Annotated in this window: 213 protein-coding genes, 7 tRNA genes and 1 pseudogene (2 of these 221 cut by a window edge); 128 read left to right on the plus strand and 93 right to left on the minus strand. The window is 51.2% G+C overall.

The genetic code is table 11. The features are described from left to right. The 12 genes from KHQ09_RS07325 to KHQ09_RS07380 all read left to right on the plus strand — a co-directional run. On the plus strand, nt 1–99 hold the 3' end of the coding sequence (locus tag KHQ09_RS07325; RefSeq protein ID WP_213597367.1) for a DUF5681 domain-containing protein. The gene continues 240 nt to the left of window position 1, outside the view; only the last 99 of its 339 coding nucleotides appear in the window; its start codon lies off the left edge, out of view; its stop codon occupies nt 97–99. Next, nucleotides 2–1,453, plus strand: a complete 1,452-nt coding sequence (locus KHQ09_RS07330) for a terminase large subunit domain-containing protein (protein ID WP_238483427.1) — start codon at nt 2–4, stop codon at nt 1,451–1,453. The genes KHQ09_RS07325 and KHQ09_RS07330 overlap by 98 nt, the downstream gene beginning before the upstream one ends. A 3-nt stretch (nt 1,454–1,456) precedes the next feature. Further along, the gene (locus KHQ09_RS07335) at nt 1,457–3,454 is read left to right on the plus strand and encodes a portal protein (protein WP_213597369.1); all 1,998 of its coding nucleotides are present in this window, start codon (nt 1,457–1,459) and stop codon (nt 3,452–3,454) included. Between the two features lie 83 nt (nt 3,455–3,537). Then, nucleotides 3,538–4,506 carry a hypothetical protein gene (locus tag KHQ09_RS07340; RefSeq protein WP_213597371.1) on the plus strand — a complete coding sequence of 323 codons (969 nt, stop codon included), beginning with the start codon at nt 3,538–3,540 and terminating at the stop codon, nt 4,504–4,506. Nucleotides 4,507–4,665: 159 nt separating this feature from the next. Continuing rightward, the gene (locus KHQ09_RS07345) at nt 4,666–5,751 is read left to right on the plus strand and encodes a N4-gp56 family major capsid protein (protein WP_213597373.1); all 1,086 of its coding nucleotides are present in this window, start codon (nt 4,666–4,668) and stop codon (nt 5,749–5,751) included. 56 nt (nt 5,752–5,807) lie between these two features. Continuing rightward, on the plus strand, nt 5,808–6,494 hold the full coding sequence (locus KHQ09_RS07350) for a phage adaptor protein (RefSeq protein ID WP_213597375.1): 687 nt from the start codon (nt 5,808–5,810) through the stop codon (nt 6,492–6,494). Between the two features lie 11 nt (nt 6,495–6,505). Continuing rightward, entirely contained in the window at nt 6,506–7,963 is a 1,458-nt protein-coding gene (locus tag KHQ09_RS07355; protein WP_213597377.1) for a hypothetical protein, read from the plus strand. After that, nucleotides 7,960–8,391: a hypothetical protein gene (locus KHQ09_RS07360; protein ID WP_213597379.1), complete on the plus strand. Its 432-nt coding sequence runs from the start codon at nt 7,960–7,962 to the stop codon at nt 8,389–8,391. The genes KHQ09_RS07355 and KHQ09_RS07360 overlap by 4 nt, the downstream gene beginning before the upstream one ends. After that, nucleotides 8,391–9,410, plus strand: coding sequence for a tail fiber domain-containing protein (locus tag KHQ09_RS07365; RefSeq protein ID WP_213597381.1), 1,020 nt, complete (start codon nt 8,391–8,393; stop codon nt 9,408–9,410). Before KHQ09_RS07360 ends, KHQ09_RS07365 begins: the two co-directional genes overlap by 1 nt. 25 nt (nt 9,411–9,435) lie before the next feature. Next, the gene (locus tag KHQ09_RS07370; RefSeq protein WP_213597392.1) at nt 9,436–9,768 is read left to right on the plus strand and encodes a hypothetical protein; all 333 of its coding nucleotides are present in this window, start codon (nt 9,436–9,438) and stop codon (nt 9,766–9,768) included. Further along, nucleotides 9,768–11,135, plus strand: coding sequence for a hypothetical protein (locus tag KHQ09_RS07375; protein ID WP_213597409.1), 1,368 nt, complete (start codon nt 9,768–9,770; stop codon nt 11,133–11,135). The genes KHQ09_RS07370 and KHQ09_RS07375 overlap by 1 nt, the downstream gene beginning before the upstream one ends. Nucleotides 11,136–11,144: 9 nt before the next feature. Further along, entirely contained in the window at nt 11,145–12,905 is a 1,761-nt protein-coding gene (locus tag KHQ09_RS07380; RefSeq protein ID WP_213597411.1) for a hypothetical protein, read from the plus strand. 218 nt (nt 12,906–13,123) lie between these two features. Here the strand turns inward: KHQ09_RS07380 and KHQ09_RS07385 are convergent, their stop codons facing one another. Then, nucleotides 13,124–13,405, minus strand: a complete 282-nt coding sequence (locus KHQ09_RS07385) for a hypothetical protein (RefSeq protein WP_213597413.1) — start codon at nt 13,403–13,405, stop codon at nt 13,124–13,126. A gap of 616 nt (nt 13,406–14,021) precedes the next feature. Between KHQ09_RS07385 and KHQ09_RS07390 the strand changes: the two genes are divergently transcribed. The 5 genes from KHQ09_RS07390 to KHQ09_RS07410 are packed head-to-tail and all read left to right on the plus strand — an operon-like array spanning nt 14,022 to nt 18,380. Continuing rightward, entirely contained in the window at nt 14,022–14,699 is a 678-nt protein-coding gene (locus KHQ09_RS07390) for a M15 family metallopeptidase (protein WP_238481585.1), read from the plus strand. Further along, nucleotides 14,699–15,451 (plus strand): phage tail protein, encoded by a 753-nt coding sequence (locus KHQ09_RS07395; protein WP_213597417.1) that lies wholly within the window; start codon nt 14,699–14,701, stop codon nt 15,449–15,451. The genes KHQ09_RS07390 and KHQ09_RS07395 overlap by 1 nt, the downstream gene beginning before the upstream one ends. Continuing rightward, nucleotides 15,451–15,627 (plus strand): hypothetical protein, encoded by a 177-nt coding sequence (locus tag KHQ09_RS07400; protein ID WP_213597419.1) that lies wholly within the window; start codon nt 15,451–15,453, stop codon nt 15,625–15,627. Before KHQ09_RS07395 ends, KHQ09_RS07400 begins: the two co-directional genes overlap by 1 nt. A 10-nt stretch (nt 15,628–15,637) precedes the next feature. Then, nucleotides 15,638–17,875: a hypothetical protein gene (locus KHQ09_RS07405; RefSeq protein WP_213597422.1), complete on the plus strand. Its 2,238-nt coding sequence runs from the start codon at nt 15,638–15,640 to the stop codon at nt 17,873–17,875. A 1-nt stretch (nt 17,876) separates the two neighbouring features. Then, the gene (locus KHQ09_RS07410) at nt 17,877–18,380 is read left to right on the plus strand and encodes a DUF4376 domain-containing protein (RefSeq protein ID WP_213597424.1); all 504 of its coding nucleotides are present in this window, start codon (nt 17,877–17,879) and stop codon (nt 18,378–18,380) included. Between the two features lie 230 nt (nt 18,381–18,610). Here the strand turns inward: KHQ09_RS07410 and KHQ09_RS07415 are convergent, their stop codons facing one another. Beyond that, nucleotides 18,611–18,913: a DUF982 domain-containing protein gene (locus KHQ09_RS07415; protein WP_213597426.1), complete on the minus strand. Its 303-nt coding sequence runs from the start codon at nt 18,911–18,913 to the stop codon at nt 18,611–18,613. A 94-nt stretch (nt 18,914–19,007) separates the two neighbouring features. On the opposite strand from KHQ09_RS07415, the gene KHQ09_RS07420 reads away from it, so the two are divergent. The 3 genes from KHQ09_RS07420 (at nt 19,008) to KHQ09_RS07430 (ending at nt 20,407) form a co-directional block, all read left to right on the plus strand. Further along, complete coding sequence (locus KHQ09_RS07420) at nt 19,008–19,760, plus strand: glycoside hydrolase family 108 protein (protein ID WP_238481773.1); 753 nt, start codon at nt 19,008–19,010, stop codon at nt 19,758–19,760. Then, complete coding sequence (locus KHQ09_RS07425) at nt 19,757–20,017, plus strand: hypothetical protein (RefSeq protein ID WP_213597428.1); 261 nt, start codon at nt 19,757–19,759, stop codon at nt 20,015–20,017. The genes KHQ09_RS07420 and KHQ09_RS07425 overlap by 4 nt, the downstream gene beginning before the upstream one ends. Nucleotides 20,018–20,113: 96 nt before the next feature. Continuing rightward, on the plus strand, nt 20,114–20,407 hold the full coding sequence (locus KHQ09_RS07430) for a hypothetical protein (protein ID WP_022710445.1): 294 nt from the start codon (nt 20,114–20,116) through the stop codon (nt 20,405–20,407). Here the strand turns inward: KHQ09_RS07430 and KHQ09_RS07435 are convergent. The 8 genes from KHQ09_RS07435 to KHQ09_RS07470 form a co-directional block, all read right to left on the minus strand. Further along, a complete protein-coding gene (locus KHQ09_RS07435; RefSeq protein WP_139316488.1) occupies nt 20,394–20,612 on the minus strand; it encodes a hypothetical protein in 219 nt (72 codons plus the stop codon). The genes KHQ09_RS07430 and KHQ09_RS07435 overlap by 14 nt on opposite strands. A 128-nt stretch (nt 20,613–20,740) precedes the next feature. Further along, the gene (locus KHQ09_RS07440) at nt 20,741–20,950 is read right to left on the minus strand and encodes a cold-shock protein (protein ID WP_028233511.1); all 210 of its coding nucleotides are present in this window, start codon (nt 20,948–20,950) and stop codon (nt 20,741–20,743) included. A 307-nt stretch (nt 20,951–21,257) separates the two neighbouring features. Next, on the minus strand, nt 21,258–21,434 hold the full coding sequence (locus KHQ09_RS07445; protein WP_213597430.1) for a hypothetical protein: 177 nt from the start codon (nt 21,432–21,434) through the stop codon (nt 21,258–21,260). A gap of 279 nt (nt 21,435–21,713) precedes the next feature. After that, nucleotides 21,714–21,968 carry a hypothetical protein gene (locus tag KHQ09_RS07450; protein ID WP_213597432.1) on the minus strand — a complete coding sequence of 85 codons (255 nt, stop codon included), beginning with the start codon at nt 21,966–21,968 and terminating at the stop codon, nt 21,714–21,716. 259 nt (nt 21,969–22,227) lie between these two features. Continuing rightward, nucleotides 22,228–22,304 (minus strand) — tRNA-Arg (locus KHQ09_RS07455). 24 nt (nt 22,305–22,328) lie between these two features. After that, nucleotides 22,329–22,634 carry an ETC complex I subunit gene (locus tag KHQ09_RS07460; protein WP_213597434.1) on the minus strand — a complete coding sequence of 102 codons (306 nt, stop codon included), beginning with the start codon at nt 22,632–22,634 and terminating at the stop codon, nt 22,329–22,331. Nucleotides 22,635–22,732: 98 nt separating this feature from the next. Beyond that, a tRNA-Pro gene (locus KHQ09_RS07465) sits at nt 22,733–22,809 on the minus strand. A gap of 160 nt (nt 22,810–22,969) precedes the next feature. Next, nucleotides 22,970–24,148 (minus strand): cystathionine beta-lyase, encoded by a 1,179-nt coding sequence (locus tag KHQ09_RS07470; RefSeq protein WP_213597436.1) that lies wholly within the window; start codon nt 24,146–24,148, stop codon nt 22,970–22,972. 288 nt (nt 24,149–24,436) lie between these two features. On the opposite strand from KHQ09_RS07470, the gene KHQ09_RS07475 reads away from it, so the two are divergent. The 5 genes from KHQ09_RS07475 (at nt 24,437) to KHQ09_RS07495 (ending at nt 30,268) form a co-directional block, all read left to right on the plus strand. Then, complete coding sequence (locus KHQ09_RS07475) at nt 24,437–25,294, plus strand: phosphatase PAP2 family protein (protein WP_213597438.1); 858 nt, start codon at nt 24,437–24,439, stop codon at nt 25,292–25,294. A gap of 287 nt (nt 25,295–25,581) precedes the next feature. After that, complete coding sequence (locus tag KHQ09_RS07480) at nt 25,582–26,613, plus strand: amino acid ABC transporter substrate-binding protein (RefSeq protein ID WP_028233512.1); 1,032 nt, start codon at nt 25,582–25,584, stop codon at nt 26,611–26,613. A gap of 359 nt (nt 26,614–26,972) precedes the next feature. Next, nucleotides 26,973–28,166 (plus strand): amino acid ABC transporter permease, encoded by a 1,194-nt coding sequence (locus KHQ09_RS07485; protein WP_075655871.1) that lies wholly within the window; start codon nt 26,973–26,975, stop codon nt 28,164–28,166. 1 nt (nt 28,167) lies between these two features. Beyond that, nucleotides 28,168–29,322, plus strand: a complete 1,155-nt coding sequence (locus KHQ09_RS07490; protein ID WP_116088186.1) for an amino acid ABC transporter permease — start codon at nt 28,168–28,170, stop codon at nt 29,320–29,322. A 196-nt stretch (nt 29,323–29,518) separates the two neighbouring features. Then, nucleotides 29,519–30,268 carry an amino acid ABC transporter ATP-binding protein gene (locus KHQ09_RS07495; RefSeq protein WP_116088250.1) on the plus strand — a complete coding sequence of 250 codons (750 nt, stop codon included), beginning with the start codon at nt 29,519–29,521 and terminating at the stop codon, nt 30,266–30,268. Nucleotides 30,269–30,323: 55 nt separating this feature from the next. On the opposite strand, the gene KHQ09_RS07500 is transcribed toward KHQ09_RS07495, so the two are convergent. Next, complete coding sequence (locus tag KHQ09_RS07500) at nt 30,324–30,701, minus strand: glyoxalase superfamily protein (protein WP_213597440.1); 378 nt, start codon at nt 30,699–30,701, stop codon at nt 30,324–30,326. An 85-nt stretch (nt 30,702–30,786) separates the two neighbouring features. Between KHQ09_RS07500 and KHQ09_RS07505 the strand changes: the two genes are divergently transcribed. After that, nucleotides 30,787–30,939 (plus strand): hypothetical protein, encoded by a 153-nt coding sequence (locus KHQ09_RS07505; protein WP_213597442.1) that lies wholly within the window; start codon nt 30,787–30,789, stop codon nt 30,937–30,939. Here the strand turns inward: KHQ09_RS07505 and KHQ09_RS07510 are convergent. Both KHQ09_RS07510 and KHQ09_RS07515 read right to left on the minus strand, forming a co-directional pair. Continuing rightward, complete coding sequence (locus KHQ09_RS07510) at nt 30,934–31,296, minus strand: VOC family protein (protein WP_213597444.1); 363 nt, start codon at nt 31,294–31,296, stop codon at nt 30,934–30,936. The two genes, KHQ09_RS07505 and KHQ09_RS07510, sit on opposite strands and share 6 nt — an antisense overlap. A 16-nt stretch (nt 31,297–31,312) precedes the next feature. Further along, a complete protein-coding gene (locus KHQ09_RS07515; RefSeq protein WP_213597446.1) occupies nt 31,313–31,840 on the minus strand; it encodes a GNAT family N-acetyltransferase in 528 nt (175 codons plus the stop codon). Nucleotides 31,841–32,036: 196 nt separating this feature from the next. On the opposite strand from KHQ09_RS07515, the gene KHQ09_RS07520 reads away from it, so the two are divergent. After that, nucleotides 32,037–32,459 carry a VOC family protein gene (locus KHQ09_RS07520; protein ID WP_151157964.1) on the plus strand — a complete coding sequence of 141 codons (423 nt, stop codon included), beginning with the start codon at nt 32,037–32,039 and terminating at the stop codon, nt 32,457–32,459. A 75-nt stretch (nt 32,460–32,534) separates the two neighbouring features. On the opposite strand, the gene KHQ09_RS07525 is transcribed toward KHQ09_RS07520, so the two are convergent. Together KHQ09_RS07525 and KHQ09_RS07530 are read right to left on the minus strand one after the other, a co-directional pair. Continuing rightward, nucleotides 32,535–33,776, minus strand: a complete 1,242-nt coding sequence (locus KHQ09_RS07525) for an FAD-dependent monooxygenase (protein WP_151157962.1) — start codon at nt 33,774–33,776, stop codon at nt 32,535–32,537. A 181-nt stretch (nt 33,777–33,957) separates the two neighbouring features. Then, nucleotides 33,958–34,215, minus strand: a complete 258-nt coding sequence (locus KHQ09_RS07530) for a zinc-finger domain-containing protein (RefSeq protein WP_022710464.1) — start codon at nt 34,213–34,215, stop codon at nt 33,958–33,960. 399 nt (nt 34,216–34,614) lie between these two features. Between KHQ09_RS07530 and KHQ09_RS07535 the strand changes: the two genes are divergently transcribed. Next, complete coding sequence (locus KHQ09_RS07535; RefSeq protein WP_170265212.1) at nt 34,615–36,819, plus strand: RNA degradosome polyphosphate kinase; 2,205 nt, start codon at nt 34,615–34,617, stop codon at nt 36,817–36,819. Continuing rightward, the gene (ppx, locus tag KHQ09_RS07540; protein WP_022710466.1) at nt 36,816–38,339 is read left to right on the plus strand and encodes an exopolyphosphatase; all 1,524 of its coding nucleotides are present in this window, start codon (nt 36,816–36,818) and stop codon (nt 38,337–38,339) included. Before KHQ09_RS07535 ends, ppx begins: the two co-directional genes overlap by 4 nt. Nucleotides 38,340–38,401: 62 nt before the next feature. Here the strand turns inward: ppx and KHQ09_RS07545 are convergent, their stop codons facing one another. Together KHQ09_RS07545 and rnd are read right to left on the minus strand one after the other, a co-directional pair. Continuing rightward, entirely contained in the window at nt 38,402–38,941 is a 540-nt protein-coding gene (locus tag KHQ09_RS07545; RefSeq protein WP_213597448.1) for a dihydrofolate reductase family protein, read from the minus strand. 2 nt (nt 38,942–38,943) lie between these two features. Beyond that, nucleotides 38,944–40,098: a ribonuclease D gene (rnd, locus tag KHQ09_RS07550; RefSeq protein ID WP_022710468.1), complete on the minus strand. Its 1,155-nt coding sequence runs from the start codon at nt 40,096–40,098 to the stop codon at nt 38,944–38,946. 373 nt (nt 40,099–40,471) lie between these two features. Here rnd and aspS point away from each other — a divergent pair, with 373 nt between their 5' ends. Further along, nucleotides 40,472–42,259: an aspartate--tRNA ligase gene (gene aspS, locus KHQ09_RS07555; protein WP_213597450.1), complete on the plus strand. Its 1,788-nt coding sequence runs from the start codon at nt 40,472–40,474 to the stop codon at nt 42,257–42,259. 123 nt (nt 42,260–42,382) lie between these two features. Here aspS and KHQ09_RS07560 read toward each other — a convergent pair whose 3' ends face one another. After that, nucleotides 42,383–43,624, minus strand: a complete 1,242-nt coding sequence (locus tag KHQ09_RS07560) for a hypothetical protein (protein WP_116088176.1) — start codon at nt 43,622–43,624, stop codon at nt 42,383–42,385. A 254-nt stretch (nt 43,625–43,878) separates the two neighbouring features. Here KHQ09_RS07560 and parC point away from each other — a divergent pair, with 254 nt between their 5' ends. After that, nucleotides 43,879–46,131 (plus strand): DNA topoisomerase IV subunit A, encoded by a 2,253-nt coding sequence (gene parC, locus KHQ09_RS07565; protein WP_022710472.1) that lies wholly within the window; start codon nt 43,879–43,881, stop codon nt 46,129–46,131. Between the two features lie 77 nt (nt 46,132–46,208). Then, nucleotides 46,209–46,637: a GNAT family N-acetyltransferase gene (locus tag KHQ09_RS07570; RefSeq protein WP_213597452.1), complete on the plus strand. Its 429-nt coding sequence runs from the start codon at nt 46,209–46,211 to the stop codon at nt 46,635–46,637. A gap of 112 nt (nt 46,638–46,749) precedes the next feature. On the opposite strand, the gene KHQ09_RS07575 is transcribed toward KHQ09_RS07570, so the two are convergent. From KHQ09_RS07575 to hemB, 3 genes are all read right to left on the minus strand, one after another. Continuing rightward, the gene (locus tag KHQ09_RS07575) at nt 46,750–47,505 is read right to left on the minus strand and encodes an arginyltransferase (protein ID WP_213597454.1); all 756 of its coding nucleotides are present in this window, start codon (nt 47,503–47,505) and stop codon (nt 46,750–46,752) included. Nucleotides 47,506–47,821: 316 nt separating this feature from the next. After that, a complete protein-coding gene (locus tag KHQ09_RS07580) occupies nt 47,822–48,292 on the minus strand; it encodes an RDD family protein (protein ID WP_022710475.1) in 471 nt (156 codons plus the stop codon). A 159-nt stretch (nt 48,293–48,451) separates the two neighbouring features. Further along, nucleotides 48,452–49,456, minus strand: a complete 1,005-nt coding sequence (gene hemB, locus KHQ09_RS07585) for a porphobilinogen synthase (RefSeq protein ID WP_075655660.1) — start codon at nt 49,454–49,456, stop codon at nt 48,452–48,454. Nucleotides 49,457–49,670: 214 nt separating this feature from the next. Between hemB and KHQ09_RS07590 the strand changes: the two genes are divergently transcribed. The 12 genes from KHQ09_RS07590 (at nt 49,671) to KHQ09_RS07645 (ending at nt 62,344) form a co-directional block, all read left to right on the plus strand. Continuing rightward, a complete protein-coding gene (locus KHQ09_RS07590) occupies nt 49,671–50,738 on the plus strand; it encodes an enoyl-CoA hydratase/isomerase family protein (RefSeq protein ID WP_213599869.1) in 1,068 nt (355 codons plus the stop codon). 27 nt (nt 50,739–50,765) lie between these two features. Then, nucleotides 50,766–51,197, plus strand: coding sequence for a DUF6163 family protein (locus KHQ09_RS07595; protein WP_028233522.1), 432 nt, complete (start codon nt 50,766–50,768; stop codon nt 51,195–51,197). Between the two features lie 179 nt (nt 51,198–51,376). After that, a complete protein-coding gene (locus KHQ09_RS07600) occupies nt 51,377–51,922 on the plus strand; it encodes a hypothetical protein (RefSeq protein WP_213597456.1) in 546 nt (181 codons plus the stop codon). Nucleotides 51,923–52,477: 555 nt separating this feature from the next. Continuing rightward, nucleotides 52,478–53,785: a L,D-transpeptidase family protein gene (locus tag KHQ09_RS07605; RefSeq protein ID WP_075655656.1), complete on the plus strand. Its 1,308-nt coding sequence runs from the start codon at nt 52,478–52,480 to the stop codon at nt 53,783–53,785. A gap of 556 nt (nt 53,786–54,341) precedes the next feature. Next, on the plus strand, nt 54,342–55,649 hold the full coding sequence (gene glyA, locus KHQ09_RS07610) for a serine hydroxymethyltransferase (RefSeq protein ID WP_022710481.1): 1,308 nt from the start codon (nt 54,342–54,344) through the stop codon (nt 55,647–55,649). Between the two features lie 213 nt (nt 55,650–55,862). Continuing rightward, a complete protein-coding gene (gene nrdR / locus KHQ09_RS07615; protein WP_116088172.1) occupies nt 55,863–56,345 on the plus strand; it encodes a transcriptional regulator NrdR in 483 nt (160 codons plus the stop codon). Nucleotides 56,346–56,642: 297 nt separating this feature from the next. Further along, complete coding sequence (gene ribD / locus KHQ09_RS07620) at nt 56,643–57,737, plus strand: bifunctional diaminohydroxyphosphoribosylaminopyrimidine deaminase/5-amino-6-(5-phosphoribosylamino)uracil reductase RibD (RefSeq protein WP_033315962.1); 1,095 nt, start codon at nt 56,643–56,645, stop codon at nt 57,735–57,737. 26 nt (nt 57,738–57,763) lie between these two features. Then, nucleotides 57,764–58,372 (plus strand): riboflavin synthase, encoded by a 609-nt coding sequence (locus tag KHQ09_RS07625; protein ID WP_075655652.1) that lies wholly within the window; start codon nt 57,764–57,766, stop codon nt 58,370–58,372. Between the two features lie 62 nt (nt 58,373–58,434). Beyond that, a complete protein-coding gene (locus tag KHQ09_RS07630) occupies nt 58,435–58,650 on the plus strand; it encodes a hypothetical protein (RefSeq protein ID WP_139316379.1) in 216 nt (71 codons plus the stop codon). 135 nt (nt 58,651–58,785) lie between these two features. Continuing rightward, nucleotides 58,786–59,247 carry a 6,7-dimethyl-8-ribityllumazine synthase gene (locus KHQ09_RS07635; RefSeq protein WP_028233523.1) on the plus strand — a complete coding sequence of 154 codons (462 nt, stop codon included), beginning with the start codon at nt 58,786–58,788 and terminating at the stop codon, nt 59,245–59,247. Nucleotide 59,248: 1 nt separating this feature from the next. Further along, nucleotides 59,249–59,755 carry a transcription antitermination factor NusB gene (gene nusB / locus KHQ09_RS07640; protein ID WP_075655648.1) on the plus strand — a complete coding sequence of 169 codons (507 nt, stop codon included), beginning with the start codon at nt 59,249–59,251 and terminating at the stop codon, nt 59,753–59,755. 447 nt (nt 59,756–60,202) lie between these two features. Beyond that, nucleotides 60,203–62,344, plus strand: a complete 2,142-nt coding sequence (locus KHQ09_RS07645; protein ID WP_213597458.1) for a sodium-translocating pyrophosphatase — start codon at nt 60,203–60,205, stop codon at nt 62,342–62,344. A gap of 81 nt (nt 62,345–62,425) precedes the next feature. Here KHQ09_RS07645 and KHQ09_RS07650 read toward each other — a convergent pair whose 3' ends face one another. Beyond that, nucleotides 62,426–62,938: an outer membrane protein assembly factor BamE gene (locus KHQ09_RS07650; protein WP_075655863.1), complete on the minus strand. Its 513-nt coding sequence runs from the start codon at nt 62,936–62,938 to the stop codon at nt 62,426–62,428. Between the two features lie 89 nt (nt 62,939–63,027). Here KHQ09_RS07650 and KHQ09_RS07655 point away from each other — a divergent pair, with 89 nt between their 5' ends. From KHQ09_RS07655 to KHQ09_RS07680, 6 genes are all read left to right on the plus strand, one after another. Further along, on the plus strand, nt 63,028–63,567 hold the full coding sequence (locus KHQ09_RS07655) for a ubiquinol-cytochrome C chaperone family protein (protein WP_213599871.1): 540 nt from the start codon (nt 63,028–63,030) through the stop codon (nt 63,565–63,567). A 56-nt stretch (nt 63,568–63,623) separates the two neighbouring features. Further along, nucleotides 63,624–64,199 (plus strand): YceD family protein, encoded by a 576-nt coding sequence (locus KHQ09_RS07660; RefSeq protein ID WP_022710770.1) that lies wholly within the window; start codon nt 63,624–63,626, stop codon nt 64,197–64,199. A 335-nt stretch (nt 64,200–64,534) separates the two neighbouring features. After that, nucleotides 64,535–65,611: a phosphate acyltransferase PlsX gene (plsX, locus tag KHQ09_RS07665; protein ID WP_213597460.1), complete on the plus strand. Its 1,077-nt coding sequence runs from the start codon at nt 64,535–64,537 to the stop codon at nt 65,609–65,611. Between the two features lie 351 nt (nt 65,612–65,962). Beyond that, nucleotides 65,963–66,934 (plus strand): beta-ketoacyl-ACP synthase III, encoded by a 972-nt coding sequence (locus tag KHQ09_RS07670; protein ID WP_213597462.1) that lies wholly within the window; start codon nt 65,963–65,965, stop codon nt 66,932–66,934. A gap of 147 nt (nt 66,935–67,081) precedes the next feature. After that, nucleotides 67,082–67,408 (plus strand): integration host factor subunit alpha, encoded by a 327-nt coding sequence (locus tag KHQ09_RS07675; RefSeq protein ID WP_022710773.1) that lies wholly within the window; start codon nt 67,082–67,084, stop codon nt 67,406–67,408. Between the two features lie 377 nt (nt 67,409–67,785). Continuing rightward, nucleotides 67,786–68,310, plus strand: a complete 525-nt coding sequence (locus tag KHQ09_RS07680; protein ID WP_022710774.1) for a MerR family transcriptional regulator — start codon at nt 67,786–67,788, stop codon at nt 68,308–68,310. A gap of 63 nt (nt 68,311–68,373) precedes the next feature. On the opposite strand, the gene KHQ09_RS07685 is transcribed toward KHQ09_RS07680, so the two are convergent. Then, a complete protein-coding gene (locus KHQ09_RS07685; RefSeq protein ID WP_213597464.1) occupies nt 68,374–68,991 on the minus strand; it encodes an META domain-containing protein in 618 nt (205 codons plus the stop codon). A 34-nt stretch (nt 68,992–69,025) separates the two neighbouring features. Here KHQ09_RS07685 and KHQ09_RS07690 point away from each other — a divergent pair, with 34 nt between their 5' ends. The 4 genes from KHQ09_RS07690 to KHQ09_RS07705 all read left to right on the plus strand — a co-directional run bounded on the left by KHQ09_RS07690 (nt 69,026) and on the right by KHQ09_RS07705 (nt 72,870). Continuing rightward, nucleotides 69,026–69,418, plus strand: coding sequence for a MarR family winged helix-turn-helix transcriptional regulator (locus KHQ09_RS07690; protein ID WP_238481587.1), 393 nt, complete (start codon nt 69,026–69,028; stop codon nt 69,416–69,418). A 283-nt stretch (nt 69,419–69,701) separates the two neighbouring features. Beyond that, nucleotides 69,702–71,237, plus strand: a complete 1,536-nt coding sequence (locus tag KHQ09_RS07695; protein WP_213599873.1) for an MFS transporter — start codon at nt 69,702–69,704, stop codon at nt 71,235–71,237. Nucleotides 71,238–71,264: 27 nt separating this feature from the next. Next, on the plus strand, nt 71,265–72,311 hold the full coding sequence (locus tag KHQ09_RS07700; RefSeq protein WP_213597466.1) for an HlyD family secretion protein: 1,047 nt from the start codon (nt 71,265–71,267) through the stop codon (nt 72,309–72,311). Between the two features lie 25 nt (nt 72,312–72,336). Further along, nucleotides 72,337–72,870 (plus strand): GNAT family N-acetyltransferase, encoded by a 534-nt coding sequence (locus tag KHQ09_RS07705; RefSeq protein WP_213597467.1) that lies wholly within the window; start codon nt 72,337–72,339, stop codon nt 72,868–72,870. 16 nt (nt 72,871–72,886) lie between these two features. On the opposite strand, the gene KHQ09_RS07710 is transcribed toward KHQ09_RS07705, so the two are convergent. Continuing rightward, complete coding sequence (locus KHQ09_RS07710) at nt 72,887–73,198, minus strand: hypothetical protein (RefSeq protein ID WP_238481794.1); 312 nt, start codon at nt 73,196–73,198, stop codon at nt 72,887–72,889. A gap of 83 nt (nt 73,199–73,281) precedes the next feature. Then, nucleotides 73,282–73,533 (minus strand): hypothetical protein, encoded by a 252-nt coding sequence (locus KHQ09_RS07715; protein WP_213597471.1) that lies wholly within the window; start codon nt 73,531–73,533, stop codon nt 73,282–73,284. Nucleotides 73,534–73,706: 173 nt separating this feature from the next. Between KHQ09_RS07715 and KHQ09_RS07720 the strand changes: the two genes are divergently transcribed. Then, entirely contained in the window at nt 73,707–74,492 is a 786-nt protein-coding gene (locus KHQ09_RS07720) for a glycosyltransferase family 25 protein (RefSeq protein ID WP_213597473.1), read from the plus strand. A 51-nt stretch (nt 74,493–74,543) separates the two neighbouring features. Here the strand turns inward: KHQ09_RS07720 and KHQ09_RS07725 are convergent, their stop codons facing one another. Beyond that, nucleotides 74,544–75,734, minus strand: coding sequence for a glycosyltransferase family 4 protein (locus tag KHQ09_RS07725; RefSeq protein ID WP_213597475.1), 1,191 nt, complete (start codon nt 75,732–75,734; stop codon nt 74,544–74,546). A gap of 123 nt (nt 75,735–75,857) precedes the next feature. Here KHQ09_RS07725 and KHQ09_RS07730 point away from each other — a divergent pair, with 123 nt between their 5' ends. Both KHQ09_RS07730 and KHQ09_RS07735 read left to right on the plus strand, forming a co-directional pair. Further along, nucleotides 75,858–76,610 (plus strand): glycosyltransferase family 32 protein, encoded by a 753-nt coding sequence (locus tag KHQ09_RS07730; protein WP_213597477.1) that lies wholly within the window; start codon nt 75,858–75,860, stop codon nt 76,608–76,610. Between the two features lie 98 nt (nt 76,611–76,708). Further along, a tRNA-Pro gene (locus tag KHQ09_RS07735) sits at nt 76,709–76,785 on the plus strand. A gap of 184 nt (nt 76,786–76,969) precedes the next feature. Here KHQ09_RS07735 and KHQ09_RS07740 read toward each other — a convergent pair. From KHQ09_RS07740 to KHQ09_RS07755, 4 genes are all read right to left on the minus strand, one after another. Further along, the gene (locus KHQ09_RS07740; RefSeq protein WP_213597479.1) at nt 76,970–77,242 is read right to left on the minus strand and encodes an LptA/OstA family protein; all 273 of its coding nucleotides are present in this window, start codon (nt 77,240–77,242) and stop codon (nt 76,970–76,972) included. Nucleotides 77,243–77,476: 234 nt separating this feature from the next. After that, complete coding sequence (locus tag KHQ09_RS07745) at nt 77,477–77,995, minus strand: DUF3060 domain-containing protein (protein ID WP_213597481.1); 519 nt, start codon at nt 77,993–77,995, stop codon at nt 77,477–77,479. Nucleotides 77,996–78,035: 40 nt separating this feature from the next. Then, complete coding sequence (locus KHQ09_RS07750) at nt 78,036–78,380, minus strand: DMT family protein (protein WP_213597482.1); 345 nt, start codon at nt 78,378–78,380, stop codon at nt 78,036–78,038. A gap of 245 nt (nt 78,381–78,625) precedes the next feature. Then, the gene (locus KHQ09_RS07755; protein WP_075655621.1) at nt 78,626–78,925 is read right to left on the minus strand and encodes a hypothetical protein; all 300 of its coding nucleotides are present in this window, start codon (nt 78,923–78,925) and stop codon (nt 78,626–78,628) included. 446 nt (nt 78,926–79,371) lie between these two features. On the opposite strand from KHQ09_RS07755, the gene KHQ09_RS07760 reads away from it, so the two are divergent. Next, nucleotides 79,372–81,006 (plus strand): phosphoethanolamine transferase, encoded by a 1,635-nt coding sequence (locus KHQ09_RS07760; RefSeq protein WP_213597484.1) that lies wholly within the window; start codon nt 79,372–79,374, stop codon nt 81,004–81,006. Nucleotides 81,007–81,070: 64 nt separating this feature from the next. On the opposite strand, the gene KHQ09_RS07765 is transcribed toward KHQ09_RS07760, so the two are convergent. Next, the gene (locus KHQ09_RS07765; protein ID WP_213597486.1) at nt 81,071–81,364 is read right to left on the minus strand and encodes a hypothetical protein; all 294 of its coding nucleotides are present in this window, start codon (nt 81,362–81,364) and stop codon (nt 81,071–81,073) included. Between the two features lie 53 nt (nt 81,365–81,417). Further along, nucleotides 81,418–81,669, minus strand: coding sequence for a GlsB/YeaQ/YmgE family stress response membrane protein (locus KHQ09_RS07770; RefSeq protein ID WP_213597488.1), 252 nt, complete (start codon nt 81,667–81,669; stop codon nt 81,418–81,420). A 351-nt stretch (nt 81,670–82,020) separates the two neighbouring features. Here KHQ09_RS07770 and KHQ09_RS07775 point away from each other — a divergent pair, with 351 nt between their 5' ends. Then, nucleotides 82,021–83,157, plus strand: coding sequence for a GGDEF domain-containing protein (locus KHQ09_RS07775; protein ID WP_213597490.1), 1,137 nt, complete (start codon nt 82,021–82,023; stop codon nt 83,155–83,157). Between the two features lie 165 nt (nt 83,158–83,322). Here the strand turns inward: KHQ09_RS07775 and KHQ09_RS07780 are convergent, their stop codons facing one another. The 4 genes from KHQ09_RS07780 to KHQ09_RS07795 form a co-directional block, all read right to left on the minus strand. Further along, on the minus strand, nt 83,323–84,669 hold the full coding sequence (locus tag KHQ09_RS07780; RefSeq protein ID WP_238481589.1) for an O-antigen ligase family protein: 1,347 nt from the start codon (nt 84,667–84,669) through the stop codon (nt 83,323–83,325). Then, nucleotides 84,666–86,210, minus strand: coding sequence for an undecaprenyl-phosphate glucose phosphotransferase (locus KHQ09_RS07785; RefSeq protein ID WP_213597492.1), 1,545 nt, complete (start codon nt 86,208–86,210; stop codon nt 84,666–84,668). Before KHQ09_RS07785 ends, KHQ09_RS07780 begins: the two co-directional genes overlap by 4 nt. 243 nt (nt 86,211–86,453) lie before the next feature. After that, entirely contained in the window at nt 86,454–87,593 is a 1,140-nt protein-coding gene (locus KHQ09_RS07790; RefSeq protein ID WP_238481590.1) for a glycosyltransferase, read from the minus strand. Nucleotides 87,594–87,639: 46 nt separating this feature from the next. Next, nucleotides 87,640–88,203, minus strand: a complete 564-nt coding sequence (locus KHQ09_RS07795) for a polysaccharide biosynthesis/export family protein (protein WP_116088154.1) — start codon at nt 88,201–88,203, stop codon at nt 87,640–87,642. A gap of 314 nt (nt 88,204–88,517) precedes the next feature. Between KHQ09_RS07795 and KHQ09_RS07800 the strand changes: the two genes are divergently transcribed. Continuing rightward, on the plus strand, nt 88,518–90,776 hold the full coding sequence (locus KHQ09_RS07800) for a Wzz/FepE/Etk N-terminal domain-containing protein (RefSeq protein ID WP_238481795.1): 2,259 nt from the start codon (nt 88,518–88,520) through the stop codon (nt 90,774–90,776). 7 nt (nt 90,777–90,783) lie between these two features. On the opposite strand, the gene KHQ09_RS07805 is transcribed toward KHQ09_RS07800, so the two are convergent. After that, a complete protein-coding gene (locus KHQ09_RS07805) occupies nt 90,784–91,929 on the minus strand; it encodes a GNAT family N-acetyltransferase (RefSeq protein WP_213597496.1) in 1,146 nt (381 codons plus the stop codon). Nucleotides 91,930–91,931: 2 nt separating this feature from the next. Next, nucleotides 91,932–92,144, minus strand: coding sequence for a DUF2842 domain-containing protein (locus KHQ09_RS07810; protein WP_075655607.1), 213 nt, complete (start codon nt 92,142–92,144; stop codon nt 91,932–91,934). Between the two features lie 264 nt (nt 92,145–92,408). Here KHQ09_RS07810 and KHQ09_RS07815 point away from each other — a divergent pair, with 264 nt between their 5' ends. Continuing rightward, the gene (locus KHQ09_RS07815; protein WP_420801473.1) at nt 92,409–93,422 is read left to right on the plus strand and encodes a COX15/CtaA family protein; all 1,014 of its coding nucleotides are present in this window, start codon (nt 92,409–92,411) and stop codon (nt 93,420–93,422) included. A 28-nt stretch (nt 93,423–93,450) separates the two neighbouring features. On the opposite strand, the gene KHQ09_RS07820 is transcribed toward KHQ09_RS07815, so the two are convergent. From KHQ09_RS07820 to rplM, 7 genes are all read right to left on the minus strand, one after another. After that, nucleotides 93,451–94,302, minus strand: a complete 852-nt coding sequence (locus tag KHQ09_RS07820; protein WP_213597507.1) for an aminoglycoside phosphotransferase family protein — start codon at nt 94,300–94,302, stop codon at nt 93,451–93,453. Nucleotides 94,303–94,320: 18 nt separating this feature from the next. Then, nucleotides 94,321–95,253, minus strand: coding sequence for an N-acetyl-gamma-glutamyl-phosphate reductase (argC, locus tag KHQ09_RS07825; protein WP_213597509.1), 933 nt, complete (start codon nt 95,251–95,253; stop codon nt 94,321–94,323). A 191-nt stretch (nt 95,254–95,444) separates the two neighbouring features. Beyond that, nucleotides 95,445–96,395, minus strand: coding sequence for an agmatinase (gene speB / locus KHQ09_RS07830; protein ID WP_213597511.1), 951 nt, complete (start codon nt 96,393–96,395; stop codon nt 95,445–95,447). 191 nt (nt 96,396–96,586) lie between these two features. Then, nucleotides 96,587–97,048 carry a GNAT family N-acetyltransferase gene (locus KHQ09_RS07835; protein ID WP_213597513.1) on the minus strand — a complete coding sequence of 154 codons (462 nt, stop codon included), beginning with the start codon at nt 97,046–97,048 and terminating at the stop codon, nt 96,587–96,589. Then, on the minus strand, nt 97,045–97,404 hold the full coding sequence (locus KHQ09_RS07840) for an antibiotic biosynthesis monooxygenase family protein (protein WP_213597515.1): 360 nt from the start codon (nt 97,402–97,404) through the stop codon (nt 97,045–97,047). Before KHQ09_RS07840 ends, KHQ09_RS07835 begins: the two co-directional genes overlap by 4 nt. Nucleotides 97,405–97,573: 169 nt before the next feature. Further along, nucleotides 97,574–98,053, minus strand: a complete 480-nt coding sequence (rpsI, locus tag KHQ09_RS07845) for a 30S ribosomal protein S9 (protein ID WP_022710804.1) — start codon at nt 98,051–98,053, stop codon at nt 97,574–97,576. Further along, a complete protein-coding gene (gene rplM, locus KHQ09_RS07850) occupies nt 98,053–98,517 on the minus strand; it encodes a 50S ribosomal protein L13 (RefSeq protein WP_022710805.1) in 465 nt (154 codons plus the stop codon). The genes rpsI and rplM overlap by 1 nt, the downstream gene beginning before the upstream one ends. A 367-nt stretch (nt 98,518–98,884) precedes the next feature. Here rplM and KHQ09_RS07855 point away from each other — a divergent pair, with 367 nt between their 5' ends. From KHQ09_RS07855 to KHQ09_RS07865, 3 genes are all read left to right on the plus strand, one after another. Beyond that, entirely contained in the window at nt 98,885–99,301 is a 417-nt protein-coding gene (locus KHQ09_RS07855) for a CoA-binding protein (RefSeq protein ID WP_238481591.1), read from the plus strand. Between the two features lie 194 nt (nt 99,302–99,495). Beyond that, nucleotides 99,496–100,782, plus strand: coding sequence for an O-acetylhomoserine aminocarboxypropyltransferase (locus KHQ09_RS07860; protein WP_213597519.1), 1,287 nt, complete (start codon nt 99,496–99,498; stop codon nt 100,780–100,782). Further along, nucleotides 100,782–101,123: a cupin domain-containing protein gene (locus KHQ09_RS07865; protein WP_213597521.1), complete on the plus strand. Its 342-nt coding sequence runs from the start codon at nt 100,782–100,784 to the stop codon at nt 101,121–101,123. The genes KHQ09_RS07860 and KHQ09_RS07865 overlap by 1 nt, the downstream gene beginning before the upstream one ends. 57 nt (nt 101,124–101,180) lie before the next feature. Here KHQ09_RS07865 and KHQ09_RS07870 read toward each other — a convergent pair whose 3' ends face one another. The 10 genes from KHQ09_RS07870 to KHQ09_RS07915 form a co-directional block, all read right to left on the minus strand. Further along, the gene (locus KHQ09_RS07870; protein WP_213597523.1) at nt 101,181–102,437 is read right to left on the minus strand and encodes a cytochrome P450; all 1,257 of its coding nucleotides are present in this window, start codon (nt 102,435–102,437) and stop codon (nt 101,181–101,183) included. A 117-nt stretch (nt 102,438–102,554) separates the two neighbouring features. Then, entirely contained in the window at nt 102,555–102,728 is a 174-nt protein-coding gene (locus KHQ09_RS07875; protein ID WP_213597525.1) for a Flp family type IVb pilin, read from the minus strand. A gap of 107 nt (nt 102,729–102,835) precedes the next feature. Then, nucleotides 102,836–103,027, minus strand: a complete 192-nt coding sequence (locus KHQ09_RS07880; RefSeq protein WP_116088139.1) for a Flp family type IVb pilin — start codon at nt 103,025–103,027, stop codon at nt 102,836–102,838. A 325-nt stretch (nt 103,028–103,352) separates the two neighbouring features. After that, nucleotides 103,353–104,327, minus strand: coding sequence for a class 1b ribonucleoside-diphosphate reductase subunit beta (gene nrdF, locus KHQ09_RS07885; protein WP_022710811.1), 975 nt, complete (start codon nt 104,325–104,327; stop codon nt 103,353–103,355). A 69-nt stretch (nt 104,328–104,396) separates the two neighbouring features. Continuing rightward, nucleotides 104,397–106,502, minus strand: coding sequence for a class 1b ribonucleoside-diphosphate reductase subunit alpha (gene nrdE / locus KHQ09_RS07890; protein WP_116088138.1), 2,106 nt, complete (start codon nt 106,500–106,502; stop codon nt 104,397–104,399). Between the two features lie 257 nt (nt 106,503–106,759). Next, nucleotides 106,760–107,170 (minus strand): class Ib ribonucleoside-diphosphate reductase assembly flavoprotein NrdI, encoded by a 411-nt coding sequence (nrdI, locus tag KHQ09_RS07895; protein WP_022710813.1) that lies wholly within the window; start codon nt 107,168–107,170, stop codon nt 106,760–106,762. Between the two features lie 271 nt (nt 107,171–107,441). Beyond that, on the minus strand, nt 107,442–107,663 hold the full coding sequence (gene nrdH, locus KHQ09_RS07900; RefSeq protein WP_022710815.1) for a glutaredoxin-like protein NrdH: 222 nt from the start codon (nt 107,661–107,663) through the stop codon (nt 107,442–107,444). 506 nt (nt 107,664–108,169) lie between these two features. Further along, complete coding sequence (locus KHQ09_RS07905) at nt 108,170–108,430, minus strand: hypothetical protein (protein ID WP_213597527.1); 261 nt, start codon at nt 108,428–108,430, stop codon at nt 108,170–108,172. Between the two features lie 667 nt (nt 108,431–109,097). Next, nucleotides 109,098–109,173: transfer RNA gene (locus KHQ09_RS07910), tRNA-Val, on the minus strand. Nucleotides 109,174–109,274: 101 nt separating this feature from the next. Beyond that, nucleotides 109,275–109,350 (minus strand) — tRNA-Val (locus KHQ09_RS07915). A gap of 411 nt (nt 109,351–109,761) precedes the next feature. On the opposite strand from KHQ09_RS07915, the gene KHQ09_RS07920 reads away from it, so the two are divergent. Further along, nucleotides 109,762–109,838: transfer RNA gene (locus tag KHQ09_RS07920), tRNA-Asp, on the plus strand. A gap of 199 nt (nt 109,839–110,037) precedes the next feature. Next, nucleotides 110,038–110,114, plus strand: a tRNA-Asp gene (locus KHQ09_RS07925). A gap of 115 nt (nt 110,115–110,229) precedes the next feature. Here the strand turns inward: KHQ09_RS07925 and KHQ09_RS07930 are convergent. Continuing rightward, on the minus strand, nt 110,230–110,451 hold the full coding sequence (locus KHQ09_RS07930) for a hypothetical protein (RefSeq protein ID WP_213597529.1): 222 nt from the start codon (nt 110,449–110,451) through the stop codon (nt 110,230–110,232). 482 nt (nt 110,452–110,933) lie between these two features. On the opposite strand from KHQ09_RS07930, the gene KHQ09_RS07935 reads away from it, so the two are divergent. The 17 genes and pseudogenes from KHQ09_RS07935 (at nt 110,934) to KHQ09_RS08015 (ending at nt 128,931) form a co-directional block, all read left to right on the plus strand. Further along, complete coding sequence (locus KHQ09_RS07935) at nt 110,934–111,299, plus strand: NADH-quinone oxidoreductase subunit A (RefSeq protein ID WP_022711745.1); 366 nt, start codon at nt 110,934–110,936, stop codon at nt 111,297–111,299. A 35-nt stretch (nt 111,300–111,334) separates the two neighbouring features. Continuing rightward, a complete protein-coding gene (locus KHQ09_RS07940; protein ID WP_033316155.1) occupies nt 111,335–111,904 on the plus strand; it encodes a NuoB/complex I 20 kDa subunit family protein in 570 nt (189 codons plus the stop codon). 12 nt (nt 111,905–111,916) lie between these two features. After that, nucleotides 111,917–112,525, plus strand: coding sequence for an NADH-quinone oxidoreductase subunit C (locus KHQ09_RS07945; RefSeq protein ID WP_028233835.1), 609 nt, complete (start codon nt 111,917–111,919; stop codon nt 112,523–112,525). A 28-nt stretch (nt 112,526–112,553) separates the two neighbouring features. Next, the gene (locus KHQ09_RS07950; protein WP_213597531.1) at nt 112,554–112,994 is read left to right on the plus strand and encodes a GFA family protein; all 441 of its coding nucleotides are present in this window, start codon (nt 112,554–112,556) and stop codon (nt 112,992–112,994) included. Then, nucleotides 112,987–114,177 carry an NADH-quinone oxidoreductase subunit D gene (locus KHQ09_RS07955; protein ID WP_022711741.1) on the plus strand — a complete coding sequence of 397 codons (1,191 nt, stop codon included), beginning with the start codon at nt 112,987–112,989 and terminating at the stop codon, nt 114,175–114,177. The genes KHQ09_RS07950 and KHQ09_RS07955 overlap by 8 nt, the downstream gene beginning before the upstream one ends. Next, complete coding sequence (gene nuoE, locus KHQ09_RS07960) at nt 114,177–114,806, plus strand: NADH-quinone oxidoreductase subunit NuoE (protein WP_213597533.1); 630 nt, start codon at nt 114,177–114,179, stop codon at nt 114,804–114,806. Before KHQ09_RS07955 ends, nuoE begins: the two co-directional genes overlap by 1 nt. 3 nt (nt 114,807–114,809) lie before the next feature. Next, a pseudogene (gene nuoF / locus KHQ09_RS07965) lies at nt 114,810–116,116 on the plus strand (NADH-quinone oxidoreductase subunit NuoF). 127 nt (nt 116,117–116,243) lie between these two features. Continuing rightward, nucleotides 116,244–118,325 (plus strand): NADH-quinone oxidoreductase subunit NuoG, encoded by a 2,082-nt coding sequence (gene nuoG, locus KHQ09_RS07970; RefSeq protein WP_213597537.1) that lies wholly within the window; start codon nt 116,244–116,246, stop codon nt 118,323–118,325. A gap of 126 nt (nt 118,326–118,451) precedes the next feature. Beyond that, the gene (nuoH, locus tag KHQ09_RS07975; RefSeq protein ID WP_075655568.1) at nt 118,452–119,498 is read left to right on the plus strand and encodes an NADH-quinone oxidoreductase subunit NuoH; all 1,047 of its coding nucleotides are present in this window, start codon (nt 118,452–118,454) and stop codon (nt 119,496–119,498) included. Between the two features lie 11 nt (nt 119,499–119,509). Further along, nucleotides 119,510–120,001, plus strand: coding sequence for an NADH-quinone oxidoreductase subunit NuoI (gene nuoI / locus KHQ09_RS07980; protein ID WP_022711736.1), 492 nt, complete (start codon nt 119,510–119,512; stop codon nt 119,999–120,001). 210 nt (nt 120,002–120,211) lie between these two features. Next, nucleotides 120,212–120,832 (plus strand): NADH-quinone oxidoreductase subunit J, encoded by a 621-nt coding sequence (locus KHQ09_RS07985; RefSeq protein WP_022711735.1) that lies wholly within the window; start codon nt 120,212–120,214, stop codon nt 120,830–120,832. A 13-nt stretch (nt 120,833–120,845) separates the two neighbouring features. Further along, nucleotides 120,846–121,154 carry an NADH-quinone oxidoreductase subunit NuoK gene (nuoK, locus tag KHQ09_RS07990; protein WP_022711734.1) on the plus strand — a complete coding sequence of 103 codons (309 nt, stop codon included), beginning with the start codon at nt 120,846–120,848 and terminating at the stop codon, nt 121,152–121,154. 7 nt (nt 121,155–121,161) lie between these two features. Next, entirely contained in the window at nt 121,162–123,144 is a 1,983-nt protein-coding gene (gene nuoL, locus KHQ09_RS07995) for an NADH-quinone oxidoreductase subunit L (protein ID WP_116088133.1), read from the plus strand. Beyond that, on the plus strand, nt 123,144–124,649 hold the full coding sequence (locus KHQ09_RS08000) for an NADH-quinone oxidoreductase subunit M (RefSeq protein WP_022711732.1): 1,506 nt from the start codon (nt 123,144–123,146) through the stop codon (nt 124,647–124,649). The genes nuoL and KHQ09_RS08000 overlap by 1 nt, the downstream gene beginning before the upstream one ends. A gap of 17 nt (nt 124,650–124,666) precedes the next feature. Continuing rightward, nucleotides 124,667–126,103 (plus strand): NADH-quinone oxidoreductase subunit NuoN, encoded by a 1,437-nt coding sequence (nuoN, locus tag KHQ09_RS08005; RefSeq protein ID WP_213597539.1) that lies wholly within the window; start codon nt 124,667–124,669, stop codon nt 126,101–126,103. A gap of 64 nt (nt 126,104–126,167) precedes the next feature. Next, nucleotides 126,168–126,947: a biotin--[acetyl-CoA-carboxylase] ligase gene (locus KHQ09_RS08010; protein ID WP_213597541.1), complete on the plus strand. Its 780-nt coding sequence runs from the start codon at nt 126,168–126,170 to the stop codon at nt 126,945–126,947. A 265-nt stretch (nt 126,948–127,212) separates the two neighbouring features. Beyond that, entirely contained in the window at nt 127,213–128,931 is a 1,719-nt protein-coding gene (locus tag KHQ09_RS08015; RefSeq protein ID WP_213597543.1) for a ribonuclease J, read from the plus strand. 55 nt (nt 128,932–128,986) lie between these two features. On the opposite strand, the gene KHQ09_RS08020 is transcribed toward KHQ09_RS08015, so the two are convergent. Continuing rightward, nucleotides 128,987–129,796 (minus strand): transporter, encoded by an 810-nt coding sequence (locus KHQ09_RS08020; protein WP_238481592.1) that lies wholly within the window; start codon nt 129,794–129,796, stop codon nt 128,987–128,989. Nucleotides 129,797–130,192: 396 nt separating this feature from the next. Here KHQ09_RS08020 and KHQ09_RS08025 point away from each other — a divergent pair, with 396 nt between their 5' ends. Further along, nucleotides 130,193–130,459, plus strand: coding sequence for a DUF1467 family protein (locus KHQ09_RS08025; RefSeq protein ID WP_121992725.1), 267 nt, complete (start codon nt 130,193–130,195; stop codon nt 130,457–130,459). Between the two features lie 58 nt (nt 130,460–130,517). On the opposite strand, the gene KHQ09_RS08030 is transcribed toward KHQ09_RS08025, so the two are convergent. Further along, a complete protein-coding gene (locus KHQ09_RS08030; protein WP_213597545.1) occupies nt 130,518–131,219 on the minus strand; it encodes a hypothetical protein in 702 nt (233 codons plus the stop codon). A gap of 147 nt (nt 131,220–131,366) precedes the next feature. Here KHQ09_RS08030 and KHQ09_RS08035 point away from each other — a divergent pair, with 147 nt between their 5' ends. The 7 genes from KHQ09_RS08035 (at nt 131,367) to map (ending at nt 141,945) form a co-directional block, all read left to right on the plus strand. Further along, complete coding sequence (locus KHQ09_RS08035) at nt 131,367–132,437, plus strand: helix-turn-helix domain-containing protein (RefSeq protein ID WP_213597547.1); 1,071 nt, start codon at nt 131,367–131,369, stop codon at nt 132,435–132,437. Between the two features lie 737 nt (nt 132,438–133,174). Further along, a complete protein-coding gene (gene proS / locus KHQ09_RS08040; protein ID WP_213597549.1) occupies nt 133,175–134,503 on the plus strand; it encodes a proline--tRNA ligase in 1,329 nt (442 codons plus the stop codon). A 143-nt stretch (nt 134,504–134,646) separates the two neighbouring features. Next, nucleotides 134,647–135,873, plus strand: a complete 1,227-nt coding sequence (locus KHQ09_RS08045; protein ID WP_238481711.1) for a lipoprotein-releasing ABC transporter permease subunit — start codon at nt 134,647–134,649, stop codon at nt 135,871–135,873. Between the two features lie 8 nt (nt 135,874–135,881). Further along, a complete protein-coding gene (locus KHQ09_RS08050; protein ID WP_075655849.1) occupies nt 135,882–136,586 on the plus strand; it encodes an ABC transporter ATP-binding protein in 705 nt (234 codons plus the stop codon). Between the two features lie 772 nt (nt 136,587–137,358). Beyond that, the gene (gene dnaE, locus KHQ09_RS08055; protein WP_213597553.1) at nt 137,359–140,862 is read left to right on the plus strand and encodes a DNA polymerase III subunit alpha; all 3,504 of its coding nucleotides are present in this window, start codon (nt 137,359–137,361) and stop codon (nt 140,860–140,862) included. 76 nt (nt 140,863–140,938) lie between these two features. Beyond that, complete coding sequence (locus KHQ09_RS08060) at nt 140,939–141,151, plus strand: ParD-like family protein (protein ID WP_213597555.1); 213 nt, start codon at nt 140,939–140,941, stop codon at nt 141,149–141,151. Then, nucleotides 141,148–141,945: a type I methionyl aminopeptidase gene (map, locus tag KHQ09_RS08065; RefSeq protein ID WP_213597557.1), complete on the plus strand. Its 798-nt coding sequence runs from the start codon at nt 141,148–141,150 to the stop codon at nt 141,943–141,945. Before KHQ09_RS08060 ends, map begins: the two co-directional genes overlap by 4 nt. A 41-nt stretch (nt 141,946–141,986) precedes the next feature. Here map and KHQ09_RS08070 read toward each other — a convergent pair whose 3' ends face one another. Beyond that, nucleotides 141,987–142,628 carry an NAD(P)-dependent oxidoreductase gene (locus KHQ09_RS08070; protein ID WP_213597559.1) on the minus strand — a complete coding sequence of 214 codons (642 nt, stop codon included), beginning with the start codon at nt 142,626–142,628 and terminating at the stop codon, nt 141,987–141,989. Nucleotides 142,629–142,818: 190 nt separating this feature from the next. Between KHQ09_RS08070 and KHQ09_RS08075 the strand changes: the two genes are divergently transcribed. Next, a complete protein-coding gene (locus KHQ09_RS08075) occupies nt 142,819–143,271 on the plus strand; it encodes a winged helix-turn-helix transcriptional regulator (protein WP_238481593.1) in 453 nt (150 codons plus the stop codon). Between the two features lie 146 nt (nt 143,272–143,417). Here the strand turns inward: KHQ09_RS08075 and KHQ09_RS08080 are convergent, their stop codons facing one another. Further along, nucleotides 143,418–143,813 carry a BspC domain-containing protein gene (locus KHQ09_RS08080; protein WP_075655544.1) on the minus strand — a complete coding sequence of 132 codons (396 nt, stop codon included), beginning with the start codon at nt 143,811–143,813 and terminating at the stop codon, nt 143,418–143,420. A gap of 883 nt (nt 143,814–144,696) precedes the next feature. On the opposite strand from KHQ09_RS08080, the gene rpsD reads away from it, so the two are divergent. Both rpsD and KHQ09_RS08090 read left to right on the plus strand, forming a co-directional pair. Next, nucleotides 144,697–145,314 carry a 30S ribosomal protein S4 gene (gene rpsD / locus KHQ09_RS08085; RefSeq protein ID WP_022711609.1) on the plus strand — a complete coding sequence of 206 codons (618 nt, stop codon included), beginning with the start codon at nt 144,697–144,699 and terminating at the stop codon, nt 145,312–145,314. A gap of 158 nt (nt 145,315–145,472) precedes the next feature. Continuing rightward, a complete protein-coding gene (locus KHQ09_RS08090; RefSeq protein WP_213597562.1) occupies nt 145,473–146,012 on the plus strand; it encodes a single-stranded DNA-binding protein in 540 nt (179 codons plus the stop codon). Nucleotides 146,013–146,062: 50 nt separating this feature from the next. Here KHQ09_RS08090 and KHQ09_RS08095 read toward each other — a convergent pair whose 3' ends face one another. Next, nucleotides 146,063–146,695 (minus strand): MarC family protein, encoded by a 633-nt coding sequence (locus tag KHQ09_RS08095; RefSeq protein WP_022710390.1) that lies wholly within the window; start codon nt 146,693–146,695, stop codon nt 146,063–146,065. Nucleotides 146,696–147,093: 398 nt separating this feature from the next. On the opposite strand from KHQ09_RS08095, the gene gyrA reads away from it, so the two are divergent. Continuing rightward, entirely contained in the window at nt 147,094–149,823 is a 2,730-nt protein-coding gene (gyrA, locus tag KHQ09_RS08100; RefSeq protein ID WP_210307598.1) for a DNA gyrase subunit A, read from the plus strand. Between the two features lie 202 nt (nt 149,824–150,025). Here the strand turns inward: gyrA and KHQ09_RS08105 are convergent, their stop codons facing one another. Continuing rightward, on the minus strand, nt 150,026–150,205 hold the full coding sequence (locus tag KHQ09_RS08105) for a hypothetical protein (protein ID WP_022710388.1): 180 nt from the start codon (nt 150,203–150,205) through the stop codon (nt 150,026–150,028). 291 nt (nt 150,206–150,496) lie between these two features. On the opposite strand from KHQ09_RS08105, the gene coaD reads away from it, so the two are divergent. From coaD to tgt, 5 genes are all read left to right on the plus strand, one after another. Further along, nucleotides 150,497–150,991 carry a pantetheine-phosphate adenylyltransferase gene (gene coaD / locus KHQ09_RS08110; RefSeq protein ID WP_213599882.1) on the plus strand — a complete coding sequence of 165 codons (495 nt, stop codon included), beginning with the start codon at nt 150,497–150,499 and terminating at the stop codon, nt 150,989–150,991. 26 nt (nt 150,992–151,017) lie between these two features. After that, nucleotides 151,018–151,617 (plus strand): peptidylprolyl isomerase, encoded by a 600-nt coding sequence (locus KHQ09_RS08115; protein WP_213597564.1) that lies wholly within the window; start codon nt 151,018–151,020, stop codon nt 151,615–151,617. A gap of 58 nt (nt 151,618–151,675) precedes the next feature. Beyond that, entirely contained in the window at nt 151,676–152,182 is a 507-nt protein-coding gene (locus KHQ09_RS08120) for a peptidylprolyl isomerase (protein WP_213597566.1), read from the plus strand. A gap of 134 nt (nt 152,183–152,316) precedes the next feature. Continuing rightward, nucleotides 152,317–153,390, plus strand: coding sequence for a tRNA preQ1(34) S-adenosylmethionine ribosyltransferase-isomerase QueA (queA, locus tag KHQ09_RS08125; protein WP_213597568.1), 1,074 nt, complete (start codon nt 152,317–152,319; stop codon nt 153,388–153,390). 11 nt (nt 153,391–153,401) lie between these two features. After that, complete coding sequence (gene tgt, locus KHQ09_RS08130; protein ID WP_075655527.1) at nt 153,402–154,535, plus strand: tRNA guanosine(34) transglycosylase Tgt; 1,134 nt, start codon at nt 153,402–153,404, stop codon at nt 154,533–154,535. A gap of 271 nt (nt 154,536–154,806) precedes the next feature. Here tgt and KHQ09_RS08135 read toward each other — a convergent pair whose 3' ends face one another. Next, on the minus strand, nt 154,807–155,139 hold the full coding sequence (locus KHQ09_RS08135) for a GNAT family N-acetyltransferase (protein WP_213597570.1): 333 nt from the start codon (nt 155,137–155,139) through the stop codon (nt 154,807–154,809). 336 nt (nt 155,140–155,475) lie between these two features. Beyond that, the gene (locus KHQ09_RS08140) at nt 155,476–156,192 is read right to left on the minus strand and encodes an HAD family hydrolase (protein WP_213597572.1); all 717 of its coding nucleotides are present in this window, start codon (nt 156,190–156,192) and stop codon (nt 155,476–155,478) included. A gap of 273 nt (nt 156,193–156,465) precedes the next feature. Here KHQ09_RS08140 and rpiA point away from each other — a divergent pair, with 273 nt between their 5' ends. The 7 genes from rpiA (at nt 156,466) to gltX (KHQ09_RS08175) (ending at nt 164,683) form a co-directional block, all read left to right on the plus strand. Beyond that, the gene (gene rpiA / locus KHQ09_RS08145; RefSeq protein ID WP_022710380.1) at nt 156,466–157,164 is read left to right on the plus strand and encodes a ribose-5-phosphate isomerase RpiA; all 699 of its coding nucleotides are present in this window, start codon (nt 156,466–156,468) and stop codon (nt 157,162–157,164) included. Between the two features lie 93 nt (nt 157,165–157,257). Continuing rightward, nucleotides 157,258–157,785 (plus strand): DUF2059 domain-containing protein, encoded by a 528-nt coding sequence (locus tag KHQ09_RS08150; RefSeq protein ID WP_022710379.1) that lies wholly within the window; start codon nt 157,258–157,260, stop codon nt 157,783–157,785. Between the two features lie 255 nt (nt 157,786–158,040). Next, nucleotides 158,041–159,435 carry a glutathione-disulfide reductase gene (gene gor, locus KHQ09_RS08155; protein WP_213597574.1) on the plus strand — a complete coding sequence of 465 codons (1,395 nt, stop codon included), beginning with the start codon at nt 158,041–158,043 and terminating at the stop codon, nt 159,433–159,435. 260 nt (nt 159,436–159,695) lie between these two features. Next, nucleotides 159,696–161,075: a class II 3-deoxy-7-phosphoheptulonate synthase gene (locus KHQ09_RS08160; RefSeq protein ID WP_075655519.1), complete on the plus strand. Its 1,380-nt coding sequence runs from the start codon at nt 159,696–159,698 to the stop codon at nt 161,073–161,075. A gap of 80 nt (nt 161,076–161,155) precedes the next feature. Then, complete coding sequence (locus tag KHQ09_RS08165) at nt 161,156–161,521, plus strand: diacylglycerol kinase (RefSeq protein WP_028233502.1); 366 nt, start codon at nt 161,156–161,158, stop codon at nt 161,519–161,521. Between the two features lie 82 nt (nt 161,522–161,603). Beyond that, a complete protein-coding gene (locus KHQ09_RS08170; protein WP_213597576.1) occupies nt 161,604–163,286 on the plus strand; it encodes an NAD+ synthase in 1,683 nt (560 codons plus the stop codon). Nucleotides 163,287–163,309: 23 nt separating this feature from the next. Further along, nucleotides 163,310–164,683: a glutamate--tRNA ligase gene (gene gltX / locus KHQ09_RS08175; RefSeq protein WP_213597578.1), complete on the plus strand. Its 1,374-nt coding sequence runs from the start codon at nt 163,310–163,312 to the stop codon at nt 164,681–164,683. Here the strand turns inward: gltX (KHQ09_RS08175) and KHQ09_RS08180 are convergent. The 3 genes from KHQ09_RS08180 to dgcA all read right to left on the minus strand — a co-directional run bounded on the left by KHQ09_RS08180 (nt 164,646) and on the right by dgcA (nt 169,331). Further along, complete coding sequence (locus tag KHQ09_RS08180) at nt 164,646–165,269, minus strand: hypothetical protein (RefSeq protein ID WP_213597580.1); 624 nt, start codon at nt 165,267–165,269, stop codon at nt 164,646–164,648. The genes gltX (KHQ09_RS08175) and KHQ09_RS08180 overlap by 38 nt on opposite strands. A gap of 357 nt (nt 165,270–165,626) precedes the next feature. Beyond that, nucleotides 165,627–167,975 (minus strand): NADP-dependent malic enzyme, encoded by a 2,349-nt coding sequence (locus KHQ09_RS08185; protein WP_083646965.1) that lies wholly within the window; start codon nt 167,973–167,975, stop codon nt 165,627–165,629. 363 nt (nt 167,976–168,338) lie between these two features. Continuing rightward, on the minus strand, nt 168,339–169,331 hold the full coding sequence (dgcA, locus tag KHQ09_RS08190) for an N-acetyl-D-Glu racemase DgcA (protein WP_213597582.1): 993 nt from the start codon (nt 169,329–169,331) through the stop codon (nt 168,339–168,341). 178 nt (nt 169,332–169,509) lie between these two features. On the opposite strand from dgcA, the gene KHQ09_RS08195 reads away from it, so the two are divergent. From KHQ09_RS08195 to KHQ09_RS08215, 5 genes are all read left to right on the plus strand, one after another. Then, complete coding sequence (locus tag KHQ09_RS08195; protein WP_075655507.1) at nt 169,510–170,697, plus strand: ABC transporter permease; 1,188 nt, start codon at nt 169,510–169,512, stop codon at nt 170,695–170,697. Nucleotides 170,698–170,730: 33 nt separating this feature from the next. Then, nucleotides 170,731–171,663 carry an ABC transporter ATP-binding protein gene (locus tag KHQ09_RS08200; RefSeq protein ID WP_213597584.1) on the plus strand — a complete coding sequence of 311 codons (933 nt, stop codon included), beginning with the start codon at nt 170,731–170,733 and terminating at the stop codon, nt 171,661–171,663. Further along, nucleotides 171,663–172,658, plus strand: coding sequence for an MlaD family protein (locus KHQ09_RS08205; RefSeq protein ID WP_116088103.1), 996 nt, complete (start codon nt 171,663–171,665; stop codon nt 172,656–172,658). The genes KHQ09_RS08200 and KHQ09_RS08205 overlap by 1 nt, the downstream gene beginning before the upstream one ends. Continuing rightward, nucleotides 172,658–173,251 carry an ABC-type transport auxiliary lipoprotein family protein gene (locus tag KHQ09_RS08210; protein ID WP_213630826.1) on the plus strand — a complete coding sequence of 198 codons (594 nt, stop codon included), beginning with the start codon at nt 172,658–172,660 and terminating at the stop codon, nt 173,249–173,251. The genes KHQ09_RS08205 and KHQ09_RS08210 overlap by 1 nt, the downstream gene beginning before the upstream one ends. A gap of 223 nt (nt 173,252–173,474) precedes the next feature. Next, nucleotides 173,475–175,247, plus strand: a complete 1,773-nt coding sequence (locus tag KHQ09_RS08215; RefSeq protein ID WP_116088101.1) for an SLC13 family permease — start codon at nt 173,475–173,477, stop codon at nt 175,245–175,247. A 3-nt stretch (nt 175,248–175,250) separates the two neighbouring features. Here KHQ09_RS08215 and KHQ09_RS08220 read toward each other — a convergent pair whose 3' ends face one another. Together KHQ09_RS08220 and KHQ09_RS08225 are read right to left on the minus strand one after the other, a co-directional pair. Next, complete coding sequence (locus KHQ09_RS08220) at nt 175,251–176,336, minus strand: siderophore-interacting protein (protein WP_213597586.1); 1,086 nt, start codon at nt 176,334–176,336, stop codon at nt 175,251–175,253. A gap of 86 nt (nt 176,337–176,422) precedes the next feature. After that, on the minus strand, nt 176,423–178,540 hold the full coding sequence (locus KHQ09_RS08225; RefSeq protein ID WP_213597587.1) for a TonB-dependent hemoglobin/transferrin/lactoferrin family receptor: 2,118 nt from the start codon (nt 178,538–178,540) through the stop codon (nt 176,423–176,425). 189 nt (nt 178,541–178,729) lie between these two features. Between KHQ09_RS08225 and KHQ09_RS08230 the strand changes: the two genes are divergently transcribed. Then, nucleotides 178,730–179,587, plus strand: coding sequence for a heme/hemin ABC transporter substrate-binding protein (locus tag KHQ09_RS08230; RefSeq protein ID WP_238483428.1), 858 nt, complete (start codon nt 178,730–178,732; stop codon nt 179,585–179,587). 6 nt (nt 179,588–179,593) lie between these two features. On the opposite strand, the gene KHQ09_RS08235 is transcribed toward KHQ09_RS08230, so the two are convergent. Further along, entirely contained in the window at nt 179,594–180,169 is a 576-nt protein-coding gene (locus KHQ09_RS08235; RefSeq protein WP_083646959.1) for a TetR/AcrR family transcriptional regulator, read from the minus strand. Between the two features lie 126 nt (nt 180,170–180,295). Here KHQ09_RS08235 and KHQ09_RS08240 point away from each other — a divergent pair, with 126 nt between their 5' ends. Further along, nucleotides 180,296–181,771, plus strand: a complete 1,476-nt coding sequence (locus KHQ09_RS08240; protein WP_213597591.1) for an MFS transporter — start codon at nt 180,296–180,298, stop codon at nt 181,769–181,771. A gap of 60 nt (nt 181,772–181,831) precedes the next feature. Here KHQ09_RS08240 and KHQ09_RS08245 read toward each other — a convergent pair whose 3' ends face one another. Next, nucleotides 181,832–182,764 (minus strand): bile acid:sodium symporter family protein, encoded by a 933-nt coding sequence (locus KHQ09_RS08245; RefSeq protein WP_075655482.1) that lies wholly within the window; start codon nt 182,762–182,764, stop codon nt 181,832–181,834. Nucleotides 182,765–183,075: 311 nt separating this feature from the next. Beyond that, the gene (locus KHQ09_RS08250; protein WP_213597593.1) at nt 183,076–184,389 is read right to left on the minus strand and encodes an MFS transporter; all 1,314 of its coding nucleotides are present in this window, start codon (nt 184,387–184,389) and stop codon (nt 183,076–183,078) included. Between the two features lie 221 nt (nt 184,390–184,610). Between KHQ09_RS08250 and KHQ09_RS08255 the strand changes: the two genes are divergently transcribed. After that, nucleotides 184,611–186,422, plus strand: a complete 1,812-nt coding sequence (locus KHQ09_RS08255; RefSeq protein ID WP_213597595.1) for a LysR family transcriptional regulator — start codon at nt 184,611–184,613, stop codon at nt 186,420–186,422. A 72-nt stretch (nt 186,423–186,494) separates the two neighbouring features. Here the strand turns inward: KHQ09_RS08255 and KHQ09_RS08260 are convergent, their stop codons facing one another. The 5 genes from KHQ09_RS08260 to KHQ09_RS08280 all read right to left on the minus strand — a co-directional run bounded on the left by KHQ09_RS08260 (nt 186,495) and on the right by KHQ09_RS08280 (nt 193,666). Continuing rightward, entirely contained in the window at nt 186,495–188,141 is a 1,647-nt protein-coding gene (locus tag KHQ09_RS08260; protein ID WP_213597597.1) for a urocanate hydratase, read from the minus strand. A 24-nt stretch (nt 188,142–188,165) separates the two neighbouring features. Further along, nucleotides 188,166–189,254 carry a DUF917 domain-containing protein gene (locus KHQ09_RS08265; RefSeq protein WP_213597599.1) on the minus strand — a complete coding sequence of 363 codons (1,089 nt, stop codon included), beginning with the start codon at nt 189,252–189,254 and terminating at the stop codon, nt 188,166–188,168. 12 nt (nt 189,255–189,266) lie between these two features. Further along, a complete protein-coding gene (locus tag KHQ09_RS08270; RefSeq protein ID WP_213597601.1) occupies nt 189,267–190,556 on the minus strand; it encodes a Zn-dependent hydrolase in 1,290 nt (429 codons plus the stop codon). After that, nucleotides 190,556–191,917: a dihydroorotase gene (locus tag KHQ09_RS08275; RefSeq protein WP_213597603.1), complete on the minus strand. Its 1,362-nt coding sequence runs from the start codon at nt 191,915–191,917 to the stop codon at nt 190,556–190,558. Before KHQ09_RS08275 ends, KHQ09_RS08270 begins: the two co-directional genes overlap by 1 nt. 66 nt (nt 191,918–191,983) lie before the next feature. Next, entirely contained in the window at nt 191,984–193,666 is a 1,683-nt protein-coding gene (locus KHQ09_RS08280; RefSeq protein WP_213597605.1) for an HAL/PAL/TAL family ammonia-lyase, read from the minus strand. 410 nt (nt 193,667–194,076) lie between these two features. Between KHQ09_RS08280 and KHQ09_RS08285 the strand changes: the two genes are divergently transcribed. After that, nucleotides 194,077–195,672 (plus strand): amidohydrolase, encoded by a 1,596-nt coding sequence (locus KHQ09_RS08285; protein WP_238481594.1) that lies wholly within the window; start codon nt 194,077–194,079, stop codon nt 195,670–195,672. Between the two features lie 55 nt (nt 195,673–195,727). Here the strand turns inward: KHQ09_RS08285 and KHQ09_RS08290 are convergent, their stop codons facing one another. Beyond that, nucleotides 195,728–196,405 (minus strand): helix-turn-helix transcriptional regulator, encoded by a 678-nt coding sequence (locus tag KHQ09_RS08290; protein ID WP_238481595.1) that lies wholly within the window; start codon nt 196,403–196,405, stop codon nt 195,728–195,730. Nucleotides 196,406–196,562: 157 nt separating this feature from the next. On the opposite strand from KHQ09_RS08290, the gene KHQ09_RS08295 reads away from it, so the two are divergent. Next, nucleotides 196,563–197,987, plus strand: a complete 1,425-nt coding sequence (locus KHQ09_RS08295; RefSeq protein ID WP_213597607.1) for an MFS transporter — start codon at nt 196,563–196,565, stop codon at nt 197,985–197,987. A gap of 48 nt (nt 197,988–198,035) precedes the next feature. Here the strand turns inward: KHQ09_RS08295 and msrQ are convergent, their stop codons facing one another. From msrQ to gltX (KHQ09_RS08315), 4 genes are all read right to left on the minus strand, one after another. Further along, entirely contained in the window at nt 198,036–198,710 is a 675-nt protein-coding gene (gene msrQ, locus KHQ09_RS08300; RefSeq protein WP_420801437.1) for a protein-methionine-sulfoxide reductase heme-binding subunit MsrQ, read from the minus strand. Between the two features lie 114 nt (nt 198,711–198,824). Next, nucleotides 198,825–199,778 (minus strand): protein-methionine-sulfoxide reductase catalytic subunit MsrP, encoded by a 954-nt coding sequence (msrP, locus tag KHQ09_RS08305; protein ID WP_213597609.1) that lies wholly within the window; start codon nt 199,776–199,778, stop codon nt 198,825–198,827. A 226-nt stretch (nt 199,779–200,004) separates the two neighbouring features. After that, nucleotides 200,005–201,297, minus strand: coding sequence for a citrate synthase (gltA, locus tag KHQ09_RS08310; protein ID WP_022712432.1), 1,293 nt, complete (start codon nt 201,295–201,297; stop codon nt 200,005–200,007). Between the two features lie 381 nt (nt 201,298–201,678). Continuing rightward, a complete protein-coding gene (gene gltX / locus KHQ09_RS08315) occupies nt 201,679–203,097 on the minus strand; it encodes a glutamate--tRNA ligase (protein WP_213597611.1) in 1,419 nt (472 codons plus the stop codon). 257 nt (nt 203,098–203,354) lie between these two features. On the opposite strand from gltX (KHQ09_RS08315), the gene KHQ09_RS08320 reads away from it, so the two are divergent. Next, nucleotides 203,355–205,898, plus strand: coding sequence for a ComEC/Rec2 family competence protein (locus KHQ09_RS08320; protein WP_213597613.1), 2,544 nt, complete (start codon nt 203,355–203,357; stop codon nt 205,896–205,898). A 212-nt stretch (nt 205,899–206,110) separates the two neighbouring features. Here the strand turns inward: KHQ09_RS08320 and lexA are convergent, their stop codons facing one another. From lexA to KHQ09_RS08350, 6 genes are all read right to left on the minus strand, one after another. Beyond that, nucleotides 206,111–206,833 carry a transcriptional repressor LexA gene (lexA, locus tag KHQ09_RS08325; protein WP_213597615.1) on the minus strand — a complete coding sequence of 241 codons (723 nt, stop codon included), beginning with the start codon at nt 206,831–206,833 and terminating at the stop codon, nt 206,111–206,113. Nucleotides 206,834–207,039: 206 nt separating this feature from the next. Further along, the gene (locus KHQ09_RS08330; RefSeq protein ID WP_213597618.1) at nt 207,040–208,260 is read right to left on the minus strand and encodes a molybdopterin molybdotransferase MoeA; all 1,221 of its coding nucleotides are present in this window, start codon (nt 208,258–208,260) and stop codon (nt 207,040–207,042) included. Between the two features lie 33 nt (nt 208,261–208,293). Further along, a complete protein-coding gene (moaC, locus tag KHQ09_RS08335) occupies nt 208,294–208,770 on the minus strand; it encodes a cyclic pyranopterin monophosphate synthase MoaC (protein ID WP_213597620.1) in 477 nt (158 codons plus the stop codon). Nucleotides 208,771–208,773: 3 nt separating this feature from the next. After that, nucleotides 208,774–209,571, minus strand: coding sequence for an indole-3-glycerol phosphate synthase TrpC (gene trpC / locus KHQ09_RS08340; RefSeq protein ID WP_213597622.1), 798 nt, complete (start codon nt 209,569–209,571; stop codon nt 208,774–208,776). Between the two features lies 1 nt (nt 209,572). Beyond that, the gene (gene trpD / locus KHQ09_RS08345) at nt 209,573–210,595 is read right to left on the minus strand and encodes an anthranilate phosphoribosyltransferase (RefSeq protein ID WP_213597624.1); all 1,023 of its coding nucleotides are present in this window, start codon (nt 210,593–210,595) and stop codon (nt 209,573–209,575) included. 53 nt (nt 210,596–210,648) lie between these two features. Beyond that, nucleotides 210,649–212,538 carry a SurA N-terminal domain-containing protein gene (locus KHQ09_RS08350; RefSeq protein ID WP_213597626.1) on the minus strand — a complete coding sequence of 630 codons (1,890 nt, stop codon included), beginning with the start codon at nt 212,536–212,538 and terminating at the stop codon, nt 210,649–210,651. Nucleotides 212,539–212,830: 292 nt separating this feature from the next. Here KHQ09_RS08350 and tpiA point away from each other — a divergent pair, with 292 nt between their 5' ends. The 5 genes from tpiA to kdsA all read left to right on the plus strand — a co-directional run bounded on the left by tpiA (nt 212,831) and on the right by kdsA (nt 218,114). Then, entirely contained in the window at nt 212,831–213,595 is a 765-nt protein-coding gene (tpiA, locus tag KHQ09_RS08355) for a triose-phosphate isomerase (RefSeq protein WP_022712422.1), read from the plus strand. Between the two features lie 112 nt (nt 213,596–213,707). Beyond that, on the plus strand, nt 213,708–214,091 hold the full coding sequence (gene secG / locus KHQ09_RS08360) for a preprotein translocase subunit SecG (RefSeq protein ID WP_213597628.1): 384 nt from the start codon (nt 213,708–213,710) through the stop codon (nt 214,089–214,091). Nucleotides 214,092–214,455: 364 nt separating this feature from the next. Further along, nucleotides 214,456–215,106, plus strand: a complete 651-nt coding sequence (locus KHQ09_RS08365; protein ID WP_022712420.1) for a L,D-transpeptidase — start codon at nt 214,456–214,458, stop codon at nt 215,104–215,106. A 359-nt stretch (nt 215,107–215,465) separates the two neighbouring features. Further along, nucleotides 215,466–217,094 (plus strand): CTP synthase, encoded by a 1,629-nt coding sequence (locus KHQ09_RS08370; protein WP_213597630.1) that lies wholly within the window; start codon nt 215,466–215,468, stop codon nt 217,092–217,094. 177 nt (nt 217,095–217,271) lie between these two features. Next, the gene (gene kdsA / locus KHQ09_RS08375) at nt 217,272–218,114 is read left to right on the plus strand and encodes a 3-deoxy-8-phosphooctulonate synthase (RefSeq protein ID WP_213597632.1); all 843 of its coding nucleotides are present in this window, start codon (nt 217,272–217,274) and stop codon (nt 218,112–218,114) included. Nucleotides 218,115–218,196: 82 nt separating this feature from the next. Here kdsA and KHQ09_RS08380 read toward each other — a convergent pair whose 3' ends face one another. Continuing rightward, nucleotides 218,197–220,518: a TonB-dependent hemoglobin/transferrin/lactoferrin family receptor gene (locus tag KHQ09_RS08380; protein WP_213597634.1), complete on the minus strand. Its 2,322-nt coding sequence runs from the start codon at nt 220,516–220,518 to the stop codon at nt 218,197–218,199. Between the two features lie 153 nt (nt 220,519–220,671). After that, nucleotides 220,672–221,109, minus strand: a complete 438-nt coding sequence (locus KHQ09_RS08385; protein ID WP_028233989.1) for an Lrp/AsnC family transcriptional regulator — start codon at nt 221,107–221,109, stop codon at nt 220,672–220,674. Nucleotides 221,110–221,281: 172 nt separating this feature from the next. Between KHQ09_RS08385 and rocF the strand changes: the two genes are divergently transcribed. The 3 genes from rocF (at nt 221,282) to KHQ09_RS08400 (ending at nt 223,921) form a co-directional block, all read left to right on the plus strand. Then, entirely contained in the window at nt 221,282–222,205 is a 924-nt protein-coding gene (rocF, locus tag KHQ09_RS08390) for an arginase (protein WP_213597635.1), read from the plus strand. 103 nt (nt 222,206–222,308) lie between these two features. Beyond that, a complete protein-coding gene (locus KHQ09_RS08395; RefSeq protein ID WP_022712413.1) occupies nt 222,309–223,376 on the plus strand; it encodes an ornithine cyclodeaminase in 1,068 nt (355 codons plus the stop codon). Between the two features lie 104 nt (nt 223,377–223,480). Continuing rightward, on the plus strand, nt 223,481–223,921 hold the full coding sequence (locus KHQ09_RS08400; protein WP_075655438.1) for a DUF1489 family protein: 441 nt from the start codon (nt 223,481–223,483) through the stop codon (nt 223,919–223,921). A 13-nt stretch (nt 223,922–223,934) separates the two neighbouring features. On the opposite strand, the gene KHQ09_RS08405 is transcribed toward KHQ09_RS08400, so the two are convergent. Together KHQ09_RS08405 and KHQ09_RS08410 are read right to left on the minus strand one after the other, a co-directional pair. After that, the gene (locus tag KHQ09_RS08405; RefSeq protein WP_022712411.1) at nt 223,935–224,222 is read right to left on the minus strand and encodes a hypothetical protein; all 288 of its coding nucleotides are present in this window, start codon (nt 224,220–224,222) and stop codon (nt 223,935–223,937) included. A 222-nt stretch (nt 224,223–224,444) separates the two neighbouring features. Next, complete coding sequence (locus tag KHQ09_RS08410; RefSeq protein WP_420801438.1) at nt 224,445–226,034, minus strand: SPOR domain-containing protein; 1,590 nt, start codon at nt 226,032–226,034, stop codon at nt 224,445–224,447. Between the two features lie 768 nt (nt 226,035–226,802). Here KHQ09_RS08410 and clpS point away from each other — a divergent pair. Beyond that, nucleotides 226,803–227,153 (plus strand): ATP-dependent Clp protease adapter ClpS, encoded by a 351-nt coding sequence (clpS, locus tag KHQ09_RS08415; RefSeq protein WP_028233987.1) that lies wholly within the window; start codon nt 226,803–226,805, stop codon nt 227,151–227,153. 6 nt (nt 227,154–227,159) lie between these two features. Next, on the plus strand, nt 227,160–229,619 hold the full coding sequence (clpA, locus tag KHQ09_RS08420; protein WP_213597639.1) for an ATP-dependent Clp protease ATP-binding subunit ClpA: 2,460 nt from the start codon (nt 227,160–227,162) through the stop codon (nt 229,617–229,619). Nucleotides 229,620–229,685: 66 nt separating this feature from the next. On the opposite strand, the gene KHQ09_RS08425 is transcribed toward clpA, so the two are convergent. Next, on the minus strand, nt 229,686–230,686 hold the 3' portion of the coding sequence (locus KHQ09_RS08425; protein ID WP_213597641.1) for an acetyl-CoA hydrolase/transferase family protein. 493 nt of this gene lie beyond the right edge of the window; the window shows 1,001 of its 1,494 coding nt (coding positions 494–1,494); its start codon lies off the right edge, out of view; its stop codon occupies nt 229,686–229,688.

Consider the following 230,686-nt stretch of genomic DNA (forward strand, 5'->3'; position numbering starts at 1 on the left):
GATGATGAATCCCTCGATGCTGCAATCTCTGCCCTCCGAACAGCTATCGGCACTACTGACGAAGCTGGAGACGGAGAGGCAACACCGACTGCGCATTAACCGGCTCAAAGGGTATGAGCCTTATCCAAAACAGATAGAATTTCATAATGCAGGCGCTTCTTATCGGGAGCGTCTTTTTGCTGCCGGTAACCAGCTTGGGAAAACTCTGTCCGGTGCAGCAGAAGTTGCCATGCACCTCACTGGTGAATATCCGTTCTGGTGGCAGGGCTTGCGCTTTGAGCATCCGATTGTGGTGATAGCAGGTTCCGAGAGCGGTGAGCTGACCCGCGATGGTGTGCAGCGCTTGCTTGTTGGTCAGCCAGACCGTGAAGAAGAATGGGGTACAGGTTTTATCCCGAAACGCTGCTTTCAGCGCACGACGCGCAGACAAGGTGTTTCCAATGCCATTGATACGGTGACGGTCGGGCATGTGAGTGGTGGAGCTTCGTCTCTGCTGTTCAAATCCTATGACCAAGGCCGGTCTAAATGGCAGGCCAATACGGTGCATTTCGTTTGGTTTGATGAAGAGCCGCCATCTGACGTTTATTTTGAAGGTATCACGCGCACAAATGCCACTAAAGGCAGTGTGATGATGACCTATACGCCGCTTAAAGGTATGTCGGCGGTTTCTGCACGGTTCTTTCTGGAAGATGCATCGGATCGTATCAAGATCATGATGACCATTCAGGACGCGCTGCATTACTCGCAAGAGGAGCGCGACCGGATCATTGCCAGCTATCCGGCACATGAGCGTGAAGCACGCACAAAGGGCATACCAACACTTGGCTCCGGCCTGATCTTTCCGGTGGTGGAAGAAGATATTGTGGTACAGCCGTTTCCGATTCCCCCACATTGGGTGCAGATCGGCGGTATTGACTTTGGTTGGGATCACCCGACTGCCGCCGCCAGTCTCGCTTGGGATCGGGACAGCGATATTGTCTATGTCACCAGAGATTACCGTAAACGTGAGGCGACACCGCTCATTCATGCAGCTGCACTTAAACCATGGGGCGCGTGGCTGCCGTGGTCGTGGCCACATGACGGCTTGCAGCACGATAAAGGCTCCGGTGAGCAGATAGCAAAGCAATACAAAGAGCAGGGCATGAAGATGCTGCCGCAACGCGCGCAGTTTCTTGACGGCTCTAACGGTGTTGAGGCCGGGCTGTCAGACATGTTGCTGCGGATGCAGACAGGGCGCTGGAAAGTGTTCTCGACCTGTCAGGACTGGTTGCAGGAGCGCCAGACATATCACCGTAAGGACGGCAAAGTTGTGAAAGAGCGTGATGACGTGATTTCAGCGTCCCGTTACGCACTGATGATGTTGCGGTTTGCCAAGCAGGCACCACCACCGGAAACCAACCGCGCTTATCGCGGGTTCGGGGCAAATACCGGTTCAAGTTGGATGAGTGGGTAAAGTATGGCTGAAAGAGCAAAAGACAGCGAAGCGATATTTGACCGGCTCAAAGGCTGGTACAAAGACGATATCGATAAAGTACGTACATGGCGCAAGCATGCAAAAGAGCATTTTGACTTTGTGGCGGGCAATCAGTGGTCAGACGGTGACCTTGAGGCTATGCAGAAGCAACAGCGCCCTGTGCTGACCTTCAACAATATTGCGCCTCTGGCTAATGCGGTTGTTGGTTCTGAGATGAACAACCGCCGTGAAATGCGCTTTATCCCGAGAGAGCAGGGTGATGCACATGCGAATGAAATTCTGACAGCTGGCGGCGAGTGGTTTCGTGATGAAGCCAATGCCGAATATGAGGACAGTGAAGCTTTCCGCGATATGATTGTCAGCGGCCTCAGTTTCATGGATACGCGCCTTGATTATGAGGATGATCCAGACGGTGCGCCGGTGACTGAGCGCATTGACCCGTTTGAAATGGTGTTTCCGTCAACTGCCCGTAAACTCAACATGACTGATGCTATGCGCATGTTCCGCGTGCGGGAAATGAGCATTGAAGAAGCGCAAGATATGTTTCCGGATATGCCCAAAGAAGCGCTGCACGCCGGTTGGGCGCGTGATGATGCAGGGCGGGACAATCCGCATCAAGTGAACCACGGCAATCGCTATTCTGATGATAATCAGGGTGAGCGGACATTCGAGGCAGGTGAGAAAGTTGTTATTGTTGAGGCGCGGTGGCTGGAACGTGAGCCGTATTATCGTGGCCTTGATCCGGAAAACCCACAGGTTATGCGCGAATTTACGACTGCTGAGGTCAAGCAGATCAATAAGGAAATGCCGGAGATTGCGCCAAGTTTGAAACTGGTGCGCCAGATGCGCAAAGTGGCAAGACGCGCATTTTTTGGCAACACTCTGCTGGCTGAGATTGATAGCCCGCTGGCACCGCAAGGCCGTCTTGGCTGGGATGTTATGACCGGCTATTTCGATACGAAAGATGGGCTGTTTTACGGTATTGTTCGCGCTGCAATCGATCCGCAGCGCTGGACGAATAAGTTTTTCAGCCAGATCATGCACCTGCTCAACTCGCAATCCAAAGGCGGGTTGCTGGCGGAGAAAGAGGCATTTGATAATATCCGGCAGGCGGAGGAAACATGGGCAAGTCCGGATGCAATCACATGGGTGAATGCCGGAGCGTTGCAAGGCGGGCAAATCCAGCCCAAACCACCGGCGCAATTCCCGCAGGGCTTTTTCGCACTGTTCAACGAGAGTAAGGAAGCGATTACGCAAGTAACTGGTCTCTCACGGGAGTTTATCGGTACTCGCGAGGTCGATCAGGCTGGTGTGCTGGAAAACACCCGCAAGCAGTCATCGCTTGGGGTGCTTGCCTCCTTGTTCAATGCATTGCGGCTTTATCGCAAGCGTCAGGCAGAAACCATTCTCTATCTCTTGCAGAATTATCTGTCGGATGGCCGCCTGATCCGTGTCGTTGGTAAAGGACAAGAGCAATATCTGCCCTTGGTTCGCCAAGTCGACAAGAAATACGACATCATCATTGATGACAGCCCGACCAGCCCGAACGAGAAAGAGCGTACGTGGGCAGTGATGCAGAGCCTGTTCCCGCTGATCGGTAATATGGTCACTCCGGATATTCTGCTTGAGCTTCTGGAACTGTCACCTCTTCCTGCCTCACTGGTCGCAAGCATTCGGGAACGCTCTAAACAAGCGCAGGAACAGCAAAGCCAGCAACCGCCACAACCTTCACCGGAAGAAATTACGGCCAAAACTAAGGCGGAGAGCGCGCAAACTGATCTGGCTGTTAAACAGCAGATCGGGCAGATGAAATTGCAGGAAAAAGCGACTGATCTTATGGTCACGCAGCGCAAGGCTGAGATTGAGGCCGCTACAGCAGAGCAAAAAGCCAGACTGGATGCGCAACGCCTTGCCATTGAGGAAAGCCGCAACGCCATTCGTCGTGCCGAAGCCGGTCGCCGGAATTGGCAAGGGCAATAAATAGCAGGGGTAAGCCCTGTTCTCGCTGAACCGAGCGCTATCGGTTGCCGTTGGTCACGTCAGACTATTCTCAAGGAAAACTCATGTCGGATATGGAAGAAGGCAAGCTCTCTGCTGAGGCAGAGGCTTATTTTTCGTCGGGCGGTGAAGTGCTGCCGGAAGATAAACCTAATACAGCAATCGAGCAGCAGGAAACAAGCGCTGATCAGGAGCAGCCACAGCTGGAAGCCCCTGTGACAGATGGGGACAACGCTGAGCAGGAAGGCGATCCGAACCGTACCGTGCCTTATGGTGCACTCAGCAAAGAGCGCAGCAGGCGCAAGGAAATTGAGGCTAAACTGCAAGCTGAAATAACAGCGAAAGCAGTCCTTGAAGACCGTTGGAACACCCTCGCTCAGGCTATGCAGCAGAATGGAGAGGCTGCGGCAGTCGATGATGATCCGGAACCAGATCCGACTGTAGATATCTTCGCCCATATGCAGTGGCAGGGTCGGCAGAATAAGAAAGTGCTCGAACAAATTCAGGAGCGAGAAACCCAAGCTGCGCAACAGCAACAGGTTCAGGCTCAGGAAAGAGCTGTTGCTGATTACTGGCGGGATTCATGTCAGGAATTTGCAACTCAGTCGCCAGACTATGGGGATGCTGTACATTTTCTGTCTGAAACCCGCGACAAGCAGTTGCAGTCTATGGCGGCGGCTTATCCTCAGTTCCAGACGCAAGAAGGGCGTAATCAGCAAATGAATGCCGAGCTGCGTGATATCGTAATCACGGCGGCAAAAACCGGCCAGTCACCGGCACAGGTGATTTATAATATGTCTAAAGCATACGGCTTTACTGGTGCCGCTCCGGCTCCGAATGCAGCCGCAGAACAGCTAAAGACGATTCAGGATGCGCAGTCGCGTAATAAAACAGTTGCGCAGGCAAGTGGCGCGCCAAGCGGCGATGTACTGACCTCGCAAGCGATTGCAGACATGTCGCCAGAAGATTTCGAGCGGTGGTACACCAAGCCTGAAAATCAGACACGTCTTATCAAGGTGCTCGGCGGTCGTTGAGCACAGCAATGAAGCCTCGGTATGCTTTCAAACTGCCCTTCGTCATTCGGGACGTCAGACCGAACCGCAGCAGGCGTAATCCTGCTTTCCGCTTAGCCGCGCGGCGTGATGCGCAAGCATTAACTCAAATTCCCAATCAGATTTTGGAGGTTTAGCCCGATGGCTACCACTGTTCAGCCCGTCAATGATGCATTGACTGTAAAACTCTGGTCTCAGCGTATGGATGTTGAGGCACTCAAAGAAACAACCGCCTATCAGTATATGGGCGAAAAGGCCGGTTCTCTGTGCCAGATCATGACCGAGACCAAAAAGGGTGCCGGTGATCAGATCACATGGGGCATTCGTATGCTGGCTACCGGCGACGGTACGACCGAAAACGAAGTGCAGGAGGGCAATGAAGAAAGCCTGACCCGCCAGAGCGACAAGATGGTGATCAACGAACTCGGCCATGCCCATCGTGTTCGCAATGAAGGTACGATTGACCGCCAGCGTGTGCCTTACAATATGCGTGAAGAAAGCTATGACAGTCTGAAAGACTGGATGGCTGACCGCATTGATACATGGTTCTTCAACCAGCTTGCAGGCAATACATTTGTCACCAATGGCAAATATACCGGTTTCAATGCCGCCATTGCCCCAAGTGCTGGCCGCATCCTGCGTGCCGGTGGTAAAGCAACGGATCAGGCACTTGTTGCTGCTGATGTGTTCAAGCTGCAAATGATCGACGATGCTGTGAACCGTGCGAAAAACGCGGCTCCAATGGTGCGCCCGATCAAAGGGCTTGGCGCGGATATTGATTATGTCTGCTTTATCCATCCGGATCAGACGCTCTCAATGCGCAAGGACGTGGCAACGGCAGGTAACTGGTTTGACCTGCAGGGCAAACGCTTGCAGGGCGGTGATATCGACAAGAACGGTCTCTATACCGGTGCGCTCGGTGTTTATAACCGTACGCTGATTGTTGAGAACAGCCGTGTACCGCTTGGCATTGATGCAACCGATCCGGCAAGCCTCAAGCAGAAAGCCAATACCCGCCGTGCAATTTTCTGCGGTGCGCAGTCGGCCTCGATGGCCTTTGGTAAGGACGGCGGCAAAAACAAGTTCAAATGGGTTGAAGACCTGTTTGACTATGACCGTGAACTTGGTGTGCGTGCCAGCATGATCGGCGGCCTTAAAAAGACCGTTTATGACGGCGTGGATTACGGCACCGTTGTGTTGACCTCTTTTGCTGCACCGGCTGCATAAATCCTGATTGGGCGGGGTCGTTCCCGCCCTTTCTCTTTTTTGAAAGGCGAGGTCTTATGGCGATTACAGTTGTAACATCGGGGCCGAATTTTACCGGTGGCGATTACACATTCCCGCAACTTATCGCAGATATTTCCCGCGATATTGACGATGATACCGGTGAATATACTGCCGATATCCAGCGTGCGATTGCGGCTTCTATCCGTTATTGTGAGCGCGAAACCTATTATTTCAATGAAACCCGTGATGTGACGTTCATTACTGTTGCCGGTCAGCAATGGTATGGCGCGCCAGCACATGAGCAAATCCCGCGCCTTGTGCATATTCAGGCTGCCTATCGTGAGGATCATGCAGGAAATGTGCTCGATCTGCGCCGTGATACACCGGAAGAAATGGAGCTGGTTTCAGATCGCACTGCTGCTAAAGGCGAACCGGTTTCCTATACCTATTTCAATCAGCAATTGCGCCTCTATCCGGTGCCGGACGGTGCTTATAAAATTCGCTTGCAGCTTGGAGCATACCGACTTGCTCCGCTGACAAGCTTTGAAATTCCCAATGCATGGGTACTTGAGGCCTATGATCTCATCAAAGCACGCGCCAAATATATTTTGGCTAAAGACACGATGAAAGACCCGCAGGTCGCCACAGAAGCGCTAAGTGATTATCAGGATCAACATAAAGCTCTAAAACGAGAAACAACCTCACGAAATGCGCGGGGAGTTATCCGTGCGACAGCGTTTTGAGGGGTTAAACTATGCCAACAATCCCATTTGCAGAATTTCGCCCCGATGTTTCTGATCTGAACGGAGCTTTCACCGGTGATGTGAACAATGTGCTCTGCGCTGACGGGTCTTATATCCCGTTTCCTCAGTTCAAACCTTTGTCGCAAGCGCTGCCTACTGCCTGTCTCGGTGGATTTATGGCGCGCGATGATCTGGGCGGCACCTATATTTTTGCAGGCACAGCAACGGGGCTTTTTCGGCTGGATAATACCGATCTGGGATGGGTCAATATATCTAAGACCGGCACGCAGTATAATGCCAGCCGAGAGGCACGATGGTCATTTGCACAATTCGGCAACTTTGTGATTGCAGTAAATGAAAACGACAATCCGCAGGTGATTGAGCTTGGGCAGGCGTTGTTTCGTGATCTTGGCGGGAATCCGCCCCGCGCTGCGATTGTGCGGGTCTGGGGTGATTTTGTTGCTTTGATGGGGCTGCCTGCGCATCCGCGCCGTGTATGGTGGTCTGGTTTAAATGATGCAGAGCACTGGACTGTTGGTAGCAAGAATTGCGATTATCAGGAGTTTCCTGATGGTGGCGTGGTTCAAGGTTCAACTGAGGCGACGAACCCGCTTGTGTTTCAGGAAAAAGCAATCCGGCGGGTGACCTTTGTTCCAGGCTCGGTTGAGATATTCACCTTTCAGAAAATTCATGATCAGCGCGGCGCGCGTTCACGTCTTTCTATCGCGTCGCGTGCAAATCTGGCTTTTTATGCTGACGAGGGCGGGTTCTTCCAGATTGCTCCTGACGGCTCTATGGCCAATATCGGCTTTGAAAAAGTTGACCGCACGGTTTTTGATCAGGTGGAATGGTCGGATACTGCTGAAATCATGGGCGTTGTCGACCCGTTTTATTCGCGGGTTTATTTTGCAATCCGGCGCTTCGGCAATGAGAATTACAATCAGATTTATATCTATGATTGGGTACTCAGTCGTTGGACAAAGGCTGATATTGCCGCATCCATGCTCATGTCTGCTGCCACACTTGGTTATACGCTGGAAGGGTTGGACGCAGTTTCAACTTCGATTGATGCTCTGCCTTATTCGCTTGATGCCCGTTCATGGCAGGGCGGTTCGCCTGTACTGGCGGCTTTTACACCGGATGGGGCACTTGGCTTCTTCAACGGCCAGACGCAGGAAGCCGTGATTACTACACAGGAGATCGGCGATACCACCGGCGGCGTGACACGTATTCATGAAACCTATCTGATTGCCGATACAGATGATGCCCGCTTGGCGATTGGCTCACGCTTTCGCCGTTCAGAAGCTTTTCGCTGGCAGGATGAGCAAGCGCCATCCTCACGCACCGGCATGTATCGTCGCATGTCCCGTTCGCGGTTTCATAAAGTTAGAGTTCGCATCCCTGCCGGTTCAATCTGGACGCATGCGCAAGGCATTGAAACCAAAATCAGCACGGCAGGTATGAAATGACACTCGACATTCATCTGACAAACGATTGGCCGCCGGAGCGTATTGCGCATTATGGCCGACAAATCACCGCCTCTATGCAGCGAATGGTAGCGCGGTTTCCCAAAGATATCGAAATCAAATCCCTGATGAAGGAAATCCTGTCAGGTGAGCGCCAGCTATGGCTGATCCTCGATGGCGAGGAATATGTTTCCTTTGTGCTCACTGAAATCAAACATAATCAGGCAACAGATCACCGCACAATCATGGTGACGGTACTGGCCGGTGAAGATGGTTTGGACAGCACGCCATTGATTGAAAAAATCGAACAATATGGCCGTGATCAGGGTTGCCATGAATGCAGCGTTCTTGGCCGCTTGGGCTGGAAACGTGCATTAGCAAAACAGGGCTACGGCGCTGAGCTGGCAATGTTTCGGAAAGGACTTGCATAATGGGTAAAAAAGGCGGCTCACAGACACAGACAACCGAGAATAAGCCGCCTGCATGGGCGGCTCCTTTGTTTCAAAAGTCTGCCAGCGAGGCAATGGATCTTTATAACAGCGGTAAAGGTGGCAATGTCTATCAAGGCCAGACCGTTGCCGATCTTGGAGCCAATACGCAGTCCGGTATTGGTAGCGTCATGAATGGTGGCGCGGATTATGGCGCGCTGAAACAGCAGGCCGGACAGCCAACCAGTGCGCAATCCAATTTGCAAGATTATGCCTCCGGCAAATATCTCAAAGAGGGTAATCCCTATTATCGTGAGCGGTTGAACAATGAAATCAGCTCAGCCAATGATCTGATCCAGAGCCAGTTTGCCGGATCGGGGCGCTATGGCTCCGGCGCGAACACCGATGTGCTTGGCAAGAACACCACCAATATGCTGCTGCAAGGGTTGGAGAGCGATTACAACCGTGCAATGGACAATCAGTTCAAGGCTGTTGGCGCGATTGATGCAGCCAATGCGCAGTCTATTCAGAGCCAGCTTGGTGTGGATGCCGCGCAGCTTGGTCGTGGTCAGGCACAGATCGGTGCAGGGCAGCTACAGGATAAGAACGCTCAGGATAAATTGCAGGCCGATTATGCCAAGTGGCAGGCAGAGGATATGAAGGACTGGACGCGGCTCGGCCTGTTGCAGAGTGCTGCTGCTGGTTCTGCGGGCAATTATGGCACTAATGTTCAGACGGTCAATCAGCCGTCTAATCCGCTTGGTGCGCTTGGTGCTGTCGGTTCGTTGTTCATGAAATCTGACGCGCGGCTCAAAGAAAATATTGAACACACCGGCGCCTATGAGAATGGGCTGCCAATGTATGAATTCAATTATATGGGCGAACCCACACGCTTCCGTGGCCTGATGGCGCATGATGTGGCCGATAAGTATCCGGATGCGGTTGTGTTGGAAGATGACGGCTATTTGGCGGTCAATTACGACGCTCTCGGCATTAACATGGAGGTGGTGGCGCATGTTTAATGCTTTGAAAGGCGCAGGCAGCGCTATGAACACCATTGCTCAACCAACAGCTGCCGCCAGCGGTGGATTTCTCAGTGGGATCGGTGACAAACTGGAAAGTTTTCAGCAGGCAATTGCTGGCACGCCGGAGAACCGCAATATGTTCTCTCAAGCCTTGCAGGACATGAGCGGCGGCAAACTCGGTAAGTATCGCTCTGAAATGACGGACGCAGAAAAGAGCAGGCAGGATTTGCTTGCCCAGATCGGACAGAACCAGCCCAAAGCACAGTTCTCACCGGTACAGATGGCAGGCGGTCAGCAGGGGAACCCGCTCTCAGCCTATATCGCCCAGATCATGGGGAAAGGTGGACAAGTATAATGCGCAATCTTCTTACAAGTTTTATGGATCAGCGCGAAACCATCGGCAATTTGCTCGCGCCATTCCTCACCGGTCAACCGCAACAGTTTGCGCCGCGACCAAATCCGAACATGCTTTTGCAAGGCGCGGAGGCGGCACAGCAGCCAGCCCCGCCATTATCTGCACCAATAGATGTGTTGCAACAGCAGGTCGCACAGGTGCCGCGAGCGGTTGACCCAATGCCGACACACTCAACATCCCCATCAATGCCAGCACAGCCGCCACAGTCCAAATCTGGCGGCTTTTTTGATGGCCTGTCCAAGTTTGGCGAAAGCGATTTTGGTCAGCGATTAGGCGATATGTTTCTGGGCTGGGGCATGGGCGGTACTATGCAGGACAGCCTGTCAAAAGGCAGTCAGATGATTGCCGCCGGTAATCAGGACAGGAAAACGAAGAAAATCCAGAACAAGACTGTTGAATGGCTGAAAAGCAAAGGGATGGATGAAAGCGAAGCGCAGGCCGTTGCCAGTGACCGCGCTTCTCTCAACGCCTATCTGATCGCCATGCGCAAAGGTGTTGATCCGATGCAGGCACTGCAACAGCGCAAGATGGAACTGGAAATTCAGAAACTTGAAAACCCTCAGCTTTCACCGTCTGACCAACTCGCCCGCGAGAAATTCGAGTGGGAGAAAAACAACGGTGGTGGGGCTACTGAATATGGTCTTAATCCTATTTGGGGGCAGGATGATCAGGGCAAACCAGTTTTGGGCGTTCTTGGTAAAAACGGTTCTTTCAAGCAGGTCGATACAAGCGGGTTTGATATTTCGTCCGGTACTGAACAAATCGATCTTGGTGATAGTTATGCCATTAAGGACAAGCGCTCCGGTCAGATTATTGGCTCCGTTCCTAAAAATCTTGCAAATGCTGAGAAAGAAAAAGTGCTTGGCAAGACATCTGGTGAGCGGGAGACCTCTGCTGAGGGGGATTTTACGACTGCTCAGAATGCACTCGATCTGATTGATAATATTCGAAACGACCCATATCGGGAACGCGGCACAGGTGCATCAGCCGTTTTGAATAATGTCTGGGGCACCGGTGGGTATGATTTTTCGCAGAAAGTTGAGCAGGCGAAATCCGGAGCGTTCCTAACTGCAATTCAGCAGATGAAGGGGCTTGGTGCTCTCTCAAATAACGAAGGCGCCGCAGCAACGGCTGCTGTAACGCGAATGAACACTGCTATGTCAGAGCAGGGGTTCCTTGATGCTCTTGCGGATTATGAAAAAATTGTAAAACAGGGCATGGAACGGGCAAGGAAAAACCTGCCTTCCGGTTCTGGCGCGCCACCGGTATCGAGCACCGTGGATTTCTCCGATTACTTCAAACAGTGAGGCGTAATCATGCCCATCGTAAAGATGCCAGACGGAACGCAGGTGCGTTTTCCGGATGATATGCCACGCGAACAGATCCGAGATATGATCGCGTCTAAGTTCCCAGAAGTAGCGCAGCGGGCGGCGCAACCACAAGCCAATCCTGATGGCACATTTGGTCAACCGCCGGAAGGCATGGTGCTCAATCCCACAACCGGTCAGATGGAAGATTTGCGCAGCCCTGCTAATCCAAACATTCCGCAAGGTGGAGCCAATGCTCTTGCACTTGGTGTCGGGCAGGGTGCAGGCTTGAACATGCTGGACGAGGCCAGTGCCGCGCTGTCAGTGCCGTTTGGTGGCGACTACGATTACAACCTTGCGCGAATGCGTGAGGCAGAACGTCGAGCATCCGAGGATAATCCTGTCGCCTATTATGGCGGACAGATTGGCGGTGCGCTCGGAACTGGCATCGGACTGGCAAAGGGTGGCTTGTCCGCAACCAATGCAGCGATCAATTCCGGCGCTAAACTTCCGGCAGTTGCTCTTGCATCCGGCGCAGAAGGCGCTGCCCTTGGTGCCGGTTATGGCTTCGGTGCGGGGGAAGGGACGGACAGCAGGCTACAGGGAGCAAAAACAGGAGGCGGACTTGGATTTGGTATAGGGGCGCTAACTCCCGTTGCAATATCCGGCGCATCGTCATTGTACAATAAAGCTCGCGCCCCGTTTGCAACCTCTCCAGAGCGTGCCGCCGCCGTTCAAACTCTTAGCAATGAGGGCGTCCCTCTTTCTGCTGGTCAGAAGACCGGCAGTAAGTGGTTGCAATATCGAGAAAGTGAATTGGGTGGGGCAAAGGCCGCCGATCTCATGGATGAGCAGGCTAGAGCGTTCACCGATGCAGCAATGCGCAGGGCTGGAGGGTCTGGTCTGGCAAGCCCTGATAATTTAGGAGCGCTTGAACAACGGTTATCACAGGGATTTCAAGACTTATCAGCTCGTAACACGATCAGCATTGACCGCGGGATGGTCAACGATATCTCAAGAACAATGAACCGATACGGTGAAAAGCTAGATGCCCTTAAAAAGCCTGTGTTTGATAAGGTGCGCATTGATATTGTTAACGAGTTCATGAGGAACAAGGGAAACGCTTCTGGGCAGTGGTATCAGCAGGCTCGGTCTGATCTTTCTCAGCTTGCACAATCAGCTCGTGGCAATGATGATATGCTGGCAGGTGCTTATCGTGGCTTGCGTAATGCCCTTGATGACGCGATGGAGCGGTCTATTCAGAAAACAAACCCATCCGACTTGGGGACGTGGAAGCAGCTACGCAAGCATTGGGGGAATTTCCGAGTAGTTGCGGATGCATCGCGTGGTGCTGGTGAGGCGGGCGGTCAAGGTTATATCACACCAGCAAAACTCGCTCAGGCGGCAAGCAAGGGTAAGAATGGGCTTGCATTTGCAACAGGCAAAAGCGATTTCACCGATCTCGTGAAGGCGGGTCAGGCTGCAATGTCGCCATTGCCAAATTCAGGAACTGCTCAGCGTATTGCATCTCAGGGCGTGACTGCAGCCGTTCTCGGAGGGGGAGGCGGGGCAGTTGGTGGACCGGTGGGAATGGCGGCTGGACTGGCAGCGCCATATCTTGCCGGAAAAACACTTATGTCAAAGCCAATGCAGAACTATCTGGCTCGGCAGATCATAAGCCAGCCATTAACTACGCAAAGCCGTAGCTTGTTAACTGCTCTGGTAAATGCGCAAGGTGGATTATTGGCGGGGCGACTTGCTACGCCATGAGGCGGGGATTTCACCGCCGGTTCTTTCCATGACCCAACCCATTAATACTATACCAGTCCCTAAGCCAAGCATAAGCTGATCCCAGTCAAATCCATCAATGTACCATTGGGCAGCCCATAACAGAGCAATCAAAGCAAACCCCGCCTTCCAAATCCATTTTGGGAGGCGTTTGTCGTTTGGAATATGCTCAATGGTTTTGGGTTCGTGGTCTATTTGGTTCATTCTGCCCAAAATACCCATCTTGGAAAATAGCATGAAGAAACTGGATATAAATCTTGAATGCAATTTGATGATTTACGGTATCCAAATGATCCCATGCATCGATCAGAGAAATCTATCGCTCTAGTCCCGTCTAATTTATGCTCTAGCACACGCGCTTGACAACTATCAAAATTATCGGAGGCTGCTGCTGAGGAATAAGCAAATGTAGCCAATACTCCAGCAATAAATAGCACAAGTGCAGCAGCCGTATAAAGCAACCCCTTAATAAAATCTATCATGCCAAAGCCTTAATAACATAACTTGCAAGATGGCGAGCTTACTCATTCGTCGGCCTTAGTTGGATCGTGGTCAATTTGCATGAAAATACAATACTCAATCCTGAAAGGAATGGAAGCGCCATGTTTAAGCAACATTGGTCGTGCTGTGCCTTACATCGGCTACCAGCAAAATTCCCGATGAAATGTGACTGCGGTGGTTTTACAGACTACACAAAACCCGTGAAACGCCGATTTTATACGGCTTCCAGTCTATACGAGGCTGTAGAAAATTTCGTTCAGTTATGGACATACCGGATATATTGGAAGCGTGAAACTGGCGCCAGCCTTCGCCGCTTCCTGTCTGAAGTTGCCAAGCATACAGCGATAGGTCGCCGTCTGCATCGTACCCGTAAAGGTGGGGCTCAACGGTTCTAATTTTCCCGTTGTATACGAAGCTTATAATTTTCTTTGCGCGGATAGCTTCGCAAATACCAGTGTGAACCATGATTCTTCCTCCGCTTAATCTCGTGATACTTGAATCAATTCTGCACCATGTCCACAGCCTCGCTTATGCGGGGCTTTTTTATTGGAGAAAGCTATGGCCTTTGACTTCAAAAAGTACGCTGTCGGAGGGGCGATGCGGCCTGATAGCTTCTCAGGACTGGATCAAGGCTTTGCTTCTGCACTGTCCAATATGTTTGCGGCTGCGCCGCCGGAGATTGCACAGCATTTGCGCATTACTTCCGGCTTTCGTTCTCCTGAACGGCAGGCACAGCTATGGCAGGATGCGTTGCAGAAATACGGATCACCGGAAAAAGCGAGGAAGTGGGTAGCGCCTCCGGGGCGATCCAATCACAATCATGGTCATGCCGTCGATCTGAAATACCTCGATCCATCAGCAACGACATGGGCGCATGAGAATGCCGGCCGGTTTGGATTGGCCTTCCCGCTTTCAAATGAGAACTGGCATATTGAGCTTGCGAGCAGACGCGGCGGCAAGCCTGATCCGGCACTGGTTGCCAGCGCTCTGCCTTCACAGTCTGCTTTACCTCTGCCGAGCGCATCAGCGAACCCACAGCAAACAGCACCAGCTCCTGCACCAATAACGGGTGAGCCAGTTCCGGCTTTTGCAGAAGCCGCAGCAGCATCAGAACCAAGCCGCACGCAATCTAGTTTGAATGCGCTTTTGCAAGCCTTCGGTCAGCAACAACCGGAAGCATCGCCGTTTTCGCCGGTTCAGTTCTCCGGCGTTTCTCCCAACCAGTCCAACGCACTCGCCTCGCTTGTGGCATCCATCAAACAAGGACGCGCATAATGCCGATCAAAGATTATAGCACCACACCGTCAAACAACACGGCCATTAACGGAATTAACATTGCCGAGGGGTGTGCTCCATCGAATATCAACAATTCGATCCGACAGCTTATGGCCGATCTGGCCGACAAGCAGGCACTGAAAGCCTTTCTCAATGTCGTGATCGGTACAGATGTGCAGGCCTATGACCCGAAGCTCTATAATATGGTTGTACCGGTCGGCGGAACAATCGAATGGAATGGCGATACGGAGCCGGAAGGCTGGATGTTTGAGGACGGACGCGAATTATCGCGTACAACCTATCCGGCATTGTTCGCTGTTCTTGGCACAAAATGGGGAGCTGGAAACGGTACGACGACTTTCAATATCCCTGATAGTCGGGGGCGCGTTGTAGCTGGCATTAATCGCGGAACCGGCAGGCTCACCGCTGCGTACGGTGGGGTTGACGGTGATGTTCTTGGCGCTGTGGGTGGCTCGCAAACTCATGTACTGACGGAAGCGCAGATGCCAAGTCACCGGCATGAAGGCAATACCAATCAATCCGGCAGGCACTGGCACCATTATACAGGCGCAGCCACGAACGTGAATTACGGCGGCGACCGTCCATCTGGTACCGGAGGCAACAGCAAGTCAGCGACAGACGAAGCTGGTGAGCATTCCCACTATTTTGAGACGAATTATAAGGGCGGGAACCAGCCTCACAACATCGTTCAGCCAACCATCATCAAGAACAAGATCATACGGGTGCTGTGATGGAAAAAACATCACCAACTCCACAGGCAATTTCCGGTGTCGCAGACACGAGAAGCATACGCGTTTTGTTGCTGGCAAACGGGCAACAGGTGCATGCGCCGTTAGATGGGCTTCTGAAGCCGCTCACTGACCGAATTACAGAACTCGAAGCCCGCCTTGCTGCGGCTGGTTTATAAGAGGTGACGCATGGTTGATATTCCATATCATACCCATCAATTTGACATTCCCACCGCATCTGAGGGTGAAATTCGCACTGGCGTAGAAGCCGGTAAAGCTATCACGCCTGATAAGCTTTTCCCTGTGCTTGCAGACAAGGCCGATAAGTCTACCACCCTTGCCGGATATGGCATTGTTGATGCCGCGACCAAAGAGCAGGGGCAGAAGGCAGATACGGCAGTGCAGCCTGAACAGGTTTCCGCCGTGGGCTTTTCAGGTCGCTATGACGATTTGCTGAACAAGCCTTCGCTTGGTAGTGCTTCGGGGCTGAATGTTGGCACGACTGCGGGAACTGTTACGGCGGGTGACGATGCCCGTATCGTTAATGCCGCTCAGAAAAGCATCACTGTAACTGCCGGAGCGGGGCTGAGCGGTGGCGGTACATTGGCTGCAAATATCGCTCTTGCTCTGTCCTCCACCTCACTCGCCTCGCTGGCTTTGGCAGATACTGCTGTTCAACCTTCAAGAAAGCTTACTGCCGGTGCAGGGCTGACGGGTGGAGGGGACTTCGCCGCTGACCGGACAGTGGCGCTGAACGCCGCAAGCATTGCGTCTCTTGCAAAAGCTGACACAGCCGTGCAGCCGCCAGCAATCGCTAATTTTGCAACGAAGGCGGAACTGACTGCTGGACTGGCTACAAAGCTTGATACTGGTGCTCAAGCTGCCGACAGTGCGAAACTACAGGGCTTTACGACTCTCACGCTTCCAGTGTCGACGGCAACGCAAACTGCACTGGATGGAAAAGCAACCGCAGCGCAGGGCGCAAAAGCTGACACTGCCGTCCAGCTGTCTGATCTTGGTGCTCTGGCTACAAAAAGCAAAGTGGCGACCACAGATATTGATGCTACCGGCTCAACAGCAGGCGGAGCGCTGCTAACCCGTGGCGGTGTATGGGTTGACCCATCCGGCGGTGGTGACATGTTCCGAGCAACATATGACCCAACCAATAAAGCCGCAGATGCTTTCAGTATGGGGAATATGGCTGAAACGACAGCTGCCAAAGTTATGACCGCAGCTGAGCGGACAAAGCTTGCAGGCATTCCTGCGGATGCGGACAAAACACCAGCACTTGCAACGGTGGCCACGACTGGCAGTTACGACGATCTGTCGGGCAAGCCTGCGACTTTCCCGCCGTCAGCACATACTCACACACCTTCCGAAGTCGGCCTTGGTAATGTGCCAAATAAGACAGAAGCACAAATGGCGAGTTCTGGTGCGATTGCTGATGCATTAGGTGGAAAAGTGAGCTTTACCGCGCAGACTTTATCTGAGGCAGAAGCAGGACAGGCCCGCGCCAACCTCGGAGCAGGAATACTCGCTGGCTTCCGCAACAAGATCATCAACGGCGATTTTGATATCTGGCAGCGTAACGTCTCCCAATCAATTAGTGGGTACGGTTCTGATGATCGGTGGCACAACTGGTTTAATGGTGGGACGCTCGGAAGTAACAGTAGGGCAATCACGGGCACGGTTCCTGAAGCCTCCGGCAATCCAAGCTACTACTCTAAAATGACAATAACCACTGTTTCAGACAGTGGATTTTGCGCAAAAGAGCAGCGCATAGAAGGCATCAGGACGCTCGCCGGCAAAAAGGCAACGCTTACCTTCTATGCTAAAGCAAACTCTCCGAGGCAAATGGGGGTCAGCTTTCGGCAGAACTACTCCGGAGGCTCCCCATTGCGTGTGTTCGGCGGTAAAGTGTTAAGCCTAACCACAACGATGAAGCGATTTGACATTATTGTCGATATCCCTAATCACGCTGGGCAGTCATGGACGGCGGAGGGGTATCTGTCAGTGCTTTTATGGCTCCACGTCGGGGCCACATCTGGAGTAGCTGATGTTGCTGCTTTGGGTAATTCTGCCGGTGACGTAACTATTGGACATGTCTCGCTTGTAGAAGGCGATGCCGCCGCCGAAGCTGATCCATTCTCACTGCGGCATATTCAGCAGGAGATAGCGCTTTGCCAACGGTATTTCAAACGAATAACTGGAATTAATACTCAAGCAGCGGGAGTTGCAGCAGAGCCTATTAGATCTTTTCAAGTAATGACTGAGATGCGTACTAACCCAACAGTGGTTTCATTTACAGGAAATACTGGCAGCGGTTGGTCTGTTGAAGCTGGTAAAGATTGGGTGGTGCTTATAGCATTTCCTAATCCAAGCGGCCTGATTGGTATTTCCGATATTCTGTTGGACGCGGAGCTTTAAAATGAACATCACAAGTGCAAAATTTACCGAGCAAGGTTCCATCATTGCCACCATTGACGATCAGGTTATGACCGTGCCGGATGATATGGGGAACCGTCACCGCGTCATGATTGCGGAGTGGGAAAGTGCGGGCAATGCTATTGAGCCTTATACGGAACCCGCGCCAGACCTTGTTGAACACGCCGCGCAAAAGCGGTGGGAGAAAGAGGTCGGCGGGATCACTTTAAGCGGCTTGGTGATTTACACCGACGACCGCTCAAAGATCATGATCTCCGGCGCTCGCGTTGCAGCGGAAGCCGACCCGAATTTCACGACACAGTGGAAGGGTGCGGACGGTACTTTCGTCACGCTTGACGCGGCGATGATCGTCGCGATCAGCAACGCGGTTTCGACCCACGTTTTGAATTGCTTCGCGCTTGAGGCTCAAGTGCTGGCACAGATCGAGGCGGGAACGATCACGACAGCAGCAGAAATCGACGCGGCTATTCTCGCAATGGGTGATTAAGCTGTAATCGAGTGGCAAGACGCTTCTGAATACCGGCGTTTGCACCCGTTGCTTAATCAAGTGGCTGCTCATCTGTCATTAACGCAGGAACAGCTTGATGCAATGTGGCAGCAAGCTTTAACTGCCTGACTATTGCTCTCTCATTAATAATTTTATCTGCCTTTGAAGAGGTATTTATTGCAGTGAGTAAGCCGAGCACGATACCTCTCAGACTTACTCACAAATTTTAGTTAAGCAGGTAACTGCCCACTATTTGATGATTTTTCAACTGCCCAAGGTATGGGGGCGGTGGGTATATCAAGAATACCTCGCTTGCGGGCAAAGCCTTTAATCGCATTTTGCGCCGTAATCAGTGGCTTTATACCATCATGTGCGTCGCAGCATGCTTTCCACGCTGTGTCATATATCAAATCGCGATCATTTTCTGGCCATTCGTGTAGGAACATAAGGGCATCGTGAACACAGGCAATCTCTAACGTTAAATAACGTCCATTTTTAACGTAAACGGGTTTGTCAAACAAACGGTCGCTCACAAAAACCTCCTTAATACGAACGATGTGTTGGTGTGACGCGTTCGATTTAGTGAGTGAATTTTTCATTTCAAGGGTATTTTTAGAAAGGAACGCTATGCGTGAGACCTTAACGACCGCGCTTGACCTGATGTTTGGTCATGAGGGTGGATATGTAAATAATCCGAAAGACCCGGGCGGTGCCACGAAATACGGCATTACTCACAGGACATTGGCCGCGCATCGCGGTGTTGCCAGCGTTACACCGGCACAGGTTAGAGCCTTATCCAAGGAAGAAGCCATCGAGATTTACCGGCGCTCGTATTGGGTGCAATCCGGCGGTGATCTGCTGCCGGTCGGTATCGATTTCATGGCATTCGATTATGGCGTGAACAGCGGCCCCGCTCAGGCGGTCAAATCACTGCAGCGCGTGGTCGGTGTAACTGCGGACGGCATTGTTGGCGGCCAGACGGTTGCTGCAGTGAAGGCTTTTAAGGGCGATCTTATTGCAGCTTATGCTGCTGAACGCCTCCGGTTCATGAAAACCCTGAAAACATGGCCGACATTCGGGCGGGGTTGGCAAAAGCGGGTGATCAGTGTGGAAGCTCAAGCACGCGGACTTCACCAAGGCGTCGTTCTCGTTGATGATGCGCCTTCAGCTCCGGCTAAAGCCAACCCCAAAGATCAATCTCTCATGGAAACATTTAAAAAGCCAGAGGCATGGGCATCAATTGGCGGCCTTTTATCTGGTCTTGGCGGCATGGCTTCCGGCTCGGGTCCGATGCAGTGGGCGCTTGCAATTATCATGATCGGAGCATTTGCCACCGGTGTTTATTTCCTCATCAAGCGCATGCAGGATCAGGCGGCATGAGGATCAGCTTTCAACATATCACAGGTGCGGTAATCGGAGGGGCAGTTTCAGGCCTCTTTTTTTATGCGCTTGGCATTCATGACGGCAAACAAGATGCGGCGCTCAAAGTCGCGCAAGCCGTGACACAGGCAATCCAGAACAGGGCAGGGATTAATGAAACAATCGACAATATGGACAGCGTTGCTCTGTGTGTTGAGCTTGGCGGGGTGCGCGACCAGTGCGAACAATTGCGCAGGCTGGCAGAAAATCAGCCTTAAGCCAGAAACAGCTGTCTATATGGCAGGTAATGACCAGAGCGCGGGCAAAGGCATTGCCGGTCACAATGCCTACGGAAACAAGGCGGGGTGCTGGTAATGTCGCCAACAGAGAATGATTTCGATCTTCGTTCCCGCGTTGTAAATCTTGAGCAGCAGCTGACCGGTATTCTCCCGCGCCTTGTGGTTCTGGAGAAGTTTCAGGTTCAGTCTGAAATCGCAGATGCACGCAAAGATGAGCAGTGGAAGCACATGGACAACCGGTTCAATGATCTGGAAAAGAAGATATCCGGTGTGAGTGATACTCTGGCGAAGGTCGTTTGGCTTATAATAAGCGCTCTGATCCTTGGAGTTGTCAGCTTCATGCTAAAGGGTGGTTTTAATGTGCCTTAACGATACTCGTGGGTTTCGTTTTCTTTGTTTTTAACGGTGGAGTGATCGCCGCTTGAGCAAGTCTTTGTGCTTTTAATCGCGCGGTCTTCTCATCACGAAGTTTCACATTTTCTTCGATTTCATCGGAGATACGTGCATGAACACTGCTTTGAAGCTGCGTTTTCTCAAAGGCAATTTCTGCATTTTGACGTAATAAGCTATGCATTGATTTCATCTGGTAGCCAATCTTGATGTGAGAAATAAAAAAGGCCAGACAAAAATGCCTGACCTCTCATTATGTGTATTCTCTCCAGTGCCAGTACATCCGTGGTCAAAGGAGTGAGTTACACCAAGTTATGCTGCTTGCAGATTGCAAGCTGACATTTTGCCTGACTTATTATCACGCTCAAGGTCGTAACCGAGCTTCTGGCCTTCAACGATTTCACGCATGCCAGCGCGTTCAACGGCTGAAATGTGAACAAATACGTCTGCATTGCCGTTGTCAGGCTGAATGAAGCCGAAGCCTTTTGTGGAATTAAACCATTTAACAGTGCCGGTGGTCATAATGAACCCTTTCATAGCAACATAAGGTGCTCATAACGCAGGATAGCGTTACGAGTATGATAGCGATTTTTGAGATGAAAGGTTCGTTAAGGGCGCAGATGCTGCGCAAAAAGCAAAGCTAAACAAGTAAAATATCGATAACATCAATATGGACTATTAATATTTTTTGTCAATCATTAGTTTTTAATTTTATTTCTATCAATTTTAAGTTGTGGTTGAATTTAAGCAGTACGACCCAATATGAGTTGGTCAATCCCTCATGTTGGAGAATTAAAACAGCAGTCTATAGAACGTCAGTATATGTAAGTCACTTAACTGTTTTATTGCCGTCCTCTTTGTGGTCAAAGCAGAACCATTCGACGCCATACCGGCCGTTAAATCCCCAGCCACCCCATTTCTTACAACCCTCGTGCATACACCAGTGGATATAGAGTGCCTCCTGTTTGGCCGGTTTGTTTTCCCATGGCGGGGTATCATCGCTCATTGTGCTGAGTCCTTATTCAAAATAATCTCCTCATACCGTCATCTTCCTGATAAATAAAATACGCTCCCTGCAGATCGACCTGACCGACAAGGATGTCCACGCTACTCTTACCGCGATAACCGCAGACATGGCACCTCATTCGACGTGGCATAGTGAGTATTTCTGTTTCTTCCCCGCACATCATGGCCATGAATCGCGATGGTATATCTCTGATCCGTCCGCAGCCTCCGCAGGTAAGCCGCAGCAGGTCAAGATGACTTAAGCTGCGCAAGGTTGGCATTATGCCAGCCCTCCGGTAAAGCCGGAAATTTCATCCAGCCGAACCATGGCCATACGCATCTGACCTTTGCAGCCTCGTGCATTGCATCGGGCGCGTTTCTCTATCTCATCCAGATAGAGCTGTTCACGACCTTTGGCTGTGCAGATCGTGGCCTTGTTGATGTAAACAAGCCTGCTGCATTTCCTGCAGATCATTTCCAGCTTTTGAGTGTCAGATAAATCACTGACCCTGTAATTGGTTTTCCAGTTGCCCATTTAGGCGCACTCCTCCGTGGCGCAAACGAGTGCGCAAAAGCAGGGTAAAAATTTTAATAATTACTAATTTGTTCTACAAATGTTCTCATAATGCGAAAGAGTCAACAGGGATTATTCATGGCCTGACGGGGCTGTGAATTGCTGTGAATTGTTAATGTGGGTGGTGACCGTGAGAACAGAAAATGAATAAAAATGTAAACCGGTAGAAAAAAGCTGTAAACCAGCCTTTGTCGCAATATCAATAAGGTATTGATTTATATGGCGATCCCGACTGGATTCGAACCAGTGACCGTCGGCTTAGAAGGCCGGTGCTCTATCCAGCTGAGCTACGGGACCGCATATTCTGAAAGCGGTATATAATTAGTGAGTCCAAGGCTGCTGGCGGTCAAAGCGGAAATTATCCGTGTAAGACACTTTGCGGCGTTTGGCTTCTTTAGGCTCTTCAATCCGGTAGGCAATGCCGTATTTCTGCGCATAAGCGATCGCTTCTTCGAGGCTCTCGAAGCTCATGCGGATCTGTCTTTTCATATCACGGGAAGAAGTATAACCCATCAGCGGTTCAATTTTACGGGCTACTTCAGGCTCATATTCAAGAAACCAGGCTTCGGTCTTGGCTTTACCGGATTGCATGGCAGTCTTGGCTGGACGATAAATACGGGCAACCATATTCATATACCTCAGGGCACAAAAGCGACCGTCAAATCTTATATTTGCTGGTCTGTTAAACGAGAGACAAATTTCACTATAATATTCAGTATTTGTCATGGTCGGAGCGAGAGGATTCGAACCTCCGACCCCCTGATCCCAAATCAGGTGCGCTACCAGGCTGCGCTACGCTCCGCTATCCTCAAAGGATAAGATGTGTCTAGAATTTTCAAGGCAGGAGCGCAAGAGGCAAAACGGCACTTCCAACCAAAAATGCATGAATGTCACACTATAAAAGCGGAGACAAAAGCACTGTTTTGTCTCCGCTTTTAGAAGTTTCCGTATTTTACGGATTATCAGGCTGCAAATGCCGCTTGAAGTCCCTGTTGCAGGTCGTCAATAAGATCCTGCGTATCTTCAAGCCCGATTTGCAGACGGATCACCGGACCTTCATAGCTCTTTGCAGCAACTGTCCGGTCACCGAGCTGAACATGCACGGCCAGACTTTCGTAGCCGCCCCATGAATAGCCGAGGCCGAATAGTTTCAGTGTATCGAGCAATTTATGGGCTTCTTCTTTGCCGCCTGAAGCGAGAACCACAGAGAAAACACCGCTGGCACCTTTGAAATCGCGTTTCCACAAGGCATGATCCGGATGGCTTTCCAGTGCAGGGTGTAGCACACGGGCAATCTGAGGCTGCTGTTCCAGCCAGCGGGCAATCGTCAGAGCGCTTTGCTGGTGATGGTTGAGGCGTAGCCCCATGCTGCGCAGACCGCGCAGAATTTGATAGGCATCATCGGAATTTACGCACATGCCAAGGGCGGTATAGGCGTTTTCCAGCTGTTTCCAGCATTTTTCATTCGCGGAAATCATGCCGAACAGAATGTCGGAATGTCCTGAAGGATATTTCGTTCCGGCATGAATTGTAATGTCCACACCAAAATCAAGCGCTTTGAAATAAAGAGGCGTTGCCCATGTATTATCCATCATCACGACGATATCGTGCTGATGTGCAGCTTCGACAATTGCCGGAATATCCTGAATTTCAAATGTATTGGAGCCGGGTGATTCTGTGAAAACGACGCGTGTATTCGGGCGGATGAGGCCGGCAATATCCGCACCGATATGTGGCGGATAATATTCGATCTCAACACCATATTGCTTCAGTAGTGTGTTTGCGAAGCGGCGTGTCGGATTATAAATCGTATCAACGAACAGCACATGGTCGCCGGCTTTCAGGAAAGCCAGCAGCGGCACAGTAACGGCAGCCAGACCGGACGGAACGAGCAGAGTACCTGCGGAACCTTCCAGTTCGTCAATCGCACTGCATAAAGCGTCCGTTGTCGGTGTGCCATGCGTGCCATAGGTATATTTCTGGTTTTCCGTTGCCATGGTCGCAGCATCCGGAAACAGGACAGTCGAAGCGCGCACAACCGGCGGATTGACAAAGCCGTGATATGCATAAGGATCATTCCCGCAATGGGTAAGCATTGTGTTGATCCCTAATTCCCCCGTACCCTTTTCTGATTTGACCATAAAAACGCCTCCTGCTGCCTGTTAGTCTGTATTGTCTCGTGTGAGTCTTCGTTATTTGTGCTGAAACGGAATCGCTTTTTCTGAAAATATTTGTGTTTTCAGCGTGTTAACAGTGCCGTTTTTCATTTTCTGCAATAAGCCGGAAAATGACAGTTGCGACTAGAGCATAATCTTTGTGCTTTGTCCTGAAACCTTATGCTTTCTTTATGAGAAGCGGTAAAACGGATTTACAGCATAGTAAGAGATGAACAATTTTATTGATTGCAGCAGTTGCGGTGTGAGAGTTTTATGAGTTTAAAATATGAATTTTCAGAATTGAGAACCTCTGTTCAGGCGGGGCTGGCACGGCGTAAGGCGCAATCCGGGCAACAGGCTGAATATGAAAGGGCAGATCAGAGCGCGACCAATCTGTGGTCGTATCAGCTGATGCTGTTTCTGCTGGTTATGATTGCGGGTGCGGGGTTGCTTTTACCTTTTGACGGGGATTTGTCACGCCTTGCCGTTTCCGTGCAGTGGTTGCCTGTAGAGATTCTGAAATCGCTGACGAATCTCGTATTGGCCGCTCCCTATGTTGCATTATTCACCGTCATTATTGCTGTCTGTCTGGTGAGACGGCACAGATTGCGCGGGCAGGAAGGCTATGGCCTTAAAATTCCTGAACTTCTGCAAAATTATAATCGTCTGGGCACGATTGCCGGTCAAAGCCTGTTCGGTATTTCTGCGATTCTGGGTGCCGGACTGATCGTGAATATTCTCAAATATTTTGTCGGCAGACCGCGCCCGTTTCTTATTGATAGTGCAGGGCCTTTTGGTTTCAAGCCGTTTGATTTCAGCCATGCTTATGTCAGTTTTCCGTCCGGTCACGCCTGTACGGCAGCTGTGCTGGCCACGCTGCTGGCGCTGTGGTTTCCGCGTTACCGGTTCTTTGCCTATGCAGGTCTGGCGCTGATTGCTTCAAGCCGTGTTTTCGTTCAGGCGCATTATCCGAGTGATGTGGTGACCGGCTTTGCCATCGGCACGGTTACCACCTTGATTCTGGCGCGGTTTCTGGCGCAATCGGGTCTGCTGTTCCGTCTCGGGGAAGGGCAGCTATTTCCTGAACTGAAAAATATAATCAGCAGAAGAATCAAGCTGCAAGGCGCTTAAGTTAAGGTTTTTGAGGCAGGGCAAGCTGTGTTCGCGGAGCGGGCTGAACAATTTTCCGTGTTTGGACCCTTGACCTGTCGAAAATAATAGCTTTCGATAGGCACAGTTTTAGACGCATCCCGTTTCCGCCTTGCGGATCACAGGCTGAACTAAACCGGTTAAAGCCGGATATCAGGCTGTCAAAACAAAAAGCAGATCCGGTTCAGATTTTGCCGGATATGACAGAATGCCGAAATTGATTTTTGAATGCTGATAATAAGTTTAACGATAATGAGGGTGAGCATCATATGAAAAAGTCAACTTTACTCAAATTGGCCGGCGTGGCTGCTTTGACCGTTACAACCTCTGCAGCAATTGCCGGCACATTGGATGATGTGAAGAAAAAAGGCTTTGTACAATGCGGCACCAATACGGGTCTGCCGGGTTTTGCCGCCCCGAATGATAAGGGGGAATGGTCTGGTTTCGATGTTGACTATTGCCGTGCTGTGGCATCGGCTATTTTCGGGGACAAAACCAAGGCTAAATTTACACCGCTGAATGCCAAGGAGCGCTTTACTGCGCTGCAATCCGGTGAAATCGACATTCTTATCCGCAACACAACCTGGACAATCAGCCGTGATACATCCCTCGGCTTGGAATTTGCCGGTGTGAATTACTATGATGGCCAGGGCTTTATGGTCAACAGTAAGAAACTTCCGGATATTAAATCAGCATTGCAGCTGTCCGGCGCATCAATTTGCGTTCAGGCAGGTACAACAACTGAAATGAACATGGCCGATTATTTCAAGGCCAATAAAATGGAATATAATCCGGTCGTCTTTGAGAAAATCGAAGAGGCCAATGCTGCTTATGACAGCGGCCGTTGCGATGCTTACACAACGGATCAGTCCAGCCTCTACGGTGTGCGTCTGGCGCTTTCCAACCCTGACGATCACGTCGTTCTTCCGGAAATCATCTCCAAAGAGCCGTTCGGTATTGTTGTCCGTCAGGGCGATGCACAATGGGCCGATGTGGCGCGCTGGGTTCATAACGCACTTTTGAATGCGGAAGAAGCCGGTATTACGCAGGCTAATGTTGAAGAGATGATGAAGTCTGATTCACCTGAAATCAAACGTCTTCTCGGAACAGAAGCTGAAACCAAGATCGGCGTCGATCTGGGTCTTGATAATGACTGGGTTGTGAAGATTGTTAAAAATGTCGGCAATTACGGCGAGATTTTTGAACGCAATATCGGCACAACAAGCCCGCTGAAAATTGCCCGCGGTATTAACGCGCTGTGGACCAAAGGTGGTCTGCAATATGGTATACCAATCCGCTAATATCGGCGTATAATCAGAATAAGCACCTGCACCACATCATGTGGTGCAGGATAGCTTTCTGTACCTGAAATATAATTGAAACATTGTAATTTTGTGCCGTCCGGAGCGTATCCGAAAAGCGGGGACCGGTTTTCGGGTCAGATACGCGTATAAGCAAATAGCTTGAGCATGAAACGCTTTTTGACGTGCAATAAAAACAAAAGATAGCTGAAAGATTGTACCGCTATTTAAGGTACCTGCCGATATGGCCGAAATCCCTGTCTGAAATTTATAACTTGATAATCCGGCTATAGGTGAAAAGGCGCAGGGGGCTTTTCAAATATCTGGTTAAATATCTGACAGCAGAGCATGAGGTGCGCATGGCAGATCAAAGCGCCGTAACCGGCAAGCGACAGGAAACACAAGTTTCCCTCCTGAATAATCCGAAAATGCGCGGATTATTTTATCAGGCGGTTGTTTTTATTTCAGTTTTTGCTTTGATTTATTGGATAATAGGAAATACAGCCGCAAATTTGCAGAGGCTGAACATTGCATCCGGTTTTGACTTTCTGAAAAGTCGCGCAGGTTTCGACGTCAGCCAGTCGCTGATTAGTTATGATGCGGATTCCAACTATGCACGGGCCTTTGTGGTCGGTCTTCTGAATACGCTTTACGTTGCTGTACTGGGTATCATTACAGCCTCGGTTATCGGGTTTCTGGTTGGTATCGGACGTCTTTCGGGGAACTGGCTTATCGCCAAAATCTGTACCATTTATGTCGAGACTTTCCGTAATATCCCGCCATTGCTCGTGATTTTCTTCTGGTATTTCGGCGTATTGTCGGTTCTGCCGGAAGTGCGCGGCAGCTATGCTTTGCCGTTTGATACTTATCTGAACAAGCGCGGGTTTTTCTTTCCGTCCATAATCTGGGGCGAGAATGCATGGCTTATATTTGCGGCTTTCGTTGCCGCTGTTATTGCAGCCTTTGTTATTCATCGCTGGGCACGTTTGCGTCAGGCAAAAACAGGGCAGATTTTTCCGTTCTGGCGTGTTGCTTTGGCACTGATTATCGGATTGCCGGCACTCGCATTTTTCATCACGGGAATGCCTGTCAGCTTTGATATTCCGAAGCTTGGATCATTCAATCTGACCGGCGGCACACAGGTAAAACCTGAGTTTCTGGCACTTTATCTGGCCCTGTCATTCTATACGGCATCCTTCATCGCGGAGACGGTGCGCGGCGGTATCAAAGGGGTTAGCAAGGGGCAGTCAGAGGCAGCCGCAGCTTTGGGTCTGCGCAGACCGCAGGCGATGCGCCTTGTTGTCGTGCCGCAGGCGATGCGGATTATCATTCCGCCTTTATCGAGCCAATATCTTAATCTGACGAAAAACTCGTCTCTGGCGATTGCTATCGGCTATCCGGATTTGATGGCTGTCGGCGGTACAGTGCTTAACCAGACAGGACAGGCGGTAGAAGTTGTGGCGATCTGGATGGCGGTTTATCTCGGCATCAGCCTCATTACCTCTGCATTTATGAACTGGTTTAACGCGAAAATGGCATTGGTGGAGCGGTAAGATGACAAATTCAGACTTACAATATGTACGCTCGCAAATGGTTGATCCGATGCCGGCTCCTGCCAGTCAGAAAGGCATTGCCTCATGGATGAAAGAAAACCTGTTTTCGAGCCTTAAAGATACCGTTCTGACAATCATGGGTATTTCGCTGATTGTCTGGTTTCTGCCGGGGTTGATAAACTGGTTGTTTGTCAATGCTGTCTGGGCGGGGACTGACCGCACATTCTGTACCACAACGGTGCAGGGCGGTTTGCAGCCGGATGGCTGGTCGGGTGCCTGCTGGGCTTTTGTCGATGCAAAACTCCAGCAATTTCTCTACGGGCGCTATCCGGTTGATGAACGCTGGCGTGTGAAACTCGTGGCGCTGGTTTTCGTGATTTTGCTGGTGCCGATGCTGATCGGCAAGCTGCCGCATAAAATGCTGAACGCAGTTCTGTTGTTCATTGTTTTTCCGGTTTTCACCTATTTCCTGCTGGTCGGCGGTTCCTTCGGTCTGCGTTATGTTGAAACCTCGCTCTGGGGCGGTCTGCTGGTTACGCTGATCTTGTCCGTAGTGGGGATTACCGTATCGCTGCCGATGGGTATTCTTCTGGCTTTGGGACGGCGTTCCAATATGCCGGTTATCAAGACACTGTGCGTGATCTTCATTGAGGTTATTCGTGGTGTGCCGCTGGTGGCATTGCTGTTCATGGCCAGCGTCATGCTGCCGCTATTTATGCCGCCGGGCACCAGCTTTGATAAATTTTTGCGTGCGCTGGTCGGCGTGTCACTATTCGCTTCCGCATATATGGCTGAAGTCATTCGCGGCGGCTTGCAGGCGATTCCGTCAGGGCAATATGAAGGCGCGGATTCGCTGGGTTTGAGCTATTGGCAGAAAACTCTGTTCATTATCCTGCCGCAAACGCTGAAACTTGCTTTGCCGGGTATTGTGAACACGTTTATCGGCTTGTTCAAAGACACAAGTCTTGTTTACATTATCGGTATGTTCGACCTGCTTGGAATCGTCAGGCAGAATTTTTCGGATGCCACTTGGGCAACACCGCAGACACCGGCAACGGGTCTTGTTTTTGCCGGATTTGTATTCTGGATTTTCTGTTTCTGTATGTCGCGTTATTCGCTATATATGGAGAGAAGGCTGGATACGAGCCATCGGTAAGCGGCTGCGGAAAACCGGGAGTTGGTTCTTCGCTTACAGCTGCCAAAGAACAGAAATGGTTTCATTCAGGCGGATGAAACCATTCAATCGGGAATACCATCAGCATTATTGCTGCGGATGGTCAGTGAGGGAATAAAGAATGAGCATGCAATCGGGCGCTTTGCTGAAGCCGACGATGGAAGAAACGGGAGCAATTATGGAAATATCCAAAACCGATGTCGCAGTCGATATTGTCGGAATGCATAAATGGTATGGTGAATTCCATGTGCTTCGCGACATCAACTTGCGCGTGATGCGCGGCGAGCGCATTGTCGTGGCAGGGCCTTCCGGTTCCGGTAAATCAACGATGATCCGTTGCATTAACCGTCTTGAAGAACATCAGAAAGGCCAGATCATTGTGGACGGCAAAGAGCTGACCAATGATCTGAAAAAGATCGATGAAGTGCGTCGCGAAGTCGGCATGGTTTTCCAGCATTTCAACCTGTTTCCGCATCTGACAATTCTTGAGAATTGCACGCTTGCGCCGATCTGGGTGCGCAAAATGCCGAAGAAACAGGCAGAAGAAATTGCGATGCATTATCTGGAGCGCGTTAAGATTCCGGAGCAGGCCAATAAATATCCGGGTCAGCTTTCCGGTGGTCAGCAGCAGCGCGTGGCGATTGCCCGCTCACTCTGCATGAAGCCGCGTATTATGCTGTTCGATGAGCCGACCTCTGCGCTTGATCCTGAAATGGTCAAGGAAGTGCTGGACACTATGGTCAGCCTCGCTGAAGAAGGCATGACCATGATCTGCGTGACCCACGAAATGGGCTTTGCGCGTCAGGTTGCCAACCGCGTGATCTTTATGGATCAGGGGCAGATTGTTGAGCAGAATTCACCATCCGAATTCTTTGACAATCCGCAGCATGAGCGTACCAAGCTGTTCCTCAGCCAGATCCTGCACTAAAATATTTATAAAAGTAAAAACACCCGCAGTGCAAATTGCGGGTGTTTTTTATTATCTATTCGTCATGCGGGCCTTCGCAGAACTGGATACGATTGCCGAACGGATCAATCACAGCCAGAACCCGACCCCATGGTTCATTTTCTATACCAGGGCGCAGGAAACGGTATTTACGACTGCTGATCTCCTTATGCAGGCTATCAACACCCTGCATACGCACGAAAATATTAGCACCGGGGCTGCCGTCACCATGATGTTCGCTGAGGTGCAACACCAGATTGCCGCGTGAAACCTGCATATAGAGTGGCATATTCTCAGCAAAGCGATGTTCCCAGTCACATTGAAAACCCAGATAGTCGAGATAAAATTCTCTGGCTTTCTCAATGTCGAAAATTCTGAATATCGGGCAAACCTGTTCAAACTGGACATTGCTCATAAGATGTTCTCCGGTGTTTTGCCGTGACTATAAAATATGCCTGTAAAATTCATATTAAAACTATACAGGCAGTGATGGGAGAAAAATGCAATATCAATGGCTGAACCAGCTGGAGCAAAAACACCATCAGAGTTTCTTTGAACTCTATTGCCCTGAGCGGCTGGTGCCGTTTTATGAAAAACAGGGCTTTGTCAGAGGCTCATCTTGTCTGATGTTTCATCAGGCAAAGCCTTTATAATCTCTGCATCAGCTCGATACGATTGCCGAACGGATCGTTGATATAGGCACGAAGATAGCCGGCCAGTGGTTCATCCTCGGTCGCTTCTACCTGATGCTCTGCGAGCATTGCTAAAAATGCAGACAAGTCATCAACCAGAAAAGCCGGATGCGCTTTTTGCGCAGGGGCAAAGCCGCGTTCAACGCCGAGATGAACTTTAAGATCACGCAACTCAAACCAGCAGCCGCCGCGTTTTGCCAGATTGTCGGGTTTGGGAACTTCCGTCATACCTAGCAGGCCGCTATAAAATGTGCGGGCTTTGTCCTCACCGCCGGCAGGCATTGCAAGCTGAATATGATCCAGTCCGAGTATCGGCATTGTTTTCTCCCGTTGTTCAGGCAGGCAAGGTCGGTTGTATCAGCACATAATTTTCATGGCGCTCACCGGGAAGTTCAAACCAGATTGAACCCTGCCTTTGGAAACCCTGTTGCCTGTAGAAGTGTAATGCAGGGTGGTTATCATGCAAGACCGAAAGCCAGATATGGCCAATATCCTGTGCTTTTACCGCTTCACGTGCCTGTTGCATGAGAGCAGAACCGATACCGCTTCCGACATGACGGGCTCTGACATAAAGTGTGCTGATCTCTGCGGCTGTTGTCAGCGCATGCAGGCTTTTGGGCAGTGCTGCATGATAATCAATGGCAATATAGCCGAGCAGATGACCATCCTGTTCTGCGACAATGATCTGCTTTGCGCCATCCGCGATCAGCTGATCAAAATATTGCGGGGTAAAACGCTGCAACACATATTCAGCAAAAACAGTGCTGATACCTGCCTTGGCATAGGTATGCAGCCAGACTTCGATAGATAAAGCTGCCAGTTTTGCAGCGTCGAAGGATTTGGCCGTGCGATAAATTAACAAATCGGGCTCCTGTCTCAATCTGTCTGATTTGATGTAGTATGCTGCCACTGGAGCGTATCCCGAGAAGTGCGAAGCAGTTTTCGGGATACGCGTAAAACAAAGAATCTAGAGCGAGCACTGTGATCCGATCTGGACGTAAACCGCTCTAGCGCAGAAATTAAACAGTCCTGCCAAATATTCTGAGGAGGAAATTATAATGAGCAGACTGATATTTGTGAACTTTCCCGTGCGTGATCTCGATAAGTCGATCAGTTTCTATGAGGCAATCGGGGCGCGGAAGAATGATATGTTCTGCGATGAAACTGCAGCTTGCATGGTTTTATCAGACGTTATTCACGTCATGCTGATAACCCATGATAAATTCCGCCAGTTCACGCCCAAAAACATTGCCGATGCACATACTGTCAGCGAGGTTCTGGTATGTGTTTCAGCATCGGACAAGCAGGAGGTAGATCAGCTAGTCAGCAAAGCTGCTTCTGCCGGTGGCAAGGCAGATCCGTCAGCTGTGCAGGATTATGGCTTTATGTATGGCCGCAGTTTTGAAGATCTGGACGGCCATATCTGGGAAGTGATGTGGATGGACATGGAAGCTGCAAAGCAGGCCATGGCAAAAGACTAAACCATTCCCTGTCCCGTTCTGATCGCAATATGAGCGTTTGAACAGCGGGACAGAGCCTGAAAAATATGATGCGGTTCAGGATGTAATATCGGCCGCATCATATTGATAAAGCCAGTCCAGATCGCGCAGGAAGTCTTCCGGTTTGCGTATTTTAAACAGCATGTTACGACCGAGAGCCACAGGGCCGCTGGCGTGATAGGCAAAACGGTTGAGCTTGCCGCGGCGGGCAACTTTGGCAATGCGCGCCAGTCTTTGTTTTTCAAAAGCAGCGAGAGCTTCGCTGTGATCACTTTGCTCCGGTGAGAGATGTGCTGCGAGCGAGGCCGCATCTTCAATAGCCATTGCTGCACCCTGTGCCGCAAATGGTGTCATCGCATGAGAAGCATCACCAAGCAGCACAAGGCGCTTATCAATCACCAGCTTTGGTTCCGGCATTTCAAACATCGGCCAGAATGTCCATTGCGGTGCGGCTTTGATGACATCGCTGACAGCCTGAGACCAGCCTGAAAAACTGCGGATCAGAGCGGCGCTGTCGCCTTTCATGTCCCAGCTTGTGCCGATATCTTCACCATCGGTAATCGCGACAAAATTAAAGGCTTTACCGTTTTTAATCGGATAGGCAATCAGATGTGCGCCCTGACCAAGCCATGCCGAAACACTGAGTGTATCTTTGAGACTATCAAGAAAACTCTGCGGCAGCTTTTCAGCGGGCAGGGTGGTGCGCCAGGCAATATGATCTGTAAATCGGGCGCGGCTGTCATTTTGCGTAGCCGCATTATTCGCCACAAGTCCGGCACGCTGCGCTGACCACACACCGTCGCAACCGAGCAGCAACTGTCCGCTATAGTCGGTAATCTGATCGTTGAGATCAACGCGGATCGTTACTTTGTCTTCTGAAATGTGATGGGACAGCACATTAGCGCCGAGATGCAAAGTAATCTGCGGATGCGCGCGCACGGCCTTGAGCAGAACTGCCTGCAAATCCGCACGATGGCAGGTAATATAAGGCGCATTCCAGCGTTGTTCTGCCTGGCTCCCAAGTTCCATGCGAATAAGCGGTTGTGCTTTCACACCGTCCATCAGATAGAGCGCATCAGGGCTGACGGCATGGGGCAGCAGGTCTTCCATAATGCCCAGACGGGCAAGAAGCCGCGTGGCATTGGGTGCCAGCTGCAAACCGGCTCCGACTTCGGAAAGTGCCGGTGCCTTTTCCATCATCAGCACAGAAAAACCCCGCTCTGCCAGAGCCAGAGCCGTGGTCATACCGGCAAGTCCGGCACCGGAAATAAGAATACGCTGATTATTCTGGTTTTGCATGGTTGCCCTCACAGCCGTTGAGGCAGATGCCGGAAATATCTGAACGGGAGTTTTATCCCGTTCTTATCCTTGCGCAACGGCATCTACAGAAACTGAAGCGTGGTGTCAGAGCAGTCTGAAAGAAAATAACAACTGCTCTGATGGTGAAAAACGGGGCGCATTTTCACGGAGGCAGGCAGAATTATTCTGCAGCCGCAACCTGAGGATCGTTGAAGGTGCAACCGGCAGGCACAGTCTGATCTGCGCTCAGGGATGCATCGTGACGATAAAGGGTCGAGCAATAAGGGCAGACAACTTCTTCCTCATCGCCCATATCGAGAAATACATGCGGATGGTCGAATGGCGGATTTGCGCCAACGCACATGAATTCTTTAACGCCGATGCTGATGGCATTGTGGCCGGCATCGTTCTGAAAATGAGGGATGATATGATCTGACATATGACGACTCCAGTGATGGTATCACCTTAAAGCATTTATGCTTTGAGCGGAATCACTCGCCACATCAATGCGGTAACAACAAAGCGTGAGAGAGACAGCAGGCGGAACCTTGATGCCGGCAGCGCTCGGACGCATAATTTGGCTCTGATGTATCGCGAATAATGCAGGAGCGGAAGTGTTTTTTATAGTTTCTGCTGTAATCTCCGCTTTGTTAAGAATTTGTCATACAGAATGCATAAACGAACCTTAACAGGAGCACTGTTCAGAGGATCGAATATCGTCCGGTCTTTCCGGTAATTTCTGAGTGCCGGCGATTTCAGAGGGATTGTTAACGTGTCGCATAAAAAAAATCATGGATCGGTTAAAGAGGCTGAACCTGTGGGTAATATGCCGGCATTAATGGCCAAGACAGATATTATTGCTGTTTCAGATATGTCTGCCGATGATGCTGTGCGGAACCTGTCTGAAAGTCCGGAGCGTTTTGTCAATCGTGAGTTCTCATGGTTGCAGTTCAATAAGCGCGTATTGGCAGAGGCTGTGAACAAACATCAGCCGCTGCTGGAACGTCTGCGCTTCCTGTCGATTTCAGCGGCCAATCTTGATGAGTTTTTCATGGTGCGTATTGCCGGTCTTGCAGGGCAGGTGCGGGCAGGCGTGGCCACACGTTCAGCCGATGGCCGTACACCGCAGGAGCAGCTTGATTTTGTGCTGGCAGAAGTTGCCACTTTGCAGGTTGCGCAGCAGGAAACGCTGCAAATGCTGCGTCAGGAGCTGGCTCAGGAAAATATTGAGATTATCCGTTCTGACCGCCTGAAAAAACACGACAAGAAATGGCTTGAACATCATTTTCTGGATACGATCTTTCCGGTTCTCACACCTCTGTCGCTTGATCCGGCGCATCCGTTTCCGTTCATTCCGAATCTCGGCTTCTCGATGGCGCTGCAATTGTCGCGCATAACCGACAAGCATCCGATGGTGGCGCTGTTGCGTCTGCCGGTGGCACTCAGCCGTTTCGTGCAGATACCGTCTGAGGCGGGTATCTATCGCTTTATCACGCTTGAAGATGTGGTGAGTCTGTTCATTGAACGCCTGTTTCCGGGCTATGAAGTGCGTGGCGCCGGTACATTCCGCATCATTCGCGACAGCGATATTGAAGTGGAAGAGGATGCTGAAGATCTGGTTCGCCATTTCGAAACTGCGCTGAAGCGCCGTCGTCGCGGACGGGTTATTAGTATTGAGTTCGACAGCGATATACCGGAAGCGCTGCGGGTGTTCATGACCATGGAGCTTGGTGTTTCCGAGAGCCGTGTGAGTATTCTGCCGGGTCTGCTGGCGCTGAATATGATTTCGGAAATTGTTGCTATTCCGCGCGATGATCTGAAATTCACCCCTTATAACCCACGTTTTCCCGAGCGCATCCGTGAGCATGGCGGCGATTGTTTAGCGGCAATCCGCGAGAAGGATATTGTCGTTCATCATCCTTATGAGTCCTTTGATGTTGTGGTGCAGTTTCTGCGTCAGGCGGCACTTGATCCGAATGTGCTGGCAATCAAACAAACACTCTACCGCACCTCGAACAATTCGCCGATTGTACGTGCGCTGATTGATGCGGCGGAAGCCGGTAAGTCGGTGACCGCGCTGGTGGAGCTGAAAGCACGCTTTGACGAGGAAGCGAATATCCGCTGGGCACGCGATCTGGAACGTGCGGGCGTGCAGGTGGTCTTCGGCTTTATCGAGCTGAAAACCCACGCGAAAATGTCGCTCGTCGTGCGCCGTGAAGATGAAAAACTGCGTTCTTATGTGCATCTTGGCACGGGTAACTATCACCCGATCACTGCGAAGATTTACACCGACCTGTCTTTCTTTACCTCTGATGCCGATACGGCACGGGATGTGGCGCATATTTTCAATTTCATTACCGGTTATGCGCAACCGGCAGATGTTATGAAGCTGGCTATCTCGCCTTTTACGTTGCGTCGCCGGATTCTGAAACATATTGAAAATGAGATTGAACACGCGAAAGCGGGTCGTCCGGCGGCGATCTGGATGAAGATGAATTCGCTGGTTGATCCGCAGATCATTGATGCGCTCTATAAAGCCAGCAGTGCAGGGGTGCAGATTGATCTGGTGGTACGCGGCATTTGCTGTCTGCGCCCGCAGGTTCCGGGTCTGTCAGACAATATCCGCGCCAAGTCCATTGTTGGCCGTTTTCTTGAGCATTCACGTATTTTCTGCTTCGGTAACGGGCAGGATTTGCCGTCCAAAGAGGCAATTGTCTATATAAGCTCGGCAGATATGATGCCGCGAAACCTTGACCGGCGCGTGGAAACGCTGGTGCCTGTTACAAATGTGACCGTGCATCAACAGATTTTATCGCAAATTATGCTTGCAAATCTCTACGATAATCAACAAAGCTTTGAGGTACTTTCAGACGGAACCTCCAAGCGGATTAAACCCGTGGACGGGGAAGAAGCTTTTAACGCTCAGGAATATTTCATGACCAATCCCAGCCTGTCCGGTCGCGGCAAGTCTCTGAAATCGTCAGCACCGCGTTTGATTGCGCGTCACAACCGCGTTCGCGCAGAGCGAAACCGTAACGCATGACTTTGTCTCTGGCACAGGGCCGCTTGAAAGGTCTGGAACCGGTCGCAGTTATTGATATTGGTTCCAACTCCGTGCGTATGGTTATCTATGAAGGTATTGTGCGTTCTCCGACAATTTTCTTTAACGAGAAAATTCTGAGCGGTCTGGGTAAAGGACTGGCACAAACCGGACGTCTGAATGATAAATCGGTCGCCAGTGCGCTTGAGGCACTGCGGCGTTTCCGAGCGCTGGCCAAGCAGGCCGGTGCAACAAAAATCTATACAATTGCCACAGCGGCTGCGCGTGAAGCGGAAAACGGGCCGGATTTCATTGCACGGGCGGAAGAAATTCTGGGTGAAAACATCCAGATTCTCTCCGGCCGCGAAGAAGCTTATTATTCAGCACTTGGTATTATTTCCGGTTTTCACCATCCGGACGGTATCGCCGGTGACCTTGGCGGCGGTAGCCTCGAACTGGTTGATGTGCATGGCGATAATCCTGACAAGGCGATCGGCAGCGGCATTACATTGCCGCTTGGCGGCTTGCGCCTGCAGGATTTGTCCGGTGGGAAAATTACGGAAGCTGCGAAAATCACCCGCAAATATGTCGGCGATGTCGAGTTTCTGAAAGAGGGCAAAGGCCGCACATTCTATGCGGTGGGCGGTACATGGCGAAATCTTGCCAAGCTGCATATGAGTGCCAAACATTATCCGCTGCATGTCATGCATGGCTATGCGATGGATCCGGAAGATGCCTATCACTTCCTCTATCGTGTGGCGCGGTTTGATATCGATCATATGCGCGGTATTGAGGCCGTATCCAAAAACCGTCGTCAGTTGTTGTCCTATGGTGCGACAGTGCTGATGGAAGTTGTTAAGCGCATGCAGCCCGCACAAATTGTATTCTCGGCAATGGGCGTGCGTGAAGGCTATCTGTTCTCCTTGCTTGCTAAAAAAGAGCAGAAACTCGATCCTCTGCTCTCCGCTGCTGAAGAGCAGGCAGTGCTGCGTTCGCGCTCCCCGCGTCATGCGCATGAGCTGGCGGACTGGACGGGTTATGCCTTTGAGCAGCTCGGCTATGATGAGACCGAGGATGAATATCGTTATCGCCGTGCGGCCTGTCTGCTGGCTGATATCAGCTGGCGTGCTCACCCCGATTATCGCGGTCCGCAGGCGCTGAATATTATTGCTCACGGCTCATTCATCGGGATTGATCATCCGGGGCGTGCTTATATGGCGCTGGCCAATTATTATCGTCATGAAGGCGTGATGGATGATGATGCCGCGCCGGAGATTATCCGTATTGCAACGCCGCGTCTGCGCGAGCGGGCTCGGGTTCTGGGTGCATTGCTGCGTGTGGTATACCTGTTCTCTGCATCAATGCCGGGGGTAATCCCGCAGCTTAAATGGCGGCAGGAAGGCGATGTTCTGGCGCTGGTAGTGCCGGAGGCCTATCGTGATCTGGTATCAGAACGACTGGATAACAGGCTGAATGTTCTGGCCAAGGTAACCGGCAAGGCGCTTCGTTTTGCGGTTGAATGAAGCTAAAATATTGCATTGCAGTATGAAATAATAAAAAGCCGGATCATCAAGTCCGGCTTTTTTTACATTGTTTTGTTGAATGTATAGCGACCTTGCAGCAACCCGCTTGGAAAAGCCTGATGGCCGGTGAGTTTCCATTGGTTCATGGACATATCACCTTCAAACAGTCGCACACCTTTGCCGATTGTGGCTGGTACCCAGCTTAAAGTCAGTTCATCAACCAGTTGTTGTTGCAGACCTTGGCGCACAACATTGCCACCATCGAGATAGACATGCCTGAGACCGCGCGCGGACAGCTCCGGCAGCAGATCGCTGAGTGTTCCGTTGAAGCTGGTTTCGCCATGTAGCGATGTCAGCGGGCGGCTGGTCAGTACAACAACCTGCTTGCCCTCATAAGGCCAGAAGCCGAATGTCAGCACTGTGTCATAGGTATTGCGCCCCATAACCAGCACATCAATATCAGCCATCAAGGCATTATAGCCAGTATCTTCAGGCGGATCGGTTTCGACCACGGATAGCCACGACAGATCATTGTCCGGACCGGCAATATAGCCGTCCAGACTGATGCCCAGAAACACGCTGACTTTGATCTTGTCGCTCATGCTTAATCCAGCGGAACTGCTTTGATCTTGCGGTTTTCAAATTTGATGCCGATTTTGCCTTCAATCATTTGCAGTGCTTTTTCACCGAACAATTCACGGCGCCAGCCCTTCAGGGCCGGTACATCCGCTGCATTACCCTTGGCAGCAATCTGATCAATATCATCGGAAGAGGCGACAACCTTCGGTGCTACACCATGATCTTCAGTAATAATTTTGAGCAGCAGCTTGAGCACGTCCGAGGCCGCACCGGTGCCTTCCGGCGCATTATATTGCTTCGGCAGGCGTGGCATATCCTCTTTCGGAATGCTCAGGGCTTCATTAATCGCTTCAACCAGCCCTTGCGCATGAGAGGAGCGCTCCCAGCCTTTCGGAATAGTACGCAGACGGGACAACGCTTCCGCATCGCGCGGCTGCTGCTGGGCGATTTCCTGAATCGTATCGTCTTTAATCACACGACCGCGCGGAACATTGCGTTCACGTGCTGCACGTTCACGCCATGCGGCAACCTTCTGCATAACTGCCAGTTCGGCAGGCTTGCGCAGGCGGATTTTCAGACGCTTCCACGCATCATCAGGATGCATGTCATAGGTCTCGCGGGCGGTAAGAATGCGGATTTCTTCGCTCACCCAGTCATTGCGGCCTTCTTTGGTCAGGCGATCCTGCAAATAGAGATAGACATCGCGCAGATGGGTCACATCGGCCAGTGCGTAATCCAGCTGTTTGTCGCTCAGCGGACGGCGGCGCCAGTCAGTAAAGCGGGACGACTTGTCCAGATTTACACCGGTGATACGGGCAACCAGCTGATCATAAGAAATGGCATCGCCAAAACCGCAAACCATCGCTGCAACCTGTGTGTCGAATACCGGCTCAGGGATCAGATTTCCGAGGTGGAAAACGATTTCAATATCCTGCCGCGCTGCGTGAAACACTTTGACGACAGATTTATCCGCCATCAGGGCGAAGAAAGAGCTGAGATCAATGCCCGGCGCCAGTGCATCCACCAACGCCGTTGTGTCCGGCGATGCCATCTGGATCAGGCAAAGTTCCGGCCAGAAAGTGGTTTCACGAATGAATTCGGTATCCACAGTGACAAAATCAGATTTTGAAAGCTGTGAAACGGCCTGTTCAAGACCCTGTGTTGTCGTAATGAGTTCCATGATTTTTCTATAAACAATCGCAATAGCTTTGTCGCGGGGGCGTAAGCTTAAAAATCACATATGTTGTGACTTAGAGTATTTCCAGCAAAAGTGGGAACCGGTTTTGCGTCCGGAAATACGTGAAAATAAAAAAGCCAGAGCGTTTCAGACGATTCTATTGTAGCTAGAACTACTCTGGCTGCAATTCTAAGGGGGCTGCTGTCTGTTACTCGCAGTTGTTAGCGGTTATAGAACATTCAAAATGAATCAATTTGGCTGTAGAAGGGTCTGACACTTGACTTTTCGCGGCCAAAATGCGCTTGTCCGACAACATAAAAATCAGATTTTTATCTGCGATTTTACGTTTCTTACCACTCTTCTGAAGGCAGAAAACATGCATCGTTACCGCAGCCATACCTGCGAAGCCCTCCGCAAGTCGGATGTCGGCCAGACAGTTCGTCTTTCCGGCTGGGTTCATCGTGTCCGCGATCACGGCGGTATTCTCTTTATCGATATTCGTGACCACTATGGTTTGACCCAGATCGTTGCTGATCCGGAAAGCCCGGCATTTAAAGTTGCTGAAACCGTTCGCGGTGAATGGGTGATCCGCGTTGACGGTGAAGTAACCGCCCGTGCTGATGAGGCTGTAAACCCGAATTTGCCTACCGGTGAAATTGAAGTGGTTGCCAAAGAGATTGAAGTTCTGGCTGCTGCCAAGGAACTGCCTCTGCCGGTATTCGGTGAGCCGGACTATCCGGAAGATATCCGTCTGAAATACCGCTTCCTCGATCTGCGCCGCGACACGCTGCATAAAAACATCATGAAGCGCACCAAGATTATTTCTTCGATGCGCCGTCATATGAACGAGATCGGCTTCAACGAATTCACTACACCGATCCTGACCGCTTCTTCGCCTGAAGGCGCGCGCGACTTCCTCGTGCCGAGCCGTATTCACGAAGGTCAGTTCTATGCGCTGCCACAGGCACCTCAGCAGTATAAGCAGCTGTTGATGGTGGCTGGTTTCGACCGCTACTTCCAGATTGCACCTTGCTTCCGCGATGAAGATCCGCGTGCAGATCGTCTGCCGGGCGAATTCTACCAGCTCGATCTCGAAATGAGCTTTGTCACTCAGGAAGAAGTCTGGGAGACAATGGAACCGGTTATGCGCGGCATTTTCGAAGAATTTGCTGAAGGCAAGCCGGTAACCCAGCAGTTCCGTCGTATCGCTTATGATGATGCGATCCGCACCTATGGTTCGGATAAGCCTGATCTGCGTAACCCGATTGAAATGCAGGCTGTGACCGGTCACTTTGCCGGTTCCGGTTTCAAAGTGTTCGCAAACATGATCGCTAATGATCCTAAGGTTGAAGTATGGGCTATCCCTGCGAAAACCGGTGGTTCGCGCGCTTTCTGCGACCGCATGAATTCATGGGCGCAGGGTGAAGGTCAGCCGGGTCTCGGTTATATCTTCTGGCGTAAAGAAGGCGACAAGCTGGAAGGCGCTGGCCCGATTGCCAAGAATATCGGTGAAGAACGCGTTGAAGCGATCCGTACCCAGATGGGTCTGGAAGATGGCGATGCCTGCTTCTTCGTGGCTGGTCTGCCGTCGAAATTCTACAAATTTGCCGGTGATGCCCGTAACCGTGCCGGTGATGAGCTGAACCTTACCGATCGTGATCGTTTTGAACTGGCCTGGATCATCGACTTCCCGTTCTATGAATGGGACGAAGATAACAAGAAGCTCGACTTCGCGCATAACCCGTTCTCCATGCCGCAGGGTGGTCTGGAAGCACTGGAAACGCAGGATCCGTTGTCGCTCAAAGCCTATCAGTACGATCTGGTTTGTAACGGTTTTGAAATCGCATCCGGTTCGATCCGTAACCAGCTGCCGGAAGTTATGGTCAAAGCCTTTGAACTGGTTGGTTTGAGCCAGCAGGATGTGGAAGATCGTTTCGGCGGCCTCTACCGTGCATTCCAGTATGGTGCGCCTCCGCATGGCGGTATGGCTGCCGGTATTGACCGCGTGGTTATGCTGCTCGTTGGTGCGAAAAACCTGCGCGATATCTCGCTGTTCCCGATGAACCAGCAGGCTGTTGATCTGCTGATGGGCGCACCGGCAGAAGTTACGCCGGCTCAGCTGCGTGATCTGCATATCCGCGTGAACCCGATCAAAAAAGACTGATCTGTTTTAGGGGTAAATATTAGAAACGCCGCGTCTTAACGGACGCGGCGTTTTTTATTGCGCAATGTTCAGGCAATAAAAAACCCGGCTAAAAGCCGGGTTTCTTGTTCAGTTCAGAAGAACTTACTGGTTGGCAGTCAGTTTAACAGCCAGCAGGTCCAGAAGCTTCTTAGGGTCAGCAGTTGCAGTTGCTGCGATCAGAGCGAAGGAAACAGGCGCTTCCGGCTTTGCAGCAATTGTCAGAGACTTAGGATCGTCAAAATAGGTGTTGACGGCAGTCGTTGCCTGCATGGCGAAATCCGCATGGCCGAGATAGCCAACCATGATCGGCGCAATGCCTTTGATCTGGTTGACCATGTCTTCCTTGGAGATACCCTGCTGCTTGGCATAATAGTCGAGCAGTTTAGGGGTGAGGGATGAATCATCATAGCGGATAGCCATGTTGCTGATCGAAAGCTGCTGGATCAGACCGAGCATCGCCATACCGGCTGCATCGGAATTTTCCTTGTTTGCACTCATTTCAGCGCTGGCCTGCTGTACGGATTTGATGAATTTTGCATCATAGCCGCCGAGCTTCATTGTGGTGTCGAATTTACCGACATCCTTGACGTCAAATTCCATCTTGTCGATGGCCAGATCACCTTTTTCCGGTTCCCATGAGCCGGTCGAGGTTACAGCCATGCTCAGCTGTTTGTAGCCGAGATCGATCATCGGATTTGGTGTTTCAGAAGCTTCGTCATTGCCGGCGCTTGCATCCGCACCTTTGCGCAATGCATCCATTTTCTCGATGTCGAGATCAATAGACTTGATGCCGAAGCTCATCGCAACCGGAGTGCCCTTTGTGTAAGGGGTAGAGGTTGCGTAAATATCTTTCATGTTGACCATTTCTTCGCCATCTTCGTGGATGGTGAAGCTGTCAGCCTTCATGGTTTGATAATACAGCATTTTGACAACAGGATCCTGTTCGTCATCTGCTGCGAGATAGAGTTTGCCGATTTCGATGCCCTTCAGAGCGAAAGTGCTCTTGTCGTCTGTTTTTTCGAAATCCTGCAGGGTCGCAGTTTCCGCGGTGTAGGCACCTTTGTCGTTTTCAGCAACGTCTGTCAGAACAATGTCACCAACAGTGAAAGTGCCCATTTCAGCGGATTTGAAGTCGATTTTTGTGTCACGCAGGGTAACGGTTGAACCATCGGTGTCGACTTTGCCGAACTCGATTTTTGTACCCTGTTCTTCAAAGCGAGCCTGCAGACGCTTGGCGACATCATTTCCGTCCAGTGCATAAGCTGAACCAGCAAAGATCACAGTGAGTGCTGTAGCAACGGAAAGAGTGCGGGCTGCGGTATATAGCGGTTTCATAACCGGCATCAGAGGCTCCTTAAGTGTTGACCTAATTTTTACATACGAAATACTGTTATCGCCTAATAACATGGCAATTTTGTCATTTTCGTAACAGCCCGTTTATTTTACTGCAAGTCACACTTGAGGATGATCGAAAATCTGTTGTCATTATCGTTGTATTTTTGATGAAATAACGAGAATAATGCGGAAAACCGGCCTATTCACTGTGTGTAAACGCATCTTGACTTGCCGCAGAATCAGCCACTTGCTAACCATATTCCATGGGAAATAATTTGATTCCGCCATCAGGCGGCGACGATCACGTTGAAACAGTTGATCTGAAATCGGCGCTCGAAGAGCGCTACCTTGCCTATGCGCTGTCCACGATCATGCATCGTGCGCTGCCGGATGTGCGCGACGGTCTGAAGCCGGTTCACCGCCGCATCATGCATGCCATGCGCCTGCTGCGTCTTAATCCGGGCAGTGCCTATGCCAAATGCGCGCGTATTGTCGGTGACGTGATGGGTAAGTTCCACCCGCACGGCGATGCTTCTATTTATGATGCACTGGCGCGACTGGCGCAGGATTTTGCCGTGCGCTATCCGCTGGTAGACGGGCAAGGCAACTTCGGCAATATTGACGGTGATAATCCGGCGGCTATGCGTTACACCGAAGCACGCATGACCGAAGTGGCATCGCTGCTGCTCGAAGGTATTACAGAAAACGCTATCGACTTCCGTCCGACTTATAATGAGGAAGACGAAGAACCGGTCGTTCTGCCCGGTGCTTTTCCTAACCTTCTCGCAAACGGCTCCTCCGGTATTGCTGTGGGTATGGCCACCAATATTCCGCCGCATAATGTGGCTGAGCTGTGTGATGCCGCGCTGCTGCTGATCCGCAATCCGCAGGCAACGGTTGAAGAACTGGTGCAAATTGTTCAGGGACCTGATCTTCCGACCGGCGGTGTGTTGGTTGAGCCAAAAGAGAATATTCTTGAGGCCTATCGTACAGGCCGCGGTGCATTCCGCGTGCGTGCGAAATGGGAGAAGGAAGATCTCGGCCGCGGTACATGGGTGGTGGTGATTACGGAAATTCCGTATCAGGTGCAGAAATCACGTCTGATTGAGAAGATCGCTGAACTGCTGCTGGCGAAGAAACTGCCGCTGCTTGATGATATCCGTGATGAATCGGCTGAAGACATCCGTATCGTGCTGGAGCCGAAGAATCGCTCTGTCGATCCGGAATTACTGATGGAATCGCTGTTCAAGCTCACCGAGCTTGAAAGCCGCATTTCGCTGAATATGAACGTGCTTTCCCATGGTAAAGTGCCGAATGTTCTCTCGCTGGGTGGTGTGCTGAAAGAATGGCTGGAACATCGTAAGGAAGTTCTGCAGCGCCGTTCACAATTCCGGCTTAATGAGATTGAAAAGCGGCTCGAAATTCTGGGCGGTTACCTGATTGCCTATCTCAATCTGGATGAGGTTATCCGCATCATCCGTGAAGAGGATGAGCCGAAACAGGAACTGATGCGTACGTTTAGCCTGACAGACATGCAGGCTGAGTCGATCCTCAATATGCGCCTGCGTTCCTTGCGCAAGCTGGAAGAGTTTGAAATCCGCAAAGAGTTTGACGGGCTGACACTTGAAAAAGCGCAGCTTGAAGAATTGCTCGGTTCGGAAATCAAGCAGTGGAAGGCGATCAGCGGCGAAATCAAAAAGGTTCGCGAGACCTACGGGCCTGAAACGCCGTTGGGTAAGCGCCGCACGCAATTTGCTGAAGCGCCGAGCCATGATCTGGAAGATATTCATCAGGCGATGATCGAGCGCGAGCCGGTCACGATTGTGGTATCGGAAAAGGGCTGGATGCGCGCTATGAAAGGGCATCTGGCAGATTTCTCCAGCCTGTCCTTTAAAGAAGGCGACAAGCTGCATCTGGCCTTCCATGCGGAAACCACGGACAAGATTGTTGTGGCAACGACCGGCGGTAAATTCTTCACCATCGGAGCCAACACTTTGCCGGGTGGCCGTGGTCATGGCGAGCCGATCCGTATCATGGTCGATATGGACAATGATCAGGATATTCTGACCGCTTTTGTGCATGATGCATCCGCGAAATTGCTGCTGGCCTCCCATGAGGGCTATGGCTTCATGATCAGCGAAAGCGAAGTCATTGCCAATACCCGTAAGGGCAAGCAGATCATGAATGTGAAACTGCCGGATGAGATGAAAATCTGTCAGCGCGTGACCGGTGATACCATGGCTGTTGTCGGCGAAAACCGCAAAATGCTGGTATTCCCGCTGTCCGAGCTGCCGGAACTGGCACGCGGTAAAGGTGTGCGTCTGCAGAAATACAAAGACGGCGGTGTATCTGATATCCGCAGCTTTGCTATCGAGCAGGGGCTGACATGGCAGGATTCTGCTGACCGCACATTCACACGCAGCAAAGAAGAATTGCTGGAATGGACGGGTGCACGCGCTTCCGCCGGACGGATGGTGCCGAAGGGTTTCCCGCGCACCGGTAAATTCACTTCGTAAAATACAGACAGAGCGGTTTCTTTTAGCAAAGAAGCCGCTCTGATTGCTGATAAACCAATGGGAAGAAACCTTTAGCCATGCCTGCTGAATCAAAATATCAGGTGCTGCATCAGATTCCGGATGTGCAAACTTATTGTCATCTGCGCACTGCCAGCGGCCTCAGTGCAAAAACAACAGACGCAGCCGAACGCGGTTTGAAGAATTCATTATTCGCCGTGCAGATTGCCGATGGTGATCAGATCATCGGCATGGGACGCGTCATCGGTGACGGCGGCACAACCTATCAGGTTTGCGATATTGCAGTGCTGCCTGACTATCAGGGGCAGGGGCTTGGCAAGCGGATTATGCTTGAGATCAAAGCCTATCTGGATGAATATGCGCCGGAGAGTGCCTATGTCAGCCTGATTGCTGATGGTCCTGCACAGCATCTTTATGCGCAATACGGTTTTGCGCCGGTTACGCCGGCCTCAATCGGCATGGCCTACAAAGTAGGGCGTAAAAGCTGAAGCATGTCGCGCAAAAAAGATATGAATCTCATTATGAGATTTATCATCTAGAAGATTGAATTTATTGCATGATATCAAAACACCCGCATGGTTTTCATGCGGGTGTTTTGATTTAATCTGCAATGTCTGTGCGCAGCCAGCCATTGGTTGTGAGATGCTCCTGCGGCTTGAAGCGGGTTTTATAATGCATCTTTTCGGAGCCGTTGACCCAGTAGCCCAAATAAACATGCGGCAGGCCAAGCGCATTGCAGCGCATAATATGGTCGAGAATAATATAGGTGCCGAGTGAGCGGTCAGCCAGCTCCGGATTGAAGAACGAATAGACCATCGACACGCCGTCACCCATCACATCGGTAAGGGCGGCAGCAATCAGCGGGCCTTCGCCTTTACCGGTAATCATCGTATCGGCGCCACGCATACGATATTCGATGATCTGCGTGTTCACATGGCTGTCCTCAACCATCATCGCATAATCAAGTACGGACATTTCCGACATGCCGCCATTATGGTGACGGTGATTGAGATAATCATGGAACAGGGAATATTGTTCGGAGCTCGGCTCAGCTTTATTGGCAAAACCAACGAGATCCTGATTGCGTTTCCAGATGCGGCGCATGGAGCGCGTCATCTGAAATTCACCGGCGAGAATACGCACGGATACGCAGGCATTGCAGCTTTCACAGGCGGGGCGATAGGCGATATTTTGCGAACGTCGGAAACCGGCCTGAGTTAGCAGATCATTGAGTTCCGGTGCACGGCTGCCAACCAGATGTGTAAAAACCTTCCGCTCAGCGCGATTGTCCAGATAAGGACATTCAGACGGGGCGGTGAGATAAAATTGCTGCGGTTGCGGTTGATGTTGTGTCATGTTTCGCCTGTCAAAACGCAATAAAGACGAATTGTAAAATTCACGTCTGTAATTGTGCAGTTAAAGGCCTGCAGAGTGGTTAATAATAATTGAAAACGAAGATATGTAAAATCCCGCTTTTGTGATTTAGAGCGTCAGGCTCATCTTTGGGTGCACAAAACTCGTTCCAGAGCGGTTTACATCCAGATTGGATCACAGCACTCGCTCTAGATTCTTTAGTTTGTCGCATTTCATAGCGCATAAAGGGCGATAAAAAAGCTGGTAATGCAAACAGCGCGGAAATACCCGCGCTGTTCATATTCAGTTCGTCGTCTTGTTACGGATTGGTACGGATAATCACCGCGCCGAGCAGCATGTCGTGTACGCCGCGTTTATAATCCAGAAACAGGGTTGCCAGCAGGATCAGCGGGGTAAGCACTGTGCAGGAAGCCCAGAACAAAACCGAGTGCACCACTGCAAACAGACCGTCAACCGGATTGCCGTCCATACGCTCGATGCGAATACCCATCATCCGCATACCTGTGGTGGCTTTATTACGTCCGCCGACTGTAAAATATACATAAGGCAGCGCCACAAGCGGCAGCAGGATACCATAGAGCATCCAGCCCAGACCCAGCGTCAGAATACCCAGAAAAGCGATGATGATCGCGACAGGGATACACAGCAAAAGCACAATGAAATAGTCGATCAGAAAGGCGAATACGCGTCTGGTACGCACACCTTCATAGAGGCGGCGGTCTTCAAAACGCGGCAGAACAATATCATTATTGATTGTTCGGTCATTCATCGGCTTATGGTTTCTCCTTTTAAACTTACAAACAAGGAGATAGGAAGCCATGGTGCCGATTTCAAGATTACCCGCCGGTAAGCCCTCTAAATGCAATCCCATATAAAAAAGCGCATTCTGCCGATGGCGGAATGCGCTTTTATAAAAACATGGGCTGGATCAGGCGTTTTTGAGTTTCTCAGCCACTTCCAGAGCAAAATAAGTGAGAATACCGTCGCAACCGGCACGTTTGAATGCCAGCAGACTTTCCAGCATGACTTTCTCTTCGTCGATCCAGCCATTCTGACCGGCAGCTTTGATCATCGCATATTCACCGGAGACCTGATAGGCGAAGGTCGGCAGGGCAAACTGGCTTTTGATACGCTGAATAATGTCGAGATAAGGCAGACCCGGCTTGACCATCAGCATATCCGCGCCTTCCAGCACATCCTGCTCAGCTTCGCGCAGTGCTTCATCCGTATTGGCCGGATCAAGATAATAGGTCTTCTTGTCGCCTTTCAGCACGCCGGCCGTACCGATCGCTTCACGATAAGGGCCATAGAAAGCGGAAGCGAATTTGGTGGCATAGGACATGATCGGCAAATGCTGGAAACCATTGGCATCCAGCGCATCGCGGATTGCGCCGATACGGCCGTCCATCATATCGGAAGGAGCAATAATATCCGCACCGGCCTCAGCCTGAGCCAGCGCGCCGCGCACAACCATCTCTACGGATTCATCATTGAGAATAATACCGTCGCGCAAAATGCCGTCATGGCCGTCCGTGGTGAAAGGATCGAGCGCGGCATCGGTAATAATGCCGATTTCCGGAATTTCCTTTTTGATCGCGCGGGTCACCGAATTGATGAGATTGTCAGGATTGCCAATATAGGAGCCGTCCTGCGTTTTAATCCGCGCCGGTTCATTCGGGAAAGGTGCGATGGCCGGAATGCCGAGTTTTGCAGCTTTTTCTGCCTGACGCACAGCCATATCCACGGAATAACGATGAACACCCGGCATTGCGGCAATCGGCGAGGCGACATTGCTGCCTTCACAGACAAAAAACGGCCAGATCAGATCATTGACGCTTAAACTGTTTTCCTGAACCAGACGGCGTGACCATTCGGTACGGCGCGTACGGCGCAGGCGGCGGCTTTGGGTGATCTCATCAATGTTACGCATCATGTCTTTCCGTATTTCGGCCTATGAAACTGCAATTTCCTGCAGCGCAGACTTCGATGAGGGAGCCTTAACACCCAAATCATGGTTACAGCTTGATAAAAACAACTTTTGAGGTGTGAAACATTGCCGCGCTTGCTTTACTCACTTATGAATCATGCTTCAATGCGGGAGAGGAAAATCAATGAATAAGGTGCATCAGAGCGGAGGAAGCGGCGTGATGATATCTGATTTCAAGGAGAATTTCGGCGGCGATGATGAAATTGCTTTTACTATGCAAGGTTCTGCAGGGCTGATCCGGCTGACCCGTCCGAAAGCGCTGAATGCCCTGACCCATAAGATGGTGCGGGCAATGGAGCGTGCATTGCTGCATTGGGCTGATGATCCTCAGGTAAAAACCGTGATCGTTGAAGGCGAAGGGCGTGCATTTTGTGCCGGTGGTGATGTTGTGGCTGCCTATCATGCAGGCAGAAATGGTGCGCCTGCTTATGATTTCTTCCAGGATGAATATCGCCTCAACCGCCTCATCGGCTCCTATAAAAAACCTTATATTGCTTTACTTGACGGCATTACCATGGGCGGTGGTGCCGGAATATCCGTTCATGGTTCACACCGGATTGTGACGGAAAATACACTTTTTGCTATGCCGGAAAGCGGGATCGGTTTTTTCACCGATGTCGGCGGCAGTGCGTTTTTACCTGCCTTGCCGGACAAGTTCGGCTTTTATCTCGGCTTAACCGGCTCGGCGATCCGCTGGGGCGATTGTTTGCAGAGCGGGATTGCCACGCACGCTCTTAAAGCTGAACAACTGGCGGAATTGCGTGAGCGGCTGATCGGCGGTGAACAGCCGGATGATATACTTCTGTCTATGCAGTCGGATTTGCCCGACTGGGAAATGCCGGAACAGGACAGGGCGTTGATTGCCCGATGCTGTACGGCGGAAAGTGCTGAGCAGGTTCTGGCGCAATTCTCAGACGCCGGAGAGGCAGGCGATGAGAAAGCCGCAGCCATTGCAGAACTGCTGGGCAAGCGTTCACCAACCAGTCTGAAAGCGATTTTCACGCTATTTCAGGATGCGGAAGCATTTATTCGTGCAAACAAAGAGCTGAGCTACAGCGCACGCTTGGATAGACAGATGCAAATAGAGTACGCTCTGGCAGAGATTCTGCTGCAAGGGCATGATTTCTATGCCGGTGTCGGCGCTGTTCTGATCGACAAGACCGGTAATCCGCTATGGAACCCTGCAACATTGGCGCAGGTGCAATTACCGGATTTTCTAAACAGTTAAAGACATTAAACAAGGGTAATGAGCCGCATGATGGATGATCAGCTGAGACTGCGTACGGGAGATTCAGCCCTGCATAGCTGGTTCATTCTGTTTATCCGCTTTGTCGCGCTGGTTTGCCTTGTCGGCGGTGTTTATTACTGGTTGCGACTGATCGGTCTTTATCCGGGACTGCTATGGCGTTTCGATCTGATGCCGTGGCAATGGCAGACAATCTGTGTGAGTCTCGCGATTGCGCTGCCGATTGTTGCGACCGGCCTGTGGATCCGTGCCTCATGGGGCGCTGTGCTATGGGTGATTACGGCTGTGGCTCAGGCCTTGATTTACACAGTTTTTGCACGGTTCTTTGAATATTTTCCGGCGCTGGCAGCCGTCAATATTGCATTTCTGCTGATCTATGTCGCTTTTCGTATCGGCCTGTTTTTGCAGGGCAAACGTGCACTGGCAACGCCTGTCCGCTAAAACGGGAATAATGACCGGATTGAGAGAGCCGGTTGTTAACCACTTGTTAGCCCTGTGGCTTAAGCCGAAGTTCACCGCTGTTTCTTAAAGTCTCCTCAGGCAAATTTCAGTTTTCTGCGCGCTCCGCATTCGGAGGCGATGGGCTGATCTTGTGCTTTGGAAAAGCGGAGACAAGCTGCATGCAAACGCAAGAGCCGTTTCAGACATCATTATCCGGTATGGGGCATGCAGGTTCCCGTTCCGGTGAAGGAACAGGCTTGCAGGTTCTGTGTCTGGAAGTCGAGCGGCAGCTGAACCGGCATTATAAGCGGGTTCTGGCATTTTTTGACGATGCCTTTTCCGGCCGTCAGGATTATCCGCTGAATGCCGAGCAGGCACTGATGCTGTTTTGTATCAGTCTTGGTCTGCGTGATACTGTCCAGCTTTATCGGATGGTTGAGCCCGTCACATCACAATCGGTGGTGATGCTGGCAAGTCTGTTTGCGCAAGGCTATGTGACCTCCGGTGCGGATGAGACTGCGGCGGGCGGAGCAGATTTGGCGGTTCTTGCGCTTACTGAAAAAGGGCAGGCAGTGGCAGACGGCCTCTATGAGCTCTATACTTTTGTGTTTCTGGAGACATCGGGCAGGGAAGTGCCCGATGCCGCGCGTCTGGCCTCTATGCATAACTCTTTGCGACGCCTGCAAAAATTCAGCCACATGCATGGCAGACCTGCTGAGCAGTAATGCTGCTAAAGCATGTCTGGCTCAAATGGATTCATTTAGCATTCGCAGACATGCGGCAATTAAAAGAATCTAGAGCGAGCACTATGAATTTGATTAAACGCGACACGCTCTAGGCCGGACAGTTCTGATCGTTGCGAAATGGCCACATTCACTTATTAAGCTTATCTGCAATAATAATTTTCAGTTTGTGATGAATGTAATGACTTGCCGGAATACCCGCAGACATGTTTAAGCCACAAAACTGATTATAGCGGTAAAGTCCGGCAGGATGTTTTGTGTTTAGGCAACTGATGCGTGTTCAGTCAGTTATACTGCTATTCGGGTTTGTTTTAGTTTCAGAGTTAAAGTTGAGCGCATCCCGAAAAGTGGGAACCGGTTTTCGGATAAGATGCGCGTATAGAGCTTAATAAAGCGACAGAGCATCTCCAATACTTAGTTTTAGATTGGGAATGTTCTGGAGCGCAGAGCGCTTAGAGCTTTTCTGCTGATATGCCTGTGTCATGCGGTAAGCTTCCGGTGTGCCACGTCCTGTTACGGCGGATTGAGGATCAAAGAATGAAGCATAATGTAAAAGACAGCAAAACAACCAAGGCGCTTGACCGCCGTTTGTTTTTGCGGGGCGCTGCCGGTCTGGGACTGGCTGCTTTGTCGGTGCCGGCAGTTTCTTCTGCGGCACTTGCTCAGGCTGTCGGCCTGAATGATGTGCTGTCATCCGGCCGTCGCGGTAACTGGAACGATACATTCGATGCGCGCGGCACCGGCGGTGCCAAAGCTATCGCCACCAATCAGCCGATTATGAGCCCGCAGACGCTGAATTATATCAGCGAAGCGATCAATCAGTATAATAATATTGTCGCCAATGGCGGCTGGCCGGTTGTGCCGGGCAATGAACGCCTGCGTCTGGGCATGAAAAGTCAGGTTGTGCCGATCCTGCGCCAGCGCCTGATGATCTCCGGCGATCTGCCTCAGGGCATCGGTGCTTCCAATTCTTTTGATACTTATGTGGATGCTGCCGTGAAGCGCTTTCAGGCGCGCCACGGTCTGCCTGCTGACGGCGTGATGGGCGATGTGACCTATAAGGCGCTCAATGTCAGTGCCGATGTCCGTCTTGGTCAGCTGAACACCAATCTGCAGCGTCTTGGCTCGCTGGCCAATGTTGATCAGACACGCTTTGTCATGGTCAATATTCCGGCAGCACAGATCGAGGCGATTGAAAATGGCCGCGTAGTGCAGCGCCATACCGCCGTTGTCGGTAAGATCGATCGCCAGACACCGATCCTGACTTCAAAAATTCATGAAGTGATCCTCAATCCATACTGGACAGCACCAAAGTCGATCATCCGCAAGGATATCATTCCTTTGATGCGTAAAGATCCGCAATATCTGACCAAGAACAAGATCCGCCTTTACGATGGTCAGGGGCAGGAGGTTCCGCCGGAAACCGTTGACTGGAACACGGAAGATGCAGTGAAGCTGATGTTCCGTCAGGATCCGGGCAAGATCAATGCCATGGCTTCGACAAAGATCAATTTCCATAACAGCCATGCTGTTTATATGCATGACACACCGCAGAAGGGCACTTTCAACAATCTGATGCGTTTCGACTCGTCAGGCTGTATCCGCGTGCAGAATATCCGCGATCTGGATGTGTGGCTGCTGAAAAATACTGGCGGCTGGGATCGTCAGACTATCGAAGACACAATTAAAAGCGGTCAGAATAATCCGATTCAGGTGGCTGACCCTGTGGCGCTGTATTTTGTCTATATTTCCGCATGGTCTACCGGTGACGGTATTCCGCAGTTCCGCGATGATATTTACAAGATGGACGGCGCTTCGGAACTGGCAATCGGTACCGCGATCTGATCTTGCACAGCCTGAGGTCGCAATAATGCTGGTGCAGTTGCAAAAAATGCACCAGCCGGATGGCTAAGCAGAAGCATGGTCTGTTAATAATCGTCTGAATTTAAAGCCGCCTTCGGGCGGCTTTTTTGTATTTAAACGATATAAATGGGACTTTAGCCGTTTTACGTCATGGCATATCGCCTGCTGGCCATGGAGCAGGTGTTACAAGTGTGATATTGCCACCCGACATAGGAATGGGTTAGAGCATTTCCAGCAAAAGTGCGAAGCGGTTTTGCGTAGGATAATGCGTAAAAAAGAGTTAGAGCGGCTCCGATAAATCGTTTACTGCCGGAGCAGCTTCAACCCTTAAACAGCATTGAATTTACGTGCTTTTTGTTTCGCATTTTGATATGCGGACAGACATTGAGCGTATCCCGAAAAGCGGGAACCGGTTTTCGGATAAGATACGCGTCAAAAAATAGCGAAGAATTCCATGATCGTCGCATACAGGCGGCGGGAATGGTGTCTGATTGACTTTTGACTGGGAAATTGACCGGGAACCGGAAGGGAATAGGATATGTCGCAGGCGAACAGTGCTTCTCTCGAAGCATTCTTTAATAAGGGTCTTGAGGAAGCGGATGCTGAAATTTTCGGCGCAATCCGTAAGGAGCTTGGCCGTCAGCGTCACGAAATCGAGCTGATTGCATCGGAAAATATCGTTTCCCGCGCAGTGCTTGAAGCTCAGGGTTCAATCCTCACCAATAAATATGCCGAAGGTTATCCGGGTAAGCGCTATTATGGCGGCTGCCAGTATGTTGATATCGTTGAAGAACTGGCGATTGAACGTGCGAAGAAACTGTTCGGCGCAGAATTCGTCAACGTGCAGCCAAATTCCGGCAGCCAGATGAATCAGGCTGTATTCCTCGCGCTGTTGCAGCCGGGCGATACATTCATGGGTCTGGACCTGAATTCCGGTGGTCACCTGACCCACGGTTCTCCGGTCAATATGTCCGGTAAATGGTTCAATGTCGTATCCTATGGTGTGCGTGAAGATGATCACCTGCTGGATATGGATGAAGTGGCACGTCTTGCCCGCGAACATAAGCCTAAGCTGATTTTGGCTGGTGGTACTGCCTATTCCCGCATCTGGGACTGGAAGCGTTTCCGTGAGATCGCCGATGAAGTCGGTGCATATCTGATGGTTGATATGGCGCATATTGCCGGTCTGGTTGCTGCCGGTGTGCATCCGTCGCCTGTGCCGCATGCCCATGTCTGCACCACCACCACCCACAAATCCCTGCGCGGCCCGCGCGGTGGTATGATCATGACCAATGACGGTGATCTGGCCAAGAAATTCAACTCGGCTGTATTCCCGGGTCTTCAGGGCGGCCCGCTGATGCATGTGATCGCCGGTAAAGCGGTTGCACTGGCAGAAGCGCTGCAGCCTGAATTCAAGCTTTATGCGCAGAATGTTGTGGCAAATGCCAAGGCTCTGGCAGAGAACCTGAAGAAAAACGGTCTTGATATCGTTTCCGGCGGCACTGACAACCATCTGATGCTGGTTGACCTGCGTCCGAAAAATGCTACCGGCAAGCGCGCTGAAGCAGCGTTAGGCCGTGCCAATATCACCACCAACAAAAACGGTATTCCGTTTGATCCTGAGAAGCCTTTTGTGACTTCCGGTATCCGTCTCGGCACGCCGGCCGGTACAACCCGCGGCTTCGGTATCAAGGAATTCGAACAGATCGGTGATATGATCACTGAAGTGCTCGACGGTCTTAAAGCTGCCAATTCTGATGAAGGCAATGCAGCTGTTGAACAGGCTGTTCAGAAAAAAGTTGTGGAGCTGACCGAAGGCTTCCCGATGTATGGCTATCTGGGCTAAGCCGGTTGTGACTATGTTGTAATTTCAGGCGCCGCGTATCACATAAGTGTTACGCGGCGTTTTTGTCTGTGCAGCTTGCCGGACATAGCTGATGACAAAGCAGCCTATCTGCTTTAGATAATTTCAATCTGAGTGAATTATAGTCGTTTACAACCTGTCAGGCTGGAATGGCTGCCGTGCTGCAAGGTGCGGTAACAAGTTGAGAGTTGAGCCATGCGCTGTCCGTTTTGTCAGTCTGAAGATACGCAGGTCAAAGATTCCCGTCCGGCGGAAGACGGTTCGGTCATCCGCAGACGTCGCGTCTGTTCTGTATGTGGCGGCAGGTTCACAACATTTGAGCGCGTACAATTGCGCGAACTGATGGTGGTCAAGAAAAGCGGCCGCCGTGTGCCGTTCGACCGCGATAAGCTGATGCACTCAGTGCAGGTTGCGCTGCGCAAGCGCGAGGTGGACAGTGACCGCGTGGAACGCGCTGTTTCGGGCATTGTGCGCCAGCTGGAAAGTTCCGGCGAGGTTGAAATTCCGTCGGAAGAGATCGGTCGTCTGGCGATGGAAGCACTGAAGGGCGTGGACGACATTGCCTATATCCGTTTCGCTTCTGTTTATCGCAATTTCAGTGTTGCCAAAGACTTCCACAATGTCATTGATGAGCTTGGCCATCCGGAAAATGCTGCATCGGCAGATAATGAAGAGTAAGGTCAGAGTGCGTAATACACTCTGTCTGTTGGCAGATTTCTGCTTTTGAATAAGAATTTGAGGCATGGATGTTCGTTGAACCTGATGCCTCTTGTGAACTGAATGCATATTGGCAACTGAAAATTGTTTCGGGTCAGATGCGTGTTAAAGTAAATAGGTTTTGAATCTGTTTGGCTTACAGGCAGGCGGTACAAAACACTCCGTACTGGAATTTGGCATATGAATGAACCTCAGAACGCGACAGCCCGTCAGACCCATTCTGGCGAGGGAAGTGCATCGGAGCTTGATAAGCGCTTTATGGCGGCTGCAATCCGCTATTCACGCCGCCATCTTGGTATTACGGGAACCAATCCTTCTGTGGCGACGCTGATTGTAGCGGATAACGGCCACGGGCCGGTGATTGTTGGTCGCGGTGTGACGGCTGAAGGCGGCCGTCCGCATGCCGAAACACAGGCACTGGCTGAGGCCGGAGAACTGGCAAAGGGCGCAACCGCCTATGTCACGCTGGAGCCTTGCGCTCATCACGGCCATACACCGCCTTGCGCTTCTGCACTGGTCACTGCAGGCATCAAGCGTGTGGTTGCTTCGAGCAGCGATCCTGATCCGCGTGTTGCAGGTCGTGGATACCAGATTTTGCGCGATGCAGGGCTGGAAGTTGTCACCGATGTCTGCCGTGAGCAGGGCGATGATGAGCTCGCAGGCTATCTGTCACGCTCTTTCCGCAAGCGTCCGGAAGTGATGCTGAAGCTGGCACTGTCGGTTGACGGCTATGTCGGTTGCGTCGGACGTGGGCAGATTGCCATTACCGGCGCGGTCAGTATTGCGCAGGTGCATATGCGCCGCGCCCAGACCGATGCGATTATGATCGGTGTCGGAACGGTTATTGCGGATGATCCGGTGTTGAATACCCGTTTGCCGGGTCTGCAGGATCGTTCGCCGATCCGCGTTATTCTCGACAGCGAGTTGCGTATTCCGCTCACATCCAAACTGGTGCGTTCCGCGCGTCAGGTGCCTTTGTGGATTGCTGCCAGCAATAATGCTGATCCGGCAAAACGCCAGCAGCTGATTGAAGCCGGCTGCCGTATTCTGGCAACGGAATGCGAGGATGAAAAAATCGCTCTGCCGGAACTGCTGGATGATCTTGCAGCGCAGGGCATTGCTACAGTCATGGTTGAAGGCGGTGCAGTTGTTGCGCAGGCTTTTCTGGCACAGGGACTGGTTGATAAGCTGATGATTTTTGACGGCCCGAACCCGATCCTTTCCAACGGAGATGGTCAGGCGCTGGCGGTTGAGGGTTTGCAGGCTTTCATTGATGCGGATTTTGTCAAAACCGGCGAAAGCCATTTTGCGTCAGATGTTTTGAGTGAATACAAGCGCAAAGCAGGTTTTTGATAAGCAGGGAATGAGAAGGATTTCTTATGTTTACAGGCATTGTTACAGATATCGGTGAAGTTGCTGAAATCAGCCCGATGGATGAAGGTGTAAGACTGCGTATTGATACGCATTATGACCCGAAAACCATTGAGATCGGTGCATCTATTGCCTGTTCGGGTGTGTGTCTGACTGTTACCCGCCTGCCGGATATTGAAAGCAATGCCTGCTGGTTTGAAGTGGAAGCATGGGAAGAAGCCCTGCGTCTGACCACGATCAGCGAATGGAAAGCCGGACGCAAAATCAATCTGGAGCGTTCGCTGAAGCTTGGCGATGAAATGGGCGGTCATCTTGTATCCGGCCATGTCGATGCTATGGCGGAAATTATCAATATTCAGCAGGAAGGTGAGGCAGTGCGCTTTACCATCCGTGCGCCGGAAAATCTGGCGCCTTTCATTGCGCAGAAGGGCTCCGTGGCACTGGACGGCACATCGCTGACAGTCAATGGCGTCAACGGCAATGAATTTGATGTGCTGCTGATCCGTCATTCGCTGGAAGTAACCACATGGGGCACACGTCAGGTCGGCGACAAGATCAATATCGAGATCGACCAGCTGGCGCGTTATGCAGCCCGCCTTGCGCAGTTTAAGGCATAAACTCCTTTTTTATGACAACCGGACGGGATGCCGCTTATGCAGATAAGCGGCATCTTTGTTTTATGCGTGCGACAAAATCACTGAAAAGCTGCAAACAGGGATTACTTTTCAGCCGCAATGCTGTAGAGCAGCAATCATTACCGTTCAGGCGTTGCTTTAACTCAGTTGTGCAGATTGATCTGTCGCAGCAGGGTCTCGCTGTTGTTGCGGGCAAAAAGCATATTGAAAAATGTATGGCTGCTTACATTGTAAGTGCCGCAGGTTTCTATAGAATATGATTTATATACGTTCCCGTAAGCAGCCTGTGCCTGCGGGAGAGGATACAGTGTTCTTGACCTGTGGCAGTTTCAGATAAACCGCTCTGGTAGTCGTGGATTCAATTGCTTTAAAGGCAGCTGATTATGGAGAATGAGATGACCGGAAATCTGGCCTATCCGCCGCATATTCTGATTGTTGAAGCCCGTTTTTACGATGCGCTTTCTGACGCGCTTCTGGATGGTGCCAAAGCGGCGCTGGATGAAGCCGGTGCGACTTATGATATTGTGACGGTCATGGGCGCTCTTGAAGTTCCTGCGGCTATCTCTTTCGCTCTTGATGCTGAGGCCGGAGGCGGTACAGAATATGATGGTTATGTTGCGCTTGGCACCGTCATTCGCGGCGAGACCTATCATTTTGAAATCGTTGCCAATGAATCCTCCCGCGCATTGACAGACCTGTCTGTGGCGGAAAGCATTGCGATCGGTAATGGCATTCTCACTGTTGAAAATGAAGAGCAGGCCTGGGCCCGCGCCAAACGCAGTGAAAAAGATAAGGGCGGTTTTGCAGCGCGCGCTGCCCTGACGATGATTGATTTACAGAAAAAATTTGGAGTCTGATATGACCGCCCCTCATGCGACGCCGCAGAATGCGCCGCGCACCGCCAATAAGCGAGGCGTTGCACGCCTTGCTGCCGTTCAGGCACTGTATCAGATGGAAGTCACCGGCACCGGCGTGCTGGACATTGCTGCTGAATATGAAAATTTCCGCCTCGGCAAAGATATTGACGGCGATCAGTATCTGGAAGCTGACCCGCAATGGTTCCGCGCCATTATTGCCGGTGTGGTTGCTGACCAGCGCGTGCTGGATCCGATGATCCGTCAGTCGTTGACCGAAGATTGGCCGCTGTCGCGCCTTGATTCGACCCTGCGTGCGATTTTGCGTGCGGGTATCTGGGAATTGCGCACTAAAAAAGAAGTGCCGACAGCCGTTATCGTCTCGGAATATGTAGATATTGCCAAGGCTTTTTACGAAGAAGACGAGCCGAAACTCGTCAATGCTGTGCTGGATCGTCTGGCATTCGAAATTCGTGGCGAGAGCCGCGGAACCAGAAAAACGCCGCGCTGACGGTGTTTGGCAGAGGTGATTGCCTTTGCGATGCATTTTAAAGCCATCAGAGCCGGTACAATATTGTGCCGGCTTTTTTATATTGCCGGTACCTGCGCTGTTACCGTTTTTAAAACAGGCACTTGACCTTTGTTACAGCCTTTCGCATCCTGCGCACAGAATACCGGAAGACAAGCCTGAAGCATGCTGATCAGACAGATGCTGAACGAAACATAATCCTGAAGACTGAGAGATTTCAGGGCAGGATTATGGGGTAAATCAAAATGCCGGACTCTGAACTGAAATAACTGCCCTCTGTTTCTGTCTGAACAGACTGTGAGCATTTTCAGAAGCGCACTTCGCGCTTTAAATGACTGCTGTACCTTGCTCCATGCCGTCCTCCGTTATCGGGAGATAATCCGGTTCTCATGCCGGAATTATAAAGGCCGAAGAATAAGGGGAATACGCATGGCAGTTCTCATACTCATTCTTATTTGTGGCATTCTCGCACTGGTCTATGCAGGCTGGGCAATCCGCTCGGTGCTGGCATCGGATGCGGGTAATGCGCGGATGCAGGAAATTGCAGGAGCAGTCCGCGAGGGTGCACAAGCCTATCTTGCACGCCAATATATGACGATCTTTTTCGTTGGTGCGGTGGTCTTTCTCATTACATGGTGGTTGCTGGGCGCCTATGCAGCTTTCGGCTTTCTGATCGGGGCGGTTTTGTCCGGCGTGGCCGGTTTTATCGGTATGCATGTCTCCGTGCGCGCCAATGTGCGCACAGCGCAGGCGGCTTCGATGAGTCTGGCAGGCGGACTGGAGATTGCCTTCCGTGCCGGTGCAGTCACAGGCATGCTGGTGGCAGGTTTGGCGCTGCTTGGCGTTGCCGGTTATTACACATGGCTCACGGCGATGATGGGCTATGCTTCCGGTGACCGTGTGGTGATTGATGCACTGGTGGCGCTTGGCTTCGGTGCTTCGCTGATTTCCATCTTTGCCCGTCTCGGTGGCGGTATTTTCACCAAAGGTGCCGATGTCGGTGGCGATCTGGTCGGCAAGGTTGAAGCCGGTATTCCTGAAGATGATCCGCGCAATCCGGCAACCATTGCCGATAATGTCGGCGATAATGTCGGCGACTGCGCCGGTATGGCTGCGGATTTGTTTGAGACCTATGCGGTAACCGTGGTGGCAACCATGGTGCTGGCGGCAATCTTCTTTGCCGGTACGCCATTGCTGCCAGTAATCATTCTCTATCCGCTGGCTATTTGCGGGCTTTGCATTCTCACATCCGTTGCCGGTACATTCTTTGTGCGGCTCGGCACAGATAACTCCATTATGGGGGCTTTGTATAAGGGGCTGATTGCAACCGGTCTGCTGTCTGTGGTGGGGCTTGCAGTAGCAACCACGCTGACTATCGGCTGGGGAGAGGTCGGTACTGTTGCCGGTATTTCCATCACCGGTACAAACCTGTTCATTTGCGGGCTGATTGGTCTGATTGTCACCGGTCTGATCGTGGTGATTACGGAGTATTATACCGGCACAAATAAGCGTCCGGTTAATTCGATTGCGCAGGCCTCTGTCAGCGGACATGGCACCAATGTCATTCAGGGGCTGGCTGTATCGCTGGAATCAACGGCACTGCCTGCGATTGTTATCGTATTCGGTATCATTACCACCTATCAGCTGGCCGGATTGTTCGGCACAGCGATTGCAGTGACAGCGATGCTCGGCATTGCCGGTATGATTGTAGCGCTTGATGCCTTTGGCCCTGTCACTGACAATGCCGGTGGTATTGCGGAAATGGCGGGGCTTGATCCGGAAGTGCGCAAGGCAACAGATGCGCTGGATGCGGTAGGCAATACGACCAAGGCGGTAACCAAAGGCTATGCGATTGGCTCAGCCGGTCTTGGTGCCTTGGTGTTGTTTGCAGCTTATTCCAATGATTTGGCATTCTTTGCAGCAAACAGTCAGAACTATCCGTATTTCAGTGATATGGGGCCAGTCTCTTTTGATCTCTCCAACCCTTATGTGGTTGCAGGACTGATCTTCGGCGGTCTGATTCCCTATCTGTTTGGCGGTATCGCTATGACGGCAGTCGGTCGTGCAGCGGGATCGGTGGTGCAGGAAGTGCGCCGTCAGTTCCGGGAAAAGCCGGGAATCATGAGCGGTACGGAACGGCCGGATTATGCCCGTGCGGTGGATATTCTCACCAAAGCTGCGATCCGCGAGATGATTATCCCGTCATTGCTGCCGGTACTGGCGCCATTGGTGGTTTATTTCGGCGTGTTGCTGATTTCCGGCTCCAAGGCTTCTGCTTTTGCGGCGCTCGGTGCTTCTCTGCTCGGCGTGATCGTCAACGGATTGTTCGTGGCAATTTCCATGACTTCCGGCGGCGGCGCATGGGATAATGCCAAGAAGAGCTTTGAAGATGGCTTCACTGATGCCGATGGTGTGAAGCATATGAAGGGCTCGGAAGCGCATAAGGCTTCGGTTACCGGTGACACTGTCGGCGATCCTTATAAGGATACGGCAGGGCCGGCGGTCAATCCGGCAATCAAGATCACCAATATTGTGGCATTGCTGCTGCTTGCAGTACTGGCGCATCAGTAAAGCGTGCAGGTAAAGAAAAACGCCGGTGAGAATATCTCACCGGCGTTTTTGTGCTCATCACTGCAATCATGCAGAAATAGTTTAGATCGTACCCGGCAGGGAGGTCGGCATTTTGCCAACGCCCTGAATAAGCTGACCGATAAAGCTCTGATCTTTACCGCCGGTTGGTGTTGTGCGGGAGATGAAGTCGAAGACTTTACCATCCTGCAGACCATAATGGGCGATCTGAGAGACTTTACCATCCTTGTTGAAGTAAACAGCAAGAATGCGGCGGTCGATGATTTTAGGCGCCATGAACTGCGCAACACGATAACGCTTCTGCGAAATATAGTAGAAGACTTCATTATCAAATGTAGCAGTTGTTGACGGGGTGCCGAGCGTCAGCAGAACCTGCTCACGGCTGGAACCGACAGGAACAGAATCAAGTGCCTGTTCATCAAGGACGTAACCTTCAGTCAAAGTTTCTGAAGGATTGAGCGTGCTTGCGGTATTGCAACCGGCAAGCCCGAGCGAAAAAAGCACGGCTGCGCCTGTAATGAGCAAGCTTCTGCTGCGGTTTTGTGCGAAAATACGCTGCAACGACGACATCTCCATAACCATTATCCCAACGGTACTTCCGTATCCAGATGAACTTGGGTAAACCACCTTGCATCCGGATGCAACAAAAGCATGGGCGTTAAATGATGATTCTTAATTTATTAAGACGCAAATCCCGAGTAAATGAAGCAATTACACTGTCTGCTTATGAGAAAATCGTGGCGGCAGCACGACAAAAACGCTTTTACGCGGAGTTTCTTGTGCCCGATACGCCGATCGGCCGCTATGAAATGCTGTCTTTACATGTGTTTTTGCTGATGCACCGGCTGAAATCTGAAAATTCCGCGCTGAAAGAACTGACGCAAGACATTGCCGAAGAGTTCTTCAAAGATGTCGACCATTCCCTGCGCGAACTTGGTATCGGCGATCAGGGCGTGCCGAAGCGCATGAAAAAACTGGCGCGCATGTATTATGGCCGTGTACTGAGCTATGCTGAGGCAATCGACAAGAATGACAGCGCGGCATTGGCCGTCGCTCTCGGCCGTAATGTGCGTCCTGATCTGACCGAGGCCGGTAAAGAATGGGAGCATAGTGAGGCAATGGCCGCTTATGTGATGCAGGTTTATGCGCATTTACGTGAGCAGCCGGACAGCAGCTTCCTTGAAGCAAGCTTCAGCTTTGCATAAATAATACAAATACAAATGCCGGTATTGCACCGGTGTTGAAACGAAATGGACTTATCATGACTAAACATAACGGGTCGGGCAATGCGGGCTTAAGCCATCCGGTGCCGGTGGCGCATGTGCCGCCTAAGGGCATGACCGTTAAGATCGAAGCCAATGAGAAAGAGCGTGCTCTTCTGGCTGCCAATCATGAATTGCTGTCGGTTGATTCATTCACGGCAGATTTTCTGATCACGCGATGGAAAAAAGACGGCATTAAACTGCGCGGTCATATTGAAGCGCAGATCGTGCAGGCTTGCGTTGCGACGCTCGAGCCGATCAATGCGACGATCAGTGAAGAAGTGGATACGGTTTTCGTGCCGGAAAACTCCCGCCTTGCACGCATCCGTCTGGATGAAAGCGGTGAAATGCTGATTGATGCCGAAGGGCCGGATATGCCGGAAACCTTTGAAGGTGACCGCATTGATATCGGCGCGGTGGCTGAGGAATTCTTTGAACTGGCGCTTGATCCTTATCCGCGTAAAGCCGAGGCGGATTATGTCGAAATCATCGAAGATGACGAAGATGAAGACACAAGTGACATCAAGCCGGATTCGCCTTTTGCCGGTCTGGCCAAGCTGCGTGACAAAAACTGAGATTCTGTTTTCAAACGGCGGATGCCCCGCGTGATTTGAATAGTCAAAGCCTGTAAAGTGCTTTATATTCAAAAACATGCTGTGGGAGCTGCCGTTTCGCGGAATGTTGTCTGCGTGCCAAAATTAAAAATAAGTTGTGCGCGCAGGCAAAAAAGTTATTTTGCAAAATTCAGGGCGGGTTGCAGTGCTGTATAGGGCTGCAATTTCGCAGATGAAGAAGACGAAGATATTCTCGTTTGCTTTGCGGACGCGGAATATACATTTAAATCATGCCGGACAGGCAGCCTTTATGGCAAACCCGTGTGGTTTTGTGAGGACCGGTATAGGACGATCAAGTGGTCACAATTTCTATTGACGCTATGGGGGGCGATTTTGGCCCTGAAGTGGTTATCCCCGCTGCGGCGAATGCACTGGAGCGTCATCCCGACATCCGGTTTGTTTTTTATGGCTTAGCAGGCCAGGTCGAACCTTTTCTGGATAAATTTCCTAAACTGAAAGCTGTATCGGTGCTGCATATCAGCGAAACCGCGGTGCAGATGGACGATAAGCCTAGTCAGGCTTTACGCAATGGCCGCGGCAAATCCACGATGTGGCAGGCGATTGAAGCAGTGAAAAACGGCGAAGCCGATGTTTGCGTATCTGCAGGCAATACAGGTGCGCTGATGGCAATGGCAAAATTCTGCCTGCGTATGATGGCCAATATTGAACGTCCGGCGATTGCGGCGATCTGGCCGACCACGCGCGGTGAAAGCATTGTGCTGGATGTAGGCGCGAGTATTGGTGCGGATGCCCGTCAGCTGATTGATTATTCGGTGATGGGTGCCGGTATGGCACGTGCGCTGTTTGAAATTAAGCGTCCGACTGTCGGCCTGCTCAATGTTGGTGTTGAGGAAGTCAAAGGTCTGGATGCAATCAAGGAAGCGGGCGCTGCTTTGAAGGCAACACCGCTGCCGGGTTTTGAATATAACGGTTTTGTCGAGGGCGATGATATCGGCAAAGGCACCGTGGATGTTGTTGTGACGGAAGGTTTCTCCGGCAATATCGCGCTGAAAACCGCCGAAGGCACAGCCAAGCAGATTTCTGCTTATTTGCGCGGTGCGATGAGCCGCACATGGATGGCGAAGATCGGTTATATTTTTGCCAAAGGCGCGTTTAACCGCCTGAAAGAAAAGATGGATCCGAACAAGGTCAATGGCGGGGTGTTTCTTGGTCTCAATGGCGTAGTCATTAAAAGTCATGGCGGTGCCAATGTTGACGGCTTCTGCTCGGCGATTGAAGTCGGCTATGACATGGTACGCAACGGTCTTATGCAAAAGATCGAAGCGGATCTGACCACATTCTACAGCCATTACAAAGCTGATGATGCTGAAGCGGCTGGTGATCCAGCAGACGCAACTGCAAAACCGGCCTGATCCTTTATATTCAAGCATGTCGCGGAAAGGCGGGTGCCGGTTTTCCGATAGTGACATGCGCAAAAACAAGGAGATAGAGCGAGTACTGTGATGTAATCTGCAGGTAAGTCGCTCTATCGTAAATTCGCCTTATATGATTTCCATATAAGCTTTATTCTGTCAGTCATTGCTTTCCGTTCAGGCATTTGTAATGACTGACACTATATTGCAATTATCCGGCGATAAATTCACACATGTGTCTCGCCGGACGAGCACGCACAATATCAATATATGTATCCGGTGTCGTCGGATGGCTTGCTTTGCGCCAGATCCCCGACAAGATGCCCGATATGTCAGACAGGAAAATTACTGATGATCAGATCCGTCGTTAAAGGCATTGGTGCAGCCACACCGGAACGCGTTGTAAAAAACGCCGAGCTGGAAGGGGTTGTCGAAACATCTGACGAATGGATCGTTCAGCGTACAGGTATCCGTCAGCGTTATATTGCTGCGGAGAATGAAACGACTGTATCTCTCGGCACCAAAGCCGCACAGGCTGCTCTGGAAAATGCCGGCCTGACTGCGGATGATATTGATCTCATCATTCTGGCGACCTCCACACCAAATCATACATTTCCGGCCAGTGCTGTCGAAATTCAGAATGCGCTGGGCATGAAGCACGGCTTTGCCTTCGATATGCAGGCTGTGTGCAGCGGTTTCGTCTATGCGGTGACAACGGCTGATATGTATATCAAGAGCGGCATGGCCAAGCGCGTGCTGGTGATCGGTGCTGAAACTTTCTCGCGTCTTCTCGACTGGAAAGACCGTACTACCTGCGTATTATTTGGTGACGGAGCGGGTGCGCTGGTTCTCGAAGCCGGTGAGGGCAATGGTCTGACTTCTGATCGCGGTGTGCTGACAGCCAACCTGCGCTCTGATGGTTCCCATAAAGAAAAACTCTATGTTGATGGCGGCCCTTCAACAACCCAGACAGTCGGTCATCTGCGTATGGAAGGCCGTGAAGTTTTCAAACATGCGGTGGGCATGATTACTGATGTGATCGAAGCCTCATTTGCAACCACCGGCCTGAGCGCTGAGGATATTGACTGGTTCGTTCCGCATCAGGCCAATAAGCGCATTATTGATGCCTCGGCCAAGAAGCTGAACATTGCAGAGCATAAGGTTGTGATCACCGTCGATCAGCACGGCAACACATCAGCAGCTTCCGTGCCGCTGGCTCTGGCGACCGCAGTAAAAGACGGCCGCATCAAAAAAGGCGACCTTATTTTGCTCGAAGCAATGGGTGGCGGCTTTACCTGGGGTGCGGTTTTGCTGCGCTGGTAGGGCACTCAAACAGCATTTCAATGGCTTATTGACTGAAAAGAAGTTTCATACGGTACAAAAGTCTGCTTGACCATCGGCGTTGCATCTGTGTAACCTGTTGCACATACAAGATATTATCACCTTTAACGCTAGCCGAGTAGGTTCATCATGGGGGGTAAGACTGTCACGCGTGCCGATCTGGCTGAAGCTGTCTATCGCAAGGTAGGGCTTTCACGTACGGAATCTGCGTCGCTTGTTGAAATGATTCTTGACGAAGTCTGTGATGCCATTGTGAATGGTGAAACTGTTAAGCTTTCATCTTTTGCAACATTTCAGGTCCGCGACAAGAATGAGCGCATTGGCCGTAATCCGAAAACCGGTGAGGAAGTTCCAATTCTGCCGCGTCGGGTTATGACCTTCAAAGCATCAAATGTGCTGAAACAGCGTATTCTGGATCAGCATCTTGCCCGTCAGGGTAATAAGGCCAAGGCCTGATTATCTGCCTTGTTTAAAGGCTTCCGATTTTGAAGCACCGGCTGCATATGTGGCCGGTGTTTTACTTTCTGCGCATGGGGGGCGGATCAGGACCTGTCTCAGTGCCGTGAGTGATACGGATTTTTAACCTTGATAGGTTTTCCGCTTAAGGCATTATGCAGCCTGCGATTTTTGCATTATGGTAAGTGATAATAAGAATCATTATAAATGCCGAACAAAGTGCCGCGGTCAGAACCGGACTCTCGACTTTTTTGTCAGGGATAGGCCTGTTTTTTATAAGTTTATATGCGGAATGCCTTGTTTTTGCAGGAAATGTGATTCATTCAAGTTGTGTATCGTTTGAGTGATACTCCTTTACGACCGGAAAGGGGCAGTACATGAATAAAAGTCCTGATGCGTTTAAGACGATCAGTGAGGTGGCGGAAGATCTGGATTTGCCGCAACATGTGCTGCGTTTCTGGGAGACGCGCTTTACCCAGATCAAGCCAATGAAACGCGGCGGCGGACGCCGTTATTACCGTCCGCTGGATGTGGAATTGCTCAAGGGCATCCGTCATCTGCTCTATGATCAGGGCTACACAATCAAAGGTGTGCAGCGTTTGCTGCGTGAAAATAATGCACAATTCATCATTGCGCTCGGCAATGGTGATGTTGCTGCTGTTGAGGCGATAACGCGTCAGAAGCAGGCAACAGCCGCGCAGGATGCGGCGATTGATGATTATGATCCGGAAGAACAGCGCCAGTCTTCAGGCGGCCGTAAATTATTCGGCCTGCTGCGCGGTGATGAAGAGGGGCCGATGGGCGCTGATTCCAAGCGTCTGAATAAAGACAACCGCACTTTGTTGCAGGAAGCGCTTTTCGATTTGCTGGAATGCAAACGCCTGCTCGATCAGGTGCGCTAAAGATAGTTTCTGACTTTAGGAAAACGGGGTGGTGTAAACCGCCCCGTTTTTGTTTTTAGGGGCTCAGGCACGCTTCAGACGAAGCACTTCACGATTTTTTGAATCAATCAGGATCAGTTTGTTTTTGCTGAGTTTCCAGCTTGTGACCAGATTGAGTGCAGCGTGAAATTTGGAATCCTGCTGCATCATCGGCGGCGGGCAGGCCATCAGTGTTGCGCCAACCGGCTGCACTTTTACTTTATCACCTTTAATTTCCATGCCGCCCATATAGCGATTGCAGCCGCCACTGCCGGAAATCTTGCCATCCTGCGCAATATCAAGGGTGGACTGCACTTTTGCATGCACTTTATGCCCCTGAATGCGCTCTGTAATCCAGTTACCGTAAATTCCTGTTTCCGCAGCATGAGAAGTGCTGAATCCTGCGAACATTAATCCTGCAGAAATCACGGCGGATTGAATGAGTTTGGTGGAGCTGAGCGCCATATTTGTCCTCGTTATGAAATGATTTGCTTGCGGATAAGGGCATGTGAACCCGACTGTCTGATGTTTGTCCACCTTAAATACAGTGATGAGTAAACGCTTATCGCGCATATCGGGTTGCAAAATGATGTAAATAAAATTATATAGCATAATAATTGTTAGCTTCCTATTTATGTGTATGCTCATGAAACCTGCAATCATTCAGAAACGTGCTGATTTGCTTACGGATATGTCCGTGGCAGGTCGCAAACTGCGCACTTTATTTGATGCATTCGCCAAAGAGCACGACATGACATTGTCCCGTGCCCGCACGTTGTTTTTGCTTTCAACCCATAAATGCATGACGCAGACAGAACTGGCTGCGGCATTGGAAATTGAGACGCCGACACTGGTGCGCCTCATTGACGGACTGGAAAAGCAGGGACTGGTCACACGGCGTGCCGTGGAGGGCGACAGACGCGCCAAGCACATCATTCTGACCGAAGCGGCACATGATCAGGTGGAAGAGCTGCACGTTGTCGCTGAGCAATTGCGCATCCGCATTCTTCAGGATTTGAGCGAGGCCGATCTGGATGAGGGCTTACGCATTATGCGGGTGATTTTGAAGAATATGGAAGCAATCAGCTGATTTTATCATGGCAGATATAAGAATGACCGGAAAGGATGAGCCGAAAGAGGCCGGAGATGATGCTGATGCAGTGCTGCATCCGGCAAAAGCCGGTGTGCAGGAATTTGAAAAGCCATCAGCTGAAGCTGTGCCTTCCGCCTCACAACAGTCGGTGAAACCGGCACTTGTTGAGGAAGCGGTGGAAGCTCCTGCATCTGATGCCCCGCAGGCTCCTGCGGCTCCGCCTGTACCACCGGCAAAACCGTTTCTGCTTTCTGCTGCTTTTGTGTGTGCATCTCTGCTGATGTGGATCACTCAGGGCATTGGTCTGAATATGGTTGCAGTCAATATTCCGCAAATACAGGGCGGACTTGGCGCTACGACTGAGGAAACAACATGGCTGCTTGCTGCCTATATGGCGCCGAATGTCAGCCTGACATTGTTCCTGATGAAAATCCGCACGCAATACGGCTTGCGCCGTTTCACAGAACTGGGGCTGCTGACATTTGTGGTGGTTACATCACTGCACTGGTTTATCCATGACCTGAACTCGGCATTGATTGTGCGGTTCTTTTCCGGGGCTGCAGCATCGCCGATGTCGACGCTCGGCTTTTTCTATATGCTTGAAGCATTTCCCCCGAGCAAGAAAATGAGCTGGGGGCTGTGTCTTGCTTTGACCTGCACGACACTTGGTGCACCGCTGTCGCGCATTATTTCTCCTATATTGCTGGATGCCGGTCTGTGGCAGCAGCTTTATATGCTGGAAATCGGTCTGGCGATGCTGTGTTTTGCGACGGTCTATACACTCAAGCTGACACCGATCCCGCATCAGAAAGTGCTCGAAAAGCTGGATTTCATCAGCTATCCGCTGATTGCAACCGGTTTCGGACTTTTGGCGATGATGCTGGTTGTCGGTCGTTTATATTGGTGGCTTGAGGCGCCGTGGATCGGCATCTGCCTTGCTGTTGCTTTTGCTGCTCTGGCATTGGCCGCAGCGATTGAATTTAACCGTGAAAATCCGCTGATTAATATCCGCTGGCTGACCAGCAGGCAGACGCTGACTTTTACCGGCATGTTGCTGGTGTTTCGTCTGGTGCTATCGGAGCAGACAGCGGGTGCCACGGGTATGTTTCAGGCGCTCGGCATTTATAATGAGCAAAGCACCGGCCTTTACTGGGTTCTGATTATCAGCTCGTTTATGGGCGGTATCAGTTGCGCGATGGTTATCCGTCCGGGGCGTGAAGCCTATATTTATGCAGTTGCGCTGATATTGATTATGACTGGTGCCTTCATGGATGGTCATGCCAATAATCTGACCCGTCCTGAAATGATGTATCTCAGTCAGGCGATGATTTCATTCGGTGGCGCACTGTTTTTGCCTCCTGCCATGGCAGCGGGTTTGATGAGCGCGCTGAAAAACGGACCGGCTTATATTACCAGCTTTATTGTGATTTTCATTTTCACGCAGAGTGTCGGTGGGCTGTTTGGCTCCGCAGTCTTCGGCAGCTTTGTAACATGGCGGCAGCAGCATCATATGCGTGCGCTTTATGACCAGATCGTGCTGACTGATCCTCTGGTGACTTTGCGCATCTCGCAGCTATCAGCAGCCATATCGAAGGTTATCACTGATCCTGCCTATATTCAGGCTGAAGGTGCGATGCTGCTTGGCCAGCAGATCGCGAAGGAAGCAACTGTGCTCTCCTATAATGATCTGTTTCTGCTTGTTTCCGCTATCGCCGCACTGACTTTGGCCATTCTGATTATCCGTCGCGCTGTTTTCCCCGTAATCGGGAAACTTTGGCGCTTGATTCACGGGCGCGCAATTGCGCAGCCCGCATAAGTTGATTTTGATTTGTGAGTATCTGAAATGCAGAAGATTTTTCGTAATTCGGCAACATTGTTTATTCTGGCTATTGGTCTCTGCGGCGTATTGTTCATCCTTTATGCCTGGCAGCTGCCGCCATTTCGCTCCTCCGTACAGATGACAGAAAACGCCTATGTTCGCGGGCAGGTCACAATTATCAGCCCGCAGCTGGCAGGTTATATCAAGCAGGTGCCGGAGCGCGATTATCTGCGTGTGAAAAAAGGTGATGTGTTATTTGCGCTGGATGACCGCATCTATGTGCAGAAGCTGAAACAGGCTGAGGCCATGCTGGAAACGCAAAAAGCATCTTTGGCAAATTCTGAGCAGGATCGTCTTGCCGCAGAGGCACGGACACGCTCCGGCGAAGCGGTACTTAACACTGCGAAAGTGGCGTTGAATGTGGCCGAGGCGAATTATAACCGCGTGACACCTTTGCGTAAAAGCGGGGTGATGACCCAGAGCAATGAAGACCAGTCCTTATCCGCTTTGGAACAGGCGCGCGGTGCTGTCAGTCAGGCTGAGGCTGCGCTGGAAGTCAATAAACAGGATGTACAATCCATCATTGTTCGCAGGCATTCTCTCGAAGCGGCTGTGACAAATGCAGAAGCTGCAGTTGATCTGGCCAGAATTGATTTGAGCAATACAAAAATTATTGCGCCTCAGGATGGTGTACTTGGGGAAATCGGAGCGAAGCCGGGGCAATATGTCAATATTGGTGCACAGCTGACTAATCTGGTGCCTGATAAAAAGTGGATCATTGCCAATTTTAAAGAGACGCAGTTTTACGGCATGAAAGCCGGACTGCCGGTGACATTCACCGTGGATGCATTAAACCATGAGAAAATGACCGGTCATATCGAAGCTTTTTCTCCGGCAACAGGCTCGGAATTCAGTGTTTTGAAGGCGGATAATGCGACAGGGAATTTCATCAAGGTAACGCAGCGGCTGCCGGTTCGCATTGCTATTGATGGCGGGCAGGAGCAGGCCGAACGTCTGATGCCAGGTATGTCGGTTATCGTAAAGGTTGATACCAGAGTTGCAGCGGAATAATGCTCGCAGGACAACAGAGGTTTGTATGCAAACTATAGAGATACGTCCGCTTACACGCGATGAGGTGGTATCAGTCTGGCAGATTGAGCGGCGCGAGATTGTTCAGGAAGTCTATCGTTTCGCTGACGGCCGCTTGCAGTTACATTCAGAGTTCTATGATACGCATGACTGGCCGGACGGGGAGCCTGAACTGTATACTCCGATCTTGCTGGAGTGTTACGATCATGGCGGCACATTTACCGGTGCTTTTGCGGGAGGAAAACTGGTTGCAGCCGCTGTTGTTGATGCGCGGCCGGTTACGGATTATCCGCAATATCGGCAGTTGTCATTTCTGCATGTCAGTCACGATTGGCGTGGACATGGATTAGCCTCGCGCCTCTACCGGAAATCTATGCAAATTGTCAAAGAGCAGGGTGCGGTAGGGTTCTATATTTCTTCAACCTCAACGCGGCATACAGTCGAGTTTTATCTGCATCAGGGCAGCCATCCGATAGGACAGCCGGATCAGAAACTATATGCTCTGGAGCCGGATGATATTCATCTGATCCATCAGTTCTGATCTTCGATGCACGGCCTTATTTTTTGCAGCGCTGTTTTCCAAGCTGAACTTTAAATTGTCTTGGCCCTACCAGTCCGGCATTTGCCGGAAGCGTGATAAGAGTTGCTTTGATTGAGCAATTGCCTGCGACCACCAAATACTGGTCTTCACTCTGATAAACGACTTTGGTGACAGCTTGTTGCGGAGACAGTGTTTCAGTAACCGCAGAGATGACAGCATTCATTTCATTTGCGCGTTGATACTGCGGTGCAAGAGCAGCCAATGATGCTGAATTCAGCCCCATCATCAAAAGTGCTGTTGCAATCAATTTGAGAAATAGAATGCGCATACTGAATCCTTTGCCGGTTATATTGCTGAAAGAGCTTGCATAGAGGGCGAATGTGCGGTGGGTAATAAACAGGAAATCAGGCTTTAATCATCACTGAAATCAGGCACTTCGCCAAAGCTTGCTAACAGGCGCGGCGCGTTCATATCGCCGCTTTCCTCATCAACCAGCACAGCATAGGCCGCAACACCAATAAAACGGCCGGACATAGACGTGGCAATCTTAATGGCACCTGCCTCACTGGAAGCAGGTCGCATTTCTGCCGCAACCAGTTTTTGGTTGTTCTTGCGGAACGGCATAATGATATATTTTTCAGGGTTTTGTACGGCGAGAGACATTATAGAATCCTCTATTTGTTCTTATAATGTTCTTATTTCTGATTGCGGTCAAGCGCGATTATTGAGGTCTGAATTCAGGAAAGAGATGGTAGTCGAAAGTGGAATGGTTTCATTGTCTTGCCCCCGCTGAGAATAAAATTTAGAAGGAGCAGAATTGTAACGTGAGCCATTCTATGAAAAATCTTGTCATTAATCTGGATAGATCTCCCGACAGGCTGAAACATTGTCATGAGCAATTTGGGCGCTTGAATCTTGATTTTGAACGTGTGGCTGCCATTGATGCGCGTGGTTTGTCTCAGAGTGAACTCGACAATATCACTTTGCATAAAGATTGGCCAAAGCCGACAAATTCTGAATTTGCATGCTTTATGAGCCATCGGAAATGCTGGGAAATTCTAGTTGCCGGTACGGATGAATATGCCGCAATTTTCGAAGATGATATTATCCTCAGTGATAGTGCATCCGAATTTCTCAAAAACTCTGACTGGGTTCCGGCTGACATAAATTTACTGCGTTTTGAAACCTTTAAAATGAAGGTCTATTTTAAACGATGGGGAAATGTATCAGTCAAGAATTGGCAGCTGCTGGGAATGCTGAGCTTTCATGCTGGAACGGGTGGTTATTTAATATCCCGTAAGCTGGCAGCCGAGCTCTTAAAACTATCAAGTAATTATATGCCGGTCCCGATAGATCATTTTTTGTTTGATCCGTTGTGCGATGGATTTTCCCGCACGAATATATATCAAATGTCTCCTGCGATTTGTGTGCAGGAGCAGGTTTTGCAACCTGAGGCTTTGACATTAGGACAGAATATTGAGGGACGTTCTGTCGTGGATATGATTGAAACCCGTCGCAGCACTTTGTCAAAAACGCATAAAATTATGCGTGAACTTAAAAAAGGCGCGACAAAAATTAAAAACTTTGTTTGGCAAAAAAGAATGATCGTTGATTATCTTTAGATCAATGAAGAAGAGTCTGCCTGTGTGCGTCAGGCAGACCATATAAAGCGATTAGCTGTTATAACGATCAGGGAATTCTTCTTTGAGTATATTCTGCATCGTGGTTTGAAATGCAGAAACATTATGGACTGAACGGATATAGGATATAGCTTCATTGGCGATTGCATCATAATGAACGGGATTATCCAGAACCTTATGAATAGCATCAACAAACAGATCTACTTTATCGAAACCGTCCCCTAATACATCTCCGACATGAATGCCGAATTTCGACGTCAGATCCTCCGGGTTTCGGTTGCTGACGAGCAATGTGCCAAAGGACAGCGCTTCCAGAAATGAAATCGGCAATGCTTCATGTATTGAAGTGTTTACAAGAATTTTTGCGCGTTTCAGATATTCATTTTTCACATCGCCATCTACATGACCTGCAAAATGCAGATTAGGTATGTCGTAATAGGACTGCATAATATCTGTGTTTTTGTGCTTCTCGCGAAAAGTCTGCCCGAGAACGCAGAATTGATAATCAGGCATTCTTTTGGCTATTTCACAAAATAACCAGCCGCGCTTTACAGATTCCAGCCGCCCTAAAAAGATAATTAAATTCTCTTTAGGACTGTCAGAGAGTTTAAAACTTTCATCATATTCGATCGGATTTGGTACATAGTCGATTGAGACATTGTCATTTAAAGCGTACAGATCTTTTGCTTTTTGATTTAAAAAATGCCCCTGAGAAATAAATTTCACTCTGTCCTGTCTGTATAATTTATGAACCGTGTCATAAATATTTTGGTCATAGTAATTGGTTTCCGGAAATAATTTTACTGTATTGATCTCGTCCCACTCATACATAGGTCTTGGATCTTGTATCCATAAAATCAATTTTTTATTCGTATCGGGTTCGCATTCCAGAACATAATTGTAAGTCAGCTCAATGCTGAGATAAGCATCATAATCCTGCTTTTTTAACCATCTTTTGGCCGCCCATTTGCGTTTAGGTAAGCGGTATAAATTGATAGTCTTGTCATCTTGGACGATGAATTCTTCGGCACTATACCGTTTTCGTCCTCTGCCAAGCAGAACATCTATTTGAAGATTTGTGTCGGGAAGATATTTGGCAATTAATCTTCGCGCCAAAAAACCGTAACCACCAAAGGCTGTATCAGCTGCACCGAAATATTCATCAATAATCAGACCGATTTTGAGAGGACGGTTTGTGCTGCTTGCTTTTTTAAAGAAAAACATTTCTATCCTGATGGTTTACTCATGCCGGTATAAGACGCATATCCTTTAGCTGTTATTATTTGACAAAATCAAGCTTGCAAAGCTATGCAGCGGTGGTGGTAAATCCCGCATTTTGAGGAAGATATGTCGCTCATCGTAAATAGTTTGTGGATCGGTAAGCGGCTTGGTGAAGTGCATGCTGCATGTCTTAAATCATTTGTAGATAAAGGCTGTAAGATCGTCTTGCACGCCTATGGCAAGCCCGAGGACACCCCGAAAGGGGTTGAAATTTTCGACGCAAACAAACTGATGAAAGAGAGCGAGATTGTTCGGACTTCATCGGGCAATCTTGCACTTGCCTCGGATATTTATCGCTACCGAATTTTGCGGGAAGGATTGGGGCTTTATGTCGACTGTGATGTTTATTGTATAAAGCCGGTTGAAGATAATGACTATATAATGGGCTGGGAAACGCAAAGTACAATTAATGGTGCGATCCTGAAAGTGCCCCATGATAGTGCGATGCTGAAGCAATTATTATCTGCGGCTGAAGATCCTTATTTTATTCCGCCATGGTTTAAAGCCAATAAAATCAAAAGATATAGGCTGAGAAAATCTCTTGGTTTTCCAAAACCTGTTTCAAAACATCCATGGGGGGCTATTGGTCCCAACCTGATAACGCATATTGTTAAAGAGCTGGATCTTAAGAACAAGGTCAGCCCGATCGATATTTATTATCCTATGCACTATACTTGTACGACACTTCTTCATGAAAGAGGTCTGCGCGTTCAAGATCTGATTACTCCAAGGACAACGGCTTTCCATCTTTATAATACGGCGAATAATAATAAGCAGATTCTGCCGGATACACCGCTTTATGAGATCATAAATTCATAGTTGAGGTGGATAATAAAGACGGTGAAGCTTTTGCATTTTTCGTGTCAGTTTAAAGGGCTTGCCAAAAAAGCCTTTCTATTCTAGGGCTTTTAGGTGTTCGGAGCGTAGCGCAGCCAGGTAGCGCACTTGACTGGGGGTCAAGGGGTCGTGGGTTCGAATCCCGCCGCTCCGACCATGTTTTAAGCCATTAAACAGCTGTAAAACGGCTCACCCGCTTTAAAAAGGATGAGCCGTGCAGATATTATTGCCTCGCCATCAAACCTTCCAGTTTATCGCCTGATTGGCATAGTTTGCTTCACCGCTATTCCTGAAAACAGCAGTAAAATCAGAACATGGGAAAGAGCAGCTGCCGGCGGAGATCACTTTTTCGCTGCGGCGACAAATGTGTCCGTGTAGACTGTTATTTTGTCAGGTGCCGTAACCAGTTTCGCTTTATCTGTCCTGATTTCTGTGGCTCCCATTTTAATAACCACATTGCCACTGAACTGGGAAACAGTTTTTGATGACTGTTTTATCTGATCTGCAGTAATTGTATAAGCAGGTTGTTTCGCAGTTGTTGAGGCAGCCTCTGCATTGGCGATCATGGCGAAAGCGGATAATGCCGTTATGCAAATAAGTGAAGTAGAACGCATTATGAATTCCTTCATTTGAAAAGAAGGAAATGAAAACATAGTTCCTCACTGGTGAAAATCACAACTTAGTGGGAGGAGAAAGCCGGATAGGGCAGCAGGCAGATATTTGCGACCGGTTCAACGAATATTATATTGCCGCATCAAAACAGTCAGGGATAGTTGCTTTCCCTGACCTGTTTTTAACTCATACAATCGGCAGATTGCTATGAATGTGCCGGCAACAGACAGACAAGGTTAGTTCGCTTTTTTAACTTCGTGATCGGCACCGTAAATTGAAATCGCCGGATCTTTAACGCCTGATGCGACAGACCAGTTGATTTTATGGCCAACCCCGCCGACTTCGATTTTGGTGTCACTTTCCAAGGTAACATTCACCACATTTTGTGCACCGCTAACTTCAAGCTCGGCTCTGTCATTATCATTGGAGCGTAATGTGGCTGTGACTTCATGATTGGCCACGTCCACAGAGAGGTCTGTCACGCGGCCGCCGGTCACTTTATTGTCGGAGCCGGACACCGAGACATCATCGGCTTCTTCAAATGCAACCTGATGATTGGTGCCGTGAATGACAATATCATCGCATTTTCCGGTCAGTTTGATGATATTCTTTGCACCATAAATGCCGATATCATTCGATGAACAGGCAATGTCACGTGTAATACCGGAGCCTTCAACTGTCAGTTCTTCTGCGGATGCAGCACCGGAAATAAGAACACTCATTAAAGTGATTGCGGAAATTTTCAGTTTCATCATGTCACTCTCTGTTGAGGGAGGGGAGGTATTCTGTATATCTCTAAAATGGTCCTTTAAATACAAAAAAAGCACCAAGGCAGATAAATGCGAAACCAATCATATGATTGATGGTTATGCTTTCTCCCAGATACAGTACAGAAAATCCGGCAAATACGCTGAGAGTGATAACTTCCTGAATGGTTTTGAGCTCTGCCGCACTATAGATGCCATGCCCCATTCTGTTGGCCGGAACCGCAAGGCAATATTCAGCAAAAGCGATCAGCCAGCTGACAATAATGACCAGAAAAAGCGGCTTGTTTGTAAATTTGAGATGCCCGTACCAGGCAAATGTCATGAAGATATTGGATGCGCAAAGCAGTAAGATCGGCTTGAGATAATCAGCCATATGTGCCTCGGTGTGATCGGCGGCAGCCGCACTCAGCGTGAATCATTCTGACAAGCTGAGCGTTCTGACAGGCCGGAACGGGATAAAAAGATGGTGCGAACAGCAAGATCTTTTATCGGTTTGTTTTACCTTTGAACAGATCGCCCGCAAGGCAGAAAACACCATTTCACGGGCAGAGAAAGCCAGACAATTCCTCTGCTTTGTTCTGCCCGTGACGCATTTTTTAATCAGACAGATGTTTCCGCTTAAGGAACTTCGTCATAGGCAACAATGCCGCCTTCGCTTTCCAGAGTAGAGAGACGCCGTGCTTCGGATCGTGTAAATTTCAATCTGACGCCGATACCGCCGCCATTTTCCGGAATGAATACGGCTCCGGCATCTTCGAGCGCTTTTTGCAGCGCTGCAAGGACAGTCTCGTCCGGTGTTTCAAGTTTACGTTCAAATAACTCAATCACACGGATATCAATGCCTGAGAATGATGACAGTCTTTCACGGCTGAGTTCAATTAATGCGCGGGCAGCTTTAGATTGCGGGCCGGTAATCATTACAAGTCTGTCCTTCTGATTGCGGTGCCGTCGGGAAGATATTGGCGGGCACCGTAAGCGTTTGAGAAATAGAACTTTATTCAATCCATCATAGCTCAGTTGCAGGAAGTTGAAACAAGACTTTTTGAAGCGGCAGGGGAAATTCAGTGAGGTGCATTCCGGAGCAGAAAGCTGCTTAGTAATATAGGAATTGCAGCGGAATATATTCTTATCCTGATTGCAATGTCACAATTTTGCCCGGAAGTAGGCGCTTCAATATTCGGGAGAAACTCTCAAAATTAAATTTGATAAGTAATTGTAATTTCTGTCTTTTCACAAAAATTTATTTCAAAAACGCTCATATTTATTCAGCTGGTTTTGATCTGCTTTGTAGCTTGCTCAAAAACGCGTTGTTTCTTGATGAAGATATTGAATCTGTGCGTTTTTAAACGTCGAACAGGTGAATTATGAAATTCAAAAGAATTTCTGTTGCAAGTAATCTATTATGCTTCATTACAGCCATTTATATTACTGTATTTTTTAACCGCGCAGCTTTTGTTTTCATCGCAGATTATCTCAAAGGAGATTTTCTGAACACCGGCATTATCGCTGCAATATTGTTTTTACTGACTTATTGTTTGCTGGTTTTATTTTCAGCGCCATATCTCATCAAGCCTGCATTGATTTTCTTTGTCACGGTGTCGGCATCCGCGGCATATTTCATTGACCACTTCGGTGTTTTGATTACGCCGAATATGATTGAAAATGCTGCGACAACCACAAGGGCTGAATCCGGTCACCTGATTAATGCGCATTTTGTAACGAATATGCTGCTTTATGCCGGTTTGCCGTCTTTGCTGATCATTTGGGTTGAGGTCAGGCACCGGCCTTTCGTACAAAAATTATGGGTCAATACGCTGCTGATCAGCGGTTGCCTGATTGCCGGTGTTGCTCTGCTTCTCACAAATTTTGGTACTTTTTCTTCGATGTTTCGTGAAAAGAAAGCGGAAATCACCGGCAGGCTCAACCCGCTGGCACCGCTCAGCAGTACCATACGTTATTTCGTGAAGGTCAATGACGAGCGCACCTATATTGCTCAGCCGCTCGGTACGGATGCTGTGCAGACCAAACCATATCAAGAGGGCAGTAATAAAAAGCGCCTGACGGTGATTGTGGTTGGCGAAACAGCACGCGCACAGAATTTCAGTTTCAATAATTATTACCGCGACACAAATCCGATGCTGCGTGAGCGCGATGTGCTGAACTTTACCGATGTCAGCAGTTGCGGAACAGAGACATCTGTTTCTGTGCCATGCATGTTTTCTCCGTTTCCGCGTACAGAATATAGCAGCAAGAAATTCCGCCAGTCTGAAAATCTGCTGGATGTGCTGAAACATTCCGGTATTCAGCCTTTGTGGGTTGAAAATAACACCGGCAGTAAGCGTGTGGCCGATCGTATTGAAACAATTGATATGAGCCAGTTGCAGGAAGGCAATCCGAATTGTGCAGGTGGTGAGTGTTACGATCAGGTGCTGGTAGATACGTTGGCATCCCGTCTCGATAGTTTTAAGACTAACACGGTTGTTGTGTTGCATATGCTCGGCAGCCATGGACCTGCCTATTACCGGCGCTATCCGCCGGAGCAGGAAGTCTTCAAACCTGCCTGTCGCACATCAAACTTTGCTGACTGCACTCAGCAGGAAATTGTGAATGCCTATGATAATACAATCGCTTACACCGATAAAATATTAGCGGAAATCATCGATTTGCTGAAATCGAGAGAAAGCGAGTTTGCTTCTTCGATGATCTATATGTCCGACCATGGTGAATCCCTTGGCGAGAAAGGGCTGTATCTTCATGCCATGCCTTATTTCATCGCGCCGCGGGAGCAGACGACGATTCCGTTTATCAGCTGGTTTTCACCGGATTTTCTGAAAGAGAATGATCTGAAACAGGCTTGCCTGAAGACGCTGAGTGATCATCCGGCGTCCCATGATAATCTGTTCCATACGGTGCTGGGCTTGATGAATGTGAAGACGACCGTCTATGACAAGGATATGGATATATTCAATAGCTGTCGCGGTGACGGCGCGGCCTCCTGAATATCAAAACAGCGCCGGAATTTCCGGCGCTGTTTTATTGAACTCGCAGGGAGCGTTGCGGCTGTTACCAGCGGGTGTCATTCCGGCAGCTGGCAACCAGAAAACCGAGTACAAAACCGGCAATACCGGCTGTGCTCAGAATGGTTGTTGCGGTGCCCGGATTTTTACGGATGACAGATACGGTTGCCTGTCCCTGTTCTTTGATGGTTGAGGCTGCACGGTTCAGGCGGGTGCGGGCTTCTTCTGCAGCTTCCTCGCCGCGTTGTTTCAAAGATTTGCTCATCGCATCAATCTGCGCGCGCAGTTCTGCAATCTGTTCTTCCATTGCCTGACGGGCATTGTCAGCATTCTCTGCCATTTTCATTCTCCGTTATCTTGACTGTGGAATAGGCGCTTACAAAGGCGTGGGAGTTATCGCCGGATCATGCGCCCTGCTGCAATCAGAATACATGCCCCGATAAAACCGGCGATCAGGTAACCGATCCAGCCTCCGAGAACCACACCGAACATGCCGAGCAGGGCATTGGCGACAGCAGCGCCGATAATACCCAGAATAATATTCATGAAAACGCCGTGGTCACTTTTCATGAACATTTCGGCCAGCCAGCCGGCCAGACCACCGATGATAATAGCTGCAATCCAGCCTATCTGAGCATCTTCCATGGTATTTCCCTCATTATTGACGTTCAGCACATAGTAAAAAGATGGTCTTTGTCTGCCGGAATTTAAGGCGCAGACAAATGCAGCGTGAAACTTCTGCTATGAAAGAAAACGTTCAGGGTGCGTTTTGGTTCCCGTAAAGACAGCAATCCATGCATTGAAAGACATGCAGGTGCTGTTTTGCATAAAATAAATTTTATGTTGCTTGATGAAAGTCGTTAAAATAATTATCAGGAAGATAAAGACCGGCATGCGGGAGTGCATTCTGAATTACAGGCGCATGTGGTCGTGAGGGTGTGGGATGGATAAATCCGGTCAGTTTTCCGGTTCAAAGAAAATGAAAACTGCTTTGCTATGATTTATCTGCCGCCGGTTTTCTTCTTTTTATTTTCGCTGATGTTTTTCGGTGTGTGGTTCCTTGAACGGACACGGCCGCATCTGGGGCTGTTCGGCTGTGCCTTTCTGCTGGTCTCGCTCGGGACTTTAATTCAGGTTACATTTGTTCCCGCAAATATCGGTCAGAACGCCGTTTTATCTGCGGCTTTATATGTTGCGGGCGTTTTGTTCTTTTCCCAGGGTGTCCTGATCCGCTCAGGCAGACAATTGCCCTTTTGGTTTCACGCCCTGTTTATGATCACGATTGTCGGCGGCACATTTTATTATTTTTATATCGAGAGAAACCTGTTTTACCGGATCTATATTATCAATCTGGGAGTGGGGGCGATCTTTCTGGCCACCGCCCTGCAGGCGCGCTTTTTGCTGCGCGGGAATTCCGGCGATAAATTATTATTCTGGCTGATCGTTGGGCTTGGCCTGCATTTCTTTCCGCGCACAATTATGACGGCGGAAAGAATGACGATGTCATCTGTCATTGATTTTTCTGCCGGTTCGTTCTGGCTGGTGCTGCAATTCACTATTTCTGTCATTGGTGTTGTGACCGGTATCGGACTGCTGGCCGGGACATTTATGGATATGATTGCGGAGCTGCGCAAAGAGCGCGACACGGATTCGCTGACCGGTCTGGCAAATCGCCGCCTGTTTTCCCAACATGTTGAGACAATGATGGGCAGGGGACGCTCACTGGGTAAACCCATGTGCTTTGCGATGATCGATGTGGATCATTTCAAGCTGTATAATGATATTTACGGCCATGCGGCAGGGGATGTGGCTCTGAAACATGTTGCGGGTACAATCAGCGCTACGCTGCGCCGCAGCGAAGATATGGCGGCGAGAATTGGCGGTGAGGAATTCGCGCTGTTCTTTTATGAGTGTACAACAGAACAGGCCAGACAGTTTCTGGAAAAACTGCGCACGCAGATAGCTGCGCTGAAAATCGAGCATGAGGGTTCGCTGGTCTCAGGTGTTCTTACAATCAGCGTCGGTGTTGCAGAACTTGAAAATAATGAAGACTTTGAAAGCCTTTACAGGCGGGCTGACGTGTCGCTTTACAGCAGTAAAGCGACCGGCCGCGATCAGGTGACTTTTGCCTGATCTCTGCTGCGGATCAGAAGAAGAAATACCAGATCAGGACTACGACAAAAAACGGAACACCCATCATCCACAAAATACCGGCTCTTAACATCTTTGTTCTCCCTGATTGTTTTGATTTGCTTACAGGGGTGTAACGCCGGTGCCGGTGCTTTTGTTCCGCAGAAATTAAACCGGTCTTGGAATGCGTGTATTGCTATACGGGCGTGGTTTTGAAGTGAGATGATGCCGTGCCTGTTGCTGATAGCGTTGTTCAAGCCCTGCACAGCCCCAGATAATACCGACGATCAGATAGAAATGCCGCCAGTGATCGATATCGATCACATTGCCGATCAGTATATGGCCGATAAATGCCACATAGGCGCAGAGCAGATAAGGCTGCCATGGCCGCTCACGCAGCATCAGCCTGAAACCGAAACCCAGCGTAAGCATTGTCAGGATGATGAAGGACAGAAAACCAAGCCAGCCATAATCCAGCAAGGCTTTCAGCCAGATATTATGGGTATCCTCTCCGAACATGGGGCCGAACTCCAGTGGGCCGATACCGAAGGGTTTTTCCATGGACAGAAGAAAACCCAGCCAATGCCGTGCAAAACGTCCTGTACGGGCGCTGTCATAATCTTGTTCGAGGCGCGCGCGCTGGGTGAACAATTCGCTGATTTGCGGGATTTGCAGGGCGATCAGCAATGTAAGAGCAAGAAGAATAATTGCAGCAATGCTGATCAGGATGATCTTGCCGCGAAAGCGCTGGTTCTTGCTGCCGATAAACAACAGAGCCGGAATGAGCACTAAGGATACAGCATACATGCCCCATGCTGCGCGGGAGAAGGACAGCAATACTGCAAGTGTCAGCACTAGAAACAGTGCCCAATAGAGCAGGCTTTTCTGAAGAGGGCGTGTCAGAACCTGATAGATGCACCAGTTGATAGGCAGGATCAGAAAAGGGCCAAAGACATTCGGATCCTGAAATGCACCTTTGGCACGACCGTAAAGCGTAAACAGATCCGCCGCAGGTATCAGGTTGAGATAACCGCCGATACCCAGCATTCCTGTAATGACGGCAGCCGTCAGATAGCCGGTGAAAAGCGGCTGTAATCTGCGCCAGTCGCTTTCGGTGACAGCGGCGAAAAACACACTGGTCAAGGCCAGAAAATATGACACGGCAATGTAAAGCGGTGCCTTTTTCAGATCAGCCATCTGAAAAATTGAGAGCACGCCGCCAATATTGAATAAGGTGAGCAGGAGCAGCAATGCCAGTGAGTTAACACTCAGCCTGAGGCCGAATAACAGCCACAGGCTTATGAGCACCAGCATCAGTATTTCATAAGGCCCCGGCTCGAAGAGGACGAAGCCGCTGAAAAAAACACCTGTTGCCAGTGACAGCCGTGCAATCCATTGCATTGCAGCTTGTCGCTGACCGCGCTCCGCCAATGCATGGAATGCTGCATCTGATGCGGGTGACGCATTTGCAGATCGGGGCACAGTTCGGGGCACAGGTTGGGACGGATAGCTCAATAGGCGTTTTCCGTGTTCAGCAGGCGCACAGGGGTCAGGAACAGGATTTTCAGGTCGAACAGCAAGGACCAGTTCTCAATATAATTGAGATCATATTCCGTGCGCATGACGATTTTCTCAGGCTTGTCGATTTCGCCGCGCCAGCCATTGATCTGCGCCCAGCCGGTTACGCCCGGCTTGACTTTATGGCGAGCAAAATAACCGTCAACCACATCATTATAGAGCATGTTGTTGGAATTGGCGCTGATCGCATGCGGGCGAGGGCCGACGAGTGAAAGACTGCCGCCTAAGGAATTGAAAAACTGCGGCAATTCATCAATCGATGTTTTGCGGATAAAGCGGCCGACACGGGTAACACGGCTGTCATTTTTGGTGACGGCCAGTTTTGCAGTCGGATCGCACTGGTCGCTATACATCGAGCGGAATTTCCAGACATTGATCACTTCATTATTAAAGCCGTGCCGTTTCTGTTTGAAGATTACAGGGCCTTTGCTGTCGAGTTTGATCGCAATAGCCGTCGCCAGCATGACCGGCGAGAACAGCACAATTCCGAACAGGCTGAAGACAATATCAAACAAGCGCTTTGCAATCGCATCCCAATCGTTGATCGGCTTGTCGAGAATATCGAGCATTGGTACCGAGCCGATATAGGAATAAGCACGCGGGCGCAGACGCATATTGGCAGCATGAGCGGAAAGGCGGATATCGACCGGTAATACCCAAAGCTTTTGCATCAGTGTCAAAACCCGTTCTTCCGCTGAGATCGGCAGAGAAACGATCAGCATATCGATGCGGGCAACACGGGCAAACTCGATCAACTCGGAAATATTGCCGAGTTTCGGATAACCGGCAACAATCGGCGGAGAACGGCGGTCGCCGCGATCATCAAAAATACCGCAGATACGAATGTCGTTATCCGGTTGTTTGTTGAGTTCAAGAATAAGATCTTCCGCATTCTGACCGCCGCCGACAATAACCGCGCGTCGTTCCATACGGCCGCTGCGGGCGAGAATACGCATCAGTTTGGCTGCGAGAAAACGCGATATTGTAAGGGCGATAAAACCGGAAATCACAAATCCGGCAAACCAGATACGGGAATAAACCGCAGAAATTTTCAGCAGGAAGGCCACAATAGCCAGAACCGCAAAAACACCGGCCCAGCAGATAATCAGCCGGCCGAGATAGCGAAACGGTTTGCGCAGCACAGAAGGGCGATAGCCGGAACTGAACTGGGCGAAAATAACATAGAGCGCGGCGGCAAGAATATTCGCAAACAAATATTCCAGTATATGGATGCTTTCAGCGCCCACATAGCTGAGATAAACAGCGGTGCCACACAGGGCGACAACCGCAAATTCCCAGATGCGCATAAGCCCTGTGAACAGAGCGGGTGAAATACTTTCATTCTTGTATTGAGCGGCCACTTTCATGGCCAGCGGGCTCAATTCAACTTTTTCAGCAGGTGTGGAAGCTGCGCCGGAGTCATGCTGCTTTTGCAGCGCCTTCCTGTCGAAACTTCCTTTATGTTTTTTCTCACTCATGGGTGCACCGGCATATTAAAATTTTGCTCACAAGAAAATATAAGCAATCTATCCGTGATGAGGGTTGCTATTTTCTTATTTTTTTTAAGAGAATGCGCAGTTTAGGCCGCTATACGGGCTTTTTACGTATTGTGGTTGCCGGATAGTAAATATCCGCAATATTGCTTTATTACAGTAAAATTAAACGAATGATATTTGTATTTTAATGAAACAAGGAAGCTTTACATAGTGCTTATATGTAATTTAGTTGATGCGGTAGAATTGTTCAACTGCATGAGCCATATTTTCCCGGCTGAAGCGTGAGCGCAGCAGCAGCGGATCAGGCATGGTTTGCTGATAATTGGCAGGGAAGGTCAGGGCTTCGCACATTTTTGCGGCGATGGCACCGGCGTCGGGTTTGCAAAGGGCATTGCTGTCTGTGCCGAATATTTCAGCAAGACCGCCGACATCTGTGGCGATGATGCTGCGCTGTGCTGCCAGAACTTCCAGCGCAATATATGGCAGGGATTCCGCACGGGAAGGCAACACAAAAATTTGCCCGCGCTTGAGTGCTTCACGCACCGGCATTGCCGGATAAAAGCGGATGTGATTTTCCAGTCCGAGTTGCGCAGCAAGAGCCTGATAATTCTGTTTTTGCGGCCCGTCCCCGACCATGGCACCGGTGGCAAGAGACCGGTTGCTGGCTCTTGCTGTCTGGTTCAGTTCAGCCAGCGCGCGGATAAATAAATCCGGCCCTTTCAGGTCACGCATCATGCTGGTAAAAAGAAAGTCTGCGGCATCGGTTTCCGGTGTAACCGGTGCAAATTCATCTTTGCTGATGCCGTTGCGGATCACAATGTGAGCGCAGCGCGGATTTCCGACTTTTTCCTGATAGGTGTTTTCCTCATAGGCCGAGACAAAGATCAGGCCATCGGTGATTTGTTCTTGCAGGCGTTCTGCTGTGAACATGATTTTACCGGCAAGGGACGCAGGGTCAAAATGCAGGCTGCCGCCATGAGGGGAGTAAAATTTGTGCGGGCGCTGAGCCTGACTTTTATGGATGCCTATTGTGCCGAGACGGGCATAAGTCCCGCCTTTTGCACCATGTCCGTGTACAATATCCGGCTGAAGCTGCTTCAATATTTTGCGCGTGCTTAAAATAGCACCGATGTCACTGAGGCCTATTTTGCGGCTGATGGGAATACGGTGCAGGCCGAGTGCCAGATCGGGCAGCATGGCAGCAAATTGCTGTTGTTCAAGTGCGCCGTCTTCGCATAATTCGCAAATCACGCCGACCTGATGACCGGCTGCACTCTGCATGGCAGCCAGATCACGTATATGGCGAAACACGCCGCCTATAGGGGAACGGAAGCAATGGATAATCCGCAAAGATTTTTGCTTCACAATAGCCTCGTCTCAGGAAGGATGAATTCTGGTCTGTCCGTGATGATCAGAATAACCGTTCACGGACATAGATTGTATCGCCTGGAAGGATAGGATCTGTAATGCGTACCCGTCCGGTAAAGATTTTGCCGTTGATCTGGCGGGTAATGTCCACGCTTTCCTGATTGGCGCGCGGTGTAAAGCCGCCGGAAGCTGCAATAGCCGTTTGTGCAGTCATGCCCGGTACGTAAGAATATTGTCCGGCGCCGCCGACTTCACCCATGATGAAGACAGGGCGGTAGCGGTCGATTTCCACGCTGACATCAGGATTGCGGATATAGCCGCCGCGCAGCTTTGAAGCGATGGTGGCTTCAAGCTGTTTTACTGTTTTGCCGCGTGCAGGTACGCTGCCGATCAATGGGAAGGCAATATAGCCGGACTGGTCAACGGAATATGTATTGCTTAAACCGGCCTGTTCAAAAACGGTGATGCGCAGACGGTCGCCGGAACCGAGAATATAAGGCTGGTTCAGCGCTTCGTGGAATGCCGGAGGAGCAGGGCGATAGCTGGTGCAGCCTGACAATACCAGACAGGTTACGCCCAAAGCTGCCATAAAAACACGTGTTTTCATTCTGCTCTTTTCCTTATCCCGTTCTGATTGCTTTGGTGTCAGAACCCGCCAGCTCATATTATATGTGTTCAGGTTATGTTGCGCATTTCATAGCTGTGCAACGGACATCTGTCTGATTGTGATTATTGAATTATTAGGGTTAATATGGCGTAAAGACTAAAAGCTAAAATCTGTTGTACTGATAAAATTATCTTTAAATACAAACTGCTAAAGTAAAGTCCTGATACGCCCTTAGTATGAAGGGTGAGGGGAAATTGCAGGATTTAACCCTATAGTTACCTTGATGATTTACCATAAGAGTCCTGTGCAGGATTATGGGGATCGGGTCAGTGATGCGTGATGCAGCAGAAAATGCGGAAATTGATATCGGAGCGCTGTTTGCCGCTCTGAAGCGCAACTGGCTGTTCATTCTACTGGGCGCGCTCCTGTTTGCTCTGCTGACATGGGGTGTTGCGCAGTTTCTCCCTCCTTATTACCGTTCCGAAGCGCGTATTCTGATTGAAGCACGGGAAACTGTCTTCACACGCCCGAATGTCGGATCGGAAACGGATCGTCCGCTGCTGGATCCGGAAGCCGTGAAATCGCAGGTAGAGCTGATCAGCTCTGCTAAAATCCTTGCAAAAGTAGCCGCCGAGCTGAGACTTGAAGATTATGCGGAATTCTATCCGAAAACCATGTCGCCGGTGAAACAGGTTCTGGTATTGCTGGGATTGCGCCCTGATCCGCGCACGATTCCGGTATCAGAGCAGGTTCTCACCCGTATGCGCGAGAATTTACAGGTCTATGCTGTAACCGGCTCGCGGGTGATTGTGGTTGAGTTTGTCTCCAAAAATCCGCAAGTCGCAGCCGATGTCGCCGATAAAATTGCGGATGAATATATTGCAGCACAGGCCGCGGCCAAACGCCAGCTGACAGGCGATGCAACCGGATGGCTGGAACCGGAAATTGAACGGCTGACGAAGAAGGTGCGTGAGGCGGAAACCAAAGTCGCTGATTTCCGCGCGGCAAGCGATCTCCTCAATACCAGCAATAATACTTCCCTTGCCACGCAGCAAATGTCCGATATCTCATCGGAACTGTCGCGTCTGAAAGCTGAGCGTGCCGCCAGTGAGGCTAAAGCTGAGAGCATTCGCACTGCGCTTAAAAACGGCGTGCCGATCAACAGCCTGCCGGAAGTTATGTCTTCCGGTATTATGCAGCAGCTGAATGAGCGTCGCGGAGCGCTGATGGCCGAGATTGCCAATCTCTCGACAACGCTGCTCGACGGGCATCCGCGTATTCAGGGCTTGCGTGCGCAGCTCGCCGATCTTGACCGGCAGATCCGGCAGGAAGGCAATACAATACTGAAAAGCCTCGACAATGAGGTGACGACTGCCCGCAGCCGCGAGCAGGAGCAGACCCGTGAACTCAACCGTCTGAAAGCACAAGCCGCCGAGGCTGGCAGTCAGGAAGTTGAACTGCGTGCTTTGGAACGTGATGCTGCCGCTCAGCGCGATTTGTTGCAAGCCTATCTGGCGCGCTATCGCGAGGCTTCCAGCATTGCTGATCGTACAGATCAGCCTGCAGATGCACGGATTTTTTCAACGGCAACTGTTGCAGGGGCGCCGTATTTCCCTAAAGTGCTGCCTATGGTCAGCATGAGTTTTGTTGCAGGCCTGTTGCTGTTGTCGGTTTTTGTTTTGCTGCGTGAGCTTTTCAGCGGCCGCGCTATGACAACAAATCCTGTCAGAGCTGTCAGGGAACAAAATCTCTGGGGCGATGAATATGGTGCTGTTGCACAGAATTTTAGCCCTGCGCATAATAAAACCGCACAGATTGATAATAAGCTGATTGCGCAGCCGGCTCCCGAGCCTGTTTCCGATACAAATGAGATGCCTGATAAAAATGAGATGGTAGAGCAGCCTATGGCCCGTCCTGAAATTGATGTTGAAACAATTCAGCGTATCTATGACAGCTATACTGTGTCCGAGCCGGATGTCACGGAAGAACCTGATCCGGCATCAGATGATATTTATGCGCCCAACGGTGTGGCTGCAATTGCCAGCCGTCTGATGTTGCAGGAGCGCCGCCGCATCATTCTGATCTCGCCGGAAGGCGATGCCGGATCTGCCGGCAGTGTGCATCTGCTGCGTGAACTGGCTGACCGCAGCCTGCGGGTATTGCTCGTGGATATGACCGGCAATGGTGCTGTTAGTCAGGCAATGCTGGATGGCAACAGGCCTGCAGGCATTACCGACCTGCTGCTTAATGTGAAGCAGTTCACCGATATTATTCACGGCGATTTATATTCGGATGCGGATGTGATTCCGACAGGTCTTTCTGATCCGAAAACCGCTATGGCACAGGCCGAGCGTCTGCCGGTAATTTTTGAAGCGCTGGAAACGGCCTATGATTTCGTGCTGGTGGAAACCGGTGCATCCTCTGCCGAACAGGCGCTGAACCTCGACAGCGATACATCCGTTTTTGTGATGAATGTGTTCGACAGCGAAGATCAGGCTGTGGCGCAGACTGCACTGGCATTCCATGAGGCAGGGCAGGATGATGTAACCATTCTGATGGTGCCGCACGCATAAAAACGGATTAAGCGCTCCTGCGCAGCTTGCTGCGTAGTTTTTTCACCAGCGGCCAGAGATGTTTGTTGGTTTTAATACGATAGACAAGACCTGAGCGCAGCTGATTGAATGTTGCGCTCAACCGGCCTTTGAATGTCAGCGCGATATGGCTGTCATAAAGCGGCTGCTCAACATCGCACCAGTCGCGTTTGTATTTCTCCTCGCCGATACCGAAGCTGAAATAATCCAGCTCGTCATCAATGGCAGCGGCAATCGCTTCGTAAAACAGAAAATCTCCGGGGCTGGCGGTGACCAGATCATCATCGGCAAAAGCACCGAATTCCACAGTCAGACCGCGTTGCAGTGGTGTCTGGCTGTCAGGGCTTTGCCAATAGGCGCAGCCAATAACCGCACGCGGTTTTCCGGCAACTTCAAGCACATGCAGGCGATATTGTCTGTGCGTGTCATTTTCCGGTGCAGCGAAGAGTTTTTGGAAGAAACGGTTCAAATCATCGCCGGTAAAGCTGTTGGCAATGCCCTGTTTGGCAAAGCGCTGGCTTTTCATCGCATAAAAATCATTGAATGCAGCGCTGTTTTCCGCATCGCCTTCTGCGGTATAAATCCGCCATGTACCTGTTTCATCATAACGGCGGGCATGCTGGCGGTGTTTTTTGCGTTTGCGTGAGGCATTGCTGCGCTCAAGCACGCTGTCAAAACTGTCTGGCAGCGTGGCAATCAGAGCCGGATTCGGATTGCGCTGATGGGAGAGACTGAGCAGCGGGTTATTATATCCGAGCCAGTTCTGCATCTGACGGGTGAGGGATAGCAGCGTAATATCCGGCCGCGCTTCTTTCAGGCAGGCAATCAGTGCAGTGATATGGTCTTTGCTGATGTGTTGCGCAAAGGCCGGAAACAGAACCGGAAAATTGCAATTGGCATGGGAGCCGCCGGCAAAGCGCGCAACATGCTTGTGGTTTTGTTTGATAACCTCAAGCGGTAATAATAAAGCAGGGCTGTCCTCGATAAACAGCGCCAGCACAAGACAGTCAGGATTCACATTCTGCTGCCAGAGCCGTGTCCAGAGTGCGGACTGGGCTATACCATGCACCGTCTTGTCATTGCTCCAGAGCGGCAGAGCCTCATGAATGTCGGAATAACAGAACGTGCGGAACATAATCAGCGGGCTTTAGGCGGCTGAACCATCCACCACAACAGATACATGGCCGGAAGTATCCACAAAAAGCCGGTGAAGAAGAAATAAGCAAGCTGTACCCAGACCGAGGACTGGCCAAGATGGGCAACCGCAATCATGGTTGCAAGCAGCGCATAAACTGCAATCAGCAGAACAAGCAGCACAGTTCCGATCAGTTTTTTCAGTCTTACAGGCATATTTGTCTCTCCGTCACCACTCTCATACACCAGACAGCCCTGAATCTGAAATGATTTTCGTCTCCGCTTCATCACTGGATTTATGAAAGGGGTAATAAAAACAGCGTCTGCGTGTCGCGTGTTGTTGTCTTGTATTCGCGGTGCGCATGCGGCATGTATCTGCGGGGGTAAAACTCAGTCGGAGCAGGATTGATGATAACAGATTATGCCGCATTACCGGCAACACAACAGCCGGTCAGTGCCAACCACGACAAGAACCGCAAGATGGTGCGGTGGTGGCTTTATGCGGTATTCTTCGTACTGATCGCAATTGTCATGGTGGGCGGCGCAACCCGTATGACCGGCTCCGGTCTGTCTATTACCGAATGGAAGCCTATCCATGGCGTTATCCCGCCGCTGAACCATGCGGAATGGCTGGAAGAATTCGATAAATACCGCCAGATCCCGCAATATCAGCAGATTAACAAGGGTATGGCACTGGAAGAGTTCCAGTTCATTTTCTGGTGGGAATGGGCGCATCGTATGCTGGCGCGTTTCGTCGGCTTTCTGGTGGCTGTTCCGCTGATTTTCTTCTGGGTAACAGGCCGCTTGCAGGACGGCTTGAAAGCACGGATGCTCGGCATTCTGGCGCTGGGCGGCTTGCAGGGCGCTATCGGCTGGTGGATGGTGGCATCGGGCTTGAGCGTGCTGACATCGGTGAGCCAGTATCGCTTAGCTGTGCATCTCACTATGGCCTGTATTATTATTACTGCCGTGTTTTATGTTGCGCGCGGGCTTGCCGAATATACGGAAAAACCAGCGCCGCGCGGCCTGCAACGCTTTGCAGGCTGGCTCGTTCTGGCAATTCTGGTGCAGATTTATCTTGGCGGGCTGGTTGCGGGGCTGCATGCCGGTCTGACCTATAATACATGGCCGCTGATGGATGGCGCGATTATCCCTTCAGACCTGTTCATCCATCAACCTTACTGGCGCAACCTGTTTGAAAATCCGAAGACCGTGCAATTCATTCACCGGATGTTTGCCTATACGGTGCTGGTGCTGGCTGTGCTGCACGCTGTGCAGGCGCATCGCCATGCTGCCGGTACAACTCACGCGCGACGCTCTGTTGTGCTGCTCGGCCTGATCCTGATGCAGGCGGCGATCGGAATTATCGCCTTGCTGACAATGGTGCCGATTGAGTGGGGCCTTGCCCATCAGGGATTTGCATTGGTAGTGCTGAGCTTTGCTGTCGCTCATTGGCGTGCCTGTAAAGGTGCATATGAGATGCGTGCAGCGTAACAAAAAGCCCCGCAAATGCGGGGCTTTTTTATGGATACAGCTGATGCCTTAACCTGCGCAGCGCAGTGGCAATTTTCAACTCGCGCTCCTCATCTGCAGCATTGCCGTCTTCATGATGCCATGCGGCTGAAAGACAGCCATAGCAAAAGGCATAATCAAGAATATAGGCCACAGGCTTGTTGATGATCCCTGCGAAATATTGCGCCATTTCTGCAGCACGCTGCATATTGAGGCACAAATCATCACGGTCGAGCGGATTGTAAAACAGATTGGCACAATCAAAGGCAGCATCACCGCACAATCCGTGCGGATCAATTGCCAGCCAGCCCCGTGCACTGCGAATGATATTCTCATGATGAAGGTCGCCATGTAGGGCGATGATTTCATGAGGTTGTCTGAGCAGGGATGCCGCGAGATCGGCTGCTTCCGTGTAAATATCCGCTTTCTTTCCCGCCAGATCAAACAGGCTTTTGAAATGCTTGAGCAGCGGCTGTAATTCAGACGGCAGAACCCGACCGGAGGGACTGTGTAAAGCGCGGATCACTTCACCGGCAATGCGGATAGCATCTGCATCATGTCCGGCTTCAAGATGGGCTTTGAGGTCATAGTCACCGGCATATTCCAGCAACATCATCACCGGATCATGCGTGAGGCCGAGCAGCCTGATCGCACCATGTCCGTCACGCTCGCGCAGATAATAGGCGCCGCGCAGCTCCTCATGACCTGCAGGCTTGAGCACTTTAACAATCACCGGAGATTGTTCCTCTCCGGTGATTATTGCTTTCCAGATATGACTGGAATTGGTGTCAGCGAGCAGTGTTGCAGAGGCAATCTGCCAATGTGCCGGAAATACCGGCTTTATCACTGCTTGCTGTTCCATAGGCGATGAATGCTCCGGTTAACGCAGACCCAGCATCAGATTCATATTCTGCACGGCTGCACCCGATGCACCTTTGCCGAGATTATCCAGTACGGCGACCAGATTGATCTGCTTGCCGCCTTCAGAACCGAAGACATAAAGATTCATACCATCTGTATCTGCCAGCATTTCGGCATCGACACGCGCCATGGCGCTACTTTCTTCAAGCGGGACAACACGCACGATTTTCTGACCGGAATAATGTGCTTTCAGCTCATTATGCACGTCTTCCATTGTCGGTTTGCCTTTGAGCAGATCGAGATGGATCGGAACCTGCACAATCATACCCTGCGCAAAACGGCCGACACTTGGTGCAAAAATCGGAGCATGGTCGAGTTTGCCATACATCTGCATTTCCGGCAGATGCTTGTGCCTGAGTGTCAGGCCATAGAGGAAGTTGTTTTCCTTCATATGTTCCGGATGGTTCACATCTTCCATCTGGGCAATCATCTGCTTGCCGCCGCCGGTATAGCCGGATACCGCATTGACGGTGACAGGGTAATCGCTGTTCATCAGCCCTGCATCACGCAGCGGACGAATAAGCGAGATTGCACCGGTCGGATAGCAACCCGGATTGGCAACCAGACGGGCTTCGCGGATACGCTGCGCCTGCAATGCTTCCAGTTCGGCAAAACCATAGACCCAGTTTGAATGGGTACGGTGCGCGGTTGACGTGTCGATAATACGCGTGGAATGGCCTTCAAGCAGGATAACTGCTTCACGCGAGGCATCATCCGGCAGGCAGAGAATAGCAATATCAGCCGAGCGCAGCAGGTCAGCGCGCAAATCTTTATTACGTCGTTCTTCTTCCGGAATAGAAAGGACTTCCAGATCAGTGCGACCGGCAAGGCGGGTGCGGATCTGCAGACCCGTTGTGCCATGTTCGCCGTCAATAAAGATTTTCGGTTTCATTTGAATTTTGCCTTAATGGTAGAGAATTCAGAGTGTTAGGAGTTATTGCTGAATCATTCTGTCAAGCAGTTGATTCATTCTGTGAGACTAAAGCATTTCCGGCAAAAGCGGGAACCTGTTTTGCCGGAGGACAATGCGTAAAATCAAACAGTCGGAGCAGTGCCAGTGATTCAATATTCACCGGAACCGCTTTAGCGCGCGGCTTTCTTTTCCGCAAGCAGACCCAGATAATGCATGGCAATTGTCGCGCCTGCAATGGCTGTTATATCGGCATGGTCATAGGCCGGTGCAACCTCTACAATATCAGCGCCGACAATATCAATTTTGCCGAGCTGACGCAGCACCGATAGCATTTGTGCCGAGGACGGGCCGCCTGCAACCGGTGTGCCGGTACCGGGCGCATAGGCCGGATCAAGACAATCAATGTCGAAAGTGACGTAGGTTTTGCGCCCCTGTGTACGGGTTTCAATCGCCTGCACAATGTCTTTGGCGCTCATATCTTCAACATCGTGACCATAGAGAATCTGAATGCCGCAATCTTCCGGTGCATGGGTGCGGATACCGATCTGGATAGATGCAGCCGGATCAATAATACCGTCGCGTACAGCACGGGCAACAAATGAGCCGTGATCGATACGCTTGCCGTCATCAAACCAGGTGTCCTGATGGGCATCAAACTGCACTAAGGCCAGCGGGCCATATTTCGCGGCATGGGCTTTGAGGATCGGCCATGTCACAAAATGATCGCCGCCAAGCGACACCAGAAAAGCATCATTGGCGATCAGTTTAGCGGCTTCCTGCTCAATGGTTGCCGGTGTCAGCTGGTGATTGCCGTAATCGAGCAGGCAGTCGCCGTAATCAATCACCGCCAGATTTTCAAACAAATCGCGCTGAAACGGATATTGCGGATCATTATCAAAAATCGCTGCAGCACGGCGGATAGCCTGCGGGCCAAAACGGGCGCCCGGCCTGTTGGAAACGGCTGCATCAAACGGAATGCCCCAGATTACCGCATCGGCATTGCTCACATCTTTACTATAGAGACGCCGCATAAAGGAGAGGGCACCGGCATGAGTAGGGTCGGTTGCGGCTCCCTTGATCGTCTGAGCCGTAAAAGCATTGTCGATGGATTTATGCGCCATGAAGTAACACCGTAAGCTGAAACAAAACTGACGATACAAGCTGTAGCGTCTTTTGGCGGGCTGATAAAGCGGCATCCGATATTTAAATTGCTGAGAATTATCGGGCGCAAGAAGGTCGTGATTGTTGATCTTGGCGAGATAATAATCGGCAATTCTGCCTATTACGTATGGCGGGAGAAGAATGATGTGTCTTAAATCAAACCGGCTCTGCGCCATTCATATAGCATATCCGGTTCTTTTTCTTCATTGCCGCTGCCGTCGGTTTTACCAATCGCGATAAAACCGTGTTTCTCGTAGAATTGCTGCGCTTGACGATTTCGCTGAAATGTCCATAATTGCAGATGCGGGAACGTCTTTTGCGCCTGCCTGAGCAGGGCACTGCCAATACCGCGACTCTGAAAATCCGGCAGAATATAGAGCTGCTCAATCCAGCCTGTTTTAAAGGCAATAATACCAGCCATGTCAGGGGAAAATACTGCCCAGACCTCACATTGCGGAAAGACGCAGTTCTCGTAAAACCATTGATCTTCTTGAGGTGTATGCAGGCCTTTCAGCCATGGCAGAGTGTTATCGAAGGATGCCCGATGGATGCGGGAAGCCTGCGCCATATCCTGCAAGCCTAAACGCTTCAATATGAAGTTATGAGCTGTCATTTGGTTTTAGAGCTTTCAGCATGAAAACCATAAGCCCGCTCAACACGGGCAATCCGTAAAGCATAGGCTTCATACCATGCTGCGCGTCCCTGTTTCTGCGCTGCCAGATGGTCGACATTGCGCTTCCAGTTGCGAATGCCTTCTTCATCGCGCCAGTAAGAATTGGTAATGCCGAAGCCGCTTGCATCACGCACGCTTTCAATACCGAGAAAACCGTCCTGCTTCTCCGCCAGCTCAACCATCTGACCGGCCATTTCGCCATAGCCTGTATCATCATCAGACGTGCGCTGCGATGAAAAAGCAACGATGTAATAAGGCGGCTGAGGAAGGGTGGCGAACGGAGAGCGATTGTGCATGAAACAGAATCCTGAGGCTTGTTGATATGGAAACATAAAGACCAAGCAATGCAGGAGACAGCGGCTACTCTGTCGCATGAAATAAAAAAAGCGGATCCGAAGACCCGCTTTTCTGTCGTTCGTAAGCGATAAAAGATTAACGCTTGGAGAACTAAGCCCCAGAGCGCGATTAGCGCTTGGAGAACTGGAAGCTACGACGGGCTTTCGCCTTACCGTATTTCTTACGTTCTACAACACGGCTGTCGCGTGTCAGGAAGCCGCCTTTTTTCAGCACTGCACGCAGAGCTGGTTCGTAGTAGGTCAGGGCTTTTGAAATGCCGTGACGAACCGCACCAGCCTGACCGGACAGACCACCGCCGGCAACAGTCGCAATAATGTCAAACTGACCAGTGCGGTTTGTTGCAACGATTGGCTGCTGCAGAACCATCTGCAGAACCGGACGAGCAAAATATGCGTTGAACTCTTTGCCGTTCACGATGATCTTGCCTGTGCCTGGCTTTACCCAAACGCGTGCAATCGCATCTTTACGCTTACCGGTCGCATAAGAACGTCCGAGAGCGTCGACTTTTTTAACGTGAACAGGAGCTTCAGGAGCAGCAGCTGCTGCAACTGTGCCAAGTTCTTCGAGCGAGTTGAGCTGCTCAGCCATTATGCGTTCCTCTTATTTTTGCTGTTCAAAGCGCCGATGTCGAGGACTTCTGGCTGCTGTGCTTCGTGCTGGTGGTCAGCGCCTGCATAAACGCGCAGGTTTTTCATCTGACGACGGCCGAGCGGACCGCGCGGAACCATACGTTCAATCGCCTTCTCAACGACGCGTTCCGGGAAACGGCCTTCGAGGATCTGACGAGCTGTACGTTCTTTAATACCGCCTGGGTGGCCAGTGTGCCAGTAGTAAACCTTGTCGGTGTACTTCTTGCCGGTCAGAACAACCTTGTCAGCATTGATGATGATGACATTGTCACCGTCGTCAACGTGTGGGGTAAAGGTTGGTTTGTTCTTACCGCGCAGAATGTTGGCGACCTGAGAAGCGAGACGACCGAGAACAACGCCTTCAGCGTCGATCAGGATCCACTTCTTCACCACTTCTGCTGGCTTCTGGGAAAAAGTTGCCATTGAAGTTATCCTTGGAAATAATCCTTGCAACAGAGACTGGAGCAAGGCTTTTTTTGTTGCTTGTGTTGCGGCAGAAATCTGCGCGTAACAAATGAAAACCGCTCATCTTTGACAAATGTACGCTTTCTGGCTGTCCAATACAGCGCCTGTGGGTGGGCGTCAAGTGTGCTGAATCTGCGTATGTTTGTAATTATCTTTTAAAATCAATGCGTTAAAATTGCGGTATTATATTACCCTATAAAAGTCAGGCGATTTTTTCTCTATATTTCCGTCCGGCCTGCCGCATCACTTCAATTGCCCGCATTTTATGCCTAGATTATATCTTCTGCAGAATGTGATGCATAGCAGCATGAAAACGGAGAATGCCATGAATGAAACGGAAGTCAGATCTATCCTGCAAACCAAACATGTGATCGCGCTGGTCGGCGCTTCTCCGAATGAGGATCGTCCAAGCTTTGGTGTGATGAAATATCTGCTGGAGCATGGTTATAAAGTTATTCCGGTCAATCCGGGGCAGGCGGGGAAGCAGATATTGGGGCAGACAGTTTATGCCTCGCTCTCCGATATTCCGGAGAAGATTGATATTGTCGATGTCTTCCGCGCTTCCAATGCCGTGCCTGCAATTGTCGATGAAATTCTGGCACTGAAAACACAGCCGGATGTTTTGTGGTTGCAGCTTGAAATCAGCCATGAAGAGGCTGAAGCCAAAGCCCGCGCTGCTGGTATGCAGGTGGTGACCAATATGTGTACAAAACAGCAGCATCAGCGTCTGATCACTGCCTGATTTTAGCTTTATGTGACATTGCGGTTCAAAATTTCTGTTTTACCGCAATGTAAATCTGCGGGTAATTTATAGTTGCACCTGCGGAAAAAGATAATAGTTTGCGTGTATTATAGTGATAAGCGGAATCTTTTTCTTTGCTTGTGCGAGAGTAAAATTCTAACCTGACCCAAATTGTTTATTTTGGGGAGTAGAGAATGTCCAAGCGCAGCCCGGGTTTTGATACACTTGCTATTCATGCAGGCGCAAAACCGGATCCGACAACCGGTGCCCGCACCACGCCGATTTATCAGACTGCATCCTATGTTTTTGATGATGTGGATCATGCTGCCGCTTTGTTCGGCCTGCAGGCATTCGGCAATATCTATACCCGTCTGACCAACCCGACCACTGCGGTTCTGGAAGAGCGCGTTGCAGCGCTTGAAGGCGGCACAGCTGCGGTTGCGACTGCATCCGGCCATGCTGCTCAGTTGCTGGTTTTCCATAATCTGCTGCGCACCGGCGATAATTTCATCGCTGCGAACAAGCTTTATGGCGGTTCGATCAATCAGTTCGGCAATGCTTTTAAGTCTTTCGGCTGGGAAGTGCGCTGGGGTGATGTGGACGATGTTTCCAGCTTCGAGAAACAGATCGACGACAAAACCCGTGCGATCTTTGTTGAAAGTCTGGCCAATCCGGGCGGTATCGTTGTTGATATCGCAGCGATTGCGGAAATCGCGCATAAGCACGGTCTGCCGCTGATCGTTGATAATACAATGGCATCGCCATATCTGATCCGTCCGATCGAACATGGTGCAGATATTGTTGTGCACTCGCTGACTAAATTCATCGGTGGTCATGGCAATTCCATGGGCGGTATTCTGGTCGATGGCGGTACATTTGACTGGTCGAAATCCGGCAATTACCCGATGCTGAGCGAGCCACGTCCTGAATATGCCGGTGCGGAACTACACAAAACCTTCGGTAATATTGCTTTTGCGATTGCAGCACGCACACTCGGTTTGCGTGATTTTGGTCCGGCGATTTCTCCGTTCAACTCGTTCCAGATTTTGGCCGGCATTGAAACTCTGCCGCTCCGTATGCAGCGTCATTGCGACAATGCGCTGAAAGTAGCTCAGTGGCTGGAAAAGCACGAGAAAGTTTCATGGGTGCGTTATGCCGGTCTGCCGACTGACAAATATCACGCTCTGCAGCAGAAATATTCGCCAAAAGGCGGCGGCGCGGTTTTCACCTTCGGTCTGAAGGGCGGCTATGAAGCCGGTAAGACTTTTGCGAACTCGCTGGAACTGTTCTCACTGCTGGCCAATATCGGCGATACGCGCTCGCTGGTTATTCATCCGGCATCAACCACCCATCGCCAGCTGACTGACGAACAAAAAGTTGCTGCCGGTGCCGGACCTGAAGTGGTGCGTCTGTCGATTGGTATTGAAGATGCTGACGATATTATCGCTGATCTTGAACAGGCTTTGGCAAAGATCGCCTGATGTCGCTGTTGCTGCCTGTAAACACAGAGTCTGAACCGGAACTTGGTGCGCCCGCAGAAGGGCGTATCATTTCCGGCAATCCGCAGTTCAGAACATGGAATGCGGAGGAGACCTCAGACGGGCTTTATGCCGGTATCTGGGAGTCGACAGTTGGTAAATGGCATGTCGCTTATGATGAGTGGGAGTTCTTCCAGCTGATCAGCGGTGTGTCTGTGGTGACGGAAGAAGGCAAAGAGCCGGTCACTTTGCGGGCAGGCGATAGTTTCATCATCAGACCGGGCTTTAAAGGTACATGGGAAGTTATTGAAACGACTCGTAAAACCTATGTGATAAAGCTTTAAACTTATACTGTCTGAAATAGAAAACGCCGCGTCCTATGGGACGCGGCGTTTTTGTTTTTACCATTCCAGTTTCAGGCTTTGCATGCCGTGGAAATGATAGGTGTCGCCATAAAGCGGTGGCTCGGCAAAACGGATATTCGGCAGGCGTTTGAACAATGTTGCCAGAGAAACCTGCATTTCCAAGCGTGCCAGCGGTGCGCCGATGCAGAAATGGATACCGGCTCCGAAGGAAACATTCTTCTGATCCGGACGCTCCGGCCAGAAACGGTCTGGTTGCTCAAAAGCCTGATAATCGCGGTTGCCGGAACCAAGTAGCAGACCAAGTTGTTCACCGGCTTTGAGCGTTACGCCTTCAGCAATTTCAGTCTCATTATAGGCATAGCGGGTGAACATATGCAGCGGTGCATCAAAGCGCAGGCTTTCCTCAACTACAGCAGCTGTTGATTCCGGCGTTGCAAACAGAGCGCGATGATCCAGTCCGCTTTGCAGAATGGTCTTAACCGCATTGCCTGTCTGATTGACCGTTGCTTCATGTCCAGCATTGAGCAGCAGAATACAAGTGGTAATCAACTCATCTTCCGAGAGCTTGGCACCGTTTTCTTCTGCGGCAAGCAACAGGCTCAGTAGGTCATCACCCGGATTTTTGCGACGCTGCGCAGCATAGTCACGCAGATAGTCGGAGAATTCTTTGGCTGCCTGATTGGCACTGTCTTCCACCTCGCGAGTGGCATTGTGCATATACATGTTGACCATGCGATGCGACCAGTCGAGCAGCTGTGGGGCATTGTCGGTCGGCACACCCAGCATTTCGGCAATCACCACCACCGGAATAGGGGTGGCGAAGGCTGGCATCAGGTCGACATGGCCTTGGTGCTCAAAACCATCAATTAACTCATTGGCGAGCTTTTCAATGCGGGGACGCAGACGCTCGACCTGACGGGAGACAAAAGCACGATTAACGAGGGTGCGCAGACGGGTATGCACCGGCGGCTCAATTTCGAGCATGGAGTGACGCTCAACGCCGTCGAAATCTTTGAGATGTTCACGATTAATAGCATTGGCGCGGTAGCCGCCCGGTTCTTCACGGCCAAAACGGCGGTCGCGGAACAGCTTGTTGATGTCGTCATAACCGGCAAAGCACCAGAAACCGTAATCTTCCCAGAAAAACACCCGCGCATTGTGATGCAGCCATGCGTAAGCTGCATAGGGATTCTGCACGAACTCCGGCTGATGCGGATCAATCCGCACATGGCGGGTCGCAGGATCAAAATGGAGATAGTCAGGTTTTACAGAGGCGCTTGGTATGTGATTCATCAGGCTTTCATCGCATTACTATTCAGAATGAGTATGCGACTATAGAAGCAGATGAGGGAGATGTGCAGCGTGACAAAGCGCGGCATGGGGAGCGGATTTGATTAAATACGCTATTCGTTAAGGTTGTGGTGTTGCAGGTAGAATTTTTGCAGCAGTATCAAATAATGTATGTAGTTCAGAGCCCAAAAAATAAAGTGAACCAACAATCGCCAAGGCTATAAAACAAGCAATAAGACTATACTCAACTGCAGATGCGCCGTTTTGTGACTTCCAGAATTTTTGCTTTTGCATAGTTTTCACCTGATACGACGGTTAATCGAATAGGCCACTAGAGAAATCCGCCCGGCTGTTGCCGGACGGATTCGAAACTTTAAGCTTAATAAGCTAGCCACTTATTGTTAGTTGCCAGCAGGAGGGGTAGTTGCAGTTTGAAGAGCAGTACCAACGGTATTGAATGTTGCCTGGATACGAGTGCCGAGGAAGGTTACAGCACCAATAATAACAACAGCGATCAGAGCGGCAATCAGGCCGTATTCGATTGCAGTTGCACCGTCTTCATTTTTGCGGAAGCGCTTAAAAATTGCTTTCATTGCCTTAACTCCAGATAGTTCTTTTCGTTATGGTCTTGCTGACCTGTTACGACTTATAGCCTGAAGAGTGTTTTTCAAGGCTTAAATTACATAGTAAATGAAGTTTAAGCATTGAACTTGCTTAATGAATTACTTTTATTGTGCCTGTCGTGAATTGCTTTGTATATTCAAAAATTAAAATATGACTTTATTTTCAATATCTTAAATGATGTATCTAAAAAGAAATGCCCCTGAGACGTTGCTTGGTCCCAGGGGCATAAATATTCGGATCATTGGAAAACAGACGGAATATCAATGAAAAACCGTTTATTTCCTGACGGAAGAATTAAAAATCCCAATCATCATCTTCTGTAGCAACGGCTTTACCGATCACATAGCTGGAGCCGGAGCCAGAGAAGAAGTCGTGATTCTCATCAGCATTCGGTGAAAGCGATGACAGAATCGCCGGATTAACATTGGTCACAGTACTCGGGAACAGTGGCTCATAACCGAGATTCATCAGCGCTTTGTTTGCATTGTAATGCAGGAATTTTTTGACATCTTCGGTCAGGCCGGTGCCGTCATAAAGCGCTTCTGTATATTTGGTTTCAACCTCATAGAGATCAAGCAGCATCGAGAAGGCGAAATCTTTCAGCTCTTCCTTGCGGGCTTCGCTCTCTTTTTCCAGAGCCACCTGATATTTATAGCCGATATAATAGCCGTGCACGGCCTCATCGCGGATAATCAGGCGGATAAGATCGGCAGTATTGGTCAGTTTCGCACGGCTTGACCAGTACATTGGCAGATAGAAACCGGAATAGAACAGGAAGCTTTCCAGATAAACACTGGCGATTTTGCGCTTCATCGGATCATCAGATTTATACTCATTGATGATCAGAGCTGCTTTGCGCTGCAAATGCGGGTTTTCTTCACTCCAGCGATAGGCATCATCCACATCCGGTGTCGAACACAGAGTGGAAAAAATGGAGGAGTAGGAGCGGGCATGAACCGCTTCCATGAAGCTGATATTCGACAGAACAGCTTCTTCATGCGGGGTCACAGCATCCGGCATCAGGGAGATGGAGCCGATGGTGTTCTGAATGGTGTCCAGCAGGGTCAGGCCGGTGAAAACACGGATAGTCAGTGTTTTTTCTGCCGGTGTCAGCGTGCCCCAGGACGGAATATCATTGGACAGCGGAACTTTTTCCGGCAGCCAGAAATTACCGGTCAGACGGTTCCATACTTCGAGATCTTTATCATCCTCGATACGGTTCCAGTTAACAGCCTTGGTGGCGCAGACGAGTTTAGGTTGGGCGTTCATAACGTGCTCTGATCTGTTCGGATGAACCGTCTGCTCTGCGGCAGACGGTTTTATATAAAAGGATAGGGTTTAAAGGGTGCAGGAAACGCAGCCTTCTACCTGTGTGCCTTCCAGAGCCATCTGGCGCAGGCGGATATAGTAGATAGTTTTGATTCCCTTGCGCCATGCATAGATCTGCGCCTTGTTGATATCGCGTGTTGTTGCGGTATCACGGAAGAACAGTGTGAGCGACAGACCCTGATCCACATGCTGCGTCGCTGCTGCATAGGTATCGATGATCTTCTCGGCACCGATCTCATAGGCATCCTGATAATAATCGAGATTATCATTGCTCATGAACGGGGCAGGGTAATAAACGCGGCCGATCTTACCTTCCTTGCGGATTTCAATCTTGGACGCAATCGGATGGATCGAGGAGGTCGAATTGTTGATGTAAGAAATCGAACCTGTCGGCGGAACAGCCTGAAGGTTACGGTTATACATACCATGCGCCATCACCGATTTGCGCAGTTCTTCCCAGTCCGCCTGTGTCGGGATCGTAACACCTGCTGTTTCAAACAGTTCACGAACGCGGGCAGTTTCGGGTTCCCAGACCTTGTCAGTATATTTGTCGAAGAAAGTGCCGTCGGCATATTTTGAATCTTCAAAGCCGACAAAGCTTGACTTGCGATCCATTGCAATGCGGTTGGACGCTTTAATTGCGTGATAGGTCACGGTGTAGAAATAGATATTGGTGAAATCCACACCTTCTTCAGAACCGTAGAAAATGCGTTCACGTGCCAGATAGCCGTGCAGGTTCATCTGACCCAGACCGATCGCGTGTGATTCATCATTGCCGCGGGCAATTGATGGCACGGAATTGATCTTGCTCATATCCGACACAGCGGTCAGCGCACGGATTGATGTTTCAACGGTCTTGCCGAAATCCGGTGAGTCCATGGTCATCGCAATATTGAGCGAACCGAGGTTACAGGAAATATCTTTGCCGATATGTTCGTAATTCAGATCATCTTTATAGGTGCTGGCTTCGCTGACCTGAAGAATTTCAGAGCAGAGATTGCTCATGGTGATGCGGCCGGCAATCGGATTGGCTGCATTCACGGTGTCTTCGAACATGATATATGGGTAGCCGGATTCGAACTGAATTTCCGCCAGTGTCTGGAAGAAGGCGCGTGCCTTGATCTTCTGCTTGCGGATACGGCCGTCATCAACCATTTCGCGATATTTGTCGCTCACGGAAATTTCCGTGAAAGGTACACCGTAAACGCGTTCCACATCATATGGCGAGAACAGATACATATCCTCGTCATTCTTCGCCAGTTCAAAGGTGATATCCGGAATCACCACGCCGAGCGACAGGGTTTTAATGCGGATTTTTTCATCGGCATTTTCGCGCTTGGTATCGAGGAAGCGCATAATGTCCGGATGGTGGGCATTGAGGTAAACCGCACCGGCACCCTGACGCGCACCGAGCTGGTTCGCATAGGAAAATGCATCTTCGAGCAGCTTCATGATCGGAATAATACCGGAAGACTGATTCTCGATCATTTTGATCGGCGCGCCATGTTCACGGATATTGGTGAGCGAGAAGGCCACACCACCGCCGCGCTTGGAGAGCTGCAGTGCAGAATTGATCGAACGGCCGATCGATTCCATATTGTCTTCCATGCGCAGCAGGAAGCAGGAAACCAGCTCACCGCGCTGTTTTTTACCGGCATTGAGGAAGGTCGGTGTCGCAGGCTGGAAACGGCCGGACAGCACTTCTTCCATGATCGAGATCGCCAGAGCCTCGTCGCCGTCGGCAAGTGCCAATGCAACCATGCAAACGCGGTCTTCATAACGTTCCAGATAGCGCAGACCGTCAAAAGTCTTCAGCGTATAGCTGGTGTAATATTTGAACGCGCCGAGGAAGGTCGGGAAGCGGAACTTCTTTTTATAAGCGAGATTGAAGAGATTCTGGACGAATTCAAAAGAATACAGATCCAGCACTTCTTTTTCGTAATAATTCTGAGTCACCAGATAATCGAGTTTCTCTTCCAGATTGTGGAAGAAAACCGTGTTCTGGTTCACATGCTGGAGAAAATACTGGCGAACGGCCTTGCGATCCATATCAAACTGGATCTCACCATTCGGACCGAACAGGTTCAGCATGGCATTCAGCGCATGATAGTCCATTGCCGGAGTGTCCTTTTTAGAACTCCCGTTGTTTGAACTGTTGATGTTGTTCTTTTCTGTCCGTTCAAGCTCAAGAGTCGCCACAGTTTTTCCAATTCATTTTTCGGCCAATATGTGTTGGCCAATTTATTTGTCGGTATGTGCAAAACAAAGACCGGCTTCGCTTTCACATCTGTTCACAATACTGATCCGGATTTTCGTTTGAGAAAACGGACAGCAATTTAATTTCGTTGTTGAACCCTGTATGGGCTCAGAAGTCAGGCAGCGAGGTCTGCCTGCCAGAATTTTCGCAGACCATTCCGCACATTGATAACGTCATCATCCGTTCCGGCCAGTTCATAGCGATACAGAAACGGCACCTGACATTTCTCGGATATGACATTGCCGGCAAGACAATAGGTTGCACCGAAATTACGGTTGCCACCGGCAATCACACCGCGAATAAAGGAACGGTTGGCACTGTCATTCAGAAAACGGATCACAGGCTTGGGAACAGCACCGCGTCCGTCCCCGCCGGCATAGGTTGCGACAACCAGCACAAAAGGTTGTGTCACCTGTAAAAGATCGGCCTTCATGCTGCACGGAATACGCAGAGCAGGCAGTCCGGTTTTTGTGACAAAGCGATGCGTATTTTGCGTGCCGCTTGAAAAATAGACGAGCATGCTCATAGCCACTTCCTCATGTTAAATCTCCAGTGAGACACTGAAGTCAAACAAAGACCCTCTATATATAGTGGCACCAGTCCGGCTTTGCAGCCAATGCTGTGCATTATACAGGAAGAGGGCATAGCTTTTGTGATTTGCCTGAAATGCCGTTTCTGGTTCCGGCTTCTGCCCGTCTTGCAAAGCGAAAGACGGGCAGAGAATTACCGGCCAGATTGAACAGTCAGGCGGATTGTCCGGATATGACAGTCAAACCGGAACGCTCAGGCCATTATAATTAAGCCAGCGCGCTGATCATGTCAGGGCGGAAGCCTGCCCAATGTGTGTCACCGGCAACAACAACAGGAACCTGCATATAACCGAGACGTTTAACTGTGTCGTAGCCTTCTGCATCTGCAGAAATATCAATGATGTTGAAATCGATTCCCTGACGTTCCAGAGCGCGATAGGTGGCGGTGCACTGAACGCAGGCTGGCTTGCTGTAAACAGTAATGGACATCGGATTCCTCGTTTCTTGATCGCCCTGATATTTTTCAGAGACTGATATGCGTTATATGCCTGTTGATTATTCCGGAGAGAATAGTCAGCGGACATTGTAGCGGGGGCTACAGTTTCCCTTGGCAGGGCCTCATTGGTCTGCACCTTGCGGTGCCTTCTTGTATCTGCACCTGACGGTGCTCTTTTCTTTTGCACCTTGCGGTGCGGGATTCTTCGTTCCCCGGAGCGTTGTGCCCTCAAAGAACTTCTTGTTTACGCTTCCCTGTATTCCTCACCGTTATGGTTCATCCAGAGACGCACCGGCGGTGATAAATCCGAGCATTGTGGTTCCGCCGCTTTTGAAACGAGAGGGCGGAGGCCTTTCAGGTGCAAAGCGCACCTTTAAATCTGCTGCACAAACTGCGGTTATTCCGCAAAACGCATGCTGAACTTGCTTAAACTGATAAGAACGGAACGGACGGCGGGAGAGGCTGGAAGGAACAGCTCACAGAGGAGCCGGATGCGTCATCAGAGATGGTCGTATAAAGCCATCGGGCGAAGATTCGCTCTGACCGCTGACAAATCTGCTGAAACAGGTTTCTGAACGGCAGATGCTGACATCTGTTTGTTTTCCGATCCCTGAAAAGCAGCTCTGACCTTGCGCATAACCTGATTCCTGTTGCCTTGCTGAAATGTGATCTGTGTGCCTGCGATACTAAAAACAACACCGGCGCAACGGATCACATTTCTTCCGTCTTCAACATTCCCGGAGCCTGTTGATAACAACAAGTTCCGATTCTCCGCCGGAAAGGAGTTACCTCCTGAGAACCGGCAAAAATTTCGACGCAACTATCCCGGATCGCATTGCGTATCGCCGGTTTCATTGTGCCTGATAAAGCCGTTTTGAGCGTGGTTGCGAAGCTGCGGTTTGCAGAATCGAAGAACCGCTCAAGACACTATATATGGTATATGTTATGAATTTTTCGTCAATACCTATGGTGTCTCTCTGATAATTTTACCCGCTATACACAGGGCTGAATTAATATGTGGAGATGTGCCAAAAGGGCATCAGCAGGGTCGGCAGGCGTGCTGCCACCGCTCAGCTTGATTCTTAACTGCAGCATATAAGATATGAGCGGTTTTGGGGCGGAATCTTTGCTGTTTCCGGGCAGATTCTTTTCTTTACAAAAGCGGCCGGAGCGGGCAGGCGATTCTTAAATGAGGCGGAGAAGAAGTGCAGAAAGGAAGATGTGAGGATAGAGCATTTCACAGTCAAGTTGGATCAACTTGATGCCCGTGATAATGCGATCAAATAAAGAATCTAGAGCGAGCACTGTGATTCAATCTGGACGTAAACCGCTCTAGTCAGTCATGAGACTGCGATTCTGCATGAAACAATTTCCGCCGAAAATTAGCGTAAGGTACAAAATGTTGATTTGCAGAAGAGGGGAGGAAATGGTGGGCGATGAGAGACTCGAACTCCCGACATCTTCGGTGTAAACGAAGCGCTCTACCAACTGAGCTAATCGCCCGCTCGCTAAAAGCGGTATGTGCTGACTTAAGTTTTCAATTATAAATATGAGCACAACATATCTATAATTGTCATTCACTGATCTGATTTCTCAGAAATGAATGGTGGGCGATGAGAGACTCGAACTCCCGACATCTTCGGTGTAAACGAAGCGCTCTACCAACTGAGCTAATCGCCCGCTCGCTTTGAAGCGGCTGTGAGGCTCGTTTAAGGAATTCTTTGACTAAGCGCAAGAGCAAAAATCAAAAATAAAACAGAAATTTGAATTAATTTTTGTTTCTTCACATTCCTGATGCCATCCCGTCATGCGTTTCGGATGATTCTTTGAATTCAGATGCTTATAGGGAGCGAGGGGGCTCGTCTTTTTATCGCGTGCTGTGCATAAAATCGGTCATTTGTGGACTGCCTATATATATAAAGTGCTCTGTTCGGGCTTTGCGCATTTTTATCCTCTTTTCGGTGAAAAACTTTCAAAAGCTCGCTTGACAGTTCATAGTGAACACATTAGACAGCGCCCATACCGAACGGAAACGTCACGGTGCCTCAAGCGAATAGCTTAAGGCTTTCAGATAATCTCTGAAAATACTGCGCGGGTGTAGCTCAGTTGGTTAGAGTGCCGGCCTGTCACGCCGGAGGTCGCGGGTTCGAGCCCCGTCACTCGCGCCACTTTCTCTTCTTACAAAATACAGTTTATGAGAAAGTGGCGCACCCCGCCTGCTTTATATTTCCCTTTGATGTCCCGATTTAAGCATTTGTTTTTAAATGCAAATTTTCTTCATTTATTTGTAAAATTTGTAAGAAAACCCTTTGATTTTAAAAATGAATCAGGGTACATACCAAATCACTTCAGCAAATGAAGTACTGCGCGGGTGTAGCTCAGTTGGTTAGAGTGCCGGCCTGTCACGCCGGAGGTCGCGGGTTCGAGCCCCGTCACTCGCGCCACTTTCTCTTCTTTAAAGTACAGTTCAGAGAAAGTGGCGCACCCCGCCAATTATCCTTTTCTATGGTCTATATATTATAATGCATATCCGCAGGGGCGGGGATTGCTGCTTGTTTTTCAATTTTGGCCGCAGGATTGCTGAAATGGTTTCGTCAGTTTCCGTGGGATGGTAGCGAATGCGATCGGGCTGATGAGCAGGGAGCTGACAGCGACGATCTCGATAATTGTCGGTGTTCCGCTGCCATTCAGCAGGATATAAGCGAATATCCCGGTGGTTGCGGATAGGAGTGCGGCGGTCAGAGGGATTAATCCTGTAATGGCGCCAAGTGGTGTGTGCATTGGCATTTCCCATAAAAATAAATCAAAAAATATCAGGTTTTAAAATACATTGATTCACCTGCAGGCTGATTACGCATTTTGCATGATGTGCCGCATGAGGTGAGGGGCGACTCGCCTTGCGGCGTGAAACAGATTCTTTTTAGCCTGCAAATCAGAGCTGAATGATTTTTACGGAAATTTGTGTAATATAGTGGTGTGATGACTGCTGGTGTCTGCGCAAAACGCGGGCGGCACGGAGTTGTTAACAGGATGGCTTTTATTAATCATATCCGTGTGAGCGCAGGGCAGTCATGTGCTTTAAAGGCTTGCGCAAACGGGTTGACTGCGGTAACCGTCCCCACACAAAGCACTGTATTCGCACGGCACGCCATTTGAAGCTGTTTGGGCGAGATTGATTGTAAGGTGCAATGTGTCACATGGCTGTAGCCGTCAAATGGCTTATGTAGTGCACAACTTTACATCTTGAAGCCGGAAATAGGGTAATGAACGAGCTTTTAAGTTCCTATCTGCCGATCGTCATTTTTATTGGCGTGGCAATGGTGATCGGAATTGCGTTGCTGGTAGCGCCGTTCCTGGTCGCGTACAGACAGCCGGATCCAGAAAAACTGTCCGCCTATGAGTGCGGATTTAACGCATTTGACGATGCGCGCATGAAATTCGACGTGCGTTTCTATCTGGTATCCATTCTTTTCATCATCTTCGACCTTGAAGTTGCATTCCTGTTCCCGTGGGCTGTGTCCTTCGGTGAAATTGGTATGTTTGGTTTCTGGTCCATGATGGTCTTCCTTGGTGTACTCACCATCGGCTTCATTTATGAATGGAAGAAGGGAGCCCTCGAATGGGATTGACCTCTGGCCAAAACACTATGTCTTCTAATGCCAATATGGGTGGCGGGACGCTGATAGCTCCCCGCCCTAAGGGTATTATTGATCCGAATACCGGTAAGCTGATCGGTCAGGATGATGCGTTTTTCGGTGAGCTGAATAATGAACTGTCCGATAAGGGCTTCATTGTTACCTCTGCTGATGCATTGATTACATGGGCGCGCACCGGCTCGCTGATGTGGATGACTTTCGGTCTGGCCTGCTGTGCTGTGGAAATGATGCATATTTCCATGCCGCGCTATGATGCCGAGCGTTTCGGTATTGCGCCGCGTGCGTCTCCGCGTCAGTCCGACGTAATGATTGTTGCAGGTACGCTGACCAATAAAATGGCACCGGCACTGCGCAAGGTTTACGACCAGATGCCGGAGCCGCGCTATGTGATCTCCATGGGCTCCTGCGCGAATGGCGGCGGTTATTACCATTACTCCTATTCTGTTGTGCGTGGTTGTGACCGTGTTGTTCCGGTTGATATCTATGTGCCGGGCTGCCCTCCGACCGCTGAAGCACTGCTCTACGGCATTCTCATGCTGCAGAAGAAGATTCGCCGCACCGGTACGATTGAGCGTTGATTGGGGGATATGATGATTCAAGAAGCTCTCAATGAACTCTCGGCCTATCTGTCCGAACGCCTCGAAGGCAAAATCGATGAAACCTCACTGCGTTACGGTGAACTGAGCATCACTGTGCCGGGCAGTCAGATTATTTCTGTGCTGACATTCCTGCGCGATGATGTGCAGTGCCAGTTCGTGAATTTCACCGATCTGAGCGGTGTGGACTATCCGGGCCGCGTCAATCGTTTTGATGTGGTCTATCAGCTGATGTCGCCGCGTCATAACCTGCGTATCCGCATTCGTGTCATCACCGATGAAGATACACCGGTGCCATCAATCACCGGCGTTTATCCGGGTGCATTGTGGTACGAGCGTGAAGCTTACGACATGTACGGCATTCTGTTCTCCGGTCATCCGGATTTGCGCCGTCTGCTGACAGATTACGGTTTTGAAGGTCATCCGCTGCGTAAGGATTTCCCGCTGACCGGTTTTGTCGAAGTCCGTTATGATGATCAGGTCAAACGCGTTGTTTACGAGCCGGTTGAGCTGCGTCAGGAATTCCGTAATTTTGATTTCTTGTCCCCGTGGGAAGCAACAGATTATGTGCTTCCGGGTGATGAGAAAGCGAAGTCAAATTAATCTGTCACGTTAGCTGAAGGATTTAAAAATGTCTGATGGTGCTAAGTTGGAAGGTCGCTGCCTCTGTGGTTCAGTGCAGTTTTCGGCGAAGCCTGTGAATGACGAAATGGGCGCCTGCCACTGTTCAATGTGCCGCCGTTGGTCCGGCGGTGTGTTTCTCTGTGTGGATTGCGGAGACAGTCTTGAAATCACCAAAGGTGATGATCTCGGCTTTTACGGTTCATCCGCATGGGGTGAACGCGGTTTCTGCAAAGTCTGCGGCTCCACTCTGATGTGGCGCATGCAGGATGGTTCTCATAATGTTGTTTCCGTTCAGGCGTTTGAAAATCCTTCGCAATTCAGGTTTACAACAGAGATTTATATCGACTGTAAGCCTGATAGTTACGCTTTTGCCAATGATACGAGCAAAATGACGGAAGCAGAGTTTCTGGCAGCTTTTGCCTCTACACAGGATGCCGAGAATGGCTGAGACACAAGTAAGAAATTTTAATATCAACTTCGGCCCGCAGCATCCGGCGGCGCACGGCGTTCTGCGTCTGGTGCTTGAGCTCGATGGTGAAGTTGTGGCGCGTGTTGATCCGCATATCGGTCTGCTGCATCGCGGTACCGAAAAGCTGATGGAAGCCAAAACCTATCTGCAGGCTGTGCCTTATCTCGACCGCCTCGATTATGTGGCGCCGATGAATCAGGAGCACGCTTATGCGCTGGCGGTTGAGCGCCTGCTCGGTATTGATGTGCCGAAGCGCGGTCAGCTGATCCGTGTACTTTACTCGGAAATCGGCCGTATTCTCAATCACCTGCTGAACGTAACCACACAGGCTATGGACGTTGGTGCACTGACACCGCCGCTCTGGGGCTTTGAAGAGCGTGAAAAGCTGATGGTGTTCTATGAGCGCGCTTGCGGCGCCCGTATGCACGCAGCCTATTTCCGTCCGGGCGGCGTTCATCAGGATCTGCCTGAGCAGCTGGTTCAGGATATTGCCAACTGGATTGATCCGTTCTTCAAGACGCTGAACAATCTGGACAATCTGATTACCGGCAACCGTATTTTCAAACAGCGTAACGTTGATATCGGCGTTGTGTCTCTGGATGATGCATGGGCATGGGGTTTCTCCGGTGTCATGGTGCGCGGTTCGGGTGCAGCATGGGATCTGCGTAAATCGCAGCCTTATGAATGCTATAATGAAATGGAATTCGACATTCCGATCGGTAAGAACGGCGACTGCTATGACCGCTATCTGATCCGTATGGAAGAAATGCGCCAGTCCGCTTCCATCATGCGCCAGTGCTGTGAACTGCTGCTCGGTAAAGAGCGCGTCGGCCCTGTGTCGAACATGGACAATAAGATTGTTCCGCCGAAACGTGGCGAAATGAAACGCTCGATGGAAGCTCTCATCCATCATTTCAAGCTTTACACTGAAGGTTACCATGTGCCGGAAGGCGAGGTATATGCCGCAGTGGAAGCACCGAAGGGTGAATTCGGTGTTTATCTGGTGTCTGACGGCACTAATAAACCGTATCGTTGCAAATTGCGTGCACCGGGTTTTGCTCATCTTCAGGCCATGGATTTCCTGTGTCGCGGTCATATGCTGGCCGACGTCTCCGCGATCCTTGGCTCGCTCGATATTGTGTTTGGTGAGGTAGACCGCTGATGTCCGTCCGTCGTCTCGCAGATGATTCCGTTCAGCCGGCCAGCTTTTCGTTTAATGCGGAAAATCAGGCCTGGGCTGAAAAGACAATTAAGAAATTCCCTGAAGGTCGCCAGCAGTCTGCGGTTATTCCGCTGCTGATGCGTGCGCAGGAACAGGATGGCTGGGTCACCAAGGCGTCGATTGAGCATGTTGCAGCTATGCTGGAAATGCCGCTGATCCGCGTTCTGGAAGTGGCAACATTCTATACCCAGTTCCAGCTCAAGCCGGTTGGTACACGCGCCCATATTCAGGTTTGCGGTACAACACCATGCGCATTGCGCGGTGCTGAAGAGCTGATGAAAGTGTGCAAGCACAAAATTCATCATGATCCGCTGACACCAAATGCTTCGGGCACGCTGTCTTGGGAAGAAGTTGAATGTCAGGGTGCTTGCGTCAATGCGCCGATGGTCATGATCTTCAAAGACGCTTATGAAGACCTGACACCTGAACGCCTTGAAGAAATCATTGATGCTTTTGAAGCAGGCAAGGGTGATACCATCAAGCCGGGTCCGCAGATCGACCGTGATTTCTCTGCGCCGATTGGTGGTTTGACATCTTTGACGACAAGCAATCCGAAAGCGGAGGGCTGATTGATGCTGGCTGATAAAGATCGCATCTTTACAAATATTTATGGTCTGAAAGACAAATCGCTCAAAGGCGCTATGTCCCGTGGCCATTGGGACAATACCAAAGGTTTTGTCGAAAAAGGCCGTGTCTGGATCATCAATGAGATGAAGGCTTCCGGCCTTCGCGGTCGTGGCGGTGCGGGCTTCCCGACCGGCATGAAATGGTCCTTCATGCCGAAGGAAAGCGACGGTCGCCCGCATTATCTCGTCGTCAATGCCGACGAATCGGAGCCGGGCACCTGTAAAGACCGTGATATCATGCGCCACGATCCGCATACGCTGATCGAAGGCTGCGTGATTGCCGGTTGCGCAATGGGCGCACATACAGCTTACATCTATATCCGCGGTGAATTCATGCGCGAGCGTGAAGCCCTGCAGGCGGCGATTGATGAATGCTACGCAGCCGGTCTGCTTGGCAAAAACAACAAGTGCGGCTGGGATATGGACGTTTTCGTTTCCCACGGTGCGGGCGCTTATATCTGCGGTGAAGAAACTGCGTTGCTGGAAAGCCTGGAAGGCAAAAAAGGCCAGCCACGCCTGAAGCCGCCATTCCCTGCGAATATGGGTCTTTACGGCTGCCCGACCACTGTGAACAACGTGGAATCCATTGCAGTTGCTCCGACCATTCTGCGTCGCGGCGGCGCATGGTTCTCTTCCATCGGCCGTCCGAACAATGTGGGCACCAAGCTGTTCCAGATTTCCGGCCATGTGAACACACCATGCACCGTGGAAGAAGCACTTGGTATTCCGTTCCGCGAACTGATTGAAAAACATGCCGGCGGTATCCGCGGCGGTTGGGACAATCTGCTTGCAGTTATTCCGGGGGGGCATCCTGTCCTGTGGTTACCGCAGAAAATATGATGGACGCCATCATGGATTTCGACGGTATGCGCGATGTTAAGTCGTCTTTCGGTACCGGCGGTCTTATCGTTATGGATAAGTCAACCGACATCATCAAAGCGATTGCCCGTCTGTCGGCCTTCTTCAAGCACGAAAGCTGCGGCCAGTGCACGCCTTGCCGTGAAGGTACAGGCTGGATGTGGCGCGTGATGGAACGCATGGTCACCGGTAACGCGCAGAAGCGCGAAATCGACATGCTGTTCGACGTGACCAAGCAGATTGAAGGTCATACGATTTGTGCGCTTGGTGATGCGGCTGCATGGCCAATTCAGGGTCTGATCCGCAATTTCCGTCCGGAAATTGAAAAGCGTATTGATGATTATACCCGCAATGCTGTTCAGAGCCGTAATATCCGGCTCGAAGCTGCGGAATAAGCTTCAGGGCAGGCCGGTTGCGGTCTGCCCGTTCAGTCATGAAGCGGCATTGCCGCAGAATTAATATGATGCGGCGGATGCCGCGGGTTTAAAAGAATGCGGCAAGTGCCGCAGGTTTGGACAAGCGATGGCAAAGATCAAAGTTGACGGTAACGAGATCGAAGTACCCGATCACTACACGCTTCTTCAGGCAGCCGAAGAGGCTGGCGCTACCGTGCCGCGTTTCTGTTTCCACGAACGCCTCTCCATTGCCGGCAATTGCCGCATGTGCCTGGTTGAAGTTAAAGGCGGACCGCCGAAGCCGGCTGCATCCTGCGCTATGGGCGTACGCGATCTGCGTCCGGGCCCGAACGGCGAAACACCTGAAATTTTCACCAACACACCTATGGTCAAAAAGGCCCGTGAAGGTGTGATGGAATTCCTGCTCATCAACCACCCGCTGGATTGCCCGATTTGCGATCAGGCCGGTGAGTGCGATCTGCAGGATCAGGCGATGGCTTTCGGTACCGATGGTTCGCGTTACCGCGAAAACAAACGTGCTGTTGAAAATAAATATATCGGCCCTCTGGTCAAAACGATCATGACACGCTGCATTCACTGCACGCGCTGCGTTCGTTTCACCACGGAAGTTGCCGGTATCTCCGAGCTCGGCCTCACAGGTCGCGGTGAGGATGCTGAAATCACCACCTATCTCGAACGCGCAATGACCTCTGAACTGCAGGGCAATGTGATTGATCTGTGCCCGGTCGGTGCGCTGACATCCAAGCCTTACGAGTTTCAGGCACGTCCTTGGGAGCTGAACAAGACAGAATCTATCGACGTGATGGATGCGCTTGGTTCAAACATCCGCGTTGATACCCGTGGTCGTGAAGTGATGCGCATTATGCCGCGTCTGAACGAACAGGTGAACGAAGAGTGGATTTCCGACAAAACCCGTTTCATCTGGGATGGTCTGCGCACCCAGCGCCTTGACCGCCCTTATGTTCGCGTCAATGGTCGTCTGCAGGCTGCAAGCTGGAGCGAAGCATTTGCTGCGGTTAAAGCTGCTGTTGCCAAGACTTCAGCTGCCAAAATCGGCGCGATTGCCGGTGATCTGGCCAATGTGGAAGAACTCTACGCACTGAAGAGCCTGATGACCAAACTCGGTTCCGTCAATATTGACGCCCGTCAGGATGGTGTTGCGCTTGATCCTAAATTCGGCCGCGCTTCTTACATCTTCAATCCGACGATTGAAGGTATCGAACAGGCAGATGCGATTTTGATCGTGGGTTCCAACCCGCGTTTTGAAGCTTCGGTGCTCAATGCACGTATTCTGAAGCGTCAGCGTCAGGGTGGACTGCAGATTGGTCTGATCGGTGAACAGGCAGATCTGCGTTATGCTTACAACTATCTCGGCGCCGGTTCTGATACGCTGGCTCAGGTTGCAAGCGGCAAAGACAAGTTCTTTGATGTTCTGAAAAATGCACAGCGTCCGCTGATCCTGATCGGTCAGGGTGCACTGACCGGCGAAACCGGTGAGGCTGTACTGGCTCAGGCTGCTGCTTTGGCGAATGCCGTTGGCGCAGTGAGCGAAGAGTGGAACGGTTTTGCAGTTCTGCACACTGCCGCTGCCCGCGTTGGCGCTCTGGATCTCGGCTTCGTGCCGGGTGAGGGCGGTGTTAAGGCTGCTGACATGGTTGGCCAGATGGATGTGCTGTTCCTTGCCGGTGCAGATGAACTGGATCTGTCCAACAAAGGTTCGAGCTTCGTTGTCTATATCGGTACCCATGGTGATGCCGGTGCACATGCTGCTGATGTGATCCTGCCAGGTTCCACCTATACAGAAAAATCCGGTACTTATGTGAATACGGAAGGCCGCGTACAGCTGGCAAACCGTGCCGGTTTTGCTCCGGGTGAAGCCAAGGAAGACTGGGCAATCCTGCGTGCATTGTCTGATATTCTGGGCGCGAAACTGCCGTTTGACAGTCTGGCTCAGCTGCGTGCAGCGCTTTATGCGGACTATCCGCATATGGCTCAGATTGACGCAGTGGCTGCCGGTCAGGTTGCGGATATCGCAACTCTCGGTGCAAAAGCAGCTGCAGTAAAGGGCGTTGCATTTGCTTCGCCTGTCACAGATTTCTATCTGACAAACCCGATTGCCCGCGCTTCAGCTGTGATGGCTGAATGTTCCGCGCTGGCAAAGGGTGGCTTCCAGCAGGCAGCCGAATAAGCATTGATGCATACAGCTCCTTAAGCTTTCGGGTTTAAGGAGCTGATATTGCTAAATAATAAGGTTTACAGCTTGCCCTTGCGTGGGACTTAAAACTACGCAGTGCTGTAAGAGAGAGACGGGAAAATGGACGGTATTTTTGCAGCTTACGTCTTACCGGCGCTGATCATAGCGCTGAAGTCAGTCGTTCTGCTCGTCGTATTGCTGATTGTTGTAGCCTATCTGCTTTATGCGGATCGTAAGATCTGGGCTGCGGTACAGTTGCGTCGGGGACCAAACGTTGTCGGCCCTTGGGGACTGTTTCAGGCTTTTGCGGATCTTTTGAAATTCGTATTCAAAGAGCCGATCATCCCATCGGGTGCCAATAAAGCCGTGTTCCTGCTGGCGCCGTTTATTTCGGCACTGCTGGCATTGGCAACATGGGCGGTTATTCCGGTCAGTGAAGGCTGGGCAATTGCCAATATCAATGTCGGTATCCTTTATATTCTCGCTATATCTTCACTTGAAGTTTATGGCGTGATTATGGGTGGCTGGGCTTCAAACTCGAAATATCCGTTTCTCGGCGCACTGCGCTCCGCAGCGCAGATGGTTTCCTATGAAGTTTCGATCGGCTTTGTGATTGTAACAGTGTTGCTGGTTGCCGGTTCCCTGAACCTGACCGACATCGTGCTGTCTCAGTCCACAGGTCTTGGTACTTCGCTGGGTCTGCCGAACTCGTTCCTCGACTGGAACTGGCTCGTGCTGTTCCCGATGTTCGTGATCTTCTTCATCTCGGCACTGGCGGAAACCAACCGTCCTCCGTTCGATCTGGTTGAAGCGGAATCCGAACTTGTTGCCGGTCATATGATCGAATATTCGTCGACACCGTTCCTGCTGTTCTTCCTCGGTGAATATGTTGCCATCACTCTGATGTGCGCATTGATGACCATTCTGTTCCTTGGCGGCTGGCTGCCAATCGTGGATGTATGGTTCCTCGCATGGGTGCCGGGCATTGTCTGGTTCATGCTGAAGCTCTGCATGTGCTTCTTCATGTTTGCGATGGTGAAGGCATTCGTACCGCGTTACCGTTATGACCAGCTGATGCGTCTGGGCTGGAAAGTATTCCTGCCGATCTCGCTGTTCATGGTTGTAGCGACCGCTGCATTCCTCAAATTTACCGGCCTCGTAGGTTAAGGAGACATCACATGGCTTCTATCGCTCAAGCCGCTAAATCACTGCTTCTGAAAGAATTCGTCGGAGCATTCTTTCTCTCCATGCGTCAGTTCTTTGCGCCTAAGGCAACATTGAACTACCCGCATGAAAAAGGTCCTGTTTCACCGCGCTTCCGCGGTGAACATGCCCTGCGCCGTTATCCGAATGGTGAAGAACGCTGCATCGCCTGTAAGCTTTGCGAAGCGATCTGCCCGGCACAGGCAATTACAATTGAAGCCGGTCCGCGCCGCAATGACGGAACCCGCCGCACCGTGCGTTATGACATTGATATGGTCAAATGCATCTATTGCGGTTTCTGTCAGGAAGCCTGTCCGGTTGATGCGATTGTTGAAGGGCCGAATTTCGAATTCGCCACGGAAACCCGCGAAGAGCTTTACTATGATAAAGAAAAGCTGCTCGCCAATGGTGACCGTTGGGAACGTGAAATTGCGCGCAATATCGCGATGGACTCACCTTATCGCTAAGATGGGCTAAGCCCGTCGGATCGCTAAGATGAGTTCCTCTGTCCGGAGAGGGCGGAGCTGAATATTTAAGTTGGTGCAATAGCCGGAGCTTTTGGTGCTCATGGCTGTTGTGCTTGAAGTTTTGCCTCATGTCGCGGTTTTTGGCTGTGGGATATGAGGTGGTAGGACAGGCAAGTTGCCTTGCCAAGTTAAAGGATATTGGGGAACCCCATGCTGACAGGTATAGCGGCGGCGTTTTTCTATTTATTCGCCTTCATCATGATTGCGAGTGCGCTGATGGTTATCACCGCACGCAATCCCGTTCACTCGGTCTTGTTTCTGATTTTGGCTTTCTTCAACGCAGCGGCTTTGTTCCTGCTGACGGGTGCTGAATTCCTGGCAATGATCCTTGTGGTTGTTTATGTCGGTGCTGTGGCGGTTCTCTTCCTCTTCGTCGTCATGATGCTGGATGTGGATTTTGCTGAGCTCAAACAGGGCGCGCTTAAACATGCGCCGGTTGGTGCTCTGGTCGGTGTGGTTCTGCTGGCAGAATTGATTTTGGCATTCTCCGCCTCGATCTTCTCGCCGAAAATTGCAGCAAATGCCGCTTACCCGATCCCTGATGTGGCGACACGCCAGAATACACAGGCGCTTGGCGACATTCTCTATACGGATTTCGTTTTCTACTTCCAGATTGCCGGCCTGATCCTGCTGGTGGCGATGATCGGCGCGATTGTGCTGACCCTGCGTCATAAAGAAGGCGTCAAACGTCAGTCGATCCCTGCGCAGGTTGCCCGTACACCGGAAACCGCGATCGAGATCAAAAAAGTCGAAACAGGCAAGGGTATTTAACAGGAGCCTCATGATGGTAGTCGGTATCGAACATTATCTGACCGTGTCGGCGATCCTGTTTACGCTTGGCGTTTTCGGGGTTTTCCTCAACCGTAAGAATGTGATCGTCATTTTGATGTCGGTCGAGCTTATTCTTCTCTCGGTCAATCTGAACTTCATTGCGTTTTCCGCAACGCTCGGCGATCTGGTCGGGCAGGTTTTCGCACTCTTCGTCCTGACTGTTGCAGCTGCTGAAGCGGCAATCGGTCTTGCTATTCTTGTCGTGTTCTTCCGTAACCGTGGTTCTATCGCGGTGGAAGATGTCAATGTCATGAAAGGTTGACGGGCAGATGCTCTACTACGCGATCGTCTTCCTTCCGCTGCTTGGTTTTCTTATTGCCGGACTTTTCGGCAATAAGATCGGAGCCAAAGCCAGCGAATATATCACTTCCGGCTTTCTCGTGATTGCGGCTGCGCTGTCATGGGTTGCGTTCTTTACTATTGCAATGGGCTCATCCGAGCCTGTCCGTGTGCCGGTTCTGCACTGGCTGACTTCCGGTACCCTGTCTTTTGACTGGGCGATCCGTGTGGATACACTGACCGCGATCATGCTTGTTGTTATCAACAGCGTGTCGGCGCTCGTACACATCTACTCGATCGGCTATATGCATCACGATCCGCATCGTCCGCGTTTCTTTGCCTATCTGTCGCTGTTTACCTTTGCGATGCTGATGCTGGTAACCTCTGACAATCTGGTTCAGATGTTCTTCGGCTGGGAAGGCGTGGGTCTTGCATCCTACCTGCTGATCGGCTTTTGGTATAAGAAACCTTCGGCCAATGCGGCTGCGATGAAAGCTTTCGTGGTCAACCGCGTTGGTGACTTCGGCTTCCTGCTTGGTATTTTCGGTATCTTCGTTCTGTTCGGCGCCGTGGATTATGCCACGATCTTCTCGACAGCCCAGAATTATGCTGCCGGTGAAAATGCATCGCAGGTTGTGCTGAGCTTCCTCGGTTTTGAACTCGACAAACAAGGCGCTCTGACCGTTGTTGCATTGCTGCTCTTCATGGGCGCGATGGGTAAATCGGCGCAGTTCCTGCTGCACACATGGTTGCCTGATGCGATGGAAGGTCCGACACCTGTGTCGGCTCTGATTCATGCGGCAACGATGGTGACCGCAGGTGTGTTCATGGTTGCGCGTATGTCGCCGATCTTTGAACAGTCTGAAACAGCTCTGCTGGTTGTGACTATTATCGGTGCGATCACTGCCTTTTTTGCCGCGACCGTTGGTCTGGTACAGAACGATATCAAGCGCGTTATTGCTTATTCGACCTGTTCGCAGCTCGGTTACATGTTCGTGGCACTCGGCGTCGGCGCTTACGGCGCTGCCGTATTCCACCTGTTCACACACGCATTCTTTAAAGCTCTGCTGTTCTTGGGCGCCGGTTCGGTGATCCATGCGGTATCTGACGAGCAGGATATGCGTCGTATGGGTGGTCTGCGTAAGCTGATCCCGACCACTTACTGGATGATGATCATCGGTACTGTGGCGCTGACAGGTCTTGGTATTCCGGGCACTGTTATCGGTACTGCCGGCTTCTTCTCCAAAGATGCGATTATTGAATCTGCATTTGCTTCGCACTCAGCTGCGTCAGGCTTTGCCTTCACGCTGCTGGTGATCGCTGCTGCATTCACATCCTTCTACTCATGGCGTCTGATTTTCATGACTTTCCACGGTAAGCCACGCGCCACCGCTGAAGTTATGCATCACGTTCATGATTCACCTCCGGTGATGCTGGTTCCGCTGTTCGTTCTTGCCGTTGGTGCACTTTTCGCAGGCTTCTTCTTCGTCGGTTACTTCTTCGGCGATCATTATGATGCCTTCTGGAAGGGCGCTCTGTTCACCGGTGCGGATAACCACATTCTGCATGACTTCCATGGCGTGCCGACCTGGGTTAAATTCTCGCCGTTCATTGCAATGGTGCTGGGTTTCATCTTTGCATGGGCTTTCTATATCCGCTCGCCGGAAACACCGAAGGCAATTGCAGCCCGTCATCCTGGCCTGTACCAGTTCCTACTGAACAAATGGTATTTCGACGAACTCTATGATTTCCTGTTCGTTCGCCCGAGCATGGCTCTTGGCCGCTTCCTCTGGAAAACCGGCGATACCAAGATCATTGACGGCATGGGTCCGAATGGTGTGGCGGCTCGGGTAGTCGGCATTACCAACCGCGTTGTTAAGCTGCAGAGCGGTTATCTTTATCACTACGCATTCGCGATGCTTATCGGTGTCGCCGCGCTCGTCACCTGGATGATGATCGGGAGCTCTTTCTGATGACCGACTGGCCAATTCTCTCAACGGTCACGTTTCTGCCGCTCGTAGGTGCGTTCTTGATCCTCTTGATCAAGGACGACAGCGAGGCAGCGCGCCGCAATATCCGTAATGTTGCATTTCTGACCACAATCTTTGTGTTTGCATTGTCTCTGGTGATCTGGGCAGGCTTTGATAATTCAAATGCCGGTTTCCAGATGGTTGAGAAACATGCATGGTTCGGTGAAGGCATCAGCTATCACATGGGCGTGGACGGTATTTCCATGCTGTTTGTGGTTCTGACCGCATTCCTGATGCCGTTCTGTATTCTGGCGAGCTGGAAGTCCGTGGACTTCCGCGTCAAGGAATATATGGTGGCGTTTCTGATCCTTGAAACGCTCGTTATCGGTGTGTTCTGCGCACTGGATATGTTCCTGTTCTACGTCTTCTTTGAAGCAAGCCTTATTCCGATGTTCATTATCATCGGTGTATGGGGTGGTCAGCGCCGCGTTTACGCCAGCCTGAAATTCTTCCTCTATACGCTGCTGGGCTCGGTGCTGATGCTCATTGCTATGATGGCAATGTATTTCACCGCCGGTACAATGGATATTCCGACCCTTCTGGCTTACGACTTCCCTGCATCTATGCAGACATGGTTGTGGCTGGCCTTCTTCGCTTCTTTCGCGGTGAAGATGCCGATGTGGCCGGTTCATACATGGTTGCCTGATGCGCACGTTGAAGCGCCGACAGCCGGTTCGGTTATTCTGGCTGGTATTCTCCTGAAGCTCGGTGGCTACGGCTTCCTGCGTTTCTCGCTGCCAATGTTCCCGCTGGCTTCCGCAGACTTTGCACCATTCGTATTCTGGCTCTCGGTTATCGCCATTGTTTACACCTCTCTGGTGGCTCTGGTTCAGACCGATATCAAAAAGCTGATCGCCTATTCGTCCGTTGCCCATATGGGTTATGTAACTATGGGTATCTTTGCTGCCAATGCGCAGGGTGTGCAGGGTGCGTTGTTCCAGATGCTGTCGCACGGTATCATTTCCGGCGGTCTGTTCCTTTGCGTTGGCGTGGTTTACGACCGCATGCATACACGTGATATCTCTGCCTATGGTGGTCTGGTCAACAACATGCCGAAATATGCGGTTGTGTTCCTGATCCTCACTATGGCCAATGTTGGTCTGCCAGGGACTTCCGGCTTTATCGGTGAATTCCTGACACTGTTCGGTGTGTTCCAGGCCAATACATGGATTGCTGTGATTGCAACAACCGGTGTTATCCTGTCGGCTGCCTATGCGCTCTACCTCTATCGCCGCGTCATTTTCGGTGCGCTTGATAAGGAAAGCCTGAAAGCGCTGCTGGATCTGTCTCCGCGTGAGAAAGCAATCCTGTATCCGCTCGTCATTCTGACGATCTTCTTCGGTGTCTATCCGGTTCCGGTCTTTGATGCGACTGCGAGTGCCGTTGACGCTCTGGTCACCAACTACAATGCGGCTGTGGCAAGTGTTGCCATGCCTGTTGCAAATTAAGACGAAGGCATCGAGCGATGTACACCGATCTGATTGCCCACCTTACTCTCGCTGCACCGGAGGTGCTGCTCGCAGTTGGCGCCCTGGTGCTGCTGATGGTGGGTGTATTTTCCGGCGACCGCGCCAGCACGATTGTTACGGGTCTTTCTGTAGCATTGTTGCTGGGTGCGCTCGCACTCGTGCTGGTTTTCCCTGCTGACGGCGCTGCTTTCGGCTCGGCATTTATCAGCGACAGCTTCACCCGTTTCATGAAAGTGCTGACGCTGATCGGTTCGGTCGTCACGCTCATCATGTCGGTCGGCTTTGCCAAAGACCAGAAATTCAACAAGTTTGAGTTTCCGGTTCTGGTTGTGCTGTCGACTGTCGGTATGCTGTTGATGGTATCCGCCAACAATATGCTGGCTCTCTATCTCGGCCTCGAAATGTCGTCGCTGGCGCTTTATGTGCTGGCCGCTTTCAACCGCGACAGCGTGCGTTCCACAGAAGCCGGTCTGAAATATTTCGTTCTCGGCGCTCTGTCTTCGGGTATGCTGCTTTACGGTATTTCTCTGGTCTATGGTTACACCGGCACAATCAACTTTGCTGATATTGCTGCTGCCGTTACCGGCGGTGAGCGTCAGTTGGGTCTGGTCTTTGGTCTGGTCTTCATCATGGCCGGTTTGGCATTTAAAATCTCCGCTGTTCCGTTCCATATGTGGACACCGGATGTTTATGAAGGTGCGCCAACCCCTGTAACCGCTTTCTTTGCTGCTGCTCCGAAAATGGCTGCTATTGCATTGCTGGTACGCGTGACCATGGGTGCCTTTGCACCGCTGACCGCTGACTGGCAGCAGATCATCGTTTTCGTGGCTCTGGCTTCGATGATCCTCGGTGCTTTCGCGGCGATCGGTCAGAAGAACATCAAACGCCTGATGGCCTATTCGTCCATCAGCCATGTTGGTTATGCTCTGGTTGGTCTTGCTGCCGGTACTGTAGACGGTGTGCGCGGCGTTGCTATTTACATGCTGATCTATCTGGTGATGACACTGGGTACATTCGCATTCATTCTGGCAATGCGTAACAAGAGCGGCACTGTTGAAGAGATCAATGATCTGGCAGGTCTGTCCCGCACCAATCCGGTGATGGCGACAATCATGACCATCTTCATGTTCTCGCTTGCAGGTATTCCTCCGCTGGCCGGTTTCTTCGGTAAGTGGTACACATTCCTTGCTGCAGTTCAGGCTGGTCTGGTGCCGCTGGCAGTTATCGGTATCGTGGCTTCCGTTGTTGGTGCCTTCTACTATCTGCGTGTTATCAAAATCATGTGGTTTGATGAGCCTGCAGGCGGTCTTGAAGCACCTGCCGGTGAGCTGAAACTGGTGATGGGCGTCTCCGCAGCTTTCGTTCTGCTCTATGCGCTGATCGCTTCGCCGATCATGATCTGGGCGACAAATGCTGCCAAAGCATTTTTCTGATGCGATCTGAATAAGCATGTTATAAACGCCCGGTTTATGCCGGGCGTTTCTTTTTGTAAGGTGCATGATGAGTTTTGTTCTGAGTGAGAAAACAATTGCTGCCGGTTACGGGCTAAAGGAATTTGAATATATCGGCTCAACCAATGCAGAGGCTTTGGCTGAAGCACAGACAGGAGCTGAAAGTGCTGTCTGGTATGTGACGAAGGATCAGCGCTCCGGCCGTGGTCGTCGTGGTCGTGAATGGTCAACACAGACCGGTAATCTCGCTGCAACCTTGCTGCTTATTCATGATTATCCGCTGGAACTGGGTGCCACACTGAGCTTCGTCGCCGGTCTTTCACTGGTTGAAGCGGTTGAGCAATTGCTGCCGGAGACAGAGACACGGTTTCAGCTGAAATGGCCGAATGATGTGCTGGCAGATGGTGCGAAACTATCGGGTATCCTGCTGGAATCCGCTTTGCTGAAAGACAGTCGCAAGGCACTGGTTATCGGCATTGGTGTGAATGTGCTGCATATTCCGGAAGGCGTGCCCTATGCGGTGAGCAGTCTGAAAGCCAATGGCTATACACAGGGTGCAGAACAGCTTTTGCAGGCGCTGGCAGAGCGCTTTGCTGTGAACTTTGCTTTGTGGAATGACGGGCAGGGACTGGAAACTATCCGTACCCATTGGCTGCGCCATGCGGCAAGACTGGGTGAAGTCATTCGGGTGCAAAGTGGTGGCGAGACATTGGAAGGCACCTTTTCCTCGATCGATCCACAGGGCCATCTGGTTCTGACACTGCCGCAGGGACGAAAACAGACGATCTCAGCCGGTGAGGTTTTCTTTGGTGCTGAAACACGCTAAAGCATCCCGCAATGAAGTGCAGGCTGTGAACTGCTAAAAGGCCGGTATTGCTATAATTGTTAAGTTGAAGTGCAAAACTTCAGTTTTCTTTTTGTAAGTTGAGAATTTTTGAGAACTATTCTTGCTTCAAATCACTTTAGCGGTCATGAAATTATAATGCTAAATTTGCATTGTCATGTCTCTGCGCATCCGGCTCTGTCTTTAAAAGAGCATGGAAAGTGCCACATGATAATGTGTCGGAAGTAATATTTATTGAGGAGGGGGAATGCCCCAGTCCCGTTTGGATGATGTGCAAAACGATAGCGCTGTGAATGGCAAAGCGGAACTGGTGTTCCTGCCATTGGGCGGCGTAGGCGAAATCGGTATGAACCTCGCAATGTATGGCTACGGGCCGGAACATGCGCGTGAGTGGATCATTATCGATATGGGCGTGAGTTTTGCCGGTCCTGAATTGCCGGGGGCTGACCTGATCCTGCCGGATATCCGCTATCTGGAAGCCGAGCGTAATAATATCCGCGGGATTATCATTACCCACGCGCACGAAGATCATTATGGCTCGCTGCTGGATCTCTGGCCGCGTCTGCGCCTGCCGGTTTATGCGACCCCGTTTACCGCCGGATTGCTCGAAGCCAAACGTCAGGCTGAATATAATGCGCCGGAAATTCCGGTGACTGTGTTCCGCGCCGGTGAAAGCTTTGAAGTCGGCGCATTCAAGATTGAAGCGCTGGCCGTTACGCACTCCATTCCTGAGCCGGTATCGCTGGCGATTACCACGCCGCTTGGCCGTGTGATCCATACGGGTGACTGGAAGATCGATCCGGAGCCGTCGCTCGGCCCTGTGCTCGACGAAACCCGTTTTGAACAGCTGGGTAATGAAGGTGTGCTGGCACTGGTCTGCGATAGCACCAATGCGATGCGCGAGGGTGAATCGCCGTCCGAGCGTCAGGTATCGGAAAGCCTGCGTGAGCTGATTGAAAATGCCAAAGGCCGTGTGGCAATCACCACATTCTCTTCCAATGTCGGGCGTATCCGCTCTATTGCTGAAGCGGCGCGTGATGCCGGTCGTCAGGTGCTGGTGGTTGGCCGTTCGATGAAGCGCTGTATCTCGGTGGCAACTGAGCTTGGTTATATGGAAGGCCTGCCGGAATTTCTCTCGGAAGAAGATTACGGCTATGTCCCGCGTGAAAATGTGGTGATGGTGCTGACAGGTAGTCAGGGGGAACCACGCGCTGCGCTTGCCAAACTGGCGCGGGATGAAATGCGCTCACTGGCTTTGACCGCCGGTGATACAGTGATTTTCTCGTCGCGTACTATTCCGGGCAATGAAAAATCGATCATTGAAATCAAAAATATGCTGATCGAGCAGGGCATTAAGATCATCTCTGATGACGATGCGCTTGTGCATGTTTCCGGCCATCCGCGCCGCAATGAGCTGAAGCGCATGTATGCATGGGTGCGTCCGCAAATTCTGGTGCCGGTGCATGGTGAAGCCGCGCATCTGGTTGCGCAGGGCACATTGGGCATACAGGCCGGTATTCCTGATGTGGCACAGGTGCGTAACGGTGATGTGCTGCGTTTGGCTCCGGGGCCTGCAAAGATTATTGATGAGGCGCCTTATGGCCGTATTTATAAAGACGGCCGCCTGATCGGTGATGAAGATGAAATGGGCATCACCGAGCGCCGCAAGCTGGCCTATGTCGGTCATGTATCGGTGTCCATTCTTCTCGATAATCAGCATAAAATCTATGATGAGCCGGAAGTTGTAGCCTTTGGTTTGCCTGAAGAAGATAGTCAGCGCAATCTGATTGAAGACCTGCTTTATGATGCAGTCGTCAGCGCTGTTGACAGTATTCCGCGTGCGCGTCGCAAGGATATCGAGCTGGTGCGTGAAGCGGCACGGCGTGCAGTGCGCGCTGCGGCCAATGATGTCTGGGGTAAAAAACCGGTGACCACAGTTTTTGTCACCCGTATTCCGGAAGCCTGATCGTTTCTGTTCAGGATAAATATTTCGCCGCCGGTGAGCCATTCACCGGCGGTTTTTATTTGGGAAACAGAAATGTGGCTGTAAAACGTGCGCCCCAGTCAGGACCGTTATCCGGTTTGTTGGCGAAATATTGGCCGGTAACACCAAGGCTGACATGCTGCTTACCGAAAGTGAAGACTTTGGAAATGCCGAGATCAACCGGTATTGTCCATTGCTCATTCGTCCAGTCATAGGTCATCTCACTATTGAGCGATAAGCCGATCGTATTGGGAAAAGTATAGCTGATAAAAGGCTGTATCAGAGTGGCGCTGACATTCTGCCGGTCGCTTTCTCCGGCAAAAGACCAGATATGATTGGTCAGCATGCCCATCGTCCAGCCGCGCATTTGTTTGAGCGCAACGGCTGTCGGACCTATACCCCATTTTTGATTGCCAAGCATGGCATTGGTGGCGGTCGGCCAGAGAAAGGCCGGCCCTGCACCCCAGATGATGCCATCTGTTTTCTGAACCGGAGACAGGAAAAAACTCTGTACCGTGTCGCCAAGCCCGAATTTCGCTCCGATATCCGGCGCAGGGGAGCTTTGATGAATGATTGGCACAATCGTGCGCACGATCAAATTCCAGTCGGCATTGAGGGAAAAGGGAATAACCGGCTGAATATTGGTAGTAAAACGACCGGCATTATTTGTGCCTGTGCAACAGGTATAAGTATTTTGAATGGGCACGCTTATGAGACTGGAAACCGGATTGGCCAGTTTCTTTGCCAGTTGTTGTGCATTGGGTTCTTGCGCTTTGGCAGCAGGAATGAAACTGACAATACTGCATAATATGAATGTTATAATGCATAAAAATATATTGCGTATCATCGGCTAATGACCTGATATTATTCGAAATAATAAGCAGGTTAAGCGCATTGTCTGAAATTTGCAGCTGGCATTTTTATGCGTATCATTGTGAAAAACTGCATGATGCCGGAGCGTATCCCGAAAAATGCGTAGCGGTTTGCGGATAAGATACGCGTAAAAACAAAAAGACAGAGCATTTCCCATGATTCAAGATAAGCTGGAAATGCTCTGTCTCTTGCCCGTGTTCTTTTGCTGCTCTATGCTGCGGCCAATAATGATGCATAGAGCGCCGTGTGCCAGACTTGGCACACAAAGGTCGCTCTAACGCTTTAAAACTAGAGCATAATTCCTTAAACTGATCCAAGTTTAAGGAATTATGCTCTAGTCCTTTAAGAGAATTATGCGGGGAGGAAGAATATGTCTGTTATATCCGGAATGGCGATCTATTTTATCATCTGGTGGACAAGTCTGTTTGCCATGCTGCCTTTCGGTCTGCGTACGCAAGCAGAAGAGAATAATATTGTGCGTGGCACAGTCGCGAGCGCACCGGCGCGCCCGCGAATCTGGCTGGCTTTTCTGCGTACGACCATCCTTGCGACAGTGATTTTCGGCCTGTTCTGGTTTGTGACACAGAAACTCGGTTTCGGTCTGGATGATATTCCGCACTTCTTCCCTGAGCTGTGAATCTCATTCTGAAATATTTTATATAAAGCACTGTAATTATAGCGCTATTCGATAATTTCTATCGGATTTCTGTGCGCGCATAATCACCTGAAATCACGATTTCCGGCTTTGCTCCCTGCGTATTCGGTAGCTTGGCATCGAGCAGGGAGGCTTTGGAATGGATACGATAACTGACCGGGGTGCCTTTCGGAAAGATCAGGCTGGTATCCAGTGCACGGCCGGCAATATCAATCTGTTCCGGCTGTGTTGTACCATCAAATTGCAGTCTGGTGCGAAAAGCGTCACCGCGAATTCTGACTGATGTGGCGGCACCTTGCAGGCTGATATCTGCGGCGCGGGTCTCTATATTCAGATCGGCAAATTGTCCCTGTAAGTCCCCTTTGAAAGCAGGCTGATTAATCGTCACGCCTGCATTGCGCGGCAGATTGATTTGCAAATAGGTGCTGCATTCGGACAGATCATACCAGCCGCTGTTTTGCGCTTTAATCAGCAATGTCTGGTCGCTGACAATCATCTCGCCCTTGGATTTACAGTCATTATAGAACCAGCCGGAAAGCCATCCCGATGGCTTGGCACTCATGACAGCCTGTAGTTTCTGATCGTCTTGCGCGTTCAAGCGGATAAGGCTGGCATCACCGCTGATCGTTACGCTCTTTATGCCATCGGTTGCCACGATTTTTTCCGATGTACTGGTTTCCTTGGTGCAGCCACTGAGCGTGAGAATGGCGGAAAGTAAAATTGAGAGAAGCATATAGTCCATTATTTTGATCCTGACTGTGTTGATAATGCAGGGATCATTCGCCGGACTGTGTATTTCTGCGACCTGAAACAGGATCAAGGTCGACGCATAACGCGTTTTGTTTCATGTTCCTGATCGCAAGATGAGATATGACCGAGATATTTGCCGATGATTTTTATTCCGCTGCCATTTGTGCTGACAATATTGTTGGCGATTATACTGGTGCAGCTGTTGCGTAATCGCGAGGCAGGAAGCCGTGCGGATATGTTTTTCATCGCGCTGATCGGTACTTATATGCTGCAATCGGTTCTGCTCGGCTTGCGCTGGGGCTATGACATCCTTGCTGTTCTGCCAGTGCAGATTTTACTGGCATCTATAATTGCCGGATTGTCTTATTTAAGTTTTCGCAGTCTCACGGTGCAGAATAGTGATGATGCTTTGCGGGCGGATAAAATCTGGCCGCATTTGCTGCCTGTATTGGCGGTGTTTGTGTTGCTGCTTATACGCCGTGATCTGGCGGCGCTGGCAATTGTCGTGATATTTTTGGCCTATGGTCTGGCTCTGCTGCTCCTGAGTTTTGCGGGGCCGGATGTGCTGATTGCTGCGCGGCTGGACGGAATTATGCGCTCTTATCGGGCGATGCAGATAACCGCTGCTATGCTGATAGGCTCTGTAATCGTTGATATATTGATTAATTTCGATTTTCTTTGGAACAGCGGCCGCTATTCCCCCTCGATCATTCTGGTCACCAATATTTTGTCACTGCTGGTATTGGGCGCGGCGGCCGGTGTGGCACTGAATAATCGCACAAATGCTGATGAAGATGAGCGGGATGAGGGGAAGGTACCTGCACTTACATCTGAGAGTGCGCTGACAACAGATGAGCATCTGGCCATTGTGGCTGAGCTGGATGCGCTGATGCGGGATAAACAGCTCTATAAGGATATGGAACTTAATCTGAAGCGCATTGCACACCGGCTGCGCAGGCCACCACGCCATGTGTCTGAAGCGGTTAATCGCTGTCGCGGGATCAGCGTGTCAGTTTATGTGAATAATTTTCGCGTGGAGGAGGCGTGTCGCCTGTTAAAGGAGACGGATGAACCGGTGACGCAGATCACATTTGCCAGCGGCTTTCTCACCAAATCGAATTTCAATCGCGAATTTTTACGGGTGACGGGGATTGCACCTAAAACATATCGTAATCAAATAATTATGTCCGGCACCAGCATCACTGAATAGCACGGCCTTGCATGACATGGGTTTTGAGGCGAATTGCTTTATTATCGTGATGAAGCAAAACCGGAGTTTATAATCACACTATATTTGTATTATTAAGATGTAAAAAAAAGCAAGGCGTTAGCCTTGCTGATAAAATACGCGTCCAACTCGTTTCCTTGTTACAGGCGGCTGCGAAATACCGCGCCTGAGTTGCATCCTCCCAAGACTTTGACCGCGTGAGAGAGTAGTTAAGTCTGCTCTCTGTTGTCGTTGCTTGGAAAATAGAATGAGAAATATCAGTTGTCACGCGTTTTTTTAAGCGCGGACACAAAAATGCCATAAGAATTGAAGCCGAAAAGCAAATTTCAATGTTTTTAATTCGATTTAAAATGAAATTTTCATAAGAATTGCAGTTTTTAGAGTGCTTTTTGGATGAAAATCAAAAATGTAAAAAAATTGTCACAAATAAATAAAACTGAAGCTGAACCTGTCTTTTGCCGTTCCGGCAGCGGGAAATGCTGTAAAGCTCACATTATTTTTATCCCGATCTCCTGAAATATAAGGAATCATCGGACGCTGCCATAATTTGGCAGGCTTTATCCGTCAGGTCTGCATGCCTTCGTGACTGAAGATTTGCTGGCTCCGCTCTGCGTGAGACGGGTTTTCATTGCCATGATAAGTGGTTAATAAACACGAGAGATTTTATGTGTTTTTTCCTGATTCTAACGGGATCGGGAGCAATTTCCGGTGGTTCCTCCATGCGTATGTCGCGATTCTTTTTGCCGATCCTGAAAGAAAATCCAAAAGAGGCAGAAATTGTCTCCCATCGTCTGATGCTGCGTGCGGGGATGATCCGCCAGCAGTCAGCCGGTATTTACACATGGCTGCCGCTGGGTCTGAAGGTTCTGAACAAGGTCAATACGATCATTCGTGAAGAGCAGAACCGCGCAGGCGGCAATGAAATTTTGATGCCGACAATTCAGTCTGCTGATCTGTGGCGCGAAAGCGGCCGTTATGATGCTTACGGCAAGGAAATGCTGCGCATTAAAGACCGCTCCGAGCGTGAAATGCTGTTCGGCCCGACCAATGAAGAAATGGTCACCGATATTTTCCGCTCCTATGTACGCTCATATAAAGACCTGCCGCTGAACCTTTATCACATTCAGTGGAAATTCCGTGATGAAGTGCGTCCGCGTTTCGGCGTGATGCGTTCGCGTGAATTCCTGATGAAAGATGCTTATTCTTTCGACCTGAATTACGAAGGTGCGAAAGCTGCTTACTACCGCATGTTCGTTTCTTATCTGCGCACATTCTCCCGTATTGGCGTGCAGGTGGTTCCGATGCGTGCGGATACCGGCCCGATCGGCGGCGATCTGTCCCACGAATTTATCATTCTGGCAGATACCGGTGAAAGTCAGGTTTTCTGTGACCGCGCTTATCTCGATCTGAAAGTTCCGGGCGCGGATATCGACTTCTTCGATGATGCGGCAATGGCATCTATTGTTGACCAGTGGACAACGCCTTACGCTGCGACTGAAGAAATGCATGACGAAGCCGCATGGGCAAAAGTCGATGCAGGCAATCAGGTTGCTGCACGCGGTATTGAAGTTGGTCACATCTTCCATTTCGGCACCAAATATTCCGAGCCAATGGGCGCAAAAGTGCAGGGACCAGATGGCAAAGAACATCTGGTTTCCATGGGTTCTTACGGTATCGGCCCGTCGCGTGTGGTTGCTGCAACGATTGAAGCATCCCATGACGAAAACGGTATCATCTGGCCGAAAGCCATTGCGCCGTTTGGTGCAGGTATCGTCAATATGAAGCCGGGTGATGCAGCTTGCGATGCAGTCTCTGAAAAGCTCTATGAAGCTCTGACCAATGCCGGTCTCGATCCTCTGCTCGATGACAGCGACGACCGTCCGGGTTCGAAATTTGCAACCATGGATCTGATCGGTGTGCCGGTGCAGGTCATTGCCGGTCCGCGCAGCGTTGCCAATGGTGAAGTTGAAGTCAAAGATCGTAAAACCGGTGAACGTCAGACCATGACTGTTGAAGCCGCAATCAATCTTCTGACTGCGGGGCAGTAATGTTCAAAAAGCCTGCGACAGGTGGAAATCAAGGCAACGGGGGAGCGCAATTGCTCGATAAATTGCCAAAGAAACAACAGGAAAAGAAACCGGCAGCTCAGGCACAACGTCAGGGCACCGGACCATTCTCCTCACTGGAACGTATGATTGCATGGCGCTATCTGCGTTCCCGCCGTCGCGAGGCTTTTATTTCTGTGATTGCCGGTTTTTCATTCACCGGCATCATGCTCGGCGTGGCCACACTCATCATCGTTATGGCGGTGATGAACGGCTTCCGCACGGAGCTCCTCAACCGTATTCTCGGTATCAACGGCCACCTGATTGTTGCGCCGATCGACAGCCCGCTGGAGGATTACGATCATCTGGTGAAGCGTATGGACGCGCTGCAAGGCGTGAAATTCGCTATTCCGGTTGTTGAGGGGCAGGCTCTGGTGCAGGGCAGTATCGGTGCAGGCACCGGTGCGCTGGTGCGTGGTCTGCGCGAGCAGGATGTGAACAAGCTTGAGCTGATCGCCAAAAATGTGAAATCCGGTACTTTCGCGAGTTTTGATACGTCTGACGGTGTGGCCATTGGTACCCGTATGGCGCAGAATCTCGGTCTTGGTGTCGGTGATGATCTGAAAATCATTTCGCCGGATGGTGACGTAACGCCGTTTGGTGTGAATGCCCGTACCAAAGCCTATCCGATCAAGGCGATCTTCGAGATCGGCATGTCGGAATATGATGCGTCTATTGTGCTGATGCCTTTGGGTGAGGCGCAATTGTTCTTCAATCAGGAAGACCGTGTCCAGTCGATTGAGGTCTTTGCCGATAATCCGGACAAGGTTGATGATCTGCGTGCTGGTGTGGAAGAGGCGGCAGAGCGTCCTGTGATGATGACAGACTGGCGCCAGCGTAATGCCACATTCTTCTCGGCTTTGCAGGTTGAGCGTAACGTGATGTTCATGATCCTCACGCTGATCGTTCTGGTGGCGGCACTCAATATTATTTCCGGTCTGATCATGCTGGTGAAAGATAAGGGGCGTGATATCGCGATCCTGCGCACAATGGGCGCAACCCGTGGTGCAATCATGCGTATTTTCCTGATGACCGGTGCGGCGATCGGTGTCACGGGAACACTGGCAGGCGTGGTGCTCGGCGTTGTCGTGTGCCTCAATGTGGAGCGTATCCGTGCGTTCTTCTCATGGTTGTCGGGCACAACTTTGTTTAATCCGGAGCTTTATTTCCTGAGTCAGCTTCCTGCTGAAATGAATCTCAGCGAAACGCTTTCTGTTATTGGTATGGCGCTGTTCTTGTCATTTATTGCAACGATTTTTCCGGCTTGGCGTGCGGCCAAACTCGATCCTGTTGAAGCGCTGAGGTACGAATAATGGCTGCTATGTCCGGAGAGCCGATCCTCCAGCTGAAAAATGTCTGCCGCAGCTATCATGAAGCAGACCGTGAGCTGACTATTCTTAAAGATGCGAATTTCACGCTGATGCGCGGTGAAATGGTGGCGCTGGTTGCACCATCCGGTGCCGGTAAATCCACCCTGCTGCATACGGCAGGACTGCTGGAAAAGCCGGATTCCGGTGATGTAATCCTGGGCAAAACTTCTTGTGCGCAGCTGGATGATGATGAACGTACAGCCATGCGCCGCAATGATCTGGGCTTTGTCTATCAGTTCCATCATCTGCTGCCGGAATTTACCGCGCTTGAAAATGTGATGGTGCCGCAAATGTTGCGTGGCCTGTCATCCAAAGTTGCATCACAGCGTGCGCAAAATTTGCTGGATTATATGCGTATCGGGCCCCGCTCTTCGCACCGGCCGTCGGAGTTGTCCGGTGGTGAACAGCAGCGTGTTGCCATTGCCCGCGCAGTTGCCAATGCACCGCTGGTGCTGTTTGCGGATGAACCGACAGGTAATCTCGACCCGTCAACATCGTCTTATGTGTTTCAGGCGCTGGAGGCACTGGTGCGTCAGTCCGGCCTGTCTGCACTGATCGCAACGCATAATCATGATCTGGCACGACGCATGGATCGTTGCGTTACACTGAAAGACGGCAAGATCGTTGATCTCGATTTGAGAAAACCTGCCGCCTGATTACAAGACAAACTGAATTATTGAATGCCGTATGCTGAAATATGCATGCGGCATTTTTATTTGTTCTGTAGATACGGAAAAAAGAGCTGCGGCTTAAATAGCTGAAACTACAATCAAAAATAAAACAGGCGCTGCTTACACAACTAGGCGGTAAATCAGCGGTTCATATTTCACTAACTATAGATGTTTTTACGTGAACAAAGAGGGGTTGACTGCGGAACAATAATGGAACAAATTGCATACATACAAGAACAAATGGAGTTCATATCATGTCTGATCTGGTTCGTGATGTTATGTCATTCATTTCCATCGGTTTGTTTGTAGCAACTTTTGCTATGTGGCTGGCAGCGTTCTGAGGCTGCACAAAGCCTGATTTAACCAGAGCATGTCGCGGAAAAGTGGGCACCGGTTTTCCTATACGACATGCGTAAAACAAGAAGATAGAGCGAGCAGAGCGGATACAATTAAACGCGGCACGCTCTGTGTTAAGATGTAGCTGGCTGAAGATATAGCCAGCTAGAGATATAGCCGACTAGAGACATAGAATGTGTAATGATTGACGGAATGCGCATATGCATCTGGACATCATGACGGCATTGCGGGAAAAAGGATCTGATGAATGTGCGGAGTCTGACAGGCTTCAGTTCATTATCCGGTTTGATTTTCCCGTCTTACAGAACTGTTATTTTTGGAATGCAGTTTCTATGTAAGGCTTTGTACTGCGATACATCCCTGCACAAACGGGCAGGCGATGGTTGCAATGACGGAGTATATGCCTTTGCCTTCTGATGTTTCTGCCGTAGCTGCTTCTGAATTACCTGCCGGTGCACCGGTATTTATTCATTTACGCACGCACTCGGCTTATTCATTGCTGGAAGGGGCATTGCAAATCGGCAAAATTATCGGCCATGCCAAGGATGATAATGCGCCTGCAATTGCTGTAACAGACACGAATAATCTCTTCGGCGCATTGGAATTTGCGCAGAAGGCGTCGAAAGATGGTGTGCAGCCGATTATCGGCTGTGTTGTTGATATTGCCTTTGGCGACCATCAGCCGGAAGGCCGTGCGATCAACCGCCGCGATGCGCTGGATTTGTCGCCGGTGGTACTGCTGGCTTCCAGTGAGGAAGGTTATGCCAATATGGTGCGGCTGGTCAGTCGTTCCTATCTGGAAACAGAAGCCGGTGATCCGGTGCATATCCGTGCGGACTGGCTGCCGGATTTGTCGGAAGATGTGATTTTTCTGACCGGCGGAGCAGAGGGGCCGATTGGCATACCGCTCAGCAATGAACGGGAAGAGCGTGCGCGCAGCCGCCTTGTGTTTTTAAAAAACATCTTTGGCAACCGTCTTTATGTCGAATTGCACCGCCAGCGCGGTTATGACCGTGTACTTGAATCCAAACTGGTTGATCTGGCTTATGAATATGAGCTGCCGTTGGTTGCAACCAATGAGGCATTCTTCAAGCAGAGCGGAGATTATGAAGCGCATGATGCTTTGCTGGCTATTGCAGATGGTCAGGTCATCGCATCGGATGATCGTCGCCGTCTGACGCCAGATCATTATTTGAAATCCCAGAGCGAAATGGCGGCTTTATTTGCCGATCTGCCGGAGGCTCTGGAAAATACCGTCGAGATTGCACGTCGCTGTCATTGGTACACGCAAACCCGCGCACCGATTCTGCCACGCTTTACCGGTGAGTCCGATGATCCGGAAGCCGCTTTGCAGGCAGAAGCGGATGAAATGGCGCGTCAGGCGCGTGAAGGTCTTGAGGAGCGGTTGAAGCTATTCGGCCTTGCGGAAGGTCATACCCACGAGGACTATATCAAGCGGCTGGATTACGAAATCGGCATCATCGTCCGCATGAAATTTCCGGGTTACTTCCTGATCGTTTCGGACTTTATCAAATGGGCAAAGCAGCAGGATATTCCGGTGGGGCCGGGGCGTGGTTCCGGTGCGGGTTCGCTTGTGGCTTATGCGCTGACCATTACCGATGTTGATCCGCTGCGTTTCTCTTTGCTGTTTGAGCGCTTTCTTAATCCGGATCGTGTGTCGATGCCGGACTTTGATATCGACTTTTGTCAGGATCGCCGTGAAGAGGTGATCCGCTATGTGCAGCAGAAATACGGCCGCGATCAGGTAGCGCAGATTATCACTTTCGGTACGCTGCAGGCGCGTGCGGTGCTGCGCGACGTTGGCCGCGTGCTGCAAATGCCTTACGGGCAGGTCGACAGGCTGTGTAAGCTGGTGCCGTCGAACCCTGCCAATCCGGTATCGCTCGGACAGGCTATTAATGAAGAACCGCGCATTAATGAGGAGCGTGAGAAGGAACCGGTTGTCGGTCGTCTTCTCGATATGTCGCTGAAGCTTGAAGGGCTTTATCGCCACGCCTCCACCCACGCGGCGGGTATTGTTATCGGTGACCGGCCATTGTCGGAACTGGTGCCGATGTATCGCGATCCGCGCTCAGATATGCCGGTCACTCAGTTCAATATGAAATGGGTTGAACAGGCGGGTCTGGTAAAGTTCGACTTTCTGGGTCTGAAAACGCTGACGGTACTCAATACAGCCGTGAAGCTGATTGCCCGTAAAGGTGTCGATATTGACCTGCAAACACTACCGTTTGACGATCAGCTGACCTATGAAATGCTGTCGCGCGGTGAAACGGTCGGCGTGTTTCAGGTGGAATCTGTGGGTATGCGTAAAGCGCTTATCGGGATGAAGCCTGACCGTATCGAGGATATTATTGCACTCGTGGCGCTCTATCGCCCGGGTCCGATGGAGAATATTCCGACCTATAATGCGCGTAAGCACGGTGAAGAGGAAATTGCCTCTATTCACCCAAAAATCGACCATCTGGTGAAGGAAACGCAGGGCGTTATCGTTTATCAGGAACAGGTGATGCAGATCGCGCAGGAGCTTTCCGGCTATTCGCTTGGTGAAGCGGATTTGCTGCGCCGCGCGATGGGTAAGAAGATCCGTGAAGAAATGGACAAGCAGCGCGTCCGTTTCGTTGATGGTGCGATTGAAGGCGGCGTGGGCAAGGCGCAGGCCAATACGATTTTCGACCTGCTTGCCAAATTTGCTGACTATGGTTTCAACAAATCCCACGCGGCGGCCTATGCGATTGTTTCCTATCATACGGCCTATCTGAAGGCACATTATCCGGCAGAGTTTCTCGCCGCATCCATGACCTATGATATGAACAACACGGAAAAGCTCAATGATTTCCGTCGTGATGCCTTGCGTCTTGGTATTGAGGTGGTGCTGCCATCGGTCATGACATCCTACCGTCCGTTTGAAGTCGGCGAAGGTAAGATTTTCTATTCGCTGGCCGCGATCAAGGGCGTCGGTGATGCAGCCGTTGAGCATATTGTCGAAAAGCGGAAAGAAAAGCCGTTTGAAAGCCTTGAAGATTTCTGCGAGCGCGTTGATCCGCGCATGGTCAACCGCCGTGTGTTTGAAAGCCTGATTAATGCCGGTGCGCTGGATTGTTTCGGTGTTGACCGTTCGGCTCTGAGTTCCGGTATGGACAGCCTGATGGCCTATACCCAGCGCACGCAGGAAAATGCCAATAGCGGGCAGTCGGATATTTTTGGTACCGGTCTGGTGCCGAAAGAAAAGCTGCAATTGCCGGTGGTAACCCCTTGGACTTCATCAGAGAAACTGCATCGCGAATTGCAGGCCGCAGGCTTCTATCTCTCCGCGCATCCGCTGGATGATTATAATGAAGCGCTGCAGAAAATGCGTGTTCAAAGCTGGGCTGATTTCTCCAATGCGGTGAAAAAGGGCGCAACCAACGGTCGTCTTGCCGGAACGGTTATCAGCAAGCAGGAGCGCAAGACCAAGACCGGCAATAAGATGGGCATCATTGCCTTTTCTGATGCGACAGGTCAGTTTGAATCAGTGCTTTTCTCAGAGGCGCTACAGCAGTTCCGCGACCTGCTGGAACCCGGTCGCTCGGTGGTGATTACCGTTTCCGCTGAAAACCGACCAGAAGGTGTGAGCCTGCGTATTGCTACAGTTGTGTCACTGGAAGATGAGGCCAGTCGCCTGCAAAAAGCGCTGCGTCTGTTCCTGCGCAACAGCGATGCGCTCGATCAGATTGTGCCTTATTTCAAAACCCGTGGTGACGGTGAGGTCAGCTTTATTGTGATTAAAGATAATGGTCAGCGCGAGGTCGAAGTTGCCTTGCCAGACCGCTATCGTATCAGCCCGCAGATTGCCAGCGCGATGAAGGCCATCAGCGGTGTGGTCGATGTGGAACTCATCAGCTGATCGCTGACTATTATTCGCCTTGAGACTCGATATATGTTTCGTATATAGTATGTATATGAAGCATATGTGAGGCCTTATGGGTATTGTGAATATTGAAGACGAGTTGCATGAGCAGCTGCGTCTTGCGAGCAGGGTGACTTGCCGCTCTATTAATGCGCAGGCTGCCTTCTGGATTAAAATCGGCATGTTATGTGAGACCAATCCGACGCTCAGTTTTTCAGAAATTATGCGCCGTGAGCTTAATGCTGCCGGTGTTGCTGTTTCATCGCTGGGCATGAGTGAATCATGATTAAGCAACCACAGGAACTGGCGCTGATGGCTGAGGCAGGGCGTTTGCTGGCCTCTGTCTTTGACATGCTGGATAAAACGCCGCTTGAAGGTGTCTCAACGCTTGAGATTAACGACAAAGTCGAGCGCTTTATCATTGAGGATTTACAATCCCGTCCGGCGAGTAAAGGCCAGTATGGCTACGGTTTTGTGCTGAATTCTTCAGTCAATCATGTGGTTTGCCATGGTGTGCCGTCACAAACGGATGTGCTGAAAAGCGGTGATATTGTCAATTTTGACATTACACTGGAGAAAAACGGCTATATCGCGGATTCCAGCAAGACCTATTGTGTCGGTGAGGTGAATGCCGCTGCCAAACGCTTGGTGCGCACCGCTTATGAAGCGATGTGGATGGGGATTGCGGCTGTGCGACCGGGTGCGCGGATTGGCGATATCGGTTGGGCAATCGAGCATCACGCCAAGCGCAACGGCTATTCGGTTGTGCATGATTATTGTGGTCACGGTATCGGCCGTGAAATGCATGAAGAACCGCAAATTCTCAATTTCGGTAAACCCGGAACCGGCTTGTTTCTGCAACAAGGCATGGTTTTCACCATTGAACCGATGCTCAATCAGGGGCGGCGTAATGTGAAGACCGAAGCGGATGAGTGGACTGTTACCACAAAAGACGGCTTACTCTCGGCTCAGTTTGAACATACGGTTGCGGTAACGGCGACAGGTGTATCGGTGCTGACCTTGCGTGCGGATGAGAAAAATTCGCCGCAGGCAAAGCGTCTTGGCTTGGTTCCTGCCTGATATAAAAAGCCCGCTAAAAGCGGGCTTTTTCATTTGATGTTTTAATATGCTGCGGTGAAGCGCTGGCGGATATGTTTGCCCTGTTCTGCTTCATCAAGAATGGCGGCAGCCAGATCGCCGACGGTGATTTTGCTTTCGCCCTTATCGTCAAAAACCGGAGAATCTTTTCCCAAGCGGAATGTGCCGGTGGCTTCACCCGGTACCAACAGAATAGCTGGTGAAACAAAAGACCAGTCCAGTTCATTCTCGGCTTTCAGGTCATTGAGTGCCTGACGGGCACCCAGCGCGCCTTCTTTATATTCCGCCGGAAATTCAGGGGAATCCACCAGCTGAGCGCCGTTGATTTCAAGGCTGCCTGCGCCGCCGACTGCGATCAGACGCTTGATGCCGGCTTTTTTCACAGCTTCACTAATGGATTTGCTGCCCTTGATGTGAATATTGCGGATGTCGGCTTCCTGCCAGCCCGGATTATAGGCGGAGATTACCAGATCATGGCCTTTTAAAAGTGCAGCCAGTCCGTCTGTGTCCAGAACATCGGCTTTCACAGCGGCGACATTGGCGTTGGCAGTAATTTTCTCCGGATGGCGCACAAGTGCGCTCACCTGATGGCCGCGTTTCACTGCCTCATTAAGCAGGGCTGTACCGACATAGCCGCTGGCGCCGATGATTGCGATTTTTGACATAGGACTTACCTCATATTATAAGATTAATAAGAATTATTTTTAATCAGGTTACGATAGGTAACTATGTAATATGATTTGAAATGACTGTGAAGAATGCACTTTAAAGTCAGTAAGTCACTTCTAAGTAACCACCTGCAAATGCGCGCTTTACCGTTCAATTTTACGGTCGCGTGCAATGAAGGAGAAGGCAATGACCTCTCAGATGAATGCCGCGCTGAAGAAAATTTCAGCAGAGCCACAGCATGATGATGGAAAGAATACCCCACCGATTCTGGCTGATACCGCAGGATTTACCGCGGATGAGAACGGTACATGTCCTATCCGTGAAGTGCTGGATCGGGTGGGGGATACATGGAGCCTGCTGGTTATTCTCAATCTTCAGCAGGGCACAATCCGCTTCAATGCGCTGCGCCGTCTGATTGAGGGGATTTCGCAGCGTATGCTCACAGTGACTTTGCGCTCATTGGAGCGTGACGGTTTGGTGTTGCGCACTGTACGTCCGACTTCACCGCCGGAAGTGGAATATTCGCTGACTGCTTTGGGAATGTCGCTGGCAAAGCCGATTGACAATCTGGGGCAATGGGCGGTCGATAACCGCCATACCATGCGTGAGGAGCGGGCGCGTTTCGATGCGCAACAATAAATCAAAGGCGCATTGTCAGAGCGTATCCCGAAAACTGAGAACCGGTTTTTGGATAAGATACGCGTAAAAACAAAGAGATAGAACGAGCGCCGTGATCCGGTTTGAATGCAAACCGCTCTGACAATGCGCCTTTCTTTCTTATCGTGTTATTTTTTCACGGTAACGGATACAGAGCGGACTTTGTTTTTACTGACACTGCAATCGACTGTAATTGCATCCCATGCAGCACTGCCGTTGCGCTGACGGGCTTCGCCGTTGAGCCTGACGGTTACATTGCCGTTGTTACGGTTCAGTTGCGCAGCATCATAATCGGCTTGCGTAAAGCCGAAGCGGTCATATTTATATTTCTTGTTTTTGGTCAGATCATGCGCTGTTGCAGAGCATAAAGCGGTTTCAGGCTTTGCCTTACTGTCATTGATGGCCAGATTATAATTGGCTTTAAAGTCAGAGCTCTGTTTTGGTACAGCTTCCGCCTGAACAAGGGAGGATGAACCGATAAGAGAAATTATTACAACAGAGGCTTTAAAAGGAAGAGTTAACATAGCAAATCCTGCCGTTTATTGATTGAATATAATATACCTGCTGATCGTGATGATCTGATTAATATTGGTTCTTAAAATATTGCTGAAAACTATGATCTATTTTAGTGTAAATAAGGGTTAAAAGCTGCCTTCTATATCATTTTGCAGTAATATGCATCGAGAAGTCTCTGTTTCTCACTTCAAAATCATTTCCATTGATGTGGGTTGTTAAGAGTAAATAAGCAAAAGAAATGACGTCACCATCACCGCAGGAATGAATAAGGCAGCGCCAATGAGAATATTTGAAACAGGCCGGTGAATTGACATCTTCTTTTTATAGAACTCAAAATTTCTCAGGGATTTTATAGTTTGATAGAGTAGCAGATAGGTGCATATGGCGAAAAACCCGATGTTCCAGCCTGATAATTGAGCCGGTGTCGGCCGCCCGGGAACGCCGAGTATCCACGGGATAATGAGAAGGCCGCACAGAACAGCGATCACATCAGGATATATGCGTATTATAAATTTTATCATGCCGATCTCTGTTCTAGGAATGCCGGATATTTAAGTTGAGGCAAGTTTCAAGGAATGGCAATGTTTCAACGCAAGAAACCGGCATGTGTTTTGAAACGTAAGTGGCTGGTTTCGGATCAAGATACGGAAACAAGCCGCTGTCTGCGCCGCAGGTCTTGACAAGACAGGCTTTCACTCCTTAAAAGCCGCTCAGGATTTCAGGGCGTCTTTACAGATTCCCCGTATCTGTTGACGTGTCCCGTGAATAATTGCCACATTCGCTGTCGCAATATTCTGTCAGTCTTCACAACAAGAAGGCAGAGGAGGGCGCGTTTCCTTCGAGCGAGGCAGACAAGCTGCCGCGCCGGTATAACTTTTAAAGGGAAATGCGATGAGTAAGCGCGAATCTTCCAAATATAAAATTGATCGTCGTCTTGGCGAAAACATCTGGGGCCGTCCTAAATCCCCTGTAAACCGTCGTGAATACGGCCCAGGTCAGCACGGTCAGCGCCGTAAGGGCAAGCTGTCCGACTTCGGTATTCAGCTGCGCGCAAAGCAGAAGCTGAAAGGCTTCTACGGCGACATCTCTGAAAAGCAGTTCCGTAAAACTTACGAAGAAGCTGCTCGTCGTAAGGGCGATACCGGTGAAAACCTGATCGGTCTGCTGGAAAGCCGTCTGGACGCAGTTGTATACCGCGCCAAATTCGTACCTACCATCTTTGCTGCCCGTCAGTTCATCAACCACGGTCACGTAAACGTAAATGGTCGTCGCGTTAACATTCAGTCCTACCGCCTGAAGGCTGGTGACGTTGTTGAAGTTCGCGAAAAGTCCAAGCAGCTGGTTATCGTTCTGGAAGCTGTTCAGCTCGCAGAACGCGATGTTCCTGACTACATCGTTGCTGACCACGGCAAGCTGACTGCAACATACAGCCGCGTTCCAGGCCTGTCCGACGTTCCATACGCCGTTCAGATGGAACCAAATCTGGTTGTTGAATATTACTCCCGTTAATCGTGAGTATGGCGGAATTATCCGCTGTGAAATCAGAGCCGCTGCGGATTTCCGCGGCGGCTTTTTTTGTTTTGGATAAGCTATCTTTCCCTTTCTTCGGGGAGCTGCCTTATGTATTGTCACGCAAACTGTAAGAAAAAAATCTGGAGTGCAGGTCTATGGCAGGCTCAGTCAATAAAGTTATTCTCGTCGGTAATCTCGGAGCGGATCCTGAAATCCGCCGTCTGAACTCCGGTGAGCCGGTTGCAAACCTGCGTATCGCAACATCGGAAAGCTGGCGCGACCGCCAGTCCGGTGAGCGTAAGGACAAGACCGAATGGCACAGCGTTGTAATCTTCAACGAAAATCTGGCCAAGGTTGCAGAACAGTATCTGAAAAAAGGCGCCAAGGTTTACATTGAAGGTCAGTTGCAGACCCGCAAATGGACAGACCAGAACGGCAATGAACGCTACACAACTGAAATCGTGTTGCAGAAATTCCGCGGTGAGTTGCAGATGCTCGACAGCCGTGGCGAAGGCGGTGGCGGTGGTGGCGGCCGTTTTGAAGGCAGCGGCGGTGATCGCTTTGCCGGTGGCGGCGGTTCATCGCGCGGCGGTGACTATGGCAGCAGCGGCGGCGGCAATGATTTCGGTCGTTCCAGCCCGCAGCAGCAGTCCGGCGGTTTCAGCCATGACTTGGATGATGACATTCCGTTCTGAGATTTATTCTCTCAAAAAGAAAAGCCCGCGTTTGACGCGGGCTTTTTTATTTAGCTTCCTACGATCAGTGAGCGGATACCATCCGCCACAAATTGCACAGCCAGAGCGGCAAGGATAACGCCGAGCAGGCGGGTGAGGATGGAGCGGCCTGTTTCCCCTAAGAAACGATCCACGCGCTCTGCGAGCAGGAATACGATGTAAGAAAGCACGATACAGGCAAGCAGAATGCCGAGCAAAGCAAGTCTGCTGCCAATGGTCGGAAATGTTCCGCCGAGAAGGACTGTGGCGGAAATAGCACCCGGGCCGGCAATCAGCGGAATGGCCAGCGGGAAGGCGGCAACATTGCGGATATGGTCTTTGGTGATGGCAACTGTCGCGCTTTTTTCATGGCGTTCCTGACGGCGCTCAAAGATCATTTCAAATGCGATCCAGAACAGCAAAAGACCACCGGCAACGCGGAACGCGCCGAGTGTGATGCCGAACAGCATCAGAATTTGTGCGCCGGCAATGGCAAAGAGCGCGAGGATGATAAAGGCGATGATGCTGGCGCGTTTGGCAACCTGTGCCCGTTCGCGGCGATCCATGCCGGTGGTAACGGCGAGAAACAGCGGTGCAAGCCCGGGCGGATCAATGGTTACGAGCAGTGTGACAAAGGCGCTGAAGAGACTGTCATAAAAGCTCATCCGTGTTCCTGTTCTTGTTCTTTATGAATGATTGTAAGAATTATGCCTGTCTTTGCCGTATAAGCGCAAGATGGTTCTTGTGCCGGTTCTGAAAGGCCGATTGATGAAGTATTCTGATGCATTTGCCCCCGTCCCGAACGGGAAACAAGAATATTCTCTGATTTATGCGTGACAGGGTGATAAATATGCCAAAAAAGCACAAAATCGGCTATATTTGGTGTGTATGAAGGCCGCCGCAAGGCAGTCGAAATTTCGTGATTTTGATGTTATGGGATAGAGTACAATCTATCAAAACTAATCGATTCTTTATGAAAGATATTTGAATAGTGACAGACCTTACTCCGCCGCCCGGTTCAGACGAATTTAACGGTATTGAACCGATTTCTATTGTGGAGGAGATGCAGCGGTCCTACCTCGATTACGCTATGAGCGTTATCGTCAGCCGCGCGCTTCCTGATGTTCGTGACGGGTTGAAGCCGGTCCACCGGCGTATTCTCCATGCCATGAATGAGATGGGGCTCGCCTGGAACCGCTCCTACCGTAAATCTGCCGGTGTCGTCGGTGAAGTGATGGGTAAATACCATCCGCATGGTGACGCCTCGATCTATGATGCACTGGTGCGTATGGCGCAGGACTTCTCCATGCGCGAACCGCTGGTTGACGGGCAGGGTAACTTCGGCTCCATCGACGGCGACAGTGCCGCTGCGATGCGTTATACTGAGTGCCGTCTGGAAAAAGTTTCCTCGGTTCTGCTCGAAGATATCGACAAGGACACTGTTGATTTTCAGGACAATTATGATGGCCGCGAACAGGAGCCTAAAGTGCTTCCGGCGCGCTATCCGAACCTGCTGGTCAATGGTTCCGGCGGTATCGCCGTTGGTATGGCCACCAATATTCCGCCGCACAACTTGGGTGAAGTGATCAATGGCTGTATTGCCCTGATCGACAATCCTGAAATGTCACTGGAAGAAATGATCGAGATCATTCCGGGGCCTGATTTTCCGACCGGTGGTTTGATCCTCGGCCGTTCCGGCATTTATTCGGCTTACAGCACCGGTCGCGGTTCTGTGCTGATGCGTGGCCGTGTGACCATTGAGCCGATGCGCAATGACCGCGAATCCATCGTGATCACGGAAATTCCGTATCAGGTCAATAAAGCGAGCATGATTGAGAAAATGGCCGAACTGGTACGCGACAAGCGTATTGAAGGCATTTCCGATCTGCGCGACGAATCCGACCGTGACGGTTATCGCGTGGTTGTTGAACTGAAGCGCGATGCCAATGCTGATGTGGTGCTGAACCAGCTTTACCGCTACACCCCGCTGCAGACCTCTTTCGGCTGCAATATGGTGGCGCTGAATGGTGGTAAGCCGCAACTTCTGACCCTGATGGAAGTGCTGAATGCGTTTGTGCATTTCCGTGAGGAAGTTGTCAGCCGCCGCACCAAGTTCCTGCTGAATAAAGCCCGCGAGCGAGCGCATGTCTTGGTTGGTCTGGCGATTGCCGTTGCCAATATCGACGAAATTATTGCGCTGATCCGCCGTGCGCCGGATCCTGCAACGGCGCGTGAGCAGTTGATGACACGCCGCTGGCCTGCAGCCGATATCGCACCGCTGATCCGTCTGATCGACGATCCGCGTCATGTTCTGAATGATGACAGCACCTATAACCTGTCGGAAGAACAGGCACGCGCTATTCTTGAACTGCGCCTGCAGCGCCTGACAGCTCTCGGCCGTGATGAAATCGCTGATGAACTGAACAAGATCGGCGAAGAAATCAAAGATTACTTGTCTATTCTGGCATCGCGTGAGCGCATTCTCGGCATTGTTAAGGATGAAATGGCGGCGGTTCGTGATGAATTCGCAACGCCACGCCGTACTGAGCTGACCCTTGGCGGCGCTGAAATGGATGATGAAGACCTCATCGCCCGTGAAGATATGGTCGTCACCGTCAGCCATGCCGGTTACATCAAGCGTGTGCCGTTGAATACCTATCGTGCACAGCGTCGCGGCGGTAAAGGCCGCTCAGGTATGGCGACGAAGGACGAGGATTTTGTTACCCGTCTGTTTGTGGCCAATACCCATACGCCGGTGCTGTTCTTCTCCTCACGCGGTATCGTCTATAAAGAAAAAGTCTGGCGTCTGCCGATCGGTACTCCGCAATCCCGCGGTAAGGCATTGATTAATATGCTGCCTTTGCAGCAGGGTGAGCGTATCACCACGATCATGCCATTGCCTGAGGATGAGGCAAGCTGGGCAGAACTCGACGTGATGTTCGCTACAACGCGCGGCACAGTGCGCCGTAACAAATTGTCTGATTTCGTTCAGGTCAACCGCAACGGTAAGATTGCGATGAAGCTGGAAGAAGAGGGTGATGAAATCCTCTCGGTCGATACATGTACGGTTAATGACGACGTGCTGCTCACCGCTGCCGGCGGCCAGTGTATCCGTTTCCGTGTGGATGATGTGCGCGTCTTTGCCGGTCGTAATTCGATTGGTGTACGCGGTATCAATCTGGCCGATGGCGATAAAGTTATCTCTATGGCTATTCTTGAGCATGTGGAAGCGACACCGGCCGAACGTACAGCCTATCTGAAGCGCGCTGTTGCAGAGCGCCGCAGCCTTGGCTCGGATGATGTGGAAGATATCGCAGTTGTCGGTGAAGACGTAACCGAAGATGCGGAACTCAATGATGAGCGCTATGAAGAGCTGAAAGCTCATGAGCAGACAGTTCTGACAGTCAGCGAGTTCGGTTACGGCAAGCGTTCTTCGTCCTATGAATTCCGTATTTCCGGCCGTGGCGGTAAGGGTATCCGCGCTACTGATACATCGAAGACTGATGAAATCGGTGCGCTGGTTGCGCTGTTCCCTGTGGAAGCAAGCGACCAGATCCTGCTGGTGTCGGATGGCGGTCAGCTGATCCGTGTGCCGGTTGGCGGCATCCGCATTGCCGGTCGCTCCACCAAGGGCGTAACCATCTTTAATACCGCAGATGGTGAAAAGGTTGTGTCGGTGGAACGGATTTCTGAAACCGATGATGAAGAGGATGAAACCTCGGAAACCGCCGGTGAACAGACACCGGTTCAGGAAGCGCCCCAAACGGGCGGTGATGAACCTGCCGCAGAATAAGCTCTGAGACAAAAAAACGCCCCGTCATTTTGACGGGGCGTTTTTTATTGTGCTCACATAAAGAAAAAGGCGGTGTCTTCTCACACCGCCTTGAAATAAAAGCCTGGACTGGAGGTTCCGGCTGCAACTGCCCTCTGATTAAAGAGGTATTTTGTATCTATTTAGGCCTGATTTAGGCGAAACCAAGATATTATCACTTCACTTATGCGTGTGTAATGCGCTTTGATCTGGTGCCGCGGGCGACACGCCGTACAGAGCGCAGGTCGAAGACTGATTTCTGATTGCTCAGACGCCTGGAGGCACTTTCTTCGATCATCAGGATAATGGCTGCAAACATCATCGCGACGATCATTGAGATTGCGAGAATAAATAGCATCATCATTTTATCCTTTCGCTTATATTACGCGCAAGCGACACAAAGGTTGCATAAAATCTTTCATTTTGTGGCATGTGAGATCTGTGCGGTTACTGTGTTACCGGTAATATAGGCGTTTTCACTTGAATTATTTCTGACCGGTCTATTCATGCTAGGTTCACTTTGGGAGCGCGTAAACCTATGCTTTTGATGTAAGACTGAGGCTTAGAGAGGTTCTTGTTCCGCTCTTTGCTGAACCCGTTATGTACTTCGCTTTAGAGATTGAAATTGGTCAGTATAATGATTAATTCATTGGGTATGAAAACAGCTCTCTATGCAGGATCATTTGATCCGGTCACCAATGGTCATCTTGATGTTCTGCGCGGGGCTCTCGGGCTGGCTGACAAGGTGATTGTCGCTATCGGCGTCCATCCGGGCAAAACCCCGATGTTCAGCTTTGAAGAGCGGGTAGAGCTGCTGCGCGAGGCCGGAGAGCAGGCTTTCGGCAAAGATAATAGCCGTATTGATTATACCAGCTTCAGCGGTCTGGTGGTGGACACTGCCAGAAGTTTCAACGCAACGCTGATGGTGCGCGGTTTGCGCGATGCCACTGATTTTGATTATGAAATGCAGATGGCCGGTATGAATACGGGACTGGCAGCGGATGTGCAAACTGTATTTTTGCCCGCTTCCCCCGATGTGCGTTTTATTACTGCCACACTGGTGCGCCAGATTGCGGCAATGGGGGGCGATGTCAGCCGCTTCGTGCCGCCTGTTATCGAAAAAGCCCTAAAGCATAAGCTTAAAAAATAAGAATTTAGCTTCACACAGGAAAAATCATGTCCTTTTTGCGTAAATTACTGGCTGTCACAGCCTTTCTCGCATTTTCAGCAACTGCCTCTTTGCAGCCGGTGAATGCGCAGGCCGCAGACCCTGAAAATACAGTGGTTCTGACTTTGAAAGACGGTGATGTAGTTATTGAACTGCGCCCTGATCTGGCTCCGAAACATGCGGAGCAGATTAAGAAGCTGGTGCGCGACGGTGCCTATAACGGCGTTGTGTTCCACCGCGTGATTGACGGTTTTATGGCGCAGACCGGTGACGTAGAGTTCGGTAATGCGGATAAGGATTATAATCCGGGTCGCGCAGGCACCGGCGGTTCTTCCTATGGTAATATTCCGGCAGAATTCTCCAAGCAGCCATTTGTGCGCGGCACCGTCGGCATGGCACGCAGCTCATCGCCGGATTCTGCCAATTCGCAGTTTTTCATCATGTTTGATGAAGGCTCGTTCCTGAACGGCCAGTATACTGTTGTCGGCGAAGTCGTCAGCGGCATGGAAACCGTCGATAAAATCAAAAAAGGCAGCAAATCTGCCAATGGCGCGGTTGATAATCCTGACCGTATCGTTAAAGCCATTGTTCTGGCCGATCGTAAGTAATTCTACTTTAAACGCGGCTGTCTGAGTTGCAGCCTGAAAAATCTACAGGAGAAGCCCCATGGCTTATAAAGATCCGGAAAATACACTGGTACTGGAAACCACTAAAGGTACAGTTGCAATCGAACTCTATCCAGATCTGGCACCAGGTCATGTTGCCCGTATTAAAGAACTCGCACGTGAAGGCGCTTATGACGGCGTAGTATTTCACCGCGTGATCGATGGTTTCATGGCGCAGACCGGCGACGTGAAGTTCGGCAAACAGGGCGGTTCCAGCTTCAACCCATCCCGCGCCGGTATGGGCGGTTCGGACAAGCCTGACCTGAAGGCAGAATTCACCAATACCAAGCACGTACGCGGTACCTGCTCGATGGCTCGCAGCCAGAACCCGAATTCGGCTAACTCCCAGTTCTATATCTGTTTTGCTGATGCACCTTGGCTGGATCGCCAGTACTCCGTATGGGGTCAGGTTATTGAAGGCATGGACAATGTTGACAAGATCAAGCGCGGTGAGCCGGTAACTGATCCGGATTCAATCACGACTGCAAAAATCGCTGCCGACATTTAATCTGTCAGCCTGCTGATTTGAGGGCGCGTTATGGTTCAAGCCGTAACGCGCCCTTTATTTTTTGCCCGCTGTTCTGTATGGCAAGGCAATGCGAATTTTAGAAAAATTTGAACTCCCCGAAATTGAGGCCAGTGATGCGCGTCGATCTGTTTGATTTTGACTTGCCGGAAGAGCGTATTGCGCTGCGTCCGGTTACCCCGCGCGATCATGCAAAACTATTGCGCGTCATTCCGGATCAGCCTTTGCAGGATCTGCAGGTCGGCGATCTGCCGGACTTGTTGCGCGAAGGTGATGCGCTGGTTTTCAATGATACCAAGGTTATTCCGGCGCAGCTCGAGGGCACGCGTGAGCGTGACGACACAGTCGCAACTGTGAGCGCGACCTTGCATATGCGCACCGGTGCTGATCGCTGGAAAGCATTTTTGCGCCCCGCAAAGCGCGTTAGGCAAGGCGAGCGTATTCGTTTCGGCCATTCCGGTTCCAGCTGTTTCTTGGGCACATTGGATGCACTGGTTGCAGAAAAACACGACAGCGGTGAAGTGTTGCTGGTGTTTGATGTCTCCGGTGCTGTTCTGGATGAGGCTATTGCTTCTGTCGGACATATTCCGCTGCCGCCTTATATCGCGTCCAAACGGGCGGAAGATGCGCAGGACAGGCAGGATTATCAGACTGTCTATGCTCGTGAAGAAGGGGCAGTAGCTGCACCAACCGCCGGTCTGCATTTCACGCCGGAACTGCTGGAGCGTATCCGCGCTAAAGGCGTGGAAGAGCATTTTGTGACCCTGCATGTGGGCGCAGGTACATTCCTGCCGGTTAAGGCGGATGATACTGCCGATCACAAGATGCATGCGGAAATCGGCTATGTCTCTGAGGAAACCGCAGCAGCACTCAACCGTGTGCATGAACGGGGCGGACGGATTATCTCTGTCGGCACGACGTCGCTGCGCCTGATTGAGAGCGCAACCGGTGAGGATGGCATTATCCGTCCTTGGTCAGGCGCGACCAATATCTTCATCACACCCGGCTATAAGTTCCGTGCGATTGATATGCTGATGACCAATTTCCATCTGCCGCGCTCGACATTGTTCATGCTGGTCTCTGCCTTCAGCGGTTTCGAGACAATGCAGGCGGCCTATGCCCATGCTATCAACAATGAATACCGGTTTTATTCCTATGGCGATGCCAGCCTTCTGTCGCGTCGCACTTAACGGACTCTGATATGACTAGTGAAAATTTTGAATTTAAAGTGCTGGCAACAGACGGCAAAGCACGTCGCGGTGAAATCACCATGCCCCGCGGCACCATCCGCACACCGGCCTTTATGCCGGTTGGCACCGCAGGCACCGTTAAAGCCATGTATATGGATCAGGTCAAAGACCTTGGTGCGGATATTATCCTCGGCAATACCTACCACCTGATGCTGCGTCCGGGGGCCGAGCGCGTGGCACGCCTTGGCGGCTTGCATGAATTCGGCGGTTGGCAGGGGCCGATCCTCACCGATTCCGGCGGTTTTCAGGTGATGTCACTGGCGCAGTTGCGCAAGCTGACAGAGCAGGGCGTAACCTTCCGATCGCATATTGACGGCCGCGCTTATGAAATGTCGCCGGAGCGCTCTATTGAAATTCAGGGGCTGCTCGATAGCGATATCCAGATGCAGCTCGATGAATGTACGGCACTGCCTGCATCCTTCAATGTAATGCAAAAGGCAATGGAACTCTCATTGCGCTGGGCTGAGCGTTGTAAGGTGGCCTTCGGCGACCAGCCAGGCAAAGCCATGTTCGGTATTGTACAGGGCGGGGATAATGTGCAGCTGCGTGAGCAATCTGCACAGGCGCTGAAAGACATGGATCTCAAAGGCTATGCCGTTGGTGGTCTGGCTGTTGGTGAGCCGCAGCAGGTGATGCTGGATATGCTGGATGTGACCTGTCCGATCCTGCCGCATGAAAAACCACGCTATCTGATGGGCGTTGGTACGCCGGACGATATGCTGAAGTCGGTTGCGCGCGGTATTGATATGTTCGACTGCGTGATGCCGACCCGTGCAGGCCGCCACGGTCTGGCCTTTACCCGTCGCGGTAAGGTGAACCTGCGCAATGCGCGTCATGCGGAAGATCATCGCCCGCTGGATGAAATGTCAGCCTGTCCGGCATCCAGCCAGTATAGCCGTGCCTATCTGCATCATCTGGTGAAATCCAATGAAGCGCTGGGCGGTATGCTGCTGACATGGAACAATCTGCATTATTATCAGTATCTTATGCAGGGTATCCGCGATGCGATTGAAGCAGGCCGTTTCAATGACTTCTTTGAAGAGACAACAGCAGAATGGGCCAAAGGCGATATTTCGCCTCTGTAACAGGCAATAGAAAAGCGGGAGAAATCCCGCTTTTCTATTTTGCATTGAGTGCAGCCACTGTTTTAGCAAGTTAAAGTTGCGACGTTCCCAGCAAAATAGAAATGCGACAGACCACCGATGGCGGGAACTGGTGAATATGCGCCTCTTTGGCTTAGCATTAATAGCTCATATGCGACATGTTGGGATGACAGTTTTCGACCTCATGGCGGTCAAAAATGCGTTGCTGTCGTTTCACCGAAAGTAGACTTTCAAATCAGTTTAGATGATGGTATCAAAGACGTGTTTTTGTGAGCCGGATCTGGTTGTTTTTAGCCTCACGTTCGTTGCTCCAGCCAAGATGCCTGTAGAAGCCAGCGGCACGACTGTCTTTTTCTGTCTCCAGCCAAATTTCGGGGTGATGCTTAAATAGCTCTTTTTCGGCGACTAGGACGAGTTCTTTCCCTAATCCTTTTCCCTCATGTGCTGGAAGCACAAACGCTGCGAAAAGCGAAGCGTCTCCAGCATCGATCATGGAGAAACCCACCACGTCGCCATTGACCGTAGCTACCCATGCACAAGGCGAGGCAGCGATCATTTCGGAGATCGAAACTTCGGTGATACCCATTTGGGTAAGCTGCTCCATGGAAAGGTGGTTTTCTCGAACAGAGGTTCTAACATGGAACAAGGCTGATATGTCGGACTGTTGAGCAAATCTAACCTCTACTGGCACTTTCTACCTCGAAATTGTTTGAGTTTGCACGACTGATATCACGAATAAACTGGTCCATTGTGACTAATTCCGTGCATATGTCCACTTCAAGCGGGAACCTGATTACTACCGTCTGTCAAAGACCGGCTTTCGCAGGCGACTCTCTGAAAGAGAGCCATCTCTGCTTCTCACAAATTACAGTTAATACCTTGAATCTGCTTACCGGTCATCGTGCCCACAGGTCGTATAAAATTATTCCGCTGCTTGTTTTGCAGCCTCCAGCAAGTCGCTGATCATATCCAGTGTCATCTCGTCAAAATGCGAGATGATGCGGCTTGGCTCAAAATGCGAGACATGCAGATCGGTATAGCCGAAATCAACGGCAATCACCGGAATACCGGCAGCTTTGGCAGCGTCAATATCGGCGCGGCTGTCGCCAACCATAACCGCCTGATAACGGTCGCCTTTGGCCTGCGCAATTGTATCCGTCAGATGGCGTGGATCAGGCTTGCGGTACGGGAAGGTGTCCTGTCCGCAGATCGCGGCAAAGCGATGCGCTTCCCCCATGCGCTCCAGCAATGCCTTGGCACTGATTTCAAACTTGTTGGTGCAGACAGCAAGGACATAACCTGCGGCACTCAGCCGGTCGAGACTGTTCAGCACACCGGGATAAAAGGCTGAATTACCCGGCATATTGCCGTTATAATGCTCCATAAACAAGGCAAACAGCTGCTTCATATCCTTATCCGTCAGCTGACGGTTCTGTGCCTGATAAGCGCGCTCAATCATCACTTTCGCACCGGAGCCGACAAATTTACGCAGAGAAACCGGATCGGCAGGTGTCAGACCACCGGCAATCAGACAGTGATTGAGGCTGTCGAGTAAATCCGGAGCTGTATCTACCAATGTACCGTCGAGATCAAAGACGATAACGGGTTGCGCTGTTGTGGTTGCGGAGGAATGAGACATATCTGCCCTTTGGCTTATCGCTATTTTACAGAACACGGCACGGAAAGTGTGCGGCATTGGCAAAACCTACCTGAAATGCGGCTTATTGATAGTCTTTTTCGCTAAATAGATGAAATGGGAACAATAATATATTTGCCGCGCGTGATGCTCGTGCTACAGCAGTGCGGAAATAAGCAGTATTAACGGTGTTTTGCGCGACTACCGCGCGTGGCCTGTTAAGGCATAAAGCGTTTGGCAGCCAAAGCTGCAAATGGAAATACGGGAAGCAGATTTATGAGTTCAGTTGATCCGCGTCAGTTGAAAATTGCCGCCGCCGCTGAGGCTTTAACCCATGTGAAAAGCGGTATGAAGCTCGGTATCGGTACCGGCTCCACAGCTGAAGAGTTCGTGCGTTTGCTGGCCGTTAAGGTGGCTGAAGGCTTCGAAATCATCGGCGTGCCGACCTCTGAACGCACCGCTGCTTTGTGCGCTGAACTGGGCGTTCCGCTGACCACGCTTGAAGAAACCCCGCATCTTGATCTCACCATTGACGGTGCAGATGAAGTGGATGGCGATCTGTCGCTGATTAAGGGCGGCGGCGGCGCTTTATTGCGCGAGAAAATTGTCGCTGCCGCATCTGATGCTATGATCGTAATTGCTGACGAATCAAAAGTGGTGGACACACTCGGCCGCTTTCCGCTGCCGGTTGAAGTGAACCGTTTTGGTCTGGCTGCAACAAAGCTGGCAATTGAAAAGGCTATTGCCGGTCTCGGACTGGAAGCGCCGTTGAATCTTCGCATGAAAGACGGCGAAATTTTCGTAACGGACGGCGGACATTATATTCTTGATGCATCTTTTGGCCGTATTCCGGATACAAAAGCATTATCAGACGCACTCTTCGCCATTCCGGGTGTTGTAGAGCATGGTTTGTTTATCGGGCTTGCGCGTGCTGCGATTATTGCAGGCACATCAGGCATCCGTACATTGTCGTAATTTTAAATACATATCTGTCGGCTATTGCCGGAACAAACAGATTTCACGCCGTACAGAACGGTGTAAAGTGAATAAAAACGGAGTATTGACCATATGACCAAGGCAACTGGCTATCGCCGTCTTATTGCGCCGCTGGCGGCGCTTACAGTACTGGCTGGTGTCAATCTCGCGCAGGCTCAGGAGGCTTCGCAGTCTCATCTGGCAGCCGCGCGTGCTGCAATTGCTGCAATCGGCGCTACCGAACAGTTTGACGGCATTCTGCCACGTGCAGCACAGGCTCTGAAATCTGAGCTGATCCAGAAAGACCCGAATCTCGAAGCAATCATCACCAAAACAGTTGATGATAAGGCTCTGGCACTGGCTGCCCGCCGCTCCGATCTGGAAACCGAAGCTGCCCGTGCCTATGCAAATTCTTTCAGTGAAGATGAACTGAAGGCCATCAGCGGCTTCTATACATCCGAAGCCGGTAAGAAGCTGATTTCTGAAGGCCCGATTGTAACCCGTGAAGTGCTGAAGGCTGCTGAAGTTTGGCAGAACGGCGTTGCCCGTGATCTGGCTATGCAGGTTGGTGAAGTGCTGGCGAAAGCTGCCGGCAGTGCAGCTCCGGCTGCTGCTGAATAATTCAGTCTCAATGACAGAAAAAGCCCGGTCTGAGTGCCGGGCTTTTTTATTGCATATTATTTGGCACGTTGAGCTTGTGACTTTACGGCATTTCCAGCAAGACTGTGTGGGATGATACGTAAAAACAATGAGTTACATCGGTTTCAACGATTCAATCTCAAATTTGACTGTTGTAACGTTCTGTAACGGTTCCTCTTGTTAAGCCATTGTGCCGGTAACATATTCGGATAACGCGTAAAAAATTCGGAGACTAAAATGACCAGTTATGACTATGACCTGTTTGTGATCGGCGGCGGTTCCGGCGGTGTTCGGGCAGGGCGTCTTGCCGGAGCTATGGGAAAACGCGTCGGGCTGGCAGAAGAGTTTCGCATGGGCGGCACTTGTGTGATCCGCGGCTGCGTGCCGAAAAAGCTTTATGTCTATGCATCCCAGTTTCCGGAACATTTCAGTGATGCTGCGGGCTATGGCTGGACTGTCGGTGAAACCAGTTTTGACTGGTCAAAGCTGGTAGCCAATAAAGAAGCTGAAATTACCCGTCTTGAAGGCCTTTATACCAAGGGTTTGAACAATGCGAAGACGGAGATTCTGCCTTATCGTGCTGTGCTAAAAGATGCCCATACGATTGAACTGGTCGGTAGCGGTAAAACCGTTACTGCGGAAACCATTCTGATCGCGACCGGTGGTCATCCGTTTATGGATGATGCAATGCCTGGGCACGAGCTTTGTATCAATTCCGATCAGGTTTTTGATCTGGCTAAGCTGCCGAAATCCATTGTTATTCAGGGCGGCGGTTATATTGCCGTTGAATTTGCCGGTATTTTCAACGGTCTGGGTGTTGAAACTACGCTGGTCTATCGTGGTAAGCAGATTTTGCACCGTTTTGACGGCGATCTGTTCCGGCTGGTCACTGAGGCGATGATTGAAAAAGGCATCCGTATTGTCACGGAAGCCAATATTACCTCAGTTGCAGAGGCTGAAGGTGAGCACCGTCTGAGTGTTACACTGAGCAATGGTGAGGTGCTGGCTGCCGATCAGGTGTTACAGGCAATCGGCCGCGTACCGAATACCAAGGGGCTTGGCCTTGAAAATGCCGGTGTGAAGCAAGCGGAAGACGGTTCGATCATTGTTGACGAATATTCCCATACCAATGTGGAGAATATCTGGGCTGTCGGTGATGTGACCAATCGTGTTCAGCTGACGCCTGTCGCCATTCATGAGGCTATGTGCTTCCTTGAAACGGCATTTAAGGGCAATCCGATGCGCCCTGACCATGAGCTGATCCCGACCGCTGTCTTCTCGCAGCCGGAAATCGGCACTGTTGGCATGTCGGAGGAAGATGCGGCGAAGCAATATGCCAATGTTGAAATCTATCGCGCGCATTTCCGTCCGATGCGCAATACGCTGGCCGGACGCTATGAGAAAATGCTGACCAAGCTGGTTGTCGATGGGGATACGCGCAAAGTGCTGGGTGCCCATGTGCTCGGACCGGATGCCGGTGAAATGGCGCAGCTGCTTGGTATTGCCTTGAAAGCGGCAGCGACAAAAGATGATTTTGACCGTACAATGGCGCTGCATCCTTCCGCTGCGGAAGAGTTCGTGACCATGTACACACCAAGCTACAGGCTGGTCAAAGGACAGCGTCAGGGCTGACTATTTGTATCGCTCATGAGACAGAGTGACAGACCGGCGGTGGTAATCGCCGGTTTTTTTGTGAGTTTTGATGGATTTCGTCATAAAATTACAAGATGTGACTTAAATCTTGGCAAAAATGACAAGGCTGGAGCCTGTCGGCTTAATTGCGGCTGGTACATTGTCTTCCGGTGGACTATATACGCAAGGCTGTTACTGCAATGGTGCGGTGCAGCAGGGGATAACTCTAAATAAAATCAGAATATATTACAGGTGCTATAATGACGAAGAACTGGACACCGCAATCCTGGAGAGGCATGCCGATTAAGCAAGTGCCTTCTTATCCGGACGCGCAGGCTTTGGCCGATGTCGAGGCTCGTCTGCGTACATATCCGCCTTTGGTTTTTGCAGGGGAAGCGCGCAAGCTTACCAGGCAACTGGCCGAAGTGGCTGAAGGTCGCGCCTTCCTTTTACAGGGTGGCGATTGTGCAGAAAGCTTTGCGGAACATGGCGCGGACAATATCCGCGACTTTTTCCGCGTGTTTTTGCAGATGGCTGTTGTGCTGACTTTCGGCGGATCACAGCCTGTTGTTAAAATTGGCCGTATTGCCGGTCAGTTTGCCAAGCCGCGCTCAAGCGACATGGAAACCGTGAATGGTGTGGAACTGCCTTCTTACCGTGGCGATGTCATCAACGGTATCGAGTTCAATGAAGCATCGCGCATTCCGGATCCGAACCGTCAGGAAATGGTTTACCGCCAGTCTGCGGCAACGCTCAACCTGTTACGTGCTTTCGCACAGGGTGGCTATGCCAATCTGGAAAACGTGCATAAATGGACGCTCGGCTTTGTTTCGGACAGCCCGCAGAACGAGCGCTATGTTGCCGTTGCCAACCGCATTTCCGAGACCATCAATTTCATGCGCTCTATCGGTATTACCGCAGACAGCAATCATGCGCTGCGTGAAACTGATTTCTACACCAGCCACGAAGCTCTGCTGCTTGGCTATGAAGAAGCGCTGACCCGTGTGGATTCGACCTCGGGTGACTGGTATGGCACATCCGGCCACATGATGTGGATCGGCGACCGTACCCGCCAGCTGGATCATGCGCATATTGAATATTGCCGTGGTATCAAGAACCCGATCGGTATGAAATGCGGTCCGTCACTGGAAGCTGATGATCTGCTGCGTCTCATCGACCGTTTGAATCCGGAAAATGAAGCCGGTCGTCTGACCCTGATTGCCCGTTTCGGCTATGACAAAGTGGAAGATCATCTGCCGCGTCTGATCCGTGCGGTTGAGAAGGAAGGCCGTAAGGTTGTCTGGTCCTGCGATCCGATGCATGGCAATACGATCACTGCTGCTGGTTATAAGACCCGTCCGTTTGACCGTATTCTGAAAGAAGTTCAGAGCTTCTTTGCAGTGCATCAGGCCGAAGGCACTCATGCCGGTGGTATTCATATCGAAATGACTGGTAAGAATGTGACCGAATGCACCGGCGGTGCACGCGCCATTTCTGCAGAAGACCTGTCCGACCGTTACCACACCCATTGCGATCCGCGCCTCAATGCGGATCAGGCTCTGGAGCTGGCATTCCTCGTGGCTGAACTTCTGAAGAAAGACCGTGATTCACAACCTCAGAAAATCGCGGCAAATGCCTGATTTTAAATAGCTAAAACTATACGGGCGGGGCTTGGTTTCCCGCCCGTATTTTTATGATTTCCGGTTTATTGCGGGGCAATATGGAACGCATTTTTAAAGCATTTATCAATTCTATGCGGTCGCTGAACCATCTGGCGCGCCATGAAAAGCCGGTGCAGCAGGAATTGCTTCTGTTGCTTGTTTCGCTGCCTGTGGCATGGTTTGTGGCTGCGGATATGGCAGCCTATCTGTTGCTGGTTGGCGCGGTATTATTTCTGTTGCTGGTGGAAGTCATCAATACGTCCGTTGAAGCTACCTGCAACGCTATCAGCCGTGATTTCAAGAAAGATATTCAGATTGCCAAAGATGCAGGCTCACTTGCCGTGCTGATCGCTTCGATCATGTGTGCAACCATCTGGATTTATCATCTCTGGCCGCTTGTACGACCGCTGATTTTTTCTGCTTAAATGATGATATGGGTGCCTGTATTCACTGATCTGCACCCGTTTCTCATTGCAAGAAAAAGGCAGTCGCGGTAATGCTTGTGCTATGAGCACACAGACCACATCTCCCGATAAATTACGTATCGCAATCGCCCAGCTGAATCCGGTTATGGGCGATCTTCAGGGCAATATTGCCAAGGCGCGCGCAGCCCGCAAAACTGCGGCTGATGCCAAGGCGGACCTGATCCTGTTTACTGAATTGTTCATCTGCGGCTATCCGCCGGAAGATCTGGTTTCCAAGCCTGCTTTTGTCAAAGCCTGTGAAAAAACAGTGCAGGCCTTTGCGCTGGAAACTGCGGATGGCGGACCGGGAGTGATTATCGGCACACCTTTGCAGCGCGAAACCGGTCTGCATAATGCAGTGATGGTGCTGGATGGTGGTAAGGTCATTGCCGAGCGTTTCAAAGTTGACCTGCCGAATTATGGTGAATTTGACGAACAGCGCAATTTTCAGGCTGGCGCTATGCCGGGGCCGGTGAATTTCCGTGGTGTACGTTTAGGTGTTCCCGTCTGCGAAGATATCTGGGGTGAGCTCGGCGTTTGTGAAACGCTGGCAGAGAGCGGCGCGGAAATTCTGCTGGTGCCGAATGGCTCGCCTTATCACCGCTCCAAGATGGAAGTGCGCCATCAGATTGCCGTACGTCAGGTTGTCGAAACCGGTCTGCCATTGGTCTATGCCAACCAGACCGGCGGGCAGGACGAACTTCTGTTCGATGGGGGTTCATTTGTCATCAATGCCAATCATCATCTGGCTGTGCAATTGCCGCAGTTTGAAGAACTGGTCTCCATGAGTGACTGGACACGCGGTGCGGATGGCTGGTCTTGTGCAGACGGCGACCGCAATTGGGTGCCGGAAGGTGAGGAAGCGGATTATCTCGCCTGTATGCATGGCCTGCGTGATTATGTGAATAAAAACGGTTTCAAAAGTGTCGTGCTTGGTCTGTCCGGCGGGCTGGACTCAGCAATTTGCGCGGCGCTGGCTGTTGATGCTCTGGGTAAAGACCGCGTGCATACAGTGATGCTGCCTTATCGCTATACGTCCGAAATGTCGCTCAAAGACGCTAAAGACTGCGCTGAAGCACTTGGCTGCCGTTATGATATTGTGCCGATTGCAGAACCTGTTGAGGGCTTTCTCAATGTGCTTGAGCCGTTGTTTGCAGGCACGGAGAGCGGTGTAACTGAAGAAAATCTGCAGAGCCGCGCCCGTGGCGTTATTCTGATGGCGATTTCCAACAAATTCGGCTCGATGGTTGTGACCACCGGCAATAAGTCGGAAATGGCTGTCGGCTATGCCACGCTTTACGGCGATATGAATGGCGGCTTTAACCCGATTAAAGACCTCTACAAGATGCAGGTCTATGCGCTGGCCGACTGGCGCAACCATCATCTGCCTGAAGGTGCGATGGGGCCTGAAGGTATAGTCGTACCGCAAAATATTATCGACAAAGCGCCGAGCGCCGAATTGCGCGATAATCAGACCGATCAGGACTCCCTGCCGCCATATCCGGTGCTGGATGCGGTTCTGGAGGCGCTGGTCGAGCATGAACGCAGCGTGGATGAGATTGTCGCTGAGGGCTATGATCGCGCTGTGGTCGAGCGTGTGGAGCATCTGCTTTACATCGCCGAATATAAGCGTCGGCAATCAGCGCCGGGTGTGAAGATTACCACCAAGAATTTTGGCCGCGACCGTCGTTATCCGATAACCAACCGCTTCCGCGACCGGCATTAATACAAAAAACAAAGAAGAAAATTATGACTGTAATCGTTCGTTTTGCACCGTCGCCGACCGGCTATATCCATATCGGCAATGCCCGTCCGGCGCTTTATAACTGGCTGTTTGCGCTCAAAAATAAGGGGCAATTCATCCTGCGTTACGATGATACGGATGTGGAGCGCTCTCGATCAGAATATGCGGAAGCAATTGCCCGCGATATTGACTGGCTGGGTATTAAACCATCCCGCGTCGAGTATCAGTCCAAGCGTTTTGCCGTTTATGATGCTGCTGTTGAAAAACTGAAAGCAGCCGGTCTGCTCTATGCCTGTTATGAAACAGCAGAAGAACTGGAACTGCGCCGTAAATTACGTCTGACCCGCCGTTTGCCACCGGTCTATGGCCGCGATGCACTGAAACTGGCGGATGAACAGAAGGCGGCTTTTGAAGCTGAAGGCCGTAGGCCGCATTGGCGTTTTCTGCTGCCGAATTTCAAAGCAACGCCGTTTGAAACCGAGCGTACAGAAGTGCATTGGGATGATCTGGTGCGCGGCCCGCAGACTGTTGATCTTGCGTCCATGTCCGATCCGGTGCTGGTGCGCGAAGACGGTACCTATCTCTATACGCTGCCATCGGTGGTGGATGATATTGATATGGGCATTACCCATATTATCCGTGGCGACGACCACGTGACCAATACCGGCGCACAGATTGCAATTTTTCGCGCGCTGAGCGATGTGGTGCCGGTCTTCGGTCATCATAATCTGCTGACTACAACAAGCGGTGAAGGCCTGTCCAAGCGCTCCGGTGCTTTGTCGGTTGGTAGTCTGCGCGAAGCCGGTGTGGAGCCTATGGCGGTTGCTTCTCTGGCGGTGCTGACCGGTACATCGGATAATGTTGAGCCGATTGCAACTATGGAAGAGCTGGCGGCACGCTATGAGCCGTCCCATGCATCAAAATCCAATGCCAAATTCGATCCGGCTGATCTGACTGGTCTCAACCGCGCTTTGATCCATCATCTGGAATTTGCCGATGTTGAACCGCGTCTGGCAGCCTTGGGTATTTCCGGCGACAAAGCTGAAGCCTTCTGGGCAACTGTGCGTGGTAATATTGACCATGTGCAGGATGCTGCGCAGTGGTGGGAAATCGTCAACCGCACAGCGCCTTTCAGTGATGCAGTGGCCGATGAAGACAAGGATTTCATCGCGCAGGCTTTCGATCTGTTGCCTGAAGCGCCTTGGGGCAGTGATGTCTGGAAAGTCTGGACAGAGGCTGTGAAGGCTGCAACCGGCCGCAAAGGCAAAACATTGTTCATGCCTTTGCGTCTGGCGCTGACCGGTGTTGCTTCCGGCCCTGAACTGGCTGATCTCTTGCCGCTTATCGGGCGGGAAAATACGGTGGCCCGACGCGCCTGATCGCCGGATCAGGCACATAATCAACGGCTTCCTGAATAAGCGGCGGGGATTTCTCCGCCGCTTTTGTATGTTTCATCGCGGGTGCTGCCGGAATAGAGAAGGGTGATTTGCCGACACTGGCAGTTGCCTTAACCGGTATCATATCCGTGGTGCTGGTTACGTTTTCCGCAGGTACGAAGACGATTGGCTGCTGCAATGCGGCCTGCTTGACAGTTTTCGGCTTTTTATAAGTCTGTTTAATGCGCTTGCGCGCTGAGTTCACAACGCGATTTTCTTTCATCAAGCGCTCAACTTCTTGCGGGCTGCGGCAATTCAAGCGACGCATATCTGTATAGATTACCTGCCGCAGATACCTCTGCTGCGGTGTGGCCGCTGCACGGGAAATTTGCTGCAATGCGGTTTCGATACGGTGTTGGGATGCACGTATATAGCGGCATTCTTCTGAAGCAGAACCATTGCTGAATGGTCCCGGATTGCAGGAATAGCGTCTGGCATCACTATTGGCCTGCCGCTGCATCTGGCTCAGCTGTTGGTAGCGTTTGGCCTGCCGCGCATTCAGGCTGGTATGATAATCAAGATTGCGCAAATCCTGCTCATAGGCACGGCATATACGACCATCAGAGAGGTTCTGTGAAATTGCTGGGGCGCTTGCAAATATAAGTATGGCTGCAACCAACACGGCTTTAAATGCTGAAAATTGAAAAACTGCTATTCTGAAATGGATTGATGAAAACATGAAATACTCCGCTCAAATGCAATGAACTGCTAATGGGAAGAGTATGAATATTGATAGTAAATGACGTGTAAATTATTGATTTATAATAATATTTTGAAATTTAAATCATATTTTGGTGCCTGTGGTTCAAATTTTATTGCTAACAAAAAACGCCGCATAGTTTTGAAGCTATGCGGCGTTCAAATATTTTTTATAGCGCTGTTGAAATCAGGCTGTTGTGCGCTGTGAAGCCTCAACAACGGCCAGTGCTGTCATATTGACAATACCGCGCGATGTGACGGATGGTGTGAGAATATGCGCAGGACGGGCTGCACCAAGCAGGATCGGGCCGACATGCAGGGCATCGGTCACAGTCTTCAGCACATTCATGGTGATATTCGCGGCATCCAGATTAGGGAAGACCAGCAGATTGGCTTCGCCCTTCAGACGGGAATTCGGGAATACGCGGTCACGCTGGAACTGCGACAGAGCCGCGTCACCATGCATTTCACCATCCACTTCCAGCTCCGGTGCGCGTTCCTGCAGAATTGCGCAGGCCTGACGCATTTTGGCTGCGCTTTTTGAATCGCGCGAACCAAAGTTGGAATGCGACAGCAGGGCTGCCTTCGGCTCAATACCGAAGCGGCGGATTTCTTTTGCTGCCAGAATGGTCATTTCCGCGATTTCTTCAGCGCTCGGATCAATGGTCACATAGGTATCTGTAAAGAACAGGGTACCGCGTGAGGAGATCAGCAGGCTGAGTGTGGAAAGATCATGCAGGCCGGTCTGAACACCGAGAATCTGTTTGACCAGCGTCAGGTGACGTTCAAAACGGCCTTCGAGACCGCAGATCATCGCATCGGCTTCATTGCGCATCATGGCCAGAGCAGCAATTACCGTCGGATTGGTGCGCACGATGGAACGGGCGGCTTCCGGTGTCATACCCTGACGACCGGTCAGCTTATGCATCAGATCAACATAGTCACGGTAACGCGGATCATCTTCCGGATTGATAATTTCAAAATCAACACCCGGTTTGATTTTCAGCGCATAGCGCTGCAGGCGGGTTTCGATCACATTCGGACGGCCGATCAGGATCGGCTGTGCAATGCCTTCTTCCAGCACCACCTGAGCAGCGCGCAGCACGCGTTCTTCTTCACCATTGGCATAAATAACGCGTTTTTTGTCTGCCGAGCGGCGTGCAGCGGCAAAGACCGGCTTCATAATCAGGCCGGAGCGGAACACGAAGCGGTTGAGACGGTCGATATAGGCTTCCATATCGGTGATCGGGCGGGTTGCCACACCAGTTTCCATGGCAGCTTCTGCCACAGCCGGAGCAATACGCAGGATCAGACGCGGATCAAACGGCGACGGGATCAGATAATTGGCACCAAATACCGGTGTGTCACCGGAATAAGCACGGGCTGCCACATCGGATACTTCTTCTCGGGCGAGAGCAGCAATTGCCTTCACCGCAGCCATTTTCATTTCTTCATTGATGGCTGTTGCGCCGACATCCAGCGCGCCGCGGAAAATATAAGGGAAGCAGAGAACATTGTTCACCTGGTTCGGATAGTCCGAACGGCCGGTGCAGATGATTGCATCTTCACGCACGGCACGGGCTTCTTCCGGCATGATTTCCGGCTTCGGATTGGCCAGAGCCATAATCAGCGGGGTAGGCGCCATTTTGGCAACCATTTCCGGCTTCAATACACCTGCGGCAGACACGCCGAGGAACACATCCGCATCCGCGATAATGTCATTCAATGTGCGGGCATCGGTATCCTGAGCATAGACCTCTTTCCAGCGGTCCATCAGCTCGTTACGGCCTTTATAGACAACGCCTTCCAGATCGCTGACCCAGATATTCTTGTGCTGTGCGCCAAGGCTGACCAGCAGGTTAAGGCAGGCAAGCGCTGCCGCACCGGCGCCGGAAACCGCAATTTTGGCTTTGGTGATATCTTTGCCGGCCAGTTCCAGACCATTCATAACTGCAGCGGCTACGATAATCGCTGTGCCGTGCTGGTCGTCGTGGAAAACAGGAATGTTCATTTTAGCGCGAAGTTGTTCTTCAACTTCGAAACATTCCGGCGCTTTGATGTCTTCCAGATTGATGCCGCCGAAGGTTGGTTCCAGTGCGGAAATCACATCAACCATACGTTCGACTTTGAGCGAGTCGATTTCAATGTCGAAAACATCAATATCGGCAAATTTCTTGAACAATACGGCTTTACCTTCCATCACCGGCTTGGAAGCCAACGGGCCGATATTGCCGAGACCGAGAACGGCTGTACCGTTGGAAATAACCGCAACCAGATTGGCGCGGGCAGTATAATCGGCAGCCAGTGCCGGATCATCCTGAATAGCAAGACAAGGAGCTGCAACACCCGGGGAATAGGCCAGAGCCAGATCGCGCTGGTTGCCGAGTGTTTTTGTTGGCTGGATTTCCAGCTTACCCGGCTTTGGCGAGCGGTGGTAAAACAGTGCCGCTTCTTCAAAATCCGAGAATTTTCTGTCTGTGCCGGATACCTGTGCGGTGCCGGTGTTATTCGTGTCGTTGGATGATTTTTTTGTCATATAATTCTTGTCCAGTCAGACGATTGGGGTAGTCATCCCCGTGACAGCTAAGCAGTTAAGCAAAAGCGGGTTCCGCTTGTGCGGAGAAATCAGTCCGCCGGACTTATTTCTTTTCCGCAATGATCTGCCCAAACTACATTAACCAAAAACACTCTGGCGCATTTGTCTCAAAGGGAGGCGCTTCGGACAAGCGTGCCATTTTGTAGGAATAAGGTCGTATATGGGATATTCGGGCAAGTTACAAATCACAGACTGCTCATTCGGCACTGTAAAAATCAAAAAATACGCTTTTGCGGCCTGTAGCCGAAAGGGGAGCGCGATTATGTCTCAGTCAGAGTGAAATCGCGCTTAACCGAAATCCGGTTAACCCCACAATTCAGGCAGAGGCGGGGAGACTGTTGTTCCGTCATAATGCAATGCCGGTTCACGGTCACGCGCCAGCAGGAGCGGGCCGTCGAGGTCGACGAAATCCGAATCCTGCGCCACCATCAGGGCAGGTGCCATGGCGAGAGACGAACCAACCATGCAGCCGACCATCACTTGCAGGCCAAGAGAACGGGCTTTGTCACGCATGACCAGCGCTTCAGTCAGGCCGCCGGTCTTATCCAGCTTGATATTCACCGCATCATAGCGGTCTTTCAGCTTTTCCAGACCTTCAGATGTATGGGCGCTTTCATCAGCGCAGACCGGTACAGGGCGGCTGGCCTGTAACAGATAGCTGTCATCGGATGAAGGCAGCGGCTGTTCGATCAGTGCAATCCCGCATTCTGCGGCCACGCCGATATTTTCAGCAAAATTATCCGCATTCCAGCCTTCATTGGCATCCAGAATGATTTGTGCTTTTGATGCGGCTTCCCGTACGGCACGAATACGTGCGGCATCATTCTCACCACCGATTTTCACTTTAATCAGCGGATGATGCGCGAGCTTGGCGGTGGCTGCGGCCATAGCTTCCGGCGTATCAATGGAGACGGTGATCGCAGTAATCAGCGGACGCGGTGCGATATTGAGCAAAGCAGCAACTGTCGTGCCGGACTGTTTGGCCTGCAAATCCCACAAAGCGCAGTCCACGGCATTGCGTGCGGCACCGGCAGGCATAAAGGATTGCAATTTCAGACGCAGGCTTTCTGCCGAGCCGCCTTGTTTCAGCAAAGGCTCAATCGCATGAATTTGTTCGCTGACTGATTCGATGCTTTCGCCGTAACGGGCATAAGGCACACATTCGCCGTGACCGCTGTGAATACCGTCACTCAATTCACACACTACGACCACTGCTTCGGTTTTGGAGCCGCGCGAGATTGTAAATTTCCCTGCAATCGGGTAGCGCTCAATAAGCAGGTTTAGATTATATTGCATTGGTACTGTCCGTAATTATAGAAATTTACGCCTGGTATAGTGCAGATAAATCATATTGGTGCAGGCGTTCGGGATTATCAGAAAGCTGATAGACTTGGATATTTGCAGAAGGGATGGAAGTAATCCGGCGCATATCTGATCCGGTTATTTCCAAACAGACTCAGGTTTTGGAAGACGCATGTTGACCGATAAAACGGGTAAAACAAGTAGCAGCCCTGCATCCGCACCCGAAATTAATGTGGTGGCGGATGATGGCGCGACTATTATCTCTTTATCCGGCCGCTGGACGTCGCTGACTGTCGCCCGCGTTGATAATCAGATGCGCAAGCTGGAAAGCGGTCTTGCAGATAAAATGCAGGCACCCGTTGTGAAAGTGGATATGGGTGACATATCCGGTCTCGATACGGCCGGAGCATGGCTGATCGAGCGTCTGCGCGTTGCGCTGAGCAAACAGCAGATCAGTGTGCATATTGATAATATCCGCCCGAGCTGGACACCGCTGCTGGAAGAGGTCGGCGCTGCCGTTGAGCGCTATCAGCTGCCTGAAAAACACCGCCGTCCGTTTTTTGCAATTGCTCTGCTCGATAAGCTCGGCCGCTTCATGTATGCGGCACGGGATGACTTTTTGATGTCGATGCATATTCTTGGCGCGACGATCCGCGGTTCGCAGATGAAGTCCGGTCGCGGCAACGGCATCAGCTATGCAGCTATCGTCAATCAGATTGACCGTATGGGCGTCGGCGCGATTCCTGTTGTCTTGCTGATGTCGACGATTATCGGTGCGATTATCGCCCAGCAGGGCGCCTTTCAGTTGCGCTATTTCGGTGCGGAAATTTTCGTGGTCGATCTGGTCGGTATTCTCGTGCTGCGTGAAATCGGGGTGTTGCTCACTGCGATTATGATTGCAGGGCGATCCGGCAGCGCGATCACGGCGGAAATAGGCTCGATGAAAATGCGCGAGGAAACCGATGCGCTGACGGTTATTGGTCTCAATCCCGTTGGTGTGCTGGTGTTTCCGCGACTGGTGGCGCTGGTGATTGTTCTGCCAATGCTGACAATCATTGCCGATCTGGCCGCTCTGGCCGGTGCCGGTTTTGTTGCATGGGCCTATTCGGGCATTCCGCCGGAAGCTTTTATGAGCCGGTTGCGTGACGCGATTGTGACTTCAACCTATCTTGCAGGTCTGATTAAAGCGCCGTTCATGGCGATGATTATCGGTATTATGGCCTCGGTTGAGGGTATGAAGGTAAAAGGTAGTGCAGAATCACTGGGGCGCCGTGTTACCTCATCGGTGGTGAAATCGATTTTTGTGGTGATTGTCGTGGACGGTTTGTTTGCGATTTTCTACGCAGCCATCGAGTTCTAAAAATAAAGCATTACGATAAACATGCGGATGAATATGACAATTAAAGACAACCGGCAGCCATCACAGGGCACAGATGCAGGAGCGGCGCAGGAAGCCGTGATCTCCGTGCGTGATGTTACGGTTGCTTTTGGCCGTAATGTGATTTTGGACAAGCTGGATCTGGATATTCGCCGCGGCGAGGTTCTTGGTTTTATCGGTCCGTCAGGTTCGGGTAAGTCGGTGCTGATGCGCACTATTCTGGGGCTGAACCAGAAGAAATCCGGCCTGATCGATATTTTCGGACAGGATGTTGATAAGGTCAATGAACGTCAGAAAATGGCGATTGATATGCGTATGGGCGTGCTTTTTCAGCAAGGTGCGCTGTTTTCCTCGCTGACGGTACTGGAAAATATTCAGGTGCCGATGCGCGAATATCTCGACCTGTCACCGAAGCTGATGAACGAACTGGCACGGCTCAAAATTGATCTGGTGGGGCTGAAGCCGGATACGGCGGAGAAATATCCGTCTGAACTTTCCGGCGGGATGATTAAGCGCGCTGCACTGGCACGCGCATTGGCGCTGGATCCCGAAGTGGTGTTTCTCGACGAGCCGACATCAGGGCTTGATCCGATCGGTGCAGCGGATTTCGATGATCTGATTGCCAATTTGCGCGATACGATGGGGCTGACCGTCTATATGGTAACCCATGATCTTGATAGTCTTTTTGCAATTTGCGACCGAATTGCTGTATTAGGGCAAAAGAAAGTGCTGGTAGACGGCACAGTTGAAGAATTGCTGAAATTTGACGATCCTTGGGTACAGACCTATTTCAACGGTAAGAGAGCACGGCAGATTGATATGAATGCAGCAAACCGCCGGCGCAAAAGCTCAGCAATACCGGTTGAGAAAAAAGGAACGGATTTGAGCGGGACTGAAAACCAGAATACAAATCTTGATGCGGGACCAGATACGGAATTGAATCAGTAATGGAAACAAAAGCCAATTATGTTCTGGTCGGTATTTTCACACTTGCTGTGACACTTGCCGCATTTGGTTTCGTTTATTGGGCTGCGCGTTTCGGTGACGGCAATGATACGCTGCCGCTGGAAATTCGTATTCCCGGTTCTGTTACCGGTCTGTCCAAGGGCAGTCAGGTGCTGTTTAACGGGATTAAAGTTGGCGATGTGCGCCAGATGTTCCTCGATCCGCTCAATCCGAATATGGTGATTGTGCAGTCTGAAGTGAACCGCACCACACCGATTACCCGTTCCACCAAGGCCGAGCTTTCTTCTCAGGGTTTGACAGGTATCGCTTTTGTTGAGCTTAAGGGCGGCAGCCTGATGGAGCCTAATCTGATGGAAGAGGCGGAGAAGGGCGGCTATGTGGCGCGTATCAATGCTGATCCGTCAATCTTTACCGATCTTATGGCGACCGCGAAGGATATTTTCGGCCGTACCGAGCGTGTGCTTGGCGGGCTGGAGGGCTTTGTCAATGATGCCCGTGGTCCGCTGACCGATACAGTCAATAATGCCAAGACCTTTACTGATGCGCTGGCCAAAAATGCCGATGTAATCAGTGCGATCGGTGATAATGCTGCGGATGTTCAGAAGACGATTCATGAAGCGCGTGAAATGATGCAGCGCCTGAATGAGGCATCCAAGCGCGTGGACGGCATCATGGCCAAAGTTGACAAGCTGTTGTCGCCGGAAGACCGTGAAGGTGTTGTGGCGCAGGCGAAAGCGACGCTCGCTTCTATTCAAAAAACTTCGGACAATCTGGACAAGCGTCTGGCTCCGATTGCGGATAATCTGGCGCGCTTTTCGGGCAAGGGCTTAAGCGATGTACAGTCGGTTGTCGTGGACAGCCGCCGTTCGCTGCAGCGTATTGAACAGGCGATTACCGATCTTGAGCGGGATCCGCAGCGTATTATTTTCGGTGGTTCAGGCACTGTGCCGCAATATGACGGAAGGAAACGTCACTGATGCTGAAGCATATTCTGAACTATAAACTGACAGTTCTCGGTGCCGCAGTTCTGCTGGCCGGTTGTACGACAACACCGCTCGATACATTCAGCCTCAGCTCATCGCCGCAGGTGCAGGTATCGCAGAAGCGCAAGAATGTGCAGATATTGGTGCCGACACCGGCAGCACTCAAAGCTTTGGACAGCGAGAATATTGTTATTCACGATGCGCCGGGCTCCATCACCTATCTTAAAGGGGCGCAGTGGGGCGACCGTCTGACCAATCTGGTGCAGGCGCGTCTGGTGCAGGCATTTGAAAACAGCAATGCTGTCGGTGGTGTCGGACGTCCGGGTGACGGTCTCGCGATCAATTATCAGGTGCAGGCGGAGTTGCGTGATTTCGGTATCAATGCATCGTCCTCACCGCAGACAGCCAAGATAGAACTGGCCGTTCGTGTGCTGAATGACAAAACAGGTGAAGTGCGTGCCACACGGGTCTTCACATCATCCGTACCGGTCAGCGGCGCTGGTAATAAAGCCTATATCCGCGCATTGGATGCCGGTTTCAGTGATGTGACCAGACAGATCGTTGCATGGGTGGTTTCTGTTATCTGATAAAAATCAGATAAATCTTCATGCGGCAGATAAGTATTTCTGTCTTGTGTTCTGAAAACATTGAGATATTTAATTTTTTAAAAGGCGGCATTTATGTCGCCTTTTTTCTCTCCCCAAATCAATAAAAGAAAAATATTCTGTCTGCTGTATAAAAGCTGAAATATGCAGATGCGATTCCCTTTGCTCATGACAGAGCGGGGAAAAGACAGGGAGAGCAGGCCGTATGACCTTGCATCAGATATTGGCACTCATGGTTATCGCTTTGATGATGGCTGTCTTTATCTGGGATCGGTTTCGCTATGATGTGGTTGCTCTGTGCTTCCTGCTGATTTCTGTCAGTCTCGGTCTGGTTCCCTATGACAAAGCTTTCACCGGTTTTGCGGATGATATTGTTATCATTGTCGGCAGTGCGCTGATTGTCAGTGCCGGTGTGGCTCGCTCCGGCCTGATGGAGGCGGCGGTGCAGCGTTTTGTACCGCATCTCAATGCGGTGCGGTTGCAAATGCTGTTGCTGGTCGGCGTGGTGACGGTTCTCTCGGCTTTTGTGAAAAATGTCGGCGCTCTGGCCATTATGATTCCGGTTGCACTGCAATTTGCGCGCCGTTCCAATGTCTCCCCGTCGGTTTTTCTGATGCCGATGGCCTTTGGCGCACTGCTTGGCGGATTGATGACGCAGGTCGGCACATCGCCCAATATTGTGGTATCCCGTGTACGCGCTGAAATGGTGGGCGAGAGTTTCACCATGTTTGATTTCACACCGGTCGGTGCAACGCTGGCGGTGGTGGGGATTATTTATCTGGCACTGTTCTACTGGCTGGTTCCGCAGCGTAAGCGCGAAAATGTCAGTGTGGATGAGGCTATTGAAATCCGCAATTATGTCTCGGAAGCACGGGTGCCGAAAGGCGCGACGGTTATCGGTAAAAAAATCACTGATCTGGTGAAACCGGCCGAAGGCAATGCGATGGTGACATCCATTTTGCGCGATACAAAACGCGTTGCACCGTTGCCGGATACGGTGATTGCTGAAGGCGATGTTATTCTGCTGGAAGGTGATCCGAAAGCGCTGGATGCGATTGTCAGCAATGGCAAGCTCAAACTGACGGAAGACCGCATACCTTCCGAGAATTCCGGTTCTGCCGAGATTGAGGCTATTGAGGCGGTGATCGGCAAGGATTCCGCGCTGATCGGCACATCGGCACGCGGACTTAATCTTTATGAGAATTATGATGTTAATCTGCTGGCGGTGAGCCGTCAGGGAGAGCGTATCAGCGAGCGTCTGCGCGAGGTTATTCTGCATCAGGGCGATGTGGTGGTGTTGCAGGGACGGCAGGGGATTTTGCCGCCATTGCTGCGCGAACTGGGCTGCCTGCCGCTGGCGCGGCGTACCATTCTGCTCGGCAGTGTCCGGCGCGGGCTTATCCCGCTGTCGATCCTGCTGGTTGCTATCGGAATAACTGCCTTGGGCGTTGTGCCTGTCTCAATCGCCTTCTTTGCGGCGGCAGTGGCTATGGTGGTCTTTCGGGTTATTCCGGTCAGTGAGGTTTATTCATCCGTTGACGGGCCGATTCTCGTAATGCTGGCTGCGCTTATTCCCGTGAGTGATGCCTTGCGCACAACCGGTGCAACGGATGTGATCGCGCAATGGCTGACAATATTCGCACATCAAATGCCACCTGCCGGTGCGCTGGCTCTGATTTTGATTACAGCAATGGCGGTCACACCATTCCTCAATAATGCGGCGACAGTGCTGGTAATGGCGCCGATTGCCACCAGTTTTGCCTCAGGCCTCGGTTTTAAACCCGAAGCATTTCTGATGGCTGTGGCGATTGGTGCCGGTTGTGATTTTCTTTCGCCGATCGGGCACCAGTGTAATACGCTGGTGATGGGGCCGGGCGGATATCGTTTCAGCGATTATCCGCGCCTTGGCCTGCCTTTGTCTTTCATCATTATTTGCGTGGCCGTACCGGTGCTGATGTTCTGGTGGCCTTTGCAGTAAATATCAACCGGCCATAAAGCCGGTTGAATCCTTCTGCCAGTAACCGGCAACCAGTGTCTGGTCACGGGATTTACCAAGCTGTTTGCGCCAGTAATCGCGCATGATTTTGGCACCGTCAGCTTCACCGGCAAACCAGCCGAAACTGTCACTACCGTCCGGCCAAGGCAAAGCGCGGAGCCTGTCTGTCAGTGCTGTTGCTGCGGCATCCTGATCGGCATTCACAATCCATTCGATAGTCACGCCTTCAGGATGGGTGAGCGGCTGAATATCAGATTGCGCATCAACGGTAATCAGCACATGGCCGGTAACATCCGGTGCGAATTCTTCCAGCATCCGCCCGACAGCAGGCAGGCCGGTCATATCCGTACCGATCAGATATTGTTTTGCCTGCCGTAGCGGACGGCCAACCGGCCCCATCAGACCGGCAATATCACCTGTGCGGGCATTTTTAGCCCATTGGCTGGCCAGCCCTTCGGTTTCATGAATATAGAAATCAATCTCCATCCAGCCTTCTTCAATATTGAGGTTGCGGATGGTGTAAGCGCGCGCTGCCGGCCGCTTTGTTTCATCCGGCCAGAAGGGCAGGCCGTTCGGCCCCATGATCGGCCAGACAGGCTGCGGCACATCTTGGGTCGGCAATAGCAGCCGCACATGCATCGCGCCAAACAGCGAAAAGCGCTTGAGGTCTTCACCGCTGAAACGGATACGCAGCATATGCGGCGTGAAATAACGGGCAGAGACAACATTCATCAGCCGGAATTGCGGCAGTGCCTGCTCACCGGCATGATCGCCTTCCCAGAGAATGTCCGGTGCTTCTTTTTTGGTATAGAGTTTGATGGCAACGGCAGCCAGATCTTTCAGGCGGCTCAGCCCGACAGTTTCACCGGCGCGTAATGAAACCTGATAACCTTCAGGCTGCGATTTCAACTCGATCTGCCCGAAAGGGTAATAAAATGCGTGCAGTTCTTCTTGCGCATCATAATGCGCTTCATAGGAGTTGAGACGGTCGATAATCGGCGGCAGGTAGCTTGCCCCGTTGACGAGGCGGATATTGGCATAGCTGTGCAGTGATGATGAATGCTCTGACACGGTGTTCTCGATTTTGGAAACAGGATGAACGCAAAAAAGACAGGCAGCATAAAATGCCGCCTGCCAGACTGGAGAGGATTGGCGCTTTAACCGCCGAAACGTCCGGTAATGGCCACTTTGAAAGTGCGGCCTTTGCCTTGTTCTATATCTGTGGTTGTTGCCCAGCCGGTTTGCGCGTCGGTATAGGCTTTGTTGAAGATATTATCGACGCCGAAGTCGAGCTTCACATTGTCAGTGACCTGCCAGTTGGCAAAGACATTCACCAGATCGGTGCGCGGATAGACGGTCACGCCATTGCTGATTGCACGGGTCACTTTGCCAAGGCTCTGATATTCAATGCCGTAAACCAGACGGTCATCCAGAGCTTTAAGACCCAGCGCGGCGCTGAAATTATGCAGCGGCGTGTTGCTCAGGGATTCGCCCTTATAGATACCGTCTTTCATTTCCGCATCGGTATAGGAGGCTGCGAGGTTCACATAGCCCCACCATGTGTCATAGGTGCCTTCCAGCTCCACACCGCGCAGACGGGCAGTGCCGACATTCTCCGAGGTCGTGTACTTGTCGATTTTAACGGTGTTGATGTAATCTTTCACATCGGTGTGGAAGATATTCAGCTTGGTGCGCAGCTGATCTCCGGCTTCAATCAGATTATCCTGCCGCAGATTGATGCCCGCCTCATAGGTGGTGGCGACTTCCGGTTTCAGGAACAGATTCGGCTCATAGCCGGAACCGTGAGAACCGTTCTGGCGGAACACATCCTGCATATGCGGAACGCGATAACCCTGCGCATAAAGTCCGTAGAACTGGATACCCTCAATAGGGGTGATACCGACACTCAGGCGCGGGGAAACACGATTGCCGTCGAGGCTGACATCCTGAGACGGATTACCCGGAGAGGCTTTGCTGGTACCATCCAGATTATAACCGTCATAACGGACAGCACCGATCACTTCGAGCCATTTCTGATATTCGCCCTGCCATTGCACAAAGCCGCCATAGGCCTGCTGCTCGCCATTACCGAAATTGTCGGTATCGGAGCGTCCGCGCAATTTATAATAATCCATGCCGTAGGTTACGGTGTGTTTCAGGCTCCCGGTTTCAAAACGCGAGCTGTTATGGGCGCGGAAACCGGATGTCGAAACATCATAATAACGGGTTTTTCCATAGTCTTTCAGCTGCCAGACCTGAAACTGGTCATTATCCGTCGCGCTGTGATAGGCGTTGACGGAGAGATCCCAGAACGGATTGTCATCCGGTCTGTAGGTGTAGCTGCCGGTATAGGTGCTGACGATCGTATCAGCATTATAGCGCGAAAGGGTTGGAGAAGCCGAGCCGCTGCTGCCGGTGATGATATCTTCATATTTCTGGCGGGAGATGCCGAATTTCAGCTCATGGCCTTCTGCAGGGCGCAGGGTGACTTTACCCATGCCGCTGATGGCTTTTTCACCTGTCCAGCGCACATAATCGCCGTCGCCGTTTTTATATTCATCGCTGTCACGGTAATTGAGATTGCCGATCACATCGAAATTTTCATTAAAGCGGTAAGCGCCGGTTGTACTGGTGAGGAAGCCTTTTCCGTTGCTCTCGTAGCGCAGCTTTTCACTCAAAGCCCATGTTTCACCGTCATAGAGAAAATCACGGGCATCTTTGGTTTCAAAAGCAACCACGCCGCCAATGGCACCGGAACCATAGATGTTGGAAACGGGGCCGCGAATAACAGTCACCTGCTTGAGCAGTTCCGGTTCAATATAGAACGAGCCGGAACCGTGGCCGACACGCCAGTAATCCTGTCTCGCGCCATCCAGCGTCACAGCAACACGGCCATATTGCTGAAGACCGCGAATATTAATCGAGGTTGCCGGATCATCACCGTTCAGAGAGGCATGAACACCCGGTGTGAAGCGGAAAATATCGGCAGCGGTTGTCGGCTGAATGCGGTCGATCTGCTGACGTGAGATCAGGCTGGTAGAAGCAATCGCATCAATCACTGCCTGATCATTGCTGAGCGGAGAGATGGTGATGGTATCAAGTTCCAGCACCTGAGACTTCGCTTTGTCAGCGGGTTTTTGTTCATCTGTTTGTTGCTGGGTTTTAACCGGCTTAGTCTGGGCAAGAAGAGGTGTTGCACTGAATGCGAACAGCCCGATTGTACTGAGCACGGTTGTACCCAGCAGACGAAACGCGGAATTCTGAGAGATTTTCATATTGCCCCCGATGATGCTGCCGGTTCACAGCGGGAGGGATTTCCGGCTATTGGCATGCATTAAGTTGACTCATTAACTCATATTAATTAGAGGCTATATAAATCATGATAAGTAGAGTCAACTTTAATTATGCAAATCAGACAATTGTTCACTAAAGCGAAAAATCATCCCGATTATTACGCGATGAAGATGATATTTTTGCTCACAATCGCTCTGGTCGTTGTGGTGTTCTGGCTGAATGTGAGTTCGGCCCGTGCCGAGCAGCAACAAGGCACGGCGCAACGCATTATCACGCTCGGGCCTGATGTGACCGAAATCGTCTATGCACTCGGCGCGGATGAAAAAATCATCGCTCTTGACCGCAGCAGCAAATATCCTGCGGATACAGCCAGTAAGACCAATGTCGGTTATCGCCGCAGCCTGTCAGCCGAAGGTGTGCTGGCGCTGCATCCCGATCTGATTATTGCATCAGAAGATATCGGCCCGCCGGAAGTGGTGGATGTGCTCAATCAGTCCGGTGTGCCTGTGCTGTATATTCCGGCGATTAACAGCCGTGAGGGACTGGTTACAAAAATCAGCCTGATTGCCGCACACCTGCAGCTGGAGCCGCAGGGTGAGGCGCTGACAAAATCGGTCATCGCAGATTTTGATGCGGCTATGGCGCATGTACGCAAAGTCTCGGAAGGACGGGGAAAGAAAGTGGTGTTCTTCCACGGGCTGGCGAAGCTGAGCGGCGCGGGCAGTGATACGGCGGCAGATGCCTTTATCCGCCATGCAGGGGGCGTTAATCCGCTTGCGGTCTATAAAGGCTATAAAGCCGTGTCAGCAGAATGGTTGCTGGAAACGGAGCCGGAAGTGGTGCTGATGCTGTCCGACGGGGCAGGCGGACCTAAAGCAGAGGATGTGTTCTCGGACAAAGCGCTGCAAAATACACCCGCAGCCCGAAACAAGGCGCTGATCGTTCTTGACGGGCCCTATATGCTTGGTTTCGGCCCGCGTACGGCAGAAGCTGTGCGCATTCTTGCTGATGCGTTGTATGGACAGTAATACGGATTAATCATCAACATCTTTGGGTAGCAGCTTTTCAATATCGTGGAAAATCTGCTGCCATTCTTCTTCATTCAGATCAAAAAGCTGGAAACTGCGCAGCAGAAAAGCACCTTCATTGGCGATGAATGCAAGGCGGGTATTGCGTCCTTGCTGAGTTGAGACATCAAGCCCGTCCAGTTGTTTGCGATACCATTGCCGTGTTTTATCCAGCTGTTCTGAACTTGGTTCGAGGCTGGCAAGCATGGCTGCAAGACGTGAATCACCAAGCGGGTCACTGTCCCTTGTCACGCGAATATGCGCCGCTATATGGGAGAGGGCATCGGTTCTGCCATTCTGCATGGCGGTCACCTGTTTGTCGAAATCAATGCCCCAGCGTGTCAGCATGGCATCGACCAGCCCGTCTTTATTGCCGAAACAATATTGCACGCCACCCTTGGTGATACCGGCAGCCTTGGCCAGCGCATCAATGGTCAAAGCCGGTGCGCCATGCTCCACAACGATCTTTTCGGCCAGATCCAGCAAATGATTGCGGTCAATGGTGCGCGGACGGCCAATTTTTTTGAGTTTTTTACTTTCCATACGTATGGATTTAAATTAACGACCATCAGGTTTCAAGCTTTTTCCGTAAAACAACACATTTTGTCGTTCTGCGGGGCAGGTTATAAAAGTGCTGAAACTTCAGCACAGAAGAAGTGGATATTATCAATGACATTGCATAATCGCTGGCTGGTACTGGCCATCGTCTCAAGTGCATTATTCCTGATCGTGATTGATATGACTGTGCTTTACACAGCATTGCCGCGGCTTACCCATGATCTTGCGGCCAGCGCATCAGAGAAACTCTGGATTATTAATGCTTACCCGCTGGTCGTTGCAGGCCTGTTGCCGGGTGTCGGCAGTCTTGGCGACCGTCTTGGGCATAAACGTATGTTTACAGCGGGGCTTGTGGTCTTTGGCATTGCATCACTCGCAGCAGCCTATGCACCAAATGCGGAAATGCTGATTGCTGCCCGCGTGCTGCTTGCCGTTGGTGCTGCAATGATGATGCCGGCAACGCTTTCGATCATTCGCCTGACTTTTGAGGATGAGAACGAACGCTCTTTCGCAATCGGTATCTGGGCGGCGGTTGCCTCCGGTGGTGCAGCCTTCGGTCCTGTGGTCGGTGGTGTTTTGCTGGAATATTTCTGGTGGGGTTCCGTCTTCCTTATCAATGTGCCGGTGGTGCTGATTGCGCTGGTTCTGGCTTTGACCGTGCTGGAGACCCGTCCCGGTAATAAAAACCGCCAATGGGATCTGGTCGGTTCCGTTCAGGTCATGATCGGTCTTGTCGGCGTGACTTTTGCCCTGAAAGAGCTGGCCAAGCGCGACAGTTCCATGTTGCTCTTTGCCGTCTCTATGATTGTCGGTCTGATTGCTCTGGTGGTGTTCTATCGCAGGCAGCGGGCAACCAATGGTATGCTGGTTGATTTCTCGCTGTTTGGTAACCGCAAATTCTCGTCCGGCGTGATGGCGGCTTCTGTCTCTTCGGCAGCTCTGATCGGCGTAGAACTGGTTTTCAGTCAGCGTTTGCAACTGGTTGCCGGTTATTCACCGCTGCAGGCCGGTCTGCTCATTCTGCCAATTCCGCTGGCCGCCTTTGTTGCGGGGCCGCTGGTTGGCTGGGGACTGCCAAAAATTGGTGAGGCGCGGGTGCTTTGGGGCGGTATGCTGATTACCGGTCTTGGTACTGCGCTTTATCTGCTGAGCTTCCAGATGCAACCGCATATATGGCTGATCGGTCTGATGATTATGGGGTTTGGTGTCGGTGCGGCAATGACCGGTGCTTCAACCGCGATCATGGGCAATGCGCCTGAAGAAAAAGCCGGTATGGCAGCCTCCGTAGAGGAAGTGTCCTATGAGCTTGGCGGTGCCACAGGCGTTACGATTTTCGGCAGTCTGATGACCGCGATCTATACGGCATTCATGATTGTGCCGGAAGGATCGGGTTTTCCGGAAACGATCCGTGACAGTCTGGATGAAGCTTTGCTGCTGGCAGAAACCCTGCCTGCGGAACAGGCGCAGCATCTGCGTGAGGTTGGCTTTATGGCCTTCGATCAGGCCTTTATGTGGGTGATCGCAACGGCCTCATTGCTGATTTTTGCAACGGCATTGCTGATCTTCCGGATGAACCGGAAAGCATAAAAAAAGACCGGCTCATTCTGACGGATGAGCCGGTCTTATTATTTTGAACAGAGATGATGATTATTTATCATCTTTCATACGGGCGAAATAATTTGCCAGCAGCGCACCGGAAATATTGTGCCATACGCTGAAGATCGCACTTGGTACTGCGGCCAGCGGCGAGAAATGCGCAGCGGCAAGTGCCGCGCCCAGACCGCTGTTCTGCATGCCAACTTCAACCGCAATGGCTTTACGCTTGGCAAGAGACATGCCGGTAAGTTTGGCAGCGGTAAAGCCGAGCATATAGCCGATGCCATTGTGCAATACGACAACAAGGAAAATCAGCAGGCCGGTGGTGGCAATTGCATTTTTGTTCATCGCAACCACGGCGGCAACAATCAGCACGATACCGGTCACGCTCACCAGTGGAAGGCAAGGCACAGCCGTTTTAACGATTTCCGGAACGAGTTTCTGTGCCAGTACGCCGAGTGCCAGCGGCACGAGGATCACTTTAACAATGCTCATGAACATTGCCATTGCATCAACCGGCAGGAACTGGCTGGCGAAGAACCAGACGAGGAATGGCGTAACCAGCGGGGCAGCCAGCGTGGTCACACTGGTGCAGGCAACGGACAGCGCCACATCGCCTTTGCCGAGATAGGTCATCACATTGCTGGATGTACCGCCCGGGCAGCAGCCGACGAGAATAACACCGGCAGCGACTTCCGGTGACATCGGAATGATTTTGGTCAGCAATACGGCAAGCAGCGGCATAATCAGAAACTGCGAGGCAACGCCGATACCCACATCGGCCGGGCGGCGAACGACTTCACGGAAGTCATCAAGGGAGAGGGTAAGCCCCATGCTGAACATGATGATACCGAGCAGGGTAACAATATGAGGGGCGAATTGTTTAAAGGTCTCAGGGAATACAAAACCCAGTACGGCAAACAGCAGAACCCAGACCGCAAAAGTCTTGCCTACAAAAGCCGAAAAGCTTGCCAGCATTTTCATTACAGATAGTCCTTATTTAATAACTGACCCCGCTCTTGAGTGCATCCCGAAAAGTGCGAAGCGGTTTTCGGATAAGATGCGCGTAAAAATAGATAGAGCGGTTCCAACGATTTTATTTTAACTGGAACCGCTCTAAATTTTATGAGGCGGCATGGCAAGTTATTAATGAAATAAAATAAGTGCATTACGGGTAATAAAATGAGTCTGTGCGGCAGGCATATAGGCCTAAAGTTTCAGGGCACCTGTAAATAAAAACACCCGCCATAGCTGTGCATGACGGGTGTGTTAGTTTTGTTTGTCAGTCTGTATTGTCAGGCTGTCTTTTTATTGTCGCCCATTTGGAAAATCGCGAACAATGCGATGACAGCTGCGATACTGACATACCATGCAGGGGCGCTGTAGCCGAGCGAAGTGGTGCCGAGCCATGTCAGTGCTGCCGGAGCAAAACCACCGAAAATCGTGGTGGAGATGTTATAGGCCAGCGACATACCGGTTGAACGGATATGGGTCGGGAACACTTCGGACAGCGCAGAAGGTGCAACACCAACCACACCGGCAACCATTACGCAGAAGCAGCTCTGAACAGTGATCAAGGTGCCGAGTGTCGGTGAGTGATGCAGCCACCACAGCAGCGGATGAATAGCAATCAGCAGCACGGTTGTGGTGATCGCCAGTGTCAGACGACGGCCGATCTTGTCGGAAACAGAACCGGCAACGATACAACCGACAGCCATAAGACTATTCCCGATCAGGGCAGCAATGAATGCCTGTGAACCGGTGAAACCGAATGCACGCTGTACATAGATCGGCATATAGATGATCATGACATAGACGCTGGCAGCCCATAATACGGAGAAGGCTGTACCTTTGAGCAATGCACCGCCATAATTGACGAACACTTCTTTCAGAGGAGCATGTTCTGCAGTTTTGCCTTGTTTATCAAATTCAGCTTTGAAAACAGGCGTTTCATCCAGTGAACGGCGCATCCACAGACCAACAGGTGCAATCAACAGGCCGAGGATGAACGGAATACGCCAGCCCCAGTCACCAACCTGATCTTCAGTGAGAAGTGACGTCACAGCAAGAGCCACAAAGGCACCGATAATATTGGAAAATGCCATACTGGCCTGCAGCCATGCAGCATATTTGCCCTTCTGGCCTTCCGGTGCATGTTCCACCAGAAATGCCGCCGCACTGCCGACTTCACCACCGGCTGAGAAGCCTTGCAGCACACGGCCTGCAAGAATAATCATCGGTGCGCCGATACCGATAGCGGCATAGGTTGGTGCAATGGCGATCAGCAGCGTACCGGCTGCCATGATCATGATGGTCAGAAACAGCGCCGCTTTACGACCGGCTTTATCGGCATAAACGCCGAGCACGACCGCGCCGAGCGGACGGATCAGAAAGCCGAGGCCGAAGGCCAGAAACGACTTGATCAGTTCGACAGTGTCATTGCCGCCAGGAAAGAAATTCTTGGCGATATAAACCGCAAACAAGGCGTAGATTGTAAAATCATACCATTCCAGAGCATTACCGATTGAGGCAGCAGCGACAGCCTTTTTGGCGTTGGAATTATGCTTTGTATGCGATGGTATAGTTGGATTATGTGTAACGTCCGTCATAGGACTGGCTCTCCCCCAAACATTCCGGCTGTGGTCTTTTATCTCTCATCTCCCACCAGCAATACGAGACAGTAACAATTTAACTTTGTGTCGGCATTTGACAAAAAATGAATGTCTCCATAGCGAAAAACGAAATAGTGTTTCGACGGAACAATATTTTTGTATTTATGGCATATTGGATTGATATTCTTGGTAAAAATCACTGATGAAGGTCTGTGCCTATGATCGAGCTGCGGCAGCTTTCTTACTTTGTGGCGGCTTGCCATCAAACCAGTTTCAGCAAGGCAGCTGAAATGCTGGATATTGCGCTGTCAACACTCAGCGTGGCACTGCAGAATCTGGAAGAGGAAGTCGGCGCGCAATTGTTCCGTCGCGTGCCAGCGGGGCTTACCCCGACTGTCGCCGGACGCTGGCTTTATCGTGCTGCTATTCCGCTGTTGCAGGCTGAAGCTTTTACCCGTCAGGCAGCGATGCGGGAATGTAGCGAAGAGAGCGAATTCAGTCATCTGGTGGTGGAAGTTCAGCTGATGTTCTCGCTCGGTAATGTCTCCAAAGCCATCAGCACAGCACTTGCCGGTTTGCAGAAAGACTATCCGGATGTGTTTATTGAGCCGCATTGGGGAAGTGCGGATGGTGATCCGGCTTTACCGCTGACAGAGAGTGCGAAAAGCAGCCGGATTATTTTCAGCTATGAGAAAAAGGGTGTCGCTATTCACGATGATCCGTGGGTACTGGCGCGTAGTCTGCCGGTACAGTCAGGCGAAGCGCCTGCTTTGCAGGATATGCTGGCTGGCCCTGTGATTGTGCCTGCATTGCCGGAACCGCTGCTGCATGATCTCTCAGCCTATTTGATCAAACACCCAATCAAAAATATCCGTTTCACGCAGGATCATCCGGGTACTCTGGCACGCTTAAGCGGGGAGCACCCTGATACAGCCTTTCTGGTGCCGCAAAGCACGCTTGCTAACCGTATGGGCTTGCATCGTCTCAAACTGGTGCCGCTTGATCCGCCGCTCATTAGTCAGGTGCGGGTGCATATTGCCGATCAGCATCCGGTGGCGGAGGAGACAGTACGCCGTATTCGTGCAGCACTGATTTCCGGTGAAACGTCACCGCTTTATCAGCCGCAGCTGACCAGACGGCAATTCAGCTATTTCCGGCTGATTGACAATAACCGCAATCTTACAGCTGCTGCCCGTATGGCTAAAGTCGCGCAACCGGCCATTACCGGCCAGCTGCGCAAGATGGAGCAGGTGATCGGCAAACAATTATTTGAGCGCCGCCGCGATGGTCTGGTGCCGACAGATGCCGGACGGGTTTTTCGTATCGGCAGCGATCTGATCGATGCGCGTTTGCAATCTATGGCCGTGCATAGTGCCGGATCATTGGGGCGCAACCGTTCGCGGTTGCGGATTGGCGTTTTGCCGTCCGTCAGTCAGGAAAGCACTTTGCTGGCAGGCATGACCGATGCCGTGCTGCGCTGGCGAAAGAACCATCCGCAAATTGATCTGCAAATTCTGGAAGCGCCGACCAGTGTCTTGCAGGATTGGGTGCAGGCGGGTGTGATCAGCCTTGCCGTGCTGGAAACCGATATGCCGCATATGGCGCGTTTCAGCCTCAATGTTGAGGAACCGCTGTCGCTGATCTGCCATCCTGATTTGGCCGCGGAATTAACTCAGGATACTGCGATTGAACTGGAAACGCTTCGTCAGGTGCCGCTGGTTCTGCCAACCATGACCTTCGGCATCCGGCAATTGCTGGATGCGCAGTTGAGCGAGCACAACTTGTCCGTTGAACCGGTCATCGAGATCAATTCTCTGCCGATGATGATCGCAATGATCCGGCGTGAAAAGCTTGCCACTCTGCTGCCGGTCTCAGCCGTACGCCGTGATCTGGAGCAGGGCACATTGGTAAGTCTTGAACTCAAGCCGCATATTCTGCGCAGATTGTTTGTGATCTATTCCAATGCCCGCACCCTGACGGTTGCCGAAAGAGAGCTGGTGCGCGAATTGCGCGAGGCACTCACACCATAGTGCGATTAGAAATGAGAACAGGCGAAACCGGAGTTTCGCCTGTTCTCTTTACGGGGGAGGATGACTTACGTTTTATGCCAGATTGAAATGGCGGATGTTTTTCTTTTCCGCTTCGTCCAGAGCTTCTTCATAACCGGCATCGGCATAACGCATCACGCCGAGTGATGTGTCATTGGTCAGCGACAGTTCAATGCGGATATCCGCATCATCTGTACCATCGGCCACCACGGTCACACCCGCGCTGGTCATATAGCCGGAATAGCCGCCACCGCCGGAATGGATAGCTACCAGATCGGCCTGCGACGAGCACATAGCCAGACCGTTAATCAGCGGCCAGTCGGCAATCGCATCAGAACCGTCGCGCATATTCTCGGTCATGATATTCGGATGCGCCATGGCACCGGCATCAAGATGGTCACGGGTAAAGGCAACAGGGCCGGACAGTGTGCCGTCACGCACCATGCTGTTCACCGCGAGTGCCAGCTGGGTACGTTCGCCATGACCAAGCCATGCAATACGTGCCGGCAGACCTTCAAACGGCACATTCTTACCGGCGAGATGAATCCAGTTGGTGACAATGTGATTACCGGCAAAGGCTTTGAGGATGTAATTGTCGATAATGCGGATATCTTCCTGATTATTCGACAGAGCAATCCAGCGGAACGGGCCGATAGCGCGGCAGAACAGCGGACGCAGGAAGGCTTCGGTGAAGACCGGAATATTGAACGCATCAGCCACGCCACCGTCTTTGGCATGGGTGCGGATCAGGTTGCCATTGTCAAAGACGACCGAACCGGCTTTCTGGAAACCGAGCATTGCCGTGACGTGACGAACGATGGAAGCGCGGCTTTCATTCATCAGTGTCTGCGGATCGCTCTTGCGCATAGCGCGGGCTTCATCCAGCGAGCGGGTTGCCGGTACATAGCCGTAAACCAGATCATGGGCGGAGGTCTGATCGGTCACGATATCCGGAATGATGTTGCGTGCCAGAATCTGCTCATAAAGATCAGCGGCATTGCCATGAACGCCGATGGAAACAGCGCGTTTCTCAGCCATAGCAGCTTTAACCTGTGCCAGCGCATCGTCCAGATCTTTGGCAATCACGTCAAGGAAGCCGATATCCTTGCGCTTCTGAATGCGTTCTTGATCGATTTCAACGCAGAGCGTAACCGCACCGGCCATACGGCCTGCCAGTGGCTGCGCGCCGCCCATGCCACCAAGACCGGCGGTGAGGATCAGACGACCGGCCAGATCATTGTTGAAGCTCTGCTCGGCAATGCGCATGAAGATTTCATAGGTGCCCTGAATAACACCCTGCGAGCCGATATACTGCCAGTCACCGGCAGTAAGACCACCCCAGCAAATCAGGTTCTGCTTTTCCCATTCGTAGAAATTTTCAGCCTTCGCCCACTGACCAACCATATTACAGTTGGCCATAATCACGACCGGTGCCTGTTTATGGGTTTTCAGAATGCCGATCGGCTTGCCGGATTGTACGACGAGGGTTTCGTCTTCTTCAATTTTGTGCAGGCTTTCAACGATCTTGTCATGGGACGGCCAGTCGCGTGCGGCTTTGCCGAGTGCGGCATAGACCACCAGATTGTCAGGGTCTTCACCCACAGCCAGCACGTTTTCCATCAAACGCAGCAGGCCTTCAGCGCGCCAGTTCTTACAGCGCAGCTCGGTGCCGGATGTGACGTTAAATTGTTTCTTGGACATCGTATTTCTTTCAGTATTGATAACTCAGGCCAGTGCGTAATCGGCAAGCGAAATACCGAGTGCCTTTTCGACAATCGGATAAACGCTCGGGTCTTTGACCGAGGCGCTGAGCGGGATTTCTGTCTTGTTGATGTGGAACACCAGAATTTCCATGCCTTCATGGACATTGCCGACACTGACAGGGCTGCCATTGGTGTCGAGCGTGGTGATCACATCAGGGAAGGTGGCAAGACGCTGACCGTCACCGTCATCCACGGCCATATATTCGTTCATCACATGCAGGATCACATCGCGGTTGCCGTCACGCACGGTGATGGTGCCGATGTCGAAAGCTTCCTGTGTGTAATGCACATTCTTGGCAGTGACTTTGCCCTGCGCGAGAATACTGCCATTGGTGGTTTTGCAGATCGCATCAATCACCGCCGTCGCACCTTTGCTCTGGGCTGCGCGAATGGCTTCACCAAGGGTCAGAGCGCGGGTGATGCCGCCGAGCGCTGCATTCTTACGTACATAGGAAGCACGGAGCGGATTGCGGCAGCTGGCGATGAAACCGCCGGACATATCAGAGGCTTTGCGCAGGATCGGCGAGATTTTGGCTGTCGCGCCACGTGTCACCAGCTCGATATAGGAGTTGGAATCACGGTGACCGCCAACGGCTGTCTGGATCATCTGTTCAGGGCTGTTGGCCATGCCGATGGAGCCCATATCGCCGGTCGGATGCGCGCGGATATCGCCTACAGCATCAATAACCTTGGTGCCGAGAACAGCAGAAGGCAGCCATGCATTCATAGTGCTGGACATGCCGTTCTGGCCGATCATCAGGCCATAGACTTCGTCGCCCAGCTCATATTGCAGCAGTTCAACGGCTTTCACATAGTCGATTCCGAGCATTTCCCACTGGGTGGTGCTGGCCGGTGCGCCGATAGCAGCGGCTGTGGCAATCCATGCGTCATCGGATACTTCTTCCATATCCACCAGTTCAGGCCGGCCAATGGTGACCGCAGTGGTGCCCAGCATACGGCCATGCTCGACCCATCCGCCGCCGCCGGCTGCAAAGACCGAACCGCCTGCAATTGCGGATTCCACGTCATCCAATGTTAAAATACGCCCCATAATGGCCTCCTCTTAAATGCTGTTATGCGTTTGATTGGTAATTGGAGTGCGCTCGTCAAAGCGGCGCACTGCCGCAAACATTGCTGCAGCACCTGCTGCAATGTCGTGTTTCTCTGCCCATTCTTCCGGTGTGTGACTGCGCCCGCCGAGGCATGGCACAAAGACCATTGCGGCCGGTGCCAGCTGGCCGATAAAGGCCGCATCATGCCCCGCACCGCTGGCGAGTTGCAGATGACTATGGCCGAGTGCATCGGCGCTTTTTGCCAGATCATCCAGCAGGCCTAAGTCACAATCCATCGGCATGGTGTCGGAAAGGGTCTTGAAGTGGCTGCGCTCCACACTGGCCTTTTCGGCAGCATCATGTGTCGCCGCATCAATGTTTTCCAGAAAACGCAGCGTTTTCTCGCGTTTGCCGGTGCGGATATCAACAATCACCTTGGCCTGTTCCGGCACCACATTGGCACCGCCCGGTTCAAGGGTGAGAATGCCGACAGTGGCAACAAAATAACCGTCCGGCTCGGATGCCAAAGCTTCGGCCTGTTCACGGATTGCAGTAACTGCCTGAGCTGCCGCATAAAGCGCATCGCGGCGCATATGCATTGGCGTGGTGCCTGCATGGTCAGCAGCACCCTGAAAGGCGATTTCCAGACGGGTGATGCCGACAATGCCGGTCACCAGACCCAAATCCGTTTTGCTCTGTTCCAGCACAGGGCCTTGCTCAATATGCAGTTCCAGATAGGCGGCAATATCATCCTTGCGTATAGCCTCTGCGAGCTTGGCCGGATTGCCACCGACACGGATCAGCGCATCGCCTAAGCGCTCATCCTGCGGGCCGGTAAAGTCGAGCATGGCATTGGTCAGCTGACCGCTCATGCCACGGCTGCCGACACAGGAGAGGCCGTATTCACTCGGCTCTTCAGCGAGAAAATCCACCACTTCCAGATTGTGCTGCAATTCAATACCGGCATCGCGCAAGGCGCGGGCAACTTCGAGCGCAGCCACCACACCGGCAATGCCGTCAAAGCGTCCGCCGGATGGCACAGTATCGCTGTGCGAACCCATCATAATGGTTTTGGCATGCGGCTTGGCACCGGTACGGCGACCGATCAGATTGCCTGCGGTATCAATGCGCACCTCAAGACCGGCGGCTTTGAACTGCTCAATCAGATAGGCGCGGCCAGCCAGAAAACGCGTCGTAAAGGAACGGCGTGTGTAAGGCTTGCCCGGCTCGGTAATATCGGCCAGCGCCATAATGTCCTGCCAGAGCCGGTCACCATCGACGAGCGTGTTGGAGGCCGCCATTACGCGGCTCCTTTACGTGAGTTTGGACGTACAAAACGACCTGAACCCGGTTCCGCTGTGACCACACCTTCAGCCATGGCACATTCACCACGCACAAATGTATGGGTGATGCGGTATGGCAGTTTGATGCCGTCATAAGGGCTCCAGCCGACAATATTATTGCCGCTTTCTGCCGCTTTGTAAGTGTAAGGATCGCGGCGTGCCAGCACGATATCGGCATCAAGACCGGCACCGAGCGCACCTTTCGTCTGACCGAGGCGGAACAGATTGGCCGGATTATGCGCCAGCAGGCGGGCAGCATGGCTGAGAGACAGACCGCGCTCATCCAGACCTTTGAGCAGCAGTGCATAAAGCGCTTCCAGCCCCGGAACGCCAGATGCATTTTTCAGCATATTCTGGTCATTCTTGCGATCAAGCGACCAGCTCACATGATCGGTGGAAACAATGGTCACATTACCGGCAGCCAGTTGCTGCCAGATGGCTTCACGCTCAGCGCGGTTGCGCACCGGCGGGTTGATCTTGGCACGGCCGATCAGGCGGCTGACATCATCTTCTTCGCACAATGTCAGATAGTGGATGCAGGCTTCAACGGTTGCGGCATAGCCCTGTGCGCGATAACCAGCGGCCAGTTCATAGCCACGGCCAACGGAACAATGCACCACATGGGTGGCACAACCGCTCATGGCGCCGATTTCATAGACTTCCGCCATAGCCAGCGTTTCGGTTACCGGCGGACGGCTCATACTATGGGTCAGATAATCGGTGCGGCCGCTTTTCTCGACCTGATCGATGTAATAACGCACCATTTCATCATTTTCATTATGAATACCGGCAATCAGACCATGACGGGCAATGGCCGAGAAGCACTCAAAAAGCATCTGCGGGGTGATGCGCGGAAAGCGCTCCGGATGGGTACCGAAGGTCGAGAATTTGAAACCTGCCGCACCGGCTTCCACCAGACCGTCGATATGCTTGGTGCCGTCTGCCGGATGCGCCGTAGCATAAAGCGCGAAATCCACGCGCGCTTCTTGACCCGCGGTTTCCACCTTGCGGGTGAAGCGCTCCGGCGTGGCGATCAGGTCGCCGTCGTCATAAGGCATATCGACAATCGTCGTCACACCGCCTGCAGCGGCCGAGCGGGTCGACCAGATAAACTCTTCCTGATTTTTCTGGCTGCGGCTGTGCACTTGACCGTCAATAGCACCCGGCAATACCAGATAATCCGCACCGCCATGGCTTTCGCCTGCAGGGGCTGCACCCTGACCTGTCTGGACAACGCGGCCGTCGCTGACCAGCACCCAGCCATTGTCAATGACCTGATCGGGCAGAACCACTTTACCTTTGAAGACTTTATCCTGCATTGCGGCATTCCTTCATTCTGGCTGCCTGCATCACTTTGCAATGCAGGCAGTTATGCGATTTTAAAATTACTTGGTGGCTGGCTGCGTGAAAGCGTGCAGCACCTGCACGCCAGCGGCAAAATCAGGCGTGTAAATGCGATCCTGATCGACGAATTTGACCTGTGCGCGATAGGTTTCCAGCAGTTTTGCGGAGGTTTTTCCGAGCGTGACTTTGCCACGCAGATCGACAGCCTGCGCTGAATGCAGCAACTGAATAGATGACAGGCTGTACATATTGTTGAGAATGCGCTGGAGATTGCTCACAGCCAGCGGAGCATTATTGCCTGTATCTTCAATATTGCCTGCCATGGCGAAAGTGTCGAGCGAGACCGGCATGGCCAGCTGACGGTTTTCCGCATAGAGCGCAACAAGCGGCTTCTGCATGGCACCGAAAGCATGGCCTTCATTCTCAGGGCCGGCAAGGAAGCGCGGCAGCTTGGTGAAATCCGGATTTTCCGTGCGGATGGTCTGCATCACAATATTCTGCGCTAAGCGGGTGAGGGCGACATTCAGATTTTCCACACGGGTGGCAACCGGCAGCATGTCGAAATTGGCGGTCGGATAAATCGCGCCATGCACATCGCCTGCGACCTGATATTTGTGCAGCTGGTTATGACTGTCAGCCGCTTTTTCCGCAGGCTTGTCGGAGGTCACAGCGGCAGGATTGTCATCGCTGGCATTGATATGGATATGCAGAGCCTCTTCGAGTGCGGCCTGCGCTTCCCATGCATTACCGAGCGCATAGGCCATCGTGCGGTAGGAGAGCGGATCCTGCAAAGCGCGGCCGTCAGACTGCTGCCAGAGATAGGAGCCATCCAGCGCCGCACGTATATCTGTTGCTGCCTTCACCATTCCCGGAAACGGGCGCAATCCGGTTGTCTCCGACAGGAAAGGCGCGACATTGCCGTTATAACCTTCGAGCGACAGGGCGAAAACGGCTGTGGCTGCTTCCAGATAATGGCGTGTTTCTTCTGCCAGCAGCGCTGCCTGACCGGCAGTCAGTGCATTGGTGCTGAGAATGGAGAGGAAGTCTTTGCCGACCGGTTCAATTGGTTTCAGACCGGCCAGCTTCAGGGCTTCTGCCGCAGGCATACGCTTACCCTGATAATCCACAAACCATTCGCCGATCATTGCCAGACCAATATGGGAGGCGAGCGTAATATCAGCCTCACCGACGGAACCTTTTTCGGGCACAACGGGGATAATGTCGTGATTGAGGAAATCGCGATAGGCCTCCACCACACTCAGCTGCGTGCCGGTTTCACCGCCGAGCATTTCATTAAGGCGGATCAGCATACCGGCGCGCACTGCCTGCGCAGGCATAGCCTCGCCAATGCCGCCACCATGGGCATGAAGTGAACTGGTGTTGAAGCGGCGGGAAAGTGCCAGCAATTCTTCATCCAGCGTGCGGCGGCCTTTAACCTCTTTGAAAACCGGTTTGTCCTTGTTCCAGCCCACGCCGACATTCAGCCCGTAAACGGCGGTGCCCTGCAAGGCAGCTTCCATCACCAGATCAAAACTATGGCTGACTTTTTGTGCAGCTTCCGGTGCGATTTCGACTTTTTCGTTTTTGTTCGCTGCGAACTCTGCCACCTGCGCAGTGGTGAGCTGCGTACCGTTAAGCTGCAAACTTTCAGCATAGGCGGCAGAAGACGACAGGAGAGCAAGTGTCAGAATGCTGAGTTTCGACAGGTGATTGAGCTTTTTCATACTGGGTTCCCGTTTGCCTTTTCCCTCTGGATGAGGGTGCTTATGGATGCGGCAAATTATGGGTCAGTATAGAAATTGCTTGAAAGGCTGAAACGGCGAAAGTTGCGAAACCCGCAATAACAAAAAGCTAAATCATGCCGGTATCAGAGAATAGTTTTCTGAACAGTCCGGATTGTGGCCTTACGCATACCGGCTTTCATTTGGCGATATAATGAAAAGGACTGCGTGTAACTGAAAGGCTGGTTTTGGGAAATGAAACTCGATATTCAGTGATTGTTAAAATGACAATAAATACTGTAAAATCAAAAGCTTGTAATTGTTATTTTAAGGGTTGTGTATGGCGTTTTTATGATGAATTGTCTGTGGGTAACTGCACATAATCTCAGGCAAATTCAGTAACGGAGTTATACATGTCTTGTACTCTCTCGTCTAAAATTGCACTCAGCCTTATGATGTCGGCCTCTTTGCTCAGTCAGGCCGCAGCACAAAAATCAGAACAGGATGTCAAAGCCTATAAGCAGCAGGTAACAGCGGGCGTGGAGAGCCGCGCCAAGCTTGCGCAGGAGATGACGGATTCAATTTTCAGCTTTGGTGAGCTGGCTTTTCAGGAAGTGGAAACCTCAAAATACATCACGGATATTCTTGAGAAAAACGGCTTTACTATTGAGCGCGGCGTTGCCGGTCTGCCGACCGGCTGGGTGGCGCGCTGGGGCTCGGGCAAACCTGTGATTGCACTGGGTAGTGATATTGATGGTCTGCCAAAAACCTCCCAGATGCCCGGTGTTGCCTATCGCAAGCCGATGATTGAGGGCGCACCCGGTCACGGGGAAGGGCATAATTCGGGGCAGGCTGTGAATGTGGTCGCAGCCTTGGCGATGAAAGACCTGATGGAGAAGGAAAAACTCTCCGGCACGCTGGTGCTCTGGCCGGGTGTGGCAGAGGAGTTGTTGGGTGGCAAAGCCTATATGGTACGTGACGGCGTGTTCAAAGATGCGGATGTGGTGATGTTCACCCATGTCGGCAATAATCTGCAAACCTCGTGGGGCGCAGCCAATGGCACGGGCATGGTTTCGGTCAAATATACATTTGCCGGTGAGTCTGCCCACTCTGCCGGTGCGCCGTGGCGCGGACGCAGCGCGCTTGATGGCGTGGAGCTGATGAATATCGGCTGGAATATGAAGCGGGAGCATTTGCGGCCTGAACAGCGCTCGCATTATGTGATCCCTGACGGCGGCGATCAGCCGAATGTGGTGCCGTCTGTTGCCAGTGTCTGGTATTTTATCCGTGAGACGGATTTTGAGAACATCGCCAAGAATTTTGCGATAGCCAATACAATGTCTGAAGCAGCGGCAAAAATGTCTGACACGGCAGTAGAACGGCAGATTATCGGCACAGCAGCACCGCGTCATTTCAACAAGCCGATGGCGGAAGCAGCCTATGCCAATATTCTTGAGGTTGGCCTGCCGAAATGGACTGACGACGAAAACAGCTTTGCCAAAGCTGTGCAGAAGGCTGTGAAAGGCAAGGAAGACGGGCTGGCGACAGAGCTGAAGAAACTGGCACCACCGCCGGAAAAACCTGAAAGCGGCGGCTCGGATGATATCGGCGATGTGTCATGGATTGTGCCGACAATCACACTGAATTATCCGTCGAATATTCCGAACCTTCCGGGGCATCACTGGTCAAATGCCATGTCGATGGCTACGCCAATAGCTCATAAAGGCGTTGTCGCCGGATCGAAGGTAATTGCCATGACCGGCGTTGATCTTCTGACCAAACCGGAACTGGTATCTGCGGCACAGGACTATTTTACCAATGTGCAGCAGAAAGATCAGAAATATCTGCCGATGCTTGGTGCGGATGACAAGCCGCAAATTCAGCTGAATACGGAGATTATGCAGCAGTTTCGCCCTGAAATGCAGAAACTCTATTATGATGCGGAGAAATATCCGACCTATCTGGATCAGCTCGGCGTCAAATTTCCTGAGCTGACTGCGCCGCAATAACAGAAGTTTATAAGGATGATAAAGGCGGTTCGGCATTTAGCCGGATCGCCTTTGTTTATCCGGCTTGAATTATACGATAGGCACAGCGGCGCGCGCCGAGTAAAATATGCTCGCAGCGCTCGATCTTGCAGTTATCTCCGAGAATGGCCTGAAAAATATTGAGTTCGGAACGGCAAAAGCCGCGGCAGGCTGTGGCCGCAGCGCAGATAGGGCAGTGGTTTTCAATCAGCAGCCATGAACCGTCCGGCTGCTTTGTCCATTCCGACATATAGCCTTCCTGACTGCGCAATTCTGCAAGGCAGTCTATGCGTTGTTCAAGCGCTGTCATTTCCCGCATGGCTGTGCGGTAGTTTTTGAGTATTTCCTGTTCACGTAAGCTGATCACGCGCTCGGTCAGGTCTTCACCCAGACTGCTCATATGACGCAATAAACTAACGGTCAGCTCCGCATGACTGTCAGGAAAGCGGCTGTTGCCTTTCTCCGTCAGATGCCAGAACTGCACTGGCCGACCGGCTTTTGGTTTTTTTTCTGTGGCATAGGCTTCAATCAGGCCTTCTGTCACAGATTTTTGTAATTGCTGGCGTATATTTTCCGCACCCGTGCCTGCGAGTCGTGCAAGTGCCGATATTGTTTGCGGGCCACGGGTTTTAAGAATAAACAGCAGACGATCAGCGGTGCTTTGTTGTGCAGCGCTGTTCATTTCATCCGAAGTGATAATGTCAGAACTTGACATTTGATCTCCTGCTGAATATTCCAAGTCCGTACTTGCTTAATTAGCGGCTTCCTCAGGGATTTGCAACCCGACCGGTATATTCCGGTTAAAATTGATGAGAAACACAGGCGCATTCCCGCCGGAACTCATGGTTTTTGATAGCTGTCCGGAGATTGAAATGTCTGACCCGGCATCACTCACCAGTTACCACAAAGTTGGCTGGGGAGATTTGTTGACTGGCAGAAATGCCATTCGTTCCATGGCGCTCGCAGGTGGCGTCGCGCTTCATGCTGTTAATGTTTACATTGCTACAACCATTCTGCCTTCCGTTGTTTCGGATATTGGCGGGCTGGATTATTATGCGTGGAACACCACTCTTTTCGTCGTTGCATCCATTATCGGCTCAACGCTGGCTGTGAAATTGCTGCGCAAAACCGGCCCGCGTAAAGCCTATGCCATTTCGGCCAGTGTTTTTGCTCTCGGTACCCTGATTTGTGCTGTTTCACCGACAATGCAGGTTCTGCTGGTCGGTCGTTTCATTCAGGGCTTCGGCGGCGGTTTCATGCTGGCTTTGTCCTATGCCATGATCCGTATCGTATTTCCCGAAGCGCTGTGGCCGCGCGCTATGGCACTGATTTCCGGCATGTGGGGCGTTGCCACACTGGTTGGCCCTGCTGTGGGCGGTATTTTCGCTGAACTCGGCGAGTGGCGTGCTGCTTTCTGGTCGGTTGTTCCTGCAGCGCTGCTTTTCGCTGTAATGGCGCTGTTTGTATTGCCGGATGTACGCCATGAAGAGGAAGACACAAATCGTCTGCCTTTTGTACAGCTCAGCCTGCTGACACTTGCAGTTTTTGCGGTATCGCTTGGCAGTGTCAGTTCTGAAGTGATCTGGAATGTGATTGGTATCAGCACGGCGATCCTGTTGATCGGTCTGATGATCCGTCTGGAAGCCACCAGTAAAAATCGTCTGTTGCCGCGTGGTTCTTTCAGTTTCAGCCAGCCGCTGGGGCCTGTGATCGTAACCATGTCTTTGCTGGCGCTGACTGTCACATCGGTGGAAGTGTTCATTCCGCTGTTCCTGCAGGTGCTGCATAACCAGTCGCCATTGGTCGCTGGCTATCTGGCTGCGCTGATGGGCGCAGGCTGGACACTCGGCTCAATCATGAGCTCGGGGATTTCATCGCGTCGCGTGCGTGATGTGATTATTATAGGCCCGCTGGCCTCTTTTGCCGGTATGGTTTTGTTGCTGCTTCTGCTGCCATTTTCCAGCAATGGTACCTATCTGGAATTGCTGCCGCTCTGCGCCGGTTTCATCGCTGTGGGCTGTGGCGTGGGTATGACATGGCCGCATCTGCTGACACGGGTGCTGAAAGTTGCACCGGCCGATGAGAAGGATCTGGCATCAACTGCGATTACCACTGTGCAGCTGTTCTCTGCCGGTCTCGGTGCGGCAATGGCCGGTATGGTCACCAGCCTTGGTGGTTTGACTGTGCCGGGTGGTATTGCCGGTACATCCAGTGCTGCATTCTGGCTTTTCCTGAGCTTTGGCGTGGGGCCGTTACTGGCTTTCCTATGCGCTTCACGCATGGTGAAACGCTGGTAAAATCAGCTGCTTACGTTAAAAAAATAGAGCTGCCCGGTTATTGTCCGGTCAGCTTTTTTTATAGGTGAGATAGGGCTGGCGTACAAAGCGCCACAAAACCAGTGCAATGATAATCAGGCCGTAAATCAGCGGCTCAGGTGGCCAGCTTTTGACCGACATCAGAAAATGCAAACTACCGGCGAGAGCGATGACATAAATCAGCCGGTGCAGGTTCTGCCAGTTATTTTTCAACTTGCGGATTGACCATTGGTTTGAAGTTATTGCCAGCGGGATCAGCATGACAAAGCCGATAAACCCGAAAATAATAAACCAGCGTTGTGTTACATCTTTCACGATATCCGGCCAGTTCAGGCCACGGTCGAGAATGATATAAGTCGCGAAATGCATGGCCACATAATAAAACGCCAGCAGCCCGAGAGCGCGGCGATAGGGCAAGAAATTCAGCCGGAACAAATCGCGCAGCGGTGTGACGAGTAAAGTCAGGATTAAAAAGCGCAATGCCCATATACCAAGAAGATGCTCAAATGATTTGACCGGATTAGCACCCAATTGATTATTGGCCGCCAGCCAGAATGCCCATGCTGCCGGTGCAAGGCCGACAACATAAATACCCCAGCGCAGCCAGGGATTATTGGGGATTTTGACCGGCGGCTTACGCGCGGCTGTCTGTTTACCGGTTGTACGGGGCATAGCGATGGTTTGAGCAGCGATATCTGGTTTCATGACAATCATCCGCTAAAGCATGTCGCAGCTAAATGGCTCCATTTAGCGTTCGCGAACATGCGACAATTAAAAAATTAGAGCGAGCACAATGAATTCCATTAAATGTGACACGCTCTAATAATTCTTGGTCAGATCCATGCCGCTATAGAGTTGGGCAACATGCTCGCCATAGCCGTTAAATGGCAGCGTATCGCGCCTGTCCGGTGAGAAGAAACTGCCGCTGCCAATCCGTGTCTCAGTCTTCTGGCTCCAGCGCGGGTGATCTACTGCCGGATTAACATTGGCATAGAAACCATATTCCGAAGCGTTCTGCATCTTCCATGCGGTGACAGGTTCTTTGTCTGTCAGCGTGATTTTGACAATCGATTTGATGCCTTTAAAGCCGTATTTCCAAGGCACAACGAGACGTACAGGCGCGCCGTTCTGATTGGCAAGGTTTTCACCATAGAGGCCGGTTGCCAGCAATGTGAGCGGGTTCATCGCCTCGTCAAGGCGCAGTCCTTCACGATAAGGCCAGTCAAGTACCGCAAATGCACCGCCGACACCCGGCATTTCTTTTGGCCGCAGAGCTGTTTCAAAGGCCACATATTTAGCAGAACCCAGAGGTTCAACACGCTTCAGCAATTCTGACAGCTGAAAGCCCTGCCAGGGAATAACCATCGACCATGCTTCAACGCAGCGCATCCGGTAGATGCGCTCTTCAATACTCATCGTTTTAATCAGGTCATCAATGTCGAAAGTCGCAGGCTTTGCTACCATGCCGCCGACTTCGATTGTCCACGGGCGTGGCTTGAAATTGCCGGAATAGCTGGACGGATCGGATTTGCCTGTGCCGAATTCGTAGAAATTATTATAGGTCAGCACTGAGTCTTTTGGTGTCAGCGTCTCATCGGTTTTAAAGCCGTCTGCACTGTCTTTGGCTGAGGCAATATCCGGTAATAGACCGCTCAGAGATAAACCAATGCCGGCAGCAATGCCTGTCTTGATAAATTCCCGTCGCCGCAAATAAAATGACTGACTGGTGATTTCAGAGGATGCGATACCGGATTTAAAAAATGACTTAGACATAGCACTTGCTCCCTGCCGACTTATGTCAGTGCAATTATAGGGGAATAGGGCGGAATTAATATCGGGTAATATATTAGAGAAAATCTGTGGTGGAATTTAGTTTATAAAACGCGCTTTGTGAGATTTGAATATTGTGGAACAATAAAAAAGGCTCCCGAAGGAGCCTTTTTTATTCGTAAGAACCGAATATTGATCTGAGATAGCGCTCTCAGATATCCGGCACAGATTATTTGCGTTTTGCCAGCGGTACGAAATCGCGCTGTGCGTAGCCTGTGTAAAGCTGACGCGGACGGCCGATTTTCTGCTGCGGGTCTTCGACCATTTCTTTCCACTGGGCAACCCAGCCGATGGTACGGGCAACGGCGAAAAGAACAGTGAACATTTCTGTCGGGAAGCCGAGAGCCTTCAGTGTGATACCGGAATAGAAGTCGATATTCGGATAGAGCTTCTTCTCGATGAAATATTCATCGGTCAGTGCAATATTTTCCAGTTCCATCGCAACATCGAGCAACGGATCATCTTTGATGCCGAGTTCGCCGAGTACTTCATGCGTGGTTTTCTGCATGATGCGGGCGCGCGGATCGTAGTTTTTGTAAACGCGGTGACCGAAGCCCATCAGACGGAACGGATCGTTCTTGTCTTTTGCCTTGGCGATATATTCAGGAATACGGTCAACCGAGCCGATTTCAGCCAGCATGTTCAATGCAGCCTCATTAGCACCGCCGTGAGCAGGGCCCCAGAGGCAGGCAATACCGGCAGCGATACAGGCAAACGGGTTCGCGCCCGAAGAACCGGCGAGACGAACGGTCGAAGTCGAAGCGTTCTGCTCGTGATCCGCATGAAGGATGAAGATACGATCCATAGCGCGTGCCAGAACCGGATTGACCTTATATTCTTCGCAAGGCACTGCAAAGCACATGCGCAGGAAGTTGGAAGCCAGATCAAGATCATTCTTCGGATAAACGAAAGGCTGACCGACATGATATTTATAGGCCATTGCAGCCAGTGTCGGCATTTTCGCCAGAAGGCGGATCGAAGCAACCATACGCTGATGCGGGTCAGTAATGTCGGTTGAGTCGTGGTAGAAGGCGGACATGGCGCCAACGCAGCCAACCATTATGGCCATCGGATGCGCATCGCGGCGGAAGCCGGTAAAGAAGCGCGACATCTGCTCATGCACCATAGTGTGGCGGGTCACGCGGTAGTCAAAGTCTGCTTTCTGGGTCTTGGTTGGCAGTTCGCCGTAGAGAAGCAGGTAGCAGGTTTCAAGGAAATCGCCCTGTTCGGCGAGCTGTTCGATCGGATAGCCGCGATGCAGGAGAACGCCTTCGTCACCGTCAATATAAGTGATTTTGGATTCGCAGGAAGCGGTTGAAGTGAAACCAGGATCGTATGTGAAGGAATTTGTATTCTTGTAAAGCGGGCCGATTTCGACGACATCTGGTCCGATTGTACCTTTGCGGACCGGCAATTCGGTCGAATTGCCATTTAGCGTGATTGTCGCTGTCGTATTAGACATACTGGTTCCTTTCATCATCGCGCTCACTGCTCGTGGATAGCAGTAAATTTGGAGCATAATGCCGAAAACGGGTGTTTCGGTTTAGTCTTATGCATAGAAACATACAGTTAGGGTATTTTTACCGGCGCTGCCAGTTTGAAAAATATCCTTAAGCCGCCGTCACTCAAAATTCATGATATTTGTGAATGACGGCCTGCAAAATTTATGGCTCAAACTATCGTAAATGTTGGAGGTTGCAATGTGGAAATTTGCGTTTTTCTGAACAAATTTCTGTCAATTAGCCATTCTTACGACAGAGGCCGGTTTTTGAAAATCACACTCCTGTGTTCAGGACGTGTTTGAAGCCGTATTCTGTTGAAAGAACACGGCTTCTGGCAGGCTTTATACGACCTGATCCTGAATACGTCCGAGCGCTTCTTCGCGACCCAGAACCACCAGAACGTCAAAAACGCCCGGTGAAGTGGCGCGGCCGGTGAGGGCCGCACGCAGAGGCTGGGCAATTTTGCCAAGCTTCAGGCCGGTTGATTCCGCATGGGCGCGGACAACGGCATCCAGCGCATCAGCATTCCACTCGGCAGCTTCCAGCTTCGGCAACACATCTTTGAGTATTGCACGGCCTTCATCATTGAGCAGGCTTGCAGCTTTTTCATCCAGCGGCAGCGGACGGGAAACGAACAGGAATTTCGCACCGTCTGCCAGTTCCACCAGCGTTTTTGCACGGTCTTTGAGACCCGGCATTGCTGCAACAAGCTGCGCACGGCGCTCATCGGTCAGCAGAGCCTGCAATTCTGCACCACCTTCAATATAAGGCAGAACATCGATCAGCGCCTTGGTAAGCGTTTCTGAATCGCTGGCACGGATATGGTGACCGTTAATGGCTTCCAGTTTCTGGAAGTCAAAACGCGATGCGCCCTTGTTGATGTCTTTGGTATCAAACCATTCAATCATCTGCTCAATGGTCATGATTTCATCATCACCATGGCTCCAGCCGAGGCGAACCAGATAGTTGCACAGTGCTTCAGGCAGATAGCCCATTGCACGATAGGCCTCAACGCCGAGCGCACCGTGACGCTTGGAGAGCTTGGCACCATCCGCACCATGGATCAGCGGGATATGGGACATTTTAGGCACATCCCAGCCCATTGCCTGATAAATAACAGTCTGGCGGGCGGCATTGGTCAGATGGTCGTCACCACGGATAATATGGGTAACGCCCATATCATGATCGTCGACCACAACCGCATGCATATAGGTTGGCGCGCCGTCGGAACGCAGAATGATGAAATCATCCAGATCCTTGTTCGGGAAACGGACTTCGCCCTGCACATCATCCAGCACAACGGTTTCACCTTCTCGCGGCGCTTTAATGCGGATAACCGGCTTCACACCTGCCGGTGCTTCCGACGGATCGCGGTCACGCCAGCGGCCGTCATAGCGCGGCGGGCGGCCTTCAGCACGCGCCAGTTCACGCATTGCGTCCAGTTCTTCCGGTGAGGCATAGCAATAATAGGCTTTACCGGCTTTCACCAGTTCTTCAGCAACTTCGCGGTGGCGCGGTGCGCGTTCCCACTGGGAGATGGCATCGCCGTCCCATGTCAGGCCGAGCCATGTCAGACCTTCAAGAATAGCTGCCGTTGCCGCCTCTGTGGAGCGCTCGCGGTCGGTATCCTCAATGCGCAGCAGCATCTTGCCGCCGGTATGTTTGGAATAAAGCCAGTTAAACAACGCTGTACGAGCGCCACCGATATGCAGATAGCCGGTCGGTGAAGGCGCAAAGCGGGTAATAACGGGTGATGACATCAGTCGCTCCGTATCTGCGGCAAGGTTACAGGATCTTACGCTTATATCCGAATATATCGGCTAAAGAATGTAACTGGCCGCCTCTCGATTTCTTGTGCTGTTCATGTAGCATAGGCAGCACAACGTGCAAGACTTGATGCAAAAATCAAAGCGCAGAACCGGTGTTTAACGCCGCTCAATGCAAGATTCCTGCGTGAAATAGGCTGTTTTGGACGTATAATTGTGCAGCTGTCAGGTGCGGGGGCAATTCAGACAGCATGGCGAATGGTTATGGCGGTGAATGTGGCCATCAGGCAAGCAAGACTGAGTCCCGTCATGATGATGGCGGGTCAGGGAGTGCTGCTGTCCGGTCGAAGCATAGCAGCGGATTAACTGCCGAGCAATTCATGCTCGGTTTTGCTCCGGTGCCGGATGCAGAGATTATCCCCGATGATGGTGCTGTTTATAGCGGACGAAAGCGGGCACGGATCATCCGGCTCAATCTGCGGGAATATTGGCAGCGTTTTCTGGATAATATCTGTGATGCTCTGCTGTTTGAATATGAACGCGGGACGGTTTTCCTGTTGTTGGCCGTTGCGAGTGGAGCAGGGGCGGTTCATTATTTTTCCCTGAAGGCCGAACCATACTGGATAGAGCTGTTTGTGCCGGCATGTCTGTTCGGCTGGCTGCTGTTTTTGCTGCGGGATACGCTGATAAGGCGCATCAGCCTTATACTGATATTAGCCTTTATGACCGGTATGCTGGCTGCGAAATGGGAGACGCAGCGCTATGCAACGCAAATGCTTGGCAGTTCTGTTTCAACCACTCTGACGGCGCGGATTGTCTCGCTCGAGCAGGAGGCTGAAGACAATGGCAAAGCCGGACGCTGGCGTATTGTTGCCGATGTGCTGACAACGGAAAAACCGCATTTGCGCTATGCGCCGCAGCGGTTGCGGCTCTCTGCCCGTGATTTACCTGCACAGGCTGAAACCGGTTCTGTTCTGAAAGGAGCGGTGCGATTGCGTCCCCATGGCGGGCCGGTACGTTCCGAGCAGTATGATTTCGCATTTCATGGATATTTTCGCGGCATTGGCGGTAATGGCTTTTATCTCGGCGTGCCGAAACTGGTCGATGATGACTTTGCAGGTGATGCAGTATCAAAGAGCTGGACTGCTTCAATTGAGGCGCTGACCGGTCAGATACGGGCTGTAATCGGCGGGCGGATTATGCAGGCATTGCCCGGCGAAGAAGGGGCGGTGGCAGCAGCGCTGATCTCCGGCCAGCGTGCAGGGATCAGCGTGACAACCAATGAGGCGCTGCGCATTGCAGGATTGGCGCATATTCTCTCAATTTCCGGCCTGCATCTGGCGCTGGCAGCAGCTATTGTCATGGTGAGCCTGCGTGGCATTGCGGGACTGTTCCCGTCTTTAGCGCTGTATTATCCGGTGAAGAAAATCGCCGCACTGATTTCGCTGTTTTCTTCCGGTTTTTATCTGGCTTTGTCGGGTGCAGATGTGGCGGCACAGCGTAGTTTTATCATGCTGGCCGTGATGCTTTGTGCGGTGATTTTAGATCGTAAAGCTCTGACCTTGCGCAATCTGGCGATTGCAGCGCTGTTCAGTATTCTTGTGACACCGCATGAAATTCTGGGGCCGAGTTTTCAGATGTCTTACTCGGCAACCGGTGCGCTGATTGCAGGCTTTGCATGGTGGAAATTACGCAAGAGACAAAGCAATGAACAGGTAATGCGGCAGACGACATTGGGGGGTAAGCTCAGGATTTGGCTTGGCGGGATTGCGGCGACTTCGCTTTTAGCCGGTACGGCCAGCGGGCTTTTTGCAGCCTTTCATTTTAACAATATGGCACCGCTTGGCATGCTGGGAAATGCACTGGCACTGCCGGTGATCTCGGTACTGATTATGCCTTTCGCTGTGCTATCTCTGCTGCTGATGCCTTTAGGACTGGAATGGCTGCCTTTACAGGTGATGGGCAAAGGCATTGAGCTGGTCAAATGGATTGCGCATTTTGTTGCCGGACTTTCCCCTGATCTGGTCCCCGGCCTGTTGCCCGTGCCGGTATTGTTGCTTTGGACAGCGGCAATGCTTACAGCAATGATCTTTACCAGTCATTTGCGGCTGATATCGCTGTTCTTTCTGATCCTTGGCGGGATTGTACTGAGTATGAACACTTTGCCGGATATTATTATCTCGGAAGATGCCAGACTGGTTGCAGTCCGCCAGAACAATAGTCTTTATGTAAACCGTGCGCGACCGGCTGCGTTCACAACGGATAACTGGCGCAAGGCCTACAGAATCCATGAGGTTAAAACGCCGGATAATAGCAGCGCGGCAAATTCCGGAGGTTTTGTCTGTGAGGACGGGTTATGCAGTTTTGATCTGCAAAACGGGCAGGTGCTGATCTATGCGGAAAACCGGTCTGCGGCAGATATTGCCTGTAATATCGGTGATATTATCGTTCTCGCTTATGCGGGAAACCTGTCTTGTCCCGATAGAAAAGCCAGCATTATTACAGGGGCAGTAACGCGAAGTGCCCCTGTTATCATCACCCGCCAGCAACTGGCACTACAAGGCGTGGCAGAGATTTATCTGAAACCGGATAGCCACAAGCATACAGACAAAGCACAAACTCTTTTTCCAACTATGCAGCAAAGTGCGACTATAAAGGCGCAAGTGCATCAAGCTGGTTTGGCATATAAGCCGGAACAGGCGCAGGTCGTGTTTGCAGTGGGAGAGCCGCAACGACCTTGGCATAGCTACCGCCTCTGGTCCCGTGCTGCCCGCAATCTGGAAGATCCAAAATAAGAACTGTCACACCTTTTTCTGACCGTAGCTATTATGAATGCGTAGTCACAGCATAATAGTGCAGCGAAAATAGCTTGTAGGGCACTATTTGTATCGGGAGGTGCAATACTTAAAATGGCCCGTTATTGCCCATGCAAGAATATGCAGCAGGAGCAATAAACTGCCTGTAGTTGAAAACCGGCAGTAATGCCGGTTTCCGCTCCGCTGGCATATTAGTAGCGGCGTACCAGACCAACCAGTCTGCCCTGAACACGTACGCGGTCAGGACCGAAAATACGGGTTTCATAGGCCGGATTGGCAGCTTCAAGCGCAATAGATGCGCCTTTGCGGCGGAAGCGTTTGAGTGTTGCTTCTTCATCATCGACCAGAGCCACAACGATTTCACCGGCATTTGCAGTATCACCACGGCGGATAATCACTGTATCGCCGTCGAGAATACCGGCTTCGATCATCGAGTCGCCTTTAACTTCCAGCGCATAATGCTCACCGCTGCCAAGCATTTCCGGTGGCAGGGTAATCATATGGGTCTGGGATTGGATCGCAGAAATCGGTACACCGGCTGCAATACGCCCCATCACCGGAACACTGATACCGGCAGGTGCTTCCGGATCGGCTGCAGACGCTGCTTTTTTAGGCAGTTCGGTGACATTCTTTTTGCCGAGATCGCCTTCAATGACACTTGGTGAGAATTTTTTCTGGCTGTTGAGACCTGGTGCAATCGAATCCGGTAAACGCACAACTTCAAGCGCACGCGCTCTGTTTGGCAGACGACGGATAAAACCGCGTTCTTCCAGAGCTGTAATCAGACGGTGAATGCCGGATTTGGAAGCGAGATTGAGCGCCTCTTTCATCTCGTCAAACGAAGGGGGAATGCCGCTTTCCTTCAGGCGGTCATGGATAAACAGCAATAATTCATGTTGTTTACGCGTCAGCATTATACGCTCCCAAAGCCTTTATATTATCTGCCGTTTACTGAAATTATGGTGGCAGATAATGAAGTCGTGCGGACTAAACGCATAACCGCATGCACGGGGCGCGGTTGCGAGAATCAATTTTTAAAACAAACCCAGAACGAACACTATATGTTCCAGTATTGTTCTGCAAGGCTTTAAAAGTGATTAATCCGATTGTTTAAAGGATTTCAGCGTATCATCAGGATTTGACAGCGATCACCGGCTTTAGCTGTTTCCGCAAAGGGCTCACGGATCAGCAGAGCATCCGCACGGGTAATGACGGTCAGCATGGAAGAATCCTGCACCGGCAGAGGCGTTGCCAGTAACTCGCCATCGCTGTTGCGGGTTAGTGCCGCACGGGCATAATCGCGGCGGTTGCCATTGGCAGCCATGTCCTGTGCCAGTCTGGCGCCGGCAATATAGGTGGTCGCGGCTTTGCCTGCCAGACGCGCAACCAGCGGCGCCAGAAACACATAGGAACAAACGAGACTGGAAACCGGATTACCTGGAAGACCAAGAACGAGCAGGGGCACTTTGCCTTCGCGATCCAGCTGGCCGAACATCAGCGGTTTGCCCGGACGCATGGCGATTTTGTAAAAGCCGAGTTCAACGCCGCAATTGGTCAGTGCTTTATGCACCAGATCATGATCGCCGACGGATGCGCCGCCAAGCGTAATCAGAATATCTGCATCCGAAGCTGCAACATTGCGAATGGATTGTTCGATAAGGGCCAAATCATCCGGCACAATGCCCAGATCATCTGCCGTGCCGCCATTGCGCCGTACAATTTCTGCGACACCATAACTGTTGGAGCTGACGATCTGATCTGCCGCAGGAACAGTGCCCGCAGGCACAAGCTCATTGCCGGTAGCAAGAATAGCTGTTTTAGGGCGTTTATAGACTTGCAATTGTGCGTGGCCGGACGCTGCAGCCAAAGAGAGCGATGCCGGATCAAGCAGATGACCGGTTTGCAGCAGACATTCGCCATCTTTGAAATCCAGCCCGCTGAAACGGATGTGACGGCTCTTGCCCACATCCCGTAACAATGTGACCAGATTGCCTTCCTGCAGCGTGTCTTCCTGAATGACAATCGTGTCGGCACCGGCAGGCATTGGCGCACCGGTAAAAATACGCACAGCCTCACCGGATCTGACTGTACCGTCAAAGCCTTTGCCTGCAGCAGATTCACCGATGACTTTCAGTGTCACCGGCAGTTGTTCTGCATCAGCAAAGCGAATGGCATAGCCATCCATAGCCGAGGCATCAAAAGGCGGTTGATTGAATGAGGCAAAGATCGAAGTAGCAAGAACACGGTCACCGGCTTCATGCAGAGCGACGTGCTCATGGCCGGAAGGCATTTTATCCGCGAGCAAAAGCCGCAAAGCCTCATCAACCGGTAATAATGCCATGAAACCTACCCCGTAAAAAATAAGAGCGATATGCTAAGAGCGCTGCCAGTCACCGGATTTACCGCCGGTTTTGCTGTCGACGGCGATATTGCCGATGACCATGCCTTTATCGGCAGCTTTTGCCATATCATAAATCGTCAGGCAGGCGACGGAGACAGCTGTGAGCGCTTCCATTTCCACACCGGTTTTGCCGGTCAGTTTGACTGTCGCACTGACCCGCAAACCAGGCAGCGCCTCATCCGGCTCGATATCAACCGAGACTTTGCTCAGCATCAATGGATGGCAAAGCGGTATCAGATCAGATGTTTTCTTTGCGGCCATAATACCGGCAAGACGGGCTGTGCCGATTACATCGCCTTTGGCTGCATTGCCGGAAAGGATCAGCTCAAGCGTCTGTTTTTGCATCGTGACACAACCCGATGCGGTCGCAATGCGCATAGTCTCGGCTTTGTCGCCGACATCGACCATATTCGCAGCGCCGCTTTCATCGAGATGTGTCAGCTTGCTCATAATTTACTCTTTGCCGGTCAGGAGTTTGCGGGTTGCACTGGCCACATCCTGCTGGCGCATCAGGCTTTCACCGATCAGGAAGGTGGAGATGCCGGATTTCTGCAAACGCAGGCAATCATCATGGGTGAAGATACCGCTTTCACCAACCAGCAGGCGGTCATCCGGCACCATGGCTGCCAGACGCTCAGAAACTGCAAGATCAACTTCGAAAGTACGCAGGTTGCGGTTGTTGATGCCGAGCAGGCGTGAAGACAATTTGAGTGCCCGTTCCATCTCCGCTTCATCATGCACTTCGATCAATGCATCCATGCCAAGCGAAAAGGCTGTGTCTTCCAGCTCTTGTGCCATAGCATCGTCAACACTTGCCATGATGATGAGAATGCAATCCGCACCCCAATGACGTGCTTCATAGACCTGATAAGGATCAAACAGAAAGTCTTTGCGTAGCGCTGGAAGAGAGCAGGCAGCGCGCGCCTGTTGCAGGAATTCCGGTGCACCCTGAAAACTTGGTGTATCTGTCAGAACAGAAAGACAGGCCGCACCACCATCTTCATAGGCTTTTGCCAATGCAGGCGGATCAAAATCCGGACGGATCAGACCTTTGGACGGGCTGGCTTTTTTGATTTCCGCAATCAGACCGAAAGAACCGGCAGCCTGCTTTGCTTCCAATGCTTTAAGGAAACCACGGGCAGGCGGCTGATCGGCCGCAGCTTTTTTCACGTCTGCCAATGGCAAACGTGATTTGGCTTCTGCAATTTCAACAAGCTTATAGGCTTCGATCTTTTTGAGAATATCGGTCATTTTATTCACTTGTCTTGCTGTTCGATACAGCAATCAGCTGATCGAGTTTGGCTTTGGCCGCGCCGCTGTCAATCGACTGTGCAGCAAGGGCAATACCTTCTTTGATATCTTTGGCCTTGCCGGCAATCACTAATGCAGCACCGGCATTGAGTAGCACGATATCGCGATAAGCACCGGCTTCACCGCCAAGTACGCGCAGCAGGGCAGCCGCATTGTGCTGTGCATCGCCGCCTTTGAGAGCGTCAAAAGCAACGCGCTTCAGGCCGACTTCTTCCGGTGTGATTTTAAATTCGGTGATTTCACCATTATGCAGCGCTGCAATATTGGTGGTGCCTGCGGTGGTCATTTCATCCAGACCATCGCCATAAACAACCCAGACATGATCTGAGCCGAGCTCTTTCAGCACTTTGGCGATCGGCAGTACCCAGTCGCGGGAGAAAACACCGACGAGCTGATGTTTAACACCAGCCGGATTGGCGAGCGGGCCAAGCAGGTTGAAAATTGTACGGGTGCCAAGCTCTACACGGGCAGGGCCGACATGGCGCATCGAAGAGTGATGCATCGGCGCAAACATAAAGCCAAGACCTGCATCATGAATGCAGCGGCTGATTGTTGCCGGATCGGCCTCAATATTAATGCCCAGTTCTGCCAGTGTATCTGCCGCACCGGAGCGCGAGGACAAAGCGCGGTTGCCGTGTTTGGCAACGATCACGCCTGCGCCCGCAGTCACAATGGCTGCACAGCTGGACACGTTATAGGAACCGGACTGATCGCCGCCGGTGCCGACAATATCAATTGCACCGGCAGGTGCATCGACGGGGATCATTTTCGCCCGCATTGATTCCACAGCGCCTGCAATTTCTGCAACGGCTTCACCGCGCATACGCAGAGCCATCAGAAAACCGCCGATCTGGGCAGGGGTGGCGGAGCCGGACATCATAATGTCAAACGCTGCTTTGGACTCCGCCTGAGTTAAAGGTGTGCCTGTAACAGCTTTGGCAATGTAGCTTTTGAAATCTGACATAGTGTACTCGAATCTTTAGTGAGGCTCCGCCTGCCTTCAAAGGTGAGAAGGCGTTAGAAGGAAAGAGCCTGATCCATCAGGGTCTGATTGATTTTAACCGGATATTCGCTCTGCAGACGGCCGACGAGCTGTTCCAGCAGGTCGTCACCAATGCGTGAGGAAATCGCATCGCGTGTGCCCTGTGGCAGGCTTTCCGCGCTGACACCGGCAGGCTCGGTTGTCTCAATCACTTTGAAAAGGATCTGGGTTTCTTTATTGATGCCGCTTGCAACGCCTGTGAGATTTTCTGCACCGCCGAAGATCTGCGCAACCGCAGCCTCGGACAGTTCAGAATCTGTAGCAGTACGGGTCAGGCCGCGTTTGGTCTGTTTTTCAACGCCGGCTTCCTGAGCAAGAACATCCAGAGTTTCACCGGCTTCAAGACGCTTACGCAGCTCTTCAGCTTTGGCTGTCAGACGCTTTGCTGCTTCATCCTGTTTCCACTCGGCTGCAACCTGATCTTTGACTTCATCAAATGTTTTGTCGCGGGCAGGTGTCACGCCATCCAGCTGATACCAGATATAACCACGGGTCGGAGTTGGCAGTGCATCATTATCAATGCCCTGATCCGACTGGTAAACAGAGGTCAGGAAGGAAGGCAGCTGCGGCAGATCAGCAACCGGCTTACCGTCCGGAGCATTACCGTTCACATCAACAGCTTCTACGGTTTTAACTTTGAGCTTCAGCTTTTCAGCAGCCTGCGCCAGCGTTGCGCCATTACCGCGTTCTTCTTCAAACGAGTCATGAACCGCATTCAGCGAGGTCAGCGCCTGTGTCAGAGCCAGAGTTTTACGGATTTCCGGTGCAACTTCTGCTTCTGTTTTCACAGCTGCAGTCTCAATTGCGCTGACATGCAGCAGCACAGGGCCGAATGCGCCTTTTACAACATCGCTTGTACCATTGGCAGGCAGAGCGAAAGCTGCATCAGCAATCACTGCATCCGGCAGATCGCCTTTTACAAATGTGCCGAGTTTGACATCTTCAGGCTTTTTACCGCTCTGGGTAACAAGATCAGCAAAGCTGGTGCCGGATTTGATTTTATCCGAAGCTGCTTTTGCTTCTTCTTCATTGGCGAAATTCAGCTGCTCAAGAGTACGCTTTTCTTCAGTCGAGAAACGGGCAATGTTCTTTTTGTAATATTCCTGAATCTCTTCCGGCATTACATCGGCTTCGTTGACGATGTCCTGCGCTTCAAGCGGCACATAGCTGACTTTGCGATATTCCGGTGCGCGGTAATTGCCGAGATGGCCATCATACCATTTTTTCAGTTCAGCATCATCAGGCGTGGCGATTGTGTCGGCTTTTTCCTGAGTCAGCGTGATGTAATCAACTGTGCGGCTTTCACCGTCATAAAGCGCCAGCGCCTTGAACAATGTGTCCGGTGCGCTCATGCCGTCTGACACAGCTTCAACGATCTGCTGACGCAGCGCATATTTGGTGCGGCTGTTGAAATAGTCCTGCGCGCTCATACCGGCCTGACGCAGCACTGCGTTAAACTGGTTGTTGGAGAAGCGGCCGCTGGAATCCAGAAATGCCTGATCTTCACCGGTAAGACGGGCGAGGTGATCTTTCGACATGCCCAGACCCATCTGGCGTGCCTGTTCATCAAGCAGCACGCCTGCAACCAGCTGGCCGGTTACCTGTGACGGAATGCCGAGCGCTTTAGCCTGATCGCGGGTCAGCTGCTGACGCAGCTGGTTGGAAACAGCAATCACCTGACGGTCATAGGCCAGACGATATTCAGTCGGTGATACGGATGAGCCTCCGGCCTCCAGAACAGCATTGCCGCTGAAACCTTCACGGAACACATCTGCGATACCCCATGCTGCAAAAGAGAGGACGAGAAGACCGAGAAAGAATTTCGAGACCCATGATTTGGATGCAGTGCGCAAGCTGTCAAGCATAGAAGTACCTTTGTGGAGTAAACTCACTTTGTTAAATAAGGGGATAGCCGCCGATGATAATGCAGTCAAACGGAAACCTGCCTTCAGGGCACTAAGAACGAAAAGAATTGTGGCATTATTGCCGTTAAAGCCATGTTGAGCGATGCGTTTGGGGATTTGCTTTCAGGTCTGAATTTGCTAGAGCGGTTTCAGTTTTGGGCACGAACCGGCTCTGCCGCACCGGTCTAAACCGGCGAGGCCGTGTCAGAAGCCGCTATGCAATGCGGCTGAAATCATTGGTGAGGAGGGTGTAATGACCCCGGAAATACGTCCGCTTGTTGCGGGTAACTGGAAGATGAACGGCACCGGCGAACAGCTGGGTGAACTGCGCGCAATCGCTGCCAATCTCAGCACGGATATCGGTCGTAAGTTCGATGTTGTGATCTGCGTACCTTCCACTCTTATTTCGCGTGCTGCGGCCACACCGGAAACCGATGCTATCGGCGTTGGCGGTCAGGATTGCCATGCAGCAGAATCAGGCGCGCATACCGGCGATATTTCTGCACTGATGCTGAAAGAAGCAGGCGCAAGCCATGTGATCCTCGGTCATTCCGAGCGCCGTACAGATCATCATGAGACCAGTGAAGCCGTTTGCGCCAAAGTACAGGCCGCTTGGAAAACCGGTCTGACCGCGATTGTCTGCGTTGGCGAAACCGCTGAACAGAAGCAGGCCGATCAGACCCTTGAAATCGTTGGTCAGCAGATCGCAGATTCGCTACCTGAAGGTGTGACACCGGAAAATACCGTTGTTGCCTATGAGCCTGTCTGGGCAATCGGCACCGGCCTGACACCAACCGTTTCAGATGTGCGCACGGTACACGCTTTCATCCGCTCGAAGCTCATTGAGCGTTTCGGCGCCAAGGGCGCGCATCTGCGTCTGCTCTATGGCGGTTCGGTCAAACCGAATAATGCTGTTGAATTGCTCGGTGTTGCTGATGTGGATGGCGCGCTTGTCGGCGGTGCCAGCCTGAAAGCTACCGATTTTCTCGCAATTTGCGACGCCTATCGCGTGCTCTGAATTTGAATAAATATCAATCCCTTGCAAGCATTCGGTTGCAGGGGGTTGGATTGTCGGATAAATCCGTGTAGAAAGCCGTTTCTACTCCTATAAGAAAGCAGTCCGGAAACCCATGCAAACCGTTCTTATTGTTATACATCTCCTGATCGTTCTCGCACTTGTCGGCGTTGTGTTGATTCAGCGTTCCGAAGGTGGTGGTCTTGGTATCGGTGGTGGTTCAGGTTTCATGTCGGCTCGTGGTGCTGCCAATGCTCTGACCCGTACGACAGCCATTCTGGGCGCAGGTTTCTTTGCAACTTCGCTGCTTCTGGGCATTATCGCTATGAACGGCGAACGTCCGACAGATATTCTCAACCGTATCCCTGCCGGCAGCTCACAGACTGCACCTGCAGGCGGCAACGGTATTCTGGATCAACTCGGCGGTGGTACAACAACACCGGAAAGCACGCCGGCACAGCCTGCCGCACCTGCAAGCCAGGTTCCGAGCTCTCAGTAAGAGCCGGATTTATGAATGATAAAAAGCCTCCTTCGCGGAGGCTTTTTTATTTTAAGCATTTCCAGCAAAAGTGGGAACCGCCTTCGCAAGGGAAAACAGTTCGCTGGACTGTTTTCTTTCCTGCTTCGATGCGTAGGATAATGCGTGAAGATGTACATCAGAGTATTTTTGATGACTTTAAATGCTCTGATGTATTTGCAATAAAAGTGTTGCAGGCTTGCCATAGGCGACGGGATTAGCTTGTGGGTAACATATTGCCCGTTGAGAGATGGGTGAGTTTGGCCTATCAGCAAGCAACCTGTTTACACCTCATCTTCGGCTCATCGTGCTGATGAGACATAAAAGAGTGTTTTGAGAAAGCCCCATGATTTCATCCCGTGTTCTCATCGCCGGTTTTGCCGGTTTGTGCTTAAGTTTCTCCGCTCTCACCGGTCAGGCTGCCGCCCAGACGGCTGCTGCGGCCGCATCAACGGATACGACGGCTAAAGCCGCCAAGCCGGAGAAGAAGAAAGCCACAACCCAGAAGGCTGCCAAAGGCAAATATAATATTGATCCGAGATATCAGGCACAGACTGTTGCCTTCTCGGGCTATCCGGTAGGGACAATCGTTGTCGATCCGGCAAAATATTTCCTTTATTTGGTAGAAACACCAACCACAGCCCGCCGTTACGGTATTGCTGTCGGTAAAGTCGGTCTGGAATTTAAGGGCACCGGTACAATCAATGCCAAGCGTGAATGGCCGCGCTGGATTCCGACCGCAGACATGGTCAAGCGCAGCCCTGAACATTACGGCCGTTTCAAAAACGGTATGGATGGTGGTCTGGGCAACCCGCTGGGTTCACGCGCGCTCTATCTGTTTCAGGGTAATAAAGACACCTATATCCGTATTCACGGCACGGTTCAGCCTTGGACAATCGGTAGCTCGGCATCAAACGGCTGCTTCCGTATGACCAATGAAGATGTCATGGAACTCTATGAGCGTGTAAATCTCGGAGCGACTGTCGTCGTTCTCTGATTATGCCGACATAAAACAAAAGCCGGCTCAGGCCGGCTTTTTGCGTTTTTGTGAAGTAAATTTAGTTTTACAAAAAGTTTTTCAGGACAAGCGAATAAGCAGTGGCAATTTGTTTGTCGAAGCACTATCTGTTTGCTCAGAGCTGCGGAGCAGATTTCCGTAGCGCGTTTTCAACGCAGGTTTGTAATTTCAGCACTGTCAGGAAAATTCCTTACGGTGGTGTTGTTGCGTGAATTATGGGTTTTGCCAAAAAATCCTTCATGGATTTTACGGGTAAATGTTAAGAGTAATGAAAAATCCGTTACGAAAGTCATTTTTTAGTGGCGGAATCAATCAGGAGAGTCTAACGACATAAGCCCATGGCGCGATATGTATTCATCACAGGCGGCGTGGTCTCTTCCCTTGGAAAAGGCATAGCTGCAGCAGCACTGGCGGCTCTTCTTCAGGCACGTGGTTACCGCGTGCGGATCAGAAAGCTCGACCCTTATCTCAATATTGATCCGGGCACGATGTCTCCTTACCAGCATGGTGAGGTATTTGTGACCGATGACGGTGCGGAAACCGATCTTGACCTCGGTCATTATGAGCGTTTCACCGGTCGTTCTGCGACAAAGCAGGACAATATCACCACCGGCCGCATCTACCAGAACATCATCGAGAAAGAACGCCGCGGCGATTATCTCGGTGCGACGGTTCAGGTTATTCCGCATGTAACGGATGAGATCAAAAACTTCATTACGGAAGGTAATGAGGATTATGATTTCGTGCTTTGCGAAATCGGCGGCACAGTCGGCGATATCGAAGCAATGCCGTTTCTGGAAGCCATCCGTCAGCTCGGCAACGAATTGCCGCGCAACACAGCCGTTTATATTCACCTGACATTGATGCCGTATATTCCGGCAGCGGGTGAGCTGAAAACCAAGCCGACACAGCATTCGGTGAAAGAACTGCGTTCGATCGGTATTGCTCCGGATGTTCTGCTGATCCGTGCGGATCGTGAAATTCCTGAGTCTGAGCGCAAGAAGCTTTCGCTGTTCTGTAATGTCCGCCCGAGCGCGGTCATTCAGGCGCTGGATGTTAAGTCGATTTATGATGTGCCGATGGCTTATCATAATGAAGGACTGGATTCAGAAGTTCTGGCAGCTTTCGGCATTGAACCGGCACCTAAACCGCAGATGGAACGTTGGGAAGAAATTGCCAACCGTATCCATAATCCGGAAGGTGAGGTTACTATTGCAGTTGTCGGTAAATATACCGGCCTGAAAGAAGCCTATAAATCGCTGATCGAAGCTCTGACCCATGGCGGCATTGCCAACCGCGTGAAAGTCAATCTCGACTGGATCGAAGCGGAAGTGTTCGAGAGCGAAGACGCTGCACCTTATCTCGAAAAAGTTCACGGCATTCTTGTGCCGGGCGGCTTTGGCGAGCGCGGTGCCGAGGGCAAGATTCTCGCGGCAAAATTTGCCCGTGAGCATAAAGTTCCTTATTTCGGTATCTGCTTCGGTATGCAGATGGCATGTATTGAAGCCGCGCGTAATCTTGCCGGCATCAAAGATGCATCTTCCACCGAATTCGGTCCTGCGAAGGAACCGGTTGTCGGTCTGATGACGGAATGGCTCAAAGGCAATATGCTGGAGAAGCGTTCTGCGTCCGGTGATCTCGGCGGTACGATGCGTCTGGGTTCCTATGAATCCATGCTGAAAAGCGGCACCCGTATTGCGGATATTTATGGTTCGACAGATATTCATGAGCGTCATCGCCACCGCTATGAAGTCAATATTGACTACATGGATAAGCTTGAGAAAGCCGGTCTGACTTTCTCCGGCCTGTCACCTGACGGTGTTCTGCCGGAAACCATCGAATATGCTGATCATCCGTGGTTTATTGGTGTGCAGTATCATCCGGAGCTGAAATCGCGTCCGTTTGAACCGCATCCGCTGTTTGCTTCCTTTATCGAGGCAGCGGTCACTCAGAGCCGTCTGGTTTAAGATTTGAAGCGGGCACTTTAACAGTGCCCGTTTTGCTTTTATCAAAAGAGACTGGATATTGCGGTTTGCAATGTCCATATGCTGAAAATGAAACCGCGCTGCGGTTTTCTGCGCAAATTTACCTGCGCCGTTATTTATTGGGAAAAGTCAGGTACTTTTCAATTTTGAGGAACAGATATGACTGCCAATCCTGTTGTTGAGGTTAAGGCGCCGTCAGGCAATGTAGTGTTTTCCAACAAGGGCGCTTTGTCGATCATTGCCGGCCCGTGCCAGATGGAAAGCCGCGAACACGCCTATGATATGGCTGGCGCCTTGAAGGAAATGACGGATAAACTCGGCATTGGTCTGGTTTATAAATCGAGCTTTGACAAAGCCAATCGTACTTCGCTGAAAGGTCAGCGCGGCATCGGCCTTGAAAAGGCTCTGGAAGTCTTCGCGGATCTTAAAAAAGACTTTGGTTTTCCGGTGCTGACGGACGTACATACTGAAGAGCAATGCGCTGTTGTCGGTGAAGTTGTTGATGTGTTGCAGATTCCGGCATTCCTCTGCCGCCAGACTGATCTGCTGATTGCTGCCGCGAATACCGGCCGTGTGGTCAATATCAAGAAAGGTCAGTTTCTGGCACCTTGGGACATGAAAAATGTCATGGCCAAAGTGGTGGAAAGCGGCAATCCGAATGTGATGCTGACCGAGCGTGGCGCATCTTTCGGCTATAATACACTCGTGTCGGATATGCGCTCTTTGCCGATTATGGCGGGTCTTGGCGCTCCGGTTATTTTTGACGCGACTCATTCGGTTCAGCAACCGGGCGGTCAGGGTGGCAGCACCGGCGGTCAGCGTGAATTTGTTGAAACACTCGCCCGTGCATCGGTCGCGGTTGGCGTTGCCGGTGTTTTCATTGAGACGCATCAGGATCCGGACAATGCACCTTCCGACGGCCCGAATATGGTGCCTTTGAAAGACATGCCGCGTCTGCTTGAAACACTGATGGCTTTCGACAAGCTGGCAAAATCCCTTTGATTTTGCCAGTGGCAGATTAGAAAATCTCTCTGAGATAATTAGCTAATAAAAAGCCCCGCATTATGCGGGGCTTTTTTGTGTCTCAGAACTTCTTGCTAAGGCTGACTTTGAAATTACGGCCAGGCATGGCGGTAATGCCATCGCTCAGATAAGGTTCGTATTTCTTGTCAAAAATATTGTCGAGACCGAAATCCAGCTTGGTATCTTTCATCATACCGTTTTGCGGTGCCCATGTCAGAAACAGATCATGGATACCATAGCCTGCACTTTCAGGGCGGGCATACTCGCCGCCATTCTGATTATGCGGTGTCTTGGACTGACGGGCAACAAAAGTCCCTGTCCAGCCCAGTGTCAGATCATAATCAGGTACTTTCCAGCCCAGCGTTGTCACCAGTGTCGCCGGTGCCAGATCTTTGAGATAGGTGTTATAGCCATAGATATTATTCAGCGCACCATGACGGCTGCCATACATTGTAGAGAAGGCCGCATCGGCAAACATATAAGTTGTGTCGTAATGGGCTGAAATCTCGATACCGGCAGAGTAATAGGACGGCATATTCCAGTAAGTGTCACCATCTCCGCGTTTTTCTGGCATGTTTTTAGTGCCAAAACGCCGGTTAATCGGATTGGTAACATGGTTATAATAAGCTGTTGCCCGCACTTTCAGCTGATCATCACTGGTGAAAAGCTGGTTGTGAATGGTTTCAACGCCAATCTGGAAGTTGTTGTTGCGTTCCACTTCAAGGTCACGGCTGGTGCGCGGCAGGCTGCTGCTGGCACTTTGTGTGGAGTAGAGCTCATCAATATTCGGCATACGCATTGCATAGGCCCAGTCAGCAAACAGACGCAGATTTGAGGTTGCGTCATAGGTCATGCTCAAACCCGGTGTCAGGCCGTCATGGCTGACTGCGCTGTAATCATGACCGGCAGCAGGATTATTATAGGTCTTTGCAGCGTTAGGCTTGCCTGTGGATCGCACATAATCATAACGCAGACCCGGAATAATGGTCAGCTGATCGGTCAGGGCAATCTTATCAATCACAAAAGCGCTGAACGTTTCCTGCTTGCCTTCCGGCATATTATACGGAGCAAAATAGCCGTAATTATAATTGGCATTATTTTTGTAAGTATCGGCATACATAACAATATCACGGTTGTGACGCTGTAGCTGAATGCCGTAATTCAGGCTGTGATTAAAACCGCCAAGCGTGAAATTGGATGTGTTTTCCGCTTCGATACGCAGGTCGGAATATTTGGATTCGTTCCACTTGCCGCCGAGGGATGCCGACGTGCTCACCCCATCAGGGCGCTCGGCATAAAGCGATGTAAAGGCATAACTTACCATCAGGCGTGTATTGATCAGATCACTGTCACCGGAAAATTTATGCTCGACCGATGAGCTGAAATCTTTCAGGTCGCGCCAGGCGAGGCGGCGGCGGATCGCTTCATAATAGCCGTATTTTTTGACATCACTGCCAATCGGTTCAACCTGTCCGCGGATAGCTGCGGGCGGGCCCCAGTTCTCGCTCATACCGTAGCTTGCAGTTGCTTTCAGCTCATGGCCGTCAGCGCTGGCACTGCCTTTGGCAGAGAAGGATGTGAGCTTGCTGTCGGAGAAATTATAACGCTCACCACCGCCGATACGCATGTCCTCAGTCTTGCGCCATGTGGCTGCAGCAAGACCGTCAAAGTTGATGCCGCTATAATTTGTGCGGCCATAAACAGCGCCGCTCTGCACCCAGCCTTTATTGGCTGTCTGATAGCCGGTCTTTGACCAGAGTCCCCAGTTCTCACCTTCGCGCAACATATCGGCTGCGTCTTTGGTTTCCATTTTGATGGTGCCGCCGAAACCGCCATTACCATATTTGATGGAAGTCGCGCCTTTTTCGATCTCAACGCTTTTGAGCAGTTCCGGCTCGATAAAGACGGTTCCCTGATCGTAACGCTCGAAATTCTTCTGCGCGCCGTCCATGACAATACGCACATCGGTCTGACGGGCGAAACCGCGAATGGCAATGCTCTGACCCTGAATGCGCACACCGCCGAGCATGGTGACACCCGGTGTCTGTTTTACCAGTTCCGGCAGGCTGGCAGCCTGAACACGGTCAATTGTCTCGCGGTCGATGATGACAATATTCGGGGCATCTGTGCCGTAGCTACCGGAGCCGATTGTGCCGGTGCCGACAGTGATTGTGTTCAGCTGTAATGTGCCGGATGCATTATCCGCCTGCTGTTTTTCTGTTTGTTTTTTGGGCTGTGCCGTTTGGGCCAGAGCCGCAGGCGTAAGGTTCAGAAATGCAGCAGTGCTTAAAACCGTCGTGGTGAGAAAGAAAAGTGAAAATTTATGCAGGCATGAAAAATTGCGTGCACCGGTGGCAGAACCACCAGCAGCATAAGCAGACATCAGCGCAACTCCTTGGGAGGATGGTTGTTTAAGCTTTGTTAATAGATATGCGCTGCCATAGGAGGATTTATCGTATTTTGCAAATATGTAATTTAATAATTGAGTAAATTAATCATATTAATCAAAGATCGGATTGATACTGTGTCTGTGTGGTTACAGCCGTGCTCTGGTACTGCGCGGTGTGGCCAGCAACAGATTGGTTTCGCTATTGGTAATGCCCGGAACCAGACGGACACGACGCAGCACGCTGTCGAGGTCGCTTAGCGTATCGGCATTGATTTCGGCAATCAGATCCCAGCGGCCATTGGTGGTGTGAATTTCTGAAATCTCCGAGAAACCACCCAGCGCTTTCACTACGCGTTCTGTCACATGGCCTTCAATCTCGATCATCATAATACCGCGAACAGCCTGCTCAACAGTGTCCGCACGCAGAATAACCGTATAGCCGAGAATATGGCCGTCTTTTTCCAGACGCTCCAGACGGGCACGGGCAGTGGCACGTGAGACACCGGCATCCAGAGCCAAATCGGAGATGCTTCGGCGCGCATTATGACGGAGCAGGGTGATGAGTTTCTGGTCGAGTTCGTCCACTGTCTTACCATTTTGTTCATTTAACTGCGCAATCTGATAAAGCATCTGTGGAGATTTGCCAATCTTCTCTGTCCACTCTGCCAATATTTCGTGGTTTTATACCGGAAAATCACCGCTCTGATTGTGCTTTGCAGTCATGGCGGCAGACAATTTACAGTCGTGAGGAACATATATGCATTGTAAGCTGATTGGTGCACCTGTGCAGGACGGAACCGGACGCATGGGTTGCGAAATGGGGCCGAGCGCGTTTCGCGCCGCCGGACTGACACAGGCTCTGGAAGAGCTGGGTCATGATGTTACCGATCTGGGCAATGTGGAACCGGCTGCAAAACGCAATCTGACCCATTCCAATCCGGTTCTGAAAAATCTGCCGGAAATCGTGGCATGGATTGAGGCGCTGGATAAAGCTGCCTATGACGCCAGTGCTGATGGTTTCCCGATTTTCCTCGGCGGCGATCATGCTTTGGCTGCCGGAACTGTTTGCGGTCTGAGCCGTCGCGCCAAAGAACAGGGACGTCCGCTTTTTGTGCTGTGGCTTGATGCTCACACGGATTTCCACACGCTGGAAACCACCACAAGCGGCAATCTGCATGGCACGCCTGTGGCCTATTATACCGGCCAGAAGGGTTTTGAAGGCACTTTCCCTGAAGTGCTGGCTCCGGTTGATCCGGCGAATGTCTGCATGATCGGTATCCGCTCGGTTGATCCGGCAGAACGCACAGCGATCCGCAAGACGGAAGTGACTGTCAATGACATGCGTATGATTGACGAACACGGCGTTGTTGCACTGCTCAACCGCTTCCTGAAGCGTGTTGAGGAAGCCAATGGCCTGTTGCATGTCAGCCTTGATGTGGACTTCCTCGATCCGAATATCGCACCGGCTGTTGGCACCACAGTTCCGGGCGGCGCGACATTCCGTGAAGCCCATCTGATTATGGAAATGCTTCATGACAGCGAACTGGTGACAAGTTTTGAGGCGGTTGAACTCAATCCGTTCCTTGATGAACGTGGTCGTACAGCCTTCCTGATGGTCGATCTGATCGCCAGCCTTATGGGCCGCAGCGTGATGGATCGTCCGACCCGCAGCTTCGTATAAAGCTGACAAGATTTACAACCAAAGCGCTTCAATTGTTCCTGATGGGCATGAAGCGCTTTTCTTAGTTTAACAGGTTCCGGCAAGACCGGAGGGAGAAAACCTGATGCGTGACAGAACAACTTTGAACCTCGTACCATTTGTCAGTGTTGATCACATGATGAAGCTGGTTCTGAAAGTCGGTATTGAAGAATTCCTGAAAGAACTCTCTGCCTATGTGGAAGAAGATTTTCTGCGTTGGGAAAAATTCGACAAGACCCCGCGTGTTGCTTCCCACTCCCATGACGGTGTTATCGAGCTGATGCCAACCAGTGACGGTGCGCTTTACGGCTTTAAATATGTCAACGGTCATCCGAAAAACATGAAAGACGGTCTGCAGACCGTTGCTGCTTTCGGCATGCTGTCCGATGTGGATACCGGCTATCCGATGCTGCTGACCGAAATGACCATTCTGACAGCGCTGCGCACTGCTGCAACTTCAGCTGTTGTTGCCAAATATCTGGCACCGGAAAATGCGCAGACCATGGCGATCATCGGTAATGGCGCGCAGTCTGAATTTCAGGCGCTGGCATTCAAGGCGTTGCTCGGCATTAAGTCCCTGCGTCTTTATGATATCGACCCGTCTGCGACCGAGAAGTGCAAACAGAATCTCGCAGGATTCGGCTTTGAAATCGTCACCTGCACCAGTGCGGAAGATGCAGCGCAGGGCGCTCAGATCATCACTACTGTGACCGCAGACAAGCAGAATGCCACGATCCTGACCGACAATATGATCGGCAGCGGCATTCACATCAACGGTGTTGGCGGTGACTGCCCGGGCAAAACCGAAATGCACAAAGACATTCTGCTGCGCTCCGACATCTTTGTTGAATATCCGCCGCAGACACGTATTGAAGGCGAAATTCAGCAGCTCGATGCCGATCATCCGGTTATCGAAATGTGGCAGGTGATGAACGGTACTGTTCCGGGTCGTCGTGACCAGAACCAGATCACCCTGTTTGACTCGGTTGGTTTTGCGACTGAAGATTTCTCAGCACTGCGCTATATTCACGACAAGCTGAAATCCACTGGTCTCTATGAAAATCTCGATCTGCTGGCAGATCCGGATGAGCCGCGCGACCTGTTCGGCATGCTGCTGCGTTGCGAAAAGAAACTCGCAGGCGAAGCAGCTTAATTCGTAAGCAGATCTGAGAGACGGGCAGGGTTACTCCTGCCCGTTTTTGTTTGTGCAATTGCTGAATACTGGACATCATTAAAACAACGGAGTAATTGCCGCTCATGGCACTGCATCTTGTAAAACTCTGTGTGGGATGTGATTCCCTTGAAGATCTGGCAGCGTGGATTGATTTCCGCCTTGAGGAATGCCGTGCAAACGGCGTGGTGCCGGAGCAGTTTCATACAACACGAATGGTGCCGAAACGCCAAGCAGAGCTGCTTGATGGCGGCTCACTCTATTGGGTGATCAAAGGCAATATTCAGGCACGTCAGCGTTTGCTGGAAGTGCGCACATTTACCGGTGAAGACGGTATCGGCCGTTGTCATCTGGTGCTGGAACCGAAAGTGATCCCGACTGTCTGGCAGCCACGCAGAGCGTTTCAGGGCTGGCGTTATATTGCGGATGAAGAAGTGCCGCAGGATGACAGAGCCGGAGCGGGCGGCGGTATGCAGGCTTTGCCTGTGGAACTGCGCCGCGAACTGGCGGCGCTGGGTCTTATTTAATCAATAAAGAATATCAGCGCAGTTTAAGGCGGATTGCTGTGCGTCCGTTCACATTGCCTGTCGCAATGCGCAGGGATGCTTCCGGCAGGCTGATACGACGGCTGCGCTGTGCATTGCAGACCAGAAGCCCTACAAATTCACGCGTATTCAGGGATGCGCCATCAGCGCGCAAATCGGCAAGACGGGCAGCAGCACTACGCAGGGCGTGGACGCTGAGCAAAGTGGTTTTGCCTGGCTTTTGTGAGTCGGATTCCACCGGATCAACATTGGTGAAACCAAACAGATTGAGCATATTCGACATTGTAAACCCTTTACACAATACTCATTGGGTTTGCAGATGGCCTGCCTGAACTATACCGGCGAAACACAAAGCCGGATAATATCGGATATTACGGTCTTAGAGCGCCATGCGCCCCATTGGGTGCATAAAGGTCGCTCTAACACTTTGAAATTAGAGCGTAATTTTAACTTAAACTGATTCAAATTTAAGAAATTATGCTCTAAACGGTGCGAACCGCGCGCATTAGCGCGCAATTGCATAGCAGCTGAAGTTCTTTTTCTTCAGGGCAGCACAGGCATCCCATGCGGCAGTTTTGGTGTCAAAACCAACAAAACGTGCACGGTAGAATGTGTTGTTACCCTTGTTGAAAGTCTCAGTCATCGGGGAGGTTGCACGTAATGTGCTGCCTGCCTGCTGGGCGGCTTTATTCAGCATTTCCTGTGCCTGATTTTCGCTCGGCAGGGAGCCGATCTGAATAGCCCATGCACCGGAAACATCAGCTGCGGCAGCCATGGCAACGGCAGTCTGTTCCGGCTGCTGCTGGCGGGTATTTTCCTGCGGTACAGCAATCGGCTCATTGCGCACAGCAGCAACAGGCTTTGGTGCCAGACCCATACGGGAAGCGGCTGTATTGGCGGAAGCTGTGGTAACCGGATCAACATTCGGGATAGATGCTTTAGGCGTCGGAATAGCCACAAGCTGGGAAGATACCGGAGCAGAAGGACGCGGTGTCGGGGCTGCCAGAGCCAGCATTTCAGGTTGTTGGGCAGGAACCGGCTTCTGACGGGCGATAACTGCGCTGATTGCATCCTGTGCGCTGCCTGCGGAGCCGGAAGCATCAGCAACCAGGACCGGCTGGTCGGCACGTTCAGCCGGCAGCGGAACCGCACGCGGCAGAGGAGATGGTGCAGCCGCAACTGCAGGGCCTGCCGGTGCATCATTACGGGCAATCAGCAGGGCATCACTGCCACGACGCGACGGTGTTGCTTTTGGCAGATGTGCCTGAATAAGGCGGGTCATAGCTGCGTCACGGGATGCACCGCTGCTGCCGCCCATAACAACGGCGACGATACGACGGCCGTCACGGTTGACGGAAGTGACAAGATTATAGCCGGATGCGTTTACATAACCGGTTTTAATGCCGTCAACGCCTTCAACGCGGCCGAGCAGACGGTTGTGACCATTGATCGTGCGGCCACGGAACTGGAAGCTGGAGCGGCCGAAATAGCCGTAATATTGCGGGTAATGCTGACGCAGCGCGATACCGAGAATCGCCATATCGCGGGCAGTGGTCTGCTGGTTCGGGTTTGGCAGACCGGAAGCATTACGGAATGTGGTGGAGCGCATGCCGAGACGACGTGCCTTGGCTGTCATCATCTGTGCAAAACGTGGCTCGGAACCGCCAAGATATTCACCAAGAGCAGCCGCAGCATCATTGGCTGAGCGGGTAATCAGCGCCATAATCGCATCTTCAACGCTGATTGTCTGGCCTGCCGGTACGCCGATTTTTGTCGGCGGACGGGTTGCTGCATATTTGGAGAACGGAATTTTGGTGTTTTTGTTGATGCGTCCGGCCTGCATCGCCTCGAAGACCATATAAAGGGTCATCATTTTAGTGAGGGAAGCGGGAAAACGCTTGGCATCTGCGCTTTCTGCAAACAGGGTTTTGCCGGTATTGGCATCAATCACAATCGCGGCATGACGCGGGTTCTTTGCTGCCTGAGCGGAACCTGTCGTGATGGTAAGAGTGAGGGCGCCGGCCATTGTTACTGCTAACAATGAGCGGGCCGCAATCTTGATGCCGGATGCGGCGTGACGGAACGCATGATACACGGTGACTTACCTACCTGGACTGCCAATTTTCAGGTGTGGCGCAAAGGACACGCCACGAACATTTCCGTGATCATATTGCCAACAGCCTTACCAATCCGTTTATAGACGGGCAAATCATGATCTTTTTTTGATTTTTATGATGCTTTTTTAGCTGGCACACATGTCAGGACGGTCATCCGGTCTGTCTGCATCGTGTTAAGTACCTGCTAATAAATAAAAAATTTATGAGGTGTTTCTTCTCAAGCCAGCTTCAAGAAAATGTGAGTCTTACAAAAATTTTGTTCTGCAGAAGCGTATTTTCCTGTTTGTAACGCATCTCTGTCCTGAAACTGTTAATAATCAGAGCTAAGGGACTGATGCATTACGGGCTGTAATTTACCGGCCCTGATGAGAGTGATTTGGTTGAATCACTTGCCGGTATTCAAAACGATATTCAGGCTGATATCGAGACCGGTATTTAAAATGCAGAAACGGGGACAATTTTGCGTGCTTTATTAATTTGCCCCTATGCGGTTTGCGGAAATCTTTTCTTAAATGATGTGTTTCATGCTGGTTTTTTCCTGCAGGCGCGATACTCTGGACGTGAATGAGGACGTGTCGGGCTTTGTGTTCTGCGGGGCTTAACATTGCCGCGTTTCAACCTACATAATAGGTCTACGATGTGTGGTTTCCCGCCATACAGCGTGACTTCAGAAAATACAGATACGATCAGGACGGATACGATCAGGAATGTGTGCAGCAGACCATTTTTTACAGGTTACTCCTTTTATGCAGGCCAAGTCTCCTGTGATGGGCAGTGACGATGGTGACCCGAAGGACCCGGGTAATGGTACAGCTGTTATTACGCGGACGAAAACCCGCTTAAAACGGCCAAGCCTGTACAGGGTGCTGCTGCTGAATGATGACTATACGCCGATGGACTTCGTTATTCATGTGCTGGAGCGTTTTTTCCAGAAAAACCGTGAAGATGCGACACGCATCATGTTGCATGTCCATAATCACGGGGTCGGTGAATGCGGTATCTATACTTATGAAGTTGCCGAAACCAAAGTGACGCAGGTGATGGATTTCGCCCGTCAACATCAGCATCCGCTGCAATGCGTGATGGAGAAAAAGTGAGGTACAATGCCAACATTCTCCCAAAGCCTTGAAAAAGCACTTCATCAGGCGCTGACCATCGCCAATGAACGTCATCACGAATATGCCACGCTCGAGCATCTTCTGCTTGCTCTGATTGATGACAGAGATGCCGGCGCGGTTATGCGTGCCTGCAATGTCGATATTGCGCAGCTTAAAAAGACTGTCACCGACTATATCGACCGCGAGCTGGATAATCTGGTGACCGGTTATGATGAGGATTCCAAGCCGACAGCCGCTTTCCAGCGGGTGATTCAGCGCTCGGTAATCCATGTGCAGTCGTCAAACCGCGATGAAGTGACAGGCGCCAATGTGCTTGTCGCAATCTTTGCCGAGCGGGAAAGCCATGCGGCTTATTTCCTGCAGGAACAGCAAATGACCCGCTATGATGCGGTCAATTATATTTCTCATGGTATTTCCAAGCGTTCGGGTGTCAGTGATGATCTGACCGAAGGCAAGGCGCATAGTGCTGAAGATTCAGCGCAGCCTGAGAATGAAGAACAGAGCAAAAAGAAAATTGATGCGCTGACCGCTTATTGCGTCAATCTCAATGAAAAAGCCAAGGCCGGTAAAATCGACCGTCTGGTTGGCCGCGAAAGCGAAATCAACCGTACGATTCAGGTTTTGTGCCGCCGCTCCAAGAATAACCCGCTTTATGTGGGCGATCCGGGCGTGGGTAAAACCGCGATTGCCGAAGGTCTGGCCAAGCGCATTGTTGACGGCGATGTGCCGGAAGTTCTGCTCAATGATACGATCTTTTCGCTCGATATGGGCAGTCTGCTGGCCGGTACCCGTTATCGCGGTGATTTTGAAGAGCGTCTGAAGCAGGTCGTCAAGGAGCTGGAAGATTATCCGGGTGCCGTGCTGTTTATCGATGAAATCCACACCGTTATCGGTGCTGGTGCCACATCCGGCGGCTCGATGGATGCGTCCAATCTGCTGAAGCCTGCATTGTCTTCCGGTCAGATTCGCTGCATCGGCTCAACGACTTACAAGGAGTTCCGCCAGTTCTTTGAAAAGGACAGGGCACTTGTGCGCCGCTTCCAGAAGATTGATGTGGCCGAGCCGACTATTCCGGATGCCATTGAAATCATGCGCGGTCTGAAGCCTTATTTTGAAGACTTCCATAAAGTGAAGTTCTCCAATGATGCGATCACTGCCGCAGTAGAACTGTCTGCCCGTTATATCACTGACCGTAAATTGCCGGATAAGGCGATTGACGTGATTGATGAAAGCGGTGCCAGCCAGATGCTGCTGCCGGAAGCCAAACGCAAAAAGGTTATCGGCATCAAAGAGATTGAAGCGACCGTGGCAACCATGGCGCGGATTCCGCCGAAGACTGTCTCCAAGGATGACGAGCAGGTGCTTGCCAGTCTGGAGAAAGATCTCAAGCGTGTGGTTTATGGTCAGGAACTGGCGATTGAATCGCTCAGCTCTGCGATCAAACTGGCGCGTGCAGGCTTGCGTGAACCGGATAAGCCGATCGGTTCTTATCTGTTCTCCGGTCCGACCGGTGTCGGTAAAACGGAAGTTGCCAAGCAGCTTGCCAGCACATTGGGCGTACAACTGCTGCGCTTTGATATGTCGGAATATATGGAGCGTCATACTGTATCGCGTTTGATCGGTGCGCCTCCGGGTTATGTCGGCTTTGAGCAGGGCGGTCTGCTGACCGATGGCGTGGATCAGCATCCGCATTGCGTGTTGCTGCTCGACGAAATCGAAAAAGCCCATCCGGATCTGTTCAACATTCTGTTGCAAGTTATGGATCATGGCCGACTGACAGATCATAATGGCAAGCAGATTGATTTCCGCAATGTCATTCTGATTATGACCACCAATGCCGGTGCGGCAGATATGGCGAAAGCAGCAATTGGCTTTGGCTCCACCCGTCGCGAAGGCGACGATATGGAGGCGATCAACCGTCTGTTCACGCCGGAATTCCGTAACCGCTTAGATGCGATTATTCCGTTTGGCCCGCTGCCTGTGCCGGTTATCCATAAAGTGGTGCAGAAATTTATCATGCAGCTGGAAGCCCAGCTTGCTGATCGCGGCGTGACCTTTGAACTGGATAAGAAGGCTATCAACTGGCTGGCTGATAAAGGCTATGATGAACGCATGGGTGCACGCCCTCTGGGTCGTGTTATTCAGGAATATATCAAGAAGCCTCTGGCCGATGAGTTGCTGTTCGGCAAGCTCAAGAATGGCGGCACGGTCAAAGTCACAACCGGCGAAAAACCGGATGGCAAGATTGGTCTGGTGATGGATGTGGTGAAGGCCAAGCCGGTCAAGCCGCAGAAAGAACAGCCTGATGAGGAGGTTGCGGAAGCTGCAGCCAAGCCGGAAAAGAAACCGGCAAAAGTTGCAGCCGATAGCAGCTCTGCTCCTGAGGCAACGGAACCGAAGCGTAAATCGGCTTCTGTGCCGAAGGTTCCAAGAACGAAGGAATAAAATAAAAAGCGCCCGTTTCAAACGGGCGCTTTTTTTATTAGCAAAATCTACGTGCTGAAAGCCGGATCAGCTCTTCAGCATCGTGCCGGTTTTCTCTTTCAACGCATACCACGAGATGGCTTCTTCAAGAATATGCGGGGTTTGACCGCCACGCTCACAGGCGCGGGCAAAGTAGTCGCGCAATTGCGGGCGGTAATCCGGATGGGCACAATTCTCGATAATCACGGATGCGCGTTCACGCGGAGCAAGGCCGCGCAAATCGGCAAGGCCGTGTTCTGTCACCAGAATATCCACATCATGTTCCGTATGGTCGACATGCGGTACCATCGGTACGACTGAGGAAATCGCACCATTCTTAGCTACCGATTTGGTGACGAAAACGGACAGGAAGGCGTTACGTGCAAAGTCGCCCGAACCGCCGATGCCGTTCATCATATGTGTGCCTGCCACATGGGTGGAGTTCACATTGCCGTAAATGTCGAATTCCAGCGCGGTGTTAATGCCAATAATGCCAAGGCGGCGGATAACTTCCGGATGATTGCTGATTTCCTGCGGGCGCAGCACAAGCTTGTCTTTGTAGCGGTCAAAATTGCCGAAAACGCGCTCGCCGCAAGCCTGACTGAGTGTGATTGAGGAGGCGGAAGCAAAGCTGAGCTTCCCTGCATCCATCAGATCGAATGTGCTGTCCTGCAACACTTCGCTATACATGCGCAAATGATGGAAGGGACTGTCCACGAGGCCGGTCAGAACCGCATTGGCAATCGTGCCGATACCGGCCTGCAACGGGTTGAGTGACAGGTCGAGACGGCCTTTTTCTACTTCACTTTCAAAGAAATGAATCAGGTGACCGGCAATGGCCGATGTTTCGCTGTCCGCCGGTTCAATCAGTGAAGCACTGTCCGACTGTTCCGTGATAACAATCGCGGCGATTTTTTCAGGCGGGATCGGAATATAAGGCGTGCCGATGCGGCTTTCACAGGACACAACCGGAATCGGATCGCGGGACGGGCGCTTGGTCGGAATATAGACATCATGCAGCCCCTCCAGTGCCAGAGAGTGGCTGAGAT

The organism is Pseudochrobactrum algeriensis, from assembly GCF_018436245.1.
Classification (GTDB): Bacteria; Pseudomonadota; Alphaproteobacteria; order Rhizobiales; family Rhizobiaceae; genus Pseudochrobactrum; species Pseudochrobactrum saccharolyticum.

Excerpts from the sequence above, each read along its gene's own strand:
- KHQ09_RS07330 (WP_238483427.1), top strand. The coding sequence starts at position 2 with ATGATGAATCCCTCGATGCTGCAATCTCTGCCCTCCGAACAGCTATCG.
- KHQ09_RS07335 (WP_213597369.1), top strand. The coding sequence starts at position 1,457 with ATGGCTGAAAGAGCAAAAGACAGCGAAGCGATATTTGACCGGCTCAAA.
- KHQ09_RS07340 (WP_213597371.1), top strand. The coding sequence starts at position 3,538 with ATGTCGGATATGGAAGAAGGCAAGCTCTCTGCTGAGGCAGAGGCTTAT.
- KHQ09_RS07345 (WP_213597373.1), top strand. The coding sequence starts at position 4,666 with ATGGCTACCACTGTTCAGCCCGTCAATGATGCATTGACTGTAAAACTC.
- KHQ09_RS07350 (WP_213597375.1), top strand. The coding sequence starts at position 5,808 with ATGGCGATTACAGTTGTAACATCGGGGCCGAATTTTACCGGTGGCGAT.
- KHQ09_RS07355 (WP_213597377.1), top strand. The coding sequence starts at position 6,506 with ATGCCAACAATCCCATTTGCAGAATTTCGCCCCGATGTTTCTGATCTG.
- KHQ09_RS07360 (WP_213597379.1), top strand. The coding sequence starts at position 7,960 with ATGACACTCGACATTCATCTGACAAACGATTGGCCGCCGGAGCGTATT.
- KHQ09_RS07365 (WP_213597381.1), top strand. The coding sequence starts at position 8,391 with ATGGGTAAAAAAGGCGGCTCACAGACACAGACAACCGAGAATAAGCCG.
- KHQ09_RS07370 (WP_213597392.1), top strand. The coding sequence starts at position 9,436 with ATGAACACCATTGCTCAACCAACAGCTGCCGCCAGCGGTGGATTTCTC.
- KHQ09_RS07375 (WP_213597409.1), top strand. The coding sequence starts at position 9,768 with ATGCGCAATCTTCTTACAAGTTTTATGGATCAGCGCGAAACCATCGGC.
- KHQ09_RS07380 (WP_213597411.1), top strand. The coding sequence starts at position 11,145 with ATGCCCATCGTAAAGATGCCAGACGGAACGCAGGTGCGTTTTCCGGAT.
- KHQ09_RS07385 (WP_213597413.1), bottom strand. The coding sequence starts at position 13,405 with ATGATAGATTTTATTAAGGGGTTGCTTTATACGGCTGCTGCACTTGTG.
- KHQ09_RS07390 (WP_238481585.1), top strand. The coding sequence starts at position 14,022 with ATGCGGCCTGATAGCTTCTCAGGACTGGATCAAGGCTTTGCTTCTGCA.
- KHQ09_RS07395 (WP_213597417.1), top strand. The coding sequence starts at position 14,699 with ATGCCGATCAAAGATTATAGCACCACACCGTCAAACAACACGGCCATT.
- KHQ09_RS07400 (WP_213597419.1), top strand. The coding sequence starts at position 15,451 with ATGGAAAAAACATCACCAACTCCACAGGCAATTTCCGGTGTCGCAGAC.
- KHQ09_RS07405 (WP_213597422.1), top strand. The coding sequence starts at position 15,638 with ATGGTTGATATTCCATATCATACCCATCAATTTGACATTCCCACCGCA.
- KHQ09_RS07410 (WP_213597424.1), top strand. The coding sequence starts at position 17,877 with ATGAACATCACAAGTGCAAAATTTACCGAGCAAGGTTCCATCATTGCC.
- KHQ09_RS07420 (WP_238481773.1), top strand. The coding sequence starts at position 19,008 with ATGCGTGAGACCTTAACGACCGCGCTTGACCTGATGTTTGGTCATGAG.
- KHQ09_RS07425 (WP_213597428.1), top strand. The coding sequence starts at position 19,757 with ATGAGGATCAGCTTTCAACATATCACAGGTGCGGTAATCGGAGGGGCA.
- KHQ09_RS07430 (WP_022710445.1), top strand. The coding sequence starts at position 20,114 with ATGTCGCCAACAGAGAATGATTTCGATCTTCGTTCCCGCGTTGTAAAT.
- KHQ09_RS07435 (WP_139316488.1), bottom strand. The coding sequence starts at position 20,612 with ATGCATAGCTTATTACGTCAAAATGCAGAAATTGCCTTTGAGAAAACG.
- KHQ09_RS07440 (WP_028233511.1), bottom strand. The coding sequence starts at position 20,950 with ATGACCACCGGCACTGTTAAATGGTTTAATTCCACAAAAGGCTTCGGC.
- KHQ09_RS07445 (WP_213597430.1), bottom strand. The coding sequence starts at position 21,434 with ATGAGCGATGATACCCCGCCATGGGAAAACAAACCGGCCAAACAGGAG.
- KHQ09_RS07450 (WP_213597432.1), bottom strand. The coding sequence starts at position 21,968 with ATGGGCAACTGGAAAACCAATTACAGGGTCAGTGATTTATCTGACACT.
- KHQ09_RS07460 (WP_213597434.1), bottom strand. The coding sequence starts at position 22,634 with ATGGTTGCCCGTATTTATCGTCCAGCCAAGACTGCCATGCAATCCGGT.
- KHQ09_RS07470 (WP_213597436.1), bottom strand. The coding sequence starts at position 24,148 with ATGGTCAAATCAGAAAAGGGTACGGGGGAATTAGGGATCAACACAATG.
- KHQ09_RS07475 (WP_213597438.1), top strand. The coding sequence starts at position 24,437 with ATGAGTTTAAAATATGAATTTTCAGAATTGAGAACCTCTGTTCAGGCG.
- KHQ09_RS07480 (WP_028233512.1), top strand. The coding sequence starts at position 25,582 with ATGAAAAAGTCAACTTTACTCAAATTGGCCGGCGTGGCTGCTTTGACC.
- KHQ09_RS07485 (WP_075655871.1), top strand. The coding sequence starts at position 26,973 with ATGGCAGATCAAAGCGCCGTAACCGGCAAGCGACAGGAAACACAAGTT.
- KHQ09_RS07490 (WP_116088186.1), top strand. The coding sequence starts at position 28,168 with ATGACAAATTCAGACTTACAATATGTACGCTCGCAAATGGTTGATCCG.
- KHQ09_RS07495 (WP_116088250.1), top strand. The coding sequence starts at position 29,519 with ATGGAAATATCCAAAACCGATGTCGCAGTCGATATTGTCGGAATGCAT.
- KHQ09_RS07500 (WP_213597440.1), bottom strand. The coding sequence starts at position 30,701 with ATGAGCAATGTCCAGTTTGAACAGGTTTGCCCGATATTCAGAATTTTC.
- KHQ09_RS07505 (WP_213597442.1), top strand. The coding sequence starts at position 30,787 with ATGCAATATCAATGGCTGAACCAGCTGGAGCAAAAACACCATCAGAGT.
- KHQ09_RS07510 (WP_213597444.1), bottom strand. The coding sequence starts at position 31,296 with ATGCCGATACTCGGACTGGATCATATTCAGCTTGCAATGCCTGCCGGC.
- KHQ09_RS07520 (WP_151157964.1), top strand. The coding sequence starts at position 32,037 with ATGAGCAGACTGATATTTGTGAACTTTCCCGTGCGTGATCTCGATAAG.
- KHQ09_RS07525 (WP_151157962.1), bottom strand. The coding sequence starts at position 33,776 with ATGCAAAACCAGAATAATCAGCGTATTCTTATTTCCGGTGCCGGACTT.
- KHQ09_RS07530 (WP_022710464.1), bottom strand. The coding sequence starts at position 34,215 with ATGTCAGATCATATCATCCCTCATTTTCAGAACGATGCCGGCCACAAT.
- KHQ09_RS07535 (WP_170265212.1), top strand. The coding sequence starts at position 34,615 with ATGGCCAAGACAGATATTATTGCTGTTTCAGATATGTCTGCCGATGAT.
- ppx (WP_022710466.1), top strand. The coding sequence starts at position 36,816 with ATGACTTTGTCTCTGGCACAGGGCCGCTTGAAAGGTCTGGAACCGGTC.
- KHQ09_RS07545 (WP_213597448.1), bottom strand. The coding sequence starts at position 38,941 with ATGAGCGACAAGATCAAAGTCAGCGTGTTTCTGGGCATCAGTCTGGAC.
- rnd (WP_022710468.1), bottom strand. The coding sequence starts at position 40,098 with ATGGAACTCATTACGACAACACAGGGTCTTGAACAGGCCGTTTCACAG.
- aspS (WP_213597450.1), top strand. The coding sequence starts at position 40,472 with ATGCATCGTTACCGCAGCCATACCTGCGAAGCCCTCCGCAAGTCGGAT.
- KHQ09_RS07560 (WP_116088176.1), bottom strand. The coding sequence starts at position 43,624 with ATGCCGGTTATGAAACCGCTATATACCGCAGCCCGCACTCTTTCCGTT.
- parC (WP_022710472.1), top strand. The coding sequence starts at position 43,879 with ATGGGAAATAATTTGATTCCGCCATCAGGCGGCGACGATCACGTTGAA.
- KHQ09_RS07570 (WP_213597452.1), top strand. The coding sequence starts at position 46,209 with ATGCCTGCTGAATCAAAATATCAGGTGCTGCATCAGATTCCGGATGTG.
- KHQ09_RS07575 (WP_213597454.1), bottom strand. The coding sequence starts at position 47,505 with ATGACACAACATCAACCGCAACCGCAGCAATTTTATCTCACCGCCCCG.
- KHQ09_RS07580 (WP_022710475.1), bottom strand. The coding sequence starts at position 48,292 with ATGAATGACCGAACAATCAATAATGATATTGTTCTGCCGCGTTTTGAA.
- hemB (WP_075655660.1), bottom strand. The coding sequence starts at position 49,456 with ATGATGCGTAACATTGATGAGATCACCCAAAGCCGCCGCCTGCGCCGT.
- KHQ09_RS07590 (WP_213599869.1), top strand. The coding sequence starts at position 49,671 with ATGATATCTGATTTCAAGGAGAATTTCGGCGGCGATGATGAAATTGCT.
- KHQ09_RS07595 (WP_028233522.1), top strand. The coding sequence starts at position 50,766 with ATGATGGATGATCAGCTGAGACTGCGTACGGGAGATTCAGCCCTGCAT.
- KHQ09_RS07600 (WP_213597456.1), top strand. The coding sequence starts at position 51,377 with ATGCAAACGCAAGAGCCGTTTCAGACATCATTATCCGGTATGGGGCAT.
- KHQ09_RS07605 (WP_075655656.1), top strand. The coding sequence starts at position 52,478 with ATGAAGCATAATGTAAAAGACAGCAAAACAACCAAGGCGCTTGACCGC.
- glyA (WP_022710481.1), top strand. The coding sequence starts at position 54,342 with ATGTCGCAGGCGAACAGTGCTTCTCTCGAAGCATTCTTTAATAAGGGT.
- nrdR (WP_116088172.1), top strand. The coding sequence starts at position 55,863 with ATGCGCTGTCCGTTTTGTCAGTCTGAAGATACGCAGGTCAAAGATTCC.
- ribD (WP_033315962.1), top strand. The coding sequence starts at position 56,643 with ATGGCGGCTGCAATCCGCTATTCACGCCGCCATCTTGGTATTACGGGA.
- KHQ09_RS07625 (WP_075655652.1), top strand. The coding sequence starts at position 57,764 with ATGTTTACAGGCATTGTTACAGATATCGGTGAAGTTGCTGAAATCAGC.
- KHQ09_RS07630 (WP_139316379.1), top strand. The coding sequence starts at position 58,435 with ATGCGTGCGACAAAATCACTGAAAAGCTGCAAACAGGGATTACTTTTC.
- KHQ09_RS07635 (WP_028233523.1), top strand. The coding sequence starts at position 58,786 with ATGACCGGAAATCTGGCCTATCCGCCGCATATTCTGATTGTTGAAGCC.
- nusB (WP_075655648.1), top strand. The coding sequence starts at position 59,249 with ATGACCGCCCCTCATGCGACGCCGCAGAATGCGCCGCGCACCGCCAAT.
- KHQ09_RS07645 (WP_213597458.1), top strand. The coding sequence starts at position 60,203 with ATGGCAGTTCTCATACTCATTCTTATTTGTGGCATTCTCGCACTGGTC.
- KHQ09_RS07650 (WP_075655863.1), bottom strand. The coding sequence starts at position 62,938 with ATGGAGATGTCGTCGTTGCAGCGTATTTTCGCACAAAACCGCAGCAGA.
- KHQ09_RS07655 (WP_213599871.1), top strand. The coding sequence starts at position 63,028 with ATGATTCTTAATTTATTAAGACGCAAATCCCGAGTAAATGAAGCAATT.
- KHQ09_RS07660 (WP_022710770.1), top strand. The coding sequence starts at position 63,624 with ATGACTAAACATAACGGGTCGGGCAATGCGGGCTTAAGCCATCCGGTG.
- KHQ09_RS07670 (WP_213597462.1), top strand. The coding sequence starts at position 65,963 with ATGATCAGATCCGTCGTTAAAGGCATTGGTGCAGCCACACCGGAACGC.
- KHQ09_RS07675 (WP_022710773.1), top strand. The coding sequence starts at position 67,082 with ATGGGGGGTAAGACTGTCACGCGTGCCGATCTGGCTGAAGCTGTCTAT.
- KHQ09_RS07680 (WP_022710774.1), top strand. The coding sequence starts at position 67,786 with ATGAATAAAAGTCCTGATGCGTTTAAGACGATCAGTGAGGTGGCGGAA.
- KHQ09_RS07685 (WP_213597464.1), bottom strand. The coding sequence starts at position 68,991 with ATGATTGCAGGTTTCATGAGCATACACATAAATAGGAAGCTAACAATT.
- KHQ09_RS07695 (WP_213599873.1), top strand. The coding sequence starts at position 69,702 with ATGTGGATCACTCAGGGCATTGGTCTGAATATGGTTGCAGTCAATATT.
- KHQ09_RS07700 (WP_213597466.1), top strand. The coding sequence starts at position 71,265 with ATGCAGAAGATTTTTCGTAATTCGGCAACATTGTTTATTCTGGCTATT.
- KHQ09_RS07705 (WP_213597467.1), top strand. The coding sequence starts at position 72,337 with ATGCAAACTATAGAGATACGTCCGCTTACACGCGATGAGGTGGTATCA.
- KHQ09_RS07710 (WP_238481794.1), bottom strand. The coding sequence starts at position 73,198 with ATGCGCATTCTATTTCTCAAATTGATTGCAACAGCACTTTTGATGATG.
- KHQ09_RS07715 (WP_213597471.1), bottom strand. The coding sequence starts at position 73,533 with ATGTCTCTCGCCGTACAAAACCCTGAAAAATATATCATTATGCCGTTC.
- KHQ09_RS07720 (WP_213597473.1), top strand. The coding sequence starts at position 73,707 with ATGAAAAATCTTGTCATTAATCTGGATAGATCTCCCGACAGGCTGAAA.
- KHQ09_RS07725 (WP_213597475.1), bottom strand. The coding sequence starts at position 75,734 with ATGTTTTTCTTTAAAAAAGCAAGCAGCACAAACCGTCCTCTCAAAATC.
- KHQ09_RS07730 (WP_213597477.1), top strand. The coding sequence starts at position 75,858 with ATGTCGCTCATCGTAAATAGTTTGTGGATCGGTAAGCGGCTTGGTGAA.
- KHQ09_RS07740 (WP_213597479.1), bottom strand. The coding sequence starts at position 77,242 with ATGCGTTCTACTTCACTTATTTGCATAACGGCATTATCCGCTTTCGCC.
- KHQ09_RS07745 (WP_213597481.1), bottom strand. The coding sequence starts at position 77,995 with ATGATGAAACTGAAAATTTCCGCAATCACTTTAATGAGTGTTCTTATT.
- KHQ09_RS07750 (WP_213597482.1), bottom strand. The coding sequence starts at position 78,380 with ATGGCTGATTATCTCAAGCCGATCTTACTGCTTTGCGCATCCAATATC.
- KHQ09_RS07755 (WP_075655621.1), bottom strand. The coding sequence starts at position 78,925 with ATGATTACCGGCCCGCAATCTAAAGCTGCCCGCGCATTAATTGAACTC.
- KHQ09_RS07760 (WP_213597484.1), top strand. The coding sequence starts at position 79,372 with ATGAAATTCAAAAGAATTTCTGTTGCAAGTAATCTATTATGCTTCATT.
- KHQ09_RS07765 (WP_213597486.1), bottom strand. The coding sequence starts at position 81,364 with ATGGCAGAGAATGCTGACAATGCCCGTCAGGCAATGGAAGAACAGATT.
- KHQ09_RS07770 (WP_213597488.1), bottom strand. The coding sequence starts at position 81,669 with ATGGAAGATGCTCAGATAGGCTGGATTGCAGCTATTATCATCGGTGGT.
- KHQ09_RS07775 (WP_213597490.1), top strand. The coding sequence starts at position 82,021 with ATGATTTATCTGCCGCCGGTTTTCTTCTTTTTATTTTCGCTGATGTTT.
- KHQ09_RS07785 (WP_213597492.1), bottom strand. The coding sequence starts at position 86,210 with ATGAGTGAGAAAAAACATAAAGGAAGTTTCGACAGGAAGGCGCTGCAA.
- KHQ09_RS07795 (WP_116088154.1), bottom strand. The coding sequence starts at position 88,203 with ATGAAAACACGTGTTTTTATGGCAGCTTTGGGCGTAACCTGTCTGGTA.
- KHQ09_RS07800 (WP_238481795.1), top strand. The coding sequence starts at position 88,518 with ATGGGGATCGGGTCAGTGATGCGTGATGCAGCAGAAAATGCGGAAATT.
- KHQ09_RS07805 (WP_213597496.1), bottom strand. The coding sequence starts at position 91,929 with ATGTTCCGCACGTTCTGTTATTCCGACATTCATGAGGCTCTGCCGCTC.
- KHQ09_RS07810 (WP_075655607.1), bottom strand. The coding sequence starts at position 92,144 with ATGCCTGTAAGACTGAAAAAACTGATCGGAACTGTGCTGCTTGTTCTG.
- KHQ09_RS07815 (WP_420801473.1), top strand. The coding sequence starts at position 92,409 with ATGGTGCGGTGGTGGCTTTATGCGGTATTCTTCGTACTGATCGCAATT.
- KHQ09_RS07820 (WP_213597507.1), bottom strand. The coding sequence starts at position 94,302 with ATGGAACAGCAAGCAGTGATAAAGCCGGTATTTCCGGCACATTGGCAG.
- argC (WP_213597509.1), bottom strand. The coding sequence starts at position 95,253 with ATGAAACCGAAAATCTTTATTGACGGCGAACATGGCACAACGGGTCTG.
- speB (WP_213597511.1), bottom strand. The coding sequence starts at position 96,395 with ATGGCGCATAAATCCATCGACAATGCTTTTACGGCTCAGACGATCAAG.
- KHQ09_RS07835 (WP_213597513.1), bottom strand. The coding sequence starts at position 97,048 with ATGACAGCTCATAACTTCATATTGAAGCGTTTAGGCTTGCAGGATATG.
- KHQ09_RS07840 (WP_213597515.1), bottom strand. The coding sequence starts at position 97,404 with ATGCACAATCGCTCTCCGTTCGCCACCCTTCCTCAGCCGCCTTATTAC.
- rpsI (WP_022710804.1), bottom strand. The coding sequence starts at position 98,053 with ATGGCTGAGCAGCTCAACTCGCTCGAAGAACTTGGCACAGTTGCAGCA.
- rplM (WP_022710805.1), bottom strand. The coding sequence starts at position 98,517 with ATGGCAACTTTTTCCCAGAAGCCAGCAGAAGTGGTGAAGAAGTGGATC.
- KHQ09_RS07855 (WP_238481591.1), top strand. The coding sequence starts at position 98,885 with ATGAATGAAACGGAAGTCAGATCTATCCTGCAAACCAAACATGTGATC.
- KHQ09_RS07860 (WP_213597519.1), top strand. The coding sequence starts at position 99,496 with ATGTCCAAGCGCAGCCCGGGTTTTGATACACTTGCTATTCATGCAGGC.
- KHQ09_RS07865 (WP_213597521.1), top strand. The coding sequence starts at position 100,782 with ATGTCGCTGTTGCTGCCTGTAAACACAGAGTCTGAACCGGAACTTGGT.
- KHQ09_RS07870 (WP_213597523.1), bottom strand. The coding sequence starts at position 102,437 with ATGAATCACATACCAAGCGCCTCTGTAAAACCTGACTATCTCCATTTT.
- KHQ09_RS07875 (WP_213597525.1), bottom strand. The coding sequence starts at position 102,728 with ATGCAAAAGCAAAAATTCTGGAAGTCACAAAACGGCGCATCTGCAGTT.
- KHQ09_RS07880 (WP_116088139.1), bottom strand. The coding sequence starts at position 103,027 with ATGAAAGCAATTTTTAAGCGCTTCCGCAAAAATGAAGACGGTGCAACT.
- nrdF (WP_022710811.1), bottom strand. The coding sequence starts at position 104,327 with ATGAACGCCCAACCTAAACTCGTCTGCGCCACCAAGGCTGTTAACTGG.
- nrdE (WP_116088138.1), bottom strand. The coding sequence starts at position 106,502 with ATGGACTATCATGCGCTGAATGCCATGCTGAACCTGTTCGGTCCGAAT.
- nrdI (WP_022710813.1), bottom strand. The coding sequence starts at position 107,170 with ATGAGCATGCTCGTCTATTTTTCAAGCGGCACGCAAAATACGCATCGC.
- nrdH (WP_022710815.1), bottom strand. The coding sequence starts at position 107,663 with ATGTCCATTACTGTTTACAGCAAGCCAGCCTGCGTTCAGTGCACCGCC.
- KHQ09_RS07930 (WP_213597529.1), bottom strand. The coding sequence starts at position 110,451 with ATGCACACACCACTTGGCGCCATTACAGGATTAATCCCTCTGACCGCC.
- KHQ09_RS07935 (WP_022711745.1), top strand. The coding sequence starts at position 110,934 with ATGAACGAGCTTTTAAGTTCCTATCTGCCGATCGTCATTTTTATTGGC.
- KHQ09_RS07940 (WP_033316155.1), top strand. The coding sequence starts at position 111,335 with ATGGGTGGCGGGACGCTGATAGCTCCCCGCCCTAAGGGTATTATTGAT.
- KHQ09_RS07945 (WP_028233835.1), top strand. The coding sequence starts at position 111,917 with ATGATTCAAGAAGCTCTCAATGAACTCTCGGCCTATCTGTCCGAACGC.
- KHQ09_RS07950 (WP_213597531.1), top strand. The coding sequence starts at position 112,554 with ATGTCTGATGGTGCTAAGTTGGAAGGTCGCTGCCTCTGTGGTTCAGTG.
- KHQ09_RS07955 (WP_022711741.1), top strand. The coding sequence starts at position 112,987 with ATGGCTGAGACACAAGTAAGAAATTTTAATATCAACTTCGGCCCGCAG.
- nuoE (WP_213597533.1), top strand. The coding sequence starts at position 114,177 with ATGTCCGTCCGTCGTCTCGCAGATGATTCCGTTCAGCCGGCCAGCTTT.
- nuoG (WP_213597537.1), top strand. The coding sequence starts at position 116,244 with ATGGCAAAGATCAAAGTTGACGGTAACGAGATCGAAGTACCCGATCAC.
- nuoH (WP_075655568.1), top strand. The coding sequence starts at position 118,452 with ATGGACGGTATTTTTGCAGCTTACGTCTTACCGGCGCTGATCATAGCG.
- nuoI (WP_022711736.1), top strand. The coding sequence starts at position 119,510 with ATGGCTTCTATCGCTCAAGCCGCTAAATCACTGCTTCTGAAAGAATTC.
- KHQ09_RS07985 (WP_022711735.1), top strand. The coding sequence starts at position 120,212 with ATGCTGACAGGTATAGCGGCGGCGTTTTTCTATTTATTCGCCTTCATC.
- nuoK (WP_022711734.1), top strand. The coding sequence starts at position 120,846 with ATGGTAGTCGGTATCGAACATTATCTGACCGTGTCGGCGATCCTGTTT.
- nuoL (WP_116088133.1), top strand. The coding sequence starts at position 121,162 with ATGCTCTACTACGCGATCGTCTTCCTTCCGCTGCTTGGTTTTCTTATT.
- KHQ09_RS08000 (WP_022711732.1), top strand. The coding sequence starts at position 123,144 with ATGACCGACTGGCCAATTCTCTCAACGGTCACGTTTCTGCCGCTCGTA.
- nuoN (WP_213597539.1), top strand. The coding sequence starts at position 124,667 with ATGTACACCGATCTGATTGCCCACCTTACTCTCGCTGCACCGGAGGTG.
- KHQ09_RS08010 (WP_213597541.1), top strand. The coding sequence starts at position 126,168 with ATGATGAGTTTTGTTCTGAGTGAGAAAACAATTGCTGCCGGTTACGGG.
- KHQ09_RS08015 (WP_213597543.1), top strand. The coding sequence starts at position 127,213 with ATGCCCCAGTCCCGTTTGGATGATGTGCAAAACGATAGCGCTGTGAAT.
- KHQ09_RS08020 (WP_238481592.1), bottom strand. The coding sequence starts at position 129,796 with ATGATACGCAATATATTTTTATGCATTATAACATTCATATTATGCAGT.
- KHQ09_RS08025 (WP_121992725.1), top strand. The coding sequence starts at position 130,193 with ATGTCTGTTATATCCGGAATGGCGATCTATTTTATCATCTGGTGGACA.
- KHQ09_RS08030 (WP_213597545.1), bottom strand. The coding sequence starts at position 131,219 with ATGGACTATATGCTTCTCTCAATTTTACTTTCCGCCATTCTCACGCTC.
- KHQ09_RS08035 (WP_213597547.1), top strand. The coding sequence starts at position 131,367 with ATGATTTTTATTCCGCTGCCATTTGTGCTGACAATATTGTTGGCGATT.
- proS (WP_213597549.1), top strand. The coding sequence starts at position 133,175 with ATGCGTATGTCGCGATTCTTTTTGCCGATCCTGAAAGAAAATCCAAAA.
- KHQ09_RS08045 (WP_238481711.1), top strand. The coding sequence starts at position 134,647 with ATGATTGCATGGCGCTATCTGCGTTCCCGCCGTCGCGAGGCTTTTATT.
- KHQ09_RS08050 (WP_075655849.1), top strand. The coding sequence starts at position 135,882 with ATGTCCGGAGAGCCGATCCTCCAGCTGAAAAATGTCTGCCGCAGCTAT.
- dnaE (WP_213597553.1), top strand. The coding sequence starts at position 137,359 with ATGCCTTTGCCTTCTGATGTTTCTGCCGTAGCTGCTTCTGAATTACCT.
- KHQ09_RS08060 (WP_213597555.1), top strand. The coding sequence starts at position 140,939 with ATGGGTATTGTGAATATTGAAGACGAGTTGCATGAGCAGCTGCGTCTT.
- map (WP_213597557.1), top strand. The coding sequence starts at position 141,148 with ATGATTAAGCAACCACAGGAACTGGCGCTGATGGCTGAGGCAGGGCGT.
- KHQ09_RS08070 (WP_213597559.1), bottom strand. The coding sequence starts at position 142,628 with ATGTCAAAAATCGCAATCATCGGCGCCAGCGGCTATGTCGGTACAGCC.
- KHQ09_RS08075 (WP_238481593.1), top strand. The coding sequence starts at position 142,819 with ATGACCTCTCAGATGAATGCCGCGCTGAAGAAAATTTCAGCAGAGCCA.
- KHQ09_RS08080 (WP_075655544.1), bottom strand. The coding sequence starts at position 143,813 with ATGTTAACTCTTCCTTTTAAAGCCTCTGTTGTAATAATTTCTCTTATC.
- rpsD (WP_022711609.1), top strand. The coding sequence starts at position 144,697 with ATGAGTAAGCGCGAATCTTCCAAATATAAAATTGATCGTCGTCTTGGC.
- KHQ09_RS08090 (WP_213597562.1), top strand. The coding sequence starts at position 145,473 with ATGGCAGGCTCAGTCAATAAAGTTATTCTCGTCGGTAATCTCGGAGCG.
- KHQ09_RS08095 (WP_022710390.1), bottom strand. The coding sequence starts at position 146,695 with ATGAGCTTTTATGACAGTCTCTTCAGCGCCTTTGTCACACTGCTCGTA.
- gyrA (WP_210307598.1), top strand. The coding sequence starts at position 147,094 with ATGCAGCGGTCCTACCTCGATTACGCTATGAGCGTTATCGTCAGCCGC.
- KHQ09_RS08105 (WP_022710388.1), bottom strand. The coding sequence starts at position 150,205 with ATGATGATGCTATTTATTCTCGCAATCTCAATGATCGTCGCGATGATG.
- coaD (WP_213599882.1), top strand. The coding sequence starts at position 150,497 with ATGAAAACAGCTCTCTATGCAGGATCATTTGATCCGGTCACCAATGGT.
- KHQ09_RS08115 (WP_213597564.1), top strand. The coding sequence starts at position 151,018 with ATGTCCTTTTTGCGTAAATTACTGGCTGTCACAGCCTTTCTCGCATTT.
- KHQ09_RS08120 (WP_213597566.1), top strand. The coding sequence starts at position 151,676 with ATGGCTTATAAAGATCCGGAAAATACACTGGTACTGGAAACCACTAAA.
- queA (WP_213597568.1), top strand. The coding sequence starts at position 152,317 with ATGCGCGTCGATCTGTTTGATTTTGACTTGCCGGAAGAGCGTATTGCG.
- tgt (WP_075655527.1), top strand. The coding sequence starts at position 153,402 with ATGACTAGTGAAAATTTTGAATTTAAAGTGCTGGCAACAGACGGCAAA.
- KHQ09_RS08135 (WP_213597570.1), bottom strand. The coding sequence starts at position 155,139 with ATGGGTATCACCGAAGTTTCGATCTCCGAAATGATCGCTGCCTCGCCT.
- KHQ09_RS08140 (WP_213597572.1), bottom strand. The coding sequence starts at position 156,192 with ATGTCTCATTCCTCCGCAACCACAACAGCGCAACCCGTTATCGTCTTT.
- rpiA (WP_022710380.1), top strand. The coding sequence starts at position 156,466 with ATGAGTTCAGTTGATCCGCGTCAGTTGAAAATTGCCGCCGCCGCTGAG.
- KHQ09_RS08150 (WP_022710379.1), top strand. The coding sequence starts at position 157,258 with ATGACCAAGGCAACTGGCTATCGCCGTCTTATTGCGCCGCTGGCGGCG.
- gor (WP_213597574.1), top strand. The coding sequence starts at position 158,041 with ATGACCAGTTATGACTATGACCTGTTTGTGATCGGCGGCGGTTCCGGC.
- KHQ09_RS08160 (WP_075655519.1), top strand. The coding sequence starts at position 159,696 with ATGACGAAGAACTGGACACCGCAATCCTGGAGAGGCATGCCGATTAAG.
- KHQ09_RS08165 (WP_028233502.1), top strand. The coding sequence starts at position 161,156 with ATGGAACGCATTTTTAAAGCATTTATCAATTCTATGCGGTCGCTGAAC.
- KHQ09_RS08170 (WP_213597576.1), top strand. The coding sequence starts at position 161,604 with ATGAGCACACAGACCACATCTCCCGATAAATTACGTATCGCAATCGCC.
- gltX (WP_213597578.1), top strand. The coding sequence starts at position 163,310 with ATGACTGTAATCGTTCGTTTTGCACCGTCGCCGACCGGCTATATCCAT.
- KHQ09_RS08185 (WP_083646965.1), bottom strand. The coding sequence starts at position 167,975 with ATGACAAAAAAATCATCCAACGACACGAATAACACCGGCACCGCACAG.
- dgcA (WP_213597582.1), bottom strand. The coding sequence starts at position 169,331 with ATGCAATATAATCTAAACCTGCTTATTGAGCGCTACCCGATTGCAGGG.
- KHQ09_RS08195 (WP_075655507.1), top strand. The coding sequence starts at position 169,510 with ATGTTGACCGATAAAACGGGTAAAACAAGTAGCAGCCCTGCATCCGCA.
- KHQ09_RS08200 (WP_213597584.1), top strand. The coding sequence starts at position 170,731 with ATGACAATTAAAGACAACCGGCAGCCATCACAGGGCACAGATGCAGGA.
- KHQ09_RS08205 (WP_116088103.1), top strand. The coding sequence starts at position 171,663 with ATGGAAACAAAAGCCAATTATGTTCTGGTCGGTATTTTCACACTTGCT.
- KHQ09_RS08210 (WP_213630826.1), top strand. The coding sequence starts at position 172,658 with ATGCTGAAGCATATTCTGAACTATAAACTGACAGTTCTCGGTGCCGCA.
- KHQ09_RS08215 (WP_116088101.1), top strand. The coding sequence starts at position 173,475 with ATGACCTTGCATCAGATATTGGCACTCATGGTTATCGCTTTGATGATG.
- KHQ09_RS08225 (WP_213597587.1), bottom strand. The coding sequence starts at position 178,540 with ATGAAAATCTCTCAGAATTCCGCGTTTCGTCTGCTGGGTACAACCGTG.
- KHQ09_RS08230 (WP_238483428.1), top strand. The coding sequence starts at position 178,730 with ATGATATTTTTGCTCACAATCGCTCTGGTCGTTGTGGTGTTCTGGCTG.
- KHQ09_RS08235 (WP_083646959.1), bottom strand. The coding sequence starts at position 180,169 with ATGGAAAGTAAAAAACTCAAAAAAATTGGCCGTCCGCGCACCATTGAC.
- KHQ09_RS08240 (WP_213597591.1), top strand. The coding sequence starts at position 180,296 with ATGACATTGCATAATCGCTGGCTGGTACTGGCCATCGTCTCAAGTGCA.
- KHQ09_RS08245 (WP_075655482.1), bottom strand. The coding sequence starts at position 182,764 with ATGAAAATGCTGGCAAGCTTTTCGGCTTTTGTAGGCAAGACTTTTGCG.
- KHQ09_RS08250 (WP_213597593.1), bottom strand. The coding sequence starts at position 184,389 with ATGACGGACGTTACACATAATCCAACTATACCATCGCATACAAAGCAT.
- KHQ09_RS08255 (WP_213597595.1), top strand. The coding sequence starts at position 184,611 with ATGATCGAGCTGCGGCAGCTTTCTTACTTTGTGGCGGCTTGCCATCAA.
- KHQ09_RS08260 (WP_213597597.1), bottom strand. The coding sequence starts at position 188,141 with ATGTCCAAGAAACAATTTAACGTCACATCCGGCACCGAGCTGCGCTGT.
- KHQ09_RS08265 (WP_213597599.1), bottom strand. The coding sequence starts at position 189,254 with ATGGGGCGTATTTTAACATTGGATGACGTGGAATCCGCAATTGCAGGC.
- KHQ09_RS08270 (WP_213597601.1), bottom strand. The coding sequence starts at position 190,556 with ATGGCGGCCTCCAACACGCTCGTCGATGGTGACCGGCTCTGGCAGGAC.
- KHQ09_RS08275 (WP_213597603.1), bottom strand. The coding sequence starts at position 191,917 with ATGCAGGATAAAGTCTTCAAAGGTAAAGTGGTTCTGCCCGATCAGGTC.
- KHQ09_RS08280 (WP_213597605.1), bottom strand. The coding sequence starts at position 193,666 with ATGAAAAAGCTCAATCACCTGTCGAAACTCAGCATTCTGACACTTGCT.
- KHQ09_RS08285 (WP_238481594.1), top strand. The coding sequence starts at position 194,077 with ATGTCTTGTACTCTCTCGTCTAAAATTGCACTCAGCCTTATGATGTCG.
- KHQ09_RS08290 (WP_238481595.1), bottom strand. The coding sequence starts at position 196,405 with ATGTCAAGTTCTGACATTATCACTTCGGATGAAATGAACAGCGCTGCA.
- KHQ09_RS08295 (WP_213597607.1), top strand. The coding sequence starts at position 196,563 with ATGTCTGACCCGGCATCACTCACCAGTTACCACAAAGTTGGCTGGGGA.
- msrQ (WP_420801437.1), bottom strand. The coding sequence starts at position 198,710 with ATGAAACCAGATATCGCTGCTCAAACCATCGCTATGCCCCGTACAACC.
- msrP (WP_213597609.1), bottom strand. The coding sequence starts at position 199,778 with ATGTCTAAGTCATTTTTTAAATCCGGTATCGCATCCTCTGAAATCACC.
- gltA (WP_022712432.1), bottom strand. The coding sequence starts at position 201,297 with ATGTCTAATACGACAGCGACAATCACGCTAAATGGCAATTCGACCGAA.
- gltX (WP_213597611.1), bottom strand. The coding sequence starts at position 203,097 with ATGTCATCACCCGTTATTACCCGCTTTGCGCCTTCACCGACCGGCTAT.
- KHQ09_RS08320 (WP_213597613.1), top strand. The coding sequence starts at position 203,355 with ATGGCGAATGGTTATGGCGGTGAATGTGGCCATCAGGCAAGCAAGACT.
- lexA (WP_213597615.1), bottom strand. The coding sequence starts at position 206,833 with ATGCTGACGCGTAAACAACATGAATTATTGCTGTTTATCCATGACCGC.
- KHQ09_RS08330 (WP_213597618.1), bottom strand. The coding sequence starts at position 208,260 with ATGGCATTATTACCGGTTGATGAGGCTTTGCGGCTTTTGCTCGCGGAT.
- moaC (WP_213597620.1), bottom strand. The coding sequence starts at position 208,770 with ATGAGCAAGCTGACACATCTCGATGAAAGCGGCGCTGCGAATATGGTC.
- trpC (WP_213597622.1), bottom strand. The coding sequence starts at position 209,571 with ATGACCGATATTCTCAAAAAGATCGAAGCCTATAAGCTTGTTGAAATT.
- trpD (WP_213597624.1), bottom strand. The coding sequence starts at position 210,595 with ATGTCAGATTTCAAAAGCTACATTGCCAAAGCTGTTACAGGCACACCT.
- KHQ09_RS08350 (WP_213597626.1), bottom strand. The coding sequence starts at position 212,538 with ATGCTTGACAGCTTGCGCACTGCATCCAAATCATGGGTCTCGAAATTC.
- tpiA (WP_022712422.1), top strand. The coding sequence starts at position 212,831 with ATGACCCCGGAAATACGTCCGCTTGTTGCGGGTAACTGGAAGATGAAC.
- secG (WP_213597628.1), top strand. The coding sequence starts at position 213,708 with ATGCAAACCGTTCTTATTGTTATACATCTCCTGATCGTTCTCGCACTT.
- KHQ09_RS08365 (WP_022712420.1), top strand. The coding sequence starts at position 214,456 with ATGATTTCATCCCGTGTTCTCATCGCCGGTTTTGCCGGTTTGTGCTTA.
- KHQ09_RS08370 (WP_213597630.1), top strand. The coding sequence starts at position 215,466 with ATGGCGCGATATGTATTCATCACAGGCGGCGTGGTCTCTTCCCTTGGA.
- kdsA (WP_213597632.1), top strand. The coding sequence starts at position 217,272 with ATGACTGCCAATCCTGTTGTTGAGGTTAAGGCGCCGTCAGGCAATGTA.
- KHQ09_RS08380 (WP_213597634.1), bottom strand. The coding sequence starts at position 220,518 with ATGTCTGCTTATGCTGCTGGTGGTTCTGCCACCGGTGCACGCAATTTT.
- rocF (WP_213597635.1), top strand. The coding sequence starts at position 221,282 with ATGCATTGTAAGCTGATTGGTGCACCTGTGCAGGACGGAACCGGACGC.
- KHQ09_RS08395 (WP_022712413.1), top strand. The coding sequence starts at position 222,309 with ATGCGTGACAGAACAACTTTGAACCTCGTACCATTTGTCAGTGTTGAT.
- KHQ09_RS08400 (WP_075655438.1), top strand. The coding sequence starts at position 223,481 with ATGGCACTGCATCTTGTAAAACTCTGTGTGGGATGTGATTCCCTTGAA.
- KHQ09_RS08405 (WP_022712411.1), bottom strand. The coding sequence starts at position 224,222 with ATGTCGAATATGCTCAATCTGTTTGGTTTCACCAATGTTGATCCGGTG.
- clpS (WP_028233987.1), top strand. The coding sequence starts at position 226,803 with ATGCAGGCCAAGTCTCCTGTGATGGGCAGTGACGATGGTGACCCGAAG.
- clpA (WP_213597639.1), top strand. The coding sequence starts at position 227,160 with ATGCCAACATTCTCCCAAAGCCTTGAAAAAGCACTTCATCAGGCGCTG.